At 60.6% G+C, this 228,361-nt stretch carries 212 protein-coding genes, 3 tRNA genes and 1 pseudogene (1 of these 216 running past the window's edge); 141 read left to right on the top strand and 75 right to left on the bottom strand.

All coding sequences use genetic code 11. The annotated features are described in order from the left end of the window. The 3 genes from ELH03_RS01205 to ELH03_RS01215 form a co-directional block, all read right to left on the bottom strand. On the bottom strand, positions 1–1,991 hold the 5' portion of the coding sequence (locus ELH03_RS01205) for a peptidoglycan-binding protein (protein ID WP_128412189.1). 1,786 nt of this gene lie to the left of the window's left edge; 1,991 of the gene's 3,777 nt are visible here — the first part of the coding sequence; it begins with the start codon at positions 1,989–1,991; its stop codon lies beyond the left edge, outside the window. 330 nt (positions 1,992–2,321) lie between these two features. Then, positions 2,322–2,687, bottom strand: coding sequence for a VOC family protein (locus ELH03_RS01210; protein WP_128412190.1), 366 nt, complete (start codon positions 2,685–2,687; stop codon positions 2,322–2,324). Between the two features lie 86 nt (positions 2,688–2,773). Further along, positions 2,774–3,475, bottom strand: coding sequence for an SDR family NAD(P)-dependent oxidoreductase (locus ELH03_RS01215; RefSeq protein WP_128412191.1), 702 nt, complete (start codon positions 3,473–3,475; stop codon positions 2,774–2,776). 272 nt (positions 3,476–3,747) lie between these two features. On the opposite strand from ELH03_RS01215, the gene ELH03_RS01220 reads away from it, so the two are divergent. The 5 genes from ELH03_RS01220 (at position 3,748) to ELH03_RS01245 (ending at position 10,065) form a co-directional block, all read left to right on the top strand. Beyond that, the gene (locus tag ELH03_RS01220; RefSeq protein WP_128412192.1) at positions 3,748–5,544 is read left to right on the top strand and encodes an acyl-CoA dehydrogenase C-terminal domain-containing protein; all 1,797 of its coding nucleotides are present in this window, start codon (positions 3,748–3,750) and stop codon (positions 5,542–5,544) included. Between the two features lie 239 nt (positions 5,545–5,783). Next, positions 5,784–6,992: an acetyl-CoA C-acetyltransferase gene (locus ELH03_RS01230; protein ID WP_128412193.1), complete on the top strand. Its 1,209-nt coding sequence runs from the start codon at positions 5,784–5,786 to the stop codon at positions 6,990–6,992. A gap of 2 nt (positions 6,993–6,994) precedes the next feature. Then, positions 6,995–7,378: a cupin domain-containing protein gene (locus ELH03_RS01235; protein ID WP_128412194.1), complete on the top strand. Its 384-nt coding sequence runs from the start codon at positions 6,995–6,997 to the stop codon at positions 7,376–7,378. A gap of 16 nt (positions 7,379–7,394) precedes the next feature. Beyond that, positions 7,395–9,608, top strand: coding sequence for a 3-hydroxyacyl-CoA dehydrogenase NAD-binding domain-containing protein (locus ELH03_RS01240; RefSeq protein ID WP_128412195.1), 2,214 nt, complete (start codon positions 7,395–7,397; stop codon positions 9,606–9,608). A gap of 247 nt (positions 9,609–9,855) precedes the next feature. Next, on the top strand, positions 9,856–10,065 hold the full coding sequence (locus tag ELH03_RS01245; protein ID WP_003545273.1) for a cold-shock protein: 210 nt from the start codon (positions 9,856–9,858) through the stop codon (positions 10,063–10,065). 243 nt (positions 10,066–10,308) lie between these two features. Here ELH03_RS01245 and ELH03_RS01250 read toward each other — a convergent pair whose 3' ends face one another. Next, positions 10,309–10,809, bottom strand: coding sequence for a MarR family winged helix-turn-helix transcriptional regulator (locus tag ELH03_RS01250; protein ID WP_130765914.1), 501 nt, complete (start codon positions 10,807–10,809; stop codon positions 10,309–10,311). Between the two features lie 58 nt (positions 10,810–10,867). Here ELH03_RS01250 and ELH03_RS01255 point away from each other — a divergent pair, with 58 nt between their 5' ends. Further along, positions 10,868–11,272, top strand: a complete 405-nt coding sequence (locus ELH03_RS01255) for a GFA family protein (RefSeq protein WP_130658330.1) — start codon at positions 10,868–10,870, stop codon at positions 11,270–11,272. 93 nt (positions 11,273–11,365) lie between these two features. After that, positions 11,366–11,809, top strand: coding sequence for a YybH family protein (locus ELH03_RS01260; RefSeq protein ID WP_128401935.1), 444 nt, complete (start codon positions 11,366–11,368; stop codon positions 11,807–11,809). A gap of 6 nt (positions 11,810–11,815) precedes the next feature. Here the strand turns inward: ELH03_RS01260 and ELH03_RS01265 are convergent, their stop codons facing one another. Then, on the bottom strand, positions 11,816–13,018 hold the full coding sequence (locus ELH03_RS01265; protein WP_130765915.1) for an MFS transporter: 1,203 nt from the start codon (positions 13,016–13,018) through the stop codon (positions 11,816–11,818). Positions 13,019–13,154: 136 nt separating this feature from the next. On the opposite strand from ELH03_RS01265, the gene ELH03_RS01270 reads away from it, so the two are divergent. After that, positions 13,155–13,712: a TetR/AcrR family transcriptional regulator gene (locus ELH03_RS01270; RefSeq protein WP_128412199.1), complete on the top strand. Its 558-nt coding sequence runs from the start codon at positions 13,155–13,157 to the stop codon at positions 13,710–13,712. Positions 13,713–13,721: 9 nt separating this feature from the next. On the opposite strand, the gene ELH03_RS01275 is transcribed toward ELH03_RS01270, so the two are convergent. After that, positions 13,722–17,267 carry a hybrid sensor histidine kinase/response regulator gene (locus tag ELH03_RS01275; protein WP_128412200.1) on the bottom strand — a complete coding sequence of 1,182 codons (3,546 nt, stop codon included), beginning with the start codon at positions 17,265–17,267 and terminating at the stop codon, positions 13,722–13,724. Positions 17,268–17,473: 206 nt separating this feature from the next. Between ELH03_RS01275 and mscL the strand changes: the two genes are divergently transcribed. The 5 genes from mscL to ELH03_RS01300 all read left to right on the top strand — a co-directional run bounded on the left by mscL (position 17,474) and on the right by ELH03_RS01300 (position 23,737). Beyond that, the gene (gene mscL, locus ELH03_RS01280) at positions 17,474–17,911 is read left to right on the top strand and encodes a large conductance mechanosensitive channel protein MscL (protein ID WP_128412201.1); all 438 of its coding nucleotides are present in this window, start codon (positions 17,474–17,476) and stop codon (positions 17,909–17,911) included. Positions 17,912–18,033: 122 nt separating this feature from the next. After that, positions 18,034–19,200 carry a pyridoxal phosphate-dependent aminotransferase gene (locus ELH03_RS01285; protein ID WP_128412202.1) on the top strand — a complete coding sequence of 389 codons (1,167 nt, stop codon included), beginning with the start codon at positions 18,034–18,036 and terminating at the stop codon, positions 19,198–19,200. A 220-nt stretch (positions 19,201–19,420) separates the two neighbouring features. Then, positions 19,421–20,455, top strand: coding sequence for a UDP-glucose 4-epimerase GalE (gene galE, locus ELH03_RS01290; RefSeq protein WP_128401929.1), 1,035 nt, complete (start codon positions 19,421–19,423; stop codon positions 20,453–20,455). Positions 20,456–20,563: 108 nt separating this feature from the next. Further along, on the top strand, positions 20,564–22,525 hold the full coding sequence (locus ELH03_RS01295) for a putative bifunctional diguanylate cyclase/phosphodiesterase (RefSeq protein WP_105004896.1): 1,962 nt from the start codon (positions 20,564–20,566) through the stop codon (positions 22,523–22,525). A gap of 159 nt (positions 22,526–22,684) precedes the next feature. Continuing rightward, positions 22,685–23,737 carry an enoyl-CoA hydratase/isomerase family protein gene (locus ELH03_RS01300; protein ID WP_128412203.1) on the top strand — a complete coding sequence of 351 codons (1,053 nt, stop codon included), beginning with the start codon at positions 22,685–22,687 and terminating at the stop codon, positions 23,735–23,737. 11 nt (positions 23,738–23,748) lie between these two features. On the opposite strand, the gene ELH03_RS01305 is transcribed toward ELH03_RS01300, so the two are convergent. Beyond that, positions 23,749–25,809, bottom strand: a complete 2,061-nt coding sequence (locus tag ELH03_RS01305; protein ID WP_130765916.1) for an ATP-dependent helicase — start codon at positions 25,807–25,809, stop codon at positions 23,749–23,751. A gap of 107 nt (positions 25,810–25,916) precedes the next feature. Further along, positions 25,917–26,183 (bottom strand): hypothetical protein, encoded by a 267-nt coding sequence (locus ELH03_RS01310; protein WP_164902066.1) that lies wholly within the window; start codon positions 26,181–26,183, stop codon positions 25,917–25,919. A gap of 178 nt (positions 26,184–26,361) precedes the next feature. Between ELH03_RS01310 and ELH03_RS01315 the strand changes: the two genes are divergently transcribed. Continuing rightward, positions 26,362–26,622 (top strand): BON domain-containing protein, encoded by a 261-nt coding sequence (locus ELH03_RS01315; protein WP_128412205.1) that lies wholly within the window; start codon positions 26,362–26,364, stop codon positions 26,620–26,622. Positions 26,623–26,794: 172 nt separating this feature from the next. Then, the gene (locus tag ELH03_RS01325; protein ID WP_128401924.1) at positions 26,795–27,058 is read left to right on the top strand and encodes a hypothetical protein; all 264 of its coding nucleotides are present in this window, start codon (positions 26,795–26,797) and stop codon (positions 27,056–27,058) included. Positions 27,059–27,349: 291 nt separating this feature from the next. Here the strand turns inward: ELH03_RS01325 and ELH03_RS01330 are convergent, their stop codons facing one another. Further along, on the bottom strand, positions 27,350–27,592 hold the full coding sequence (locus ELH03_RS01330) for a DUF982 domain-containing protein (protein WP_018244702.1): 243 nt from the start codon (positions 27,590–27,592) through the stop codon (positions 27,350–27,352). Positions 27,593–27,850: 258 nt separating this feature from the next. After that, positions 27,851–27,925 (bottom strand) — tRNA-Thr (locus ELH03_RS01335). 154 nt (positions 27,926–28,079) lie between these two features. On the opposite strand from ELH03_RS01335, the gene ELH03_RS01340 reads away from it, so the two are divergent. The 10 genes from ELH03_RS01340 to ELH03_RS01385 all read left to right on the top strand — a co-directional run bounded on the left by ELH03_RS01340 (position 28,080) and on the right by ELH03_RS01385 (position 34,362). Next, positions 28,080–28,274, top strand: coding sequence for a hypothetical protein (locus ELH03_RS01340; protein ID WP_017966943.1), 195 nt, complete (start codon positions 28,080–28,082; stop codon positions 28,272–28,274). 107 nt (positions 28,275–28,381) lie between these two features. After that, positions 28,382–29,674 (top strand): UDP-N-acetylglucosamine 1-carboxyvinyltransferase, encoded by a 1,293-nt coding sequence (gene murA / locus ELH03_RS01345; protein WP_105004903.1) that lies wholly within the window; start codon positions 28,382–28,384, stop codon positions 29,672–29,674. Positions 29,675–29,831: 157 nt separating this feature from the next. Next, positions 29,832–30,263 carry a DUF2948 family protein gene (locus ELH03_RS01350; protein ID WP_018244705.1) on the top strand — a complete coding sequence of 144 codons (432 nt, stop codon included), beginning with the start codon at positions 29,832–29,834 and terminating at the stop codon, positions 30,261–30,263. 56 nt (positions 30,264–30,319) lie between these two features. Next, entirely contained in the window at positions 30,320–31,618 is a 1,299-nt protein-coding gene (hisD, locus tag ELH03_RS01355) for a histidinol dehydrogenase (protein WP_128401922.1), read from the top strand. Positions 31,619–31,622: 4 nt separating this feature from the next. After that, complete coding sequence (locus ELH03_RS01360) at positions 31,623–32,096, top strand: UPF0262 family protein (protein ID WP_128412206.1); 474 nt, start codon at positions 31,623–31,625, stop codon at positions 32,094–32,096. Then, positions 32,093–32,578 carry an arsenate-mycothiol transferase ArsC gene (locus tag ELH03_RS01365; protein WP_018072487.1) on the top strand — a complete coding sequence of 162 codons (486 nt, stop codon included), beginning with the start codon at positions 32,093–32,095 and terminating at the stop codon, positions 32,576–32,578. The genes ELH03_RS01360 and ELH03_RS01365 overlap by 4 nt, the downstream gene beginning before the upstream one ends. A gap of 123 nt (positions 32,579–32,701) precedes the next feature. Then, a complete protein-coding gene (gene infA, locus ELH03_RS01370) occupies positions 32,702–32,920 on the top strand; it encodes a translation initiation factor IF-1 (protein ID WP_003545338.1) in 219 nt (72 codons plus the stop codon). Between the two features lie 57 nt (positions 32,921–32,977). Continuing rightward, on the top strand, positions 32,978–33,598 hold the full coding sequence (locus tag ELH03_RS01375; RefSeq protein WP_012755992.1) for a Maf-like protein: 621 nt from the start codon (positions 32,978–32,980) through the stop codon (positions 33,596–33,598). A 135-nt stretch (positions 33,599–33,733) separates the two neighbouring features. Then, a complete protein-coding gene (gene yacG, locus ELH03_RS01380) occupies positions 33,734–33,946 on the top strand; it encodes a DNA gyrase inhibitor YacG (protein ID WP_128401921.1) in 213 nt (70 codons plus the stop codon). A 340-nt stretch (positions 33,947–34,286) separates the two neighbouring features. Continuing rightward, positions 34,287–34,362, top strand: a tRNA-Phe gene (locus tag ELH03_RS01385). 262 nt (positions 34,363–34,624) lie between these two features. Here ELH03_RS01385 and ELH03_RS01390 read toward each other — a convergent pair. From ELH03_RS01390 to ELH03_RS01405, 4 genes are all read right to left on the bottom strand, one after another. Continuing rightward, the gene (locus tag ELH03_RS01390; protein ID WP_164069853.1) at positions 34,625–34,903 is read right to left on the bottom strand and encodes a transposase; all 279 of its coding nucleotides are present in this window, start codon (positions 34,901–34,903) and stop codon (positions 34,625–34,627) included. A 7-nt stretch (positions 34,904–34,910) separates the two neighbouring features. Continuing rightward, positions 34,911–36,335: an HlyD family type I secretion periplasmic adaptor subunit gene (locus tag ELH03_RS01395; protein WP_128401919.1), complete on the bottom strand. Its 1,425-nt coding sequence runs from the start codon at positions 36,333–36,335 to the stop codon at positions 34,911–34,913. A 14-nt stretch (positions 36,336–36,349) separates the two neighbouring features. Continuing rightward, entirely contained in the window at positions 36,350–38,065 is a 1,716-nt protein-coding gene (locus ELH03_RS01400; protein ID WP_130766698.1) for a type I secretion system permease/ATPase, read from the bottom strand. A gap of 103 nt (positions 38,066–38,168) precedes the next feature. Next, positions 38,169–38,744: a PE-PGRS family protein gene (locus ELH03_RS01405; protein WP_130765917.1), complete on the bottom strand. Its 576-nt coding sequence runs from the start codon at positions 38,742–38,744 to the stop codon at positions 38,169–38,171. A 602-nt stretch (positions 38,745–39,346) separates the two neighbouring features. Between ELH03_RS01405 and ELH03_RS01410 the strand changes: the two genes are divergently transcribed. From ELH03_RS01410 to ELH03_RS01425, 3 genes are all read left to right on the top strand, one after another. Next, positions 39,347–40,435 (top strand): hypothetical protein, encoded by a 1,089-nt coding sequence (locus ELH03_RS01410; protein WP_128401917.1) that lies wholly within the window; start codon positions 39,347–39,349, stop codon positions 40,433–40,435. 716 nt (positions 40,436–41,151) lie between these two features. Then, positions 41,152–41,916: a LuxR family transcriptional regulator gene (locus ELH03_RS01420; RefSeq protein ID WP_128401916.1), complete on the top strand. Its 765-nt coding sequence runs from the start codon at positions 41,152–41,154 to the stop codon at positions 41,914–41,916. Between the two features lie 115 nt (positions 41,917–42,031). Next, positions 42,032–42,283 (top strand): hypothetical protein, encoded by a 252-nt coding sequence (locus ELH03_RS01425; RefSeq protein WP_197729972.1) that lies wholly within the window; start codon positions 42,032–42,034, stop codon positions 42,281–42,283. A 9-nt stretch (positions 42,284–42,292) separates the two neighbouring features. Here the strand turns inward: ELH03_RS01425 and ELH03_RS01430 are convergent, their stop codons facing one another. The 6 genes from ELH03_RS01430 to ELH03_RS01455 all read right to left on the bottom strand — a co-directional run bounded on the left by ELH03_RS01430 (position 42,293) and on the right by ELH03_RS01455 (position 47,609). Next, positions 42,293–43,018, bottom strand: coding sequence for an SDR family oxidoreductase (locus tag ELH03_RS01430; RefSeq protein ID WP_128412209.1), 726 nt, complete (start codon positions 43,016–43,018; stop codon positions 42,293–42,295). 11 nt (positions 43,019–43,029) lie between these two features. After that, the gene (locus ELH03_RS01435; RefSeq protein ID WP_128401914.1) at positions 43,030–44,091 is read right to left on the bottom strand and encodes an ABC transporter ATP-binding protein; all 1,062 of its coding nucleotides are present in this window, start codon (positions 44,089–44,091) and stop codon (positions 43,030–43,032) included. A gap of 60 nt (positions 44,092–44,151) precedes the next feature. Continuing rightward, positions 44,152–44,358, bottom strand: a complete 207-nt coding sequence (locus ELH03_RS01440) for a DUF2160 family membrane protein (RefSeq protein WP_027686047.1) — start codon at positions 44,356–44,358, stop codon at positions 44,152–44,154. A gap of 4 nt (positions 44,359–44,362) precedes the next feature. Further along, the gene (locus ELH03_RS01445; RefSeq protein ID WP_018447077.1) at positions 44,363–45,199 is read right to left on the bottom strand and encodes a carbohydrate ABC transporter permease; all 837 of its coding nucleotides are present in this window, start codon (positions 45,197–45,199) and stop codon (positions 44,363–44,365) included. A 4-nt stretch (positions 45,200–45,203) separates the two neighbouring features. Next, positions 45,204–46,079, bottom strand: coding sequence for a carbohydrate ABC transporter permease (locus ELH03_RS01450; RefSeq protein WP_017966968.1), 876 nt, complete (start codon positions 46,077–46,079; stop codon positions 45,204–45,206). Positions 46,080–46,175: 96 nt separating this feature from the next. Beyond that, positions 46,176–47,609, bottom strand: coding sequence for an extracellular solute-binding protein (locus ELH03_RS01455; RefSeq protein ID WP_128401913.1), 1,434 nt, complete (start codon positions 47,607–47,609; stop codon positions 46,176–46,178). A 296-nt stretch (positions 47,610–47,905) separates the two neighbouring features. On the opposite strand from ELH03_RS01455, the gene ELH03_RS01460 reads away from it, so the two are divergent. From ELH03_RS01460 to ELH03_RS01515, 12 genes are all read left to right on the top strand, one after another. After that, positions 47,906–48,790, top strand: a complete 885-nt coding sequence (locus tag ELH03_RS01460; protein WP_112905926.1) for a sugar phosphate isomerase/epimerase family protein — start codon at positions 47,906–47,908, stop codon at positions 48,788–48,790. Positions 48,791–48,852: 62 nt separating this feature from the next. Then, the gene (locus tag ELH03_RS01465) at positions 48,853–50,067 is read left to right on the top strand and encodes an ROK family transcriptional regulator (RefSeq protein ID WP_128401912.1); all 1,215 of its coding nucleotides are present in this window, start codon (positions 48,853–48,855) and stop codon (positions 50,065–50,067) included. 30 nt (positions 50,068–50,097) lie between these two features. Further along, positions 50,098–51,075, top strand: a complete 978-nt coding sequence (locus tag ELH03_RS01470; protein WP_128401911.1) for a tagatose kinase — start codon at positions 50,098–50,100, stop codon at positions 51,073–51,075. After that, positions 51,075–52,352 carry a D-tagatose-bisphosphate aldolase, class II, non-catalytic subunit gene (locus ELH03_RS01475; protein WP_130766699.1) on the top strand — a complete coding sequence of 426 codons (1,278 nt, stop codon included), beginning with the start codon at positions 51,075–51,077 and terminating at the stop codon, positions 52,350–52,352. The genes ELH03_RS01470 and ELH03_RS01475 overlap by 1 nt, the downstream gene beginning before the upstream one ends. A 30-nt stretch (positions 52,353–52,382) precedes the next feature. After that, complete coding sequence (locus tag ELH03_RS01480) at positions 52,383–53,108, top strand: SDR family oxidoreductase (RefSeq protein ID WP_128401910.1); 726 nt, start codon at positions 52,383–52,385, stop codon at positions 53,106–53,108. An 11-nt stretch (positions 53,109–53,119) separates the two neighbouring features. After that, entirely contained in the window at positions 53,120–53,893 is a 774-nt protein-coding gene (locus tag ELH03_RS01485; RefSeq protein ID WP_128401909.1) for an SDR family NAD(P)-dependent oxidoreductase, read from the top strand. 137 nt (positions 53,894–54,030) lie between these two features. Further along, a complete protein-coding gene (locus ELH03_RS01490) occupies positions 54,031–54,855 on the top strand; it encodes a class I fructose-bisphosphate aldolase (RefSeq protein ID WP_018072509.1) in 825 nt (274 codons plus the stop codon). 22 nt (positions 54,856–54,877) lie between these two features. Continuing rightward, positions 54,878–56,032, top strand: a complete 1,155-nt coding sequence (locus ELH03_RS01495) for a Gfo/Idh/MocA family protein (RefSeq protein ID WP_128409627.1) — start codon at positions 54,878–54,880, stop codon at positions 56,030–56,032. Next, positions 56,032–56,703, top strand: a complete 672-nt coding sequence (locus ELH03_RS01500; protein WP_128401907.1) for a D-lyxose/D-mannose family sugar isomerase — start codon at positions 56,032–56,034, stop codon at positions 56,701–56,703. Before ELH03_RS01495 ends, ELH03_RS01500 begins: the two co-directional genes overlap by 1 nt. Then, positions 56,703–57,752 carry a carbohydrate kinase family protein gene (locus ELH03_RS01505; RefSeq protein WP_128401906.1) on the top strand — a complete coding sequence of 350 codons (1,050 nt, stop codon included), beginning with the start codon at positions 56,703–56,705 and terminating at the stop codon, positions 57,750–57,752. Before ELH03_RS01500 ends, ELH03_RS01505 begins: the two co-directional genes overlap by 1 nt. Before the next feature lie 132 nt (positions 57,753–57,884). Next, on the top strand, positions 57,885–58,673 hold the full coding sequence (locus tag ELH03_RS01510) for an L-iditol 2-dehydrogenase (protein ID WP_128401905.1): 789 nt from the start codon (positions 57,885–57,887) through the stop codon (positions 58,671–58,673). 105 nt (positions 58,674–58,778) lie between these two features. Next, positions 58,779–59,789, top strand: coding sequence for a zinc-dependent alcohol dehydrogenase family protein (locus ELH03_RS01515; protein ID WP_128401904.1), 1,011 nt, complete (start codon positions 58,779–58,781; stop codon positions 59,787–59,789). A gap of 52 nt (positions 59,790–59,841) precedes the next feature. Here ELH03_RS01515 and ELH03_RS01520 read toward each other — a convergent pair whose 3' ends face one another. The 10 genes from ELH03_RS01520 to ELH03_RS01565 all read right to left on the bottom strand — a co-directional run bounded on the left by ELH03_RS01520 (position 59,842) and on the right by ELH03_RS01565 (position 68,792). Beyond that, positions 59,842–60,861: a LacI family DNA-binding transcriptional regulator gene (locus tag ELH03_RS01520; protein WP_128401903.1), complete on the bottom strand. Its 1,020-nt coding sequence runs from the start codon at positions 60,859–60,861 to the stop codon at positions 59,842–59,844. Between the two features lie 171 nt (positions 60,862–61,032). Next, entirely contained in the window at positions 61,033–61,893 is an 861-nt protein-coding gene (locus ELH03_RS01525; protein ID WP_128409626.1) for a Pnap_2097 family protein, read from the bottom strand. A gap of 2 nt (positions 61,894–61,895) precedes the next feature. Beyond that, positions 61,896–63,170 (bottom strand): MSMEG_0569 family flavin-dependent oxidoreductase, encoded by a 1,275-nt coding sequence (locus ELH03_RS01530; protein ID WP_128409625.1) that lies wholly within the window; start codon positions 63,168–63,170, stop codon positions 61,896–61,898. Positions 63,171–63,181: 11 nt separating this feature from the next. After that, positions 63,182–63,469 carry an MSMEG_0570 family nitrogen starvation response protein gene (locus ELH03_RS01535; RefSeq protein ID WP_128401901.1) on the bottom strand — a complete coding sequence of 96 codons (288 nt, stop codon included), beginning with the start codon at positions 63,467–63,469 and terminating at the stop codon, positions 63,182–63,184. Further along, complete coding sequence (locus tag ELH03_RS01540; RefSeq protein WP_130765918.1) at positions 63,462–64,631, bottom strand: MSMEG_0565 family glycosyltransferase; 1,170 nt, start codon at positions 64,629–64,631, stop codon at positions 63,462–63,464. The genes ELH03_RS01535 and ELH03_RS01540 overlap by 8 nt, the downstream gene beginning before the upstream one ends. Then, positions 64,628–65,602: a sll0787 family AIR synthase-like protein gene (locus tag ELH03_RS01545; protein WP_128401899.1), complete on the bottom strand. Its 975-nt coding sequence runs from the start codon at positions 65,600–65,602 to the stop codon at positions 64,628–64,630. Before ELH03_RS01545 ends, ELH03_RS01540 begins: the two co-directional genes overlap by 4 nt. Before the next feature lie 2 nt (positions 65,603–65,604). Beyond that, positions 65,605–66,147, bottom strand: coding sequence for an MSMEG_0567/Sll0786 family nitrogen starvation N-acetyltransferase (locus ELH03_RS01550; RefSeq protein ID WP_128401898.1), 543 nt, complete (start codon positions 66,145–66,147; stop codon positions 65,605–65,607). Further along, positions 66,144–67,262, bottom strand: a complete 1,119-nt coding sequence (locus tag ELH03_RS01555; protein WP_128401897.1) for an MSMEG_0568 family radical SAM protein — start codon at positions 67,260–67,262, stop codon at positions 66,144–66,146. The genes ELH03_RS01550 and ELH03_RS01555 overlap by 4 nt, the downstream gene beginning before the upstream one ends. Further along, positions 67,189–68,235 carry a Nit6803 family nitrilase gene (locus ELH03_RS01560; RefSeq protein ID WP_128401896.1) on the bottom strand — a complete coding sequence of 349 codons (1,047 nt, stop codon included), beginning with the start codon at positions 68,233–68,235 and terminating at the stop codon, positions 67,189–67,191. The genes ELH03_RS01555 and ELH03_RS01560 overlap by 74 nt, the downstream gene beginning before the upstream one ends. A 74-nt stretch (positions 68,236–68,309) precedes the next feature. Then, positions 68,310–68,792 carry an MSMEG_0572/Sll0783 family nitrogen starvation response protein gene (locus ELH03_RS01565; RefSeq protein ID WP_018244765.1) on the bottom strand — a complete coding sequence of 161 codons (483 nt, stop codon included), beginning with the start codon at positions 68,790–68,792 and terminating at the stop codon, positions 68,310–68,312. Positions 68,793–69,511: 719 nt separating this feature from the next. Between ELH03_RS01565 and ELH03_RS01570 the strand changes: the two genes are divergently transcribed. Next, positions 69,512–70,162 carry an esterase/lipase family protein gene (locus ELH03_RS01570; RefSeq protein ID WP_128401895.1) on the top strand — a complete coding sequence of 217 codons (651 nt, stop codon included), beginning with the start codon at positions 69,512–69,514 and terminating at the stop codon, positions 70,160–70,162. 74 nt (positions 70,163–70,236) lie between these two features. Then, positions 70,237–71,382: a right-handed parallel beta-helix repeat-containing protein gene (locus ELH03_RS01575; RefSeq protein ID WP_128401894.1), complete on the top strand. Its 1,146-nt coding sequence runs from the start codon at positions 70,237–70,239 to the stop codon at positions 71,380–71,382. 32 nt (positions 71,383–71,414) lie between these two features. Here ELH03_RS01575 and ELH03_RS01580 read toward each other — a convergent pair whose 3' ends face one another. The 3 genes from ELH03_RS01580 to ELH03_RS01590 are packed head-to-tail and all read right to left on the bottom strand — an operon-like array spanning position 71,415 to position 74,641. Further along, positions 71,415–72,521 (bottom strand): acyltransferase family protein, encoded by a 1,107-nt coding sequence (locus ELH03_RS01580; protein ID WP_128401893.1) that lies wholly within the window; start codon positions 72,519–72,521, stop codon positions 71,415–71,417. Next, positions 72,508–73,863 (bottom strand): O-antigen ligase family protein, encoded by a 1,356-nt coding sequence (locus ELH03_RS01585; protein WP_128409624.1) that lies wholly within the window; start codon positions 73,861–73,863, stop codon positions 72,508–72,510. The genes ELH03_RS01580 and ELH03_RS01585 overlap by 14 nt, the downstream gene beginning before the upstream one ends. 43 nt (positions 73,864–73,906) lie before the next feature. After that, positions 73,907–74,641, bottom strand: a complete 735-nt coding sequence (locus tag ELH03_RS01590) for an SGNH/GDSL hydrolase family protein (RefSeq protein WP_128401891.1) — start codon at positions 74,639–74,641, stop codon at positions 73,907–73,909. A 235-nt stretch (positions 74,642–74,876) separates the two neighbouring features. On the opposite strand from ELH03_RS01590, the gene ku (ELH03_RS01600) reads away from it, so the two are divergent. Further along, on the top strand, positions 74,877–75,680 hold the full coding sequence (ku, locus tag ELH03_RS01600) for a non-homologous end joining protein Ku (protein WP_128401890.1): 804 nt from the start codon (positions 74,877–74,879) through the stop codon (positions 75,678–75,680). A gap of 84 nt (positions 75,681–75,764) precedes the next feature. On the opposite strand, the gene ligD is transcribed toward ku (ELH03_RS01600), so the two are convergent. The 4 genes from ligD to ELH03_RS01620 are packed head-to-tail and all read right to left on the bottom strand — an operon-like array spanning position 75,765 to position 79,690. After that, on the bottom strand, positions 75,765–78,275 hold the full coding sequence (gene ligD / locus ELH03_RS01605; RefSeq protein ID WP_130765919.1) for a DNA ligase D: 2,511 nt from the start codon (positions 78,273–78,275) through the stop codon (positions 75,765–75,767). 1 nt (position 78,276) lies between these two features. Continuing rightward, positions 78,277–79,131, bottom strand: coding sequence for a non-homologous end joining protein Ku (gene ku, locus ELH03_RS01610; RefSeq protein WP_128401888.1), 855 nt, complete (start codon positions 79,129–79,131; stop codon positions 78,277–78,279). 18 nt (positions 79,132–79,149) lie between these two features. After that, positions 79,150–79,383: a DUF2188 domain-containing protein gene (locus ELH03_RS01615; RefSeq protein ID WP_128401887.1), complete on the bottom strand. Its 234-nt coding sequence runs from the start codon at positions 79,381–79,383 to the stop codon at positions 79,150–79,152. Positions 79,384–79,429: 46 nt separating this feature from the next. Next, entirely contained in the window at positions 79,430–79,690 is a 261-nt protein-coding gene (locus ELH03_RS01620) for a hypothetical protein (RefSeq protein WP_128401886.1), read from the bottom strand. A gap of 144 nt (positions 79,691–79,834) precedes the next feature. On the opposite strand from ELH03_RS01620, the gene ELH03_RS01625 reads away from it, so the two are divergent. The 3 genes from ELH03_RS01625 to ELH03_RS01635 all read left to right on the top strand — a co-directional run bounded on the left by ELH03_RS01625 (position 79,835) and on the right by ELH03_RS01635 (position 82,906). After that, positions 79,835–80,263: an OsmC family protein gene (locus ELH03_RS01625; RefSeq protein ID WP_128401885.1), complete on the top strand. Its 429-nt coding sequence runs from the start codon at positions 79,835–79,837 to the stop codon at positions 80,261–80,263. A gap of 54 nt (positions 80,264–80,317) precedes the next feature. Then, positions 80,318–81,802, top strand: coding sequence for an FAD/NAD(P)-binding protein (locus tag ELH03_RS01630; RefSeq protein ID WP_197729973.1), 1,485 nt, complete (start codon positions 80,318–80,320; stop codon positions 81,800–81,802). 210 nt (positions 81,803–82,012) lie between these two features. Continuing rightward, on the top strand, positions 82,013–82,906 hold the full coding sequence (locus ELH03_RS01635; RefSeq protein WP_130765920.1) for a DMT family transporter: 894 nt from the start codon (positions 82,013–82,015) through the stop codon (positions 82,904–82,906). Between the two features lie 3 nt (positions 82,907–82,909). Here ELH03_RS01635 and ELH03_RS01640 read toward each other — a convergent pair whose 3' ends face one another. From ELH03_RS01640 to ELH03_RS01655, 4 genes are read right to left on the bottom strand one after another with little or no spacing between them, the layout of a single operon-like run. Then, the gene (locus ELH03_RS01640) at positions 82,910–84,529 is read right to left on the bottom strand and encodes a VOC family protein (RefSeq protein ID WP_197727696.1); all 1,620 of its coding nucleotides are present in this window, start codon (positions 84,527–84,529) and stop codon (positions 82,910–82,912) included. Between the two features lie 21 nt (positions 84,530–84,550). Then, positions 84,551–86,146, bottom strand: a complete 1,596-nt coding sequence (locus ELH03_RS01645; protein ID WP_128409621.1) for a response regulator — start codon at positions 86,144–86,146, stop codon at positions 84,551–84,553. Between the two features lie 4 nt (positions 86,147–86,150). Further along, complete coding sequence (locus ELH03_RS01650; protein ID WP_018244782.1) at positions 86,151–86,576, bottom strand: response regulator; 426 nt, start codon at positions 86,574–86,576, stop codon at positions 86,151–86,153. Then, positions 86,563–88,866, bottom strand: coding sequence for a sensor histidine kinase (locus ELH03_RS01655; protein WP_197729974.1), 2,304 nt, complete (start codon positions 88,864–88,866; stop codon positions 86,563–86,565). Before ELH03_RS01655 ends, ELH03_RS01650 begins: the two co-directional genes overlap by 14 nt. A gap of 28 nt (positions 88,867–88,894) precedes the next feature. On the opposite strand from ELH03_RS01655, the gene ELH03_RS01660 reads away from it, so the two are divergent. The 3 genes from ELH03_RS01660 to ELH03_RS01670 all read left to right on the top strand — a co-directional run bounded on the left by ELH03_RS01660 (position 88,895) and on the right by ELH03_RS01670 (position 90,925). Beyond that, complete coding sequence (locus ELH03_RS01660; RefSeq protein WP_128401880.1) at positions 88,895–89,272, top strand: response regulator; 378 nt, start codon at positions 88,895–88,897, stop codon at positions 89,270–89,272. Between the two features lie 480 nt (positions 89,273–89,752). Next, complete coding sequence (locus ELH03_RS01665) at positions 89,753–90,457, top strand: helix-turn-helix transcriptional regulator (RefSeq protein ID WP_128401879.1); 705 nt, start codon at positions 89,753–89,755, stop codon at positions 90,455–90,457. A gap of 30 nt (positions 90,458–90,487) precedes the next feature. Next, positions 90,488–90,925 carry a response regulator gene (locus ELH03_RS01670; protein ID WP_027686007.1) on the top strand — a complete coding sequence of 146 codons (438 nt, stop codon included), beginning with the start codon at positions 90,488–90,490 and terminating at the stop codon, positions 90,923–90,925. A 3-nt stretch (positions 90,926–90,928) separates the two neighbouring features. On the opposite strand, the gene ELH03_RS01675 is transcribed toward ELH03_RS01670, so the two are convergent. The 4 genes from ELH03_RS01675 to ybaL all read right to left on the bottom strand — a co-directional run bounded on the left by ELH03_RS01675 (position 90,929) and on the right by ybaL (position 96,693). Then, positions 90,929–91,645, bottom strand: a complete 717-nt coding sequence (locus ELH03_RS01675) for a sensor histidine kinase (RefSeq protein WP_128401878.1) — start codon at positions 91,643–91,645, stop codon at positions 90,929–90,931. 163 nt (positions 91,646–91,808) lie between these two features. Further along, positions 91,809–94,355, bottom strand: a complete 2,547-nt coding sequence (secD, locus tag ELH03_RS01680; protein ID WP_128401877.1) for a protein translocase subunit SecD — start codon at positions 94,353–94,355, stop codon at positions 91,809–91,811. Between the two features lie 82 nt (positions 94,356–94,437). Beyond that, complete coding sequence (locus ELH03_RS01685; RefSeq protein WP_128412283.1) at positions 94,438–94,818, bottom strand: hypothetical protein; 381 nt, start codon at positions 94,816–94,818, stop codon at positions 94,438–94,440. Positions 94,819–94,872: 54 nt separating this feature from the next. Further along, complete coding sequence (ybaL, locus tag ELH03_RS01690; protein WP_128401875.1) at positions 94,873–96,693, bottom strand: YbaL family putative K(+) efflux transporter; 1,821 nt, start codon at positions 96,691–96,693, stop codon at positions 94,873–94,875. 34 nt (positions 96,694–96,727) lie between these two features. Between ybaL and ELH03_RS01695 the strand changes: the two genes are divergently transcribed. Beyond that, complete coding sequence (locus ELH03_RS01695) at positions 96,728–97,033, top strand: helix-turn-helix transcriptional regulator (protein WP_018244791.1); 306 nt, start codon at positions 96,728–96,730, stop codon at positions 97,031–97,033. A 6-nt stretch (positions 97,034–97,039) separates the two neighbouring features. On the opposite strand, the gene ELH03_RS01700 is transcribed toward ELH03_RS01695, so the two are convergent. Continuing rightward, positions 97,040–98,461 (bottom strand): ArnT family glycosyltransferase, encoded by a 1,422-nt coding sequence (locus tag ELH03_RS01700; protein WP_128401874.1) that lies wholly within the window; start codon positions 98,459–98,461, stop codon positions 97,040–97,042. Positions 98,462–99,188: 727 nt separating this feature from the next. Here ELH03_RS01700 and ELH03_RS01705 point away from each other — a divergent pair. From ELH03_RS01705 to visR, 13 genes are all read left to right on the top strand, one after another. After that, positions 99,189–100,817, top strand: coding sequence for a globin-coupled sensor protein (locus ELH03_RS01705; RefSeq protein WP_128401873.1), 1,629 nt, complete (start codon positions 99,189–99,191; stop codon positions 100,815–100,817). A gap of 63 nt (positions 100,818–100,880) precedes the next feature. Beyond that, positions 100,881–101,177: an STAS domain-containing protein gene (locus ELH03_RS01710; RefSeq protein ID WP_003545491.1), complete on the top strand. Its 297-nt coding sequence runs from the start codon at positions 100,881–100,883 to the stop codon at positions 101,175–101,177. Next, on the top strand, positions 101,174–101,539 hold the full coding sequence (cheY1, locus tag ELH03_RS01715; protein WP_003545492.1) for a chemotaxis response regulator CheY1: 366 nt from the start codon (positions 101,174–101,176) through the stop codon (positions 101,537–101,539). The genes ELH03_RS01710 and cheY1 overlap by 4 nt, the downstream gene beginning before the upstream one ends. Before the next feature lie 17 nt (positions 101,540–101,556). Then, positions 101,557–103,848, top strand: coding sequence for a chemotaxis protein CheA (locus ELH03_RS01720; RefSeq protein WP_128401872.1), 2,292 nt, complete (start codon positions 101,557–101,559; stop codon positions 103,846–103,848). Positions 103,849–103,852: 4 nt separating this feature from the next. Then, the gene (locus ELH03_RS01725) at positions 103,853–104,320 is read left to right on the top strand and encodes a chemotaxis protein CheW (protein ID WP_012756045.1); all 468 of its coding nucleotides are present in this window, start codon (positions 103,853–103,855) and stop codon (positions 104,318–104,320) included. Next, positions 104,317–105,225 carry a protein-glutamate O-methyltransferase CheR gene (gene cheR / locus ELH03_RS01730; RefSeq protein ID WP_128401871.1) on the top strand — a complete coding sequence of 303 codons (909 nt, stop codon included), beginning with the start codon at positions 104,317–104,319 and terminating at the stop codon, positions 105,223–105,225. Before ELH03_RS01725 ends, cheR begins: the two co-directional genes overlap by 4 nt. Continuing rightward, positions 105,222–106,265: a protein-glutamate O-methylesterase CheB gene (cheB, locus tag ELH03_RS01735; protein WP_130765921.1), complete on the top strand. Its 1,044-nt coding sequence runs from the start codon at positions 105,222–105,224 to the stop codon at positions 106,263–106,265. The genes cheR and cheB overlap by 4 nt, the downstream gene beginning before the upstream one ends. Next, entirely contained in the window at positions 106,266–106,655 is a 390-nt protein-coding gene (locus ELH03_RS01740; protein ID WP_003556488.1) for a response regulator, read from the top strand. Continuing rightward, the gene (gene cheD / locus ELH03_RS01745) at positions 106,652–107,206 is read left to right on the top strand and encodes a chemoreceptor glutamine deamidase CheD (RefSeq protein ID WP_018244796.1); all 555 of its coding nucleotides are present in this window, start codon (positions 106,652–106,654) and stop codon (positions 107,204–107,206) included. Before ELH03_RS01740 ends, cheD begins: the two co-directional genes overlap by 4 nt. 16 nt (positions 107,207–107,222) lie before the next feature. After that, positions 107,223–107,612 carry a chemotaxis protein CheT gene (gene cheT / locus ELH03_RS01750; protein ID WP_018072555.1) on the top strand — a complete coding sequence of 130 codons (390 nt, stop codon included), beginning with the start codon at positions 107,223–107,225 and terminating at the stop codon, positions 107,610–107,612. Positions 107,613–107,824: 212 nt separating this feature from the next. After that, the gene (fliF, locus tag ELH03_RS01755) at positions 107,825–109,516 is read left to right on the top strand and encodes a flagellar basal-body MS-ring/collar protein FliF (protein WP_018244797.1); all 1,692 of its coding nucleotides are present in this window, start codon (positions 107,825–107,827) and stop codon (positions 109,514–109,516) included. 447 nt (positions 109,517–109,963) lie between these two features. Continuing rightward, complete coding sequence (gene visN, locus ELH03_RS01760) at positions 109,964–110,710, top strand: transcriptional regulator VisN (RefSeq protein WP_128401095.1); 747 nt, start codon at positions 109,964–109,966, stop codon at positions 110,708–110,710. A gap of 8 nt (positions 110,711–110,718) precedes the next feature. Next, entirely contained in the window at positions 110,719–111,465 is a 747-nt protein-coding gene (gene visR, locus ELH03_RS01765; RefSeq protein WP_128401094.1) for a transcriptional regulator VisR, read from the top strand. 112 nt (positions 111,466–111,577) lie between these two features. On the opposite strand, the gene ELH03_RS01770 is transcribed toward visR, so the two are convergent. The 6 genes from ELH03_RS01770 to motA form a co-directional block, all read right to left on the bottom strand. Beyond that, positions 111,578–112,021: a BspJ family T4SS effector nucleomodulin gene (locus tag ELH03_RS01770; RefSeq protein WP_018072559.1), complete on the bottom strand. Its 444-nt coding sequence runs from the start codon at positions 112,019–112,021 to the stop codon at positions 111,578–111,580. Between the two features lie 5 nt (positions 112,022–112,026). Further along, positions 112,027–113,106 carry a flagellar biosynthesis protein FlhB gene (gene flhB / locus ELH03_RS01775; RefSeq protein ID WP_026188625.1) on the bottom strand — a complete coding sequence of 360 codons (1,080 nt, stop codon included), beginning with the start codon at positions 113,104–113,106 and terminating at the stop codon, positions 112,027–112,029. A gap of 233 nt (positions 113,107–113,339) precedes the next feature. Beyond that, a complete protein-coding gene (gene fliG / locus ELH03_RS01785; RefSeq protein WP_003545520.1) occupies positions 113,340–114,380 on the bottom strand; it encodes a flagellar motor switch protein FliG in 1,041 nt (346 codons plus the stop codon). Between the two features lie 28 nt (positions 114,381–114,408). Next, positions 114,409–114,996 carry a flagellar motor switch protein FliN gene (gene fliN, locus ELH03_RS01790; protein WP_128401093.1) on the bottom strand — a complete coding sequence of 196 codons (588 nt, stop codon included), beginning with the start codon at positions 114,994–114,996 and terminating at the stop codon, positions 114,409–114,411. 65 nt (positions 114,997–115,061) lie between these two features. After that, the gene (locus tag ELH03_RS01795; protein ID WP_130806643.1) at positions 115,062–116,012 is read right to left on the bottom strand and encodes a FliM/FliN family flagellar motor switch protein; all 951 of its coding nucleotides are present in this window, start codon (positions 116,010–116,012) and stop codon (positions 115,062–115,064) included. After that, on the bottom strand, positions 116,013–116,885 hold the full coding sequence (gene motA / locus ELH03_RS01800; protein WP_003556508.1) for a flagellar motor stator protein MotA: 873 nt from the start codon (positions 116,883–116,885) through the stop codon (positions 116,013–116,015). A 254-nt stretch (positions 116,886–117,139) separates the two neighbouring features. On the opposite strand from motA, the gene flgF reads away from it, so the two are divergent. The 13 genes from flgF (at position 117,140) to fliP (ending at position 126,105) form a co-directional block, all read left to right on the top strand. Next, a complete protein-coding gene (flgF, locus tag ELH03_RS01805) occupies positions 117,140–117,874 on the top strand; it encodes a flagellar basal-body rod protein FlgF (RefSeq protein WP_128401091.1) in 735 nt (244 codons plus the stop codon). Between the two features lie 21 nt (positions 117,875–117,895). Beyond that, positions 117,896–119,293, top strand: a complete 1,398-nt coding sequence (fliI, locus tag ELH03_RS01810) for a flagellar protein export ATPase FliI (RefSeq protein WP_018244807.1) — start codon at positions 117,896–117,898, stop codon at positions 119,291–119,293. A gap of 2 nt (positions 119,294–119,295) precedes the next feature. Next, a complete protein-coding gene (locus ELH03_RS01815; RefSeq protein ID WP_128401090.1) occupies positions 119,296–119,838 on the top strand; it encodes a flagellar protein in 543 nt (180 codons plus the stop codon). A 179-nt stretch (positions 119,839–120,017) separates the two neighbouring features. Beyond that, a complete protein-coding gene (gene flgB, locus ELH03_RS01820; RefSeq protein ID WP_018072565.1) occupies positions 120,018–120,410 on the top strand; it encodes a flagellar basal body rod protein FlgB in 393 nt (130 codons plus the stop codon). A 4-nt stretch (positions 120,411–120,414) separates the two neighbouring features. Beyond that, positions 120,415–120,831 carry a flagellar basal body rod protein FlgC gene (flgC, locus tag ELH03_RS01825; RefSeq protein ID WP_027685989.1) on the top strand — a complete coding sequence of 139 codons (417 nt, stop codon included), beginning with the start codon at positions 120,415–120,417 and terminating at the stop codon, positions 120,829–120,831. 2 nt (positions 120,832–120,833) lie between these two features. Next, positions 120,834–121,175: a flagellar hook-basal body complex protein FliE gene (fliE, locus tag ELH03_RS01830; protein WP_128401089.1), complete on the top strand. Its 342-nt coding sequence runs from the start codon at positions 120,834–120,836 to the stop codon at positions 121,173–121,175. A 19-nt stretch (positions 121,176–121,194) separates the two neighbouring features. Continuing rightward, positions 121,195–121,983, top strand: coding sequence for a flagellar basal-body rod protein FlgG (gene flgG / locus ELH03_RS01835; RefSeq protein ID WP_128401088.1), 789 nt, complete (start codon positions 121,195–121,197; stop codon positions 121,981–121,983). 16 nt (positions 121,984–121,999) lie between these two features. Beyond that, on the top strand, positions 122,000–122,482 hold the full coding sequence (flgA, locus tag ELH03_RS01840) for a flagellar basal body P-ring formation chaperone FlgA (RefSeq protein WP_128401087.1): 483 nt from the start codon (positions 122,000–122,002) through the stop codon (positions 122,480–122,482). After that, on the top strand, positions 122,479–123,600 hold the full coding sequence (locus ELH03_RS01845; protein WP_027685986.1) for a flagellar basal body P-ring protein FlgI: 1,122 nt from the start codon (positions 122,479–122,481) through the stop codon (positions 123,598–123,600). The genes flgA and ELH03_RS01845 overlap by 4 nt, the downstream gene beginning before the upstream one ends. After that, entirely contained in the window at positions 123,597–124,139 is a 543-nt protein-coding gene (locus ELH03_RS01850; protein ID WP_128401086.1) for a MotE family protein, read from the top strand. Before ELH03_RS01845 ends, ELH03_RS01850 begins: the two co-directional genes overlap by 4 nt. Further along, positions 124,136–124,852, top strand: coding sequence for a flagellar basal body L-ring protein FlgH (flgH, locus tag ELH03_RS01855; RefSeq protein ID WP_128412828.1), 717 nt, complete (start codon positions 124,136–124,138; stop codon positions 124,850–124,852). Before ELH03_RS01850 ends, flgH begins: the two co-directional genes overlap by 4 nt. Before the next feature lie 12 nt (positions 124,853–124,864). Continuing rightward, complete coding sequence (locus ELH03_RS01860; RefSeq protein ID WP_105004966.1) at positions 124,865–125,371, top strand: flagellar basal body-associated FliL family protein; 507 nt, start codon at positions 124,865–124,867, stop codon at positions 125,369–125,371. Beyond that, positions 125,368–126,105, top strand: coding sequence for a flagellar type III secretion system pore protein FliP (fliP, locus tag ELH03_RS01865; protein ID WP_018244816.1), 738 nt, complete (start codon positions 125,368–125,370; stop codon positions 126,103–126,105). Before ELH03_RS01860 ends, fliP begins: the two co-directional genes overlap by 4 nt. Before the next feature lie 141 nt (positions 126,106–126,246). Here the strand turns inward: fliP and ELH03_RS01870 are convergent, their stop codons facing one another. Beyond that, a complete protein-coding gene (locus ELH03_RS01870) occupies positions 126,247–128,163 on the bottom strand; it encodes an O-linked N-acetylglucosamine transferase, SPINDLY family protein (RefSeq protein ID WP_128401084.1) in 1,917 nt (638 codons plus the stop codon). A 446-nt stretch (positions 128,164–128,609) separates the two neighbouring features. Here ELH03_RS01870 and ELH03_RS01875 point away from each other — a divergent pair, with 446 nt between their 5' ends. From ELH03_RS01875 to folD, 26 genes are all read left to right on the top strand, one after another. Beyond that, positions 128,610–129,515, top strand: coding sequence for a flagellin N-terminal helical domain-containing protein (locus tag ELH03_RS01875; protein WP_128401083.1), 906 nt, complete (start codon positions 128,610–128,612; stop codon positions 129,513–129,515). Between the two features lie 282 nt (positions 129,516–129,797). Then, on the top strand, positions 129,798–130,706 hold the full coding sequence (locus ELH03_RS01880; protein ID WP_047622530.1) for a flagellin N-terminal helical domain-containing protein: 909 nt from the start codon (positions 129,798–129,800) through the stop codon (positions 130,704–130,706). 246 nt (positions 130,707–130,952) lie between these two features. After that, on the top strand, positions 130,953–131,864 hold the full coding sequence (locus ELH03_RS01885; RefSeq protein WP_128401082.1) for a flagellin N-terminal helical domain-containing protein: 912 nt from the start codon (positions 130,953–130,955) through the stop codon (positions 131,862–131,864). Positions 131,865–132,164: 300 nt separating this feature from the next. Further along, the gene (locus ELH03_RS01890; protein WP_130765922.1) at positions 132,165–133,127 is read left to right on the top strand and encodes a flagellin N-terminal helical domain-containing protein; all 963 of its coding nucleotides are present in this window, start codon (positions 132,165–132,167) and stop codon (positions 133,125–133,127) included. A gap of 201 nt (positions 133,128–133,328) precedes the next feature. Then, positions 133,329–133,958 carry a hypothetical protein gene (locus ELH03_RS01895; RefSeq protein WP_128401080.1) on the top strand — a complete coding sequence of 210 codons (630 nt, stop codon included), beginning with the start codon at positions 133,329–133,331 and terminating at the stop codon, positions 133,956–133,958. Continuing rightward, entirely contained in the window at positions 133,955–135,292 is a 1,338-nt protein-coding gene (locus ELH03_RS01900; protein ID WP_128412734.1) for a MotB family protein, read from the top strand. The genes ELH03_RS01895 and ELH03_RS01900 overlap by 4 nt, the downstream gene beginning before the upstream one ends. Before the next feature lie 4 nt (positions 135,293–135,296). After that, positions 135,297–136,592: a chemotaxis protein MotC gene (gene motC, locus ELH03_RS01905; RefSeq protein ID WP_128401078.1), complete on the top strand. Its 1,296-nt coding sequence runs from the start codon at positions 135,297–135,299 to the stop codon at positions 136,590–136,592. Next, positions 136,589–138,031, top strand: coding sequence for a flagellar hook-length control protein FliK (gene fliK, locus ELH03_RS01910; protein ID WP_128412735.1), 1,443 nt, complete (start codon positions 136,589–136,591; stop codon positions 138,029–138,031). Before motC ends, fliK begins: the two co-directional genes overlap by 4 nt. Next, on the top strand, positions 137,979–138,536 hold the full coding sequence (locus ELH03_RS01915; RefSeq protein WP_128412737.1) for a transglycosylase SLT domain-containing protein: 558 nt from the start codon (positions 137,979–137,981) through the stop codon (positions 138,534–138,536). The genes fliK and ELH03_RS01915 overlap by 53 nt, the downstream gene beginning before the upstream one ends. A 280-nt stretch (positions 138,537–138,816) precedes the next feature. Further along, a complete protein-coding gene (rem, locus tag ELH03_RS01920) occupies positions 138,817–139,488 on the top strand; it encodes a transcriptional activator Rem (protein ID WP_003545558.1) in 672 nt (223 codons plus the stop codon). Between the two features lie 126 nt (positions 139,489–139,614). Next, complete coding sequence (locus ELH03_RS01925) at positions 139,615–140,916, top strand: flagellar hook protein FlgE (protein WP_018072584.1); 1,302 nt, start codon at positions 139,615–139,617, stop codon at positions 140,914–140,916. A gap of 19 nt (positions 140,917–140,935) precedes the next feature. Then, entirely contained in the window at positions 140,936–142,423 is a 1,488-nt protein-coding gene (gene flgK / locus ELH03_RS01930) for a flagellar hook-associated protein FlgK (RefSeq protein WP_128401076.1), read from the top strand. Between the two features lie 3 nt (positions 142,424–142,426). Next, positions 142,427–143,473, top strand: coding sequence for a flagellar hook-associated family protein (locus tag ELH03_RS01935; protein WP_130658389.1), 1,047 nt, complete (start codon positions 142,427–142,429; stop codon positions 143,471–143,473). Between the two features lie 34 nt (positions 143,474–143,507). Continuing rightward, complete coding sequence (gene flaF, locus ELH03_RS01940) at positions 143,508–143,855, top strand: flagellar biosynthesis regulator FlaF (protein WP_003545562.1); 348 nt, start codon at positions 143,508–143,510, stop codon at positions 143,853–143,855. Next, positions 143,852–144,301 carry a flagellar biosynthesis repressor FlbT gene (gene flbT, locus ELH03_RS01945; RefSeq protein ID WP_128401074.1) on the top strand — a complete coding sequence of 150 codons (450 nt, stop codon included), beginning with the start codon at positions 143,852–143,854 and terminating at the stop codon, positions 144,299–144,301. The genes flaF and flbT overlap by 4 nt, the downstream gene beginning before the upstream one ends. Next, on the top strand, positions 144,292–144,720 hold the full coding sequence (gene flgD, locus ELH03_RS01950) for a flagellar hook assembly protein FlgD (RefSeq protein ID WP_128401073.1): 429 nt from the start codon (positions 144,292–144,294) through the stop codon (positions 144,718–144,720). The genes flbT and flgD overlap by 10 nt, the downstream gene beginning before the upstream one ends. 107 nt (positions 144,721–144,827) lie before the next feature. Further along, complete coding sequence (gene fliQ, locus ELH03_RS01955; RefSeq protein ID WP_017967052.1) at positions 144,828–145,094, top strand: flagellar biosynthesis protein FliQ; 267 nt, start codon at positions 144,828–144,830, stop codon at positions 145,092–145,094. A 90-nt stretch (positions 145,095–145,184) separates the two neighbouring features. Then, the gene (flhA, locus tag ELH03_RS01960) at positions 145,185–147,272 is read left to right on the top strand and encodes a flagellar biosynthesis protein FlhA (RefSeq protein WP_018445802.1); all 2,088 of its coding nucleotides are present in this window, start codon (positions 145,185–145,187) and stop codon (positions 147,270–147,272) included. Then, entirely contained in the window at positions 147,269–148,021 is a 753-nt protein-coding gene (fliR, locus tag ELH03_RS01965; protein WP_105004977.1) for a flagellar biosynthetic protein FliR, read from the top strand. Before flhA ends, fliR begins: the two co-directional genes overlap by 4 nt. Positions 148,022–148,028: 7 nt before the next feature. After that, positions 148,029–148,442 (top strand): hypothetical protein, encoded by a 414-nt coding sequence (locus tag ELH03_RS01970; RefSeq protein WP_128401072.1) that lies wholly within the window; start codon positions 148,029–148,031, stop codon positions 148,440–148,442. A 32-nt stretch (positions 148,443–148,474) separates the two neighbouring features. Next, on the top strand, positions 148,475–149,038 hold the full coding sequence (locus ELH03_RS01975) for a rod-binding protein (protein WP_128401071.1): 564 nt from the start codon (positions 148,475–148,477) through the stop codon (positions 149,036–149,038). 124 nt (positions 149,039–149,162) lie between these two features. Beyond that, a complete protein-coding gene (locus ELH03_RS01980; protein WP_003556590.1) occupies positions 149,163–149,528 on the top strand; it encodes a hypothetical protein in 366 nt (121 codons plus the stop codon). Beyond that, on the top strand, positions 149,528–150,067 hold the full coding sequence (locus ELH03_RS01985; protein ID WP_105004980.1) for a hypothetical protein: 540 nt from the start codon (positions 149,528–149,530) through the stop codon (positions 150,065–150,067). The genes ELH03_RS01980 and ELH03_RS01985 overlap by 1 nt, the downstream gene beginning before the upstream one ends. Before the next feature lie 290 nt (positions 150,068–150,357). Beyond that, on the top strand, positions 150,358–151,197 hold the full coding sequence (locus ELH03_RS01990; protein ID WP_128401070.1) for a WecB/TagA/CpsF family glycosyltransferase: 840 nt from the start codon (positions 150,358–150,360) through the stop codon (positions 151,195–151,197). Positions 151,198–151,413: 216 nt separating this feature from the next. Continuing rightward, a complete protein-coding gene (locus tag ELH03_RS01995) occupies positions 151,414–153,183 on the top strand; it encodes a GumC domain-containing protein (protein WP_130765923.1) in 1,770 nt (589 codons plus the stop codon). A 120-nt stretch (positions 153,184–153,303) separates the two neighbouring features. Beyond that, positions 153,304–154,203 carry a bifunctional methylenetetrahydrofolate dehydrogenase/methenyltetrahydrofolate cyclohydrolase FolD gene (gene folD, locus ELH03_RS02000; protein ID WP_128401068.1) on the top strand — a complete coding sequence of 300 codons (900 nt, stop codon included), beginning with the start codon at positions 153,304–153,306 and terminating at the stop codon, positions 154,201–154,203. On the opposite strand, the gene ELH03_RS02005 is transcribed toward folD, so the two are convergent. Next, entirely contained in the window at positions 154,204–155,229 is a 1,026-nt protein-coding gene (locus ELH03_RS02005; RefSeq protein ID WP_128401067.1) for a LacI family DNA-binding transcriptional regulator, read from the bottom strand. It abuts the gene before it with no gap. Positions 155,230–155,526: 297 nt separating this feature from the next. Here ELH03_RS02005 and ELH03_RS02010 point away from each other — a divergent pair, with 297 nt between their 5' ends. The 6 genes from ELH03_RS02010 to ELH03_RS02035 all read left to right on the top strand — a co-directional run bounded on the left by ELH03_RS02010 (position 155,527) and on the right by ELH03_RS02035 (position 162,705). Continuing rightward, positions 155,527–156,888, top strand: a complete 1,362-nt coding sequence (locus ELH03_RS02010; protein WP_130765924.1) for an ABC transporter substrate-binding protein — start codon at positions 155,527–155,529, stop codon at positions 156,886–156,888. Between the two features lie 187 nt (positions 156,889–157,075). Further along, entirely contained in the window at positions 157,076–158,089 is a 1,014-nt protein-coding gene (locus tag ELH03_RS02015) for a carbohydrate ABC transporter permease (RefSeq protein ID WP_128401065.1), read from the top strand. A gap of 1 nt (position 158,090) precedes the next feature. After that, a complete protein-coding gene (locus ELH03_RS02020) occupies positions 158,091–159,254 on the top strand; it encodes a carbohydrate ABC transporter permease (RefSeq protein ID WP_128401064.1) in 1,164 nt (387 codons plus the stop codon). Between the two features lie 34 nt (positions 159,255–159,288). Beyond that, entirely contained in the window at positions 159,289–160,941 is a 1,653-nt protein-coding gene (gene bglA, locus ELH03_RS02025; protein WP_130806645.1) for a beta-galactosidase BglA, read from the top strand. Between the two features lie 145 nt (positions 160,942–161,086). Then, a complete protein-coding gene (locus ELH03_RS02030; protein WP_130765926.1) occupies positions 161,087–162,175 on the top strand; it encodes an ABC transporter ATP-binding protein in 1,089 nt (362 codons plus the stop codon). A 176-nt stretch (positions 162,176–162,351) separates the two neighbouring features. Further along, positions 162,352–162,705 carry a hypothetical protein gene (locus ELH03_RS02035; protein ID WP_018445791.1) on the top strand — a complete coding sequence of 118 codons (354 nt, stop codon included), beginning with the start codon at positions 162,352–162,354 and terminating at the stop codon, positions 162,703–162,705. 90 nt (positions 162,706–162,795) lie between these two features. On the opposite strand, the gene edd is transcribed toward ELH03_RS02035, so the two are convergent. The 5 genes from edd to ELH03_RS02060 all read right to left on the bottom strand — a co-directional run bounded on the left by edd (position 162,796) and on the right by ELH03_RS02060 (position 169,760). Continuing rightward, on the bottom strand, positions 162,796–164,619 hold the full coding sequence (gene edd / locus ELH03_RS02040; RefSeq protein WP_128405316.1) for a phosphogluconate dehydratase: 1,824 nt from the start codon (positions 164,617–164,619) through the stop codon (positions 162,796–162,798). A 77-nt stretch (positions 164,620–164,696) separates the two neighbouring features. Then, positions 164,697–165,395 carry a 6-phosphogluconolactonase gene (pgl, locus tag ELH03_RS02045; RefSeq protein WP_018244846.1) on the bottom strand — a complete coding sequence of 233 codons (699 nt, stop codon included), beginning with the start codon at positions 165,393–165,395 and terminating at the stop codon, positions 164,697–164,699. 10 nt (positions 165,396–165,405) lie between these two features. Then, the gene (zwf, locus tag ELH03_RS02050) at positions 165,406–166,881 is read right to left on the bottom strand and encodes a glucose-6-phosphate dehydrogenase (RefSeq protein ID WP_075224326.1); all 1,476 of its coding nucleotides are present in this window, start codon (positions 166,879–166,881) and stop codon (positions 165,406–165,408) included. Positions 166,882–167,015: 134 nt separating this feature from the next. Next, a complete protein-coding gene (locus ELH03_RS02055; protein WP_128405317.1) occupies positions 167,016–168,314 on the bottom strand; it encodes an NAD(P)/FAD-dependent oxidoreductase in 1,299 nt (432 codons plus the stop codon). A 9-nt stretch (positions 168,315–168,323) separates the two neighbouring features. Further along, positions 168,324–169,760: a glutamine synthetase family protein gene (locus ELH03_RS02060; protein ID WP_128405318.1), complete on the bottom strand. Its 1,437-nt coding sequence runs from the start codon at positions 169,758–169,760 to the stop codon at positions 168,324–168,326. An 88-nt stretch (positions 169,761–169,848) separates the two neighbouring features. On the opposite strand from ELH03_RS02060, the gene ELH03_RS02065 reads away from it, so the two are divergent. The 4 genes from ELH03_RS02065 to ELH03_RS02075 all read left to right on the top strand — a co-directional run bounded on the left by ELH03_RS02065 (position 169,849) and on the right by ELH03_RS02075 (position 176,433). Next, positions 169,849–171,069, top strand: a complete 1,221-nt coding sequence (locus ELH03_RS02065) for a BaiN/RdsA family NAD(P)/FAD-dependent oxidoreductase (RefSeq protein ID WP_128405319.1) — start codon at positions 169,849–169,851, stop codon at positions 171,067–171,069. 271 nt (positions 171,070–171,340) lie between these two features. Further along, positions 171,341–171,484, top strand: a complete 144-nt coding sequence (locus ELH03_RS37220) for a hypothetical protein (RefSeq protein ID WP_003556626.1) — start codon at positions 171,341–171,343, stop codon at positions 171,482–171,484. 311 nt (positions 171,485–171,795) lie between these two features. Continuing rightward, positions 171,796–174,327 (top strand): methyl-accepting chemotaxis protein, encoded by a 2,532-nt coding sequence (locus ELH03_RS02070; protein WP_130765927.1) that lies wholly within the window; start codon positions 171,796–171,798, stop codon positions 174,325–174,327. 258 nt (positions 174,328–174,585) lie between these two features. Then, positions 174,586–176,433 (top strand): methyl-accepting chemotaxis protein, encoded by a 1,848-nt coding sequence (locus ELH03_RS02075; RefSeq protein WP_128405321.1) that lies wholly within the window; start codon positions 174,586–174,588, stop codon positions 176,431–176,433. Here ELH03_RS02075 and ELH03_RS02080 read toward each other — a convergent pair. Next, positions 176,406–176,642, bottom strand: coding sequence for a hypothetical protein (locus ELH03_RS02080; protein WP_130765928.1), 237 nt, complete (start codon positions 176,640–176,642; stop codon positions 176,406–176,408). The two genes, ELH03_RS02075 and ELH03_RS02080, sit on opposite strands and share 28 nt — an antisense overlap. Before the next feature lie 90 nt (positions 176,643–176,732). On the opposite strand from ELH03_RS02080, the gene ELH03_RS02085 reads away from it, so the two are divergent. Beyond that, positions 176,733–177,602 (top strand): LysR family transcriptional regulator, encoded by an 870-nt coding sequence (locus tag ELH03_RS02085; RefSeq protein ID WP_130765929.1) that lies wholly within the window; start codon positions 176,733–176,735, stop codon positions 177,600–177,602. Between the two features lie 140 nt (positions 177,603–177,742). Here ELH03_RS02085 and ELH03_RS02090 read toward each other — a convergent pair whose 3' ends face one another. After that, entirely contained in the window at positions 177,743–177,979 is a 237-nt protein-coding gene (locus tag ELH03_RS02090) for an SMc00767 family acetate metabolism repressor (RefSeq protein ID WP_003545603.1), read from the bottom strand. A gap of 21 nt (positions 177,980–178,000) precedes the next feature. Then, positions 178,001–179,290: an isocitrate lyase gene (gene aceA / locus ELH03_RS02095; protein ID WP_130765930.1), complete on the bottom strand. Its 1,290-nt coding sequence runs from the start codon at positions 179,288–179,290 to the stop codon at positions 178,001–178,003. A gap of 190 nt (positions 179,291–179,480) precedes the next feature. Here aceA and ELH03_RS02100 point away from each other — a divergent pair, with 190 nt between their 5' ends. The 5 genes from ELH03_RS02100 (at position 179,481) to ELH03_RS02120 (ending at position 185,090) form a co-directional block, all read left to right on the top strand. Continuing rightward, the gene (locus ELH03_RS02100; RefSeq protein ID WP_130765931.1) at positions 179,481–180,890 is read left to right on the top strand and encodes a helix-turn-helix domain-containing protein; all 1,410 of its coding nucleotides are present in this window, start codon (positions 179,481–179,483) and stop codon (positions 180,888–180,890) included. A 126-nt stretch (positions 180,891–181,016) separates the two neighbouring features. Next, positions 181,017–182,114, top strand: coding sequence for a polyamine ABC transporter substrate-binding protein (locus tag ELH03_RS02105; protein WP_018244858.1), 1,098 nt, complete (start codon positions 181,017–181,019; stop codon positions 182,112–182,114). Positions 182,115–182,209: 95 nt separating this feature from the next. Beyond that, the gene (locus tag ELH03_RS02110; protein ID WP_027685945.1) at positions 182,210–183,352 is read left to right on the top strand and encodes an ABC transporter ATP-binding protein; all 1,143 of its coding nucleotides are present in this window, start codon (positions 182,210–182,212) and stop codon (positions 183,350–183,352) included. A 4-nt stretch (positions 183,353–183,356) separates the two neighbouring features. Then, positions 183,357–184,268, top strand: coding sequence for an ABC transporter permease subunit (locus ELH03_RS02115; protein ID WP_018244859.1), 912 nt, complete (start codon positions 183,357–183,359; stop codon positions 184,266–184,268). A gap of 3 nt (positions 184,269–184,271) precedes the next feature. Then, a complete protein-coding gene (locus ELH03_RS02120) occupies positions 184,272–185,090 on the top strand; it encodes an ABC transporter permease (RefSeq protein WP_128405326.1) in 819 nt (272 codons plus the stop codon). Between the two features lie 89 nt (positions 185,091–185,179). On the opposite strand, the gene ELH03_RS02125 is transcribed toward ELH03_RS02120, so the two are convergent. After that, entirely contained in the window at positions 185,180–187,072 is a 1,893-nt protein-coding gene (locus ELH03_RS02125; protein WP_128405327.1) for an AsmA family protein, read from the bottom strand. 276 nt (positions 187,073–187,348) lie between these two features. Between ELH03_RS02125 and ELH03_RS02130 the strand changes: the two genes are divergently transcribed. Then, a complete protein-coding gene (locus ELH03_RS02130) occupies positions 187,349–189,301 on the top strand; it encodes an acetoacetate--CoA ligase (RefSeq protein WP_130765932.1) in 1,953 nt (650 codons plus the stop codon). A gap of 261 nt (positions 189,302–189,562) precedes the next feature. Here the strand turns inward: ELH03_RS02130 and ELH03_RS02135 are convergent, their stop codons facing one another. Then, the gene (locus tag ELH03_RS02135) at positions 189,563–193,357 is read right to left on the bottom strand and encodes an ATP-binding protein (RefSeq protein ID WP_130765933.1); all 3,795 of its coding nucleotides are present in this window, start codon (positions 193,355–193,357) and stop codon (positions 189,563–189,565) included. Positions 193,358–193,570: 213 nt separating this feature from the next. Here ELH03_RS02135 and ELH03_RS02140 point away from each other — a divergent pair, with 213 nt between their 5' ends. Together ELH03_RS02140 and ELH03_RS02145 are read left to right on the top strand one after the other, a co-directional pair. Next, positions 193,571–194,020, top strand: coding sequence for a phasin (locus tag ELH03_RS02140; RefSeq protein ID WP_003545621.1), 450 nt, complete (start codon positions 193,571–193,573; stop codon positions 194,018–194,020). Between the two features lie 130 nt (positions 194,021–194,150). Beyond that, positions 194,151–194,227 (top strand) — tRNA-His (locus ELH03_RS02145). 307 nt (positions 194,228–194,534) lie between these two features. Here the strand turns inward: ELH03_RS02145 and ELH03_RS02150 are convergent. Further along, positions 194,535–195,530: a nucleotidyltransferase and HEPN domain-containing protein gene (locus ELH03_RS02150; RefSeq protein WP_130765934.1), complete on the bottom strand. Its 996-nt coding sequence runs from the start codon at positions 195,528–195,530 to the stop codon at positions 194,535–194,537. A gap of 322 nt (positions 195,531–195,852) precedes the next feature. Here ELH03_RS02150 and traA point away from each other — a divergent pair, with 322 nt between their 5' ends. The 3 genes from traA to ELH03_RS02165 all read left to right on the top strand — a co-directional run bounded on the left by traA (position 195,853) and on the right by ELH03_RS02165 (position 201,647). Next, positions 195,853–200,478: a Ti-type conjugative transfer relaxase TraA gene (gene traA / locus ELH03_RS02155; RefSeq protein WP_130806647.1), complete on the top strand. Its 4,626-nt coding sequence runs from the start codon at positions 195,853–195,855 to the stop codon at positions 200,476–200,478. A gap of 496 nt (positions 200,479–200,974) precedes the next feature. Next, a complete protein-coding gene (locus tag ELH03_RS02160) occupies positions 200,975–201,412 on the top strand; it encodes a DUF4174 domain-containing protein (RefSeq protein ID WP_130765936.1) in 438 nt (145 codons plus the stop codon). 43 nt (positions 201,413–201,455) lie between these two features. Beyond that, positions 201,456–201,647, top strand: a complete 192-nt coding sequence (locus tag ELH03_RS02165) for a hypothetical protein (RefSeq protein WP_128401352.1) — start codon at positions 201,456–201,458, stop codon at positions 201,645–201,647. Here the strand turns inward: ELH03_RS02165 and ELH03_RS02170 are convergent. Then, positions 201,619–202,500 carry a LysR family transcriptional regulator gene (locus ELH03_RS02170; RefSeq protein WP_130765937.1) on the bottom strand — a complete coding sequence of 294 codons (882 nt, stop codon included), beginning with the start codon at positions 202,498–202,500 and terminating at the stop codon, positions 201,619–201,621. The genes ELH03_RS02165 and ELH03_RS02170 overlap by 29 nt on opposite strands. Next, a complete protein-coding gene (locus tag ELH03_RS02175) occupies positions 202,497–202,811 on the bottom strand; it encodes a putative quinol monooxygenase (RefSeq protein WP_130765938.1) in 315 nt (104 codons plus the stop codon). Before ELH03_RS02175 ends, ELH03_RS02170 begins: the two co-directional genes overlap by 4 nt. Positions 202,812–202,990: 179 nt before the next feature. Here ELH03_RS02175 and ELH03_RS02180 point away from each other — a divergent pair, with 179 nt between their 5' ends. The 8 genes from ELH03_RS02180 to ELH03_RS02220 all read left to right on the top strand — a co-directional run bounded on the left by ELH03_RS02180 (position 202,991) and on the right by ELH03_RS02220 (position 211,768). After that, positions 202,991–204,487: a CoA-acylating methylmalonate-semialdehyde dehydrogenase gene (locus ELH03_RS02180; protein WP_130765939.1), complete on the top strand. Its 1,497-nt coding sequence runs from the start codon at positions 202,991–202,993 to the stop codon at positions 204,485–204,487. 343 nt (positions 204,488–204,830) lie between these two features. Beyond that, positions 204,831–205,313 (top strand): iron-responsive transcriptional regulator RirA, encoded by a 483-nt coding sequence (gene rirA, locus ELH03_RS02190; protein ID WP_003545647.1) that lies wholly within the window; start codon positions 204,831–204,833, stop codon positions 205,311–205,313. Between the two features lie 339 nt (positions 205,314–205,652). Beyond that, positions 205,653–207,248: an ABC transporter substrate-binding protein gene (locus ELH03_RS02195; RefSeq protein WP_130658414.1), complete on the top strand. Its 1,596-nt coding sequence runs from the start codon at positions 205,653–205,655 to the stop codon at positions 207,246–207,248. A gap of 86 nt (positions 207,249–207,334) precedes the next feature. Then, positions 207,335–208,339 carry an ABC transporter permease subunit gene (locus ELH03_RS02200; RefSeq protein WP_105005003.1) on the top strand — a complete coding sequence of 335 codons (1,005 nt, stop codon included), beginning with the start codon at positions 207,335–207,337 and terminating at the stop codon, positions 208,337–208,339. 9 nt (positions 208,340–208,348) lie between these two features. Further along, on the top strand, positions 208,349–209,239 hold the full coding sequence (locus ELH03_RS02205) for an ABC transporter permease subunit (protein ID WP_130765940.1): 891 nt from the start codon (positions 208,349–208,351) through the stop codon (positions 209,237–209,239). Beyond that, positions 209,239–210,255 carry an ABC transporter ATP-binding protein gene (locus ELH03_RS02210; protein ID WP_130765941.1) on the top strand — a complete coding sequence of 339 codons (1,017 nt, stop codon included), beginning with the start codon at positions 209,239–209,241 and terminating at the stop codon, positions 210,253–210,255. Before ELH03_RS02205 ends, ELH03_RS02210 begins: the two co-directional genes overlap by 1 nt. Continuing rightward, a complete protein-coding gene (locus ELH03_RS02215; protein WP_130765942.1) occupies positions 210,252–211,205 on the top strand; it encodes a peptide ABC transporter ATP-binding protein in 954 nt (317 codons plus the stop codon). The genes ELH03_RS02210 and ELH03_RS02215 overlap by 4 nt, the downstream gene beginning before the upstream one ends. A gap of 26 nt (positions 211,206–211,231) precedes the next feature. Then, positions 211,232–211,768, top strand: coding sequence for a gluconokinase (locus tag ELH03_RS02220; RefSeq protein WP_432422304.1), 537 nt, complete (start codon positions 211,232–211,234; stop codon positions 211,766–211,768). Here the strand turns inward: ELH03_RS02220 and ELH03_RS02225 are convergent. The 3 genes from ELH03_RS02225 to ELH03_RS02235 form a co-directional block, all read right to left on the bottom strand. Beyond that, positions 211,758–213,005 carry an NAD(P)/FAD-dependent oxidoreductase gene (locus ELH03_RS02225; RefSeq protein ID WP_130765944.1) on the bottom strand — a complete coding sequence of 416 codons (1,248 nt, stop codon included), beginning with the start codon at positions 213,003–213,005 and terminating at the stop codon, positions 211,758–211,760. The two genes, ELH03_RS02220 and ELH03_RS02225, sit on opposite strands and share 11 nt — an antisense overlap. 76 nt (positions 213,006–213,081) lie before the next feature. Further along, entirely contained in the window at positions 213,082–213,585 is a 504-nt protein-coding gene (locus ELH03_RS02230; RefSeq protein ID WP_130765945.1) for an isoprenylcysteine carboxyl methyltransferase family protein, read from the bottom strand. Then, positions 213,582–214,634, bottom strand: a complete 1,053-nt coding sequence (locus tag ELH03_RS02235) for a type III polyketide synthase (protein ID WP_130765946.1) — start codon at positions 214,632–214,634, stop codon at positions 213,582–213,584. The genes ELH03_RS02230 and ELH03_RS02235 overlap by 4 nt, the downstream gene beginning before the upstream one ends. A 167-nt stretch (positions 214,635–214,801) precedes the next feature. On the opposite strand from ELH03_RS02235, the gene ELH03_RS02240 reads away from it, so the two are divergent. The 3 genes from ELH03_RS02240 to ELH03_RS02250 are packed head-to-tail and all read left to right on the top strand — an operon-like array spanning position 214,802 to position 216,795. Next, entirely contained in the window at positions 214,802–215,338 is a 537-nt protein-coding gene (locus ELH03_RS02240) for a tetratricopeptide repeat protein (protein ID WP_130765947.1), read from the top strand. Positions 215,339–215,386: 48 nt separating this feature from the next. Continuing rightward, positions 215,387–215,995, top strand: coding sequence for an RNA polymerase sigma factor (locus ELH03_RS02245; RefSeq protein ID WP_130765948.1), 609 nt, complete (start codon positions 215,387–215,389; stop codon positions 215,993–215,995). Beyond that, the gene (locus ELH03_RS02250) at positions 215,992–216,795 is read left to right on the top strand and encodes an anti-sigma factor family protein (protein ID WP_130765949.1); all 804 of its coding nucleotides are present in this window, start codon (positions 215,992–215,994) and stop codon (positions 216,793–216,795) included. The genes ELH03_RS02245 and ELH03_RS02250 overlap by 4 nt, the downstream gene beginning before the upstream one ends. Positions 216,796–216,925: 130 nt before the next feature. On the opposite strand, the gene rfbA is transcribed toward ELH03_RS02250, so the two are convergent. Genes rfbA through rfbC form a run of 4 tightly spaced genes read right to left on the bottom strand, consistent with a single transcriptional unit; the run spans position 216,926 to position 220,316 of the window. Continuing rightward, positions 216,926–217,789: a glucose-1-phosphate thymidylyltransferase RfbA gene (rfbA, locus tag ELH03_RS02255; protein WP_130765950.1), complete on the bottom strand. Its 864-nt coding sequence runs from the start codon at positions 217,787–217,789 to the stop codon at positions 216,926–216,928. Further along, positions 217,786–218,679, bottom strand: coding sequence for a dTDP-4-dehydrorhamnose reductase (gene rfbD / locus ELH03_RS02260; RefSeq protein ID WP_130765951.1), 894 nt, complete (start codon positions 218,677–218,679; stop codon positions 217,786–217,788). The genes rfbA and rfbD overlap by 4 nt, the downstream gene beginning before the upstream one ends. Position 218,680: 1 nt before the next feature. Next, positions 218,681–219,736 (bottom strand): dTDP-glucose 4,6-dehydratase, encoded by a 1,056-nt coding sequence (rfbB, locus tag ELH03_RS02265; RefSeq protein ID WP_130765952.1) that lies wholly within the window; start codon positions 219,734–219,736, stop codon positions 218,681–218,683. 13 nt (positions 219,737–219,749) lie between these two features. Then, a complete protein-coding gene (rfbC, locus tag ELH03_RS02270; protein WP_130766700.1) occupies positions 219,750–220,316 on the bottom strand; it encodes a dTDP-4-dehydrorhamnose 3,5-epimerase in 567 nt (188 codons plus the stop codon). A 464-nt stretch (positions 220,317–220,780) separates the two neighbouring features. Between rfbC and ELH03_RS02275 the strand changes: the two genes are divergently transcribed. From ELH03_RS02275 to ELH03_RS02300, 6 genes are all read left to right on the top strand, one after another. Then, entirely contained in the window at positions 220,781–222,181 is a 1,401-nt protein-coding gene (locus ELH03_RS02275) for an MBOAT family O-acyltransferase (RefSeq protein ID WP_130765953.1), read from the top strand. A gap of 10 nt (positions 222,182–222,191) precedes the next feature. Further along, on the top strand, positions 222,192–223,382 hold the full coding sequence (locus ELH03_RS02280) for a hypothetical protein (RefSeq protein ID WP_130765954.1): 1,191 nt from the start codon (positions 222,192–222,194) through the stop codon (positions 223,380–223,382). Between the two features lie 140 nt (positions 223,383–223,522). Beyond that, on the top strand, positions 223,523–224,434 hold the full coding sequence (locus tag ELH03_RS02285; RefSeq protein WP_130765955.1) for a glycosyltransferase family 2 protein: 912 nt from the start codon (positions 223,523–223,525) through the stop codon (positions 224,432–224,434). Between the two features lie 164 nt (positions 224,435–224,598). Beyond that, positions 224,599–225,144 carry a methyltransferase domain-containing protein gene (locus tag ELH03_RS02290; RefSeq protein WP_130765956.1) on the top strand — a complete coding sequence of 182 codons (546 nt, stop codon included), beginning with the start codon at positions 224,599–224,601 and terminating at the stop codon, positions 225,142–225,144. 63 nt (positions 225,145–225,207) lie between these two features. Next, a complete protein-coding gene (locus ELH03_RS02295) occupies positions 225,208–225,759 on the top strand; it encodes a class I SAM-dependent methyltransferase (protein ID WP_130765957.1) in 552 nt (183 codons plus the stop codon). Positions 225,760–225,771: 12 nt separating this feature from the next. After that, the gene (locus tag ELH03_RS02300) at positions 225,772–226,824 is read left to right on the top strand and encodes a polysaccharide pyruvyl transferase family protein (RefSeq protein ID WP_130765958.1); all 1,053 of its coding nucleotides are present in this window, start codon (positions 225,772–225,774) and stop codon (positions 226,822–226,824) included. Positions 226,825–226,963: 139 nt separating this feature from the next. Here the strand turns inward: ELH03_RS02300 and ELH03_RS02305 are convergent. Continuing rightward, positions 226,964–228,238 (bottom strand): annotated as a pseudogene (locus ELH03_RS02305) (O-antigen ligase family protein). Between the last annotated feature and the right edge of the window lie 123 nt (positions 228,239–228,361).

Raw genomic sequence — 228,361 nt, forward strand, 5'->3', positions numbered from 1 at the left:
GCAGGTTCGGCGGCGACCTCGGCCGTGCGGATAACAGGAGAAGCCTTCGCTGTCGGGGCAGCGGCCGGCGTCCTGTTCATCTCCGCTTCGGCCACCATCAGCGCATAGGGATCGACATCGAAATCGACGTCGGCGACCGGCATCTGGGCGACCGGCCGGCCGCGATCTTCCATGCCGTCGAGCCGATCGGCGATATGCACCAGCGTCTCGTGCAGCGCCTGGAAAGTCTTGTGCGTGCGTTCCTCGCTGTCGCGGCTGATATCCTCGAGGTGGCGAAGATCCTCGGCCAGCGCCGTCAACGCCGACATGTCGGCGGCGGGCATGACACCCTGCGGACCGCCATGGCGCGAATAGGCCTCGACCACGGCCTCTGCCGCCTGGCGTGCCGCCTCGATGATATATTCATCGCTCGTCGCCATATAGTCTTCGATCGCGCCCATGCGCTGGTCGAGTTCGGGGGGTATTACAGCGCTTTCGCGCGGCGCGCTCATCAGTGCCGACAGATTGGCGATCTGGTCTTCGAGGTTCTTCAGTGCGCGCGGATCGGTCGGTGCTGCCGATGTGCTCTCCTCCAGCCGGGCGGCGATGTCGCTCAGCCGTCCTTCGAGACGCCGGAAGGCGCCGTCGTCGGCCACAGCGGCCAGTGCCGGCGCCTGCTGCTGATGGGCCATCTCGTCGATGCGCCGGGCAAGATGGTCGAGCCGCTGCGCCAGCACGTCGTTGACGGCGCCGTTCTCAAGCGCGTCGATCTTGCGGGAAATGTCGGAAAGCGCGCCGGTGAGGTCGGGCTGCGGCGCCGTCTCCTGCGTGCGCTCCAGCAGGTAGGAAAGATGTTCCAGCCGTTCGTCGAGCCGCGACGTCGCTTCCGCCTTGGTCAGTTCCTCGACGCGTCCCGTCAGCGCCTCCAGCCGCATCGCCAGCTCGTCGGCCGGGTTCACGCGGTTGGCCGCATCATGGCTCATCAGGTCGATCTGATCGGCCAGCGCTGCAAGCCGGCTTTCCAACCGCTGCATCAGGCCCGGATCATTCGTGGTGGCCGTGCGCCCGCTTGCCGCGATCGCCCGGCTGATCTCGTCGAGCCGCATATCCATGGCGGCGAACTGTTCAGACATCACCCTGTCGTGCGGCTGGATCATGTTGCCGAAATGCTCCATCGCCGTGGCGATCGAGATCAGCTTGTCTTCCAGCGCCCGAACGGCCGGGCTCTCGCCCATGCCGCCGATATGGCGCTTGATATCGTCGAGCCGATAGGCGAGCGAAACGAGCTCTTCCTGCAGCCCTTCGGTATCGAGCGCCGCAAGCCGGTTTTCGAAACCGTCCCAGCGGTTTTCCATATGGCGCAGCGAATCCTCGCGCGCCAGCCCGTCCATCAGTGAGCGCAGCTCCTCGAAATCCTCACGAAGGCCCGTGGCCTCCGGTGCGGCCGAGCGGCCGGTCAGCTGGGTGATGCTCTGGGCAAGGCGGCCCATATCGGCGCGCATGTCGTCGGCGAAACGGCCGTCGCCGGCATTTGTCTTGATTTCGCGCAGCTCGGCGCGCAGCGCGTTCATCTCGCGGGTGACGCCCTCGGAAATGTCGCGCTTCAGGTCCTGCCGCAAGTTGACGAGCGCCTGGGCGATCTCCGTCATCGTGTCGTCGCCGGCGCGGAAGGCGGGCGCCGGCACTAGGGCGGCGGCGCGCGGCGTGGGTTCACGAAGCTGCGGGGCCTGTTCGCGTGGATAGGGCCGCTCGCGGCTGGCTTCGAGTGCGCGCTGGCGTTGACGGATTTCGGCGAGCGGATCCGGCCGCGGCTCGGGCGGGGCCTTTGCGGGCCGGGGAGCGTGGGAGCCGGCATAAGGATCGCGCTCGGCCGGTGCCGTGCGCGGCCGCTGTTCGCGCCCGCTGCCCATCAGCCCTTCGATGCGCGCCTCCAGCCCTTCGATCGTGCGGTTCAGCGCATCGAGCGAGGTCCTGTCGGACTGTCGGGAAGGATTTGATCGCGATCCGTTCATCTTCTTGCTCGCTTCGACTGCTCGACCTCTCGTCAGAGCTCGATCTTTGGCTTTTCGTCTGCTGCCCGCGTGTTTACGCGGACCGGAGCGCATCATTCATAAGACGATAGTCAATTAGACTTTCCTCAAGCTGAACGATGTAGCGGCATCCTTAAGGAACGCGAGACTGGGAAAAGGAATGCGGATCGCTACTGCTCAATCCGCACCTTTCACGAAACGTGGTAAACAAGCCGTTAATGTCGATGGGAATTTTTTAACGTTTGTGTTCCAAACGCCGTTTTTGGCGGCAATTGCCGTTGAACTCGCCACATGGAAGGGCCGCTCGCGTGCTCAGGCCGGCCTGGGATATTGCAGCTCGATCTTCACACCTTCGGGACCGTAGACGAAGACCTGGCCGAGATCGGTGTCGGGAATATCGTAATATTCGTAGCGATAGCCGCCCGCCTTGATGCGTTCCAGCGCCGGCCCGAATTCGTAAAGGCTGAAGGCGACATGGTTGAAGATGCCGGGCGGAAAATCGGTGCTGCGCGATGTCAGGCTGAGATGGATGACCGGGCGTTCGTCCAAATAGAGCCAGTGGCCGGGGGAGGGAAAGGGCGGCCGATAGCCTTCCCTAACGCCGAGCACGGCTTCCAGGAAGCCGATCATCCCAAGCGCATCGCGGGTCTCGATGGTGACGTGGTCCAGGCGCGGCATCGGTGTCCTCCCAGCCAGCGTTGACGGCAAAGTCTAGCCTGTTTGAAACCGCCGCGAAAGTTGCCTTGTTCGCCGCTAGCAGGGGGTCAGAAGCTCTCCGTCCAGGGCCGGACTTCCACCTCCAGCGACCACGCACTGCGGTGCTGGCGAAGCACGTCGATATAGGTCTGGGCGATCGAATCCGGCAGCAGCGTGCCATCCGGCTTCTCCACCCGGTCCGGCCGGGTCTGCGAGCGGACCGCTCCGTCGATGACGAAATGCGCGACATGGATGCCCAGCGGCCCGAGTTCGCGGGCGGCACTCTGGGCAAGGCCGCGCAGCGCGAACTTGCCCATCGCGAAGGGGGCCGATTGCGCAAAGCCCTTCACGCTTGCCGACGCGCCGGTGATCAGGATGGCGCCGCGGCCGCGCGGGATCATCCGCCGCGCTGCCTGCTGCACCACCAGGAAACCGCCGAAAGCGGTGGTCGCGATGGCCTTCTCGACCTCGGCAGGATCGAGTTCGGCGAGCGGCCCGCGCAGGCGGGCGCTGGCATTGAAGATCACCACGTCAGGTCCGCCGATCACGGCTGCAGCCTCTTCGAACAGTCCAACGACGCTCGCCGGCTGCGAGACATCTGTTGTAAAGGCGCTGGCACCGGTCTCCTCGATAAGCCCTTGCAGCTTCTCGATATTGCGGGCGGCAAGCCCGACCTTGACGCCCTGCGCCGACAATTGCCGGGCAAGCGATGCGCTGATGCCGGAGCCCGCGCCGACGATCAGCGCACTCTCATAGGGAAAGTCGGTCATGATGTCTTCCTCGATGAATCGTCCGAAAGACTTAGGAAGTCCGATCGACTTGCGCCACTGCCCGGCCGAGACTCCGTTCCGTGATGGACAAGCAAGATGAGATGGCGTCTGCTCCTTTCGGCGCTGCATGGCCCGCGGATTCGTGCTCTCGAATTTTTTCAAGAAAAGACGGCACAAGCGCAGAATTTGACGTTTACGCAAACGTCAATATTTTGTAAGACAGTGCCCAAGGCCGGCGCGATCCGGTCAGTCGAATGGGAGGAATTTGAGAGATGCCAGTCTACAAGGCCCCGGTGAACGATACGCTCTTCGTCCTGAACGACGTGCTGGGTCTCGAACGCTACAACAATCTGCCGGGTTTTGCCGATGCGACCCCCGATATGATCGAAGCGATCCTCGGCGAGGCCGGAAGGGTTGCCGAGGAAGCTCTCTTTCCGTTGAACTATTCCGGCGATCAGGAAGGTTGCGCTCGCCACGACGATGCCAGCGTCTCGACGCCGAAGGGCTTCAAGGAAGCCTATAAAGCCTATCGCGAAGGCGGCTGGATCGGCCTTGCGGTGCCGGAGGAATTCGGTGGGCAGGGGCTTCCCTATACGCTGCATACCGCCGTCGGCGAATATACCTCCGCCGCCAACATGTCGCTGATGATGTATCCGGGCCTGACGCAGGGCGCGATCGCTGCGCTCCTCGTCCACGGCTCCGACGAGCAGAAGGCCACCTATCTGCCGAAGATGGTGGACGGCACGTGGTCCGGCACCATGAATCTCACCGAGCCGCATTGCGGCACCGATCTCGGTATGCTGCGCGCCAAGGCGGTGCCGCAGGCTGACGGCAGCTACAAGATCTCCGGCCAGAAGATCTTCATCTCCGCCGGCGAGCACGACCTGACCGACAATATCATCCATCTGGTGCTGGCCCGCATCGAGGGTGCGCCCGAGGGCACCAAGGGCATCTCGCTCTTCATCGTTCCGAAATTCCTCGTCGGCAAGGACGGCGCGGTCGGCGCCCGCAACGCTGTCTCCTGCGGCGCCATCGAGCACAAGATGGGCATCCACGCCAACGCCACTTGCGTGATGAATTACGACGAGGCGACCGGCTTCCTGATCGGCGCCGAAAACCGCGGCCTCAACGCCATGTTCGTGATGATGAACGAGGCGCGCCTGATGGTCGGCCTGCAGGGCATCGCCATTTCCGAGATCGCCTATCAGAACGCCGCCAGCTACGCCCGCGACCGCATCCAGGGCCGCTCGCTGTCTGGCCCCAAGGCGCCGGATAAGAAGGCCGATCCGATCATCGTCCATCCGGATATTCGCCGCACGCTGATGACCATCCGTGCTTTCAACGAGGGCGGCCGCGCCTTCCTGCTCTGGACCGCGCTCAAGTCTGATATCGCCCACCGCGCCGCCGACGAGAAGGAGCGCCAGACGGCTGACGATATTCTCGGCCTCGTCACCCCGATCCTCAAGGGCGTGATGACTGACAAGGGCTTCGATCATGCCGTCATGGCCCAGCAGGTCTTCGGCGGCCACGGCTATATCGAAGAACACGGCATGAGCCAGTATGTGCGCGATGCCCGCATCGCCATGATCTATGAGGGCGCCAACGGCATTCAGGCGCTCGACCTCGTCGGCCGCAAGCTCGCTTTGAACGGCGGCCGCGCCGCCATGGCCCTCTTCAAGGAAATCGGCGATTTCTGCGAGGAGAACCGCAGCAACGAAAAGCTCTCCTTCTTCACCAAGCATCTGAAGAAGGGCTTGAACGACGTCCAGGGCGCGACCATGTGGTTCATGCAGAACGCCATGGCCAAGCCCGACAATGCCGGCGCCGGCTCGACCGACTACATGCACCTCTTCGGCCTCGTCATTCTCGGCTATATGTGGGCAAAGATGGCGAAAGCCGCCGAGGATGGGCTTGCATCCGGCGATGCGGCTCGCGAGGATTACCTGAAGAACAAGCTGGTCACCGCCCGCTTCTTCATGGAACGCCTCATGCCGGAAACCGCGCTTCGCAAGGCCCGCATCGAAGCCGGCGCCGACACGATGATGGAACTGGCCGCCGAAGCGTTTTGACAGCGTACTCTCTTCTCCCCAGCGGGGAGAAGATGTCCGAAGGACAGATGAGGGGGTGAGCGACGAAGGAGCGAGCGGCCGTAAGGCCGAGTTTGCTGCGAGTGCCCCCCCATCCGACCTCTTCGAGGCCACCTTGCCAGGGTCGAGCCACGGGTCTCGACCCGTCCTTCGGACCCCCGCGGGGGAGAAGAGAAGAATGAAATTCACCGGCGCCGCCGCGCCGTCAGGGAGATGAGGAAATGACCGAGGTTTTCATTTACGACCACGTGCGTACGCCGCGCGGCCGCGGCAAGAAGGATGGCGCCCTGCATGAGGTGCCCTCCGTCCGCCTCGCGGCAAAGACGCTGGAAGCGATCCGCGAGCGCAACGGGCTCAATACGGAAACGGTCGACGACATCATCATGGGCTGCGTCGATCCGGTCATGGATGCCGGCGCCGTCATCCCCAAGGCCGCCGCCTTCGAAGCCGGTTACTCCACGAAAGCGCCCGGCATGCAGATCTCCCGCTTCTGCGCCTCCGGCCTCGATGCCGTCAATTTCGGTGCCGGCAAGATCGCCCAAGGAGCCGACGACATCGTCATCGCGGGCGGCATCGAAAGCATGTCCCGCGTCGGCCTCGGCATGTCCGGCGGCGCCTGGTTCATGGATCCTTCCGTGAATTTCCCGGCCTATTTCATGCCGCAGGGCGTCTCGGCCGATCTGATCGCCACCAAATACGGCTTCAGCAGAACCGATGTCGACGCTTACGCGGTCGAGAGCCAGAAGCGCGCCGCCCATGCCTGGGACAAGGGCTGGTTCGACAAGTCGGTCATCCCGGTCAAGGACCAGAACGGCCTGACGATCCTGGCAAAGGATGAACACATGCGTCCCGGCACCGATATGCAGGCGCTCGCCTCCCTCAATCCTTCCTTCCAAATGCCCGGCGAGATGGGCGGCTTCGAGGCCGTCGGCATCCAGGCCCATCCTGAGATCGAGCGCATCAACTATGTCCACCATGCCGGCAATTCTTCCGGCATCGTCGATGGCGCCAGTGTCGTCCTGCTCGGCTCCAAAGCCGGCGGTGAGAGCATGGGCATAAAGCCGCGCGCCCGCATCAAGGCTTTCGCCAATATCGGCTCCGATCCGGCCCTGATGCTGACCGGGCCTGTCGACGTCACCGAGAAGCTGTTGAAACGATCAGGCATGAGCCTTTCCGACATCGACCTCTTCGAGTTGAATGAGGCCTTCGCTGCCGTGGTGCTGCGCTACATGCAGGCCTTCGACATCGACCATGACAGGATCAACGTCAATGGCGGCGCCATCGCCATGGGCCATCCGCTCGGCGCCACCGGCGCGATGATCCTCGGCACGGTGCTGGACGAACTTGAACGCCGCGACCTCAACACCGCGCTGGTGACGCTCTGCATCGGCGCCGGCATGGGCACGGCAACGGTTATCGAAAGGGTCTGACGATGGGCTTCAACACCGGCACGATCGAAACCGAATATGCCGAGGTTACCGAGCACTGGTCGCCCCGCGTCATCGCCGATCTCAACGGCCAGAGCGTCAAGCTCGCCAAGGTTCAGGGCCAGCTTGCCTGGCATTCCCACCGTGACGAGGACGAGCTTTTCCTCATCTGGAAGGGATCGCTGACCATCGAATATCGCGACCGCCCGCATGTGCATCTGAGCGCCGGTGATTTTCATGTCGTGCCGAGGGGTGTCGAGCATAATCCGGTTGCGCCGGAGGAATGCTGGATCGTGCTTTTCGAGCCGTCGCAGACCAAGCATACCGGCGATGTCGTCACCGAAAAGACGAAGACCTTAGACGCGCAGCGCAGCCATTTGCCGGCCTGATCGGGGAGGAAACCCAATGACCTACACCAATTTCACGCTCGAAACCGACGCCGACGGCATCGCTCTCGTCACCTGGGACATGCCCGGCAAATCGATGAACGTCTTCACCGCCGAGGTGATGGCCGAACTCGACGCGATCATCGACGCCACGACCGCCGATGCCGCCGTCGAGGGTGTCGTCTTCACCTCCGGCAAGTCCTCCTTCTCCGGCGGCGCCGATCTGTCGATGATCAAATCGATGTTCAGTTCCTATCAGGAGGAGAAGGCAAAGAGTCCAGAGACGGCGGTGCAGAACCTCTTCGGTCTGGTCGGCCGCATGAGCGGCCTGTTCCGCAAACTCGAAACATCGGGCAAGCCCTGGGTGTCCGCCATCAACGGCACCTGCATGGGCGGCGCCTTCGAACTATCGCTCGCCTGCCACGGCCGCGTCGCCTCCAATGCCAAGAGCGTCAAGATCGCACTGCCCGAAGTGAAGGTCGGTATCTTCCCCGGCGCCGGCGGCACGCAGCGTGTGCCGCGGCTGGCGAACGCCCAGGATGCGCTGCAGATGATGACCACAGGCCAGTCGCTGACCGGTTCCCGCGCCAAGGCGATGAACCTCGTGCATCAGGTGGTCGAGCCGGATCAGCTCATCCCGGCCGCCAAGCAGATGATCAAGGATGGCCTGAAGCCGGTCGCCCCCTGGGACGAGAAGGGCTTCAAGGTACCGGGCGGCGGCATCTGGACGCCGGCTTCCGCCCAGCTCTGGCCGGCAGCCCCGGCGATCCTGCGCAGGGAAACATCGGGCAATTATCCGGCAGCGCTTGCCATCCTGAAATGCGTCTATGAAGGCCTGCAGGTGCCGTTCGATACGGGCCTGAAGATCGAGCAGCGTTATTTCACCGAGGTGCTGCAGACCCGCGAAGCCTTCTCAATGATCCGTTCGCTGTTCATCTCCATGCAGGAGCTCGGCAAGGGCGCCCGCCGCCCGGCCGGTCACCCCAAGACCGAGCTGAAACATGTCGGCGTCGTCGGCGCCGGCTTCATGGGCGCCTCGATTGCTTATGTCACCGCCGCCGCCGGCATTCCCGTGACGCTGATCGATCGCGACATCGAAGCGGCGACCAAGGGCAAGACCGTCTCCGAAGGTCTGGTCAAGGATTCTGTCGGTAAGGGACGTCTTACCCAGGATGAAGCGGTTGCATTGCTATCCCGCATCACGCCCTCAGCAGACTATGCCGACCTTGCTAATGCCGATCTCGTCATCGAGGCGGTGTTCGAGGATCGCGAGGTGAAGAAAGCGGTCATCGAGGCGGTCGAAGCCGTGCTGCCGGAAGGCGCGATCTTCGCCTCCAATACTTCGACCCTGCCGATATCAGGTCTCGCCAAGAATTCGAAACGCCCGGCCGATTTCATCGGCATCCACTTCTTCTCCCCTGTCGAGAAGATGATGCTGACCGAGGTCATCCTTGGAAGCGACACCGGCGACAAAGCGCTGGCCGTTGCTCTTGATTATGTCGCAGCCATCAAGAAGACGCCGATCGTCGTCAATGACACCCGCGGCTTCTTCGTCAATCGCTGCGTGCTGCGCTACATGTCGGAAAGCTACGACATGCTGATCGAGGGCGTGCCGCCTGTCATGATCGAGAATGCTGCCAAGATGGCCGGCATGCCGGTTGGCCCGCTGGCGCTCAACGACGAGGTCGCCATCGACCTCTCGCTGAAGATCCTCAAGGCGACGGTCGCCGATCTCGGCGACAAAGCCATCGACCCCAGGCATATGGAACTCATCTCCCGCATGGTGGAAAAGGAGGGCCGTTTCGGCCGCAAGAATTCCAAGGGCTTCTACGACTATCCGCCGAAACCGGCGAAGAAGTCCCTCTGGCCCGACCTCAAGACCCTCTACCCGCAGAAGCAGGCGGACGAGGTTGACGTCAATGTCCTCAAGCAACGGTTCCTCGTCACCATCGCGCTGGAAGCTGCCCGCACCGTGGAGGAAGGCATCGTCACCGATCCACGCGAGGCGGATGTGGGGTCGATCCTGGGCTTTGGCTTCGCGCCCTACACCGGCGGGGCGCTGAGCTATATCGACGGGATGGGTGCAAAGGCTTTCGTGGAATTGGCAGAAAAGTTAGCTGCTGCTTACGGAAGCCACTTCAAGCCGACGCCGCTGCTGAAGGAGATGGCCGCCAAGGGCGAGACGTTTTACGGTCGGTTCGACCCCTATGCGAAGGTGGGGAAGGCGGCTTAGGCCGCCTTTACCATCCTGCCGCGGCACGACGTCAAAGAATCCACCATCAGCCCGCTCGACTTTCCCTTGCTGCGGCCTTGTCACGGACACAATTTCCGATTACATATCCGCGCATCGATCTTGCTAGATGAACTTTGAAACGGCCTCGCGTCGTTCCTGGCGAACTTCCTCCAAAATCGGTTTTCATCGCCGCTTGGCAATTATCCAAGCTGCATTCTTCTATGAACGATTCGAAAAGGATATCGTCATGAGCACAGGTACCGTAAAGTGGTTCAACGCAACCAAGGGCTTCGGCTTCATTCAGCCGGATGACGGCGCAGCCGACGTTTTCGTCCACATCTCCGCCGTTGAACGCGCTGGCATGCGCGATCTCAAGGATGGTCAGAAGCTGTCTTACGAGCTCGTCCGCGACAACAAGTCCGGCAAGATGTCGGCAGACCGCCTCCAGGCGGCCTGAGCCTTCAAGGCTCTAAATATCATCTCCGGATCGTGACCACGGATGTACTGGCACGGTTCGTTGAGATAGCAGGGAAGGTCGGGTTAACCCGGCCTTTTTTTGTGTCTGGCCGGCTGATGCTGTGCCCTTTTCCCAAGAAATGCGTCCGCGACAGCGGCCACGGCACGATCTTAAAGAATCTTTCGTTGCGCCAAGCTGAATACGTCGCTGGCGACAACAAACCCCGCAAGACAGGTAAACCGCTCAACCTCCGGCCGCCTCGCCAGTCTCCAGCATCTCCATGACCCGCGCCATCACCGCCCGCGCCGCATCGAGTTCGGCTGATGTAAACGCCGCCCCCAGCCCGTCGGCCCATCCGGCTTGCGCGAGCTCGATAACGCCGAGCCGCGCCGCCCCTTCTTCGGTCAGCCGCACCAGTTTGGCGCGTTGATGCTGCGGGTTGTCGGCATAAGCGATCAGCCCTTCACCCTCCAGCACGTCGGCGAGCCGCTGCACGCCCTGGCGGGCGAGGCCGAGCGCGCGGGCGATCTGCGCCACCGACATGCCGCCGCGTCGTGCCGCCGCCAGCACCTGCCAGCGCGCGCTCGTCTGCCCAGCCGGCTTTGCCAACTGGTCGCCTGCCGCCGTCAAATGGCCGGCGAGGCGAAGGGCAGTGATCGCGAAAGCGGAGAAAGCATCCCCCTCCATCGTCCGCTCCGGTTGATTTCGTTTGACAACATGTTGTCTATTTTGTGTCTCATCCATAATGACAACATATTGTCATATCAGGATAGCGAACGCAACGCCGAAGGAAGAGAGCGCCGTGAAGAAAACCTACAGAGGAAGCTGCCATTGCAGCAAAGTGCACTACGAGGTGGACATGGATCTCGAGGAGGGCACCGGCCGCTGCAATTGCTCGATCTGCGCCAAGCGGCGCTATTGGGGCGCCAACGTCAAGCCGGAGGATTTCCGGCTGATGTGCGACCAGGCGGAAACGGCCGACTACCAGTTCAACACCAGGAGCGGTCATCACCGCTTCTGCCGCACCTGCGGTATCTCAGCCTATGGCGACGGTTATGTCGAAGCGATTGGTGGCGCCTATGTCTCGATCAACATCGCCTGCCTCGACGATATCACCCCTGAGGAACTGGCAGCACTGCCTGTCCGTTACTCCGACGGCAGGCACGATGCCTGGTGGAACGAACCGGCGGTAACGAGTTATCTCTGACGCAATTTTAAAAGTGCGCAGCGGTTCTGTCGTCGATGTCGGATCGTTGTCCTCCCCTTCGTCCTCTGTCCATAACGGAGAAGGAGAACGACCGTGAAAGACGAAGCGAATGCCAGGATCGAGGAAGAGGCGATCATCGCCATGCTGATGATGCGCGCCAAGGCGCTGGGTGAGAAGAACGCCAGCGACGCGCTTTCTTATGAGGCCGAGGATTCCGTCGAATTTTCGCTGGCGCCGCCGCTCGTCTATTACGGCCAGGACGAGGCGGGTCTGCAGGCCTGGTTCGATACCTGGGACGGCCCGATCGGCGGCGAGGTGCGCGATGCCAGACTGACCGCAGGAAAGGATGTCGCTTTCTGGAGCGGCCTCATGCGCATGACCGGGACCAAGACAGATGGCACCGCGGTCGATCTCTGGTTCCGCCAGACCCTCGGTCTCGTCAAGCAGGACGGCCGCTGGCTGGTTGCCCACCAGCACGCCTCGGTGCCCTTCGCCATGGATGGCAGCGGCCGGGCGCTGCTCGACCTCAAACCGTGAAAAATATCAGGCCGCACTCCCCGCGACCTTCCGCCGGTCGGCGCGAATGCTCATCACTCCGACGCCCATCAAAAGCAGGATCGCCGTCGCATAGATATCCGTCGTCAGCGCGTAGCCGGCCGATTTTGCCAGGAACCCGGCCAGGATCGCCGGCAGGCTGAAGGCGAGATAGCTCTGGACGTAGAAGGCCGACAGCAGCCCGGCCCGCTCATCCGGTTTGGCGAGCGGCATGATCGTGCCGATCGAACCGAGGAAATTGGTACCGAAACCGGCGCCGGTAAAAATCGTGCCGATGAGCAGCAGCGGCACATTGGCAAGATGTACGCCGGCAACGACGGTCAGGATGCCGAGCGTCTTGGCCGACACGCCGAAAGCGAGATTGGCCGATGCCGTCTTGCTGCGCCTGAGATAGACGGCGATCGCCCCGCTCACCATCAATGCGGTGACGACAGCCCCGCCCGTCAGCGGCGCCCGGCTGCCGGTCGTGGTGGCGACCAAGGACGGGACCAGCGAGAGATAGAAGCCGGCAAGCGTCCAGTTGGCGATGTTGATCGGCGTCACCAGCGACAGCGGTCGCTTCACCTGCGGCGGAACGGTGACCCGCGGTATCAGCGAGCCGAGCGCGCCGGGTCGCTTGGCCCCGGTCTCGCCTGTCAGCCATATGGCGGCCGCTTGCAGCGTGAAGGCGACGAGCAGCAGCGCATAGATCAGATGCATCGGGAAGGGGCCATATTGGATCAAGGCGCTGGTGCCGACCGCACCCACCGCCATGCCGGAAAGCGGCGCGATCGAGTTGACGATCTGTCCCTTTGCCCGGTCGACATCGACGAGTGCCGCTCCGAGCGAGGCGCCGGCGATTCCCGTTGCCAGCCCCTGCACGATCCGCGCTGCGATCAGCCAGCCGGGACCGCTCGCGACAACGAAGAGCGCCATGGCGACGATTTCGAGCACGAGGGCGAAAAAGATCACCGGCTTGCGGCCGAGATGATCCGAGATCGAACCAGCGGTCAGCAGCGCCGCCAGCAGCGCGAAGGCGTAGACCGCGAAAATCACCGTGATCAGCACCGGTGAGACGGAAAAGTTCTCCTGATAGATCCGGTAGAGCGGCGTTGGCGCCGCGGAGGCGCCGAAGAAGGTCGCGAGCGTCAGCGCGTGAATGCCGATCGAGGGGCGTGGCGAATTCTCGGTGGATTTGGCTGCGGCGAACATATATAAGCCCCTTAAAGCTAAGCCGTTGCGTTAGCTTATGTAGAGCTGGCGCCTCATAAAAGCAAATTATTTGCGTTAATAATCCTATCAAAGATTTTGAACCAACGGTATCAGGGGCGAAAGTCGGGTTGCAGGCATGACAGTCAAAGAGAACCTCCGTCCGGGCGGCAGAAGCGCCCGGGTTCAGGCATCGGTGCACAAAGCAGTCCGTGAGCTGCTGGCGGAGATGAGCCGCGCCGAGGTGACGATCCCGCTGATCGCCGGCAAGGCGGGGGTGACGCCGTCGACCATCTATCGCCGTTGGGGCGACCTGCAACAGCTTCTCGCCGATGTCGCCGTCGATCGGCTGCGGCCGGATATGCAGCCGATCGATGCCGGCAGCGGCAAGGCTGATCTGGAAGCCTGGGCCGAGCAATATGCCGAGGAAATGTCCTCCGGCCCGGGCCGCGAGATGATCCGCGACGTATTGGCGGCGCAGGCGAGCGCAAATGCCTGTAAATGCGCTGAATTTACCCGCCAGCAGGTCGGTCTCATCGCCGAGAGGGCGAAGGCCCGCGGCGAGGTCTTTCCGGATGTCGAGCGCGTCATGGATCAGGTCGTGGCGCCGATCATGTACCGCATCCTGTTCGGTGATGTGCCGGATGCAGCGCGCGTGCGCGATCTCGTCTCGTGCGTCATGGGCGCGGCGCTTTAAGCGTGTCTTTTACTCTGCGGCTGCGCGCTTGAGGCCGGAAATCTGGGTGATATAGGCGCGCAGCGCCGCCGGCCGCACCGGTTTGTGCTGAACGGCGATGCCGTATCGCTCGGCCTCGCTGCGCACCTCCGGCGTGCGGTCGGCCGTGATCAGCAAGGCGGGGATATCGGCGCCGAACCGCCGGCGCAGATGCAGGATTGCGGCAATGCCGGTGCCGTCGCCGAGATGATAATCGGCGATGACGATATCAGGCGGTCCTTCCTGGCCATTGAGGGCGGTGACGTCGGCGAGGCAATCCAGCGCCTCCACCTCGCAGCCCCAGCCGCTGATCAAGAGCCGCATGCCTTCGAGGATCTTCGGCTCGTTGTCGATGCAGAGGATCTTCAACCCGCTCAGCGGCTGCCCCGGACGGTCGGCAGGCGTAACCGTTGCTGCGGCCGCGGCTGGGCGCGAGACGTCGAGCGGCATGGCGATGCGGAATTCCGTGCCTTTGCCATGCGTCGACTGCAGCTCGACCGGATGATTGAGCACGCGGGCGATGCGGTCGACGATCGAAAGGCCGAGCCCGAGGCCGGAAGCGGTCTTCGCGCCTTCGTCCAGCCGCGCAAATTCCTTGAACACCGTGCGGAATTTCGACGGCGGAATGCCGATGCCTGAATCGATGACCTGGATGATCACCTGGTTGCCGCGCCGCCGCGCCCCGACCAGCACCTTGCCGTTGATCGTGTATTTGATGGCGTTGGAGACAAGGTTCTGCACCAGCCGGCGCAGAAGATTGGGGTCGGAGCGGACCCTGAGCGACGTCGGCATGACCACCAGCTTCAGCTGCTTTTCGCGGGCGATCGGCGCGAAATCGGTCTGGATACGCTCCAAGAGATCGGACAGCGCGACGGAGGCGAGCCGCGGCCGCATGGCACCGGTATCGAGCCGGGAGATATCGAGCACCGCCCCGAGAATGGTTTCGACCGATTCCAGCGCGGAATCGATGTTGCGCACGATCGGGCTGTTCTCGGATTGCGCCATGCGCTCGACCAATGCCGAGGAATAGAGCCTGGCGGCATTGAGCGGCTGCAGGATATCGTGGCCGGCGGCGGCGAAAAAGCGTGTCTTGCCGATGTTCGCCTCGTCGGCGGCGGCGCGCGCCTCGCCGAGTTCGCGGTTGACCCGGGTAAGCTCGGCGGTGCGTTCGGCGACGCGCTGCTCCAGCGTTTCATTCGCCTGTTTCAGCGCCTGGTCGGCGCTGACGCGCTGGGTGATGTCGGTGAAGGTGGCGACGATGCCCTTGTCGGGCATCGCATTGGAGCGCACCTCGATGATCCGCTCGCCGCCGCCGAGCACCAGCGAAAAGGGTTTGTCGAGCGTCAGGAAATGCCGCACCGTCTGGCTGAGATCGCCGGGCGCGATGTCGCCGCGCTGGCTGAGCGTGGTGACGATATCGGATAAGGGAAAACCGACCTGGCCCGCACTTTCCGGCAGATCCAGCAATTGCCGGAAACGCCGGTTCCAGATCGTCAGCCGGTTGGAACTGTCGAAGACGGCAATGCCCTGGTCCATCTGCGAAAGCGCCGTCTGCAGCATGTCCTGGTTATATTGCAGCGCCTCGCTCGCCTGATCGAGCAGCCAGGCGGTGTCGGAAGAGGCATCCTCGATCTTCTGCAGGATCAACGACAGCACCAGCCGGGCCGAAGATGAGCCGATGGCGCTGCCGAGCAGCTGCTCGCTGAAATGAATGAGCGCCATGTCGGCCGGCTGCTCGTCCTCCAGCTTGCGGCCGGAGCTTTGTTCGTAGGTCGTGAAAGAACGCTGCATGCGTTCTTCGCCGAGATAACGTGAGATCGCCGCTTTCAGATCGCCGACGCTGATGCGGGTCTTCCAGCCGCGTGTGGCAAATTGCGAGCGCGAATGCCGCTTGACGAAGATCCCGGCCTGAATGCGTTCCAGCGGCTTGGCGTTGCGGGTGAGCGAGCCGACGACGAAGAAGGCGGTGTTGACGAGCAGGCTCATTGCCGTCGCATTGACCAGCGGATCGGCGTCGGCTGCGGTGAATAGCGAGGTCCCGGGAAAGATGAAGCCGAGCACGGCGCTCGCCACATAGGAATAATCGGGGCCTCCGAGCGAGGGCAGGAACAGCAGGTAGACCCAGATGACGAAGCCGGAGGTCAGCCCGAGGATCGCGCCGCGCGCGTTCGCCCGTCGCCAGATCAGCCCGCCGAACAGCGCTGGGGCGATTTGCGCGATCGCGGCAAAGGAAAGAAGGCCGATCGAGGCAAGGCCGGCGGTGCTGTCCGTCGAACGGTAATAGGCGTAGCCGAACAGCAGCACGGCGAAAATGGCGCTGCGGCGGATGTTGAGCAGCGTCTTGGCAAAATCGTCGCGCTGGCTGGCGCGGCCGGCGAGTTTGCGCCTGAGGAAGATCGGCATGATGATGTCGTTCGACACCATGATCGACAATGCGACGGAATCGACGATGACCATCGCCGTTGCGGCGGAGAAACCGCCGATGAAGATGATCAGCGACACGACGGGCATCTGACCGGCAAGCGGCAGCGACAGCATGTAGAAATCGGCATTGCCGGTGCCGCCGAAGGTCAGCAGCCCGCCGATCGCCACCGGCAGCACGAAGAGATTGATGGCGATCAGATAGGTGGGAAACAGGAAGCCTGCGAGTTTCAGCTGTTTCGGTGTTCGGTTTTCGACAACCGTCACGTGGAATTGCCGCGGCAGCAGGATGATCGCGAAAGCCGACAAGATGATCAGGGTGATCCAGCGGCTGATCGGCGTATGGTAGCTGAGCGCCGACATGACCAGCTCATTGTCGACGGTCTTGCGCCAAAGATCGGTCGGGCCATCGAAGAGAAACCAGATGACGCAGACGCCGGCCGTCAGGAAGGCGACGAGCTTGACCACCGATTCCATCGAGACGGCGAGGATCAACCCATCCTGATGCTCCGTCGCATCCGTATGCCGCGTGCCGAACATGATGGCGAAGCAGGCAAGCACCAGCGTTGCGACGAGCGGCAGGTCGAGGAAATAGAGATTGCCGCTGCCGATGCCGTAATCGGACGGATTGACCATGGCGCTGACGGTGCTCGAGATCGCCTTGAGCTGCAACGCGATATAAGGAATGGCGCCGATCAGCGAGATCAGGGCGACGATCGTGGCGACCGTCGGGTTCTTGCCGTAGCGGGCGGCGACGAAATCGGCAACCGAGGTGAGCTTCTCCGCCTTGGCGAGCTCGATGATGCGGCGAAGCAGCGGCATGCCGAGCGTGAAGACGAGGATGGGGCCGATATAGATGCCGGCAAATTCCAGGCCGCGCTGCGCCGCAAGCCCGACGCTGCCGAAATAGGTCCAGGAGGTGCAATAGATCGCAAGGCTCAGTGCATAGACCACCGGCCATCCGCCTTCCAGCGTGCCCGAGCCGCGGTCGAGCGTGCCCCGGTCGCGGTCGAGCGTACCCGGGCTGCGGTTCTTGCGGTCGCCATAGCTCGCCACGGCGAAAAGCAGGAGCAGATAGCCGAAGGCAGACGCGAATATGACCCAGCCTGGAAGCATTGACCCTCCGCCGGCGGAAAACCCGCCGGGACCTCCCGCAACGTGGATCAGTTTAAGTTATTTCAGGCACTTTGAGAATTCCCGCCGGTCTAGGCCTTAAGTCAAAGACCGCATGGGGTATCCCCGGATAATTACGATTGCCGATTGATTAATTGCAATGAAGATGTAGCTAATAAAAACAATTGTATCGAAGGGAGACGGATCCGATGCTCAATGAGTTCAAGGCCTTTATCGCTCGCGGCAATGTCATGGATCTTGCGGTTGGCGTCATCATCGGCGGCGCCTTCGGCGGTATCGTCAAATCTTTGGTGGATGACCTTATCATGCCGATCGTCGGCGCCATTTTCGGCGGCTTCGATTTTTCGAATTACTTCTTCCCACTCTCTTCGGCCGTCAACGCGCAGTCGCTCGCCGCCGCCCGCGAGCAGGGAGCGGTGTTTGCCTATGGCAGTTTCCTCACCGTGCTCATCAACTTCCTCATTCTCGCCTGGATCATCTTCCTGATGGTCAAGGGCGTGAACACCCTGCGTGCCCAGGTCGAGCGCCAGGAAAAGGCCGCACCGGAAGAGCTGCCACCGCCGCCGGCAGACGTTCAGCTGCTGACGGAAATCCGCGATCTTCTCGCCAAGCGCCCGACGGCTTGATCCGGGCTGGAGCCCGTCCGTTCCGGCCGGGCTCAATCATCACGAAAATAGATATGCCATCACTGGATGTCATGGGATTTGCCGGTGCAAATCCGCTATGAAGGCGGAAACCGGAGATATGCATGTCGATCGTCAGCAGCCTTAGCCCGCGCGCCGTAGCGGCGCCCGAAAGCGGGATCGTCGAACTCGTCAATTATGCCCGTGGCCGCGAAGGTCTGCTGCCGCTCTGGGTGGGTGAAGGCGATCTGCCGACGCCCGATTTCATCAGCAGGGCGGCGATGGACGCGCTTGCCGCCGGCGAGACCTTCTACACCTGGCAGCGCGGCATTCCGGAGCTTCGCCAGGCGCTTTCGGATTATTACACCAGACATTTCGGAATCCGGCTTCCGGTCGAACATTTCTACGTCACCGGTTCCGGCATGCAGGCGATCCAGATCGCCGTGCAGGCGCTGACCTCGCCGGGCGACGAACTGGTTTACCTCTCGCCTTCCTGGCCGAATATCGCCGCCGCTCTCGAAATCTCAGGTGCGCGCTCCGTCGGTGTTGAGCTGCAGTTCGAAGGCGGTAAATGGGCGGTCGATCTCAACCGCATCGAAACCGCGATCACGCCGAAGACCAAGGGCATCTTCATCAACACACCGTCGAACCCGACGGGCTGGACGGCCACGAAACAGGACCTCGGCGATATCCTGGCGCTTGCCCGCAGGCACGACCTCTGGATCATGGCGGATGAAATCTACGCCCGCTACTATTTTGCCGGCGGCCGCGCGCCCTCTTTCCTCGATGTGATGGAACCGGACGACAAGATCATCTTCGTCAATTCATTCTCGAAGAACTGGTCGATGACCGGCTGGCGCGTCGGCTGGATCGTAGCACCCCCTGAGATGGGCCAGGTGCTCGAAAACCTCATCCAGTATTCGACATCGGGCGTGGCGCAATTCATGCAGAAAGGCGCCGTTGCAGCCCTTGATCAAGGCGACGATTTCGTCGCTGCCAATATCGCCAAGGCTGCCCGCTCCCGCGATATTCTCTGCGATGCGCTGATCGCCACCAACCGTGTCGAGACGCTGAAGCCGGACGGCGCGATCTACGCCTTCCTGAAGATCGACGGCGTCGCCGACAGCCGCAGGGCAGCGCTCGACATCGTCGACAAGACAGGCGTCGGCCTTGCCCCCGGAACGGCTTTCGGCCGAGGCGGCGAACTCTTCCTGCGCGCCTGCTTCCTGCGCGACCCCGCGCAGGTGGCGACCGCCGCCGAGCGTCTCTGCGACTATATCCTCAAGCTCTGAGAAACACTGGCCGCAAGAGGTATCGCGGCGGGTGGCCGGATCGATTTGTGCCGGAATCGCCGGATCGATAAAACTCTAGCAAAGCCCGAAATCGGCCTCTAACCACGACTCCAAACATACCCGTTCAAAGGTCCTTGAAAGGCCATTCGATAAGAAAATTGGAAAGAAAAACCGGCGCCTGATGCCCCTGCTTATAAAAACGAAAGCAGGGATGCGGGACATGGCGGTTTTGGTGACGGGCGGCGCCGGATATATCGGCAGTCACATGGTGTGGGCGCTGCTCGATGCAGGCGAGGATGTGGTCGTGCTCGATCGCCTCTCCACCGGCTTTCGCTGGGCCGTGGCGCCGGCGGCGCGTTTTTATCTCGGCGACATTGCCGACCCCGACATACTGAAAAAGGTCTTCATCGAAAACGACATCGAGGCGATCATCCATTTCGCCGGTTCCGCCGTCGTTCCCGTCTCGGTCGCCGATCCGCTCTCCTATTACGACAACAATTCCGGCAAGACCCGGGCGCTTCTGAGCGCTTCGGTCAAGGCCGGCATCCGCAACTTCGTCTTCTCCTCGACGGCGGCTGTCTACGGCCAGCAAAAGACCGACCTGCCGGTGAAGGAGACGGCCCCCCTCAATCCGGAAAATCCTTACGGCCAGTCGAAGCTGATGACCGAGTTCATGCTGCGCGATGCCGCCGCCGCCTATGATTTCAACTATGTCGCGCTTCGCTACTTCAACGTCGCCGGCGCCGACCCGCACCATCGTGCCGGCCAGTCGACCTCAGGCGCCACGCACCTCATCAAGGTCGCCTGCGAGGCAGCACTCGGCACGCGCGACAGCGTCAATGTCTACGGCATCGATTATCCCACCCATGACGGCACCGGCGTGCGCGACTACATCCATGTCAGCGATCTCACGGATGCACATCTGAAAGCGCTGCAGCACCTGCGCAGAGGCAAGGGCTCGCTCGTTGCCAATTGCGGTTACGGCAGCGGCTATTCCGTGCTCGACGTGTTGAACATGGTCACCCGCCTGCACGGGCATTCCTTCAAGATCCATATGGCGCCGCGGCGCGCCGGCGATTCGGCGAGCGTCGTCGCAGACGCTTCGCTCGCCCGGCAGGTGCTCGACTGGAAGCCCAGATACGATTCGCTGGAAACCATCGTCCAGAGCTCGCTCAATTGGGAACTGTTCCTGTCGAACAAGAGTGTCGACGACCTGCACAGCATCCACCGGGCACTCGCCGCCGCTTCGTTCTGATGCAGGAGCCTGTTTACCATCCCCGCGGCTGCGGGGGCCGCATGCCGTTACGTGAATAAGGAAAAATCAAGCTTTCTCTGGCTGGCTCTGGCCGACGGAAAGGAGAAGATGAAGAACTTTCTGGCCTCATTGCAGCTGCAAAAAGACAATCCGACGCTTCTGCTGGCGCAGTTCCGGGCCCTCTCGTCGCAGATACCCATTCTCTATGTCCTGCTGATTATCAACGCCCTTGCGGTGGCGATCACCCACCTCAAATCCGCCCCCCTTTGGCTCTCGCTCTACATTCCTGTGACCTTGAGCGTCGTCTGCGTCTTCCGTCTCTGCTGGTGGGAGATCAGGGGCAAGGAAGATGTGACCGCCGAGCGGGCCTACAGGCTGATGAAGCTCACGATGGCTGGGGCCGGTATCCTGACCGTCGCTTTCGGCGGCTGGGCGATTGCGCTTTACCAGTATGGCGATGCCTCCCAGCAGGGCCAGATCGCCTATTTCCTCGTTGTCACCGGCATTTCCTGCATCTTTTGCCTGATGCATCTGCCGATGGCGGCGGCGCTGACCACGGTCATCACTTTCTCGGCCATGGTCGCGACCTTCATGTTTTCGGGCAATCCCGTTTTCGTCGCGACGGCTGTCAGCGGCCTCTTCCTGATCCTGCCCTTCCTCCGGGTGATCAACAGCTATTTCCAGAATTTCGTCGGTCTGGTGCAATTGACCGAGGAACTGAAGCAGAAGCAGGCGGAAGCCGAGGAGCTGAACCTCGTCAACAGCCGCAATGCGCTGCATGACCAGCTGACCGGCCTTGCCAATCGCCGCAGCTTCTTTCTCTCGCTGGAAAAACGGCTGCAGAAAGATCCGTCCTCGCCGCCCGTCCTCGGCATTCTCGATCTCGATGGCTTCAAGCCGGTCAACGACGTCTTCGGCCATGCCGCCGGCGATCTCGTGCTCAAGGAGACGGCCCGCCGCTTCGTCGCGCTGGTCGGCGAAGAGGGCATCGTCTCCCGTCTCGGCGGTGATGAGTTCGGTATCATCTTTCCCTCCTTGATGACGCGCCAGGCGATCGCCGATCTCGGCCAGGCGCTCTGTGCTGCCGTCCGCGATCCCTACGAAATCCCCGACGGCTCGGTCCGCGTCTTCGGTTCCTGCGGTATCGTCTATCCCGATATCGGTGAGTACACCGCCGAGGATCTCTACGAGAAAGCGGACTTCGCCCTTTATCAGGTCAAGAGCAAGCGCAGCAGCGGCGTCGAATTCTTCTCAGCCGACCACGAGAAGATCCTGACCCAGCGCCACCTGATCGAACTCGAGCTGCAGGCGAACGACTTCGCCAAGGAATTGAAACTCGACTATCAGCCGATCGTCGAATTGAGGAGCGGCCGCGTCGTCGCTTACGAGGCGCTCGCCCGCTGGGACAGCGCCCGCTTCGGCCGTATCAGTCCTGACGCCTTCATTCCCGCTGCCGAGCGCACGGCGGTCATCGGCCGCATGACCCGCATCCTCTTCGCCAAGGCGCTCGAAGCGCTGGCGATCATTCCGCGGCATCTCAGGCTGTCTTTCAATCTCTCGGCGCGCGATATCTGCGACCACGAGACCTCGATGGCGCTGCTTGCCATGATCACCCGCTCCGGCATCGATCCCAGGCGCATCGAATTCGAGATCACCGAGACCGCGCTGCTCTCCGATTTCGACACTGCCGATCAGGTGATCACTATGCTGCGCGCTGCCGGCATCTCGATTGCGCTGGACGATTTCGGCACCGGCTATTCGAGCCTCAGCCATATTCATCGCCTCGGCTTCGACAAGTTGAAGATCGACAAGTCCTTCGTGATGAACTTCGATCGTGACGCCCGTTGCATGAACATCACCCGCTCGGTCGCCAATCTCTGCCAGAATCTCGGCATTGCCTCCGTCGCCGAAGGCGTCGAAAGCGAAGAGATCGCTGAGGGATTGAAAGCGATGGGCGTGCGTCTGGCGCAGGGCTATCATTTCTCGCGGCCGCTGCCACTGGAACTTGCCATCGATTACGCCGCCCGGTGCGAGGCCGAAGCCTCCGCCCGCAATTCGCTGTCTGCCTGAACCGACCTTAAATCGACTGGAGCGATGGCGCATCGTCGGCTATTCATGGTCAGGAGCAATTCCAGCAAAAGTGTGCAGCGGTTTTGCGTCCGGAATTGCGCAAAAACAAAAAGCTAGAGCATTCCGTGACTCGGAATGCTCTAGCAATTGAGGTGAACCATGCAGGACGGCGAAGTCATCATTGAACGGCGGGGCACCGCGGGCGTCATCAGGCTCAACCGGCCGCGGGCGCTGAACAGCCTGACGTTGCCGATGATCCGCACGATCACCGCGACCCTGCACGACTTTGCCCGAGATCCCGAGGTGGCGAGCGTCGTGATGATGGGGGAGGGCGAACGCGGCTTCTGCGCCGGCGGCGATATCCGCGTCCTGCATGAAAGCGCCCGCGCCGGCGACGGTCTCGCGGCAAGCTTCTGGCGCGAGGAATTCCGCCTCAACCACATGATTGCTTTCTATCCCAAACCCTATGTCGCGCTGATGGACGGCATCACCATGGGCGGCGGCGTCGGCCTGTCGTCGCACGGCCGCCACCGCATCGTCACCGAGCGCACGCGGCTGGCCATGCCCGAAACCGGCATCGGCTATGTCCCGGATGTCGGCGCCACCTGGCTGCTGCCGCGCGCGCCCGGCGAAGCGGGAACATGGCTCGGTTTGACAGGGCTCGATATCGGTGCCGCGGACGCGATCCACGCTGGGCTTGCCGACCTTCAGATCGCTTCGTCGCGGCTCGGCGAGGTGACCGATGCTCTCTCGAGCCTGCCGCGCGGCAGTTCATCCAGCGATGTCGATGCCGTCTTGCAGGCGCTTTCTGAGCCTCAGGGAGAAAGCCGGCTGCGACAGAACGCGGCGGTGATCGATCGCGCATTCCGTTTCGACAGCGTCGAGGAAATCCTGGCAGCACTCGCCGGGGAGGAAGGCGAATTCGCCGCCGAGACGCGCCGGGTGATGCTGACGCGTTCACCGACCAGTCTGAAGCTCGCTTTGCGGCTGCTCAGGGCCGGCCGCCGCAGCGCCTCGCTTGCCGAATGCCTCGGCCGCGAACTCGGCGCGTGTCTGCAGATGCTTGATAATCCCGATTTCTTCGAGGGTATCCGCGCCGCTGTCATCGACAAGGACCGCAATCCGCAATGGTCGCCGGCGCCAGTCGAGGCCGTGCAGGCATCAACGGTCGAGCACTTCCTGAAACCGGCCGAACCGCCGCTTTCACTCTGAACGCTATCCAGTTATCGCCACATGCCGCGCATGCGGGCGCCGACATCGATGCGCACCTGCCGCGCCTGCTGCTGGGCGACGCTGCCGGATTTCACCTGCGGCCAGCTGCAGGCCTCGAAGAACTGCAGTAGGGTTGCCGGAATGAAGCGGCTGCGTGAGGCATAGACATGCCGGTCGCCCTGCGAGTTCTGCCCATAGGTGAAGAAGCGTTGCGGCACGACAAGGTCGAGACCATCCCGTGCACGCGTCATGGCGACATAGAGCAGCCGGCGTTCCTCTTCGATTTCGGCGGTTGTGCCGACGGCGAGATCGCTCGGTATGCAGCCGTCGACGACGTTCAGCATGAAGACCTTCGTCCATTCCTGGCCCTTGGCGGAATGGATGGTCGACAGGATGAGATAGTCTTCGTCGAGAAGCGGCACGCCCGCCTGGTCGCTGGTCGCATCCGGCGGATCGAGCGTGAGCTCGGTCAGAAAGCGCTCGCGCGAGGCATAACCGCTGGCGATCTGCTCGAGCTGCAGCAGATCGGCCTGCCGCGTCGCTGCGTCCTCATGAAGCCGTTCCAGATGCGGCGCGTACCATTGCCGTGCCAGGCCGATTTCCGCCGGCCAGCCGGCCTTGCCGGTCTTCAGCTCCTGCAGCATCGAAACGAACATTGTCCAGTCCTCGCCGGAGCGCGGCGGCGCCGGCATGGCAGCGAGAGCAGAAATCGGGCTGGCATCCTCGGCCATCAGGTCGAGCGTTTTCTGCGCCGTCGACGGCCCAACGCCCGGCAGGATCTGCATCAGCCGGAAGCCCGCCACCCGGTCGCGCGGGTTCTGCGCGAAGCGAAGGGCGGCCAGCATGTCCTTCACATGTGCGCTGTCGAGAAACTTCAGCCCGCCGAATTTGACGAAGGGGATGTTGCGCCGGGTCAGCTCAACCTCCAGCGGCCCGCTGTGATGCGAGGCGCGGAAGAGCACGGCCTGCTGCTTGAGGGTGAGGCCTTCCTCGCGGTTGTCGAGCACCATGTCGGCGACGTAGCGCGCCTGCTCGGCCTCATCGCGCACCGTGACGAGGCGGGGCCGCTCGGACGATTGCCGCTCGGTCCAGAGGTTCTTGGTGAAGCGCTCCGAGGCGAGATCGATGACGGCGTTGGCGGCGGCGAGGATCGGCTGCGTCGAACGGTAGTTGCGGTCGAGCGTGACGATATTGGCGGCCGGGCTGAAGGCGGCGGGAAAATCGAGGATATTGCGCACCGTTGCGGCGCGGAAGGAATAGATCGACTGCGCATCGTCGCCGACGACGGTCAGCCCCTGGCCGCCGGGCTTCAGCGCCAGCAAGATCGAGGCCTGCAGCCGGTTGGTGTCCTGATATTCGTCGACGAGCACATGGTCGAAGCGGCTGCCGATATCCTCGGCAATCATCGCTTCGCCGACCATCTGGGCCCAGTAGAGCAGCAGATCGTCGTAATCGAGCACGTTCTGGCTCTGCTTGGCCTCGACATAGCTGGCGAATAGCTCGCGCAGCTGCTTCTCCCACGCCGCGCACCAGGGAAAGACGTCGCGCAGCACGAGGTCGAGCGCGGTTTGCGAATTCACCGCCCTTGAATAAATGGCAAGACAGGTGCCCTTTGTGGGGAAGCGGCTTTCCGTCTTCGAGAAACCAAGGTCGTGCCGGATCAGGTTCATCAGATCGGCGCTGTCTTCGCGGTCGTGGATGGTGAAATCGGGATCGAGGCCGATCTGTTGGGCATAATCGCGCAACAGCCGCGCGCCGATGCCGTGGAAGGTGCCGGACCAGGAAAGCGCATCCGCCATGACGCCGGCATTCGAGCCAAGCACATCGCGGCAGATGCGCTCGACGCGTCGCGCCATCTCGGCGGCTGCCCGGCGCGAGAAGGTCATCAGCAGGATGCGGCGGGGATCGGCGCCTTTGACGATGAGATGGGCGACCCGATGCGCCAAGGTATTCGTCTTGCCGGAGCCGGCACCGGCAATGACCAGCAGCGGCCCGGCAATATGGTTGCCGTCGATGAGCGTGCCGTGCTCGACGGCCATGCGCTGCTGCGGATTGAGCTTTTCGAGGTACATCCAGCCGTCCGGTTGGGCTCCCGCAGAATCACTGCGAAAAGATTAGATGTTCCTTGAATGTTCGCGATTGTCGCCTCTGTCAAGCGCCGCGGCGCGCGAGGGAAGCTTCAGTCGGGGAAATCCGGGCCGATCTCGCGCCGCACCAGCTTCAGGCTGCGGTCCGGCTGGAGAATATAGGTTTCCTCCACGCGCTGGCCGGTCCCGTTGTAGAACTGGTTGTAGACGGCGCTGCCGATCGGCGACTTGGTAAGCTTCGTTCGCGGCTGGCCGCCATAAGTAATGCTGCCAGGAATGGGTTCCAGCGCCGGCCTATCGGCCGAGGAGCAGCCGGCAAGCAATGCCCCGGCAAACAAGGCGGGCAGAAGCGCTTTCATCATCGTCATCCTTTTTCGACTGCAGCCAGATATGGAAGCCGCGGCGCCTTTCGCCAAGGGTAGCCCATGCCACGGCGCAGGCATCTCTGCCGAAGAGGCCCTTCATGTTTGGCGGGACGCAACGAAATGCCTCGCGGCGGCGTTAACTGACATCAACCAACATCAGGAAACGTTCACGGTGCTCGGCTTTCCAGCATTCACGGGGCATGAAGAGCCCGGCCGCCAGGGCCACAGCGATGCGGCGACGCGCGCCTCGGTGGAAAGCGCTCTTCATGCGGCCGGTGATATCGAAGCCGGCGAAATCACCGTCAGCATATCGGGTTCCTATCTCATCCTGGAAGGTGTCGTGCGCCGGCGGAGTGATGTCGAGCGGGCGGTCGAGATTGCCGAGAGCGTCGTCGGCCGAGGCTATGTGCGCAGCCGCCTGCTGCGACGCTAATGCATGTCGCCTAAAAGTGTGCAGCGGTTTTGGGACAACGACATGCATCAAATAAAAGGCCGGCGAAGGAAACGCTGCGCCGGCTCTCGCGCGCATGTCTTTGCGATGCATGAAGGGAACCAAAATGCTCTCTCGCGTGTTGAAAGGCCGGACCTAAACGCTGGAGACTCTCATGCAGTTGCTTCCTCGCCTCTGGGCAACGACCTTGATAGTGGGTTACGGTGTCTTTGCCGGCTCCGCCCATGCCTCGCTGGAAACCGGCACGAATTATTCCGCTTTGCCGAAGGACCAGATCGCCCTCAACGAATATACCGGGACCGTCGCCTGCACGCCGGCAGATCCTCAGTATTTGCCGTCCTTCATCCGCGCGGCGGATGGCACGATCATTGGTGTCGGTTATATCGAAGTGGAGAATGAGGGTGGCGCGGACTGCTGAAACATCCGCTTTGCTCGGACGAGGCTCGCCTGCGTTTCCGCAGAGGGTACGAGCCTCTAACCATCATCATGATGGCTGGGCATCTTCTATGAATACACCTGTACCAGACGCAACGCCTGTTGCCCCAAAACCCGGCGCGAGTTCGATGCAGGGTTAAGTAAAATTAAAGCATTGTCCCGTTCCGGCACGTTCCGTTTACGAACGAGCTGAAGCGGCCTGGAAATCCTGACCGAAGTGCAGCGCATAACCCCGAAAATCGGAATCGATTTTCGGAAAGGATTATGCGCCAGTTCAATGAAGCTTCAGCTTCGCCTCTTCGGCTGCCGCCAGAAACTCGGCTCTCGCCTCTTCCACGCTCTTGCGCCCATCGAGCGCTGCCCGGCAAGTGCTGCGGGCCTTGATATAACGAAGCCCGCGCACACTCGGCCAGAGATCCGCCAAGCACTTCAGCGCATCGAACGGACCATTGACCGTTCGCGCATCGGCATTTTCGAAACCAACCTTGACCGGGCTGTTCCATCTTTCAGTTGCCATCGACGCTCCTCCACGATTTTCGATAGAAACGAGCGCAGCATCTCCCAGTTCCTCCAGGGAGACTCTGCGATAGTTAATACTCTAGCGCGATTTTCACCAGCAGCAATGGGCGGATCGTCGCTGATGCCGCAACGAATGGTTTCGCCTCGACCCATGACAGGAAAGCCTATGGACGGCAGCCGATGAGAAACGCCAACTTATGAGGTGTTTTCGCCGAGAAGGGTGGGGAGTCGAGATTGACTGTCTTTTCAAGAAAACTGGTGCTGCCGAGTGGGATTGAACCACCGACCTCACCCTTACCAAGGGTGTGCTCTACCACTGAGCTACGGCAGCAGGACCAGTACCCGTGCGAGCCGGGTGGCTCAATCGCGAGAACGGGGGGCTATTGCCACAGCTTGGCGGCAAGCGCAAGCCGCAAATTCCAACTTCGCATCGATTGGGACGAAGGGACTTTTGGATTGGCGCGAATTCAGCTAATCCTGTTCCCATGAACGAAAAGACCGAAACCGGCCAGCAGAGCCGCAAAGAGGCGATCGAGGCACAGGCGAAACTGCGCCGTGAGCGCGCCGCCGAAAAGCTCAGGGAAAATCTGGGGCGACGCAAACAGCAGGTCCGCGCCCGCCGTTCGGGCCAGGCCGACGAAACAAATGGGCTGCCCGCCGCAAAAATGGACGAATCGTAATGTTCCGTCCGTCGCGAATTGAAGCGTGTCGAGAAATCCCCTAAACACCTCACTCCTTATTCCAAGGCAGAACTTTCAGGAAAGGCGGGCGCTGCCCGTAAGCGCACATGGATCGTATCAGAATCGTCGGCGGTAATGAGCTGAATGGCATCATTCCGATTTCCGGCGCCAAGAATGCCGCACTGCCGCTGATGATCGCGTCGCTTCTGACCAGCGACACGCTGACGCTCGAAAACGTGCCGCATCTGGCCGATGTCGAATTGCTGATGCGCATCCTCGGCAATCACGGCGTCGATGTCGCCGTCAACGGCCGCCGCGAGCGCCAGGAAGATTCCTATTCGCGCACGATCCATTTCACCTGCCGCACCATCGTCGATACGACAGCCTCTTATGAACTGGTCTCGAAGATGCGCGCCTCCTTCTGGGTCATCGGCCCGCTCTTGGCGCGCGAAGGCCATTGCCGCGTTTCGCTGCCGGGCGGCTGCGCCATCGGCACGCGCCCTGTCGATCTCTTCATCGAAGGCCTGACGGCGCTCGGCGCGACCATGGAAATCGATGCCGGTTATATCAACGCCAAGGCCCCGGCTGGCGGCCTGATCGGCGCGCGCTACACCTTCCCGAAGGTCTCCGTTGGCGCCACCCATGTGATGATGATGGCGGCAACACTTGCACGCGGCACGACGGTGATCGGCAATGCCGCCCGCGAGCCTGAGGTCGTCGATCTCGCCAACTGCCTGAACGCCATGGGCGCCAAGATCACAGGCGCCGGCACGGCGACGATCACCATCGAAGGCGTCACCTCGCTCTCCGGCGCCCGCCATCGCGTCCTGCCGGATCGCATCGAGACCGGCACCTACGCCATGGCCGTTGCCATGGCCGGCGGCGACGTCGTGCTCGAGAATACCGATGTGGCGCTGCTCGAGACCGCAGTGGAAACGCTGCGCCGCGCCGGTGCGGAAATCTCGTCGACCAACAATGGCATGCGCATCAAGCGCAATGGCGCCGGCATCAAGCCGGTCGATATCGTCACCGATCCTTTCCCGGGCTTCCCGACCGATCTGCAGGCGCAGTTCATGGCGCTGATGACCCGCTCTTCCGGCGTCTCGCATGTCACCGAGACCATCTTCGAAAATCGTTTCATGCATGTGCAGGAGCTTGCCCGCCTCGGCGCCAGGATCTCGCTGTCCGGCCAGACGGCGAAGATCGAGGGTGTCGAACGCCTGCGCGGCGCGCCTGTTATGGCGACCGATCTGCGCGCTTCCGTCTCGCTGGTCATCGCCGGCCTTGCCGCCGAGGGCGAAACCACGGTCTCCCGCGTCTATCACCTCGACCGCGGTTTCGAGCGGCTCGAGGAGAAGCTGACCCGCTGCGGCGCCATCGTCGAGCGCATCAGCGAGTGAGGAAAGGGCGCTGGAGCATAATTCCTTAAATCGGAATCCGGATCTAAGGTGGTTCTTATCCCGGTTGCGTAATTGGCCGCAGCGCCTTATTTCCCTTGTCTGACGCATCGCCATTCCGGCGGTGCCCGGCTTCGGCCGGCAATGGGATTGAGACTGAATGACCGACCTGAAACTTGTTGCGCTCGATGACGAGGATCTTGCGATCATTTCCGCACATATGCAGGACAGCGTCTTCAAGGTCGGTGACATCGACTGGTCGCCGCGCGACGCGCAGTTCGCGCTTGCCGTCAATCGTTTCGTCTGGGAAGGTGCCGAGCGCAAGCGCAGGGGGTTCGAGCGTCGTCGTGCTGCCCTGGTCTTCAAGCGCGCGCTTGCCGTCCGCTCGCTCGGCATCGACCGTCAGAAGCGGGACGAGGTGCTGTCGCTGCTGGCGCTGCGCTTCGAGAAGAAGGGCGAGGGGCCGGAGGGCACGATCGAGCTGTCGCTGTCCGGCACGGCCTCGATTGCGCTCGATGTCGAATGCATCGAGGTCCAGCTGGCCGATATCGGCGGCGCCTGGGAGGCTTCTTCCAAGCCTCGCCACCTCTAGTGCTTGCCGCCTTGAGTTTGAATATCGCAGTTTCGAGTTGAGAAGGAATATTGGCCTTGGCAATCTGGCTGGATCAGGCATCGGAAGGTTTCGAGCAGCATTTTGCCGCCTTTCTGACGACGAAGCGTGAAGTCTCCGAGGATGTGAACATCGTCGTTCGCGCCATCATTGATGACGTGCGCGCCCGCGGCGATGTCGCGCTTGCCGAATATTCGCTGAAATTCGACGGCATCGATTACGCCACCGTCCCGATGCGTGTCACGCCTGAAGAGATCGACGCCGCCGTTGAGGCGGTTCCTTCGGAAGTGCTGGGCGCGCTGAAGCTCGCGGCACTGCGCATCGAATCCCATCATCGCCGTCAGCTGCCGAAGGACGATATCTACGAGGACGACCTCGGTGTCGGCCTCGGCTCGCGCTGGACGGCGATCGAAGCGGTCGGGCTCTATGTTCCGGGCGGCACCGCGAGTTATCCGAGCTCGGTGCTGATGAACGCCGTGCCGGCCAAGGTCGCCGGCGTCGATCGCATCGTCATCGCCGTTCCTGCCACCGGCGGTGCCGTCAATCCGGCAGTGCTTGCCGCCGCCAAGCTTGTCGGCGTCACGGAGATTTATCGTGTCGGCGGCGCCCAGGCCATCGCGGCTCTTGCCTATGGCACCGAGACGATCGCCCCGGTCGTCAAGATCACCGGCCCCGGCAATGCCTATGTCGCCGCCGCCAAGCGCCATGTCTTCGGCACCGTCGGCATCGATATGATCGCCGGTCCCTCCGAAGTGCTTGTCATTGCAGACAAGGACAACAATCCGGATTGGATCGCCGCCGACCTCTTGGCGCAGGCCGAGCACGACGTCAGTTCCCAGGCGATCCTGATCACCGACGATGCCGCATTCGGCAAGGCGGTGGAGCAGGCGGTCGAACGCCAGCTGAAGACGCTGAACCGGGCCGAGACGGCGGCAGCAAGCTGGCGCGATTTCGGTGCTGTCATCCTCGTTTCCGATCTGAAACAGGCCATTCCGCTGGCAAACCGTATCGCTGCCGAGCATCTGGAGCTCGCCGTCGTCAATCCGGACCGGCTGCTCGACGGCATCCGCAATGCCGGCGCGATCTTCATCGGCGCCCATACGCCTGAGGTGATCGGCGATTATGTCGGCGGTTCGAACCATGTGCTGCCGACGGCGCGTTCGGCGCGTTTCTCATCCGGCCTTTCGGTGCTTGATTTCGTCAAGCGCACCTCGATCCTGCGCCTTGGGCCTCAGCAGCTCCGCACCCTCGGCCCGGCGGCGATCGCCCTTGCCGTTTCCGAAGGCCTCGATGCCCATGCGCGATCGGTCGCGATCCGCCTCAACCTCGAAAGGTGAGGGCATGGCGAAGGGCGAATTCCGGCTTTGCGACGTCGTCCTTGACGATTCGATCGGCCGTTCGACGCCCGATGTCGAGCATGAACGCGCCGTCGCTATCTTCGATCTGATCGAGGAGAACAAGTTCGAGCCGCTCGGCCATGTCGGCGGACCTTACCGGCTGAACATCTCGCTGGTCGATTCGAAACTGGTTTTCGGCATCACCACCGAAGAGGGCGGCGGCGTCGCCACCCATATCCTGTCGCTCACGCCCTTCCGGCGGATCGTCAAGGATTACTTCATGATCTGCGAGAGCTATTACGAAGCGATCCGTTCGTCGACGCCGAGCCGCATCGAGGCGATCGACATGGGCCGGCGCGGTATCCACAATGAAGGCTCGCAGACGCTGAAGGATAGGCTGGCCGGCAAGATAGAGGTCGATTTCGACACCGCCCGGCGCCTTTTCACGCTGGTCTGCGTGCTCTACTGGCGCGGATGACGGCAATGGAGCGCGCCGCCGATGTCGAGGAGGGAAAGCGGCCGGGCGCCATCCTCTTCATGTGCGGCATGAATGCCATCCGCTCGCCGATAGCCGAAGCGATCGCCCGTAGCATTCTGCCGGCCAATACCTATATCAGGTCTGCTGGCGTTCGCGCCGGCGAGCGCGATCCCTTCGTGGATGCCGTGCTCGATGAAATCGGGCTTTCCCTCGGGCGCCGCCAGCCGCAGACGCTGGAAGAGCTCGAGGATGATTATTTCGATCTGATCATCACGCTGTCACCGCAGGCCCATCATGCAGCACTTGAGCTGACCCGGTCGAACGCGGTCGATGTCGTCTACTGGCCAACCATGGATCCGACGGTTGCAATCGGAACGCGCGAGCAGATTCTGGAGAGCTACCGCGAGGTCCGCGATCATCTGGCCGGCCTCATCGAAAGCCGGCTACTCAAACGAAATGGCATTGCCGCGCAATCGGCATGAAAACAAATAAAGGAAAGGCCGTTCAACAAGGTTCACAAACCTGCGTTGATTGTGTAGTTTCCGCCCAAATTTTAAAGGCGCGCGCTGCGCTGCCTATTCAACCCACAGGAAGAAAACACTTATATGCCTAAAGAAGAAGTCCTCGAATTCCCGGGAATCGTCACCGAACTTCTGCCGAATGCGACGTTCCGTGTGAAGCTCGAAAACGAACACGAGATCATCGCCCACACCGCCGGCCGCATGCGCAAGAACCGCATCCGCGTTCTCGCTGGCGACAAGGTGCTTGTGGAAATGACGCCCTACGATTTGACCAAAGGCCGCATCACCTACCGTTTCAAGTAAGTTCGCCCGAAGGTCCCGCAAGGGTTTTTGCTCCCGTCTGCCGATGGTCGAGGTTCCATGGCGCTGAAATACAAGCTCATTCTGGCCTCGGGCTCGCCCCGTCGCGTTGACCTGCTCAACCAGGCCGGCATCGAGCCCTCGCGCCTGATGCCGATGGATATCGACGAGGCGCCGAAGAAGTCGGAGCATCCGCGTTCGCTTGCCCGCAGGCTTTCGGCTGAGAAGGCCGAAGCTGCCCTTGCCGCCATCAAGGGCGATATCACCTGGAAGGGCAGCTATATCCTGTCTGCCGATACGGTGGTCGCCGTTGGCCGGCGCATTCTCGGCAAGGCTGAGTTCGCCGACGAGGCGTTGAGTTCGCTGCATCTCCTCTCGGGACGCAACCATATGGTCTACACCGGCGTTTGCCTGGTGACGCCGGATCGCAAGATCCGTCAGAAGATCGTCGAGACCAAGGTACGCTTCAAGCGTCTCTCCGGTTTCGAGATCGAGAACTACCTGGCCTCCGGCCAGTGGCGCGGCAAGGCAGGCGCCTACGGCATCCAGGGCCTCGCCGGCACCTTCGTACAGAAGATGGTGGGCTCCTACACCAATGTCGTCGGCCTGCCGCTTTATGAAACCATTCTGCTTTTGACCGGAGAAGGCTTCGATGTGCATAGCCGGTGGCCCGAGGGCTGAGCCCGACGGCCGATGCTTAAAGCGCGTCACGATCTTTCAGATCCGCGCGGCGCGCTTTAAGGCTTTGTTTTTACGCATGTCGTTGTCGCAAAACCGCTGCACACTTTTACGCGACATGCTTTAGGACGGACCGATATGCCTGAAGAAAAGAAACCGGCCGCCAAGGTCGAACCGCTGCGCAAGACGCGCCCTTGCCCCGAATGCGGCAAACCTTCCCACCGTGAACATTACCCCTTCTGCTGCAACCGCTGCCGCGAGGCCGATCTCTCCCGCTGGCTGACCGGCGCCTATGCCATTCCGGTTGCTGACGATGAGACCAAGGCCGACTATCCGGATGAGGAAAACTAATGCATGTCGCCCAAAAGTACGCAGCGGTTTTGGGACAACGACATGCATCAGATTTAAGGCCATGTCGCCCAAAAGTGCGTAACGGTTTTGGGACAACGACATGCATAGAAATAAAGGCCTAAAGCGCGAGGAGCGAATCTGAAAGATTGCGACGCGCTTTAGAGAATTCCGCCGGCGAAGCTCTTATTTTTCCTCATGAATCCGCAAAGCCGGCAAGACCGTCAAAAAAGAGTCATTTGATGCTTGCCATGGCCGAACAAGATGCTATAACCCCGCTCGCTTCCGGGGTGAACCAAGGCCCCGCGGTTCTTTTCTTGAAAAGAACATTGGAAGCAGGTTAGCCCAGGTAGCTCAGTTGGTAGAGCAGCGGATTGAAAATCCGCGTGTCACTGGTTCGATTCCGGTCCTGGGCACCACTCATCCCCCTAAAACTAATTTCATATGCATAATATCATATTAGTGCCGAGATTTCAGTGGCTTAGCCTATGCGAGCGCCCGCGCTCCTGATATGCAGGGCCTGAAGGCGGCCAACAAACCCCTCTGTTAGAGCAATTCCAGGAAAAGTGCGAAGCGGTTTTCCCAGGCAAAGCGCGAAGCGGTTTTGCCGGGAATTGCGTAAAAACAAAAGGCTAGAGCGGTCCTGCGCTTCCGTTAAAAGCTGAACCCCTCTGTCAGAGGTTAGTGTCGCCCTTTCGATGTCTTCGCCAGCATCTCGCTCAGTGTTGCCGCCGAGAGCATGGATTCGGCCAAAAGCCTCTTGAGCTTCTGGTTCTCTTCCTCCAGTGCTCTCAATCTTTTGGCATGGAGACCGACATTCCCGGACTGCAAGGATTGCCACCGATAGAAGGTCGGCTCGCTGATGCCGTACCTGTGGCAAACATCTGCCACCGTCACCCCGGCTTGGTGCTCCTTCAGAATACCGGTAATCTGGTTGTCGTCGAATTTTCTCTTGCCCATCACCGCTTCAGTCCTCGCGAAATGCTCTGTTGAAACTGTCGAGGAGTGGTCTGATGGCATAGAGCGCCACGCTGCTTTCGCCCGTTTCGATCAGTGTCTGTGCGGGCATGCCCGCGACCATTTCCACATCTCTCATTTCCGCCAACCGCTCATCCGTTATACGGATCGTCGCGGCAAAGTAGGGCTGGCCGCTCTGCGCATCGATGAGACGGTCCGCCGAAACATACTCGACCCGGCCTTTCAGGAGTGGAACGCGCCGCTGATTGTATGGAAGGAGGTGAACCTGTGCTTCGAGCCCCGCACGGACGAGATTGATGTCTTCCGGCCTGACGTGGGCAGACACGACAAGGCGATCGGCGCCCGGCAGAAGATCGACCAGCGGTTCACCCGCGCCGATCACCCCACCTGATGTGTGGACGCGCAGGTTCATGATCGTTCCATCTTCGGGAGCGCGGATATAGGTCCTTGAGAGCTGGTCGCCGATCGCCCGCAAGCGCTCGCGCAGTTGCATGATCCGGCTTTCCGTCTCGCGCATGCCTTGGGCGACTTCGCTCAACCGGTCGCTCTCAAGCTTTGCGAGATCGGCCTGTGATCCGCTGATCACCTGGTAGGCGCGGGAGATCTGCGCCTCCACTTCACCCTGCTGCCCATCAAGGTCTGCCCTTTCCCGCTGGAGGTTGAGAAGCCTGCTTTTTGTTTCCAGTCCTTTGGCGTTAAGGACCGTAACCTGATCCAGTTCCTGCCGAGAGATCGAGGCTCTGTCGGCCAGCGCCGCCTTCTGCGCGCCAAGTCCGACAATTTCCTGCCGCACCTGCGCGATTTTTTCATTGGCGATCTGAATTTCCGCCTGCATGACCCGGCGACGGGCTTCGAAGATTTTCTGTTGCCCGATCAGAATCGCGCCGACCAAGGGATATTTGGCCATTGCTGCCCTCAGATTCCCAGGATAGGCGACATGGTCGCCGCCCGTCTGCTCCGCAAGCAGGCGAGCGCGGCTTCCTTCGGCATCCCAAAGTTGCCCTTGAATGCTGTCGCGCTCCGAGCGAGACTTCGTATCGTCGAGCTCGATTACGATTTGCCCGGCCATGACGGCATCGCCGTTTTTGACGAGGATCCGTCGCACGATCCCGCCTTCCAGATGCTGAATGGTCTTGCGGCTGGATTCCGGTTCGATGACGCCCGATGCGACCGCAGCGCTTTTCAGCGGCGCCAGAACCGACCAGATCCCCAATCCGACGATGAAGACCAGGATCAACAGGTTGCCCGTCCAGACAACGCCTCTGAGCCCCGGCATGGGCGAAGGGGGGGCGGGTCCGCGCTGTTTCGCCTCGATCACCGGCAAATAGGCCGTCTGTTGCCTGGCCAACCGCCGACCCGTCCTTGGCGAATCTGAAAATTTCGCCCGCGTTGCGTCCAGTTGAACAAGGGTCATGGCAGCGTCCTTCCCTACGTTCCTGTTCGAGACGGTGGTTGAAGATACGTTTCATAAATTCGCTCACTGTCGCCGACGGCAGCCACAGTCCCGTCACGCATGATGGCAATCTTGTTGGTGACTGGCAGGATCCCCATCCGGTGCGTTATGATCACGACGGTCATCCCCCTGGATTTCATGCGCTCGATTGCCGTGAACAGCATCCGTTCGCCGTCATAATCCAGGCTCGAATTCGGATCGTCGAGAACGATAAGAGACGGATTTCCATAGGCCGCCCGTGCCAGTCCCAGCTGTTGGCGCTGAGCTCGAAGGAGCAGGTTTCCACCTTCACCAATATCGGTCTCGTAGCCCTGGGGCAGCCGCATGATCGCTTCGTGCAACCCAACCAGCTTCGCGGCATCGATCGCTTTGCCGGGATCTCCTCCGTCCAGCCGGCCGATCACATCCTTGATCGCTCCTCCGAAAAGTTCGATGTCTTGCGGCAGGTATCCGACGTGGCGGGTCCCCCCACAAAGGCGCAGAGCCGAGATATCTACCCCGCCGAGAAGAGCATATCCGCTCGTTGCTGGCACAACGCCTGCTATGACGCGACCCAGTGTCGATTTCCCTGATCCCGACGGACCGATGAGCGCCATGCAATCGCCGGGCGCGAGGCGCAGTGTGATGCCAGTCAATATCGGCCGATCGGCGAATGGCTTGATATAGCTGACATTATCGAGAACGAGGCCATTGGGTTCCGGTATCGGCACCATTCGGGGATCGCAATCCGATGCAACTGCTATCAGCATTCTGTTCAAGCGACGGAAGGCATTGCGCGCAAACGTAAAGGAGCGCCATGCACCTATTGCGCCCTCGATTGGTGCAAGCCCGCGCCCGAGCAGCAGGCTCGCAACGAAGATGATCCCGGGACTGCCGCTGTTTATGAGCACCAACCATGTCGCCGATCCCATCATGAGAATCTGCGCGAGCGTGCGGATCGATTTGGAGAAACCAATAATGATCTCCGTGCGATGCATCGCGATGTCCTGCGCCCTTCTGGCCATTTCCGCATCGCGATAGACGATCATCGCTGCGCCATCCTGCATGCCCATTGCCCTGATTACCTCGATGTTTTTGAGGGCGGTCGCAAATCTGAGATAGCTTATCGAAAGGGCACGATTGGCGTGGGCAAGCGGCTCTCGCGTCGCCAGTTCCGTCAGGAACGCAAACAGCAGAAGTGCAACTGCGCACAGAAGACCGATGGTCCCAAGCAGCGGATGAACGAGAAAGAGCAGGAGCAGGAATACCGGTGCCCAGGGAACGTCAAAGAAAAGCGAGCTGGCCGGTGAATCGAGAAACTGGCGTAATGCGGCCAGGTCCCGGTAGCACTCCGTGGCGGCTCCCGTATCGGCGCGAGTGGCATATTCGAATGATGCGGTGAGCACCATGGGCCGCAGCCTGTGGTCCAGCCAGCTGCCGATGCGCGAAAGAGCTGCCCTGCGCACGATATCCAGCGTGGACCCGACCAACACGGCGATGGCGATGATCATCGTCAGCATCAGGAGCGTGTCGGCGCTTCTGCTCGACAGGACCCGGTCATAGATCTGCAGGAGATAGATGGACGGCGCCAGAAGAAAGAGATTGTAGCCGCAGCTATAGAGGAAGACCAACCCGAAGGCTCCGGCACAGGCTCGGAGCGCGACAACGAGCTGTGTCTGCGGGCGCAATGGCATTATGGAAATCGTTGTCATTATCAGCTCTCGCTGGATTTGATACTGACGAGAAAAGACTGCGTGCTGGTTCAGCAATTCAGGAGGGTCGCCAGCCGAAACCGGCGACCCTCGGAGTTTGAGTTCATGAGCCGAGATGGTCGACGTCGATATGGCCGAAGGCGTTTATGAAGTGATCGAGAGAATTGTTCACCGTCGTCGTTTCGGGATCCGAGTGAACCAATGCTGACGAGATGTCGCCGCCGAGAGCGTTGTTCCCATTACCGCCGTTGCCGCCGACGCCGGCGAGGACGGTGGCATGCTGATCGGCCACGAGCTGCGTATATTGTGTCGCGGTCGTAGCCGCATGCACGGAGGCCGTGTCGCCGCCGCTCGAGTTTCCTTGGCTGCCGTTGGAGTGGGAATCTCCCCCCGCGCCGCCGTCGCCGCTGTTCGTGACCTTCGCCAGGAAGCCGTTCTTGGCCTGAGCAAAGCCACCGTCTCCGCCACTGCCGGCGTCCCAACCTGCCTTCTGCCAAACGTGATCGCCATTGTGCAGATGGGTATCTGCCCCGTAGACCGTTTGCACGGGGTCTACATATGCAACCGGGTTGTAGTTGATGTTCCCATCGTTGTGGCCATCACCGCCGTTGCCGGCATTCGCGTCACCGGCATCCGGGTTATGGAGTTGAATCGTGTCAGATATCTGTGGAATAGGCATTGATGTCACTCCTTCTACTTCGTTTCGTCAGCGTTACTTTTACGGCGTGGGTATCCAGCATGTCACCGCCAGCCAATACAACCGCAATCGAATAATGCATGCGATTTAATCTGTGAACTATCTAGATATTCGGTGGTGTTCATTCGGATATATACTTGCAGGCGACGGAACGTTATTTAGGATTAGTACGAAGTGATTTGCGGCCGGATGGCATGGTCATGATCATGTCTGCGACATCGTCGAAGCGACGCCGTTTTTCGGAGCAACGGCCACCCAAGCGAACCGGCTGCATTCCGGGGTTCTGATCAGGCTGCGCTTGGCGCAGGAGACCCCGCTTGGAGGTGAAACGCTTTCATGATCCGCCGCGAGAACGAGTGTGCAAGATGTAGGGCCTCTAACCCAAACGGGGATTGAGTGCTTGCAAACTCGCGCAACGGGCGCCGCGGCCATGACAGCCAAATGGCTACAGTACTAGCCGATGAGATGTAGACGAATTGCAGGCTCTGCTTTTCCGGCGTTCAGATGCACAATGCCTGAACAATTCAGGCTGCATAGCGCCGCACGCTCGGTGGCCGTGCGGTTGACCGCGAATGGAGACGGTAATGGCGGAAACTCGTTCCTCATCGGAAGACTTGCCCAAGGCGGGCACCGATCAACACCTCGTCTCCAACGTGGCCGCGGGGCACCTGGCGCTGATGCCGACCTGGCTTCCATTGGATGTCGCTTCCGGTCCAAGCTATAATTCCGCCGGCAGCGGTGGCGATGGAATAAGCGAAGGCGTGATCAGCAGCAATTCATTGGCCATCTTCACGCCGTCCAATGCCGCTATTGCAGGACCTCATTCGGGTGCCGACGCTTTCCAAGGCAACGATGCGCTCATCAATCAGCATCCCACCGAAATGGCTGGGATAGGCGGGAATGGTGGAAGCGGCAATGTTGCCATCGGCAGCGGCGATGGCGTCAATCATGCCGGCACCGGCGGCAACGGGCTCTTCTACGGTGGACTGGTCAGCACCGAAGTCGCGCTGTTTGCCCCCGTCAATACCGCCGTGGCTGCAGGCCCTGGCGCGGAGGCTCACGCCGACCAATCGAACAACGCCCTGTTCCTGCAGGGCGCAACCCAGATCGGCGGCATGGGCGGCTCGGGCGGAGACCATAACGTCGCGGGCCATGGCCCGTCGATGAGCCCGGGAACTGCGCTCACATTGACCGGCGACTTTTATGCGGGTCATGGCGGCGATGGATATTTCGTCGGCAGCATGGTCGACGTCAGTATTGCCATCTTCTCACCGATCAACATCGCCGTGGGCGCCGCAGGCGGCTCTGCAGAGGCTCATCAGACAAACAATGTCATTTTCGATCAGGGCACTGTGCAGATCGCAGGCATCGGCGGCAAAGGCGGTGGCTTTAACCTGTCGTCAGATACGATTTTTACCGGCAATCACGCGGGTGGCGGCGGTGGGGACGGATCGTCAACCGGCAGCATGGTCGATGTCAATTTCGGCTATTTCCATCCCATCAACATTGCCGTTCCCGCCGGCGGGACGGCGGACGCCCAGCAGATCGATCATGTTCTCTATGACCAACACGCGCTCCAGTTGGCCGGTATCGCGGGCCACGGCGGAGAGGGGAACCTCACAGACGCCCATTCGGCTCTCGTAAACGACATTCTGGACTTCATGCACAGCTAGCAGATGGACTCCACCTGTAGCAGAGGCTCAACTCCACGAAACCGTTCTTCGTGCGATCTTTCAAGCCATATTGTTTCCGCCGCCCGGCATTCGCCTCCTTGGCCGCCATGGTACTGAACGGCGGGCTCACTGAGATACCGAACCTTCCACCATGACCTCATCAGCATTGCCGCCGATTTCGGCCGCCAGGGGCCCTGACCCTGTCCGGCATCTGGCGGTGCCGGCGCAGTGCTGCCTGAGCGAAACAACTGGTATTAACGCGTCATTAGAGCGCCGTATTACTAATCATAACGGGTAATCAGCGATCTCAGGCTTTTGTTTCTTTTCGCGTTTGTCATTTTGCTGCCGGGTCTGCGACTGTTTTGAATTGAGATATGGAAACAAAGCCCGGCCGATCGGCAGTTCGTTCTATCCAATGACTCTTTCCTAAATGGGTCTGTCGCAGATCGGTTGCATTTACAGTACCTTTGAAAGCTTTGTTGACCCCCTTGCCGTACGTGAATTCGGCGAAGGCTGGAAATTCTGCAGCGACAAGTCGAACCAGCAGGCACTCATGAAAAAGCTCTTCAATGTGCTCTGCAATCCCAGTTATCTATCGATGATATCTTATAGACTATAAGAATTATCATGAGAGATCAGACTATTGATATCTGAAATACACTCACTTTTTCTCATGACATGTAGTGAAAACAGGAATAATATAATCTGCTGTTGCGTTGCAAATATTCTTGGGGAGCACGCAAGTGTCCGATATTGCTGGAACTAGGCGCCGTACGGGGCGCAATGCACCAACTGTGATCATCATTGAGCATTCTACTTTGGCGCGCACCACCGTGGTGAAGCTTCTCGAGCGGGAACTCACCGGGTGGAACGTTATAGATTTGATCTCGACTGAGAGTCTCGATCGAGCTCTTGGATCCGAGGTGCGTTTGATTGTATTAGGTCTGGCCGGCAGAGGTGTTGAGAGCGCCAGCCTGCGTGATGATCTCGCGGCGATTGCTGCACGTTTTCCTGAGGCTCCTGTCACGTTGCTCTCAGGTGCGGATGACGCCATCATAGCCCGTCAGGCGCTCAAGATGGGCATCCGCGGCCTTTTCTCGACTTCACTTCCCATTGACATTGCCCTTGCCGGTCTTCGTCTCGTTCTGGCAGGAGGAACATTTTTCCCGCAGCTATTGGGAGCTGGTACAAACGGCTCAAGCGAGCATAGTCCGGCCAGAAATGAGGCCGAAAAGAGCTTGGATGATAGGACGCAATACTTGGCGATTGCTGAGTTCACTCCCCGGGAAGCGGATGTCCTCGCAGAGCTGCAATGCGGCTGTTCAAATAAGGTAATTGCAGGAAAACTCAATTTGTCGGGGCATACGGTAAAGATGCATTTGCAACACATAATGCGCAAGTTGCAGGCGCAGAACCGCACTGAAGTGGTTGCCCGCTTAATTCAAAGAGCCGCCGGTGGGCCTGACGTCTCGCCGAGTTAGACGGTGTCGGCCAGTACGGGTATCGGCGCTCGTTCGTTTCAACTGGTTTCATATCGTGATGCCTTGATGGGAACCGCGAGTCCGGCCGTCCGTTATCATTTGAGGAACGGAGGACATGGACATGCGCAAGAGAAAAGCCATCGTCGAGGCGGCGCTCGAGTCCGAGTATGAGCGTCAGGCGCTGGGGATCATGAATACGGAGCAAGCTCTGAAGCTTGAGGATTCCGACGGGCTTGTCTTCAGTCATCCGGATAAAGAGGCCGGTGTGACGGATCATTTTGTCGATCAGGATGAGCTGCGCCGATTGGTGCGGCGGTCAACGTCGCCGCTTCCCGTATTGCAATCGCGGGCTCGTACCACACGGTAGTCCTGAACTTCAGGCAATCATGTAGCCGCCGTCCACCGGCATCGATATCCCGTTCACCATCGCAGCCTGATCGGAAAGCAGGAAAAGAACAACCTCGGCGATGTCTGCCGGCTCGGCGAAGCGACCGACGGGAATTCGCTTCATCATCCCTGCGGCTTTCTCGGGATCGCTCCATGCCTTCACCGCCATAGGCGTCAACGTCACCGTTGGGTGGACACCGTTCGCGCGGATGCCGTGAGGCGCAAGCTCCTTGGCCATGACGCGCGTCAAGCCATCCAATCCACCCTTCGACGCACAATAGGCAGCGTGGTCGGGGATGCCGACGAAGGACGCGACCGACGAGACATTGACGATGGCGCCTTTGCGGCCCTCTTTGATTAGCGAACGGGCATACTCCTGGGCGACGATCATCGGAGCGCGCGTGTTGACCGCGACAAGTCGATCGAATGCTTCGACCGTCGTCTCCAGGAACGGCTGGAGCTCGGTCGTGCCGGCGCAGTTGACGAGAAAATCTGCGGGCAGGGCAGCGATGACAGCCTCTCTGGTCGCATCGGCATCGGCGAGATCGACCTGTATTGCCCGGCAGCCGGATTCCTCTCGCAGCGCTTCGACGTCGGCAGCACTCCGGGTCAGGGCCACGACCAGCGCTCCCCGTTCGACGAGCATCCTTACAATTTCGCGTCCAATGCCTTTTCCGGCACCGGTCACGATGACCGTCTTTCCTCTGAAGTCCATGGATCCTTCTCCTAAAGTCTCTGGCCTGTTTCCCGATCGAAGATATGCGCACGCCGCGGATCGATGTGGAAGTACATTGTCCGTCCGGGGTCTACCTCGATGCGCTCGCGGATCAGGGCGTCGATCGGCACGCCTCCCGTGCGGCCGAAGATCAATGTCTCCGAACCCGTGGGCTCGAACACCGATACCTCCACAGGAACGCCTTCCTCGCCGATCGTGATATGCTCCGGTCGGATGCCGTAGGTAACGGCTCTTCCTTCATCCGCATTTGTGTCTGCCATCGGAAGGGTGATGCCCTGGTCGGTGACGACGACCTTCCTGCCGTCGCTTGTGGCTATGCGGCCCTGAAGGAAGTTCATCGATGGGCTGCCGATGAAGCCGGCGACGAAAAGGTTTACCGGGAAGTCGTAGAGATCGAGAGGCTTGCCGATCTGCTCGACCCTGCCGTCGCGCATCACCACGATCTTGTTGGCCATCGTCATGGCCTCGATCTGATCGTGCGTGACGTACACAGTCGTGGTCTTCAGCCGCTGGTGAAGCTCCTTGATTTCGACGCGCATGGTGACGCGAAGCTTGGCGTCCAGGTTCGACAATGGCTCGTCGAACAGGAAGACCTTCGGATCTCGGACGATGGCACGACCCATCGCCACGCGTTGACGCTGTCCGCCCGACAGTTGCTTCGGATAGCGGTCGAGATAACGCGTCAGGTCGAGGATCTCGGCCGCCTTGCCGACCTTCTCGTCGATCTCCGCCTTGGGACGCTTGGCCATCCTCAGCGGAAAGCCCATGTTCTCGGCGACCGTCTTGTGGGGATAGAGCGCGTAGCTCTGGAAGACCATCGCAATGTCACGCTCCTTTGGAGGAGCGTCGGTGACGACACGGCCGCCGATCCGGATGTCACCGCTGCTGACCGTCTCTAGCCCGGCGATCATCCGGAGCAGGGTGGATTTGCCGCAGCCGGATGGACCGACCAGCACGACGAATTCGCCGTCCTCGATGTCGACGCTGACGCCGTGCATGACCTGAAGAGAGCCATATTTCTTGGTGACGTCGCTAACCTGTACGTTTGCCAATGTCGTTCCCCCTAAAGCAGTGCAGCTTGTGACTTGATGTCGTTGACGGAATTCATCATCTCATCCCTTCCAGACGATGTAGGCGCCGAGGACTGCCGAGATCGCCGCCGCGAACCATACCGAAAGCCCGAACGGCTCGATGAACCGCATCCAGAACAGGGAGAGCGCGACCCAGATGACGATCGAGATGAAGAGCCGGTCGAACCAGTTCGTTTCGATCGGCAGAAACCCCGGCTTGCGTTCGTTATTTCCTGATTGAGACGTCATCGTTTCATCCTTTCACGGCGCCGAAGGTCAGGCCGGCGACGATGTGACGCTGCACCACCGAGAAGACGATGAGCGCCGGAACCAATGTCAGCATCGAGATCGCGGCCATGATGCCCCAGGCCGTCCCCGTCGTCGTCACATATTCCGACAAGCCGGTGGTGAGTGTCCGCGCATGGAAGTTGGTGAGCGTCGCCGCCAGCAGATATTCGTTCCACGCAAACACCCAGGTCAGGATCAGCGTCACCGCAAGTCCGGGCCGTGCCAAAGGAAAGATGATATCATAGAGGACGGTCCATGGGCTGGCGCCGTCCATATAGGCCGCCTCGTCCAATTCCTTCGGAATGCCTTCCACGGTCGGGCGCAGCGTCCAGATGGCGAAAGGAAGGTTGAAGGAGCAATAGACCAGGATCATGCCCAGCTTGGAATCGGCAAGCGAGAAGTCGCCGATCCTGTAGACCTGCGTCAGCAGCAGGAAAAGCGGCAGCAGGAAGACCGCTGGCGGCGCCATGCGGTTGGTGATCGTCCAGAAGAAGATGCTTTCCTTGCCGGCGAGGTCGAAGCGCGTCAGGGCGTAGCAGGCAAGAAAGCCGAGCGTGGTGACGAGCAGCGCGTTGCCTGACGAAATGATCAGCGAGTTGAGCATGTATCCGCGCAAGGTCGGATTGGTCAGCACGTCCTGGTAGTTCTTCCAGAAAAAGCTCCGGAGAATGACATCGGGCGTCGAGAACAGGTCGAAGGGCTGTTTCACCGATATGACGAAGAGCCAGTAGATCGGGAAAAGGGTCACGAAGCTTATCAAGGTCCACAGGAGGACCGGAAGCCAGGGATTTTTGGTCTTCATCACTTCAACCTCTCTTCACGCGGGGCGCAATCAAGCCGACGTAGAGCAGCCAGCAGACGACGATAGTGAGGTAGAGGACGATGACGGAGATCGCCGAACCGTAGCCGTAATTCGTCTTGGGAAAGACTTCCCTGAAGATATGGACGCCGATGTAGCGCGTCGATGAGCCCGGACCGCCTCCGGTCAGCATCAGGACTTCGTCGACGGTGCGCAGCGCGTCCATGAGCCTGATGAACACAGTGGCCAGCATGGCCGGGCGGATCAAGGGGAGCGTTATGTGCCAGAAGATCTGGCTCTTGCCGGCGCCGTCGATCTGCGCCTGCTCGAACGGGTCTGATGGAAGCGAGACGAGTGCGGCGATCAGCGAGAGGGTGACGAGCGGCGTCCAGTGCCAGATGTCCATGATGACAGTGACGGTGAAGGCCGCGACGGCGCTCTGGCCAATATTCAGATCGTACCCGAACCAGCTCCTGAGGAGATAGGGAATGATGCCGATGGACGGGGTGGTCATCAGCTTCCAGACTGAGCCGACGATGATGGGGGCCATGATCAGGGGCAGAGTATGGATCGTGCGAAACACCGCTTTTCCGGGAAAGTCCTTGAGCAGCGCCTGGGCGAGGATGTAGCCGAGGACCAGCTCCGACACGACCGCGAAGAAGACGAATGCCAGGGTTATGCCGAGCGATGCCAGGAACTGCGGGTCGAAGACGAGCCGCCGATAGTTCTCGGCCCAGTTGAAGATCATGCCCGGATTGGCCGCGAACGGGTTCCATGAATGGAAAGAGACCCAGAGGACGTAGATGAAAGGAAAGATCCCGAACAGTCCGAGGATCACTATGGTCGGTGACAGCAACAGCCACCCGAGCTTCTGCGAATGCATCGCCTATCCCCCATTGAACACTATGTGGACGTCCGCTCCATCACGGAGCGAAAGATGACGGGTCGTCGGAACGACCCGTCAGTTGGGGAGGATGTTTTATTTGCGATAACCGAGCGAGGTGAGCTCCTCTTCGGCCTTGGCCGCCATCTGGTCGAGGCCTTCATCGGGACCGATCTTGCCGGTCAGGATGTCGTAGAAGATGGGAGCGGTCGCTTCACGCACCTGAGCATGGAAGGGGTAGGGGGGAGCGCCGGCGAAGAGCTTACCCTCGTCCTTCAGCATCGTGTAGAAGCCGCCGAGCTTGACGTCCATCTCCTTCACCTTTGGATCGTCGAACGTCGCCGTGTTGGTGATGCGCGGTGCGGCGATGGCCCAATCGGGCTGCACTTCGTTCTGACCGATGAATTCGAGGAACAGCAGCGACGCTTCCTTGTTCTTGGACGTAACCGGCACGCCGAAGGCACCGCCATCATAGTAGCCGATATAGCCCTTTCCGGCTTTCGCGTCGTCCAGCACGCCCGGCTCGAGCGGCGGCAGAGCGAATCCGACCTGGCCGACCACCTTCGACTGCGCTGGATCGCTTGCGATCCACGCGGCATTCTCACCATAGATCAGTCCCTGGGCGACACGGCCCGCGGCGAAGGTCGTTGCGGTTTCCGTCCAGGTAGACTGCGTCGATTCCGGAGGAGCGATGTCGCGCAGGTGCAGCCAATACTTCAACGCCGCCTTCGCCTTGTCGCTGTTCATCGCGCCGCCATGTTCGACCGTCGCCGCATAGTTGTTCTTGGCGTCGATGCCCCAATTGTAGACGCCGAAGGTCGGCACGATGGACTCGAAGAATTCATACCACGACGCCGGATGGCCTGTATGTGCCTGGGCGGTCGTGCCCCAGAGCTCCATGCCATTGTCCTTGCCGTACTTCGTGAAGAAGTCGGCGATCTCAGTGTATTCCGCGTGTGTGGTCGCCGGCTTCAAGTCCTTGCCGGTTTCCTTCTTGAAGGCTTCCTTGATCTTCGGATCGTCGAAGAGGTCCTTGCGATAGAGATAGGTCTTCAGGAAGGCTTCCATCGGAACGCCGAAGAGATCGCCGCTCGCGTCCTTGAAGTAGTTGGCAAAGCTGGTGAAGTTCGCATCGTCGTAGGTCGGTGCCTTCAGATCCGGCTGGTCTTTCAGCGTCTTCGTGATGTCGACGAGGAAATTCCTGGCGAGATAAGAGTAGATGATGTCCTGCTCGATGTAGACCATGTCATAGATGCCGGTCTTGGCTTCCATGTCCTTGATGGCCTTGTCATACATCTGATCCCAGGACGTCGTCTCGATGTCGACCTTGATGCCGGTCTTCTTTTCGAATTCCGGAGCGAGCACGTTCCTGATGTAGTTCGATGGGGGCGTGCTTTCGGTGACGCCGTGCAGTGTCACGCCCTTGAATTTAGCTCCAGCGTCGGACCAGAAGTCAGCCCAGGCCGGCGACGCGGTAGTGGCGAGGCCGAGCGTCAGCGCAAGCGCGCTAGCCTTCAAAGCATAGTTCATTTTCAATCCTCCCAAATTGCAGCGAGATCATTTCGCCGGTGCATTGTGTAGGCCAAAAAAACTGCCAGCGCAACATTTGTTGTCTAAACATGCAAATCATCGATCTATCCCATTGATTTTTGCAGAAACTAATTTCCGGCAGAGAGTGGAATGCAATGGTGAGAAGCCTAAAATATTGCATCGCAAGGTAATTTTGCAAAGCAGCAAAAAAATTTCAACCAAAATTATTTGTTGTCTTGCCAAACTAAATGGCATAGCACTGTGCGCAGCCAAAGGCATTTTTTGGAGGAAAGGCTATGCGTCGATTGGGTATCCATTCATTTGTATGGACAGGCGGCCAAACGCAGGAAGGGCTGGAGATGGCCCTCAACAAGACGGCTGAACACGGATATCGCACCATCGAATTTGCCTATCTGCGCCCCGAGAAATTCAACCTCGATCGACTGGCAAAGCTTGCGCAGTCGCTTGACGTCGAGATTGGCGTGACGATGGGTCTGCCGCTCGACAAGGACGTATCGAGCGAGGATATGTCTGCGGTATCCGCTGGCAAGCAAACACTGGCCGACGCCGTTCGTGCGGTCCGTGATATCGGCGGCAACAAGCTCGGCGGGATTCTCTATTCCGCGCACACCAAGTACAATCGCCAGCCGACGAAGAAGGGCTGGGACAACAGCGTCGCTGCGATCGCCGCGACCGGCGAAGTCGCCAGGCAGGCGAACGTCGACCTCGTGCTGGAGGTTGTCAACCGGTTCGAGACAAACCTGCTGAATACCGCGGCGCAGGGGCTGAAGTTCATCGCCGAGACCGGATCGGAGCATGTTCGTCTCCACCTCGACACGTTCCATATGAACATCGAGGAAGCCAATCCGGCCGCCGCGATCCGTCTGGCCGGCGACAAGATCGGCTACTTCCACATCGGCGAGAGCAATCGCGGCTATCTTGGCGACGGCGTCATCAACTTCGATCTGATCTTCGACGCCCTGCTCGACATCGACTACAAGCGCGACGTCGTGTTCGAGAGCTTCTCGACGACGGTTGTCGACGAAGGCCTGTCGCTCGCCTGCGCGATCTGGCGCGACACCTGGGAGGATAATGATCCGCTTGCCGCGCACGCGAAGCGCTACATCGAGCTGAAATATGACGAGGCCAAGCGTCGCCGCGCCACAAACGCGCGGCCCTAATTATCCTTCTGACAGCCTGTTCCAGTGGTGTAAGGGTTGGGCCGACTGAAGGGAATTGAAATATGAACGACACCGTCTCCATCGGAAGTTCGCCGCGCAGGATCCGACAGAACAATATCGTCGCCGCCTTGCAGACGATCTACGCCCACCGAAGCCTCAGCCGGGCCGACCTGGCCCGGAAGCTCGGGATGAATCGCTCATCCTCGGGAGAGATCGTCGCCGAACTGACGGAAGGCGGGTTCGTGCAGGAGTCGGACGAGAGCGGCAAGCAGCGCTTGGAGCATTCCCGTGCCGGTCGTCCAGGCATCATGCTCGAACTGGTCCCCGATGCCGCATTCTTCGTTGGAATCGAGATTGGCGTTGAGCATATATCGGCTGCAGTTGTCGATCTCTCCGCCGACGTCCGGGCATGTCGGAAAATAGCGTTTGACACACCGTCTTCGACGGTGGAGGAGGCCGTGGCGCAGGGCGTTGAGCTGATTGTCAGTGCGATGGCGAAAGGGATGATCGGACGATGCAAGGGTCTCGGCATATCGGCGCCGGCCCACATCCGGCCGGACGGAATTGTCACCCTCGCACCCATCATCGGCTGGCGAGACGTGTCGTTGAAGGAGATTGGGCGATCCGCCTTCCCGGCAGCCGTGCCGATCGCGGTTGAAAACGACGCCAATGCTTTCGCGATCGGTGACAGCTATCGTCACGGTGCCGCAGGCGTCACCCTGTTCCTGCTGATGGAAACGGGCGTCGGCGGCGGCATCATGATCGATGGCAAGCTATTCCGTGGCGGCCACGGTCTGGCGGGGGAAATCGGCCACACCCTGGTGCCGGGAAGCGGCGGTCAGAAGTTTGAACAACTGATCGGCCGCGAGGTGCTCATCAGGCAGTATCGCGAGGCTGTTGGCCGTAAGCACGCTGATCTGCAGGAATTCCTCGGCGGCGTTCGTGACCGTGTCCCGGCCGCAGTCAATATCGCCGAAAGCTGGTCGCGCCATCTCGCATATGCATTGCTGCAGGCCTGTCGGCTGCTCGACCCGGACAGGATCGTGCTGGGTGGCTCCGTCGCATCCCTCTACCCGATGGTCGCCGCCCGCGTGGCGGTCCACATGTCGGAGGGCCAGAATATACCTTTCCCCACGCCTGAGATCGTCGTGGACGATGATGCGGAGTTCGGTTCCGCCTTCGGAGCGGCATGCATGTTGCACCAGCGCTTTCTGTCCTTGGAGAGCGAGGAGTTCGGCAGCGAGGACGGTGCGCCGGTCCAATCGGCGACGAGTTGACGACAAGAACTATCGAAAGCAGGATTGCAAATGACTTCAGTACTGGCTCCGGACCAGCTTGGTCCCACGGTTTGCGTAGGGGAGATCCTCGTCGAGATCGTCGCCACGACGGTGGGAGACGGGTTTCTCGAAGCCCAGCCGCTCGTCGGTCCGTTTGCGAGCGGGGCGCCGGCGATCTTCATCTCGCAGTGCGGCCGGCTGGGCGGCAAGGCCGCGATGGTCGGCGCCGTCGGCGATGACGATTTCGGTCGTGTCAATACCGATCGCCTCAAACGCGACGGCGTCGATGTTTCGACGATCTCGATCGATCCGGACTATCCCACGGGAAGCGCCTTTGTCCGCTACCGCAAGGATGGCTCCCGGGATTTCGTCTACAACATCGCCACATCAGCAGCTGCGCGCTTCGGCTGGTCTCAAGCGGTCGGCGTTCTCATCAATCGGAGCGGCCATCTTCACGTGATGGGCTCGGCGCTATCGGTCCCGAGTGCGCGCGCGGTGATCGACAAGGCGGTCGACATCGTCAAGGCACGCGGGGGAACGCTCTCGGTTGATCCTAATATTCGCAAGGAATTGAAGCTGGATGAGGACACCGAACGGCGGTTTTCCAAACTTGTTGCCGCCGCCGATCTGCTTCTGCCGTCGGGAGAGGAGCTTGAGCGTGCCGCAGGTATCGAAGGCGAGGCAGAAGCGATCCGCCGCTTGTTCGAGATGGGCGTCAAGGAGATCGTGCTGAAGCGCGGAGCCGAAGGCGCGACCTTTTTCGGCAGGCAAGGTGACCGCATCGACGCCCCGGCATTTGTCGTTCAAGAGGTCGACCCCACGGGCGCCGGCGACTGCTTCGGCGGTGCCTATCTCACCTGCCGGCGGCTCGGAATGTCTCCGCAGCAAGCTCTGACCTACGGCTCGGCCGCTGGCGCCCGCAACGTGACGGTCCTCGGTCCGATGGAAGGTGCCGGCACTCAGCAAGAACTCGATGCGTTCATCGCTTCAACGGAAAGGCGCCCGTGATGCAGGTGCATCTCAACGAACTGGCCAGGCTGAGGATCGAAGGCCACCCGAGAGGCGTGACCTCCGTATGCTCCGCCCATCCGATCGTGCTGCGCGCCGCGCTCCGACACGGACGGCAACACGAGAGCACCGTCCTGATCGAAGCGACCTGCAACCAGGTCAATCACCTTGGCGGCTACACCGGAATGACGCCAAGCGACTTCGCGTCTCTCGTGATGAAGATCGCGGCGGAGGAGGGGTGCCCCGAAAATCTCATCGTTCTCGGCGGGGATCATCTCGGCCCCAATCCTTGGCGCGACCGCCCGGCGGAAGAGGCGATGGCCGAGGCCGAGAAGATGGTTGCCGCCTATGTCGACGCCGGATTCCGCAAGATTCACCTCGATGCCTCGATGGGCTGCAAGGGTGAGCCGGTGGCGCTCGACGACGAAACCACCGCCCATCGCGCCGCCCGGCTTGCGGCGGTCGCCGAGGCGTCGGCGAAGAAGACCGGCGGCGCAATGCCGGCTTACGTCATCGGCACCGAAGTGCCGCCGCCAGGCGGGGCTGATCATGCCCTCACAACGATCGAGCCGACGGCTGCCGCAGCGGCGCTGAAGACGATCGAAGTCCACCGCCGGATCTTTGCGGAGGCAGGACTCGGCCAAGCGTTTGAACGGGCGATCGGGCTGGTCGTTCAGCCGGGCGTCGAATTCGGCAATCACAATGTGATCCTTTATGATCGCAGCAAGATAGACGCGCTGAAATCGGTGCTCACCGAGGAGCCGCAATTCGTGTTCGAGGCTCACTCGACGGATTATCAGGGGACCCGGCCCTTGACCGCGCTGGTGGAGGACGGCTTTCCCATTCTGAAGGTCGGTCCCGAGCTGACCTTCGTCCTGCGCGAGGCGCTCTACGCGCTGGATGCGATCGCTTCGGACCTCTTGCCCGATTACGGCCAGCGTCCGCTCTATGCGGCGATGGAAGCGCTGATGCTCGATCAGCCCGGCAATTGGAGCCACCACTACCACGGGACGAACGCCGAGATGCGCTGGCTGCGGCACTATTCGCTGTCTGACCGCATCCGCTATTATTGGGCGTCGGCTGTAGCTCAAGATGCCGTCCGGCGCCTGTGCGAGGCCCTTCGAGGGCAAACCGTACCGCTGCCATTGCTTTGGCAGCATTTGCCGGCCGCGCAGGATTTCGCAGATGCACCACTCGATCCGGAACAGGTTTTGATCTGGAGAGCGGCGAAGAGTCTCTCGGACTATCACGCCGCCTGCGGCGTCGGGAAAAATTGACAATCAGGATCAAGACAGGAGGAGAAATCGATGAACGAATTGAATGGGAAGATTGCGGCGGTCACGGGTGCTGCGTCCGGAATAGGACTCGCTTCGACGGAGGCGATGCTCGCCGCAGGCGCAACTGTTGTGCTGGTGGACCGCGATGAGAAGGCCCTTGAGAGAGTTTGCGACCGGCTTGGCGAGCGCGCTATTCCGCTCAAGATCAACTTGCTGGATCCGGGCGAGTGTGCGGGACTGCTCGAGGGTGTCCTGTCGAAGACCGGCAAACTCGACATCCTGCATGCCAATGCAGGCACCTATATCGGCGGCGACCTGATGGAAACCGACCTCGATACCATCGATCGAATGCTCAATCTCAACGTCAATGTCGTCATCAAGAACGTTCGAAATGTCATTCCGCACATGATCGAACGTGGCACCGGCGACATTGTCGTCACCAGCTCCGTCGCCGGACATTCGGCGATTCCGTGGGAACCGGTCTATTCGTCGTCGAAGTGGGCTATGACCTGCTTCGTCCAGACGATGCGACGCCAGCTTCTGAAAAATGGTATTCGTGTGGGGTCGGTTTCTCCGGGACCGGTGATCAGCGCTTTGCTTGCGGATTGGCCGGAGGAAAACCTTCGCAAGGCCAAGGAGGCCGGGGCTTTGATCGAGCCCAAGGAAGTCGCCGACGCGATCATCTTCATGCTGACCCGGCCGCGCAACGTCACCATCCGCGACATCGTGGTGCTCCCAAGCGCCTTTGACATCTGAAGGAGCCGAACATGAGTTACCAGGAGAAATTTCGCCTCGGCGGCGAACGTGCGGTGGTCACGGGCGGAGGGCGTGCGATCGGTCTCTGCTGCACCGAGGCGCTGGCGGAGGCGGGTGCTGCCGTCGTCGTCATCGAACGCAGCGAGGCCGACGCTGAGCAAGCGCTTGCGCTGCGCGACAGAGGCTACGACGTCGAAGTCCGGGTCGGCGACGTCACCGACGCGGCCCGAATGGACGCCATCGCAAGCGAGCTTGCCGATGGCGGCCGGCCGGCGACGATCCTCGTCAACAATGCCGGAATTGGCCAGAGTGGCGTTCCTGCGCAGGATCTCACCGACGCGGATTGGCTGCGCATGATGGACGTCAATCTCAACGGCGTCTTCTGGTGCTCGCGCGCCTTCGGTCGTCCCATGATTTCGATGAAACGGGGCGCCATCGTGAACCTCGGCTCGATGTCGGGGCACATCTGCAACCGGCCCCAGCCTCAGACGGCCTATAACGTCTCCAAGGCGGCAGTCCATCATCTCACGCGTTCGTTGGCCGCCGAGTGGGCACACCACGGCATCAGGGTAAATGCCGTCGCGCCCACCTATATCGAGACACCGATGGTGGTCGCCGTCGAAGCCAATCGCGAGCGTATTCCGCTCTGGCTCGCCGACACGCCGATGGCGAGGATGGGAACGCCGGAAGAGGTTGCAAGCGCCGTCCTCTTCCTTGCGTCGGGCGCCGCTAGCCTGATGACCGGGGCAATCGTCAACGTCGATGCAGGATTCACCTGCTGGTAGTCCTTCCCGGATGAGGTGCGAGCGGCGCCTCGTCCACAGCTGGAAACCGGTATGGAAACGTTACCACATTATCTTGACTCGCATTCCTGCTCCGTTTATCCAGATGTGGAAACGTTGCCATACTGGGAGGAAGCTTGATGAAATCCGCGCGGTTGAACCGACTTTTCGGCGTGTCTGGAAATTGTTTTGACGTTGCTATCGATCACGGCATGTTCAATGAACGGACTTTCCTCGCCGGCATCGAGAACATGAAGACTGCCATCGAGGTGATCGCGCAAGCGGCGCCGGATGCCATTCAGCTGCCGCCGGGGACGGCACCCATGCTGCAGGCTATTCCCGGCAAGCATCGTCCGGCATTGGTGCTGCGCACCGACATCGCCAACATCTATGGCAATCCCCTGCCGTCTCAGCTGTTTTCCGAAATGATCGACAGGGCGGTGGAGCAGGGCGTTGCGTTGGATGCCGCCTGTGTCGTCGTCAATCTCTTGATGCTGCCGGACCAGCCAGAAGTCTACCGCGCCTGCGTGCGCAATGTGAACAGCCTGAAGCGCGAATGCGAGATCTACGGCATGCCGCTGATGGTCGAGCCGCTCGTCATGCAGGACAATTCCAAGGGCGCCTACATGGTCGATGGCGCGATCGACAAGATCCTGCCGCTGGTGCGCCAGGCGGCCGAACTCGGCGCTGATATCATCAAGGCCGACCCGTGCGACAATGTCGAGGAATATCATCGCGTGGTCGAAATCGCCCAAGGCCTGCCGGTGCTCGTGCGCGGCGGCGGCCGCGTTTCGGATCAGGAAATCCTGATCCGCACCAAGCAGTTGATGGAGCAGGGCGCCCGTGGCATCGTCTATGGCCGCAACGTCATCCAGCATCACAATCCCGGCGGCATGACGCGGGCCTTGATGGCGATCGTCCATGACAAGGCTTCCGTCGAGCAAGCCTCGCTGCATATTGGCTGACGCGCGTCTGGGAGGACATGTCATGACGAAAATATTCCGCTTCGGCGTCATCGGCTGCGGTCTAATGGGGCGCGAGTTCGCGAGCGCTGCGGCGCGCTGGCTGCATCTGGCCGATGTGAAGGCGCGACCGGAAATCGTCGCCGTCTGCGATACCAACGCGACGCTGCTCGACTGGTTCAGGGATCATGTGCCGACCGTTCGCCAGTTCACCGCCGACTATAAGGAGCTTCTGGCCAATCCCGAGATCGATGCGGTCTATTGCGCAGTCCCGCATGTGCTGCACCAGCAATTCTACATCGACATCCTGAAGGCCGGAAAACATCTTCTCGGCGAAAAGCCCTTCGGCATGGACGCAGCGCAGAACCGGGAGATCATGGCTGTTCTCGCCGAGCATCCCGACCTCCTGGTCCGCTGCTCGTCGGAAATGCCTTTTTTCCCCGGCGCACAGAAGGTCATCGCCCTCGCAAAAAGCGGCGAGATGGGGGATATCCTCGAAGTCGAGGCGGGTTTCCTGCACTCTTCGGATATCGACCGGCAGAAGCCGATCAACTGGAAGCGCATGGCCGAGATCAATGGCGATTATGGCTGCATGGGCGATCTCGGCATGCACGTGCTGCACGTGCCGCTGCGTCTCGGCTGGCACCCGACGACCCTGCATGCGCAATTGGTCAAAAAGGTCACCGAACGCCCTGACGGCAAGGGCGGCATGCTGCCCTGCACCACCTGGGACAATGCCACGATCAGCAGCCGCGTGCGCACCGGCGATCAGGATTTCCCGATGGTACTGAAAACCTGGCGTATCGCGCCCGGCGAATCCAACACCTGGTACATCAGGGTTCTCGGCATGAAGAAAAGCGCATTCTTCAGCACGAAGTCGCCGCGCCAGTGGCAGTGGATGGATTATAGCGGCGGTGCGCAAGCCTGGAGCACCGAGGATCTCGGCTATGGCTCGCTGTTTCCAGCCATAACAGGCAAGATCTTCGAATTCGGGTTTGCCGACGCCATACAGCAGATGTGGGCGGCCTTCGTCGATGAGCTTGCCGGCGGCAATGCCAATGGTTTCGGCTGCGCGACCCCGGCGGAAGCGCAGGCGCATCATGCCGTCCTGACGGCAGCCCTCAAATCCGGCCGCGAGGACGTCGTGGTGCCGGTCGACTATGACGGGGCATCCGCCTGATGAAGCGCTCCGAGATCAACGCCGCGTTGCTGCAGGCAACCGAGACTCTCGAGCGTTGGCACTGGTCCCTGCCGGCATGGGGCTCTTGGACGGCGGCCGATTTTGCCGCTCATCCCGAGGCCTCAGCCTATTTGCGCGCCCATCAGCTGGGTTGGGATGTCACCGATTTCGGTTCGAACCGGTTCGCCGAATGCGGCCTCGTGCTGTTTTGCCTGCGCAATGGCATCGTTGATGTCAAGGGTGAGCGGACCTATGCCGAAAAGCTGCTCTTCGTTGGGGAAGGGCAGGTCACGCCGACGCATCGTCATGCGGCGAAGATGGAAGACATCATCAATCGCGCCGGCGGCGATCTCGTCATCGAATTCGCCGCAACCGATGCCGATGGCAATGTGCTGAAGGATGATGTGACGGTTCCGGTTGACGGGCTGCCGCGCCGGCTCGCTGCGTGGGAACCGCTGGTCCTCCAGCCTGGCCAGAGCGTGACGATCCGCACCGGGCTTTACCACCGCTTTTACGGCAGGAAAGCGGGCGGACCTGTCCTTGTCGGCGAGGTCAGCCAGGTCAACGACGACAACAGCGATAATTTCTTTCTGGAGCTGATCGGGCGCTTTGCCGCGATCGAGGAAGACGAGCCGCCGCTCAGACCCTTGTGGAACGAAGGGGGCAGCTGATGCGAGCCGGGGAGGAAGTTTGCGATCGCGACAGTCAGAAGCAGGGCGGCATCGTCTGCGCGGGAAACTTCATCGTCGATCGCGTCCACACCCTGTCCTATTGGCCCGAACAGGGCAACCTTGCGCATATCCTGCACCAGGATCTGGGCGTGGGGGGCGGGGCGGCCAATGTCGTCACCGATCTGGCCTCGCTTGGATTTCCAGGAAAGCTAGCGGCGGCGGGATGCATCGGCGCTGATCAGGACGGAGAAATCGTCAAGGCCCGCCTTGCACTTGCCGGCGTCGATGTCGGTGGGCTGACGGCGCTTGCCGACCGGGTGACGGCGCATACGCATGTCATGAATGTGCCCGGCCAGAACCGCACCTTCTTCTATCATGGCGGCGCCAACGATGCCGTCACGGATGAGCTTGTCTCACCCGCGGCCTTCGCCAAGGCCGGCTATCGGCTGTTCTATCTCGGTTACCTCATGCTGTTGCCGGGTCTCGACCGAATTGGCCCCGATGGTCGTTCGGGAGCGTCGCGCCTGCTGGAAGCGGCGCGCCGCGTCGGGCTTACGACCTGCGTGGATTTCGTATCGAGCGAAGACCCGGAATTTGCGGCCAAGGTCGGCGTCGCTCTGCCCTTCTGCGATTATCTGATCATCAACGAGATGGAGGCGGGTCGGGCAACCGGCGTTATCGTTCGCGATGCGAAGGGAGATTTGATCGAGGCGGGGCTTTTGGAAGCGGGCGAGCGCCTGCTTGCCGCAGGCGTCACCAAAGGCGCGGTCATCCATGCGCCGGAAATCTGCTTCTGGTTTGCATCAGGCGCTTCGCCGATCATGACGCGTTCACGACCCGTCAATCCCGATGACATCGTCAGTACCGTCGGCGCAGGAGACGCCTTCTGTGCCGCCGTGCTCTACGGCCTGCATGAGAACTGGCCGGTCGAGCATATCTGCGCCGTCGCCCATGCTGCGGCTGCGCATTGCCTCGCGGGTGCGACGGCCACCGATGGCATCCCCACCATGTCCGTCCTTCTTCGGGAGACGAACCCGCAATCCGCTTAGCCCATTGGCGCCGCCTCAGGAGAGCGGCTCCGATCAGCGTTCAGTCAAGGGAGGAGCAAATATGAAACTATTCATTATGGCAGCCGCGCACGGCACCTTTGCCGATTTAAGTGCGACCGGGGAGGCAGTGCGATGACATATGCGGAAACGGCGCGGCTCTCCGGCAAGGTGGCATTGGTCACAGGAGGAGCGAGCGGCATCGGCAAGGCGGTATGCGAACGTTTCGCCGCCGAAGGCGCCAGGGTTGTCGTGGCGGATCTCGACGGTGAACGATGCACACGGGTGGCGGAAGCGATCGGTCCTCAGGCCTGGGGTGTCGCGCTTGATGTGACCAGCCAGGACAGCATCGAAGAAGCTGCGCGCTTCACTATATCAACCGCCGGCAAGATCGACATCCTGGTCAATGCCGCAGGCATTTACGAGGTCGAGTCCATTCTGGAAATATCCCGCGAGCGCACCGCTAAGGTATTTCAGGTCAACATCGAAGGCCTGATCTTCATGACGCAGGCCGTTGCCCGGCACATGGTGGAGAGAGGGGAAGGTGGACGCATCATCAACTTCTCGTCCCAGGCTGGGCGTCGGGGCGAAGGACCGGCCGTGGCCTACTGCGCTTCCAAGGCGGCCGTCATCAGCATTACGCAAAGCTGCGCTCTGGAGCTGATCCGTTATGGCATCAACGTCAACGCCATCGCTCCCGGCGTCGTCGATACGCCGATGTGGGACGTCGTCGATGCAAAGCTCGGCAGCCGGGAAGGTTTGAAACCCGGTGACGTCAAGCGCCGCGTGGCAGCCGCCGTTCCGGCCGGACGATTTGGCGCCCCCCACGAACAAGCTGCCATGGCCGCCTTCCTGGCCGGGCCGGATGCAGCATACATCGTGGCGCAGTGCTACAATGTCGATGGCGGCAATGTCATGAGCTGAGCGCTTGAGCCGTGCCCGGGATGGTCGATGCCGTGTGGCGCGCCATCCCGCAAGGCGGCTTCATCAGCACGATAGGCAATCGAACTTGAGGTCTGGAGGAGTGGAATGAGGGCTGTACGCTTGGAGTCGATCGGGTCTTTGACCATGCGCAGCGTTGAGAAGCCGGTTGCCGGGCCGGGCGAGCTGCTTGTCCGGGTGGCAGTCGCCGGCATCTGTGGTTCCGATCGCCACATGTACAAGGGCGAGTATCCGACAGCGATCCCCGTGACGCTGGGCCACGAATTCTGCGGCATCGTCGAAGGGATCGGCGATGGGGTGACCAGGTTTACCGGCGGTGAGCTGGTAACGGTGGACCCGAACATCTCCTGCGGCACCTGTCGGGCTTGCGCGCAGGCGCGGCCGAACTTGTGCGAGAGCCTGACCGCCATCGGAGTGACACGGGATGGCGGCTTTGCAGAATACGTGGCGGTGCCGCACGCGCAAGCCATCATGCTGCCGGCCGACCTCGATCCCGTTCACGGCGCCTTCAGTGAACCGCTGGCCTGCTGTATCCACGCCATCGACAAGGCAAAGATCCGTCCGGGCGACAGCGTCGCTATCCTTGGCGGGGGAGTGATTGGCCTGCTCATGGTGCAGCTGGCCCGCCTGGCTGGGGCAGGCGAGATCATTTTGATTACGCGGCAGCAATCGAGACGCCAAACCGCTCTGCGCCTGGGGGCCACGCACGCCTTCGACCCGGTCTCTTCTGATACAATCGCTTCCGTTCGAGAGATCACTAAAGGCGGCGCAGACGTGGTCATCGAGTGCGCCGGCGTCAGCGAGACGCTTCAAACCGGTCTGAAAATGGCGCGGCGCGGGGGCACCTTCGTGCTTTTTGGGGTGACGCCGTCCGGTGTCGAAGTGCCGGTTTTGCCCTTCGATCTGCTCGTGAACGAAGTCGATATCAGGCCGGCCTACCTCAATCCCTTCACCCATTCGCGCGCTGCGGCAATGGTCGCGAGCGGGGTGTTGGAGCTGGACGCATTGGTCACCAAAACCATAGGTCTCGAGGAGGTCTCCGACGTGGTGGGCAACGCGCCACTACCAGGCGAGATCAAGGTCATCGTCCGGCCCTAGCTTGGGCGCCCCCAGCTCCACCTGCCGGGCCTCTCTGATCCGCACCACCTGCTCAGCGGCGGACGGGGCCGGTGGAATCGCGCTCGATCAGCGTGACCGGCACTTTTACGATCGCCCCTTGCCGAGATTCGCCCCCTGTTTGGTGCGCCTCGATCAGCGCTTCCAGCAGCCGTGCTGCCTGCTGCCCGACGTCGCGGATCGGCTGTGCGACCGTTGTCAGCCTTGGAAAGACGTAGGCTGCCTCCGGCAGATCATCGAAGCCCACGACTGAATAGTCGTTTGGAACGGAAAACCCGCGATCCTGGATGGCATGGATTGCGGCAATCGCTGAAACGTCGGTCGTGCCGATGATCGCGGTGATATCAGGCCGAGACGCCAGCAATTCCCGCGCCAGCCGGTAGGTCTCGGCAAAGCTGTGCTCTTCCGCCATCGCCACGATGGCGGGCGCGATGGCGTCTTTCGCCATCTCGGCGGTGATGCCTTGCAGGCGAAGCTGGATAGGCTGGCTGTGTGCCGGCGCGCCGACGATGGCAATCGCCCGGTGCCCGAGATCGATCAGATGGCGCGCCATCAGCCGTCCACCTTCCTCGTGATCGGCCATGACAGCGTCGTCGGCGATGCCGCTCAGCTCGCGGTCAATGGCGATGATTGGAATGTGAGCATCACGCAGCACTCCGAAATGCTCGGTGCTGCCGAAGGCGCTCGCCACGATGACGCCGTCGACGCGCTGGGCAAGCAGCATGGAGATGTAGCGCACCTCATGGTCCATATTTTCCGCCGTGCTGCAGATCAGCGTCTGATAGCCGTGCTGAAACAGTTCCTGTTCGATGGCATGCGCCAGGATGCCGAAGAAAGGCACTTCAATCGACGGCAGCATCAGTCCGATCATCCGGCTTGGTGCACCGCGCAGCATACGGGCACCCTTGCTGGGCGTGTAGTTCAGCGTTCGGATAGCCGCCTCGACCCGCTCCCTGAGCTCAGGTGAGGCATAGCCGCTGTTGTTGAGCACGCGCGAGACCGAAGAGACCGATGTTCCTGCAAGTTTAGCGATATGTCTGATGCTGGTCGTCACGTGCTCGCATTTCTTTCTCTACAGCGCCGCGCGTCTTTTCAGACGCGCATAGGAGGCTAGCACAGGAGTGGTCGAACATTCATGAGACGGGCTGCTGAAGTTCACTTCCATTTCATCATCCACTAGATCACTAGCGGGACGCTGCATCAAGCGCAGGCCCCCGTCCATGCCTCAGCGAAGACACGTCCACGTCCCGAATATTTTGGCGATCACTTTCCCATTTTCGCGTCGTAGCTGCCCATGGACAGTTCTTTGCTCGTCAGAAAAATCAATAAGGTCGAAGAAAACGCTCTCATTTTGTTCGATATTTCCAAGGAAGAAGACGTCCTTTCGGACGAGCGACCCCTTGCGGGGAAACCAATTTTCCAATGCGCGATCGGCCAATGCCTGATACTCGGCAAAGTAAAATAGTCCCGCCCCGTTGAACTCCTGGGAGGCGCTGGGATCAAACCGAAAGGTTCGGAGCGCTTTGTTGGCGGGGACGGGAAACCCGAAAGGTGTTGCTAACCGCCCATTCCGGATGTCTGCAGCATTCTGGGCGAGAAGGCTGGGCTGGAACCGCTGTCCCTGCGGCTCAGGCAACGTTACACGGGCTATCGAGTGATTGTTGTCTTTGATCGTTCTGTGAACGAAGGTTGAGATGAGTTCGACCGCGCCGACGCTTCGTCCGTGGATAGACAACTCGTGTCGGGTCGAAGTCCGGGTTCGCGAGACTGCGGACAGTCTCGAATGAATGGTCAAAATGTCGTTCGCCTGCACCATGTCGAAACGTGCATCCGTCAGTGACGTTGCACAGATCGCGGCATAGGCCTCTTCTCCATTCGCCGTTCTGAAATCCGCATTGTCGAGCCCGAGATGACACGCAAGCATTAGCCAGTGACGATGGCCGAGTTCCTTCATCAGCCAGGTCTCCGATAGCCCGTTTCCATTCAGATGCGGCATGCCCAGCAGTATATGCGGATCAAGAGCACGTTCCATCAGGTCGCGTGCCGAAGGTCCTGCGGGCGGAAAATCGAGAAGGGCCGCGCTCATGATCAGGCGCTGACCGATTGCTTGAGAGACGATGTCTGTGCCGAAAGTCCAGCTGCGAGATGCCCGACCACATGTTCGGCATCCCTGCCGACGCTGAGGAACCGGCCCGAGCCCCAGGTCCAGAGCCAGGGAAGTCCCAGCACGTAGACGCCATCGACGGCGGTGACGCCGCGGCGATGAACAGGATAGGCGTTGCCGTCGAAGATCGGCAGGCCGACGAAGGACCAATCCGGGCTGAATCCCGTGGCCCAGATGACGGAGGTAATCCCCTCCGCCTTCAGGTCGAGTTCGGCAATCTCCGCCTCAGGCTCCCAGACAGGGACATAGGGGGATCCGGCCGGAGCATCGATGCCTTTTTCGGCGATGTGCCGGTCAATCAGGGCATTGATGCCGTTATAGACACGGTCGGCGCCGTCGAGATTGGCCTTCAGGTTCGGCTCGAACAGCATCCGGCCGGCGGCGACGCCGGACATGCGGCCGTATAGCGCCATGCCTTCCAGCGCGAACTTGCGCAGATCGATATCGCGTCCGCCGTCGCGTCCTGTCAGGTAATGGTTGGTGTCGTGCTTCTTCTTCGTCATGCCATCATGTTCGACCGTGATGTCGTACTGGCCGATATCGGAAAGCCAGTCGACCACCTCGCGACCGCGATAGAACCGGGCGCAACGCGGCGCGTTGCCGGTGACGAGATGCACCTTGCGGCCGGCAAGATGCAGATCCTCTGCAATCTGGCAGCCGGACTGGCCGGAACCGACCACGATGACGCCGCCGTCCGGCAGGTGGTAGGCATTGCGATAGGCGGCGGTGTGGATCTGCATGATGTCCTCGGGCAGGCGCTCGGCCGCACGCGGAATGGCCGGATCTGCATAGAGGCTGGTGGCGATCACTACGGCATCGGCGGTCACCGCGCCAGCCGAGGTCTCGAGCCGAAAGAGGTCGCCATGCTTTTCGAGCGACGTCACGCTGGTTTGCTCGAAGACCGGCGCCTCGACCTTTTTCACAAAGCGATCGACATAGGCGAGTATCTCGTCCTTGACCATAAAACCGTGCGGGTCCGCGCCGTCATAGGGATGATCGGGAAGCTGGCATTGCCAGTTCGGCGTCACCAGGCAGAAGGCGTCCCAGCGTTCGTTCTTCCATTTATGCGCAACGGTCTTCTTCTCGAAGACCACGTGATCAATGCCGTGCCTCTTCAGATGGTGAGAGGCCGAGAGCCCGGCCTGGCCGCCGCCGATGACAACCGCGCTGTAATGGCTCTTGAGGGATGGTGTGGTCATGATGAGTCCTTTCAAAGGATGAAGCTTTCGCAGCGGACTTCGGCCTCTGCGTCGGTGAGATAGGGAGTGGCGGCTTGTTCGATGCGCGACAGCTGACCGAGCGCCAGCGAGCAGGGATAGCCGTATTTCGCCTTGACCCTGTCGCTGGCGATGGTCAGTGCCGTGCGGCTGCGATCAAGAAAGTCGGACAGCGGATAGCTTTGGCCTTCGGCGAAATAGTCCCTGATCACCAGGGAGGGCGAGTAACAGGTTTCCTTGCGGCCATCCGGCCAGGCAATGACGAACCGCATTTCAGGCATGATCGGGCTCCAGCAGCGTGTGATAGCGCGCAAGATGGGCCGTTGCGGTTTGGTGCCAGCCATGGCGGGCGGCAACCGCGAGACCACGGGGAATGATCTGCTCGCGGATCGGGGCGACCAGCGCCAGCGCCATGCCTTCGGCAATGGAGACCGGATGACGCGGATCGCACCAGATCGCATCGCCAGGACCCAGATATTCGGTGAAGGGCGCAATCGAGGATGTCACGACCGGAATGCCGCTGGCCATGGCTTCCAGAACGACGAGGCCAAAGCCCTCCTTGAGCGAAGGGAACACCAGCGCATCCGCCAACCGGTAGAGGCTCGGCATATCGGCATCCGCGATCGCACCGGTGATATGCACCGCTGCGGCGTCCCGATCGAGGCAGGCGAGGCAAGAACGGAACTCCTCCTGATAGTCGCCATGGTCCAGAAGAGAGGCGCCGCCGGCAATGACAAGCTGGGCATCCAGCCGGATGGCGCGGACCTGACGAAAGGCTTCGAGAATACCAAGGGTGTTCTTTCGCGCCTCGATGCCGCCGACACTGAGGAAGATCGGCCCGCTTCCCAGCTGCAGCCTGTCGCGCAGAGCGACCTGCTCGCCGCTCCAGGCAGGCGAGAAGCGGTTGGTGTCGACGCCATTGCCGACTACCACCGCATCAATGCCGCGATCATTTCTCAGCTTGTCCTGCCAGAGGCGGCTGACGGCGAAGAAGATATCGGCCGCGTCGATCGCGCGATCTTGCAAGGTCATCAGACGCGGATCGGCGAACTGGTCAATGTGGTGGACAGTGCGGGCAAAATTCGGGATCAGGCCCTCCAGCTTGAGGGTTGCCAGCGCATTGCCGGAAATGCCGTCATGGGCGTGGAACAGGTCGAAGCCATTGGTTCCGGTTCTCCGGAAATAACCGACATAATCGGCAATCCGCTGCTCGACCATTTGCGTCATGTCCGCGGGTGCTGGCGGCACGGCAATGCAGGCGGTGCTGCAGGAGGGTTGACGAAAGAAGCCCACCCCCTTGGCATCGGGCGCATGCAGGACCACCTCATGACCAAGCGAGCTCAGCGCTTCCGAAAGCTGCATGGCATGAACCACGCCGCCACGCGGGTTGGTGGAATGGGTCAGCATGGCAATGCGCAGGGTTCGGTGCGACGGGAGGCTCATGCGGCGACATCCTGCCGACCGAGCTGCAGCAGGGGTGTTTCGGCATGATCGCGCACCACTGCACGGCTCTCGCCATCGACCAGTGCGACCTCGCCACCAGCCACGACTGCGCCGATGACCGCAGCGTTGATGCCGCGCGCGGTGAAGCGGGTGACGACATCGGCCGCCTGTTCCGGCGCGACCGAGAGCAGATAGCCGAAGCTCGGAAAGGTGACGAGCCAGCGGTCGAGGCTCACACCGGCGGGCAGGGGAATGGCGGTGACGTCGATATCGATGCCGACATGCGAACATTCGGCCAGCATGATGGCCGTGCCGATGATGCCGCCCTGGCTGATATCCTTCGCAGACAGCGCGAGCCCCGCCTCGGCGATCTCGGGCAGCAGCTCGAGGTCGCCGCGCAGGCGCGCCGGCGCGGCATCGGTGGCGGCTTCCCAGTTGTTGAAGGGTTCGCGGTAACGGCCGCGATGGTCGATCGTCGCAACCAGCACATCGCCGGGCTTTGCATCGAAGCTCGTCAGCAGCGTCTTGGCACGACCGAGAATGGCGACCGACAATTGGCCGCGTTCGCTGCGGATATTGGTGTGCCCGCCGACGATCGGCACGCCAAAAGCGCTGGATGCCGCCCGCATTCCTTCGAGAACGGGTGTCGCGCCAGTCTCGCCATTGGCCCAGACGGCATCAACCACGGCGATTGGCCGGCCGCCCATGGCAGCGACGTCGGAGATATTGACCATGACGCCGCACCAGCCGGCGAACCAGGGGTCGGCGGCGACGAACTCGTTCATGAACCCTTCGATGGCAAAAAGCAGATAACCGTCGCCATCGGGCAGCGCGGCGCAATCGTCGCCGACGGCAATCTGCTGCCCCTGCAGGCCGAGCCTTGCCGCGATCGTGCCGATATCCTGCTTGGCGGCGATGCCGCTGCTGGCCGAAAGTTTTGCCGCCAGGCTCTTGATGTCGATCGCGACCATCCTCACGCCGCCTTTCTGGAAAGGGCGGTGAAGCCAGCCTCGGGTGTGGCGCAGGGCGGATAATAGGCAAGGTCGGCCTTCATCCTGAGATGCGGCTTGCCGTAGACCTCGAATTCCTCGATCACATCCCAGTGCATCCTGCGGAACAGCAGACCGTTCTGAACCTGCACATTGGCGAGGAACGTGTGGCATCCGATCGCATTGGCGGAGGACACGGCGAGCTTGATCAGGGTCGCCCCCAGGGCGCCGATCTTGCGGAAATCCGGATGGACCGCCAGCCGCGAGCCCCACCAGAGACCGGGTTCGGCCTGATGGATGCGCACCGTTCCGACCAGCTGGTCGGCGGCAATGCCGAGCATGGAGAGAGCCACGATCGGGATGGCGTGATCGTCGATCGCGTCGCGGTCATCGCCTTCGAAGATCCGCTGTTCCTCGCAGAAGACGGCACGGCGCAGCGCATGCGCTTGGCTGCGCTCCCAGGCGGAGGTCGCGAACTTCACCTGGAATTCGCTCGAGCGATAGGGAGCAAAGGCTTCGAGCATCATTTGGTGAGCATCCTTTCATAGGTGGAAAGGGCGGAGCAGGCGCCGCATTTGCCGCAGCCGGCCTTGATGTCGACGGCCTTCAAGCCACTGGCGACGAGCATCCTGGACAAGGGTCCGAGGATCGAGTGCATGAAGTCGGGCCTCGGCGCCGGGTGGCTTTCGAGCGGCGTGCCGGAGATCGGTACGAAGGGCACGACGAAGGGATAGACACCGAGCGCAACCAGCTTTTCGCAGATGTCCAGAATGGCTTCACGGCTGTCGCCGAGCCCCGCCAGAATATAGGTCGAGACCTGGCCGCGCCCGAAGACCTCCACTGCAGCCTTGAACGAGGCCATGTATTTGCCGATCGAGACCTGCGCCTTGCCCGGCATGATGCGGGCACGGACCTCCGGCGTCACGGCCTCCAGATGCATGCCCAGGGCATCGACGCCGGCCTCTTTCATCCGGGTGAACCATAGATCGTCTTCCGGCGGCTCGCATTGCGCCTGGATGGGAATATTGACGGCCGCCTTGATGGCCCGGGCGCTGTCGGCGAGGATCGCAGCACCGCGGTCGTCGCCCTTCGGCGTGCCGGTGGTCATCACCATATGTTTGACGCTGTCCAGTTCGACGGCCGCCTTGGCGACTTCCGCGAGCTGCTCCGGCGTCTTGTGGGCGATGGTACGGCCGGCTGCCAGCGATTGTCCGATGGCGCAGAACTGACAGGTCTTGGTGCGGCTCTGATAGCGGATGCAGGTCTGCAGCACGGTCGTGGCGAGCACGTCCTTGCCGTGCAGAACGGCGATCTGCGAATAGGGAATGCCGTCGGCGGTCGAGCGCTCGTAGAAGCGCGGGCGCAGGGGAAAGGAAACCTCGCCCAGCACCGTGCCGTCCCGGCTGATACGGCTGCGGCCCATCTCGTCCGGCTTTTCCACCAGATAGGGGCTCTCGAACGCAGGTGCGGTGTGAACCGGCACCATCACCGTCATGCCGTCAATGGTCAGTGCCTTGTGGTCGGAAGGTCCGGCCCCGCCGCGGCGGCTTTCATGTCCGGCCTTGGGGTCAACGAGCCGGGCTCCGTAGGACTGCAATTCGTTGATCAGAATCTCGGTCGGCAGACGTGTCGTATTCTCCATCGGAAAGGGTCCTTGCTTCGGCTGTGGGGAGGGATGGCTGGGTGGTGGTGACCATCGGCACCGTGGCGCGGCCATCCATGACAAGATGCAGCAGCTCGGGCCGGGCATAATGGCCGACCGAATCCATCATTCGCTTGCGTTTGACGATCAGGCTCATGTCGAGATCGGCGATCAGGATGCCTTCGCCTTCTGTGAGCGGCGGCACGACGTGTTTGCCTTCGGGCGAGATGATCGCAGTCATGCAGCCGCCGCGAAGGGCCTTCTGCAGGCCGGCGTCGGACGTGATGGAGGCGATCTGCTCGTCGGTCAGCCAGCCTGTGGCATTGATCACGAAGCAACCGCTTTCCAGCGCGTGGTGGCGGATGGTGACCTCCATCTGGTCGGCAAAAATCGGCCCGACCATCGAGCCCGGAAACTGGGCGATATGGATGTCCTCGTGCTGTGCCATCAGGGCGTAGCGGGCCAGAGGATTGTAATGCTCCCAGCAGGCCAGCGCCCCAAGCCGTCCGACGGCGCTATCGACCACCTTCAGGCCGGAGGCGTCGCCCTGGCCCCAGATCATTCGCTCATGAAAAGTCGGGGTGATCTTGCGACGCTTGAGGATGAGCGTGCCATCGGCATCAAACAGCAGTTGGGCATTATAGAGCGATCCGTGGTCACGCTCGTTGACGCCAAGCGCCACGACGATGCCATGCTCGCGGGCGGCTGCCGAGACGGCATCGGTGGCGGCACTCGGCACCGTGACGGCTTCCTCGTAAAGTCGCACATGCTCCTTGCCGGAGAGAACGGGCGGCAGCACGAAAGAAAAATAGGGGTACCAGGGGACGAAGGTTTCGGGAAAGACGATCAGCTCGGCGCCTTTGGCCGCCGCTTCACGAATTGCATCCAGCACGCGGGCCAATGTTTTCTCGCGCGAGGTCAGATCCGGCGCGATCTGCGCGGCGGCAACCCGGACGCTCGGTTTTTTCTCCATGACGAAATCCTCGATTGACGGGTGGGGAGGCGAAGCGCCAAGGCTCCGCCCTTATTCTTTGGGGCGCTTGCTGCTCAGAGCGTCCAGGTATCAAGGATGAAGGCGCCGTCGCGGCGATGGATCAGGATCAGGTCGAGAACGTCGAGCGGACTGATCGGCGTGATGCCGGGGATCAGCGCGCCTTCGCCATGGCCGTAAAGCGCCTGAAGGGCAAACCGGCAGGCATAGACCTTGCCGCCTTCTTCCATGAACTTGACGATCTGGTTGTTGAAATTCAGATGGCCGGGAAAGGCCTCCGCGCCGAGCGTCGGAAAACCGCGCTGGACGCCGAGCGTGACGCCCGGGCCATAGAGAAGGACCGAGGTCTCGAACCCCTTCCGCTTCAGGCGCGTCGCCTGCAGCAGGTTGACGAATCCGATCGATCCTTCGAAGGCCACAGTATGGAAGGTGACGAGGGCTTTTTCGCCTTCGCCGGCCTGTACGTCTTCGAAAACCTTGTCCTCGTAATCGACAAGAAAGTCGCCTTTTTGATTGGCTGGCTTGGTCACTGCGGGCATGGATGGCTCCTTGATTGAAATCCGATCCCCATCCGGGGAGCATCCATCCAATTGCAAGCGCTATGCCAGATTGATTATGCACAAATAGCCGTCAAATGTACCAATAATGCAGTCAATTATGCTATCAATTTTCAGAATGAAATTCTAGAGCTGATTTTCTGTGCGACGGAATGCAAAAATCGAATGCACGAAAGCCCAAATCAGATGCATCCAATTGGGCGTCAATCATTGGGAGGAGCCATGATATTTGAGCAGCACGAGCCTCTGTCACCTGTTTACGCCGGGGCCTTGGGAAGGGCTGCCTAGACTCGCGGCCGCTTTCTGGTGTCGGCCGCAATGGCAATGGATGCGGCGCGTATCCAAAGGAAGATTTGCGGCAAGATGACATATGACATCAATCGGAAAGATCTAGCTATATTGAATGCAATCAATTAATGCAGTTGGATGTATGTGTAAGACCGTTCGCAGGGCCGCCAACGGAGTCGCGGCCCTTATCGATGAGGCGGCCGTAGACGTATCAAAGTAAGAACAAGGCGCTTGTGGTGGGGGTGTGAGAATAAGCGCACCCCTGCTTTCACGTCTTGCATGCTCCGGCTTCGAGCACATGTGCGCCACAACGAAATTGTTCGGATGCCTGGCTATCCGGCATTGATCGACAAGGTTCACCTTGAAAGCTACAGGATAGACCCGATCGATAGCAGCACGTTGAGCGGACACTGATGAACGACACTGTCCTCCTTTTTCACGGCATTGCCCGGACGAAAAAAAGCATGGAGAAGCTCGCCAGCTTTTTGTCCGGCCACGGTTATCGGGTTGTGAACGTCGGTTACCCCTCCACCCGGTTTTCGATCAGCGACCTCGTCGACATCATTCGACCGGAGATCGACGACGCCGTGAAGAAAGCAGGCGATGGCCGGGTCCATTTCGTCGGTTATTCGATGGGTGGCCTGGTCATCCGCGCTTTTCTCAAGAGCTATCGCCCAGCCAAGCTGGGGAGAGTGGTCATGGTCGGAACGCCGAACAACGGCAGTCAGATTGCCGATTTCCTCAAGAGCTGGCCACTATACAGGAAGGTCTATGGACCGGCAGGACAGCAGTTGATTACCGATCAAACCGCCATGACCGAGCTGTTCGGCACGGTCGATTACGAACTTGGCATCATCGCAGGGAACCGGACCATTGACCCGGTCTCTTCGCTTATCATTGGCCTCAGGGTTCCGAATGATGGGAAGGTTTCGGTGGAGAGCACCCGTCTTGACGGCGCGGCAGCGCATATCGTCATTCCGGCAAACCACACGTTCTTGCCCGTCAACAGGACGATGTGGAGCCAAGCCCTGTCGTTTCTGAAAGATGGGCGGTTTACAAGCTGAATTTCCAAATATTCAAACATCCGCCACATGCCCTCTGCTTAATTCCCCGCGGCACCCGTATCGAAGGAAATGCAATGACCGCCATCCTGCGAAAGAAAGTTCACGGCGCGTCTACACGCGGACAGGTCATCGATGGTGCGCCCGATGTCGGCGTCGCCTATCAGGTGTTTTCCGATACGGTGATCGAAGACGTTATCGTCAAGAACTCTCCTCGAGGCTTTAAATTTCACAATGGCAAGAATCTCACCGTCAGGCGCTGTGAAACGGAGAATGTGAACGGCGACGGCATTTACCTGACGAAGACGACGCACGTGTTGCTGGAGAATAATCGCATCGGCGCAGCCCCGGGCGAGGGAGCAGACTGCTGCCAGTTCGCCTATCAAAACAGCGACGACAATATCAGCTCCGATATCGTGATCCGCGGCAACCTCTTCCTGCAGTCGCCGGCGAGCGCATCGAACAAGGGCGCGCTGGTCTGCGACAAAACTCGGAAATACCTGGTCGAGTACAATTTCATCGGCGGCAAGAATTTCTCCTTTTCGTCGATCGGGGATGACGCCGTGGTGCGCAGCAACATCATGCGCGATGGCAGGATGAATGACTATTCCTTCGGCTACGGCATTGGCGACAAGGCCGACCACGCCGGCCATCACATTTATGACAACTGGATCGAGAACGCCAATCGTGGCGTCAGCCTGAGCGGGTTTTCGGATCAGGAGCTGGCATTTCGCAAAGACATCGATATCCACGACAACGTCATTAGCCAATGTGACATCGCGTTCTTCGCCAACCGTCGGTGGTCCGGCAGCTTTCGGCGCAACATATTTCTGCGGTGCGAACAAGACATCGTTCTCAAGGGAAACGGCAAAGCGACTGCGGGTGATATCGATGGCAACTATCGCAACGATGGCAGCTTTCTGAATGTCACCCCGCCGCCGCTTCGCTTGAAGCCTGACGGCAAGGCTTCCGTTTCCTCCGGCGAATGGACATCCGAGCCCGACGAAATCCGCATCCAGTGGCGTGACAAGGGGATCGATATCCCAGGCGCCAACCGGCCCTCGATCGCGGTTGAGCCTGGCATGGAATTGTCATGCGTCTTGCTGGCCCGCAAGGAGCAGAATTGGATGCTGGCGATCGCCGAGACTGCCTATGACGACTTCACACCCCGCGCCTGGCAGGAACACAGGCTGCCTTGGCAGAAGCGCTATCTCTCGATTTAAGCGGTGCAACGGGGACCAGGATCGCGCCTAAATCAGGATCGACGCCAGCCAAGCCTCATGGCCTTTCCAGCGCTGAGCGCTTTGCGAACAGGTTCATCGTAGAGGCGGGTGACGATAATGGCCAATAGGACGATCAGCGGAAGAACGATGGCAAAGATCGCCCAAGCCGGCGGTTGCCCCAGGCCAGTGGCTTTCCAGGCTCCCAACAACAAGCCCAGCAACGGAACATGAATTGCATAGAGCGCGTAAGACGCCTCTCCCGCAATAAGAAGCGGTTGTCGCAGCACGCCATCGAAGTTGGCTGTGTAAAGGACAAGCACCGCGATAGGAAATAAAGCGGTGATGACAATCAGGTCCTTTATGCCAACCAAGGCGGCTGGCGCCTGGAAGACGAGAAGAGCAGTCGCGACGACGATTGTTGTCACTGCGGCTGCTTTTCCGATGCCTGAAGGGGAAAGCCGCGCGCGGTAGCGGTACATCAAGATGCCGAGGGTGAAGGAAAAGAGAACGCGGGGAAATCCGGAGAGCAAAGCGCCGTCGAGCGGGATCAGGTCGGCGCTTCCATGGGCCAGCGTTTGCGCTGCCAGCCAAACCCATGACGCAAGCAGGATGATAACGAGCACGCCGCTGGACAGCATTCTTGCTGCATAGCCGTAGGCCAGGTTGATCACGATCTCCAGGAATAGGGACCATGACGGACCGTTGAAGGGGAACAGGTTCGGCGCCTTCAGTGATGTTCCACCGATCGCCGGCATGAAGAACATCGAGGCAATCAACGAGGTGGCAAACAGCATTGGATCCATTTGCTGATTTCTGCTGAGCGACATACCGGCATAGGCGAGTACGCCGAGCAACAAACCGAGCAGATACAGGGGGTATAAGCGGATGAGACGCTTGATGGCGAAATCATTGGCAGAGAGCGAAGACTCTTGGATGAGTTTCTTCTCATAGGCGTGGCCGATCACGAAGCCGCTGAGGCAAAAAAACAGGTCGACGGCGAGGTAGGCAGCAGGTGCTGCATCAAATCCGACAAACCCTTCGGTATGATGCACCGCCACACAAATAGCCGCCAAACCACGAATCCCATCGAGGCCAACCAGTCTACGATTATTTGAACTCATCTTTTTAGCCTGATGCATGTTGCGCGCCTGCCTGGGTCGGTTTGCGGAAGCGGGACAGGAACTCCGGGCCAAGGCTCGAAAGTGCGATCACGGTATGGGGCCATAGGATGAAGGGGGCCAGCATCATTCCGGCTTCGGTGAACGCGCCGATCAAGATCAGGAGGATAATGACAACCTCCTTCCTCTTCGTGATGGCCAGCGCTTGACTTAAGGGCGACGAGGTCATCTTCGCCACGAGCCGCACCACGACGAACGAGGTCCAGATGATGGTGGCGGGTATGCCCATGTTCAGCGCAAGTTCGATATAGGTGTTGTGTGTCGATTGAGCGTCCCACGTAAGGCGAACATATTGCTCCATGATTTCGGGCTGTCGGAACAAGGCGAATCCCCAGCCTGAAAGGGGCCGCTCAAAGATCAGCGGCAGCAACTGTTCCCAAACATTCGTACGTCCGCTGAGCGTAAGGTCTTTCCCGAATGACTCGGCAATCGCCTGGGCCACACCCATCAACGCGACGGAGACGACAAAGCCCAGCAGGGCGAATGCAAGGAGAACGACGAAGGATCTGAAGATGCGGCCTGGAAAGCGCTGAATCCAGCTCATTCCGTAGTATACGGCTATTCCGATCGAAAGCAGGATGATCGCCGTTGATGATTTCGCCAGCACGATGAGCACCAGGTAGAGCAGCATTGCCGCCCATCGCATTAGATCATAGTAGCGCAGCCGCCACATCGGCAGGGCCGGCAGCAGCAAGATGAAGTTTGTTGCCGAAAACTGGCCGAGCATGTTTTTGTGGTAGAATGCCCCTTTCACCATCCCGGCATAACTGCCTCTCATCACCGCGAACCGTGGAAAGGCTGCTGTGTAAAGAATATTGATGAAAGCCGTTGCAATCGCAAATTTCGCCAGGGCTTCAAATGTGTCAACTGCTCCATAACGGGCCCGGTAAAGAATGGGTCCAGCTGTCAGCAATGCGACGGCGACGAGGGCCCGGAGCGAGGCTCCGACGCTGACGGAAAAAGCAATCGAGAGAAAGACGCATAAGCAGACGATGCCGACCAGCGGCGAAGCGCTGCGAATCAATTCAAAGATTCGCTTGGGCTCCAGGATGCAGTAGAGCCCAATGAGTGGGACGAGCGACATCAGCAACAGTCGCATCGGCATGGGATCTTTGCCGACACCCTCTTGGAAGTCGGCCGGCAGCCCATACCACATGCCGGTCGCTCTCCAGAGGGAAATATAAAATATTGCCGAGAGGACGATCCGCACGAAGGTTTCACGCCGAATGCGATATTGCGCGCGAGCTCTGGGTCTATGTCTTTGCAGGCCAATCGGTTGGTAGCTGTCAAATGAGGTGCTCATGACATTCCGCCTTACGTTTTGGTAACCACCTGAGCGGCAATAATCAAAGCTGTAGACCCGCTGCGGCGAGGAAGCTCGTGATCAGCTTGTATGCCCCTTCATTGAAATGAAGATGGTCAGGCTTGTAGTTGGAACATTCCTTATCGCTTGGTTTGCCGCACCGCAACATATCATCGTTCATTTGAACAAACGTGACACCCGGCATTTCAGCCAATGACGATGCGACAAGGTGGTTGGCCGGAATTCGTACATCCTCGTAGAAGGCATAGCGCTTGCCCCGCGGCGGTATGGACAACGCATAAATATGGGCGCCTGGCCAAAGAGCGCGAACCTTGCTGACAACAGCCACGACACCAGCTGCCACGGCGCATGGCGCAGTTTTCACACCCAGGTTGTTCGTGCCGATAAGCACGACGACATCCGCGGGATGGAAATCCGGAAGGTTTAGACCATCGAGGCGGTACAATGCATTTTGGGTGGTATCCCCAGCGACCGCGAGGTTCATCACTGGTCGCGTCGGAAAGCTCTCCTTGATCCAGGGCTGCCAGAGTTCGACAAGCGAATCGCCGACAAGAGCCAGATTGTATCGGGCAGATTTGTCGCGATAGCTGGGAAGAGCGCGATCATATCTCTTGCTTGGCGGCTTTTGTTGCGCCAGCGCATTCGACACTTTTGCAGGGTCCGGGCATTCCTGTCCGAAGGACGGGCCAGCATTGCTGACGATGAGAAGGAAATTCAATGCGAGGACAATGACGAGGTTGGCGAAAAGTCGCAACATTCAGATTACCGATATCCTGACGTCTTGGGGCTTTCATTATTGAAGAGGAAAATGGCCGTGGCAAGGAGAGAGTGGCTCTGGTCTCCGCCCGCAATGCTCGGCCCCATTGGCCGCCGGTCCATGAAATGGAAATGCACTGACCGCATCTGATCAACGAAATCTTCAATTGCCGGAACCAAAGCCCGAACCCGCCGTTGATTGCCATGCCCAACCGTGTCCGGGAGACAGGACAGTCATGGCACGTCAGACATTCTGGAAAGGCTATCTCAAGCTTTCGCTCGTCACTGCCGCCGTCTCGCTGACGCCGGCGACGACCGAAAGCAACAAGGTCCGTTTCCACGTCCTCAATCGCCAGACCAAGCACCGCGTCGAAAGCCGCTATGTCGACAGCGTCACCCACAAACCGGTGGCCGAGCGGGACCAGGTAAAGGGCTATCCGCGCGGCGAGGACGACTATGTTCTTCTCGAAGACGAGGAGATTGAGGAAGTCGGACTCGAAAGCACCCGCACTATCGAGATCGACAGTTTCGTGCCGCGCGGCTCGATCGATTGGATCTGGTACGACAAACCGCATTTTCTGGCGCCCGAGGACAAGGTCGGGGTGGAAGCCTTCTGCGTCATCCGCGAGGCGATGAAGGCGAATGACGTTGTCGGCATCGCCCGGCTTGTCCTTTATCGTCGCGAGCGTGCCGTGCTGCTGGAGCCGCTAGGCAAAGGCATCGTTCTCTGGACCCTGCGCTACGGCGACGAGGTGCGTGATCCCATAGCCGAACTCGACGATAAGGCCGAGATCGACAGCAAGCTGCTGACGCTGATGACGCAACTGGTGAAAGAAGAGACGAAGGATTGGAGCCCGACCATGGTGCAGGACCCGATCCAGAAACGCCTGAAGTCGATGATCCGCGGCAAGCAGAAGAGCCTGAAGAAGGCGGCGCCCGCGGAAAAACCTGCACCGGTGAAATCGACCGGCAACGTCATCAATATCATGGATGCGCTGAAGAAGAGCCTGGCCGCGGAAGGCGGACGCAAGCCCCGCTAGAGCAATTCCAGGAAAAGTGCGAAGCGGGTTTCCGTTCGGAATTGCGTCAACGGAAGATCGGAGCGGAACGAAGCATCCGGTCCTCTATCGTTTCTTCTTCTCCAGCGGTTTCGCCGCCGCGAAAAACCCATCCCAGGGATCTCTCGGCAAGGCATCGAGCCGTGTTGGCGTATTGTCCACCGTGAAATAGCCCGGTCCGATGTCGGCGGTGAGCTCACCCCACTCCAGCGGCATCGACACGGCAGCGCCCGGCCTTGCCCGTGTCGAATAGGGTGCGACCGCCGTATTGCCGCGGCCGTTGCGGAGATAGTCGATGAAGATCCTCCCCTTGCGCTTGGCCTTCGTCGCCGTCGCGAGATAGAGGTCGGGATCGTCGGATGACATGCTGTCGGCAAGCCATTTGGCAAAGCTCTTCACCTCGACCCAGCTGGCCTTCGGCTCAAGCGGCGTTACCACATGCAATCCCTTGCCACCTGAGGTCTTGACGAAAGCGGCGAGACCCTCGGCCTCCAGCCGCTCCTTCAATTCGTAAGCCGCGGCGATCACATTCACCCACTCCACCTCCTCGCCGGGATCGAGGTCCATGGTGATCATGTCGGGCTTTTCCCAATTGTCGGTCGTCGCACCCCAGGGGTGAATTTCAAGGACCGCCGATTGCACCAGCGCCACGACACCATCGAAATCGGCAATGCGCAGCAGCTTCTCTCCTTGCTTGTCCTTTGGATCGGTTATCTCGCCGATATGCGGATTCATGCCCTTCCAGGCATGTTTCTGGAAGAACCGCTGCCGGCCATTGATGCCGTCGGGCAGGCGTAGCAGCGCCAACGGCCGGTTGACGACATAGGGCGCCATGAAGCGCCAGACCTGTGCGTAGTAATTTGCCAGCCCTTCCTTGGTGACACCCTCGTCCGGCCAGTAGATGCGGTCGGGATGGGTAAGCGCTACCGCCGATTTCGGCAGGGCTCGGGCTGGGATCTTTTCCGTTTCGCGTGTCACGTCCTTCGCGGGCTTGTCCTCACGCAGGCCGCGAAAGGCGGCATGGCGCAGATTGCCGTCGGCCGACCAGGCGCGAAATTCCACCTCGCCGACCAACTGCGGCTTGACATAGATCAGGCCGCGCCGCTCCTCGGGCGTCAGCTTGTCGTCGAATGAATTTTCATTCTGCGTCAGCTTTGACAGCCTCTCATGGAGTATCTGTGCCGTTGCCATCGTATAGCCGGTACCGACGCGGCCGACATGTTTGAGCTCGCCGTTTTGGTAGTAACCCATCGCCAGCGAGCCGATCGCATTGTTCATCGACGTCGACGGCACATAGCCGCCGATGACGAATTCCTGTCGATGCGAGCATTTCGATTTGATCCACTCGCCCTTTCGCCCCGACGTGTATTTGCTGTCGCGCTGCTTGGAGATCACCCCTTCGAGGCTGAGCCGGCAGGCGTGGTCGAGCACCAATCCGCCGCTCTCGTTGAAATGCACGCTGTAGCGCAGCTTGCCGTTATCGTCGGGCAGGAGGGTCTCGAGCAGATGCTTGCGATCGAGGACAGTCACATCAAGCAGGCTGTGGCCGTCGAGATGGAGAAGATCAAAAGCATAGAAGACAAAGCGATCATATCGGCCCTCGCTCAGATCGTGCTGAAGCGCGGAGAAATCCGAGGCGCCGGTATCGCGCTCGACGACGATTTCGCCGTCGATCACCGCCGATCGTACCGGCAGGGCGGCGAAGGCATCGAGCACCTCCTTGCCGAATTTTGCCGTCCAGTCGAGCCCGCTACGGGTCAACATCTTGACCTCGCCGTCCTCGATCCTGACCTGCAGGCGATAGCCGTCGAACTTGATCTCATGGATCCAGCGATCGCCCGCCGGCGGCTTCGGCTTCAGCCTCGCAAGTGCCGGCTCGATGAAGTCGGGGATCGCACCCTTGCGCGCGCCCTTCGGCCAGCGGCGTTCCCGGGGTGTTGCGGCTTTTATGGTCCGCGCCGGTCTTTTGGCGAAAACCGCTCTGCCGTTCTTTACGTTGGAATTCCAGGTCGCATCCGGGCTTTTCGCCACCTCTTCGAGCTGTCGGCCTGTTTTGGCCGATTCCGGCCGCTCATCGAGGATGTCGCCATCGTGGCGCGCCTCGGCGTCGTCCCCCTTGATCAGCAGCCAGTTCTCGCGCTTCTCGCCGTGCCGGCCGTGCATGCGCACCAGATGCCAGCGGCCTTTCAGCTTCTCTCCGTCCAGTTCGAATTCCATGTGGCCTTTGCGGTAGGCCTTGTGAGCATCGCCGTGCGGCGCCCAGGTGCCGCGATCCCAGACGATGACGGTGCCGCCGCCATATTGTCCCTTTGGGATGATGCCCTCGAAATCGCCATAGGAGAGCGGGTGATCCTCGACATGCACAGCAAGCCGCTTGTCCTCCGGATTGAGGCTCGGCCCCTTCGTCACCGCCCAGCTCTTCAGCACCCCATCCATCTCCAGCCGGAAATCATAGTGCAGCCGGGTCGCATCATGCTTCTGGATGACGAAGCTGTTGCCGCTGCTGCGGCCCTCTTCTCCGCGCGGCTCCGGGGTGAGCTTGAAATTGCGTTTCGCCTGATAGGTTTCGAGAGCCATCTCAGCTTGCCTTCTTGCTCCGGCTGTCGCTGCGCGCCGGCGCCTTCTTCTTCGCCAAGGCCTTCTTTGCTGGCGCCTTGCCGCTCATCTTGGCACTCTGGCGGAGGGCCTCCATCAGGTCGACGACCTTGCGTTCCGGCGCCTGTTTCTTCTTCGGTGGCGCCCGGCCCTCGATCTTCGCCTTCACCAGCTCGATGAGGGCAGCCTCGTAGCGATCCACGTATTCGCTCGGTTCGAAGCTGCCTTGTTTGGTGCCAATGATATGGCCCGCAAGCTCGATCATTTCCTTGTCGAACTTGATGTCGGGAATATCCTTGAAAACCGTATCGGCCGAGCGCACCTCGTAGTCGAAGTTCAGCATCGTCGCGACGATGTAGTCGTCATGCGGGCGGATCAGCAGCGTCCGGTTGCGCCGGAAAAGTACGGCTTCGGCCAGAGCCGCGACCTTGCCGTCACGCATGCCCCTGGCGATCAGCGACAGCGCCTCCTCGTCATGTTCATCGACGGGCGCGAGATAGTAAGGGCGGTCGAAATAGAGCTTGTCGATATCGTCATAGGCGATGAAAGCCTTGATATTCAGGACCTTGTCGCTTTCCGGCATGATTTCGGCGATCTCGTCGCCCTCGATGACGATGTAGTCGCCATTCTCCATCTGGTAGCCCTTGACCTGGTCGCCCCGCTCCACCGGTTTACCGGTCTCGCTGTCGACGAACTGTCGTTCCACCCGGTGGCCGGTCCTGCGGTTGATAATGTTGAAGGAGACGCGGTCGGAGGAGGAAACGGCGGTGTAGAGCCCGACGGCGCAGGCAAGGTCGCCCACCTTCAGATGACCCTTCCAGCTTGCCCGAGCGGCCATTCCATCCTCCGTCGCAAATCAGAGCCGGCCGCCGCTCTTGTCGGTTTCGAGTTCCTGAAATGCCCAGCCGCGGCCGTCGGGCGCGGGATAGGCGAGCAGCGCATCGCCATTGCCGATCTTCTGGCGCGATGCGGCGTCCTTGGCATGGACAATCGCTTCGTCAGCTGTCGCATAGGTTTCCGAAAGTGTGTCGCCGAGCTTATAGGCCCAACCATTGTCATGCGGCACGACCTGATAGGTGATATCGGCCATTTCGGATCTCCTCTTCTCAACTAAATAGGGTGCATGATGTCGTCGGCTAGTTCCGATTTGGTTTGCGCCGTTCATCGAGCGCAATGATCTTTTCTAGCGATGCGATGTCCTCGCTGGTGACGACGGGAACCGGATCGGCAGCGATGGCTTCCAGCACCGCCTGTGAGACGGCGCCATTTCGGATCGCCCATTCCAGCGTTTCGCGGGTTTCCCGCTCGGCCTTCAGCTGCGCATAGAGCGCAACGATCAGCCGATCGCGAGCATCCATCCGCCGGCCTTGGTTATCCATGCTGCGGACGTCAGGCATCGCAATCCACCTTTGTCACTGATTTCGTTCAGGTGTATTCAACTGATGACGGATGGAAAGGTTCCGAAACCGGTGGCGGCCGTTTGCCGTTGCCGCCTCAGGCGGAAATCACCATCTGCAAGATATTCGCAAGAGGATTTCAATATGGCTGATCTCAAGGCTCGTCCCCGCCCGACCGGCGCAACTGCCGTTCTCGGCCGTACCGGTTTCCCGCATGTCACCTCCGCCACCAAGGGCGAGATCGATATCGTCACCGCGCCGTCGCAGCCGGGTTTCAATCCGCTCGATCTGCTCTATTCCTCGCTCTCGGCTTGCCTGGTGCTCAGCGCCCGCATCGCCGCCAGCCAGATGGGCATTCTCGACAAGATCACCGAGATCACTGCCGACGTCACCGGCGAGAAGGCGACGGAAGGCCTTTCGCGCGTCGCCAAGTTCAACATCGCCTTTTCGATCAAGGGCGATATCGACGAGGAAACCCGGCAGAAAATCGCCCATGCCGCCGAAGACGAAATCTGCACGGTGAGCAACACCATCCGCGGCAATCCCGAGTTCTCGACGACGATATCGGGGTAATTCTGTATCTACATAATAATTATAGACAATCGAGAGCGGAGGATTGCGTGACCAATGCCCGGCTTCTATGCTCGGGCATCAAAAGCAACGATCCCGGCCACCATGCAGCCCAAGCCTCTCCCGACGTCTGAACAACCCGTCGTCGCCATCATCGGCGGTGGTGTCTCCGGCGCTGGCGTCGCCTATCATCTCGCGAGCGCCGACTGCGGCAAGCGCCCTGCCATCGTGGTCTTCGAGCCGCGCGCCGAGCTCGGCCGCGGCCTTGCCTATGACACGGCCGATCCGGCCCACCGCATCAATGTTCCAGCCGCCAAGATGAGTCTGCAGCCCGGCGACCTGGGCGAATTCCAGGCCTGGATCGAAGCCCGCGACGCCGTCGCCGGCGATCCTGAGGCCAAACAGCCCGAGGGCCTGCTCTTCCCCCGGCGTCGGCTCTTCGGCGATTATGTCGCCTCCCTGCTGAAGCCGCTGCTGGAAGACGGTAGCGTGCGTCATTGCCGCGCCGCAGTGACGGGTGTCGAGCGCCGTGCCGGCCGCTGGTCGATCCTCGACGACAAAGGTGGCGTGACGGAGGCCGATATTGTCGCGATCGCCACCAGCCATCCGCCGCCGGCAGCCCCCGGCCGGCTTGCGACCCGGCTTGCTGCCCATCCTCGTTTCGTCGCCGATACCACCAAGCCGGGCGCGCTCGACGTGATCCGCCCGCATGACTGCGTGCTGGTCATCGGCAACGGCCTGACGGCTGCCGATGTCATTGCCTCGCTTGCTGAGCGCGGGCATGACGGTCCGGTGACGGCGATCTCGCGCCGCGGTCTGCGGGCTCGCGGCCATGCGCCGGTTCCGCAGCAGCTCTTCGGCGATTTCGTCTCCGATGCCGCCCATTCCGCTGTATCGCTGTTGGCAGCGATCCGCACTGCCATAAAAGCGGCGAAGGCTGAGGGCATAAGCTGGCATGGCGTGATCGATCAGGTGCGGGCGCAGGGATACGATCTCTGGCAGGCGCTGCCGGTTGCCGAGCGACGTCGTCTCGTTCGCCATCTGCGTCCCTATTGGGATGTGCACCGCTTCCGCATCGCGCCGCAGGTCGAGGCCGTGCTCGACGCAGCGATTGCCTCGGGCCGCCTGGATATCCTGGCCGGCTCGGTCGCCGATGCGCGCATCGACGGCGAACTCATCCTTTGCACCCTGCAGCCGCGTCATCAGCGCCAGCCGCTGGAGCGGCGCTATGACGCCCTCGTCGTCACCACCGGCCCGGCGCATGGCGGCATTCTCGAAACCCAGCCCTGGCTCGCGGCACTTGCGGCGCACGGCCACCTGTCGCTCGATCCGACCGGTCTTGGCCTTTCCTGTAACCAGCGTTCGGAGGCGATCGGCCCGTCCGGAAATGCAGATCCTTCGCTGCTGATCTCCGGCCCGTTGGCACGCGGCACGTTCGGCGAGCTGATGGGCCTGCCGCAGGTGACCGAGCATGCCTTCTTCATCGCCGGCGAGATCGCCGAAAAGCTGCGGACGAGCGCGACGAAGAGGCGTCCTGCCTGATTTTCCATCAATATGTCGCTCGTCGACTGTCCCCGGTGATCGACTTCTGATAGTCACTCGGCACTGCATAATTCCTTAAATCGGAATCGATTTAAGGATAAAATTATGCAGCAATTTAAAGTGTTACAGCGTCCTTGGCGCGTCGTGAAAGACGCGCGGCGCTGTAATCTCCGCCGGCCCGGCATTCGGGCGACCAGAAATATCGAGACCATGTCGCAGGCTGCCTCCACCCTTTCCGAAGCCTCGCCTTCCAATCGTTTCGCCCTTGCGGCGCTCCCTCTCGGCGGGGCGGCGATCGGCGGCTCGCCGATCTTCGTCAGGCTGTCCGAGGTCGGCCCGATGGCGACGGCCTTCTGGCGCGTGGCGCTGGCGCTGATCCCGATCCTCATCGTCTCGCTGCTGAAGAAGGATGCGGGGCCGAAGCCGCAAAGCCTTTCCGACTATGGCATGCTGATTCTGCCAGGCGTCATGCTGGCGCTCGACCTCGGCGCCTGGCACCTTTCGCTCACCATGACGTCGGTCGCCAATGCGACGCTGCTGGCCAACCTCGCACCGGTTTTCGTCACGCTGATCGCCTTCCTCTTCTTCAGCGTGAGGATCAGCCGCATCTTCCTGTTCGGGCTTGTCCTGGCGCTATCAGGCGTCGTCATTCTGAAGGGCGGACCGGCAGCCATTGGCAATGGCGACCTCAGCGGCGATGGCATCGCGATGATCGCCGCTTTCTTCTATGCCTGCTACATCCTGGCGATCGGCAGGCTGCGCAGCCGGTTCGATACGATCCGCATCATGTTGTGGAGCACGGCCTGCGCTGCCGTCTGCATCTTTCCGATCGGCCTGATCTACGAGGGCCATATGCTGCCCGCGACCGTCTACGGCTGGTCGATCGTCTTCGGCCTGGCTTTTATCAGCCATGCCGGCGGGCAGGTGGCGATCACCTATGCGCTGGCCTATCTGCCGGCGGCCTTTTCCTCGCTGACGTTGCTGCTGCAGCCGGTTGTTGCGGCCATCCTCGCCTGGGCGTTGCTCAACGAGGCGATCGGGACGATGCAGGCGCTCGGCGGCGCCGTCGTGCTTGCCGGCATCATGGTTGCCCGCCGCGGCTGATCGTCAGCGATTTTCCTGCAGCAGCCATTTCTGGATGATCGGAATGTCGGCATCGCCGAGATCGTGGCCGCCGGGGATGACGTCGGAATCGACGGTGGCGCCTGAACTCTTCAGCCTCTCTTCCAACTCGCTCGCATATTTGCCGTAGGCATCCGTCTTGCCGCTGATGACGAGCAGGTCCGTGCCTTTCAGATCGGCATGCGGATAGTCGCTGAGCACAGGCATGGAGCGCAGCAGCACCGCCTTGTGAACCAGGTTCGGGTGCAGGTAGAGCAGCGAGTTCAAAAGGTTGGCGCCATTAGAATAACCGACATAGACGACCTTCTGGGGATCGAGCCCGTAGGATTTGACGGCGCCCTCGATAAAGGCCGCGAAGGCCTCGGCCTCGGTCTTGATGTCGTTCTGATCGAAGGAGAAGGGGGTAATGCGCTTGTACCAGCGCGGAAACCCTTCCTCCGTCGCCCGGCCGCGCACGCCGAGCAGCGTCGCCCGCGGCGCCGCCTTGTTCAGGAGCGGCATCAGCGTCGTCTCGTTGCCGCCGGAGCCGTGCAGCAGCACGAAGACGCTGCCATCGGGGTCCGGGGGCGTATAGAAGCGATGGACGAATGGCAGCTCGCGATAATTGATGCGCGGCTGACCGGGCATTGAAAATTGCGGCAGCATCACCTTCAGGTCATGGAGGTTGGTAATGGCTTCGGGTGGCGCGAAGAGCTTGCCCCCGAGGGCGGCGTGCTCTTCGTCCACGGTCATGCCCGGCTTGTCGGTCGCAAGCTCCACCAGCGTGCCGCCGGGCTCGCGGGCGTAGAGCGAGCGGAAATATTTGCGGTCGTGCATATTGGTCGGCGACGCATCGGTCGCTTCCAGCGCCTTGCGAACCGAAAGCAGAGTCTCTTCGTCGGCCGCGCGGAAGGCGACGTGATCGACTGTGCCGGTGCCCGGCGCACCGGACCAGAAGCCACGCGCATCGCGCACGTCGATAATGTCGCCGGACTGCGACACCAGCCTGTCGATCGTGCCGCGGCTGGCCTGGAAACGGTAACCGAAATGGCTCTCGAGGAAGCCGCGGCTTTCGGCGGGCTTCTCCGTCAGCATGGTGGCGCCGCGCACCCGCTGGATGGCATGCTCGACCGGGATCGAGGCGCCGTCCCAGGCGGCCGGCGATACCAGGTTCTTTGCGCCTGCGAGCTTGAGGATGATGTTATCAGGGTCCTTCAGCCGCAGCACAGGCTCACCGAATTCGTCGGCCGGTCCCTCCGAGCGCAGGCCGAAGCTCATGGCGCGCGTCAGCCAGTAGCCGATGCTGGCGGGGTCGATCGACAGCGATATTTCGCTGATCTGGCCATAGCCGGCCCGGCCGGGCGCGCCATCCTCCCAGGCGAGGAAGGTGAGGAGAGACCCCGGCGTGCCTGCCGCATCGCCATAAAAGAGATGAAGTTGCGTCGCGTCCTCGTAACCGGCTGTCTGCTTGACGAGCCGCATGCCGAGAAATCCCGCGTAGAAGTCCACGTTCGCCTGCACCTTTCGGGTGACGGCCGTGACGTGATGTATGCCTGATACCATCGAGAGCAGTCCTGATTGAAGCGGCGTCGTCAGGAGCGCGAGTATGAGAGCTGCGAAGGTCATACCGTTGCCAATGACGATCGCTTAGTTTTGTTCCGCACAAAGCGCAAGCGAATCGCCGCGCTGCAACAACTCCAAATGTTCGACATCTTCGAGTGCCTCTTCCAGTTGCTGCAGGGTCGGCGGCTTGACCATATAGGCGCGGGCGCCGAGATTTCTGGCCCGCCGCATGTCGCTCTCGTCGCTTGACGTGCTGAGAATGCAGACGGGAATTTGCTTGAGGCGGACGTCGGCCGAAAGCGCATGCAGCACCTCGAAGCCGTCCATGATCGGCATGTTGATGTCGAGCAGCATCAGGTCGATCTGCGGCAGATCGGCGATGCCGGCGCGTTCTTCGAGCAGCCGCATTGCCTCGCGTCCGTTGGTGGCGACGTGCAGGTTGAAATTCACCTTCTCTCGCCGCATCAGCTTGATCTTCAGAATCTGGATGTCGGCCGGGCTGTCTTCCACCAGCAGCACTTCGGCCAGCCTGCCCGAACCTTCGCCTGGCTGCTCCGCCGGCCTGGCGCTGTGCGGGATGGCCGATGCGGCAGGCGGCGTGGACCTCGCCTCGGCGAGCGGCACTTCGAGAATGAAGGTGGCGCCCGGCCCATTTTCTGCCTCGCACCAGATCGAGCCGCCATGCATCTGTGCGATGCGGCGGCAGATGGCAAGGCCGAGCCCGGTGCCTTCTATCCCACGGCCGACGAGGCGCTTGAACGGCTGGAAGATCAGCTCGCGATGCTCTGGATCGATGCCGGGCCCGTTGTCACGCACGGTGAGGCGGCAGATATCGCCCTGTGTTTCGCCTGTGATGCTGATCTCCGGAACCTTCTGCTCGCAATAGCGGATGGCATTCGACACCAGGTTCTGCAGGAGCTGGGTCAGCAGCGTCGCATCGCCCATGACCTCCGGCAGCGCCCCGCGGATGATGACGGCGCCGCGGCTTTCGGTCTGCTGACGCAGATTGTCCTCCACCTGGTCGAGCACGGCCGATAACGAGACCGGCCTCAGCTCCAGCCCGCCGTAGGCCTCGAGCTTGGTGAAACCCGAGACCTTGACGATCAGGTCTTCCATATGGTCGGCGGCGCTGAGCACGTAATCGAGCAATTCCCGGTCTTCGGCGGGAAGCGCGGCAGAACCGTGCAGGATGCGGCTGAAGGATTTGATCGTCCGGAGCGGCTCCTTCAGATCATGGGCCATGGCGCGGGTGAAGATCTCCAGCGATTGTCGCTTCTGCTCCAGCTTTGCTTCCAGCATCCCGTGCATGATGGCGTTCTGGATGCAGCGATGCAGTGTTTCAGGCGAAAGCGAATCCTTTGTCAGATAGTCGCGTGCCCCGCTCTTCATTACCTCGACGGCGACGGTTTCATTGCCCTGGCCGGTCAGCATGATGACGTTGGCGGCGGGATCGTTCTCCAGGATGTCTGCAAGAACGCCGAGCCCGTCGCGCCCCGGCAGCGAATAGTCGAGCAGGATGCAGTCCGGCCGTTTCCGGCCGTTCAGTGCAAGGCCCTCTTCGCCCGTCTCCGCCTCGACGACGGTATAGGCGGTGCTGGAAACGCGGCCCAGTATGCGCCGATAGACCTCGCGATCGTCGATGTTGTCGTCGATGATGAGAATGGAGCAGTGTTCCGCCAATCTGTCAGTCCTCGAGCGGCAGGATCGCGATTTCGAACCAGTATTCCTTCAGCCGCTGGATCGCAGCGAAGAGCCCGTCGAGATCGACCGGCTTCTGCACATAGGTATTGGCGCCGAGCGCATAGCAGCCTTCGATGTCACGTTCGTCGTCGGAGGTCGTGAGGATCACCACCGGGATCTTGCGCCAGCCGGCATTCGACTTGATCGCCTCCAGCGTCTTGCGGCCATCAAGGCCCGGCATGTTGAGATCGAGCAGGATCAGTCCCGGTTTCGGCACCATCGAGGCGAGCATGTCGAGTGCTTCCTGACCGGAGGCCGCCCAGCGGATCGAGTTGCGCAGGTTGGTGCGTTTGAAGGCGCGCATCGTCGCTTCGAAATCGTCTTCGCTGTCTTCGACGATCAGGATCGGTTGCGTGTCACGCTGCTGCATTTTGCCCCTCGCGCTTTTTTCCCAGGGTGAAATAGAATGTTGTGCCGGTGCCGACCTCGGATTCCAGCCAGATATCGCCATTGTGCCGCGCGATGATCTTGCGGACGAAGGTAAGGCCTGCTCCGGTGCCGTCGTCGGAATCCTGCGACTTTTCCAGCCGCTTGAAAATGCGGAAAATATCCTCGTGGAATTCCTGCGGAATGCCCTTGCCGTTATCCTTAACGAAAAACACGTTGCGGGCAACCGTGCCGTCCTTGCCGAGGAACCGATCGAGGTAACCGATCGAGACGAGCGGCGCCGGCTTGTCGGTGTATTTGATCGCATTGGTAATGAGATTGCGGAACACTTCGGTCAGCCGCGGCGCGTCGCAGACCACCTCCGGCAGCCGGCCGTCGATGATGACCTTGGCGTGCCGCTCCTCCAGCAACAGCTCCATCGTCGCGACGACATCCTTGACGATCAGGCCGATATCGGTGCGTTTGACCGCCAGCTGCTGGCGCCCGAGGCGGGAGAAATAAAGAAGGTCGTTGACCAGTTTCTCCATGCGCTGGCTGAGACGCACGAGCCGGTTCAGCCGGCGTACGCCGTCCTCGTCGAGCTTGTCTTCATAGTCCTCCAAGAGGAAGCGGGAGTGGTTGTGCAGGCCGCGCAGCGGCTCCTTGAGATCATGCGAGGCGATATAGGCGAATTCATCGAGGTCGTGGTTGCTGCGCTCGAGCTCGGCCGTATAGGCCTCGAGCTGGGAAAGCGTCGTTTTCATCCGTTCTTCCTGCCGGACGCGCTCGCTGATGTCGCGCACGATACCGACGAAGGTCTTTGTATGGCCGGTGACGACGGCGCTGATGGAAAGATCGATCGGAAAGACGATGCCGTTCTTGCGTCGTCCGGAGACCATGCGCGTCGTGCCGATGATACGCTCCTCGCCGGTCTGCCGGTAATGGGCGAGATAGCCGTCGTGCTCGGAATGGTAGGGTTCGGGCATCAGCATCTTGATGTTCCGGCCGATCGTCTCCTGCAGGGAGTAACCGAACATGCTTTCAGCCGCCGGATTGAAATTCTTGATCGTTCCACGCTCGTCGATGACGACGACGGCATCAGGGGTGCCACGCACCAGCGCGCCGAAGCGGACGCGCTCGCCTTCCAGGTAATGGGTGTTGCGCATGAAATAGTAGACGAGGAGCGCGATCAGCCAGAGCGTGGCAGCTGTAATAGTGCGGTTGGCGATCTCCTGCCAGAACGCCGCCTCATTGTGCCTGACGGCGAAAAAGCCGAGCATCAACAGCACGGTGCAGGCAAAGGCGAAGAAAAGCGGCGCATTTCTGTTGCCAAACCAGAGCGCTGTCAGCACCAGCGGCACATAGAGAATGCCGTTGGCGACGCCCAGCGGCGTATAGAGATCAACGAGAAGGCCGGTGAAACAGACCGCAGCCGGGATCCAGAGCGGGATCTGCGCCCGGTTTGCCGGCTGCATCCACCAGGAGCGGGCGAGAAGCCCCGAGCCGAAGATCACAATACCGATCGCCGTATGCAGCGCCATTGCCGCATAGGGACCCCAGCGGTAACCCTGTTCGGCATCGGTGACATAGCCGGCCAGCGCGATCATGCCGAGCGTGATAACGACATAGCTCGTCAGTTCCTGCACCACCTGGCTTTTCTTCTCCGCGTGGAGCGAGAGCAGTACCGAAAGATTGGCGATCAGGAAGACCAACGCCGTGTTCGGCCCCATGCCGCCGCCGATCTTGGCGATGAAGTCGGGCGGAACCAGGAAACGCGTGATCAACACGTCGACATTGTGAAAAGTCCGCCCGATCGTGACGATTTCCACGAGCCGGGCCGCAGCGATCGCCGCCGCAAGCCCCGCCGTGATTGTTGCCGTTGCGCGAAAACGGCGGGCCGCCAGTGTCGAGGCGGCAAGCCCCATGCCGGAAAGCACGAAGCAGAGCGCGGTGTTGAAGGCCATCGACGGAAAGCCGGGAACCAGCGAAATGACAATCTCGACCTGCAGCAGCCAGCCGGCAAGGGCAGTCACGCCGAGAAGGAACATCAGGCAGCCCACCGCAATCGCAAAGGCACGGTAGTGCCGCCTTGGCTGATCCTGCAGGTCCACGTTGCCCTGATCCTGCACCCGTGTGTCCTCCTTCAGTTCGCGCGGCCATCTTTTCCGAAATCGAGGAATACTCAATAGGCAAGGCGGGGCGGTGCCACGCTTTTTGCGAAATGATCGGCGATAAGGTATATCGAATTTCAGTGGAACCGCGATATGGTGATGTCGAAGGACAGCGAGGTTCATTCGCACAATATCCAAATTACGGTGTTAGATGACCACCCTATTTTATGTCGACGACAGCAAGGATGACCTCTTCTATCTCGACTATATCTGCCGAAAGCAGCAGATCGACGTCGATCTATTCTGTTTCTCCACAGCCGAAATGGCGCTGGAGGCGCTGGAGACGCGCGCGGCGGAGGACAAGACCCCGCCAGACTTGCTGGTCGCCGATCTCTACATGCCACTCGATAGCGGCATCGGCCTGATCACTCGGTTGCGCCTGGATGATCGTTTCAAGGCGATGCGGCTTGCTATCTGCAGCGGATCGGATGCTGCCGAGGACCGCGCGCGCTCACTCGATGCCGGCGCCGATGTCTATCTGGAGAAGCCACTTGACCTTGCCACGATCATTCTCAATCTTGAGATGTAGAAAACGGCGAAAGCCGGATGACCTATTCCCTCTCATTCGTCCAAGCCATATGACGAACCGCAATTGACAAGGTCGAGGACGCATCACAAGATGCAACCGGAGCGAAGAATATGGAACGCAAAATAAGCGCTGAGAGAACCGATCAACCCGCGTTCGCCGCCACGAACATCAGCCAACCCCTTAGCTGAATGGGTCTATCGGCTCTCTCGCGCTTACGTCTGGCACTGCCTTCTCGCATTCATGGATGTTGAATGCAGGAAGAATACGATACCCAGGTAAGAACTACTGCCCCTCAGTAAAATCTGCCCGTGCATCACCTGTCGTTGAGATAATTGATGATTTCCGCCTTGCATATCGAAAGTCCCCGTTTTCGATATCTCTCATCAACCGTCTCGCAATTTTTGTAGCTCTTCGCGTTTAAGACGTATATCCCAAGATTTCGGGATTAGTGGTATTGGCGGGAGGAGAGGAAGAGTGGGAATGAGCAATGCCCCGGCAATTCCGTTTCATGCCGGACCGGAGCTTAGCCGGGCGATCAACCGCACCGATTTTTTCCGTCTGCTGAAGTCGGCGGCGCAGCATTACAACTTCGACAATTTCGCGCTGGCCCGCATTTCCGAGGCTTCGGCCCCTTTCGGTGAACGTGATGTCGTCATCACCAATGTCGCCGAGCGGCGTGTCGGCCTTTTCATCACGACGTTGAAGGAAGCGCTCGGGACCGTCCGGGCAAAGACCGCCCAGTTCCTGGCAACGCCGGTCCATGGCAGGAGCGCACAGCCGGAAGTTTATCCGTCCGATCTTGTTTTCAACGAATTCCTGAGCGGCGTCTTTCTCTTCATCCCGCTGTTTACGCCGGAAGGGCGGCGCTATTGCCTCGTGCTCAGCGGCGAGCGTCAGGAGCCGGATCAGAGTGAGATCGCCGACATACTTCTCGACGCCATGCGCATTTTCGACAAGCTCTACGAGGAAATCCTGACGCCGGAAATGTCCGGACGGCTGACCCAGCGCGAATCGGAAATCGTCAAATGGACGAGCGAAGGCAAGACGTCGGCGGAAATCGCCATCATTCTCGGTCTCTCCGAACATACGGTCAATTCGCACATCACCGCGGCCGCGCGCAAACTTGACGCTGTCAACCGCGTTCATATGGTGGCGATCGCCTTGAGGAATGGTTTGGTTTCGTGAAGTTGGTTTCGGGATTGGGGAAATGAGACGATGATCACCGAAACGGGCCGAAGGAACACCGTAAAGGTTCTCTTTGTCGACGACGAATTCATCGAATTCCGCGCGCTCAAAAAGAAGATTGCCGATCTCTCCGAGCCCGCCGTCGAGGTCGAATATTCGCCATCGATCGGTGACGCGCTGGACAAGATCCGCTTGGCGCGCTTCGATCTCATCCTACTCGACAACCGCCTGCTGCCCAATGCAGATTTCCGCGAAACGGTGCCGGAGCTGCGCGGCATCGGTTATACCGGCCCGATCGGCGTCGTCTCGACCGATATATCGGGCGGCTATTTCCAGGAATTCCCGGATTACGGCGTCGATTTCCGCATCGGCAAGGACGAAATCGATGCGCAGGCGCTGCAGCACATCATCCGCGAATATGTGACCTATGACGTCCCGGATTTCTGGAAGGACGATTACAGCATCTAACCATCAAGCGATGGGAAGGCGGATGATGAATCGGCTGCCGTTCTCATCCGAATGTTCGAGGCTGATATCGCCGCCAAGCGCCGTCAGAAATTCGCGCGTTGTCGTCAGTCCGAGACCGGCGCCCTGCACTGCTCCCGCCTTCGGCAATTTCCAGAAAGGCTCGAATATCCGCTCCCGATAAGCCGGATCGATGCCCGTCCCATTGTCGGAAATCCGGATGAACCAGTCCGTCCCCTCGCGCTCCGCAGCAATGGCCACATGCGGCGACGCTTCGCTGCGATAGGTGAGGGCATTGGTCAAAAGGTGCCGCAGCACCAGACCGAAGAGGGCAGGGTCGGTACGGATGGATGGCAGGCCGTCGCTTTCAAGCGTTGCCTCACGGACCGCCGTCTCATCGGTCAGTTCGCCCCAGACATTTTCGGCCAGCGCCTGCAGATCGACCTCTTCAGGCGTCACCTGAGGTGTGCCACTGGCAAGGCTCATCAATGCCTTGGTGAGACGCTGCGCCGTCTGCGCCTTTTCCATGATCATCCGGAGGCTCTGAAGCTGTTCGCCGTCGAGCGTCTCCTCGAGATCGTCGAGCAGCAGCTCGGCATACATGGCGATATGGCGGAGCGGCGATTGCAGGTCGTGCGAGGCGGTTGCGAGAAAACGCTTGATGCGCTCCTCGCTGTCTCCGGCGGCGGCGGTTTCCGGCGGTCTTGTCGGGTTGGATGACATCTGGCGGCTTCCCCGATCTCAATTGCAGCGCCGCGCGTCTTTTCAGACGCGCAAAGGACGCTGTAACACTTTGAATTGACACATAATGCAGCAGCCGACAATAGAAAGAGGGCGCCGGCTCTGCAACCGGCGCCCTCTTCAAACATGCATTAAAAACGAGATTTTAGCTCGCGGACTTGCGCGGGCGACCCTGTTCCGGCGGGATGATCTCGACGGCCGTATCGGCTGCCGGTGCCTTGGCATGGCGGCGGCGCCAGTCGCCCAGGAAGAGCAGGATCGGTGCTGCAATGAAGATCGACGAGGCGCCGGCCACGAGAATGCCGAAGACCATCGGGATCGCGAAGCTCGAGACGGCACTACCGCCCCAGATCGCCATCGGCACCAGGGCGAGGAAGGCCGTCGCATTGGTGTAGAGGCTTCGTGCCAAAGTCTCGTTGATCGATTTGTCGATGATCTCGCGCAGCGGCATCGACTTATAGAGCCGCATGTTTTCGCGCATACGGTCATAGACGACGACCTTGTCATTCACGGAGTAACCGACGAGCGTCAAAATGGCGGCGATCGCCGTCAGATTGAAGTCGAGGCCGGTGATCGCGAAGAAGCCGATGGCCTTGGTGACGTCGAGCACCAGCGTGACGATGGCGCCGACGGCAAACGGCCATTCGAACCGTACCCAGATATAGATGAGCATCGCGAAGCTTGCGATCACGACCGACAGGATACCGGCCCAGGCAAGCTCGCCGCTGACCTTCGGCCCAATGACGTCGGTGCCCTCGATGGTGGAGGTCGGATCGATCTTGGCGACTTCGGCCTTCAGCTTGGTCACCGCTGCCGTCTGTGCCTCTTCGCCGCCTTCCTGCCGTTGGGCACGAACGAGAATGCTGTTCTTGTCACCGAAGGACTGCAGCGAGATTTCGCCGAGACCAAGCGTGTTCAGGCCTTCACGGAACGTCGCGAGATCGGCCGGGGCGGTGGTCCTGACGGCCATCTGGATGCCGCCGCGGAAATCGACGCCGTAGTTGAGGCCGGGATGAATGAAGAGCACGACCGAGGCAATCGAAAGGAGCGCCGAAACGGTGACGCCGAAGAAGCGCGCCTTCATGAACTGGATGTGCTTGTCATAGGGGCTGAACGGGATCAACGGCCGGATGTTCAGCACCTTGAGCTTGCTGCGGCGGGTGATCTCGATCATCGCGACACGCACGAAGGCGACCGATGTGAACATCGAGATGATCAGGCCGAGCGCCATGGTCACGGCAAAGCCGCGAACCGGTCCGGAGCCGAAAAAGAACAGGATTGCCGCAGCGATCAGGGCCGTCATGTTGCCGTCGATAATGGTCGAATAGGCACGGCGGAAGCCGGTGTCGATGGCGGCGAAGGCGCTCCTGCCCTTGCGCGTTTCTTCGCGGATGCGCTCGTTGATGAGAACGTTGGCGTCGACCGCAAGGCCGATGCCGAGAACGATACCGGCAATGCCCGGCAGCGTCAGCGTCGCGCCAACCAGCGTCAGGGCCGAGAAGGTCAGGATCGTGTGGATCAACAGCGCGATATTCGCCAGGAAGCCCCAGGTGCCATAGAGAACGAAGATGAAGGCTGCGACGAGCACAAAGCCGACGATGCCGGAATAAATGCCCATTTTGATGGCATCGGCTCCGAGGTCGGCGCCGACGGTGCGTTCCTCGATGACTGTCAGCTTGGCGGGCAGGGCGCCTGCGCGCAGCATGGCGGCCAGCGTCGTGGCGCTCTCGGCCGAGAAACTGCCGGAGATCTGGCCGGAACCGCCGGTGATCGGCTCGCGGATAACAGGTGCGCTCAGCACCTTGTCGTCGAGGACGATGGCGAAGGGATTGCCGACATTCTGGCGGGTGATCTCGGCAAAGCGGCTGGCGCCGGCGCTGTCGAAGCGGAAGCTGACGATCGGCTCATGCGTGTTCGGGTCGAAGCCGACGCGGGCATCCGAAAGGCGGTCGCCGGAGATTTCGACGCGGTCGAGGACCGGATAGGACCTGCCTTCATCGTCCTTCAGCATGGTCACGCCGGGTCCGGGCGCATTGTTCGGCGCCAGCATGTGGAACGACATCTTTGCGGTGGAGCCGAGAAGTTCGCGCAGGCGTGACGGATCCTGCGCGCCCGGAAGCTGGACGAGCACGCGGTTGGCGCCGATGCGCTGGATGGTCGGCTCGGAGACGCCGACCTGGTCGACGCGCTGGCGGATGACTTCGAGGCTCTGCTGGACGGCATTGTCGACGTTGGCGGAAATGCCGGCCGGCGAGAAGCCGACGGTGATGGTGGCGCCGTTTGCAGTGACGGCCAGATCGGACTGGCCGGCGCTGAGGCCGGTGCTGATCGGGTTGGCGAGTGTCTTGAGTTCGGTGACGGCGGCATCGCTCTGCGAGGCATCGGCGAGCGTCACGACGATCTGGTTCTGGCTGCGGACCACGGCTTTCGGCTGGATGCCCTTTTCGCGCAGCACGCGGCGCGCGTCCTGAAGCAGCGATTGCAGCCGCTCCTTGGTCAGGTCGGCTTCGTCGACTTCCAGAACGAGGTGCGAGCCGCCGCGAAGGTCGAGGCCGAGCGAAACCTGCTCATGCGGCAGCCAGGCCGGCACGCGCTGGAGGACGGATTGCGGCAGGACGTTCGGCAGGGCGATCAATAGGCCGAGTAGGATGATCACCGTATAGGTGAACACCAGCCATGGTGAAGTACGCATGTTGTATTCCTTGATATCGAGGGCCGGCGCTCGGGCGCTGGCGGCATGTCGTCAATGTCGGAAGCGCCGATCGGCGCGAGCGTCAGGCAGCGACCGGCGGTGCGCGCGGCTGATGGGTCCTGGAGACTGCGGCGTGAAGCGAAGCTTCGACTGCCGGAAAAGCGGCTGATATGTTCCAGCCGGCGAAATTAAGGGCCGGAGCGGCGGCAAGGGCGGGCGATCCGGCGTCATGTGCCGTCTGCTTCGGCGCAAGCTTGCGCTCCGTGGCAAGCAGCCCACGCACGGTATCGCGCGCAGTCAGTTGCGGCGGCTGCGGATCTCGACCGGAAGAGGAAAGCGTATTGACGGCGGCGGCCGGCGAGATGACGAGATTGCCGCCGAAAAGCAGGCCGAGATAGGCAAGGATGGCGACGAGGAGAGAAGCGGCGATACGGCTCGTCAGACGGTGCTGGTCCAGCTCCATCTTCTCCGTCCCGGCGATGTCACTCCCGTATCGGCTCAAAAGCGCGCCAATCTCTCATTCTCTTCCCGGCGGAGGGTCATCCGTCGGCATAATTGTATCAGGCCCATGCCCGTCTTCATAGGGCACACTCTCATGATGCACTTGGGCGAGCCGGTCAACCATGCCAAGCGCGATTTCACGCTCGCCCATGATGACGGTGTCGGCGCCATAGTGCTTCAGCTCATCGACCTCGGCGTCGGAATGGGCGCGGGCGACGATGAGGATCGATGGATTGACGCTGCGGGCCTGCTCGGCGATGCGGCAGGCCTCGAAGGCGTTCGGGATGGCGATGGCAATGCTGCGGGCGCCGGAAAGATTGGCAAGGTCGAGCGTTTCCCGCATCACCGCATTGCCCGCCAGGGTTTCGATACCCTGCACCTTCAGCTCGCCGATGCGCTTGTCGGAGTCCTCGATGACGAGAAAAGGTGTGGCTGACGACTTGAGATTCTGTCCGACGATGCTGCCAACCCGCCCGTAGCCGACGAGAATGGCGTGGCCGCTGAGAGCGGTCGGGTGCACCTCGTCGTCTTCAGACGGCATCTCCTCCTGCGCTGCTATCGCATCGGCAGCGGGAGCAGGGTCCGCCACGACGTCTTCGCGCTTTGCACCATCCAGCAGCGGCCGCATGCGGTCGCAGAGGAAAAACAGTAGCGGATTGAGGATGATCGAGATGATGGCGCCGGCAAGAATCAGATCGCGGCCTTCCTCCGGCAGCAGCCCGAGTTCGACGCCGAGGGCGGCGAGGATGAAGGAGAATTCGCCAATCTGGCCGAGGCTTGCCGAAATCGTCAGCGCCGTACTGAGCGGCTTCTTGAAGGCGAGCACGATCAGGAGCGCGGCGACGGACTTGCCGATGACGATGATGAAGATGGTGGCAAGGATCGGCAGCGGTTTGTCGATCAAGATGTTCGGATCGAACAGCATGCCGACCGAGACGAAGAACAGCACGGCAAAGGCGTCGCGCAGCGGCAGGCTTTCCTGTGCGGCGCGATGGCTGAGCTCGCTTTCGGCAAGCACCATGCCGGCAAAGAAGGCGCCGAGCGCCAGCGACACGCCGAAGAGCTTCGCGGCTCCGAAGGCGACGCCGAGCGCGATCGCCAGCACGCCGAGCCGGAAGAGCTCGCGCGAACCGGTATGGGCGATGCGGTGCATCGTCCATGGAATGAGCTTGCGGCCGAAAACCAGCATCAGCGCCACGAACAGCGCCACCTTCACCAGCGTCATGGCGATCATGCCGCCGATGCCGAGATCGAGGCCGAACAGGCGGCTGAGCGCGGCCGAAAGCGGTTCGACGGGAGCGTGACCCTCGCCGCCGATGCTGGCGGCGGCCGGGATCAGCACCAGCGCCAGCACCATGGCGAGATCCTCGACGATCAGCCAGCCGACGGCGATCCTGCCGCGCTCGGTCTCGACCAGGCGCCGCTCCTGCAGCGCTTTCAACAGCACCACGGTGGAGGCGACCGAAAGCGCCAGGCCGAAGACCAGGCTGCCACCGGTCGGCCAGCCCATGAAGGCGCCAAGCCCCCAGCCGAGCAGTGTCGCAAAGGCGATCTGCACGATCGCGCCGGGCACTGCGATGCCACGCACCGATAGCAGGTCTTTCAGGGAGAAATGCAGCCCGACGCCGAACATCAGCAGGATGACGCCGATTTCGGCCAGCTCCGGCGCAAGGTTCTGATCCGCCACATAACCTGGCGTATGTGGCCCCACAAGCACGCCGGCGATGAGATAACCGACGAGCGGCGGCATCCGCAGCCGATGGGCGAAGGCGCCGAAGATGAAAGCCAGCACGAGGCCGCCGACGATTGTCGAAATCAAGGGCGTATCGTGTGGCATTGCTGTCTCCCGATCTGGAAATCCCGTTCGTAATATGACATATATGGTCTATATCGACCAATATGGGCAACTTGAAATCATGGGTCAAGGCGCAAGGGAAACAATTCTCACTCCCCCTCTCTGCCGCGCGGCGCGCGGCCTGCTCGACTGGACGCAGACCGATCTTGCCGAGAGGGCTGCCGTCTCGCGCAGCACCATCCGCGATTATGAAGGCCGCCACCACGACATCCACCGCGCGACGGAGGCGCAGCTGCGCCTCGCCTTCGAGGAGGGCGGCGTCAAATTTGTGGAGATCGAAGGAGCGGGCACCGGCCTTTGCCTGCCTGATCCAGCCGGCTAAACCGGCTCAGGGCGCCAGGCAGGCCGCGGAGACTTTGTAGATGTGGAGCGCCTTGCCCTTGTAGTTGCCTTCCGTCGGCTGCCAGTTCTTCAGCGCCTCGGGCGTCTCGGTGGCGCAGGTGAAGGGCCCGTCCGTCAGGAAAAGCACCTTGCCGGTGATGTCGGCAGGCAGAGCGAATTCCTGCTCGTAATAGCTCTCCGGAAGGCCCGCGGGCGCTCGCGCATAGATCCTGTAGGATGCATCGCGGAGCGTATAGAAAAGATCGGCGACCATGTCGCGATTGTCGGTGACGATGATATCGGTGCCGGCCTGAGCTGCGAGTGCGGCGGCCTCGCGGCTGACTTCGGCGCGGCCGAGATAGCGCTTCATCAGCTCGTCGCCGTTCGGCAGCAGCAACTGATGCGGAAAGATCGTCGCCAACGGGAAGAGCAGGCTGGCGATGCCGTTGATGGTCAGCGACAGCCTGAGCCCCTTCGGCCACATCCGGTAAAGCAGCCAGACGGCAATGATGGTCCCGGCGACATAGGCAGTCACCGCCCAGTTGGCGTACGCCTTGGCGACCGTTGCCTGCAGCGTGATGAGCACCACCACCGGCATCGAAAGCCAGATCAGCATCTTCTCGCGGTCGTCGCTCCTGCCCTTGATCATCCGGTAGACCGCCCAGAGCATCGCGAAGAAGATGATCGGCCCGACGACGCCGAATTGGGCGGAGAAGAATTCAAGTCCGCGACGGACATTGATACCGAGTTCGCTCCAATGGGCGATATCCTGCGTATGCCGCACCGTCGTGTTGTCGTGCTCCAGGTTCCACCAGAGGTTCGGCACGGCGACGACCGCCGCAACCGCGACCGCGATGATGAAATCCCGGATGGCGATGCGCGCCGCCGGAATGAGGAGAAGGGCAAGCGCGCCGCCCGGAACGACGAACAGCACGGCATACTTCGTTAGGAAGGCGAGGCCGACGCTAAGGCCCATGACGAGCGCCAGCCCGACCGAGCGTCGCTGCGTCAGGCCGAAATAGGCAAGCAGCGCGATCGCGATGAAGAATAGCAGGATCACATCGGTCGAGAAGAACACCGAAGAAAGCGCGACGCCGGGGAGCGTGATGTAGGTGGCGCCCGTCCAGCCTTCGATCTCCGGCCCGACGAAACGTTTTGCCGTCTTCATCAGCACCAGTGCCGCCGCCATGTGGATCAGCGGTCCGAGCAGCCTGATCCAATAGATGGCGTTGGAGCCGGAAAGCTCGGTCATCGCCCGGATCACCCAGGCAATCATCGGCGGCTTTGAATAATAGCCGAGATCGAGGTTCTGTGACCAGAACCAGTACTGCGCCTCGTCGACGAAAAGGTCCGTCGCATCGAAATTGAGCGTGACGACACGCCAGAGCGTGAAGCCAAGAACGATGAGGAGACCAGATCTGGGGGACATGAACCGATAGTTCCGCTGACATGAAAGGCGCGAGTGCGATACACCAAAGGTGCCGGACTGCCAACGGGGAAGGGTGGGTCTAAAGCATGTCGCGCAAAACTGTGCAGCGGTTTTGCAATAACGACATGCTAAAAACAAAGAGCTAAAGCGCGAGGAGCATATCTGAAAGATCGCGCCGCGCTTTAGAATACCCGAAGCGCGCGGAGATCGCGGTTTGCAGCGAGAAAATCGAGACGGGCGACGGCGGCAAGCAACGTCATTGCAATCAAGCAGGAACCCAATCCGAGAACAATCATTGCTCTGTCCTTGTCGACGTCATGTCTTGGTTATCGACCGGCATATAACACGGAGCTTGCGTGTGCCTTGTAGCAGCCATGCAACTCCGCAGCAGTATTTTCTGTGAACGGCCTTGAATTGCTTCAAAAGCCTGCACCGCGAAAGGCTTATTAACCTTCAAGCAAGGAATTAACCATAAACATTGGGTTACACGTCGGAATGGGAAGATGCACTCGTTCCCACCAGGCATGACGCCGTCCCGCCGTACCGGGTTGATCCGGTATCCATCTCTTCAGACAGCTCCGAAACATAGCTGATCAGGGGGCTTCGATCCGCCGGTTGTAACCGGTGGTGAGGACCGTCTCCACGCTTCGCGTTCATCGGATGCTGCGAAAGTTTTTGGCCGGGCCTTCGCCCGGAAAGTGGTTGGGGACAGGCGTTGAGGCAGGATATGCCATCAGATCAGGCTCGTGGCGCGCAGGCAGGCAGCTTGCGCGACCGACTGCGCTTTGCCGGTCTCGATGCCGACCAGTGCGAGCTGGTGCGCCGCAACCGGCCGGCCCTTGAGGCGCATCTGAAGGCGGGCCTCAGGGATCTCTTCCACAGGTTCCAGTCATTCCCCGACGCCTCGCGCAATTTCGAGAGCGAGCGCCAGGTCGACCGCCTGCACGATCTGCAGTCCTCGCATTGGGACGTGCTGACGGATGCGCGGTTCGACAGCCTCTATGCCGAGCGCGTCAAGGTTCTCTCCGATACCGAAAGCAAGATGGGCCTCGACCCGCGCTGGCACGTCGCCGGCCATGGCGTCATGCTGGAGCATGTCGTTTCCGGTCTCGCCGAGCAGATCGCCGGCCGTCCGCTGCTGCCGTCGGCCAAGCGCCGCACCCGTGAAATCTCCGATCTGATGACGGCGATCATCCGCATCGTCATGGTCGATGTGGAAATTGCCGTCTCGCTCCGCTTCAACGCGCTGCGCGCCGGGGAGCAGCGCGCGCTTGCCGACCAGCGCGCCGACAACGAGGCCGAGATCATCAGGATCTTCGGCGATGTCATCGACGGTCTTTCCGCACGCGACCTGACGCGACGCGCGCCCGTCGACGGCGCCTGTGCCGGGATCGCCGCCGCGCTGAACGGTGCGTTGGATGGCCTCCAGGCCGAGTTCACCGCCATCACCGAGCGCACGGTCAAGGCCGAAGCGGCGACGGGCTCGCTTGCCGGTCTGTCGCGGCAATTCGCCGGCACAGCTTCCGGCCAGGCCGATCGGCTGCAGCTTTCCGCTGCGGCCCTTGCCGGCATTGCCGGCAGTGTGCGCAACGGTGCTGCCGACAGCCGCGCTGCCGAACAGGCGGCCGCCACGACGCGCGCAGCCGTCGAGGAAAGCGGTGAGGTCGTCGGCCGCGCGATCAGCGCCATGGCCGATATCGAACAGTCGGCCGAAAAGATCGGCCAGATCATCGGCGCGATCGACGAGATCGCCTTCCAGACCAATCTTCTGGCGCTGAATGCCGGCATCGAGGCCGCTCGCGCCGGCGATTCCGGCCGCGGTTTTGCCGTCGTCGCCCAGGAAGTTCGCGCCCTTGCCCAGCGCTCGGCCGAAGCCGCTCGCGAGATCAAGACGCTGGTGACGACGACCAAGGCGCAGGTCGACGCCGGTGTGCAAATGGTCGGCCGCACACAGGATTCGATCGGCAGCATCGTGCGTCAGGTCACCGACATCAACGCCGCCATCGCCGGCATCGCCACTCGAACCGGCGAACATGCCGCCAGCCTCGACAGCGTGACATCAGACGTCAAGGGCCTGGGTGGCGAAGTGGCGGATAGCGCCGGCCTTGCGGAACGCTCCGCTGAAGGCGCCGACCACCTCCACACCGTCATTCTCGAGCTCGGCCAGACGATTCGCGAATTCCGCATCGCCCGGGAAAACGCCACTGCCGGGCGTCAAGCACCGGTTCGCGTGACACCGCCGCGCGCCATCGAGGTCACTTCCCGTCCGGCACAGGCCGTGGACGAATACGAAAATGACGATTTTGGCCTTCCACAGCCCTTCGCAAGCGTCGGAGGTGGGCGGAATGTTTACTAACCTATCGGATGATTGCCCCAGCTCGTCTTTGCGGGCCGGGGATAAGGGGACAAGGAAAAGCTGATGGCAGCAAAGAAGAGTGGCAAGACGCTGGATTTGACAGCGGTGCTCGACCTCAACGAGGCTTCCGCCTTGCGCGATAAACTCCTCTCTCTCCGGGGTAGCGGTCTTTCGATAGACGCTTCCGGCGTCGAACGGATCGGTGCTCTTTGCGCCCAGGTCCTGATGTCCGCCGAGAAGACCTGGGAGCAGGACAAGCAGCCGTTCACCTTCTCCAAGGTGTCCGACGCATTTCAGAAAACGATGCAGCTGGTTGGCGTCAATATTGACCACCTGCTTGCCAAGGAGATTCGGCAATGAAGAAAAAAGTGCTCACCGTGGATGATTCCCGCACCATCCGAAACATGCTTCTCGTGACGCTGAACAATGCCGGCTTCGAGACGATACAGGCGGAAGACGGCATCGAGGGCCTCGAGGTTCTCGAAGAGTCCAATCCTGACGTCATCGTGACCGACATCAACATGCCGCGCCTCGACGGTTTCGGCTTCATCGAAGGTGTCCGCCGCAACGAGAAATATCGGGCGATCCCGATCCTGGTCCTGACCACCGAAAGCGACGCGGAAAAGAAGAACCGCGCCCGCCAGGCCGGTGCCACGGGCTGGATCGTCAAGCCCTTCGACCCGGCCAAGCTGATCGATGCCATTGAGCGTGTAACCGCTTAAACCCAGGATTTGCTCCTATGGATATGAACGAAATCAAAGAGATCTTTTTCCAGGAGTGCGAGGAGCAGCTCGCCGAGCTGGAATCCGGTCTTCTGAAAATGAATGATGGCGATCGCGATCCGGAAACCATCAATGCGGTGTTCCGTGCCGTACATTCGATCAAGGGTGGCGCCGGCGCCTTCGGCCTTGACGATCTGGTAGCCTTCGCCCATGTTTTCGAGACCACTCTCGATTGCGTTCGATCCAACAAGCTTGAGCCGAACCAGGATGTCCTGAAGGTTATGCTGAAGTCGGCCGACGTGCTCGCCGACCTGACGAACGCCGCACGCGACGGCGGCAGCGTCGATGAAAGCCGCAGCCGCGGCCTCGTCAAGGAACTCGAGGCGCTGGCCAACGGTGAATTGCCGTCTCCCTCGGCATCGACCGAAGCGCCGGCGCCGAAGGCCGCCGCAAAGGCTGCTCCGGCCGCTCCGGCGCCGACCCCCAAGCCGACCGACGACAGCGGCTTCCAGCCAGTCCCCTTTTCCTTCGACGATTTTGGCGGCGAGGGCGATGCGGGCGGCATGCCGGCCTATGAAGTCATCTTCAAGCCGCGCTACGAACTCTATTCCAAGGGCAATGACGCCACCCTGCTGCTGCGCGACCTCTCGCGCCTCGGCGAAATGACCATCTACTGCAATACGGATGACCTGCCGGGCCTCGAGGAACTCGATCCGGAAGGCGCTTATTTCTTCTGGAACGTCACGATCAAGACGGACAAGGGCGAGGACGCCATTCGCACCGTCTTCGAATTCGCCGAGTGGGATTGCGAACTGACGGTGAAGCCGGTCGAGGAAGCAAGGGCCGACGCGACCAGCAACGACGAACTGCCGATGGTGCCGGTTCCCTTCGATCTGTCGATCCTGGACGAAACGGGCGCAACGGAAGAGGTTTCCGCCTCAGACGCGCGCGTCGAAGAGACGGCCGCAGCCGTTGCCGCCGCCGAGACTGCCTCCAACGTCACGCAGATGGCCGCGGCCGCAGCCCGTGTCGAGAAGAAGGAATCGGCAGCTGCCGCAGCGGCCGCGGCAAGTGCGGCCGCCCAGAACAATGCCGCTGGTGCCGGCCAGACGATCCGCGTCGATCTTGACCGTGTCGACCGCCTCATCAACCTCGTCGGCGAATTGGTCATCAACCAGGCGATGCTGTCGCAGAGCGTCATCGAGAATGACACGACCGGCACCTCCTCGATCAATATGGGCCTCGAGGAGCTGCAGCAGCTCACCCGCGAGATCCAGGACTCGGTCATGGCGATCCGCGCGCAGCCGGTGAAGCCGGTGTTCCAGCGCATGTCGCGTATCGTCCGCGAAATCGCCGACATGACCGGCAAGTCGATCCGCCTCATCACTGAAGGTGAAAACACCGAAGTCGACAAGACGGTCATCGACAAGCTGGCCGAGCCGCTGACCCACATGATCCGCAACGCCGTCGACCACGGCATCGAAACCCCCGAAAAGCGCGCAGCTGCCGGCAAGAACACCGAAGGCACAGTCCGCCTCACCGCCAAGCATCGTTCGGGACGCATCCTGATCGAGCTTGCCGACGACGGCGCCGGCATCAACCGCGAGAAGGTCCGCCAGAAGGCGATCGACAACGACCTCATCCCGGCCGACTCCAACCTGTCGGACGAGGAAATCGACAATCTGATCTTCCTGCCGGGCTTCTCGACGGCCGACAAGATCTCTGACATCTCCGGCCGCGGCGTCGGCATGGACGTCGTCAAGCGCTCGATCCAGGCGCTCGGCGGCCGCATCAACATCACCTCGAAGCCGGGCCACGGTTCGGTCTTCACCATGAGCCTGCCGCTGACGCTCGCCGTCCTCGACGGCATGGTGGTCACCGTCGCCGGCCAGACGCTGGTCGTGCCGCTGACCGCGATCGTCGAAACCCTGCAGCCGGAAGCTGCCGCGATCCATTCCTTCGGTGCCAACCACCGGCTGATCTCGATCCGCAACAGTTTCTGCCCGCTGGTCGATGTCGGCCGCATCCTGAACTTCCGCGCCACCCAGGCCAATCCGGTCGAGGGCGTGGCGCTTCTGGTGGAATCCGAAGGCGGCGGCCAACGCGCCCTGATGGTCGATGCCATCCAGGGTCAACGGCAGGTGGTCATCAAGAGCCTGGAAGCGAACTACACCCATGTGCCGGGCATTGCTGCCGCCACAATCCTCGGTGACGGCCGCGTGGCTCTCATCCTCGATGTCGACGCGGTTGTCGGCGCCTCGCGCGGCCAGTCGCTCAAAGCGGAAATGTCGTTAGCAGCGGTGGGCTAAGGGAATGTCGTACACTGTAAAAAATCTGAACGAGGGGGATCGCGAGCTGATCGCGTTCCGCATCGGGGATCAGGAGTTTTGCGTGAACATCATGTCGGTTCGCGAAATCCGGGGCTGGACCCCGGCGACCGCGATGCCGCATTCGCCTGGCTATATGCTGGGAGTCATCAACCTGCGCGGCGCGGTGCTGCCGATCATCGATCTTGCGGCCCGGCTCGGCATGAAGCCGGCCGATCCGACCGCCCGTCATGTCATCATCGTGGCCCAGGTCCGGCGTAAGGTCGTCGGCCTCCTGGTCGACGCCGTTTCCGATATTCTGACGGTGACCGACGAAACCATCCAGCCGACGCCCGAGATCTCCTCCGAGCTCGAGCGTCAATTTGCCCGCGGCATTCTCGCCATCGAGAAGCGAATGATCTGCCTGATCGAACTCGAATCCCTCTTTCCAGAGACCGAAAGCGAAGCCGCATGAGTGTAATGGGCGCAAAAGATCAGAAACAGGGATCCGACGAGGTCCTGGCGAGCGGAGAATATCCGCTGACGCGCCGCGACCTCACCGAGATCGCCGCGATGATCTATTCCGATGCCGGCATCTTCCTCAACGAGACAAAGGCGTCGCTGGTCTATTCGCGTCTATCGAAGCATATCCGCAATCTCGGTCTGTCCGGCTTTCGGGAATATTGCGACCTTGTCGCTTCGCCGGCGGGTGCTGCGCCGCGCCGCGAGATGCTTTCGCACCTGACCACCAATTTTACCCGCTTCTTCCGCGAGAACCACCATTTCGACCACCTGCGCGACCATGTCCTGCCGGAACTTCTACAGCGGGCGAGATCGGGCGGCAGGGTGCGCATCTGGTCAGCCGCCTCCTCAGATGGGCAGGAACCCTATTCGATCGCGCTGACGGTGCTGTCGCTGATGCCGAATGTCGCGGACTACGACTTCAAGATCCTGGCAACCGACATCGATCCGAAGATTCTCGCGATCGCCCGGGCCGGCGCCTATGACGAGAGCGCGCTTGAAACCGTGTCGCCTGCCATGCGCAAGCAATGGTTCAGCGAAGTCGAGATACAGGGCCGCAGGAAGTTCCAGGTCGACGACCGCGTGAAGCGGCTGATCACCTACAACGAGCTGAACCTGATGGCGCAATGGCCGTTCAAGGGCAAGTTCGACGTCATCTTCTGCCGCAACGTCGTCATCTATTTCGACGAGCCCACGCAGATGAAGATCTGGCAGCGTTTCGCCGGTCTGCTGCCGGAGGGCGGGCATCTCTATATCGGCCATTCCGAGCGTGTTTCGGGTGAGGCAAAACACGTCTTCGACAATATCGGCATCACGACCTATCGCTATACGGCCAAAGGTCACGGGAGGAAGGCATGAGCGCTCCGGCAAGAGTTCTCGTTGTTGACGACTCCCCGACGATGCGGGGCCTGATCACCGCTGTGCTCAGTTCCGACCCCGAGGTCAACGTCATCGGCCAGGCCGGCGATGCGCTGGAAGCGCGCGAGGCGATCAAGCGGCTGAACCCCGACGTCGTGACGCTCGACATCGAGATGCCGAACATGAACGGCCTCGATTTCCTCGAAAAGATCATGACGCTGCGTCCGATGCCGGTGATCATGGTATCCACCATGACCCATCGCGGCGCCGAGGCGACGCTTGCGGCGCTGGAGATCGGCGCGTTCGACTGCGTCGGCAAGCCGGCACCGGGCGAACTAAGGCCGTTTGGCGACCTCGCCGAGAAGGTCAAGGCCGCCGCGCGCACGCAACGCCAATATTCCCAGCCTGTTGCCGCCGTCGCGCCACCACCCTCGGTCGCCGATTTCCGCGTCGGCCGCAAGATCGTCGCGATCGGCTCGTCGACCGGCGGTGTCGAGGCGCTGATCGCCGTGCTGCAGAAATTTCCGGCGAATTGCCCGCCGACTGTCATCACCCAGCATATGCCGCCGACCTTCACCAAGAGCTTCGCCGAACGGCTGAACCGCCTCTGTGCGCCGGTGGTGCAGGAAGCGACCGATGGTGCCCGTCTCGAAATCGGCAAGATCTATCTGGCGCCGGGCGGCGAGCGTCACCTCCAGGTCACCAGCGCCTCGGCGCCGTGCTGCCGTCTCGTTGACCGGGCACCGGTCAATGGTCACCGCCCCTCGGTGGACGTGCTTTTCGATTCGGTCGCGGAACTGGCGGGCCGGAATGCCGTCGGCGTGATTTTGACCGGAATGGGTCGCGATGGCGCCGCCGGATTGTTGAAAATGCGCCACGCCGGCGCCAGAACGCTCGGCCAGAACGAAAAAACCTGTGTCGTTTACGGAATGCCAAGGGTTGCTCACGAACTTGGCGCCGTTGAGCAGCAGCTCCCGCTGTCTGCCATCGGTGAAGAAATATTGAAAATGACAGCCGCCCGAAAGGAAGGGACCGAATAAATGTCGATCGCGGAGAAAATCAAAGTTCTGATCGTCGATGATCAGGTAACGAGCCGGTTGCTGCTCAGCGACGCGCTGACCCAGCTCGGTTTCAAGCAGATCACCTCGGCCGGCGACGGCGAGCAGGGCATGAAGATCATGGCCGAGCAGCCGCACCACCTGGTGATCTCGGACTTCAACATGCCGAAGATGGATGGCATCGGCTTCCTTCAGGCTGTTCGCACCAACCCGAACACCAAGAAGGCGGCCTTCATCATCCTGACCGCCCAGGGCGACCGCGCACTGGTGCAGAAGGCGGCCCAGCTCGGCGCCAACAACGTGCTCGCCAAGCCGTTCACGATCGAGAAGATGAAAGCGGCCATCGAAGCCGTGTTTGGAGCCCTGAAATGATCACTGAGGGGGCAGCCCGCCGCGTGCACATCATTCAGGGCGAGTACAAGGTTCTGAGCGATCCGAATGCGGTCCTGTCGACCATTCTCGGTTCGTGCGTGGCTGCGTGCCTCAGAGATCCTGTCGCCGGTGTCGGCGGTATGAACCACTTTCTGCTGCCCGGTTCGGCGACGTCGCCGACTTCAGGTGGCGATGCCACGCGGTACGGCGTGCATCTGATGGAACTGCTGATCAACGGCCTCCTGAAGCAGGGCGCCCGGCGCGACCGGCTGGAAGCAAAAATCTTCGGCGGCGCGAAGACGATCTCGACATTCTCCAATGTCGGTGAGCAGAACGCGGCCTTCGCCGTGCAGTTCCTGAGGGATGAAGGCATTCCGGTGGTCGGTTCCAGCACTGGTGGAGAGCATGGACGCAAGCTTGAATATTGGCCGGTCTCCGGTCGTGCACGGCAATACCCCCTGACCGGCGCCGAAACGCAGAGAACTGTCGCTCTCGAGCAGCGTCCCGCCGCTCCGCAGAAGCCCGTCGAAACCAGTATCGAATTTTTTTGATGGCGAGGATTTTCATATGACATTTAACCCGGTGATGGAGCCGCCTGCGCCTGTTGAAGCGCTGAGCGACATCCTGATGCGCATCGTGTCCGAACTGCACGATGTCGCCTATCTCATCGAGCGCATCGAGCCGCAGCTTCTCGAAATCGGCGGCGCCGAAATCCTGAATTCGCCGGATGCCATGAAGGTCATGCAGGGCATTGATCTGGCCGTGCAGAAATCGCGCGGCCTTGCCGAATTCATCGATACCATCACCGGCGAAATCCCGCACGGCTGGGCAGTCGACGTCGCAACCGCGCTCAGCCTTGTCAAGCTGGCAGAGATGCAGAAGGCATTGGGCGGCGCCACACGCCACGGCCATTCCCAGCCATTGAGCAAGGCAGCCGGCGACTTCGATTTCTTCTAAAGCGCGTCGCAATTCTCCAGATTTGCTCCTTGCGCTTTAGGCCCATTTTGGGCATTTCGTTTTCGCAAAACCGCTGCACACTTTTGCGCGACATGCTTTGGAACCTTTTCGGCCCTTCCGTTCTCCACGAAACGCTCGCACAAGTTTCGCCGACTATTCGTCTGATGAGGCAATAAGCCTGCTTTGTCTTTGACGGATCGTGCGAGAACAGAATGAATCTGTTAAATCAATTAGTTCAGATATTTAAGAACTTCGGCGCCTTGGGCCGAACGCGCCTGATGATTCTTGGAGGCGTCGGTGCCGTCTCTATCGCAATCGTCCTTGCGGCTGCCCTTTTCGTCAACAAGCCGGCACAAGAAACGCTCTATGTCGGTCTGGACTCGCCGGATCTCAACCAGATCAGCATGGCGCTTGCCGAAGCCAACATCAATTTCCAGGTCGGCACGGACGGCACCAGCATCAGCGTCCCCGCGGGGATGACGGGCAAGGCCCGCTTGATGCTTGCCGAGCGCGGCCTGCCGAACAGCGCCAATGCCGGTTACGAACTCTTCGACAATGTCGGCTCTCTCGGCCTGACCTCCTTCATGCAGGAGGTGACGCGGGTTCGGGCGCTGGAAGGCGAAATCGCCCGCACCATCCAGTCGATCTCGGGCATAACAGCCGCACGCGTCCATATCGTCATGCCGGAGGTCGGAAACTTCCGAAAGGCGGAGCAGAAACCGACTGCTTCCGTCATGATTCGCGCCAGCGCCACCACAGGGCGCAGCGCAGCGACCTCGATCCGCCACCTCGTCGCCTCGGCTGTGCCGGGGCTTGACGTCGATGATGTGACCATCCTCGATTCCGCCGGCCAGCTGCTCGCTTCCGGCGATGAGGCGAGCAACAGCTCGCTGAACCGCTCGCTCAACATCGTCCAGAACGTTCAGCAGGAAGTCGAATCCAACATCGACAAGGCGCTGGCACCCTTCCTCGGCATGGACAACTTCCGCTCCAGCGTCACCGCCGATCTCAACACGGACGCCCAGCAGATCCAGGAAACGACTTACGATCCCGAATCCAAGGTCGAACGCTCGGTTCGCTCGACGAAGGAAGCCCAGCAGTCGCAGCAGAAGCAGTCCGATAGCGCGACGACGGTCGAGCAGAACATTCCGCAGGCGGCCCCCGAGGCCGGCGGTTCCGCCGGGCCCGAATCGCAGGACAAATCCGACAAGCGCGAAGAGCAGACCAACTACGAAATCAACAGCAAGACGACGGCGACGACCCGCAACAGCTACAAGGTCGAGAAGCTTTCGATCGCTGTGGTGGTCAACAAGGGCCGTATCGCCAAGATGGTCGGAGAACCCGCCGACCAGACCAAGGTCGATGCCTATCTTGCCGAAATGCAGAAGATCGTCGCTTCGGCGGCCGGCATCGACGCCAAGCGCGGCGACGTCGTCACCGTCACGGCCATGGACTTCCTCGAAAATCAGCTGCTTGAAGACGCCACCGGTGGCGTCCGCGTCATGGACATGCTGAGCCGCAACCTTGCCGGTATCATCAACTCGCTCGCCTTCGTCGCGGTTGCCTTCGTGGTGGTCTGGATGGGTCTGCGGCCGCTGGTGCGCAGCGTCAGCGGCAACGGCAGCTCTGCGGCTTTCGGCGACGCCACGCCGGAAGCGGCCGGCCTCGAGCTTCCGGACTTCGCGCCAGCCTCAGGAGCCGCCGGTGGCGCTCTCATGGATGGCTTCGGGTCCGATTTCGGCTTCGACAGTACCGAAGACCTGCTCAGCCTCGGCGACGACGATGGAAACTTCAACCGGCGCGTCAAGGAAGGCCCGGAACGCAAGCTCTCCCGTATGGTCGAGATCAACGAGGAACGCGCCGCGAAAATCCTCAGGAAATGGGCGATCGACGACGCAGCGTAAAACAAAGGCCGGGCAACCGGCCTTTTTTCATGTCGGTATCGAAGCCTGATTCCCCAACCGCTGTTTGCTAAAAAGCCGTGACTGGAGATGCGAGAGACTCGCCATGACAATCAGGGTCGTGAATTCGAATAAGACGATAGGCCCGACCACTGAAATGCGGCTGTAGCGCGATATGATAAGATGGACTCGCGTAAAACGCGAAGCAAGTTGCGATACCGCCAGAATCACCTTAGCCTCCCTATATCTTGAAGGCTGGAACGAGTGATCGAATCAGTGCATTGGCGACAGCGAAAGTAAATCCCTAGAAGTCGGAGATAGTGATTTGCATCGGCTGGCTTACCCTTAGGTGATTCGAAATGGGATTCGAGCGGGACTTGAATTGAATCCCTTACAGAAAAATTGCTGTTGCACCGAGTTCGATCGTTTCTCAGCCGCAGGACGTTGCCAATGGATATGAATGTAATTCAGGCGAGCAAAGGCGAGAGGCAGATGGCGAATTTCGCGAGTGCGGTGGTGCCGGATCTGTTGCCGCGCGATGAGCTGCTCCAGCGTCTCCACGGTGTCACCAGCAGCGGTAGGTTGCAGTCCGGTCTGCGCGCACTGACGGACTACGTGGGTGCTTCGTACTACCTTCTGGCGCGCTGCGATCTCCTCCAGGAAAGTGGCCTCGATTTCATCGTTTCGTCTGATTGGCCCTTCGACCTGGTCAGGGACATCGCCAATGATCTGGTCCGGGGCTATGCCCGTTCGACCGAGCTGGAAAGATGCATGCAGGTCTTCCAGCCGAATTTTGCTCTCCTGCCTGACAGTGCCGAAGTTCCGGACGGCGCCAGCCGGCAATATTGTTCGGTGACCTTCAATGTCGGCCGGTCGCGGCTGGCTCTGATGTTCCTGTTCGGCGAGGGGTTCATTCTTTCGCCGGAGCGGCTGCGCGATGTGGGCCTGCTTGCAGGTTATGTCGCGAGCTTCCTTCGCTGCGGCGGGACGAGGGTCGATCGCGATTTCGAATTGACAGACCGGGAACTGGAATGCCTGTTCTGGATCGCCGAGGGCAAGACCAGCGACGAGATCGCGATGATCCTCGGAATTTCCCGCAATACCATCAACAACTACATCACCAGTGTGATGCGCAAGACGGCGACCAAGACCCGGTCCGAGGCCATTGCTTTCGCCGTCCGGAATAATCTCGTATAGGGGGATCTATGGGGCACCCATTAGGCAGGACGATGAGCAGCGCTGAGCAGCTGCGCATGGTGCGTGTGAGCAGGATTTCCAGCCGGTCCGATCTTTTCCCGCGGCTGATCGCGATGCAGAAGCTTGCCGATGCGCAAGGATTCGCGATCTTCCGCGTCAGCGGTTCGGGCCTTCCGGCAAAGCAGCGGCTTGTCTGCGAGCTTGAGAACTGGGGACCATCCAATGCCGGTTTCGGCAAGGCCTTCACGGACGCCTATGGCGATATTCTTCTCGACCATATCGACAAATCGCTGCTGCCGCTTTCCTGGGCCGGCGGTTACGACCGTGCGGCACCCGGTCCGGCGGACTTCGCGCCGTTCATGACGCGGCTGCAGGACGGTATTCTGCCTTTCTCCGGACTTGCCTTTCCGGTGCGGCTTGGCGCCGTCGGCAACGGTTTCATCCTTTTTACCGGCGATGAGATCGATCCCTCGAGCGATACCATCGTCGAACTGCACGGTCGCTGCTGCCATATCATGATGGATCTACTCTCGCTCGACGAACGCCGCACGGCCGCCGCCGAGGCGCTCAGCGAACGCGAGATCGCCTGTCTGCAGCTTGCCGGCGACGGCCGCATCAGCGAAGAGATTGCCGACAAGCTTGGCCTGTCCGTGCACACTGTGAACGCCTATCTCGGCTCGGCGACCATCAAGCTCGATTCCGTCAACCGTATTCAGGCGATCGCCAAGGCGATCCGGCTCGGTTATATCAGCTGAACCCGCGCAGGCCTTCACAGCGTTGCGCGTCTTTTCAGACGCGCAAGCGACGCTGTAACGCTTTGAATTGTTGTCCAAGGCGAATGTGAAAGCTCGGTTGTCGTGAAAGACGTTAGCCGGCCAGCGCCTGAGGCGGCTGGTTGACGCTGTAACGCGCTTCCCGAAGGCTCTTTTTGAGGAAGATGGTGTTCTCGTCAGGATCGGCTGACGGATCCTGGAAAGCGATATGATTGATCTCGATGCCGGCGTGATCTTCGGCAAGGGTGAGTTGCGCGTAGACGGTGACGCCGCGCGGCTTGATTTCCAGGTCGAGAACGACTTCGGGCTTGCCGCCCCACTCCAGCGTATAATTGCCGCCCAGGCCGAAATTCACCGTGCCCGGATGAAAGAAAAGCTCCGCTGCCGAAGCGACGAGATCGGAAAGATTGCCGTAATACTCGAAGCGCAGCAGTGAAATAAGGTCAGAAGCATCCAGAAGGCGCAGTTCAGTGGCGACCGGGCTGATCGCGTCTGCGAGGATCTTTTCACGCTGGGTAGAGTGGGGGCATTTTTTCATTCGGCTTATCTGACCCGTTTGTTCTTGGCGTCTGCGGCGTAGACCCGGTGGATGAGCTCCGCAACCGCCTTATAGAAGACTGACGGGATGACACTATCGATCGAGACTTGCGCAAACATGGAGCGCGCAAGCGGCGGATCCTCGAACACCGGTATGCCGTTCTGCTCGGCAATCTCCCTGATTTTGAGCGCAATAAGGTCTTGACCCTTGGCCAGCACCACCGGCGCATCGTTCTCTTCACGCGCGTAACGCAGCGCCACCGCATAGTGCGTCGGGTTTGCAATCACCAGCGTCGCGCGGTGCACGTTGGCGATCATGCGCCGGCGCGCGCGGTCGCGCATCAGCGAGCGCTGCCGGCTCTTGACGAAGGGGTCGCCCTGCGCCTGCTTGTTTTCTTCCTTCACCTCGTGCCGTGTCATCTTCAGCTCGGTGAACCAGTGATGGCGCGTCCAGAAAAGATCGGCGATTGCCACGATCGCGGTGGCGATCAGCATGACGATGATGATCTTGCGCATCGCTGCCATCATTCGCACGAGAATCGTCTGCGGATCGGAGAACATCGCGTCGATCGAGCCGAAATATTCGCTCCTGAGCACGAAGAACAGGATCACCCCGACGACGACGACCTTGAACAGCGATTTTCCGAATTCGACCAGGCCGGGCACGCTGAACAGCCGTGACCAGCCTTTGATCGGCGAGATACGCGAGGCCTGCGGGCGGATGCGTTCAAGCACCAGTGTCGGCAGATTCTGGAAGACGGAGGAGGCGATGCCGAACACCATAAACAGGATGAAGGCAGGCGCCACCAGCGCGGCACTTGCCCAGCCGAGCCGCCCGAACAGCGCCAGCACATCCGGCCCCGTCTCGATCTTCCATTGATCGGGCTGTTCGAAGATGTCGCGCAGCGTTTCACTCATGCGGCCGACGCTGTCGGGAAGGAAGAATACGAGATAAATAAAGGTCGCGAGGATCGTCGCAAAGATCGAAAGTTCGCGCGAAGACGGCACGTTGCCCTTTTCCGCGGCATCGCTTTGCTTTTTCGCGGTTGGGGCTTCTGTTTTGCTGTCCTTGTCATCGTCTGCCAAGTCGCGGCCCTCCGTCAAAAAAATAGGCCGCAGCTAATGCATATCGCCCAAAACTGTGCAGCGGTTTTGGGATAACGACATGCATCAGAACAAAGATCTAAAGTGCGTCGCAGGAACTGAGTTCTGTGCGACGCGCTTTAGAGCGCGGTCTATGGCTGGAAGGGTAGTCGCCTGTGGCATGGCGATCAACAGCCGCCTTTCGGCATGCCGGATTTGTCAACAGTCTCGACGTGTTAGGCGGCCGCCGAAGCGTCGCCTTCCTTTTCCTTGAGCTCGATCTGGCCGGAATTGGCCAGGCGAATCGCTTCCTGTGCCACGGCGCGGCGGGCAATCGCGATCTCGCGCGGATTGACGCCGCCCATGCCGCTCTGCAGATCCGATTCGATCATGCGGCGCTGGCGTGGGCTGATGGCGGAGAGAACCGATTCGCGGATCTCCGGGGGCGACCCGCGCAGCGCGACGGTGAGCACATCCGTCGAGATGTCGTTGAGCAGCATGACGCGGCTGCGCTGCGGCATGTACATGAGGTCCTCGAACAGGAAGATCTTCGGGCGAACCTTGTTGACCGACTCGCGGCTGATCGATTCGAGCGAGCTGAGCAGCGTGTCGACCTGCGGCTTGTCGAGCTCGTTCATGAGATCGGCGACCTTCGTCGAGCCAGCTGCATTGCGCTCTGCCTCGACCTCGGCAAGCAGCGTCATGACCTGGTTTTCGATGATCTGCGCAGCCTTCGGGCTGACGGCTTTCATGTTGACCGTTCTGTTCATGATGTCGGCGCGGCGGTTGTCGGGAAGCTGCAGCAGCACCTTGGCGCCGAAGGAGGAGGGCATCATCGAAAGAATATAGGCGACGGTCTGCGGATGTTCGCGCAGCAGGAACTGTGCGACGAATGTCGGCTCCGCCTCGCTGAGGCGATCCCAGATCGAGGTTTCGTAGGCCTGGAATGCGGTGCGGCGGCCGAGCAGGCTGTCGACCTCGTCGGGTGTCAGGCCTTCTTCCAGAATGGCCTCGATCGCCTTGGCATTGTCCATCAGTCCGGCGCCCTCGGTGAAGAGGTCTTCGAACTCGGAGACGAGCAACAGCAGCTCATCCGGCGGAATGGCGCGCAGCGACTGGGCGGATGAGATAATGGTCTGCAGTTCGGCCTGGGTGAAATACTTCAACAGCCGGCCGGCGACTCCCTTTCCCATAGCGAGAAGAACAGCCGCCGCCTTTTCAGCCTGGGTCAACGGTTTCCCGGCTAGCGCGCCGCCGAAATCGTCAAAGTCCATCATGGTCTAACCTCTCCGTCCCACACAGGGATCAGGCTTTTTTCGTACTCAAAACTTCTATCAGTTTCACACCGAATCGCGTGTCGTCGTTATCAAGCACCGTAATTTCGCCGCGGGCAATCCTGCGGCCATTCACCATGATCTCGACCGGCTCGCCGATCTTCTTGTCGAGGGCGATCGTCGCCCCTTCATTGAGGTTCATCAGGCCGGAGACCTGCATGCGGCTGGTGCCGAGCATGATCTGGACGTCGATCGGGATGTCCATGATCAGGTCGAAGTTGGAATTCAAAGCGCTGCCGAGCGGGGCCGGCGACGCCTCGAAGGAGGAACTGCTGCCGAAATCCATGCCGGCAGCCGGGCTGGCATCGCCGCCGCCGAAGTCGCCGCCGAAATCGTCGCTGCCAAAGGAGGTTTCCGAAGTCTCGCCGCCAAAGGCCGCCAGGTCCGTTCCTGCTGCGAAGGGGTCGCTCTGCAGGTCGTCGCCAAACTGCGACAGGTCGCCATCGGCATCCTGCTTCAGCACGCCGCGCAGATCGTCGATCGCCTGGTCAAGATCCGCTTCGCTGCCCGGAAGATCCAGGGAGAGGTCGCTGTTCTGCTGTGTTTTCTTCGTAGCCATGAAATCACTATTCCAGTTGAAACTTGCCTCAAACTGCCTTTGCAGCCCAAAAGCCAGAGAACCGATTAATTCATTAAATGACGGATGAGTTCATCATCCGAGTTCATCGTATCCTTGACGCGGACCATGTAGTTTTCGCCCGAACGCCCGAACTCGCACACATACAATTCCTTGCTGTTGGCGCTGACCTCGACACGCACGTCGCCGTGGTCGCGGAACGGAATGACGTCGCCGACCATCAGCTTCGATATCGTGCGCAGCGTCAGGTCCTGCAGCCTGATCTTGGCCTCGAGCGTGACATGTGAGCGGCGGACCTGGTCGCCGAGCTGCTCGGTCCATTCCGCTGAGTTGCTGCTGGCCTGGCGTTTCGGCTTCGGCGGCGTCACCTTGGTCTTGAGCAGTGCCGTCTGCGGAACGATCAACGAAAATTCCGAAATGATGCCGGCAAGCGTGATCGACATGTTGATGGCGGCCGCGAATTCATCCGGACGATCCTCCTGCGGCCGGGCGCGCATGTCATGGGCGTGCGGGGCCGAAAGGCTCGGTTCGAAACCGCCCGCCGCGTTGACGGCCGAGCGCAGCACCTTGGCGATCTTGTCGAAGACCATGACCGCCAGATCGAGCTCGATGATCGAAAGCAGCCGGTTGGCTGGTTCCTCGATCGTATCGGCGGTGGCTCCGAGCAGATGCTCCATCAGCGTGATGACGAAGCCGTTGCCGCATGCAAGCGTAATGTTCTGCGACCAGTTGCGCAGCGTCGCGTCAACGAGTGTGACGTTCGCGCTCAGGTCTTCGATGAGGTGGTTCTTGTAGCCGATCTCGCAGCCGAGATAGTTGACCGTCACATCGAGGCCAGTCTCGCTTTTGATGACGTCGGGAAAGAATTCGCTGTAGATTTCCCCGAAGGAGCTGCAGATCTTGGCGACCCTGCCTCGGTCGCCAAGCCCGCCTGTCAGCTTGGCGAGGAGGGCAGGATCCATTGCCGGTTTGTCGTGCGAAGCATTGCTCATAGTCATTTAAGCCGCCTTGTTTTCGCCACCTGGGTTCATCATTTCCTGCTCGACCGCATCGATGGACGGACGCTCGTAAGCCGAGATCGTCTTGCGACCGTATTCGAGAGCGACCTGCGGTACCGAGCCGTTCATATAGGCAAGCAGCGTCTGCTTGACGATGACGTAGAGGCGGTGCTGCTTGTTGCGCACGACCTTGATCTGGGAGACCAGCGGCGAGCAGACGCAGTAAGACAAGAGAATACCGAGGAAGGTGCCGACGAGCGCCGAGCCGATCAGGTGGCCGAGCACCTCAGGCGAATCGTTGATGTGGGCCATCGCCTTGATGACGCCGAGAACGGCCGCGACGATGCCGATCGCCGGGAAGGAATCGCTCATGATCTGGATCGAGTGATAGGGCTTCATCTTGTCGTGCATGATGGTGTTGAGCTCTTCGTCCATCAGCGCCTCGATCTCGTGGCTGCGAGCGTTGCCGATGATGATCAGGCGGACGTAGTCGCAGATGAACGCCGTCAGTTCCTTGTTCTTCAGAACCGTCGGAGCCGACTGGAAGATCGTCGATTCGGCCGGATTGTCGATATGGGCTTCGATTTCGTTTCGCGACTTGGTGCGCAGGTCGCGCATCAGCGAATAGAGCACGCCGAGCGTATCGAGATAATTGCGTTCCTTCGGCACGGCGTGCCTGAAGGCTTCGCTGAGCGCCTTGCCGGAGTCCTTCACCACCTTCATCGGGTTCGCCATGATGAAGCTGCCGAGGCCGGCGCCGCCGATGATGAGGAATTCGAAGGGCTGGAAGAGCGCGTCCACTTCGCCGCCCATCGCCATGAAGCTGCCGACGATACAGCCGCAAGTCACTATAAATCCGATAATGATATTCATCGTCAGCCCAATCTGAACGTTGCTTTTCTTTGAGACGGATAGGGTTTCTGCCTTGCGTGAGGCTGATGAAAGGCCCGATCGCGAGGCATTTCCGCGTGCCAGCTTCGCGCAAGCATCTGCCGTCAGTCTAAAGGAGACGAATGGGTGCCCGCGCCCGTTTCTGAGATGCCGCCTCAGCGAAATCCCGGCCGAACCACATGAGACGACGCCCGGCTTTTCGTCCCGTTCATCGCCAATGCTTGGAGCTTACCGACATGCAATCCGGTCTTTATGTTTCTCTGTCGTCGCAGATGGCCCTCGAAAAGCGTCTGAACACCATCGCAGACAACATGGCGAACGTGAATACGACCGGTTTTCGCGCTACCGAAGTGAAGTTCGATGAGATGGTGGCGAGTACCAAGAACAAGCTGAACACCAAGGTCGCCTTCGTTTCCCAGGGCAACGACTATCTGAACGAGGGAAACGGCGAACTGCAGCATACCGGCAACATGCTCGATTTCGCCATCAAGGGTGATGCCTGGTTTGCGCTCGATACGCCGGCCGGCCGCGTCCTGACGAGGGACGGCCGCTTCACGATCAAGGATACCGGCGAACTCGTCTCGATCAGGGGATATCCCGTTCTCGACGCCGGCGGCGCGCCCATCCAGCTCAACACCAAAGGCGGCGAGCCCGCCGTCGGCACCGACGGCATCATCTATCAGGCCGACCGCCAGGTCGCTTCGCTCGGTTTGTTCGAGGCCGATATCAGCAAGGGTTACTTGCGCTACGAAAACAGCGGTATCATGACCACCGACCAGCCGCGCGCCGTCGTCGACCGCTTCAATGTCGGTGTCGAGCAGGGTTATCTCGAAAACTCCAACGTCAACGCCATGCGCGAGATCACCCAGCTGATCGAAGTCAACCGCGCCTTCGAAAGTGTCTCGTCACTGATGCGCGACAGCGAAGATTCCTTCAAGGAAGCCGTCCAGACACTTGGGGGCAGCCGCTAGGCGAAAGTTGAAAGTTAAAGCATGAGCACCACGCTACTGTCTGAGGACGGCCTTTCCCCGAAGCTGGCGCATCTGGCGGGCCTCGTCGACCGATACGCATCGCCGGAGTTCGCGGTTGCCCATGGCGGTCGCGTGCAGACCATCGCCGCCGGCCACTACACGGTTCATGGTCTCTCCCGCCATGTTCGTCTCGGCGAGTTCGTCGCCCATAAATCCGCGACCGGCATCCATCTGGGCGAAGTCGTGCGCGTCGAGCCGGAACTGATCTATGTCTGCCCGATCGAACCCGGCGAGCCGATCGGCATCCACGATACCGTCATCCGCAAGGGCGCCTTCCGCATTTCACCGTCTGACAGCTGGTGTGGGCGCACTGTCAACTCGCTCGGCGAGCCGATCGACGGGCTGGGTCCGGTCACCGAGGGGCTCGATCGCCGCTCGATCTCCAATACCGCCCCGCCCTCGATGACCCGCAAGCGTGTCGAGACCGGCTTCAAGACCGGCGTGCGCGCGATCGACATCTTCTCGCCGCTCTGCCTGGGGCAGCGCCTCGGCATCTTTGCCGGCTCCGGTGTTGGCAAGTCGACGCTTCTGTCCATGCTCGCCCGCGCCGATGCTTTCGACAAGGTTGTCATTGCGCTCGTCGGCGAACGCGGCCGCGAGGTGCGCGAATTCATCGAGGATACGCTCGGCAGCAACATGAGGAAGGCGATCGCCGTCGTCGCAACCAGCGACGAGAGCCCGATGCTTCGCAAGATGGCGCCGCTGACGGCCGTCACCATCGCCGAACATTTCCGCGACAAGGGCGAGAACGTCCTCTTTATCGTCGACAGCGTCACGCGTTTTGCCCATGCGATCCGCGAGGTGGCGACCGCCTCCGGCGAGCCGCCGATCGCGCGCGGCTATCCCGCTTCCGTCTTCACGGAGCTGCCACGCCTGCTGGAACGCGCCGGTCCCGGCCCCGAGGGCGCCGGAACCATCACGGCGATCATCTCGATCCTCGTCGACGGCGACAATCACAACGACCCGATTGCCGATTCGACGCGCGGCATCCTCGACGGTCATATCGTCCTGCAGCGCAGTCTCGCCGAAGAAGGGCGATATCCTCCGATCGATCCGCTCGCCTCGATCTCGCGTCTTGCCCGCAAGGCCTGGACGCCGGACCAGGAAAAGCTGGTGTCGCGGCTGAAGGTGCTGATTCACCGCTTCGAGGAGACGCGCGACCTGCGCCTGATCGGCGGTTACCGCCAGGGTGCAGATCCCGATCTCGACATGGCGGTCAAGCAGGTGCCGATCATTTACGACGTCCTGAAACAGTCTCCGGGCGATCGCGACTCGCCCGATGCCTTTGCCGATCTCGCCGGCGCGCTCAAGGCTGCAGCCGGCATGGGCAATCAGGGCGGACCCATCCAGAGGAGATAGACGTGACTGAATTCGACGACGAACGCATCGCTTCCCTGAAGCAGCGCAGGAAAACCGTCATCCTGGATCGGCTGCTGACCTTCACCGGCCTGGCGCTTGCCGGCGCCTCCGCTTTCTTCCCCTGGTATGTGTTCTTCAACGCGGACAAGTTCGGCATTAACGTTGCCACCAGCAGCAATTCGCGCGAATTGCCGGATTGGCCGGCGCGCAACGTCTTCAGCGTCTCGCCGCTTGCCATGGTCAACAAGAACGAGGGGGACAAAAAGGCCCCGCCGATCGATCCGCTGACCACCGCAACGGTGTCCGATCTCGGCAAGGAGCGCGATGGCGGCCCCATATTGGAGGATCAGCCCTTCCCCGGCAAATCATCCTTCCGCCTGCTGCATGTTTCCAACGGCCGGGCGCTGATCGAGGATACCTCCGGCATGTATGTGGTGCGCATCGGCTCGATCCTGCCTGATGAAAGCCGCCTTGCGACACTTGAGCAGCGCGACGGCAAATGGGTGATCGTCACCTCCAAGGGCGAGACCTACCAGAACAACTGAACCTGTCCGCAAACCCAGGCAACAGGGGCTCCGCTGCGAACCGGCCGGAGCCCCTGTTCTTTTGCCCCTTTCTTTTGATAGCGGTGGCGTTCGCACAAAAGCCTCTCGAAGCCTGAATTCCCGTAAGTCCCACGCAAGATTACCGCACTAGGTTCGGGACAGTAAAAACGGAGAGTTTCATGCAACCAATCCAACTTTTCGACTTGGCTTCGCGACAGGCGGAATGGCTGACGATTCGTCAGCAGGTTGTTGCCGGCAATATCGCGAATGCCAATACCCCGAAGTTCCACGCCAAGGACGTCACGCCCTTTGACGCTGTGCTCGACAAGTCCGACATCGCCATGGCGCGCACCAATCCGGCGCATCTCAGCGGTAACGATTTCAGCAACAGCGGCGATATCGACGTCAAGGAGGCTGCACTCGACCAGGAAATCGGCGTCCAGGAATCCGGCAATACGGTCGGTTTGGCCGAGGAACTTTCCAAGTCGGGCGATATCAAACGTCAGTACGATCTGAACACCTCGCTGGTCAGTTCCTTCAACCGCATGATGTTGATGACCGTCAGAAGGTAAAATCATGGATCCGCTTTCAGCAGCAATGAAAATCGCCGGCTCCGGGCTCGAAGCGCAGTCAACGCGCCTGCGCATCGTCTCGGAAAACATTGCCAACGCCCGCTCGACCGGCGACACGCCCGGCGCCGAGCCCTATCGGCGCAAGACGATTACCTTCGGCCAGCAGATGGATCGCGCCAGCGGCGTCGAGACGGTCGGCGTCAAGAAGGTCGGCGTCGACGAAGGCGACTTCAGCACTGAATTCGATCCCAGCAACCCGGCTGCGGACCAGAAGGGCGTCGTCAAACTGCCGAACGTCAACATCCTGGTCGAGATGGCCGACATGCGCGAAGCCAACCGCTCGTATGACGCCAATCTGCAGACCATCAAACAGACTCGCGATCTCATCTCCTCCACGATCGATCTCCTGAAGAGCCAATAATCATGATCAGCAGCGTCCAGAATGTCAGCAACCTTTCGATGACCCGTGCGCTCGGCGCCGTCGACACCGAAAATTCCGCCTCGTCGTCTGCCGCCACCACGCCGGGCGCCGCCGGTGCGGCCAATGGCATGAGCTTCGCCTCGGTCATGGGCAACATGGCGAGCGACGCGGTCAGCAGCCTGAAGGGTGCGGAAAGCATGTCCTTTGCCGGTATCAAGGGCACGGCGACGACACGTGAAGTCGTCGATTCCATGCTCCAGGCCGAGCAGACGCTGCAGACCGCGATTGCCATCCGCGACAAGGTCGTCTCGGCCTTTCTCGAAGTCACCAAGATGCAGATGTAACTGATTTGAGGACGAACACATGAGAGCGCTCGCCATCGCAGCAACGGGCATGGATGCCCAGCAGACCAATCTGGAAGTCATCGCGAACAACATCGCGAACATCAATACGACGGGTTTCAAGCGCGCTCGCGCCGAATTCTCGGATCTTCTCTACCAGACCGAACGTGCCAAGGGTGTCGCCAACCGCGCCAACCAGGCCGTCGTTCCGGAAGGTGCCAATATCGGCCTCGGCGTCCAGACCTCGGCGGTCCGCAACCTGCATCTCCAGGGCGAACTGACCCAGACCGGCAACGATCTCGACGTGGCGCTGATCGGCAAGGGTTTCTTCCAGATCCAGTCGACCGACGGCACGACGCTTTACACCCGCGCCGGCGCCTTCAACAAGAACGACCAGGGCCAGCTCGTCACCATCGACGGCTACGAGGTCGTTCCCGGCATCACCATTCCAACGGGCTCGACCGAACTGACGATCAGCCGCTCCGGCCAGGTTTCGGCCAAGCTGCCGGGTGCGACGGATGCGACCGTGCTCGGCCAGTTGACGCTTGCCGACTTCGTCAACGAGGCGGGCCTTCAGCCGCTCGGCGACAATCTCTTCCAGGAAACTGCAGCCTCCGGCGAAGCGGTCATCGGCAATCCCGATGAGGAAGGCTTCGCTTACATGAAGCAGGGTTATCTGGAATCGTCGAACGTCGACCCGGTGAAGGAAATCACCGAGCTGATCTCGGCCCAGCGCGCTTACGAAATGAATTCCAAGGTGATCACCACCGCTGATGAAATGGCCTCCATCGTCAGCAAGAACCTGAAGTAAAGGGAAGGGCCGAAACATGATGTTTTGCCGGGCAGGACACATCTCAGGATGGGTGGCGGCAGCCACGATCGCAGTCGCAGGCATTGTTTTGCCCGCGAACGCGGATGCCGGCATGGGTTATGCCGTCGTCCCGACCACGATCATCTACCCCGGCGACACTTTGTCGGCCAGCCAGCTTCAGGAGGTCGAGGTCACCAACCCCAACCTCGCCGGCGACTATGCCAAATCCCTTTCGCAGGTCGAAGGCATGGTTTCCAAGCGCACGCTGTTGCCAGGCCGCACCATCTCGGTTTCGGCCCTGCGCGAGGCCTATACGGTGACCCGTGGCTCTTCGATCCGCCTGGTCTTCTCGCTCGGCGCGATGACGATCTCGGCTGCCGGCACGCCGCTCGAAGACGGTTCGACGGGGCAGGTCGTGCGCGCACGTAATATGGATTCCGGCGTCATCGTCAGCGGCACGGTGCTTGCGGACGGCACGGTCCATGTGAGGGCAAAATGAAATTGTTCTTCCGTTTCGTTACTCTTGTCGCGGTTCTCGCCATGAGTTTGGCTGATGTCGCGCCCGCCTGGGCGCTGACCTCCCGCATCAAGGACATCGCCTCCCTTCAGGCCGGCCGCGATAACCAGCTGATCGGTTATGGCCTCATCGTCGGCCTCCAGGGGACCGGCGACGGCTTCCGGTCCTCGCCCTTCACCGAGCAGTCGATGCGCGCGATGCTGCAGAATCTCGGCATCTCGACGCAGGGCGGCCAGTCCAACGCCAAGAACACGGCGGCCGTGATGGTGACCGCCAACCTACCCCCTTTCGCAAGCCCCGGCAGCCGTATCGACGTGACGGTGAGCTCGCTCGGCGATGCGACGTCGCTGCGCGGCGGCACGCTCGTCATGACCTCGCTTTCCGGCGCCGACGGCCAGATCTATGCCGTCGCGCAGGGTGCCGCCATCGTTTCCGGTTTTCAGGCGCAGGGCCAGGCGGCGACCGTCACCGAAGGCGTCACCACCGCCGGCCGCGTGCCCGGCGGCGCGATCATCGAGCGCGAACTGCCGTCCCGTTTCAAGGATTCTGTCAATCTCGTCCTGCAACTGCGCAACCCCGACTTCTCGACGGCGATCCGTATCGCCGACATCGTCAACGGTTATGCCTCGGCGCGCTTCGGCGGCCCGGTTGCCGAAGCCAAGGATTCGCAGGAAGTCGTGATCCAGAAGCCGCGCACAGCCGATCTCACCCGGCTGATGGCCGATATCGAAAATCTCATCGTCGAGACCGATACGCCGGCCAAGGTGGTCATCAACGAACGCACCGGGACGATTGTCATCGGCTCGGACGTCCGCGTCTCGCCGGTCGCCGTCAGCTACGGCACCCTGACGGTTCAGGTCACCGAGACGCCGCAGATCATCCAGCCCGAACCCTTCTCGCGCGGCGTAACCGCCGTCCAGCCGCAGACCGATATCGCCGCGGAGCAGACCGGCGGGCGCGTCGCGATCATCGACGGCCCCGACCTCCGGACCCTCGTCGCCGGCCTCAACAACATCGGCGTGAAACCGGATGGTATTATCGCCATTCTCCAGGGCATCAAATCGGCAGGCGCCCTGCAGGCGGAGCTCGTGCTGCAATGATCAAGATCATCAACCTTGACATGACGGTCCTGCAATTGCTGCGCCGGCTGGCGCTGCCGGCCGCGGGCCTCGTCCTTCTGTCGATCCCCGGCGCCTTCGCGCAGGAACATGCGCCGGCCGGCGACATCACGTCCCAGGACGAGATCAAGCAGTTCTGTACCAACATTGCCGAGCCCGCCCGCGACCAGCGTTATCTCCTGCAGAAGCAGGAACTGGAAAAGCTTCGCGCCGACATCGACGCCCGCATGGCGGAGATGGACAAGCGCAAGGCCGAATATCAGGACTGGCTGAAGCGGCGCGACGATTTCCTGAAGCAGGCGGAAGCCGGCCTCACCGAGATCTACAAGAAGATGAAGCCGGATGCGGCCGCACTCCAGTTGCAGGACATGAAGATCGAGGTGGCCTCCGCCGTGATCATGCGGCTCGGCCCGCGGCAATCGAGCCTCATCCTCAACGAGATGGACCCGCAGAAGGCCGCTGCCATCGCCAGCGTCATTGCCAGTGCGTCCGATCCCAATACGTCGAAGGATCCTTCATGAATATGCGTTTCCCGGCCGCGATCGCCACCCTCGCACTCCTTGCAGGTTGCCAGTCTCCGACAGCGGTCAGCGAGATCGGCCGCGCGCCCGCCATGAGCCCGATCGGCAGCGGCCTCGCCTACGGCCAGACGCCACAGATGGCGCTTTATCCGAAGCAGCCGCGCGCCGTGGCGCAGGGCTACTCGCTGTGGAGCGATTCGCAGGCCGCTCTCTTCAAGGATGCGCGCGCGCTCAACGTCGGCGACATCCTGACCGTCGACATCCAGATCAACGACAAGGGCTCCTTCGACAACGAGACCAACCGCAGCCGCAAGAATTCGAGCGGCATGAACTGGGACGTCAACGCCCAGATCTTCGGCTGGACGCCCGAGTCCAAGACCGACCTGACCTATGGTTCCGACACCAGCACCGACGGCAAGGGCAAGATCGAGCGCACCGACAAGCTCACCCTTCTGGTCGCCGCCGTCGTCACCGGCATTCTCGAAAACGGCAACCTCGTCATATCCGGCTCGCAGGAAGTCCGCCTGAACCAGGAACTGCGCATCCTGAACGTTGCTGGTATCGTTCGTCCGCAGGACGTCAATGCCGAAAACCAGATCTCCTACGACAAGATCGCCGAAGCCCGCATCTCCTACGGTGGCCGCGGCCGCTTGATGGAAGTGCAGCAGCCTCCGCGCGGCCAGCAGGCCGTCGATCTTTTCTCGCCGCTTTGAGGCTGAACGACGATGGCAGAGCCAGACGCAAGCGCAGGTCAACCGAACAAGAAATCCGGCTCGCTGATGACGATCATCGGCATCGCCGTCCTGACCCTGCTCGGCGCCGGCGGCGGCTGGGCGGTCGGCACGATCGTCGCGCCCAACATCAAGGGTGCCAAGGAGGTCGAGCAGGCAAAGGATGCCGAGGCCAAGAAGAAGGCCGAGGAAGGTCTGGCGCGCATCTCGACCGAGGCCAACAACGTCGTCCAGCTCGAGCCGATCACCTCGAACCTCGCCTACCCCTCGGAAAACTGGGTGCGACTCGAAGTCGCGCTGCTGTTCAACGGGCCGCCGGATGTCAAGGTTTCCGAGGATATTCACCAGGATATCCTCGCCTATATCAGAACCGTTTCCCTTCAGCAGATCGAGGGGCCGCGCGGCTTTCAATATCTCAAGGATGACATACAGGAACGTGTTGACCTTCGCTCGCAAGGGCGGGTATCGAAGGTCATGTTCAGGACATTTGTCATCGAATGATTCGTCTCATAGTTTTCCTTGCCGCCATGATGGCGGTACCGGAACTGGCGGTGGCACAGCAGCTGCCGACTGACTTGTTGAACGTCCCGGTCGATGGCTCTGTCGCCGCCTGGATCATTCGCACATTCGGCCTGCTGACCATTCTTTCGGTCGCGCCTGGCATCCTGATCATGGTGACGAGCTTTCCGCGCTTCATCATCGCCTTCTCGATCCTGCGCTCAGGGATGGGCCTCTCCTCGACGCCTTCCAACATGATCCTTTTGTCGCTATCGCTGTTCATGACCTTTTATGTCATGTCGCCGACCTTTGATCAGGCCTGGCAGAACGGTGTGCAGCCGCTGCTTGCCAATCAGATCAACGAGACCGAGGCGGTCCAGCGTATCGCCGAACCCTTCCGCACCTTCATGGCGGCCAATACCCGCGACAAGGATCTGGCGCTCTTCGTCGATCTGGCGCGCGAACGCGGACAGAATATCCAGACGACCAATCCGATCGACTACCGCGTGCTGATCCCGGCCTTCATGATTTCCGAGATTCGCCGCGGCTTCGAGATCGGCTTCCTCGTCGTGCTGCCCTTCCTCGTCATCGACCTCATCGTCGCCACCATCACCATGGCGATGGGCATGATGATGCTGCCGCCGACCTCGATCTCGCTGCCTTTCAAGATTCTCTTCTTCGTGTTGATCGACGGTTGGAACCTGCTCGTCGGCAGCCTGGTGCGCTCGTTCAGCTGACCGGCTGCCGCTGCTTGATATTCGCCAATGAGAAAACCCGCCGGATCGCTCCGGCGGGTTTCTAATTTTGCAGCCATTCAAAGTGCTGCAGCGCCCGTTGCGCGTCTGAACCGACGCGCAACGTAGTGCGGATCGAAAGCCTCACTCGGCCGCGAACGGCGCCGTGCGCGGCGGCAGCGCCGGAATGTCCATGTGATCGGGTGCAAGACCCTGCTTGGCACGCGCGGCCATGATTTCATAGGCCTGCTCCAGATGGTCGCAGAACCGTTCGGCATCGAAGAGCGGCGCGATATAGCGCTTCTCCTTGAGATGCGCCTTGTATTCGGCAATCCGCGCCGGGTTCTGCGCCAGTTCGACGGCAAGATCCTCATAGGCCTGCAGGTCGGCTGCAACGAGTTCGGGCAAGTCGATGGCCCTGAGCAGGCTCTCGCTGACGCGTGAGGCGAAGTTGGTGCCCTTGACGGTCAGGACCGGCAGGCCGCCCCAGAGCTGCTCCGAGGTGGTCGTGTGGCCGTTGACGGGGAAGGTATCGATGCCGATGTCGGCCGCCTGCTGACGGTCGATGTGCTCTTCGTAGGGCGCGCGCGGGCAGAAGATGATCCGCTTGGCGGAGATCCCCGCCGCCTGGAATTGCTTCAAGAGGTTCGCCTGGTTGCGCGGCGTGTTCGCCATCAGCCAGAGCACGCTGTTCGGCGCGCGCTTGAGAATGCGGCACCAGCTGTCGATCGTCTCCGGCGTGATCTTGCGGTTGCCGTTGAAGGACGCGAAGATGAAGGCGTCTTCCGGCAGGCCGAGCTGCTCGCGGGTGACAGGGCGTGGCTTCGGGCGATGCATCGGGTCGTTCGGCTGATAGCTCTCCGGCAGCCGGCAGAATTTCTCATGGTAGAAGGGCTTGGCCACCTCGGGCAGCACCGAGTGGTCGCCGATGACGTAGTCGAGATCGATATTGACCGTGCTGCCGGGGAAACCGAGCCAGCCGACATGCACCGGTGCGAGCGGCAAGTTGAAGGCCGACGCGCGGCTGCCCGAAGTATGGCCCTTCAGGTCGACCATGATGTCGATATTGTGCTCGCGCACCGCTGCCAGCATCCCCTGGTCGGAGAAGCCGTGAACGGTGACGATCCGGCCCCAGCGGCTGCGGTCGGTATTGTTGTGCTTGAGGTACTCAGGGCCTGTATGGCAGAAGAGCGTCACCTCGAACCGGTCCTTGTCGTGCAGTTCGAGGATGCGCTGCAAGAGCTTCATCGTCGCGTGGCGATCCCAGAAGTCCGATGACATGTAGCCGATCCGGATCTTGTCCGACCAGCTATGCGGCTGGTTGCGGCGGAAGGCCACCCGTTCCGGGTTGAGGGGGGTGGTGCCGATCGTCGCATATCGGTTGAAATCCTCGTTGCCGCACCAGTGCAGATGATAGAACGGGTTATCCTTGCGTAGGATCTCGACATCGCCCTTTGCGAGTGAGGCATCGATCACCGCCTGATGTTTGCTTGCCTCTTCGAACTCATTGAATTCGCGGGCGAAAACCAGATGCAGGAAGCGGAATGCGAGATTGCCTGGAAACCGCTTGAAGAGGTTGCGCGAGAGGCTCTGGTTGGTTGCGTCGTTCAGATCGTCGCTCAGAAGCAGGGCTGCCAACCGCATATGATCGGGATTGGCACTCTGCGACAGCACCGTCTTGAACGGGCGGATGATATCGCGCTGCTGCCGCTTCAGATAGATCGCGGTGATGATGAAGGCGAGTTCCGGGTCTTCCTGCGCCTTGCTAAGGTTTCGCATGGCGATCAGCAGAGCATCGTCCTCGCTGCCGGTTTCGTAGTGCAGCTTGGCCGCCTGCTTCTGGTATTCGTAGGAATTCGGTCCTTCACAGTTGCCGGCCAGGCCATAGGCTTTCGCGGCATCGGCCTTGAACCCGAGCTGCACGAGGTTCTTGGCCAGCAGCGCATAGGTCTTGGCGTCCTGCTGAATATCCATGAGCTGGTTGAGCGTCGCCAAGGACTGTGTGTAGCGGCCCATCTGGTAATCCTTGGATGCCGCAGAGAACGAAACTTTGCTGTTCAAAACCCAACTCCGTGAAGGAAATGTTCTGGCGTCGATCGCCGAGGCACGGACAGGCCGTCCTCCGCAAAAACGGGCGGATCGGTCCGATGGTGCTATCCCGGCGCCTGCCACATTGGCATTCGAAGCTTGCTTGAAACCGGTGCACTTGGTGAACCTCTGTTTTTGCGGGAAAATGCCGACTTTTGCCTAGGGAAAACGCTTGGTTTTCAAGAGAATTAGGATGCCAAGGAATATATTCAGCAAGCATTAACTATGCCCCGCGAGGAGCCGGCCTGGGGCCTGTATTTTTAAGGAGTTGGCAAGCATTGGCTGCGAAATTGCCCTGGACATGACGGGTTTGGGCCAAACAAAAAAGGCGCCGAGTAGCATGAAGCTGGTCCGTCATCGCCGGTACTATAGTCCGGTATGTCCTCCTTTTTGTATCTAGTTTTCCAGGGGACAGACTTATGACAAGCATTAACACCAATACTTCCGCACAGGCCGCTCTCCAGACGCTGCGTAGCGTCAACCAGGGCCTCAACCAGACGCAGAACCACGTTTCGTCGGGCTATCGCGTTGAAAAGGCTTCCGACAACGCTGCTTACTGGTCGATCGCAACGACCATGCGTTCTGACAACAAGGCTCTCTCGGCTGTTTCCGACGCTCTCGGCGTAGGCGCTGCCAAGGTTGATACCGCTTACACCGCAATGGACAGCGCCATCGACGTCGTCGGCGACATCAAGGCGAAGCTGGTTGCCGCGACTGAAAACGGCGTCGACAAGGCCAAGGTCCAGGAAGAAATCGGTCAGCTGCAGCAGCAGCTCCTGAGCATCTCTCAGTCGGCTTCCTTCAACGGCGAAAACTGGGTTGCCGGCGCTAACGGCACCAAGAGCGTCGTCTCCTCGTTCGTCCGCGACGGCTCCAACGCCGTTTCGATCAAGACGACCGACTACGTTCTCGACAGCGGCTCTGCGGGCAACGTTCTGTTCGGCATGAGCGGCGGCTCGGTCGAAACCTCCACGGGTATCCTCGGTACTTCGAATGGTGCGACCGGTTCTGTCTACGCAATGGACATCACCAACTTCACCGCCGGCCAGATCGCGTCGGCTCTGACCAACGTTGAAGCGGCTCTGAAGGCCATGACCAGCGCCGGCGCTGCTCTCGGTTCGCTCTCCAGCCGCATCGACGCCCAGGACGACTTCGTGTCTGCTCTCAGCGACTCGATCGACTCCGGTGTCGGCCGTCTCGTTGACGCCAACATGGAAGAAGAATCTTCCAAGCTCAGCGCCCTGCAGACCCAGCAGCAGCTGGCGATCCAGTCGCTGTCGATCGCGAACTCCTCTTCGCAGAACATCCTGTCGCTCTTCCGCTAAGACCGGTCGGCATAAGGTTTCCAAGTTTCGCGGCCGGGTCATCCCCGGCCGCGAAATGTTTTAATATAAGGTTAATGAAAAACCTTCTAAGCCTCAGATATTTTTAAGTAATTTCCGATCCTGATTTAGCTTTCTTTAACCATCTTGCTGTTTTCTAGGCCCATCGAAACGGCGAGTTAACCCTAACAGAGATGGTTAACAGGCATGATGCTGATCGCTGTGGGCCGGCCGAAAATCCGGAATGTCCCTTCTTAAGATCTGCCAACAAGGGGCAAGCAAACTATGACGAGCATCAACACCAATAACGCTGCAATGGCAGCCCTCCAGACTCTCCGTGGCATCAACCAGGGTCTCCAGGAAACCCAGGCTCACGTTTCGTCCGGCTATCGCGTCGGCAAGGCTTCCGACAACGCCGCTTACTGGTCGATCGCAACGACCATGCGTTCTGACAACAAGGCTCTCTCGGCTGTTTCCGACGCTCTCGGCCTCGGCGCCGCAAAGGTCGACACCGCTTACTCCGCCATGGACAGTGCCATCGATGTCGTCGGCGACATCAAGGCAAAGCTGGTTGCCGCCACTGAAAACGGCGTCGACAAGGCCAAGGTCCAGGAAGAAATCAGCCAGCTGCAGCAGCAGCTCATGAGCATCGCGCAGTCGGCTTCCTTCTCCGGTGAAAACTGGGTTGCCGGCGCTGACGGCACCAAGAACGTTGTTTCCTCGTTCGTCCGCGACGGCTCCAACGCCGTTTCGGTCGTGATGACCGACTATATTCTCGACGACAGCTCCACGGGCAACGTTCTGTTCGGCATGAGCGGCGGCTCGGTCGAAACCTCCACGGGTATCCTCGGTACTTCGAATGGTGCGACCGGTTCTGTCTATGCAATGGACATCACCAACTTCACCCTCGGCGAGATCCAGTCGGCTCTGACCAACGTTGAATCGGCTCTGAAGGCCATGACCAGCGCCGGCGCTCAGCTCGGCTCGATCTCCAAGCGCATCGAGCTGCAGGAAAACTTCGTGTCCGCCCTCAGCGACTCGATCGACTCCGGTGTCGGCCGTCTCGTTGATGCCAACATGGAAGAGGAATCCTCCAAGCTCAGCGCCCTCCAGACCCAGCAGCAGCTGGCGGTCCAGTCGCTGTCGATTGCGAACTCCTCTTCGCAGACCATCCTCACGCTGTTCCGCGGCTAATAACCCTCGGAAATATCGGCTCGCCGGTTTCCGGCGGGCATCTCGGAATCGAGCCGCGCTTCAATGGAGCGCGGCTTTTTTATATCCGTTAACTGTTGATTAACCATAATGCTGTCTTCTGCGGTCAACGAGACGGCGAGTTAACCAAATTTAAGAACCGGTTAACAGGCATGAGGCTGATCCCCGTTCCCGGTAGCTTCCCGGAATGTCCCTTTTTTTCATTTGCCAACAAGGGGCAATCATTTCATGACCAGCATCTTGACGAACGTCGCGGCGATGGCCGCTCTTCAGACACTCCGCGGCATCAACGACAGCCTTGAGACGACGCAGAACCACGTATCGTCGGGTTACCGCGTCGAAAAGGCAGCCGATAACGCCGCCTATTGGTCGATCGCAACGACCATGCGTTCGGACAATAAGGCACTTTCCGCCGTTTCCGACGCTCTCGGCCTCGGCGCCGCCAAGGTCGACACCGCTTACTCTGCCATGGACAGCGCCATCGACATCATCAGTGAAATCAAGGCGAAGATCGTCGCCGCGACCGAAAAGGGCGTCGACAAGACCAAGATTCAGGAAGAAATCGGCCAGCTGCAGCAGCAGCTCCTGAGCATCGCGCAATCGGCTTCCTTCTCCGGTGAAAACTGGGTTGCCGGCGCTGACGGCACCAAGAGCGTCGTTTCCACCTTCGTGCGCGATGGCAACGGCAATGTCTCGGTCAAGACAACGGACTACATTCTAAACTCGAGCTCCTCGGGCAACGTCCTCTTCGGCATGACCTCGACTGGCACGATCGAGACCAGCTCCGGCATTCTCGGCACATTAAGCGGCACGATCGGCTCGATCTACTCGATGGACATCAGCACTTTCGGCTCGGCTGAGATCTCCATGGCCCTGACGTCAATCGAGGCCGGTCTGGACGCGATGACCAAGGCTGCATCGCAGCTCGGCTCGATTTCCACTCGCATCGATCTGCAGGAAAACTTCGTCAGCGCGCTCAGCGACTCGATCGACTCGGGCGTCGGCCGCCTCGTCGATGCCGACATGGAAGAGGAATCGAGCAAGCTGACGGCGCTGCAAACGCAGCAGCAGCTGGCCATCCAGTCGCTGTCGATCGCCAACTCCAGCGCTCAGAACATCCTCACGCTGTTCCGCAGCTAAATCTGGCGCTGAAGCTGGACCGAATCTTGCGCCACCGTCTGGCAGCAAGCGAAAAGCCTCCCGGACCGCGCCCGAAATGGCGCGGTTCTTTCTTTTATATCAATGCTTTGGTTCGCATTACGATCGCGGCGCCAGGCTCAGTGCTGCGCTCTTGCCCAACAGGTTGTTATCGAGTTAACTTCGCCTCGAGTTGATTTGCTTTTGCGACACACCGGTAGAAACTCTGCCGGAGGCATGACGCCACTTCAGTCGCCGCCGGCAATCCGGCCTGCCCTTTCACCCCGATTCCGAGACCTGTCGATGACCGTTAAGATTACCAGCGCGGCCGCGGTGAATGCGCTTGCGGTGCTGCGCAGCATCAACAAAGAAGCCAACCAGACCCAGCAGCAGGTGTCCTCGGGATATCGTATCGAGACGGCCGCCGACGATGCGTCCTACTGGTCGGTCGCGACCGTCATGCGTTCGGACAGCACCAATCTCGGAACGATCGGAGATGCGCTCGGTCTCGGCGCTGCCAAGGTGGATGCGACCTACACGGCGATGGACTCGGCGATCGATCTCATCGGCCAGATCCGCGCCAAGCTGGTTTCGGCAAGAGAGCCTGGTGCCGATAAGGACAAGATCAACGCCGAGATCAGCGAATACAAGGAGCAGCTGCAGACGGTCGTCGAATCGACGTCGTTTGCGGGGGAGAACTGGCTGTTGAACGGCGACACCGCTGCGCCGCCGACATGGCAGGTGATCTCTGGTTTCGTGCGCGCTCCGACCGGCGAATATCAGGCCCAGACCATCGATTTCCCGTCGTCGCAGACCATCCTCATCGACAAGAACAATGCGAGCGGCGGCCTGCTGACCAAGTCGGTTGATGCCAATGCGATCAATAACAGCGGCACGACGTCGCGGAATTATTATCTGCTGAACGCCAGCTCCACCACGCCGGCGACAGGTACCGAAATTGCGATTGGCAAGAACACGACCGATGCGCAACTGACCGACATGCTTGACGTCACCGACTCGCTGCTCTCCTCGCTGACGACGACGGCCGCGTCCATCGGCGTGATGAAGACGCGCATCGACGATCAGATCGACTATATCGCCGATCTGTCCGATTCGATCGACAAGAGCGTCGGTGCGCTCGTCGATACCGACATGGACGAGGCTTCGATCCGGCAGAAGGCGATCGAAACTCAGAAGCAGATGGCTGTCGAAGCGATCTCGATTCTTAATACGGCCGCCAGCAAGATCCTGATCCTGCTGGAATAGGGGTGGGCGCGATCACGGGTGGCGGCGCCATTCATCCTCGCGCAAGTTTGACTTCCTAGTTTCCGGCATGAAGGCATCGTCCGAATCCGTGCCGGCGCAGGGTCAGGCCCTTGCCCGTTTCGAAGGGAGATGCCGGCGCGCAAGGTCACTTTGAGCGGGGGCGGGCATGCTGCATGCCTCCCGAATGCTGGATGGTTTTTTATGAGCATTTCGCTTTCCCGGTATTTGAAGGATTTCGGTGAACCGGAATCGTCAGCGCCGATCCTCGACATGGACGATTTCGGCGGCGACGCTTTCCCCGAAATGCCGAGCGAACCGGCGATCGACGTCGAGGCGGAGCGCCGCGAAGCCTATGCGGAAGGTCATGCCGCAGCGACCGTGAAATTGACTGAGAAATACGAACTCGAGGCGCGGATGCTGGCGGAGGTCCATGCGCGCGCACTCGAAGAGCTGAAGCTGCGTTACGAAGTCGAGGCGGCGGCGGTCATTGCATCCCGCATCCGCGATATTGCCGAAGAGGTGGCGCAGCTGGTCAGCGCAGGCGCTGCCGTCGCCATCGCGCCTGTGATGACCGAAGCGCTTGCCGCCAAGGCTGCCGAAAGCCTCGCCTCTCTGCTGCGTGACGCGATCCTCGAAGGCGCGGCCGGAGCGGTCGTCGTCAGGGGGCCGACCCGGCTTTTCGACATATTGAAGGCCGAACTCGGCGAACATGCCGAGGCGGTTCGCCACATTGAGACCGACGATATCGATCTTGCCGTCGAAATCGGTGAATCCGTCATCGTCACCCGTATGTCCGCCTGGGCAGCCAGCTTGAAGAAAGTTCTCGAATGAGCGAAGGCGAAAACCACCACCACGGCAAGAACGAGATCATCATCGTCAAGAGACATGGCGGCGGTGATCACGATGGCGCCCATGGCGGTGCGTGGAAAATTGCCTATGCCGACTTCATGACGGCGATGATGGCGTTCTTCCTGGTCATGTGGCTGGTCAATGCCGCCAACGAGGAGACCAAGGCCTCGGTCGCGACCTATTTCAATCCGATCAAACTCTCCGACGAAAAGCCGACCGAGAAGGGCCTGAAGAAGCCCGTCGACAACGCCGAGGGCGAGGAGAAGCAGGAGAAGTCGAAACAGAAGGAAGAAGATCCGAACGACGGCAAGGCTGCGGCCGATGGTGACGACCAGACATCGACATCAGGCGACCAAACCAATTATTCTGAGGCCGATTTCTTCGAAAATCCTTATTCGGTTCTGGCCGAGATCGCCCAGGAAGTCGGCCAGCAGGCCAATGTCAGCGCTAAGGGTGACGGCGGTGCCGCCGATTCCGGCCCGGCCACCGGCGCCGATGGCGGCGAGGCCTATCGTGATCCCTTCGATCCGGATTTCTGGACGAAACAGGTCGAGGTCACGACGGCCGGCAAGACGTTGCCGCCCGGCAAGAGCGACCAACAGGCGGTCGAGAGCGAGACAAGCGAGATCGCCAAGGTCGAGGATATGAAGCCGATACCGCTGACCACCGATCAGAAGGCCGCCAAGGAAACCAAAGAAACTAAGGAAACCAAGGAAACCAAGGGCGCGGTCGAAGCCAAGGACGGCAAGGCGCCGGCCGGCAAGTCGTCTGAGGACAAGAAGGCCGAAGCTCAGAAAGACGCCGATCATCAGAAGGATGCGGACAAGAGCGCCGCCGAGACCGAGCAGCAGCAGAAGGAAGCCGAGCAACTGCAGGCACAGATCGCCCAGCAGATCGGCGGTGTTGCCGGTAAGCTCGCCGAAGGCCTGACCGTGACGGCGTCCGAGGGCGGATTGCTGGTCAGCATCTCCGACCAGACCGACGATTCGATGTTCAATATCGGTTCTGCGGTTCCGCGCCAGGAGATGGTGCTCGCCATGGAAAAGATCGGCGCGATCCTGAAGGCGAGGGGTGGTGCGATCGCCATCCGCGGCCACACGGACGGGCGGCAGTATAAGGGCACCCAGAACGAGAACTGGCGGCTGTCGATGGATCGCGCCCAGAGCGCCTACTACATGCTTGTGCGCGGCGGGCTCGACGAAAAACGCATCTCCCAGGTCTCCGGCTTCGCCGACCGTCGGCTGAAGCTGCCGTCTGACCCGTTCAACGCGACCAACCGCCGGATCGAGATTCTGGTGCAGGCGGATCAAGGATAGTCGAATGGCGCGTCGGCAGCATCGCTACGTCGGATTTGTGGCCCTTGGCCTGGCGATGCTTTCGCCGGCCGCAGGCAATGCACAGGATCCGGATGATCTCGCGCCGTACAAGATGCTGCGGTCGCTGCAATTCGTGCAGGATTCCGTCGTCAGCGGCGATCATTCGGCCGGCGAGATGCAGCGCTTCATGCTTGGTACGATCGACGAACGGCTGCGCACCGTCGATCCTTCGACGTTCGACGACGACCGCAATGTCGACGCAGCGCTGATCTACGCGATGAGCGGCGGCAATCCCCAGACACTCGAATATCTGATTGCCCACGACGTCAACGGCTATTTCGACAACCGCGTCACCGATGTGCTGCGCAAATATCTGAGCGGCAAGGGGCTGCTCGTCGCCAAGACGCTGGAGGAGACGGCCAGGGAGTATCGCGACAAGAAGATCGGCCCCTATCTTGCGCTGATCGGCGGCAACGTGCTGATCGCGACGAAACCGACAGACGCGCTGGATCTCTACGACCAGGCGCGTCTTGCAGCACCGGGTACGATCGTCGAGGAGGCGGCGTTGCGCCGCTCCGTCGCCATCTGCGTCGACAAGGGGATGCTCGACAAGGGAATGGCCTATTCGCAGCGTTATATCAGACGCTTCCTGCATTCGCCCTACGCCAGCCAGTTCGCCGATCTTTTCGTCACACTTGTCGTCGGCCACGATCACGACGTGAAACCGCAGGACGTCGTCGATATCCTGTCCTTCATGGACGCTCCGCGCCAGCGCGAGGTCTATCTGCGCATTGCCCGCGCCGCCGCGATATCAGGCAAGCCGGAGCTGGCGCGCATGGCGGTCGGACGTGTGCAGTCGCTTGGCGCCGGCACCGACAATGCCTTCGGTCCGCTCGCGGATTTCTATGGCGGCATGGCCGGCCTTCCGACAGAGGATATCGACCGGGCGGCGAAGAATGTCAGCGGCATCGACGGCAACACACTTTCGCCGCGGGATCAGGCACTGCAGGAGGCGGCGCGATCGGTTGCCGAGCAGATCCTGCGCGCTCCCGACCCGGCAAGCTTGACGCAAGCCTCCAATCCTAACACTGATCATCAAGAAATCACTTCTGAAAAGGCTGTGGCAATAGCCACGCAATCGGGAGCGCCAGGCGCGCTTCCCGAGCCTGTTCCGGGAGGTGTGGCATCGACTGGCCAGGGCCAGGATACCGACCCCTCATTCAACGCATTTGTGACGACCAATCGATCCAAGCTCGACGAGATCGACGGTCTTCTGGCGCAGGAAGGCAACGAACAATGATGGATATGAGCGTCTCGGGCGGAGCCCCCGGTGCGGAGTCCGCCGCGATTGCGAAATCTGCGCGACCGGCCGGAAAAGACGATGCCGCCGGCCAAAAGCACGGCTTCTCCGACGCGCTGGCCAAGGCAAGCAACGGTACCGCCAATGACGAACCCGACGATGCGCAGCCGGATCAGGGCGTGGTTGCCGATGGGAGCGCCGACAAAGTGGCGCCGACGATCCGCGGCCGCGGCAGCGCAAAGCCGTTGATCGATCTTAGCGACGCCGCGCTGAAGGCGCAGGCTGATGTTCAGCCGGAAACGATCGTCAGTGTCGAAAAGGCCGCAGCAAAACCAGCAAAGGCTGAAGTCAAAATGCCGGCCGGTCTCGCCTTGGGCAAGATCGATCCGAAGGACCGTTCCGCAGATGAGGTCGCTCCGGCCGTCAAGGGCGCCAAGCACGCCAAGGGCGACGCATTGGAAACCGATACGGACAAGACCAGCGATGACGATGACGGCGGCATTTCGGATGTTCTCGGTCTGCTGAAGCAGGAACCCGCCGACGGTGCAGCGACTTTGCCGACGGCGGTAGCCGCGCAGCACGTGTCCGCCAAGGTCGATGAGGCTGGAACCGCCGACAAGAAACTCGACGGTATCGACGCCAAGATGGGCGGCCATGCGTCCGACGCCCTGGCGGCGGTCAGCGGTAACATCGAGAGCGGCAAGGCGGATGACATCAAGGTTCCCGGAGCGGAAAATGCCGAAGCTGCCGATGGCAAGACATTCAGGATCAGCCGCGCCGATGGCCGCGGCGTGTCGATGGATGTCCACATCGGTACCGATCAGGCCGGAGCGAAGGATGGCTCGAAGAAAGCCGATGTCGAAAACGTCTCGGTGCTGGAATCGCGCCGCTATATCGGCCTGATGCAGAATTCGAATTCCGCAGCCGTGACCGCTGCTCTCTCCGGCGATTCCGAATGGGCGCGCGCCATGGAGCCGAGCTCGGCGCTCTCCAACGCAGCCGAATGGACGAGCACCGGCAAGGTGGTCAATACGCTGAAGATCCAGATGAACCCGCTCGACCTCGGTCTGGTGACGGCGACCATGCGCCTGTCCGGCGATGCCCTGAACGTCGACCTCAAGGTCGAGACCGGGGCGGCTTACCGTCAAATGAAGGAGGATCACGGCAAGATTCTCGAAGCTCTGCGCAGCCAAGGCTACGCAGTCGAAAACGTCACCATCAGCATGGCGCCGGTCGAGCGTCCCGATGCCGGCAACCAGGCGGGCAGCCAGGCCTCCCAGCAGCAGTCGCTCCCCCAGCAGGGGCAGGGCGGCGAAGCGCGCGAGCGCCACAATCAGACGGCACAGCGGACGGACGGAGGCTTCAATGGCGCAGGCGAGACGGGTATTGAAGACGCTCGTGCTGGCGGCAACAGCGACACTGGCGGCGTTTACCTCTGAGGCGGTCGCTTCTACCGGCGCCTGCGAGCGCGAGATCCAGTCGGCAGCGGCCAAATATGGCATCCCGGAAGGCATCCTCTATTCGGTCGGTCTGACGGAGACCGGCCGCAAGGGCTCGCTCTATCCCTATGCCATGAACGTCGAAGGCAAAGCGATCTTTCCGCCCTCAGAGCAGGACGCGATGAGGCAGTTCGATGTCGCCCGCAACAGCGGCGCGAAGCTCATCGACATCGGCTGCATGCAGATCAACCACTACTTTCACGGCGAGAATTTCCGCTCCGCCGAGGAGATGTTCGATCCGCATCGCAACGTGGAGTACGCTGCGAAATTCCTCCGCAACCTGCATGACCGTCATGAGACGTGGACAATGGCGGTAGCCAGATACCATGCCGGACCCAACAACAATCCGGCACAGAAGCAATATGTCTGCCGCGTCATCGCCAATCTGGTCGCCACGGGCTACGGTAAATGGACTCCCAATGCGAGTAACTTTTGTGAAAATTGATTCAACCAAAGATGGAAGAGGCGCATTGTGACGAAACTGTGTCACAATGTGGCAGGAATCCGGCGTGAATCCTGTGCGCAAGCCATAATTAACCGACCGTTAACTTTTCCACGAAATTTTGGTGTGCATAAACTAGTGCACCCACTAGATATAGATCAAATCGCTACCCAGATCTTAATCAATTATTAGTTTCTGCCATTAACTTTAACGAGTTGTCGCCGATTCGTGCGATTCGTACCCATAGATCATCGAAGTGCCACACTGATTCGGAGGCGGACGAATGATCGTAGTGGTTGATGAGCGTGAGCTCGTGAAAGATGGATACACATCTCTGTTCGGTCGTGAGGGCATTCCCTCCACCGGCTTTGATCCAGCGGAATTCGGCGAGTGGGTACAGACCGCCGCCGATTCCGATATAGCTGCAGTCGAGGCCTTCCTGATCGGTCAGGGCCAGCGCAATTTCGAACTGCCCCGGGCGATCCGGGATCGGTCGATGGCGCCGGTGATCGCGGTCAGCGACCAGCACTCGCTCGAAAACACCCTTGCGCTGTTCGACTGCGGCGTCGACGACGTGGTGCGCAAACCGGTGCACCCCCGCGAGATCCTCGCAAGGGCGGCTGCGATCCGGCGCCGGCTGAAGGCGATCACCAATTACACAGAGATCGGCGGGATCCGCGTCTTCTCGGATGGCCGTGACCCCGAGATCAACGGCGAAGTCTTTGCACTTCCCCGGCGCGAGCGCCGCATCCTCGAATATTTGATCGCCAACCGCGGACGCCGGGTCACCAAGACCCAGATCTTCAACGCTATCTACGGGATCTTCGATGAAGAGGTCGAGGAGAACGTCGTCGAAAGCCATATCTCGAAGCTGCGCAAGAAGCTGCGCAAAAAGCTCGGCGTCGACCCGGTCGATTCCAAGCGCTTCCTTGGCTACTGCATTGATTGGGCCTGATTTTCTCGGCCGGGCGGCGGCGCCCGGCTGAACCTCAAAGTTGGCCTCGCAACTCGCCATGACAGACAGCTTCACGCAAGGCCCGACAAATACTCTCGTGCATAACAGGTAAAACGAGGTTTTCAGATGAGCATTTTCGGCAGCATGAAGACGGCAGTATCGGGGATGAACGCGCAGGCTAACCGCTTGAGCACCGTCGCCGACAATATCGCCAACGTTAACACCACCGGTTACAAGGCTGTGTCGACGAGCTTCTCGTCGCTGGTTCTGCCCTCCTCGGGCGGCAATTACAATTCCGGCGGCGTTCAGACCTCCGTCCGCCAGGCCGTTTCCGATCAGGGCGATATTTCCTACACCACCTCGGGCACCGACCTCGCAATATCGGGCGACGGTTTCTTCATCGTCCAGGGTGCTGACGGCACGCCGGTCCTGACCCGCGCTGGCGACTTCACCAAGGACGACGAAGGCAACCTCGTCAACGCCGCCGGCTTTCAGCTGATGGGCTATTCCTACGACTCCGGCGCTCCCGCCGTCGTCGTCAACGGCTTCGACGGCCTCGTTCCCGTCAACGTCAACCAGGATGGCCTGACCGCCATCGCTTCGACCTCGGGGGTCTTCAAGGGCAACCTCGATTCCAACGCCAAGATCGCTCCGGTCGCTCCCGCGACGCTGCCGAGCGCCAATGCCGCTACTACGACAACAGACACCAAGAAGGTCTCGATGGTCGCCTACGACCGTCTCGGCAACAAGGTGATGTACGACTTCTACTTCACGAAGCAATCCGTCGTCACGCCGCCGCCGGCAACACCCGCCACGGCTGCCACCTGGGAAGTGGCGATGTTTCGCAACGCCAATGCGGCGGTCGGCGGCACGACCTCCTTCCCCTACACCGCCGGTGGCGCTGTCGGCACCGGAACGCTCACCTTCGACGCCAACGGCAAGATGACCTCGAGTGGCGCCGTTAACATCGTCGATACGGTGACCGGGCAGACGATCGCCATGGATCTCTCGGGCTTCACACAGCTCGGCGCCGACTTCTCCGGCACGGGTACGCCGAACGGCCAGGCGGCGACCCCGGTCAAGGACGTCACGATCGACGGCGATGGCATCGTCTATGCCAAGTACGAGGATGGCAGCACCAAGCCGCTCTATCGCATTCCGCTGGCCAATGTCGCAAGCCCCGACAAACTGACGCTGATGAGCGGCAACGTCTACAGCGCCAACGGCCAGTCGGGCGTCACCGTCACCGGCTTCCCGCAGACCAACGGCCTCGGCACGATCAAGTCAGGCGCTCTCGAAGGTTCGAACGTCGACCTCGCCGGTGAGCTGACCGAGATGATCGAATCGCAACGCAGCTATACCGCCAATTCCAAGGTCTTCCAGACGGGGTCCGACATTATGGACGTCCTCGTCAACCTCAAGAGATAAGCAAGGTACCGGGTAAGCCATGTCGCTCACATCCGCACTTAATACCGCGCAGAATATATTCAACAATACGGGCACTCAGAGCAGTGTCGTATCGAACAATATCTCGAATGCGGGCAACAAAGATTACGTGCGCCGGCAGGCGATGCTCACCACGTCCTTGAATGGCGCGCAGGTCGTCAAGATCGACCGGGCGCAGGAAGAGGCGCTGCTGCGCCAGTACCTGAAGACATCCTCTCAGGACAGTGCCCAGCAGGCATTGCTCGGCGGTCTCGAGGACCTGAAGTCGATTGTGGGTGGCAACGACTACGAAACGTCGCCATCCACCTATCTCGGTGTTTTCCAGCAGAAGCTTCAGGCCTTCCGCACGACGCCGGGCAGCACCGTCGCCGCCCAGGGCGCCATCACCGCCGCCCAGGATGTCGCCAACTCGCTGAACAATGCCTCGCAATCCGTCCAGGATGTCCGCGCCACCGCCGACAAGCAGATCGCCACCGACGTCGATAAGCTAAATACGCTTCTCAGCGACTTCGAGAAGGCCAACAATGCGGTGAAGACCGCCACGGCCTCGGGTGCGGATGCATCCGGCGCCCTCGACGAACGTGAGAAGGCTCTCAAGCAGATTTCGCAGATCGTCGGCGTCAACGCAACGACGCGCGACAATAACGACATGGTGCTGAGCACGTCTGACGGGACGATCCTCTTCGAGACGATCCCGCGCAAGGTGACGTTCAAGTCTCAGGATGTCTATACCGCGACCATCACCGGCAATTCGGTCTATGTTGACGGTGTGGCACTTCCGCGCGGCAGCGGATCGACGACGACGGGGCAGGGAAGCCTTCAGTCTCTCCTCCAAGTGCGCGACGAAATCGCCCCGAACTTCCAGAAGCAGCTCGACGAAGTCGCCCGCGGCCTGGTCTCACTCTTCAAGGAACAGAACACGGTGGCCGGCCCGGCCTATGTGCCAGGCCTCTTCACCTGGAGCGGCGGCACGGTTGATACCGGCGCCACCGCGGTTGCCGGCATGGCGGCGACCATATCGGTCAGCAGCCGCGTCATCACCTCGCAAGGCGGCGATCCGATGCGCCTGCGCGACGGTGGCGTCAACGCCACCGGGCTCGTCCTGAACACGTCAGGCGCCAGCGGTTATACGACTGAACTCGATCGTCTCTATACCGCATTGGGCTCCGACATCGATTTCGACCCAGCGGCGGGGACGCCGGTCGGGTTCGACGCCACGACCGGCATCGATTCAAACGTCAGCATCATGGAATTCGCCACAAATTCCCTCGGCTGGCTCGAACAGTACCGCAGCAATGCCACGACGGCGGCGGAAAACACCTCGGCGGCGCTGTCACGCTCCGACGAAGCCTATTCCAACGAGACGGGCGTCAACCTCGACGAGGAACTGACGCTGCTCCTCGACATAGAGCAGTCCTACAAGGCGGCGACCAAGATCCTGAACGCCGTTGACGAAATGTTGAAGTCATTGCTGGATATTGCGAGTTAAGCCATGAAGAGCTCATTTATTTCAAGTTCGGCCATTCAGAACGCGATGCGGTTGACGATCCGTCAGGCGCAGAACCAGATGACGAAGGCAACGATGGAAGCGACGACGGGAGTCTATGCGGATATCGGTGTCTCGCTCGGCGGCAATGCCGCCAGGAGCGTGGACTTCAGCCGCGAGGTCGACAGGATAGCCTCGATCAAGGCAAGCAATTCGCTTGTCACCGCACGCATGGAATCCTCGCAGCTCGGCCTTTCCAAGATGAAGGACGTCGGCGACGGCCTCGTTTCGAAGCTGACGGCGCTCCAGGGCAGCCACGATCCCGGCAGCGTCACCGTCGCCATCCAGTCCGCCACCAGCGCCCTGTCCACCATGATGGACACCGCCAATACCATGGTGAACGGCGAATATCTGTTCTCGGGCATCAACACCGACGTGCAGCCGCTGACCGACAAGACCACCGCGACGAGCGCAGCCATTGTCACGCAGTTGAACACTTATGCAACGGGCCTCGGCAAGGCGGTCAGCGATCTCACAGGCGCCGAAATGAGCACCTTCATCACCACGACGGTAGAGCCGATGTTCAACCAGGCGGCCTGGACCAACTCGACGACCGGCTGGTCGCAGGCATCGAGCCAGAACATGACGAGCCGCATCAGCAACTCGGAAGTGATCGAGTCCTCGACCAATGCCAATTCCGAGGGCATGCGTTACTTCGCGCTCGCCTCGGTGATGGCCTCGGCGCTGTTGGGCCAGAACCTCAGCAGCGATGCGATGAGCACGGTGTCCAAGCAGGCGATCAGCTATACGACGAAGGCGACCAGCGGCCTCGTGACGCAGGCAAGCCAGCTCGGCCTTTCCCAGGAGCGCGTCAAGAAGTCCAACGACGCCCTAGACGCCCAGTCGAACATCATCAAGAACAAGCTCGTCGATCTCCAGGGTGTCGATCCTTACGAAGCCTCGACCCTCGTCAAGACTTTGGAAACGCAGCTTGAAACCGCTTACACGATCGTCTCGAAGATCCAGCAGTTGAGTCTCGTAAACTACCTTTGATGATCAAAGGCGCGCAATAAAGAAGGATGCATGAATGTATCAGTTCTCATATGCCGAAGTCATGCAGGACTCGGTGGCCGACGCGAAAGAGCGGGAATGGCAGGTTCTTGACCGGTCCATAGATCTGCTGTCGTTGGCGCGCGAAAAGGAAAAATACGGCCGCGAAGCCATTGAAGCCCTGTTTTATACACGCCGGGTGTGGATCAGCTTCATCGAGGATCTGAAACATCCCGACAACCAGCTGGAGATCGAGCTCAGGGCCAACCTCATCTCGATCGCGATCTGGATATTGAAGGAATGCGACAGGATCAGAAAACGTCAGTCTAATAACTACCAGGGCATCATCGACGTTACCACCATCATCAGGGATGGACTTAAATGAAAAGTACACTTCGCATTTCTCTGAAAGCCGGAGAAAGAATCTTCATCAACGGCGCCGTCCTACGCGTCGACCGAAAGGTCGCGCTGGAATTCCTGAATGATGTGACGTTCCTTCTCGAAAACCACGTCCTCCAGCCGGAGGGCGCGACGACGCCCCTGCGTCAGCTCTATTTCATCGCGCAGATGATCCTCATCAACCCCGAGGGCAAGGAGCACTCGACGGCGATGTTCCGCAAGTCGATCACCATGCTGCTCTCCTGCTTCAAGAACGAGGAGATCCTCGCCGAACTGAAGCGCATCGATGCGCTCGTCTCGACGGGCCGCGCCTTCGATGCGCTCAAGGCGATCCGCGGCCTCTACACGATCGAAGACAGTATCCTCAACAACCACGAAATGCCGCCGACAATGGTCGAGCAGATTCGCAGGGAGATTGCACCATGGCGGTAGATGCCACATCGAGCGTGAGCTCGACGAGCACTTCGAGCTCGACGAGCTCGGCCCAGCAGAAGGCGACGTTGAATTACGACAATTTCCTTCAGCTGCTCATCGCGCAGATGAAGAACCAGGATCCGACCGATCCGGTCGACGCCAGCGAGCAGATGTCGCAGCTGGCGAGCTTTTCGCAGGTCGAACAGACGATCCAGACCAACACCAAACTGGACACGCTGCTCGCAAGCTCGAGCCTCACCCAGGCCAGCAGCTACGTCGGCAAATACATGGAAAGCGCCGACGGCACCGTCAAAGGCACCATCGAATCCGTCAAGGTTTATTCCGACGGAATCATAGCGACGACCACGGCTGGCGGTAATATACTGGTGCAGGCGGGAATCACTGTTGCCGACAAGGCTCCCAGCAGCGATACCTGATACGACAGCACCGCACGCCTTAGCGGCGCCGATGCGTCGAGTGATACCAACCAATGGTGGTCCGGCCGCGGCGGGGCTGTTTCAAGGCGATATGAGGTTGCCTTCGGATGAATGAAGCTGATGCATTGGATCTGTTCCAGGCGGCGATCTGGACCGTCCTGATTGCCGCGGGTCCCGCCGTCATCGTCGCGATGGCAGTGGGTCTCATCATTGCCTTGATCCAGGCGCTGACCCAGGTGCAGGAAGCGACGCTGACCTTCGTGCCGAAGATCGTCGCGGTGCTGATCACGGTCGGCGTCACCGCACCTTTCGCCGGCTCGCAGATCTCCATTTTCACCAATCTGGTCTTCTCGCGCATCCAGTCCGGCTTCTGAGCCACCTTCGCGCAAGCTTCGCCATTTAACTCTCGATCCGAATTGGGCGGGCCGCATGTCCGCCTCCTCTCATGAAGAGACGGAATCGTCATGGCGCAACCACCTGCACTCCCCCTTCCAAAAGTCGCCCCGAGCCTGCGCGATGTCGGTTTTGCCCTTGGCATCATCGGCATCATCTGCATTCTCTTCCTGCCGATTCCGCCGTTCCTGATCGATATGGGACTGGCTTTCTCGATCGCCTTCTCGGTGCTGATCCTGATGGTCTCGCTGTGGATCCAGAAACCACTCGATTTCTCGTCTTTCCCGACCATTCTGCTGATCGCGACAATGACCCGGCTGGCGCTGAACATCGCGACGACACGCGTCATCCTGTCCCACGGCAATGAAGGCCATGAAGCAGCGGGCGGCGTCATCGCCGGTTTCGCAAGCCTGGTGATGTCCGGCGACTTCGTCATCGGTCTGATCGTCTTCCTGATCCTCATCACCATCAACTTCATCGTCATCACCAAGGGCGCCACGCGTATCGCCGAAGTCGGCGCGCGTTTCACCCTGGATGCCATCCCCGGCAAGCAGATGTCGATCGACGCCGATCTCTCGGCCGGTATCATCGACGAAAAGGAAGCCCAGCGCCGGCGCAAGGAACTCGAGGAGGAAAGCTCCTTCTTCGGTGCGATGGACGGTGCGTCGAAGTTCGTGCGCGGCGATGCCGTCGCCGGCCTAATCATCACCTGCATCAACGTCTTCGGCGGCATCATCATCGGCTACTTCCGCCACGGCATGCCGATCGGCGAAGCGGCCGACGTCTTCGTCAAGCTCTCCGTCGGCGACGGCCTCGTCTCGCAGATGCCGGCCCTCATCGTTTCGCTCGCCGCCGGCCTTCTCGTCTCTCGCGGCGGCACCGTCGGCTCCACCGACCAGGCGGTCGTCAACCAGTTGAGCGGGTATCCCCGTGCGCTTTCCGTCTCGGCCGTGCTGATGTTCGTGCTGGCCCTGATGCCGGGCCTGCCGTTTGTCCCCTTCGTGGTCCTCGGCGGTCTTCTCGCCTTCGGCGCTTGGTTCATCCCGCGTCAGGTCGAAGCTGAAAACAAGCTTCGCCGCGAGCAGGAGGAAAAGAAGGTCGTCCAGAACAAGGAGCTGGAAAAGGATTCGGTCAAGTCAGTGCTGCGCACCTCGGAGATCGAGCTTGCACTCGGCAAGATGGTCTCGACGCGCCTGCTCGGCGCCCACCAGGAGCTCGCCTTCCGTGTCGGCAAGATGCGCAAGAAGTTCGCCACGCAATACGGTTTCGTCGTGCCCGAGATCAAGGTGACCGACGATATCGCCATCGCCGAGAAGTCCTATCAGATCCGCATCCACGGCACGACGGTGGCCTCCAACCTGCTGCGCGTCGGCGAAGTCCTCGTCGTGACCGGCGCCGGCCGCCGGCCGAGCATTCCCGGCGACGAAATCCGTGAACCCGCTTTCGGTATGCCTGCCGTCTCGATCCTTGAAAACTTCGCCGACGATCTGAAACGCGAGGGCTTCCAGCCGATCGACAACGTCTCCGTCGTGCTGACCCATATGAGCGAGGTCATCCGCAACAACCTCCCGCAGCTTCTGTCCTACAAGGACGTGAAGGTGCTGATCGATCGGCTCGATCCCGAATACAAGAAGCTTGCCGACGAGATCTGCTCGTCGCACATGTCCTATTCGGGCCTGCAGGCGGTGCTCAAGCTGCTGCTTGCCGAGCGCGTCTCGATCCGCAACCTGCATCTCATTCTCGAAGCGGTGGCCGAGCTCGCCCCGCATGTCAGGAAGACCGAGCAGATCGTCGAGCACGTCCGCATCCGCATGGCCCAGCAGCTCTGCGGCGACCTCGCCGACAACGGCGTGCTGCGTGTCCTGCGGCTGGGCAGCAAATGGGATCTGGCTTTCCACCAGGCGCTGAAGCGCGACGCCAAGGGCGAGGTGATCGAATTCGACATCGATCCACGCAGCCTGGAAGAGTTCAGCGAGCAGGCCACCAAAGTTATCCGTGAGTTCATGGATCGCGGCCTGCCATTCGCCCTTGTCACGTCGCCGGAAACACGCTCCTATGTGCGCATGATCATCGAACGGCTGTTCGCCACGCTCCCGGTCCTGTCGCATGTCGAACTGGCCAAGGGCATCGAGATAAAGATTTTGGGCTCTATTTCATGATAACAGACCCGCAAGGGACCGTTCTCGCGCTGTTTCTGGTTTTCTGCCGGATCGGTGGCTGTGTGCTGGCTCTTCCGGGTTTTTCCTCGGCGCGCGTGCCCGATCAGCTGCGCGTCTTCATCGCCGGCGCGCTCTCGATCGCCGTCATGCCGCTGCTCTGGGACACTGTCTACCCGGCCGTTCACACAAGCTCGGGAACCTATATCGGCCTGATCTTCAGCGAATCGCTGATCGGCGTGATGTACGGCATGCTGGCGAGGATCTACACGATCGGCATGCAGTTCGCCGCGACGATCATCGCGATGATGGTCGGCTACACCCAGCCGGGTTCGGCCGACATCCTCGAAGACACGCCGGAGACCAGCCTTTCCGGCTTCATTACCTTTGCCGGCATCATGATTCTCTTCATCATGGATTTCCATCACATCGTCTTCCGCGCACTGATCGATTCCTACACGACCATGCCCTTCGGCGGCCTGATGCAGATGCGCGCTACGCTGATCTCCTTTACCGACACGCTGGAACAGACCACCTACATCATGCTGCGGCTGTCCAGCCCGTTTCTGATCTACGGCATGATCTTCAACGTCTCGATCGGTTTCATCAACAAGCTGGCGCCGCAGATCCCGGTCTACTTCATTTCCACGCCCTATCTGCTGATGGGCGGGCTCTTCCTGATCTATTTCTCGATTGCGGCAATGGTCAGCCAGTTCGGCCAGTCCTTTGGCTCGATCTATATCGGGCGATGAGGCTGACATGATCGAAAAGAAACGCTCTCAGAAACTCAAGCGACTGCTCTCGGTGCAGCGGCATATCGAAAGAATGGCCGAGAACGACCTGGCCGAAACCAGCCGTCAGCGTGTCGAGGTCAATGCGGCGATGGACGACGTCATCCTCGCGCTCGGCTCGATGGACCCCGTCCACCACGCCTTCTCGCAGAATTACGCCGACCGATTCGGCAGACTGACCATCAAGGACCAGCAGCTGACCGGAATGCAGCAGATCCACGAGATGCGGTTGGCGCGTGAGCGCGCCAAGGGTGACCGCTTTGAAGAGGGCATGCAGGAAGCCCTCGACGCCGAGCGCCGCGAGGCCGATGACAACGCCGTCTACGATGTCATCGATCAGCAATTCGCAACACCAGCCTCCAGCAAGCTTCAAAAACCATAGTCGTTACGATCTTAAATTCAGAGGATTGTAACGTGGCTATTTCGCCCCCCAGTGATCTGGTCCTGGACGTTGTCAAAGCTGCCGACCCCATGGAGGTTCAGGCGGCCCAGGAAAAGTTGAAGGCAAATCGTGCGGCCTTTGCTGCAACGAGCCTCGCCGAGAATGGCAAGGGCTTCTCCAATACGGTCGACGTTCTCGACCATATCGGCCAGAAGAGCAGCCTCGCCAACATCCAGAACCGCACCAAGGCCGAGGAAGTTCCGGAAAGCTACCGGAAGTTCGAAGCCATGGTCCTGCAGAATTTCGTCAAGTCCATGCTGCCGAGCGAAAGCGAAGATGTCTACGGCAAGGGCGCGACCGGCGATATTTGGAAAGGCATGATGGCCGAACAGCTCGGCAACACCATGGCCAAGGGTGACGGCATCGGTATTGCCAAGCAGATGTACAGCGAGCAGTTGCGCCGGCAGGAAGGCAAGATCGTCAATGCCTCGACCGATGACGATGACCGCAACACCGCGCTCAGCATGATCGACGACTTCCAGCGCAAGACCTTTGGCACGCCGACCGCCGAAGCCAAGTCCGATAGAACAGGATGATTTTGGGCCCGTTGGCCTGAAATCTGAATCCTGTTCTCAATTAAAGAGTTAGAGCGTGATGTCGTCCGAAAACCGCGCACACTTTTCGGCATCATGCTCTCAGCGACGCATAACCGGGGGTACAATGGAAATAGTTTCGAACGAATACAGGATCAAATCCGTTCTCGGACGCCTCGAAATGATCATCGACAATGAAAACACCCGGATCGGCAACGATCCGCAGTTCGATCTCAAGGTCTCCAATGCGCATAAGAGCCGCTGCCTCTACGAGCTGTCGATGCTTTTCCGCGACACCGATCCGGCCGAGCTTGCCGCTGCCCATCTCGATCAGCTGCACGGACTGAAGAAGAAACTGGTTCTCAATGCCCGTCGCGTCGAGGCGCATCTCGAAGCGGTTCGCGCCGTGGCCGACCTCCTGAAGAACGCAGTTCAGGACGCCGATGCCGACGGCACCTATTCCCAGGAACAATTCGCCGCGCGTGGAAACTGATGATCAAGCTCGTCCTCACCGGTGTCTGGGTTTGCGCCATCACCTTGGCATCGGTCTATTTCTCGGTGTACCTGGCGACAGCGCCGGCACCGGCGGCAACGGATTCCAAGCAGAGCGCGCTCGAACTGGTGAAGGGCGAAACGATCACGGTACCGATCATCGGTAACGGTGCGATCACCGGTTACTTCCTCGGCCGCGTATCGTTCATGATGAACAAGGACATGCTGAAAGGCGTGACATTGCCGCTGAGCGAGATGACGACGGACGAGCTTTTCAGCCTGCTCGTCGGCAACAAGATGGTCGATATCGCCCACATCAAATCCTTCGATCCGAAGGCCTTCCGCGAGGAAATCAAGAAGGGCATGAACGAGCGTTTGGGTGGCGAATACGTCGCCGACGTGATGCTGGAGCAGCTCGACTATCTCTCCAAGGAAGAGGTCAAGGAAAGCTCCGCCGGTCAGCCGAAGAAGGTGGGCACACCCGTCAAGATCGTCGAAACCGTACCGGCCGGTGAAGCCCCGGCACCAGCGGCCCACTAAGGACCATCGTATCATTGACGACAAACGGCGCCTGAGGGCGCCGTTTGTCGTTGGCGCGCGTGGTTAATAAACCACTTATGCGAGCATGGAAATTCAAGGAATTTTCCTAAGGGTTGTTTGAAACCGTCCTGTTATATCAGGTGCCACAGCTTGGCATGCGCCGCTTATCCGGGATCGGAGCGACGCGTCCCGGCGGGACGCGACCGGTCCTTTCGAGACCTCCGGTGCGGAAATATGGGCTTGTTTTCCGGGATGTCGGGCGCATGCAGCACCCTCGGCAGGAGGTAGGAATGAATCTGATTGCAAACTTCGCGGTGCTCGCATCGCGGCGGACGATCTTCGATCTGCCGGTCTGCGATCTCGGCTGGGACGACGCCCTCGTTTTCATCAACGAGCTGGCCTCCATTCCCGTCGGCCAGACCGTGGTTTGTTTCGTCAACGCCCATAACATGCTGACCACGCTGCGCGACGACGAATATTACCGGATCATGTCGCACAATCTGGTGCTGCCGGATGGCATCGGCCTCAACATCGCATCGCAGATCGCCCATGGTTCGCCGTTTCCGGCCAATCTGAACGGCACCGATTTCGTGCCGGCCTTCCTGACTTTCATGGAGGCCCCGCGCCGCATCGGCCTCATCGGCGGCAAGCGTTCGGTCGTCGAGGCGGCGGCGGAAAATTTCCGCAGGCACACGCCCTGGCACGAATTCGTCGTCGTTTCCGACGGTTATTTCGACAAGGTCGATCCCACTGATGTCATCCAGGAGCTCGAGCGCCAGAAGGTCGATATCCTGATCGTCGGCATGGGGACGCCGCTGCAGGAGAAGTGGGTTCACGATCATATTCGCGCCGATCATGCGCGTCTGGTGCTGACTGTGGGCGCTCTCTTCGACTTCGTCTCTGGCGCCGTCCCACGCGCGCCGAGGACGGTGCGAATGATGCGCCTGGAATGGGCCTATCGCCTGCTGCAGGAGCCGGCGCGCCTCTGGCGCCGTTACGTCATCGGCATCCCGGTCTTCCTCTTCCATGTCCTGCGCTACCGCTTCCGCCGGCGCGAAAGGATCCTCAGCCATCCGGAAGAGCGCGGTAGCGCGCTGCAGCCGCAGTCGGATCGCCGGAAGGCGAGCTGACCCACAGCGCCGCGCGTCTTTTCAGACGCGCAAAGAGCGCTGCAGCACTTTAAATTACCGCATAATTCCTCAAATCGTTCCGATTTGAGGAATTATGCTTAGTTCTTACCCGCAGCGGTTAACCATTTCTTTGCCATGAATATTTAGAGTGGCTTAATCATCTGCGTCCGTGCGGATGAGCGAACTCGGCCATCATGTGCATGAGATGTGGCGCAAATGTACGATATCAGGGCCAGAAACAGCTTCCAGGATCGCGCAGCCGCAGGGCCGCGCCCCCATGAGGATTCCTACGAGGCGCCCCGGTCGAGCCGGCCGGATATCGCGCCGCCCGAGGCCGAATTGCTGCGCGCCATCGGCCGCGTGCTGGAGGAGCAGCGCGCAAGAGCAGCGCGCACCGCACCGCTGGTCGACCGCATCGAAACCATCCTCGGCAACCGCCTCCGGGCCGCCAACGACGTCGGTCATCCGCTTCTTCAGGAACCGGTGGGCGATGAAGAGCTGAGCGTTCCGGCCGACCAGCCGATGATCTCACCCGAACCGCTGGCCGCATTCCGTGAAGAACCCGCCGAGCCCCGGCCGGTGCCGCGCCGCCGTGTCGGCGGCATTGGTCTTGCGACGATGGTCGCGGCCGCGACGATCGTCGGTGGGGGCCTGCCGGCGCTGATGCCGGCTTCGCCGGCCCTCTATCGCGCCGAAACGACGCTTTCCGTGAAGGCGGATGCCGCAAGCCGCGCTGCCTTCACCCAGGCTGCTGCGAAAGGGCTGCTGTCGGCGCGTGCGGTTACTTCGACGGTCGCCGCCCTGAAACTCGATCATGATCCCGAATTTGCCGGCGCCAGCGCCAATGCGCTCGGCGTCGCGCTCGATCTTCTCTCGGCAACCGGTGCTGCTGCCGATCCAGCCTCTCGCGCCGAGGCGACGCTGAAGCATGCGGTCGAGATACTGCCCGATGCCGCTACAGGCACGATCCTCGTCAGGGTGACGACCGGCGATAGCGGCAAATCCATGCGCATCGCCGCCAGGCTTGCCGAAGCGGTTTCCGCAGCAGACGGACCGGGCGGCAACGCCGAAACCGATGCCGCCTTGCGCAAAACCTATGACGAGGCGAAGGCGGAGCTTGCCGCCTTCACGGCAAAGAGCGGCGAGGGCAACGTCAAGGTGGCGATCGATCTTCGCCGCCAGATCGACCAGCTCGATGCCGATCTGAAAGCGGCCGACCAAAATATTCTTACCGCCAAGGCGCAGACCGACCGGCTGAAGGCCGCAAAACTTGCCGAGGTGCTCGACGGTTCGTTGCCCTCCGATATGCTCTCGCCGGCGCTGCAGGACTGGCGCGACAAATATGCCGTCGCCAAAACGACGCTTGCGCAGCTTTCCGCCGAGCTTGGCCCGCGCCATCCGCGCCTCTTGCAGCAGCAGGCCGAAACTGATGGTCTGAAGGAGAATATGGGCAAGGAGCTTGCCCGTCTTGCCCAGACCGCCAACCTCGCCGCCAAGGCCGCCGTCGATGCGCGCAAGGGCCTCAATGACCGCCGCAATACGCTGATCGCCCAGAGCCGGGACACCGGCGTCGATTTGTCACGTCTGACCGAGCTGCGCGAAAAGGCCAATGCCGCGCGCTCGCGCCTCGAAGAGGCGACGTCCGCAGCGGTGGGAGCGGCCGCCGACGGTCGTGTCGTTCTCTTGAAGCCGGCACTGGCGACGGCGGTATCGGCAACGGATGGCCGCATCGGCCGCTCGCTGATGGGCGCAGCCGCGGGCCTTGCGTTCGGTCTTGCCGCGGCTTTCCTGTTGCGCCTGCGTAGGCCCGTCGCCGATCCCGCAGGTGAGAAAATGCCGGTATCCCCGCCGCAGACCCCACTGCCGCCGACGTTCGCGCAGGACCCCGCCCCGGTCGACGAGATGGAGGTGCTGCGCTCCGAAATCTCCGACCTGCGCGACCGGCTTCGTGTTCATGCGCTCGAAGCGCGGCAGCCGCTGCGTTAAAGGAACATTTCCTTGCATTTTTGATATTGCGTTGCCGCTTTCCGACAGGATAGGGCGTTAGCGGGCATTTGACGCTCGTCAACTATCCATAGATTGGCGCGAAACAGGGCGGAGAGACGCGTGACGACAGTAATCGACGGCAAGAACGTAGCAGCATCGGTCATTCAGACGGTCAAGAGTGCGACGGCAGCGCTGGAAAAGAGCAGCGGCGTCACCACCGGCCTTGCGGTCGTCATCGTCGGTGACGATCCGGCAAGCCACGCCTATGTCGGTTCCAAGAGCCGCATGGCCAAGGAATGCGGCTTCAAATCCGTCCAGCACACGCTGCCGGCCGAGACGAAGCAGGAGGAGCTGGCAGCCCTCGTCGCCACCCTCAACGCCGATCCGTCGATCCACGGCATCCTGGTGCAACTGCCCCTGCCGAAGCCGCTCGACAGCGAGGCGATTATCCAGTCGATCCTGCCGGAAAAGGATGTCGATGGCCTGAGCGTCGTCAATGCCGGCAAGCTCGCCACCGGCGACCTGAAGACGGGACTGGTCTCCTGCACGCCGGCCGGCGCCATGGTTTTCGTCCGCCGCACCCATGGCGAGGATCTCTCCGGCCTTAATGCCGTCGTCATCGGCCGCTCGAACCTGTTCGGCAAGCCGATGGCGCAATTGCTGCTCAACGCCAATGCGACCGTGACGATCGCTCATTCCAGGACCAAGAATCTCGCCGAGGTCTGCCGCAACGCCGATATCCTGGTGGCCGCCGTCGGCCGGCCGGAGATGGTCAGGGCCGATTGGGTGAAGCCCGGTGCGACGGTCATCGACGTCGGCATCAATCGGGTGCCAGCCCCCGAAAGAGGCGAGGGCAAGACCCGGCTCGTCGGCGACGTCGCCTTCGAGGAAGTCTCAGCGGTCGCCAGCACCATAACCCCGGTTCCCGGCGGCGTCGGACCGATGACCATCGCCATGCTGATGGCGAACACCGTCATCGCCGCCCATCGCGCGGCAGGGCAGACACCGCCGCAGTTTTGATTAGGCCTGGGGAACAGGACCGGTCGAGGCCCTGACGATCAGCTCGGTCTTCCAGAGCTCCTGGTCGGGGAAGGGACCGGCCTGTTTTACCGTGCCGATCAGCCGCTGCGCGATGCGAACACCCGCCGCCCGCAATGAAGAGCGTGTCGTCGTCAGCGGCACGGAAAAGCTTTCCGGTTTGAGCAGCGGCAGCACGTCGTCATGGGCGATCAGCGAGATATCCTCGCCGAGCCGCAATCCGGCCTGGTTGACCGCGCGGATCGCGCCAAGCGCCAGCACCGTGCTGGAGCAGAGGATCGCCGTTGGCCGCTCTGGCAACCGCAGGAATTGTTCCATTGCCAGCAGGCCTTGTTCGTCCGTCATCAGCGCGTGGCTCATGCAACCCTCATCGAGTGCCAGCCCGCGCTCGGCAAGGGCTGATATGACGCCGTTCTTCCTGCGTATGGCGAAATCGAGATGCATCGGTCCGTTCATCAGCGCAAAGCGCGTATGGCCGAGCTGCAGCAAGAGCCGCGTCGCATCGTAGAAGGCGCCTTCATTGTCGATGTCGAGATAGGGATAGTCCGGCTCCGAACCGAAGGAGCGGCCGTGCACGACATAGGGCATCGACAGTGATTTCAGCATGGCAAGCCGCGGATCGTGGCCGCGCATATAGGCGACGAACAGGGCATCGACATTGCCGCTGATCGCAAGACGGCGCAGCGCCGCTACCTCGTCATCCGGGTCGGCCGGCATGATCACGAAGTGGAAATCGTGGCGTACGGCCTCTTCGCCGAGCCCGGCCAGAAATTCACCGAAATGCACGTCGGACTGGTGGCCGGGCGCCGTCGGCATGACGAGGCCGATCGAGCCTGCCTTGCCGGTCGCAAGCCGCTGCGCCGCCTTGTTGGGGCGGTACCCGGTTTCCTTGACAGCCTGGAGCACACGCTCCCGGGTCGCCTCGTTGACCTCGGGATAGCCGTTCAGCGCTCGGCTCACCGTCGTCTGCGACAGCCCCAGCAATTCCGATAGCTGTTTGAGATTCACCTGCTATGCTTCCTCCCGGCCCGCCCGTCAGCCATCCTGAAAAGGCCCGCCGCCTCCCAGTGGCATCCAAAGCGCTTTCAATTATGTATCATCTGGCGCGCTTGACTCAAGAAAAATCGCTCCATATTTCCCGATAGACGTTGCTGCGCTGCGATATCTAGCATGTCCACAGCGGGTTTTCGCGAATTGACTTGACTCCATTCCACCGAAAGTGAAATGAGTTTGGTGTCAAAGCGCTTTGAAATTTCTTTTGGAGGGAATTCGGCGCGGTTGGGATTGTGATGGGAGGTTGATCACATGAAAAAGTCATTTTTGATGGGCGTTGCCGTGGCAGCGCTTTTTGCCGGTACTGCGTCTGCAGCCGATCTGAAATTTGCCCCGGGACAGGATGCCAAGTTCAACTGGAAGAGCTATGACGAGTTCAAGGCTGCTCATGCCGATCTGAAGGGCCAGCCGCTGACGATCTTCGGGCCGTGGCGCGGCGAGGACGAGGCGTTCTTCCAGAGCGTTCTTGCCTACTTCACCGAAGCCACCGGCATCGATGTCAAATACTCTTCTTCCGAAAACTACGAACAGCAGATCGTCATCGATACGCAGGCAGGCTCGCCGCCGAACATCGCCGTTCTGCCGCAGCCGGGCCTCCTGGCCGATCTCGCCAGCAAAGGCTTCCTGACGCCGCTCGGCGATGACAACTCCAAGTGGATCAAGGACAATTACGGCGCCGGCGACAGCTGGGTCGGTTACGGCACCTACAAGGGCATGGACGGCAAGGAAGCCTTCTACGCCTTCCCGTATAAGGCCGACGTAAAATCGCTGGTCTGGTATGTTCCGGAGAACTTCGAGGAAGCCGGCTACAAGATCCCGACGACCATGGAAGAACTGCATGCCCTGACGGATCAGATCGTCAAGGATGGCGGCGTTCCCTGGTGCATCGGTCTCGGTTCCGGCGGCGCCACCGGCTGGCCGGCGACCGACTGGGTCGAGGATCTCATGCTGCGCATGCAGCCGCCGGAAGCCTATGACAAGTGGACGACCAACGAGCTGAAATTCACCGATCCGGCCGTCGTTGCCGCGATCGACGAATTCGGCAAGTTCGCCAAGAACGCGAAATACGTGGATGGCGGCGTTGCGGCCGTGGCCTCGACCGATTTCCGCGACAGCCCGAAGGGCCTCTTCGCGGTTCCGCCGAAGTGCTACATGCACCATCAGGCCTCGTTCATCCCGTCCTTCTTCCCTGAGGGCACGAAGCTCGGCCAGGATGCCGACTTCTTCTACATGCCAACCTTTGCGTCGCATCCCGAACTCGGCAAGCCGGTTCTCGGCGCCGGCACGCTCGTCTCGATCGCCAAGGACTCGAAGACGGCCCGCGCCTTCATCGACTTCCTGAAGACCCCGATCGCCCATGAGGTCTGGATGGCGCAGTCGAGCTTCCTGACGCCATATAAGGGCGTCAGCACCGAGGCCTATGCCAACCCGCAGATGAAGAAGGAAGGCGAGATCCTGACCTCCGCCACCACCTTCCGCTTCGACGGTTCCGACCTGATGCCGGGCAAGATCGGCGCCGGCGCCTTCTGGACGGGCATGGTCGATTTTGTCGGCGGCAAGTCAGCCGAAGAGTCTGCTGGCGAAATCCAGAGCGCCTGGGACGGCATCAAGTAATCTTTTAAAATTATGCCGCCGGCTTGCCGGCGGCATGGCTTGCATGACTGGCCGGGCTCGCAAAGAGCCCGGCCATCGCAGGATATATTGTGATTGGGCAATACAAAAAGATTGACGATGACCGGCGCTGATCCGTCAGAATAACAACCGGTCGGAATAAGATCAGGGGAAGCAGGGGAGGGACGAAATGCTGTCGCAGATAGTGTCCGCTTTGGGCGTCGTGGTCGTCGCCGTTTTCGCGTGCTCGGCCTATTTCTATTTTTCGAACAAGATCCTGGATCTCGCTCTGCCGGTGAAGGATGGCGACATCCGCGCCGCATCGCGCAATCTCAACCGCCGTGCACTCGTCCGACCATGGCTGTTCATCGGCCCGGCGCTCTTCCTGCTCATCGTCTATCTCGTCTATCCGGTTGTTGCGACCTTCATCCTCTCTTTCTACGACCGCACCGGTCTGCAGTTCGTCGGCCTCGCCAATTACAAATGGGCGATCGGCGACCGCGAATTCCGCCAGTCGATCTTCAACAACATCCTCTGGCTGGCCGTCGTGCCGGCCGCCTGCACCTTCTTCGGCCTCGTCATCGCCGTGATGACCGATCGCATCTGGTGGGGCAATATCGCCAAGAGCATCGTCTTCATGCCGATGGCGATCTCCTTTGTCGGCGCCTCGGTCATCTGGAAATTCATCTATGAATATCGCGGCGGCAACGACGTCCAGATTGGCCTGCTGAACGCCATCGTCCAGACTTTCGGCGGCACGCCCGAAGTGTGGATCTCCATTCCCTTCTGGAACAACTTCTTCCTGATGGTCATCCTGATCTGGATCCAGACCGGTTTTGCCATGGTCATCCTGTCAGCCGCCCTTCGCGGCATTCCGGAAGAGACGATCGAAGCCGCTGTCATCGACGGTGCCAATGGCTGGCAGATCTTCTGGCGCATCATGGTGCCGCAGGTCTGGGGTTCCATCGCCGTCGTCTGGACGACGATCACCATCCTCGTTCTCAAGGTCTTCGACATCGTGCTGACCATGACCAACGGCCAGTGGCAGACGATGGTGCTGGCGAACCTGATGTTCGACTGGATGTTCCGCGGCGGCGGCGATTCCGGCCGAAGCGCCGTCATCGCCATCATCATCATGCTCGCCGTCACGCCGATCATGGTCTGGAACGTGCGCCGCGCCAATCGCGAATTGAAGGGGCACTGAGATGACCGCTATCGGAAGCTACTTCAAGATCGGCCCCGCCCGTCTCTTCGTTCACCTCGCCGTTCTGCTGATCGTCATCGTCTGGCTGATCCCGACGCTCGGCATCTTCGTCAGCGCGCTGCGCGACAAGGACCAGATCGTCGTCTCCGGCTGGTGGACGGCCTTCGTCGGCTCGACCCAGACGGCCGCGGTCCGCCTCGGTACACCCGACCAGCAGAAGCAGGAGGGAGCGACCTACGTCATCTCGGGCAATGTGCTGGAAGGACAGACCGGCCGCGCGGTGAAGGCCTTCGGCAACCGCATACAGCAGCCGGGCGCCTTCAAGGCGGGTGAGACCGCCGATCTCGGCGACGGTGAAACCCTGCAGATCAACAGCGACGGCAGTTATCGCTATGTGAAGAACGCCGCCTTCTCGCCCGACGAACGCCCGAAGCGCATCTATGCATCCGTCTCGGCGCCGCCGGAATTCACGATGCAGAACTACAACACGGTTCTGACCGGCGAGGGCATCGGCCAATCTTTCATCAACTCGCTGACCGTGACGATCCCGGCGACGATCATCCCGATCCTGATTGCCGCTTTCGCCGCCTATGCCCTGAGCTGGATGGAGTTTCCCGGCCGCGGGCTGCTGATTGCGCTCGTCGTCGGCCTGATCGTCGTGCCGCTGCAGATGTCGCTGATTCCGCTGCTGCGCCTCTATAACGAGATCGGCAACCTGCTCGGCCAGCCGTCGAAGACCTATCCCGGCATCTGGCTGGCCCACACCGCCTTCGGCATGCCGCTCGCCATCTATCTCTTGCGGGCCTATATTGCCGGCCTGCCGAAGGAGATCATCGAATCTGCCCGCGTCGACGGCGCGAGCGATTTCGAGATCTTCGTCCGCATCGTTTTGCCTCTGTCCTTCCCGGCACTCGCCTCCTTCGCCATCTTCCAGTTCCTGTGGGTGTGGAACGACCTGCTCGTCGCCATGGTCTTCCTCGGCACCGACAAGGACCACCTCGTGCTGACCGGCAGCCTGAACGCACTGCTCGGCTCGCGTGGCGGCAATTGGGAGATTTTGACGGCGTCGGCCTTCGTCACCATCATCGTGCCGTTGCTCGTCTTCTTCGGGCTGCAGCGTTACTTGGTGCGCGGTCTGCTGGCGGGTTCGGTCAAGGGAGGCTGACTATTCCCGACCGTGACTTCAAACAGGATATTCCATGAACGTGGCTTCTCAATCGATCTCGACCCCCGACAAGGACTGGTGGCGCGGTGCGGTGATCTATCAGATCTACCCGCGCTCCTACCAGGATTCGAACGGTGACGGCATCGGCGACCTGAAGGGCATCACCGCCCGCCTGCCGCATGTGGCAAACCTCGGCGTCGATGCAATCTGGATCTCGCCCTTCTTCACCTCGCCGATGCGCGATTTCGGTTATGACGTTTCCGACTACGAGAATGTCGATTCGATCTTCGGCACGCTGGTGGATTTCGACACGATGATCGCCGAGGCTCATCGCCTCGGCATCCGGGTGATGATCGACCTCGTCATCTCCCACAGCTCGGATCAGCATCCCTGGTTCGTGCAGAGCCGCTCGAGCAAGACCAACGCCAAGGCCGACTGGTATGTCTGGGCCGACGCCAAGCCGGATGGTTCGCCGCCGAACAACTGGCTGTCGATTTTCGGCGGCTCGGCATGGGCGTGGGATCCGACGCGCATGCAATATTACCTGCACAATTTCCTGACCTCGCAGCCGGACATGAACCTGCATAACCCTGAGGTGCAGGACCGTCTGCTCGATGTCGTGCGCTTCTGGCTCAATCGCGGCGTCGACGGCTTCCGCCTCGATACCATCAATTTCTATTTCCATGACACGCAGCTGCGCGACAATCCCGCACTTGCCCCCGAGCGCCGCAACGCCTCGACGGCGCCGGCGGTCAATCCCTATAATTTCCAGGAGCATATCTATGACAAGAACCGCCCGGAGAATCTTGCCTTCCTGAAGCGCTTCCGCGCCGTTCTCGAGGAATTCCCGGCTATCGCCGCCGTCGGCGAAGTCGGCGATAGCCAGCGCGGCCTTGAAATCGTCGGCGAATACACCTCCGGCAATGACAAGATGCATATGTGCTATGCCTTCGAATTCCTGGCGCCCGATCCGCTGACGCCGGAGCGCGTCGAGGAGGTGATGCAGGATTTCGAAGCCGCCGCACCCGATGGCTGGGCCTGCTGGGCCTTCTCCAATCACGACGTCATGCGCCATGTCAGCCGCTGGGGCGGGCTGGTCGCCGATCACGACGCCTTTGCCAAGCTTTATGCCTCGTTGCTGATGACCATGCGTGGCTCCGTCTGCCTCTATCAGGGCGAGGAACTGGCGCTGACCGAGGCCGATCTCGCCTATCAGGATCTGCAGGACCCTTATGGCATCCAGTTCTGGCCGGAATTCAAGGGCCGTGACGGCTCCCGCACGCCGATGGTCTGGGACAGCCAGGTCGCCCAGGGCGGCTTCTCGACGGTCAAGCCCTGGTTGCCGGTGCCGGTCGAGCATATCCTGCGTGCCGTCAGCGTCCAGCTGGGCGACGAGGCTTCCGTGCTGGAGCACTATCGCCGCTTCATCGCCTTCCGCAAGCTGCACCCGGCTTTTGCCAAGGGCGAGATCGAATTCGAGGAACAACAGGGCGATAGCCTGGTCTTCACCCGTGAATACGGCAACGAGAAGCTGCTCTGCATCTTCAACATGAGCCCGTCCGAGGCCGCCGTCATTCTGCCTGCGGGAGAATGGCAGGCATTGACGGGCCATGGCTTTACCAGCAACAACTATGGCGACAAGATCGATATTCCGGCCTGGGGGGCGTATTTCGCCCGTCTTGCCTAGATCAGGATGATTTTAGGCCCGATCGGCCTAAAATCTGAATCCTGATCTAAATCAAAGAAATAGAGCATGATGTCGTCCGAAAACCGCGCACACTTTTCGGCATCATGCTCTAGGAACACAGGCCAAAGGAACAGGGGAGAGAGAAATGACTGGACTGACGCTGAAGGATATCCGCAAATCCTACGGTTCCGTGGACGTTCTCCATGGTATCGACCTCGATATCAAGCAGGGCGAATTCATCGTCTTCGTCGGTCCGTCCGGCTGTGGCAAGTCCACGCTTCTGCGCATGATCGCCGGTCTCGAGGCCATCACCGGCGGTGAGATGTATATCGACGGCCATCTCGTCAATGACGTGCCGCCCTCCAAGCGCGGCATCGCCATGGTCTTCCAGTCCTATGCGCTCTATCCGCATATGACCGTGTTCGACAACATGGCTTTCGGCATGAAGATCGCCGGCGAAAGCCGGCAGGAGATCGACCGCCGCGTCCGGGCGGCGGCCGAGAGCCTGCAGCTGACCAAATATCTCGATCGCCTGCCGAAGGCGCTTTCCGGCGGCCAGCGCCAGCGCGTGGCGATCGGCCGCGCCATCTGCCGCGATCCGAAGGTCTTTCTGTTCGACGAGCCGCTGTCCAACCTCGATGCCGCACTGCGCGTCGCGACCCGCATCGAGATCGCCCGCCTGAACGAACAGATGGCCGATACGACGATGATCTACGTCACCCACGACCAGGTCGAGGCGATGACGCTTGCTGACCGTATCGTCGTTCTCTCCGCCGGCAATATCGAGCAGGTCGGCGCGCCGCTGGACCTCTACGAGCGCCCGGCAAACCTCTTCGTCGCGAAATTCATCGGCTCTCCGGCGATGAACATCATTCCGGCGACGGTCGCCGGAACCGGAGCCCAGACGACGGTGACGCTGACCGGCGGCATGTCGGTGACCCTCGATGTGGCGACCGACGCGTCGGAAACGGACAAGCAGGCAAGCTTCGGCGTTCGTCCGGAGGATCTCCGGGTTGCCGATGGCGCCGACTACCTTTTCGAAGGTGAAGTGTCGATCGTCGAAGCGCTCGGCGAAGTGACGTTGCTTTATATCGAGGGCCTGGTGCCGGGCGAGCCGATCGTCGTCAAGCTGCCCGGCATCTATGATGTGAAGAAGGGACAGAGGATGCGGTTTGCCGCTGACAGGCAGAAGTTGCATCTCTTTGACGCAACCGGCCATACCTACCGGAAATGAGGCGGCCATTTTTGGGGTGATGGTCCCAAGAATTGTACGGGACGGGCCGAATTCTTACTTTCTGTTAAAGATCGGCTGCTACCTTTTCCTCGTCAATTTATGAGGGGGATAAGCAGGTGGCCGCTTCCAATCCGTCACAGCCAAAATCTCATTTCCTGAGCAAGGAAGAATCCTTCATGTATGACCGCGAGGCGCGGTTCAAGATGGAGGACACCATGAACGCCGCGCGCATCGAATATACGGAAAAGGGCGTCATGCACGCGGCTTCGCGCCGCTGCGACATTGTCCGGATTTCGATGAGCAGCGCGACGCTCGCGATCCTGACCCAGTTCAGCCTGCCGAAGCAGTTCTATCTGGATATTCCGGATGCTCGCATTACCAAGGTCGGCTGCCTGCTGATGAAGGTCAACGCCAACAATACGATCGACGTCCGCTTCCTGCGCCTGCTGACGCAGAAGGAGCTGAACAAGATCTTCGTCTACAGCACCCATCCGGCGCACCGCGACTACGTTCTCGATATTCGAGCCTAAAGTCGCGCGTCCGCCAGGACGGATTGAAATCAAAAACCCGCGGAGGCTTCAGGCTCCCCGCGGGTTTTTGTTTGCCAGACACCACCGCGCTCAGTGGTGGAAGAGCACGCTCGCGCCCTGGTCCGAAGGTCCGACGGCGCGGCGGAACGGCGCGAAGAGTTCGCGGCCCATGCCGAATTCATTGTCGGAGAGATCGACGGTCACCGGCTCCCGCTCGGCCAAATCAGCCGCATCGACCAGCAGCTCGAGCGTGCCCTTGATCGCGTCCAGCCGAATGATGTCGCCCTCGCGGATGCGGGCGATCGGACCACCGTCGACGGCTTCCGGCGTCACGTGGATCGCCGCCGGCACCTTGCCGGATGCGCCGGACATGCGCCCGTCGGTGAGCAGCGCCACGCGGAAGCCGCGGTCCTGCAGCACGCCGAGCGGCGGCGTCAGCTTGTGCAGTTCCGGCATGCCGTTCGCCTTCGGGCCCTGGAAGCGCACGACGGCGATGAAATCGCGGTTGAGCTTGCCTTCCTTGAAGGCGTCCTGCAGCTCCTGCTGGCTGTGGAAGATGATCGCTGGCGCCTCGATGATGTGGCGCTCCGGCTTGACGGCGGATATCTTGATGACCGCCTTGCCGAGATTGCCGCGCAGCATCTTCAGCCCGCCATTCGCCTGGAACGGCGTCTCGATGCTGGAGAGCACTTTGGGATCGACGCTTTTTTCCGGCGACGGCTCGCGCAGGACGGCGCCGTTTTCGCCGAGACGGGCGTCGACCGTATAGGCTGCGAGCCCCTGGCCGAAGACCGTGCGCACGTCGTCATGCACCAGTCCGTGCTTCAGAAGTTCCTTGATGAGGAAACCCATGCCGCCGGCCGCCTGGAAATGGTTCACGTCGGCAAGCCCGTTTGGATAGACGCGGGCAAGCAGCGGGACGATTTCCGAAAGCTCGGCAATGTCCTGCCAGGTAAGCTGGATGCCGGCTGCCCGCGCCATGGCGACGAGGTGCAGCGTATGATTGGTCGAGCCGCCGGTCGCATGCAGACCGACGACGCCGTTGACGACCGAGCGCTCGTCGATCATCTCGCCCGCCGGCGTGAATTCGTTGCCGAGCGCGGTGATCGCCAGCGCCCGCTTGGCGGCTTCGCGTGTCAGCGCTTCGCGCAACGGCGTGCCGGGATTGATGAAGGACGAGCCGGGCATGTGGAAGCCCATGATCTCCATCAGCATCTGGTTGGAATTGGCGGTGCCGTAGAAGGTGCAGGTGCCGGGGCCGTGATAGGATTTCGATTCCGCCTCCAGCAGTTCGGCGCGTCCGACCTTGCCCTCGGCGAAGAGCTGGCGCACACGCGACTTTTCATCGTTCGGCAGGCCTGTGGTCATCGGACCGGCCGGAACGAAGATCGACGGCAGGTGCCCGAAGGACAGGGCTGCGATCACGAGGCCGGGCACGATCTTGTCGCAGACGCCGAGGAAGAGGGCGGCATCGAACATGTTGTGCGACAGGCCGACGCCCGCCGACATGGCGATCAGGTCGCGCGAGAAGAGCGAGAGCTCCATGCCCGGCTGTCCTTGGGTGACGCCGTCGCACATCGCCGGCACGCCGCCTGCCACCTGCGCCACGCCGCCTGCTTGGGCCGCCGCCTCGCGGATGATTGCCGGATAGGTCTCGAACGGCTGGTGGGCCGAGAGCATGTCGTTATAGGCGGTTATGATGCCGAGATTGGGGATGCGGTCGCCGGCGAGCGCATCCTTGTCGGCGGGGGAACAGACCGCAAAGCCGTGGGCAAGATTGGCGCAACCGAGCACCGAGCGCGCGACACCCTTGGAAGCGGCGGCGCGCAGGCGTTCCAGATAGCGTTCGCGGCTTGGCTTCGAGCGTTCGACGATGCGATCGGTGATCGCAGAAATGCGTGCGTGAGCGGACATGGAAAATCCCTGCCTTGTTCGTTGTCTCTATCTGTTTCGGCGGCTCTGGCCTGAATCTCAATCCGGATGACGGCTGATCAGGGAGCCCAGTAGATCTCGACCGGGGAAGTGGCCCGGCGCAGAACGGCGCGGATCGGCATTTCTGCCTCGTCACCGCTGCCTTCCGCCTTGGCGAGAACGTCTTTTTTGCCTTCGCCCTCAATATGGAGAACCAGGAGTGCGGCATCCTCAAGACTGGAGAAGGTGAAGGTCAGGCGCGGCTCGCCGGCTCCTTCCGCTTCCATGGTGATGATGCCGCGCGGCGTCGATGCATCGAGCGCTTTGGCAAGATTGCTGCCGCCGGGAAAGAACGAAGCCGTGTGGCCGTCGCCACCCATGCCGAGGATGACGGTGTCGAAGGGGGAGCTGATCGCCTTGGTCTTCTCGGTCGCGAGCGAGGCTGCCTCCTCCACCGAAGCCACATCCTGATAGAGTGGCAGGAAGTGTGCCGCCTTTGCCTTGTTCTGCAGCAGATTGGCGTCGACCAGCAAATGGTTCGAGCGCGCATTGTCGGCCGGCACGAAGCGTTCGTCGACAAGGGTGATCGTCACCTTGTCCCAGGCGATGTCGCGTGTCGAAAGCACCTGGAAGAAGGCCTTCGGCGTGGAGCCGCCGGAAACGGCGATGGACGCCGTTCCACGGGCGGCGATCGCCGCCGAAAGCGTATCCGCGACCTTGTCGGCGAGGCTGCCGGCGAGGTCTGCGGCGCTGGCGAAGGAATGCAGGGTCGATGCCATCGGTTTCGTCCTAGATCTCGTCATGCCACGTGCGGCCATCGCGCTCGATCAGCGCAATTGCCTGGCTCGGGCCCCAGGTGCCGGCCGTATAGCCCTGCACCTGCTGGCCGGTCGTTTCCCAACCCTTGAGGATCGGATCGACCCATCTCCATGCGGCTTCGACTTCGTCGCGGCGCATGAACAATGTCTGGTTGGAGCGGATCACGTCCATCAGCAGGCGCTCGTAGGCGTCGGGATTGCGGACGTTGAAGGCCTGGGCGAAGCTCATGTCGAGCGACACGTTGCGCAGGCGCATGCCGCCCGGACCCGGATCCTTGATCATCAGCGACTGCTTGACGCCCTCATCCGGCTGCAGGCGGATTATCAGCTGGTTGGCATTGATGCGTCCGGCCGCCTGGTCGAAGATTGCGTGCGGGATCGGCTTGAAGGTGATGACGATCTCGGACATGCGCCCGGTCAGCCGCTTGCCGGTGCGGATGTAGAAGGGAACGCCCGCCCAGCGCCAGTTGTTGATCTCGGCCTTGATGGCAACGAAAGTCTCGGTGTTCGACACGCCGCCTTCGAGCTCTTCGAGGTAGCCCTTGACCGGGCCGCTGCCCGATGCGCCGGCGCGATACTGGCCGCGGACCGTCGCCTGCTCGACGTTTGAGGCATTGAGCGGCTTCAGCGCGCGCAGCACCTTCAGCTTCTCGTCGCGAACGGCTTCCGAATCCATCGACGAGGGTACTTCCATCGCCGTCAGGCAGAGCAACTGCAGGATGTGGTTCTGCACCATGTCGCGCAGTGCGCCAGCCGTATCGTAATAGCCGGCGCGGCCTTCGAGGCCGACCGATTCAGCCACGGTGATCTGCACGTGGTCGATGTAGTTCGCGTTCCACAGCGGCTCATAGAGCGCGTTGGCAAAACGCAGCGCCATCAGGTTCTGCACCGTCTCCTTGCCGAGATAATGGTCGATGCGGAAGATCTGTTCTTCCTTGAAGGCGCGGCCGATCGTGTCGTTGAGCTGCAGCGCCGAGGCGAGGTCGCGACCGATCGGCTTCTCGACGACGATGCGGGTCGATTTGGTGATCAGCTTGTGGTCATGGATCTTCTGCGAGATATCGCCGAAGATGCCCGGAGCGACGGCGAGGTAGAAGGCGCGCACGCGATCCTTGCCTTCGTCGAGCAGCTTCTTCAGCTGATCCCAGCCGGCATCCGTGCGGGCGTCGACCGAGACGTAGTAGAGGCGGGCACAGAATTTCTCCACCTCCGCCTCGTCGTATTCACCCTTCTTCAGGTGCTCGTTCAGCGCGTCCTTGGCGAATTTGCGGTATTCCTCGTGCGTCAACGGGCTGCGCGAGGCGCCGATTACGCGGGTCGGTTCTGAAAACTGGCCTTCGATCTGGCGATGATACAGCGCGGGCAGAAGCTTGCGTTCTGCAAGGTCGCCGCTGCCGCCGAAGACGACATAATCAAAGGGCTCAACGGGAATGATTTGGCTGCTCATGAGCTTGTCTCTCAATCAGGCTGGTTGGCGGCCCTTTTAATCTAATCGATTTAAAAAAGCCAGTGTGCAGTGCAATGAATCTCTCAGGAACCGGTTTTAGAGCGAATTTCCGGAAGAGGAAATCCGCAATCGGACTAAAACTTGTCGCGAAGTGCAAACCACGACAAGGCGAGGAAAAGCAACGGTGCGCGCATCCGGGCTCCGCCGGGAAAGGCGGGAATATCGAGCGATGTGAACAGGTCGAGATCGCTGGATTTTCCAAGCACCGTTTCCGCATAGAGCTTGCCACAGTAGTTTGACAGCATGACGCCATGGCCGGAATAACCGCCGATCGAGATGACGCCAGGCATGACCTCGCGCACGAATGGCTGGCGCGGCAGGGTGATGCCGACGCTGCCACCCCAGGCATGGGTGATGTCGATATTCTTCAGATCAGGATAAATCTCGGCGATCTGCCGGCGGATGTGCTGCGAAATGTCCCGCGGATTGTCCGACGTATAGGCCTCACGTCCGCCGAACAGCAGGCGTCCGTCGCCGAATTTGCGGAAGTAGCGCACGACGAAGCGCGAATCGGCCACGGCCTCGCCCCCCGGCAGCACATCGGGATGCCCGTCGAGCGGCGCCGTGGCGCCGATGAAGGATCGGATCGGCATGACATGGCTTGCCGTCACCGGTTCGAGGCCGTCGATATAGCCGTCGCAGGCGATCAGCGCGCGCTCAGTGGTGATCGTCCCCCTTTCGGTTTCGATCGTCACCTTGCCGCCGCCCTGGCGAATCGCCGTTGCCTTGGTCATCTCGAAGATTTCAGCACCGGCATTGGCAGCGACCCGCGCCAGCCCCACCAGCAGCTTCAGCGGATGGATGTGGCCGGTGCCGACATCGCGCACGCCGCAATGGAAACGCTTCGAGCCGAGCCTCTCCTGCGTTTCCTTCTCGTCCATGAAGCGCAGATGCGGATAGTCGTAGCGGAAGGCGGCGATCTCGGCGTTTTCGTAATAGGCGCGTTTATAGCTCGCCTTGTGTGCGACGTTGAGCTGGCCGGGCACATAGTCGATCTCGATCTGATGCTCGCGGGCGAAATCGATGAGATGGCGCTTGGCCGCCTCGGCAAGATCGAACAGCGCCTTCGAGCGTTCGTAGCCGATCTTCTCCTCGAGTTCTTCCGGCCACCATCGCTGGCCGGTGCCGAGTTGGCCGCCATTGCGCCCGGACGCCCCGTCGCCGAAGCGGAAGGCCTCGATCAGCACCACCGAAACGCCTGATTTGGCAAGATTATAGGCGGCCTGCAGGCCGGTATAACCGCCGCCGACGATGGCGACGTCGCATGTTCTCGAGCCGTCGAGAGCGGCATAGGTCGGACGCTCACCGACTGTTGCCTGATACCAGGACAGCCCGGGCGCGATCGGGCTCTGCCATGTCTCCTGCGATGCCATGATAGTCCCTCACACGTTGAGCAGAAGGAATTCCCGCTCCCAGGGGCTGATCACCTGCATGAAGGTCTCGAACTCGCCGCGCTTGACGCCGGCATAAAGGCCGATGAACTGCTTGCCGAACATCTCCTCGAAAGCGGGTTCGTCCTCGAGCAGCGCCACGGCCTCGAGCAGGCCGCGCGGCAGATCGATCGAACCCTCGTTGGCCGAATCCTCGGTCGGCGCCGTCGGCTCGATCTCCTTCATGATGCCGAGCAGGCCGGAAGCGAGCGAGGCGGCGAGTGCGAGATAGGGGTTGGCGTCCGAGCTCGGCAGTCGGTTTTCCACGCGCCGCGCCTGTGGATCGGAAACCGGCACGCGGAAGGCCGTCGTTCGGTTGTCGTAGCCCCAGGCATTGTTGACGGGGCAGGACATATCGGGCTGCAGGCGCCGGTAGGAATTCACATAGGGCGCAAGCATCGCCATCGCGCTTGGCACGAATTTCTGCATGCCGCCGATGAAATGGAAGAATTCCTTCGAAGCCGATCCGTCGGGATTGGAGAAGATGTTCTTGCCCGTCTCGATATTGACCACCGACTGATGGATATGCATCGCCGAACCCGGCTGACCCTGCATCGGCTTGGCCATGAAAGTCGCGTAAATGTCGTGCTTCAGCGCCGCCTCGCGGATCGTCCGCTTGAACAGGAACACCTGGTCGGCAAGTTCGATCGGATTGCCGTGGCGCAGGTTGATCTCGAGCTGCGCCGGTCCCTCTTCGTGGATCAGCGTATCGATCTCCAGCCCCTGCTTCTCCGAGAAATGATAGACGTCGTCGATCAGCTCGTCGAACTCATTGATGCCGGCGATCGAATAGCCCTGACCGCCGAGGATCGAGCGGCCGGACCGGCCTTTGGGCGGGTGCAGCGGATAGTCGGGATCGTCGTTCTTGGCGACGAGATAGAATTCGATCTCGGGCGCCACGATCGGTTTCCAGCCGCGCTCGTGATAGAGGCTCATGATGCGCTTCAGCACGTTGCGCGGCGTATAGGGCACTTCGCCGCCGTCCGAATCGACGATGTCGCAGATCACCTGCGCCGTCGGGTCGGTCTCCCAGGGCACAACCGAAAGCGTCGAAAGGTCGGGCATCAGCTTCAAGTCGCTGTCGCGCGGCTCGTAGCGGAAGCTCTCCGTCTCGTCGGGATATTCGCCCGATATCGTATGCCGGTAGATCGCCGAAGGCAGTGCCAGCGACGTGTTCGAGGTGAATTTCGAGCTCGGCATCATCTTGCCGCGCGCAACGCCGGCAAGGTCCGGCGTGATGCATTCGATGTCTTCGATGCCCCTGTCCCTCAGCCACCGCGCTGCTTCCTTCCAGTTCGCAACGCCACGCAGGGATCCGGGTTCCGGGGGAGCTTTCTTCGAGGCGGGTACGTTTCTGGCAGGTTTCAGCGTCGTCTTTTTTGGGGACATGACACACCGGTTTGTGTTGATCGTGGCACCATCATAACCAGACTTTGCCAATTGGCGAGGGGTGGCAAACGTTGACTTTCGCCCTTTGATGGAAAAAGAAGACGTGATTTTGAACGGGGAAACGGATTTGCAGCGCAAAAGCGACGTCATCGTCATCGGCGCCGGGGCGGCGGGCATGATGGCGGCCATTGGCGCGGGAAAACGCGGTCGCTCGGTCGTGGTCCTCGACCATGCCAGGGCGCCTGGCGAGAAGATCCGCATATCGGGCGGCGGCCGCTGCAATTTCACCAATATCCATGCCGGACCGAAGAATTTCCTCTCCGCCAACCCGCATTTCTGCAAATCGGCGCTCGCCCGTTTCACACCTGCCGACTTCATCGCCATGGTCGACCGCCATGGCATTGCCTGGCACGAAAAGACGCTCGGCCAGCTTTTCTGCGACGATAGCGCCAAAGACATCATCCGCATGCTGCTGGCCGAGATGCGCATGGCCGGTGCGGTGCTAGATCTCGGCACCGAGATATCAGGTGTCGAAAAGACCGAAGTCGGCTTCCGGGTATCGACCAGCGAAGGCCATTATGAAGCATCATCGCTGATCGTCGCCGCCGGCGGCAAGTCGATCCCGAAGATGGGTGCCACCGGCTTTGCCTATCGCCTCGCCGAGCAGTTCGGCTTGCCCGTGCTCGAAACCCGACCCGGCCTCGTGCCGCTGACGCTCGATCCCGGCCTGCTCGAGAGCATCGCCCCGCTCGCCGGCATCGCCGCCCCGGCCGAAATTCGCCATGGCAGGACCGCCTTCCGTGAAGCGCTGCTGTTCACCCATCGCGGGCTGAGCGGCCCGGCCATCCTGCAGATTTCTTCCTATTGGCGCGAGGGCGACGAGATCGTGGTCGCCATCGAACCGGATATCGATATTGCGGCGCATTTGAAGACGGCAAAGCAGCTCAACGGCCGCCAGTCGCCGCAGACAGCCCTTGGCGACTTCTTGCCGAAGCGGCTGGCACAGTTTCTCGTGGAGCGCGAGAAAATCTCCGGCAACATGGCCGACCTGCCTGACAAGGCGCTGCTGCGTCTTGCCGCTGGCGCCCAGAATTGGGCGGTCAAACCGTCCGGCTCGGAAGGTTATCGCACCGCCGAAGTGACGCTCGGCGGCATCGACACGGCAGCGCTCGATTCCCGCAGCATGGAAGCAAAAGCCGTGCCCGGCCTTTATTTCATCGGTGAATGCGTCGACGTCACCGGCTGGCTTGGCGGCTATAATTTCCAGTGGGCCTGGGCCTCCGGTTTTGCCGCCGGTGAATGGGCCTAATGCATGTCGCCCAAAAGTGCGCAGCGGTTTTGGGATAACGACTTGCATGAGGCCGAGGAGCACAGCGCTGATCAGAAAGCAAATACCTAAAGCGCGTCGCATGATTCCGATTCAACGCGACGTGCTTTAGAAAAGCCGATTCAAGACTTTTTAATAGAGGTGCGCCATCCTGTCTCAATTGGCGGTTTGTAAGGTCGTTCCTAAATTAAGCTTTACCGGCAAGCCGATTTGTTGGATTGTTGTTGTGTCAGAGAGAAGTGAGGTTTCGACCATGACCAGAAACACACGACGCGCCCGCGCCATAGCAATTGCCGAGGCAAAGCCGAACGCTCGAATGGTCGCCCTGCGTTATCTGATGCTTGCAGCCGGCGCCACAGCCGCCAGCATCGCGCTGCTGCTCTCGCACTTCATCTGATCCTGTCCGCAGACCTGGAACGAACGTTGCGACTTGGCTATTGTCGCACCGCGGCGTCGCGGCCCATAATTTGCAACTATTTCACTGCCTTGGCTTAACCCGCCATAACCGCTTATCCGAAAATTAATATCTAATCTGACACAATTGCTCGCGAATATTTGGGCATCTCCAAGTTGTTTGGACATGAACTGGCAATGACTGCCGCCTGGCCTCCGGGTTCCCCAATGTAACTAAGAATAGCTCGATGTGCACCCGGCTGGCGCCATGTGGCTGCCTGCGGGAGGAGTGGTGTATGAAAGGCCCGGAACGCCATGTTGATTGACAAGATTCTTTCCCGTTTCAGGATCAAGACCAAGGTCCTGATCTTCGTTCTGCCTTTCGTCGTCACCATTTCGGCGGTGGGCCTGACGGGCCTCTACGCTTCGGGACTTCTGCAGGGCCGCATGGAAATATCCAACAGCGTGCTGCAGTCGCTCAGCGGCTTCAAGGATCTCTATGGTTCGATGGATGATTTCCTGCGCGTCACCAGCCCTGAGGCGCGCGACAAGCTGCTTGCGGATCTGAAGACCCAGCAAGGCGTGCTCGACCAGACGCTGAACCAGGTCGGTGAAGAGGCCGCCGGTCGCGACAGCCTTGCGGAGGCATCGCGCCGCACCAAGGACATTTCGGGCGTCGTCGACAAGCTCTGGGCGCTGCACGAGCAGGAGCGGGCATTGCATGAGCAGATCGACGCAGCGCAGAAGAGCGTGATCAGCACCCGCTTCACCGTGTCCTACCAGGCCGAGGAATTGCAGAGCACCGTCCAGAGCGACGAGAGCGCCGCCACCAGCACCCTTCGCACGGCCGACCGTTTGCTGAAGGGCGGCGATTTTCTTGGCACCGTCGCCAGCGGCTTCAGCAAGCCGCAGACACCGCAGGACAAGATCGCCTTCATCAACGAACAGATGCCCGAGATCATCAAATCGCAGCGTCTGATCGCCATCTCGGTTCCGAGCAATCAGAAGAACGTTATCGACGCGCTGGCTGCGACCATCGACGGCATCAAGACGATCGTCCAGACGCCCAATCCGACCGACGAGACCGCCACCGAACTCGGCCGTCTCGTTTCGCGCTTCCGCCAGACCTCGACCTATACGCAGCTGACCGCCACGCAGAAAATGCGTGACGCCACCCAGGAATTCGCCGCGCTCGATGGCCGGATTGCCCAGGCCAACTCGGTCCTGCAGGATACGAGGCGTCTCGAAAATTCCGTCTATTCGCTGCAGATCGTTCTTTCCGACTTTCTCGCCGATTCCAGCAAGGAAAATCTCGTGCGCCTGCAGCAGCAGGCCGGCACGCTCGGTAAGGACATGCAGGTGCTGATCACCAGCGCCAAGGGCATGGGTTTTGCCGAAGGCATATCAGGCGCGATCCAGCCGGCGCTCGACATCATTTCCGGCGGCGGCTCGAAGATCGTCGACACGATCGGCGAGCGCGTCACAGCCTATGCCGCGGCCCGCCAGGAACTCGACCAGATCTGGAAAAAGCTGACCGATTTCGCCGAGCTGCAGAAGCAGACGGCCGGCACCGAGCGCACCCAGGCAAACAGCATCTCCGTCATGACCACCGGTCTCGGCATCCTACTGTCGATCCTCGGCGGCATTGCCCTGGTGCTGACGCTGCAGCGCCCGATCAGCCATATCACCGCCGCCATGCGCCGCATCGCCGAAGGGGCGCTGGATACCAGCATCTCCGGCGAGCAGCGCCACGATGAAATCGGCGACATGGCCCGCGCGCTCGGCATCTTCAAGGAAAACGCCATCTCGAAGATACGCATCGAGGAGCAGAGCGACGAGGAACGCGCCGCCGCCGAACATGAGCGCCAGCGCAATGACGCCGAAAAGCGCGAGATGGATCGTCAGATCGAATTTGCGGTCAATGCGCTCGCCGCCGGCCTCGAACGCATGTCGCAGGGCGATATCTCGACGACGATCGAAACGCCCTTCATCGGTCGTCTCGAACAGCTCCGCCAGGATTTCAACGGTTCGATGATGCGCCTGCAGGCGACGATGAGCCAGATCCGCGACAATGTCGAGCTGATCCAAGGCAACGGCAACCAGATGGCCCAGTCGGCCGAGGACCTCTCCAAGCGCACCGAACAGCAGGCAGCCTCGCTCGAAGAAACCGCGGCCGCCGTCGACGAAATCACCGTCACGGTCCGTTCGTCGGCCGAACGCGCCAAGGATGCCGACCAGATCGTCCGCCAGGCCAAGCGTAGCGCCGACGATTCCGCCGTCGTCGTCAGCAATGCGATCGACGCGATGGGCCGCATCGAGGATGCCTCGCGCCAGATCGAGCAGATCATCGGCGTCATCGACGAGATCGCCTTCCAGACCAACCTCCTGGCGCTCAACGCCGGCATCGAGGCGGCGCGCGCCGGTGAAGCCGGCAAGGGCTTCGCGGTGGTCGCGATGGAGGTCCGCGAACTGGCCCAGCGCTCCGCCGCTGCGGCGCAGGAGATCAAGGGGCTGATCAACAAGTCGACCAACGAGGTCAGCTCCGGCTCGCAGTTCGTGCAGGAGACCGGCACGGTGCTCGCCAAGATCAGCGCCCAGATCGTCACGATCAGCCAGCATGTCGAGATGATCGCTCGCGCCAGCCACGACCAGTCCAACGCGCTGCAGGGCGTCAATGCGACGGTCAACCAGATGGACCAGATGACGCAGCAGAACGCCGCCATGGTGGAGGAGACGACTGCCGCCAGCCGCGAACTGGCCGACGAGGCCGATTCGCTGCGCCGGCTCATCCAGCAGTTCAAGATCGACGGCGAGGCGGCCGCAGCACCAGTCTACCGCGCCGCCTGATCATCGATCCATCCGTCTTCATGCGAACGGCCCCGGACTTTCCGGGGCCGTTTCTATTTATTCTGCAAAACAGCGCCTCGATCGAGAAGATTTGAACGATGGAAGAATAGGTCGAATGCCCGGCAGCCTATCAGGCCGGGATAGTCGGAAAATGCTCGGAAACGAGACGGTGAATATCTCCGACAGCCATGATTTGCGGAGAATCTTCCTTAACGCTTTTAGTCTAATTTAACCTTGGTTTATCTCCCGGGGGTCTCGATGCTGCGCCTTTTCTCTACGTCGATCGTACGCCAGATCGTTGCGATCACGCTGTTTCTGCTGGCCATCAGCACGGCCGCCATCGTCGGCGTGACCTATTACAATCTGAGCCATCAGGTCATGGACGGGGCCGTCTCCGACGCGAAGGACGCCGCCCGTGCGATGGCCGTCCTTTACGGCGCAGCTGATCAGGCTGCAAAGATCGAGCTGAAGGACAATCAGCTCTCCGCCGTCACCGAAGACGCCATTCCGGCCCTTGCCGATCACTCGCTGGTCGACCGCACCGCGCAGTCGATCGCCGGTGTCGCAACCATCTTCCAAAAGCAGGGCGGCGACTACGTCCGCATATCCACCAACGTCAAGAAGGAAAACGGCGACCGCGCCGTCGGCACCAAGCTGGTCGCCGAGCACCCGGCCCAGCCGGTCCTCGCCAGGGGTGAAGCCTATTATGGTCCGGCGGAGCTTTTCGGCCGCAAGTTCATGACCGGTTATTTCCCGATCAAAAACGCCTCGAGCGCCAATGTCGGCATTCTCTTCATCGGCATTCCGATGGAGCTCTATTACCAGCGCATGTATGAGCTGCAGATGCTGGTTCTCGGCGTCGGCGCCATCGTCATGCTGATCGTCGGCGTTCTCGCCTTCTATGCGATCCGCCTGTCGGTGAAGCCTTTGCAGGCGCTGACGACGAGCGTGCACTCGATTTCCTCGGGCGATCTCGAAGGAGCGATCCCCTGTATCGAAAAGAAGAACGAGTTCGGCGATATCGGCCGGGCTCTGGCGCTTTTCCGCGACAGCGCCCGCGCAAGGCGCGATCTGGAAACCCAGGCTGCCGAACAGCGCGCCTTGAGCGATGCCGAACGCGCCAGGAACGATGCCGACAAGCGCTCGCTCGACGGCCAGATCGACTTTGCCGTCAATCAGCTTGCCGCCGGCCTCGGGCGCCTGTCGCAGGGCGACGTCTCGCAGACGATCGGCACGCCTTTCGTCGGCCGGTTGGAGCAGTTGCGCGTCGATTTCAACGCTTCGCTTTTGCGGCTCCAGGATACGCTGTCCGGCATCCGCGACAGCGCCTCGAGCATCCAGCGCAACAGCGGCGCCGTCTCCGCCTCTGCCGGTGAACTTTCGAAGCGCACCGAGGCGCAGGCGGCGAGCCTTGAGGAGACCGCGGCCGCGGTGGAGGAGATCACCGTGACGGTTCGTTCTTCCGCCGAGCGAGCCCGGGAAGCCAACAATGTCGTGGCCGCGACCAAGAAGACCGCCGACAATTCCGGCGCCGTCGTCGGCGATGCCGTCTCCGCCATGGAGCGCATCGAGCAGGCCTCGCAGCGCATCGAGCAGATCATCGAGGTGATCGACGACATCGCCTTCCAGACCAATCTTCTGGCGCTGAACGCCGGCATCGAGGCGGCACGCGCCGGCGAGGCGGGCAAGGGGTTTGCCGTCGTCGCCCAGGAAGTCCGCGAACTCGCCCAGCGTTCGGCCGATGCGGCGCGAGAGATCAAGTCGCTGATCGAGACATCGAGCCGGGAAGTGACGGCAGGTTCTGAACTGGTCCAGAAGACCGGCAGCGTCCTTGCCTCGATCAGCCAGGAGATCATCGCAATCAGCGGCCATGTCGAGACCATCGCCACCGCCAGCCGCGATCAGTCGGCCGCGCTGCAGGAGGTCAACGGTTCGGTCAACGCCATGGACCAGATGACCCAGAAGAACGCGTCGATGGTTGCCGAGACGACGCAGGCAAGCCGCCTGCTCGCCGGCGAGGCCGATACGCTGATGGCGCTGATCGAGCGGTTCCGCATCGTCGCAGAATCTGCACCGGCTCATCTCGGGGCAAGAAAAGTCGCCTGAACCGCGCAGCCGCAGCTGCCACGGGATTGCGTCGCGGCCTTGCGGCGCTTTCCCAGGTGGAGATCGAACGACGTCAGCCAGGCGGCGAAGCCAACGAGGCTGCTGTTTCCGAACTCGGCATAGAATCTGTCCTCCTCCGCCCTGCAGCCGCATCGCTTGGGAGAGTGCCGATAGCCGATGGTACCTGCGATGGTGATCATGTCGATCATGACGATGTCCTTTGCTGTGTAAGACATCAGCTGATCTAGGCTTCGAATTTCTCTTTATAAACGGGGAAAATCCCGCTATGTTTTTCATTAATGAAAAACGCGAATTGGGATTCCTATCAGCTTTTCCTGCAGGTCGCCCGGCTCGGCGGGTTGACGGGAGCAAGCACCGCAAGCGGGCTTAGTCCTGCGACCGTCGGCCGGCGCATGCTCGATCTCGAACAGGAGATCGGCCGTGCATTGTTTGTCCGCAGCCAGACCGGATACCGTCTGACCCCGGATGGTCAGGCGCTGCTCGATCACCTTCAGGAAATGGAAGCCGTCGCCCGCAAGGTCGAGGCGTGGCGGCAATCCGGCGAGGGCGGCACGACCGTCAGGGTCACCGCCGGCACCTGGCTCGCTTGGTTGCTGACCGAGAATTTCGCCGCAATCCGCATGCCGGGCGATGCCTTCGCCATTTCGCTCACCATCGGCGAGGCGCGGGCAAGCCTTGCCTATCGCGAGAGCGATATCGGTATTCGCGCCTTCGAGCCCGAGGAGGCCAATCTCGCCGCACGTCAGCTCGGGGAGGTGGCCTATGCCGTCTATATCAGACGCAACGCCGCCGAGACCGACGAGCGCTGGATTGCAGTCGCCGAGGAGGAGGCGATATCGGCCTATCTGCGCTGGCCGCACGCCCATGCCGCAACAGGGATCGTCGCCACGGTTAATCGGCCGCGTTCGCTGCCGGATCTGGTGCGCGCCGGCGCCGGCAAGACCGTGCTTCCCTGTTTCGTCGGCGATCTCCATCCTGACTTGCAGCGGCAGGGCGGCGAGTTGCCGGAATTGCGCCACCGGCAATGGATCGTCATGAATGCCGAGGACCGCCATCGCCCGGAGATCCGCACAGTCGCCGACCGCATGACCAAGCTCATCAAAAGTTATGCCGATCTCTTCGCCGGGAAACGACCGAGTCGAGGCTAGAGCGTGTCGCCCAAAACTGTGCAGCGGTTTGGGACCACGGCTGCATTAACTGGAGACGTAAAGCGCCGCGCGCCCGATAGGTCGCGCGGCGTTTGAAGAAGCGGGCCGACGTCATCGACCCCGCCGCTGGTCGGTCTTCGTCAATGCCGGTTGGTGACGACGACGGGGATCAGCAGGTCGCCCCAGTGGCCGTCGCCGCCGTGATGACGGGCCGAGCGCACCAGTTCGACCGAGACACCGGCCTCGACGGCCTTCATGACCGATTGGTTCAGCCGATGCAGGTCGTTGGCGAGCATGCGGATCGTCGTCTGCTGATCCTCGCTCATGCTGCTTGCCTGCTCCTCGGCCCGTTCCCTGACGCGTGTAATGGATGCCATGATCTTCTCCTCCTCTTCGAGTTATTCCGCAGCCGGTTTGAACTGCGCATGTTCGGTCGAGCCGTGCATCGCCGTGGTCGAAGACCGGCCGCCGGTGATGGCGAGCGACACCGCGTCGAAATAGCCGGTGCCGACCTCGCGCTGATGTTTGGTGGCGGTATAGCCATTGACCTCGGCGGCGAATTCCGCCTGCTGCAGCTCGGAATAGGCCGACATCTGCCGCTGCCGGTAGCCGCGCGCCAGTTCGTACATGCCGTAGTTCAGCTGGTGGAAGCCGGCGAGCGTGATGAACTGGAACTTGTAGCCCATCGCGCCGAGTTCGCGCTGGAACCGCGCAATCGTCGCCTCGTCGAGGTTCTTCTTCCAGTTGAAGGAAGGCGAGCAATTATAGGCGAGCAGCTTGCCGGGGTGGACCTTGTGCACGCCTTCGGCAAAGCGCCGTGCCTGATCGAGGTCCGGCTTCGAGGTCTCGCACCAGATGAGATCGCAATGCGGCGCATAGGCGACGGCACGTGCGATACAGGGCTCGATGCCGTTTCGCACCTGATAGAAACCTTCGACTGTGCGGCCGGCATCATAGTCGACGAAGGGCTGGTCGCGCTCGTCGATGTCTGACGTCAAGAGCTTTGCCGCTTCCGCGTCGGTGCGGGCGATGACCAGCGTCGCAACGCCCATGACGTCGGCAGCAAGTCGCGCGGCATCGAGATTGCGGATATGGGCGGCCGTCGGGATCAGCACTTTGCCGCCGAGATGGCCGCATTTCTTCTCCGAAGCGAGCTGGTCCTCGAAGTGAACGCCCGCGGCACCCGCCTCGATATAGGCCTTCATGATTTCGAAGGCGTTGAGCGGTCCGCCGAAGCCTGCTTCCGCATCGGCAACGATCGGCGCGAACCAGGTCTCGACGGAAAGTCCCTGGGCTTCCGCGGTCTCGATCTGATCGGCGCGCTGCAGCGTGCGGTTGATGCGTTTGGCCAGTTCCGGACCGGCATTGGCCGGATAGAGGGACTGGTCGGGATACATCGCCGATGCCGTATTGGCGTCGGCCGCCACCTGCCAGCCGGAGAGATAGATCGCCTTCAGCCCGGCGCGCACCATCTGCATGGCCTGGTTGCCGGAAAGTGCGCCGAGCGCATTGACGAAATCCTCCTGGTGAATGAGCCGCCACAACCGGTCCGCCCCCATTTCGGCCAGCGTATGGCGCAGCGCCACCGAGCCTCTGAGCCGCCGCACGTCATCGGCCGAGTACGGTCTCTCGATGCCGTCGAAGCGGCCTGTTGATGCGTTTGGAACAAGCTTGTAAAAATCGGTCATGCTGCTTTCCTCACTAAAAAGCCCAACAAAGGTGCCGCATGACAAGATTGACAATATCAGCCGTTATGACCAGAAAAACCTTTGATTTCCTGTCCGGAAAGAGGTTAAGATGACGAGGATTGACAGAGTGGCGCTGTGAATTTGTAAAATTTTGTAAATACAGCGCTCCTTCCTTGTCAAAGGGTGTGACATGGCGGAACGAAAGATATTCGCAGGCCCGAAAGTCAGACGCATCCGCAATGCGCTGGCGCTGACGCAGACCGCCATGGCCGAGGCGCTTGAAATATCGCCGTCCTACCTGAATCTGATCGAGCGCAACCAGCGGCCGCTGACGGTGCAGCTCCTTCTCAAGCTTGCAAGCGTCTATAGGGTCGATCTGGAGGAGTTGCGGGGGCAGACCGGCGGCAGTCTCGACCAGCTCAAGGAGATCTTTGCCGATCCGCTGCTGTCGGGTGAGTTGCCGGGTGACCAGGAACTGGTGGAGGTGGCCGAGGCAGCACCCAATGCCGCGAGCGGCATGATCAAGCTCTACCGCGCCTATCGCGAGCAGGCGGCAAGACTGTCCGATCTGACGGTGCTGATGGCCGCCGAAGGGCATGCGCCGGTCGCCGCCGGCCGGTTGCCGCTGGACGAGGTGCGCGAGGCGCTGGAGCGCAGGTCCGGCTATTTCGCACGGATCGAGACGGCGGCAGAAGCTTTTGCCGCAACGCTCCCCGGCGGCCTCGATCTTGCTGCCGGGCTGAAGGATTGGCTGCGTTCCGAGCGCGGCATCGCGGTGCGTGTCCTGCCCGTCCACGTGATGCCGGATCTGCGCCGCCGTTTCGATCGCCATTCGATGCGTCTTTTCATCTCGGAGCGCCTGTCGCAGGCCGACCGTGCGCATGAGATATCAATCGAGGCCGCGACTCTCGCTTTGCTGCCGGCAATCGATGCCGAGCTCGCCGATCTCTCGCTCGCTTCCGCCGAGGCGAGGCGCATCGCCCGCTTCGAGCTTGCCCGCATCGCCGCGCTGGCGCTCACAATGCCCTATGAAGCTTTTCTGTCGGCGGCCAAGGCAACGCGCTACGATATCGATATTCTGCGTGCGCGCTTCGGCGTCTCCTTCGGCCACGCCGCCGCGCGCCTTGCCATGCTGCAGCGGCCCGGGGCGGCCGCCATTCCCTTCTTCCTGATCGAAATCGATGCCGCTGGCCACCGGCTGCGCAGGGCAGGAGCCCAGGGCTTTCCGCAGGCCCGTTTCGGCGGCGGCTGTCCGAAGCTCAATATCCACGCCGCTTTCCTGCAGCCGGGCCAGATCCTCGCCGAAACGGTGGTCATGCCGGACGGCGCATCCTTCCTGACGGTCGCCCGCACCCTGGAGGGACCGAGCGTCGAATTCGGCGAAAGGGTCAGGCGCACAGCAATCCTGATCGGCTGCGACGCTGCCCTTGGCGAGGGTGTGGTCTATGGGCAGGCGATGGCGCTCGATCCGGTCGCCATCGGTCCGGCCTGTCGCCTTTGCGAGCGGCGCGGCTGCCTTTCCCGAGCCGAGCCGCCGGTGACGAGACCGCTCGGGCTCGACGAGATGGTGGCGGGGCTCAGCGCCTTCGACTTCCAGTGATTGTGAAATCATTGAGGGCCTAGGATTTTGCGCTTGTGGGCTGTGAAATTCCTTCTTAGTCTGCGTGGAAAACCAGAGGGAAAAGATGTCCGGGGGTGCGGAATCTTTGAACAAACAGGAGAAGTTATGAGGTCAACCATCCTATGCGTGACGGCCGCCGCCGTTACAGCACTCCTTGCTGCCGCTCCGGCCTTTGCCCAGGAGCGTGTGGTCAACGTCTACAACTGGTCGGATTATATCGACAGTTCCATCCTCGAGGATTTCACCAAGGAAACCGGCATCAAGGTCGTCTACGACACTTTCGATTCCAACGAGACGCTGGAAACCAAGCTCTTGGCCGGTGGTTCGGGGTATGACGTCGTCGTCCCCACAGTATCCTTCATGCAGCGCCAGATCGCCGCCGGCGTCTACCAGAAGCTCGACAAGTCGAAGCTGCCGAACCTGGTCAATATGTGGGATGTCATCATGAAGGGCGTGGCGTCCTTCGACCCCGGCAATGAATACAGCGTCGACTACATGTGGGGCACGACGGGCATCGGCTATAATGTCGACAAGGTCAAGGCTGCCCTCGGCACCGACGACAAGCCCAATTGGGACGCGTTGTTCGATCCGGCGAAAGCGGCGAAACTCAAGGATTGCGGCATCTATATGCTGGATTCCCCAACCGACGTCGTGCCCTCGGTACTCGCCTATCTCGGGCTCAATCCCAACAGCACCGATCCCGCCGATCTCAAGAAGGCGCAGGAGGTTCTCACGGCCGTCCGTCCCTTCGTCCGCAAGTTCCATTCGTCCGAATATATCAGCGCGCTGGCGAACGGCGATATCTGCATCGCGCTCGGTTATTCCGGCGACATGTTCCAGGCCCGCGACCGTGCCGCGGAAGCCAATGCCGGCGTAAAGGTCGACTACTCGGTCCCGTCGCAGGGAGCCCAGATCTTCTTCGACGTCTTCGGCATTCCAAAGGATGCGCCGCATGTCGCCGAAGCCCATGAATTCATCAACTACATGATGAAGCCGGAAGTGATCGCCAAGGCCTCGAACTTCGTCTTCTACGCCAACGGCAACAAGGCCTCGCAGCAGTTCCTCGACAAGGAGGTCCTTGACGATACGGCGATCTACCCGACGCCCGAGGTGATGGCGAAGCTCTTCACCGTTCCGCCGCTCGATCCGAAGACGCAACGGATCGTGACGCGGCTATGGACCACCGTGGTCACCGGCCAATGATAGAATAACGGCCCGGACGGAAACGTCCGGGCCTTTTTTTGACGATCCCGGCCGGGTGAAACCGGGAGCAAAAGAATGTATTTTCGGGGAACAATATGAAGTCTCTAGGCAATATTCGCCGCTCTTTCGCACCTTGGACCGATCCGTCCGCCAAGCCCTTCATATCAATCAAGAACGTCACCAAGCGTTTCGGTGATTTCACCGCAGTCGATAACCTGTCGCTCGACATCTATCACCGCGAGTTCTTCGCGCTGCTCGGCGCTTCCGGCTGCGGCAAGTCGACGCTTCTGCGCATGCTCGCCGGCTTCGAGCAGCCGACCTCGGGCGAAATCGTGCTGGACGGCACCGACATGGCCGGCACGCCGCCCTATCGGCGTCCCGTTAACATGATGTTCCAGTCCTATGCGCTTTTCCCGCACATGACGGTCGAGAAGAACATCGCCTTCGGCCTGAAACAGGACGGCATGGCGAAGGACGAGATGACTGACCGCGTCTTGCAGATGTTGAAGCTCGTCAAGCTGGAGCAATTTGCCTCCCGCAAGCCGAACCAGCTTTCCGGCGGCCAGCGCCAGCGCGTCGCGCTGGCCCGCTCGCTCGCCAAGCGCCCGAAGGTGCTGCTGCTCGACGAACCGCTCGGCGCGCTCGACAAGAAGCTGCGTGAGGAAACCCAGTTCGAGCTGATGGACCTGCAGCAGAATCTCGGCCTCACCTTCGTCGTCGTCACCCACGACCAGGAAGAGGCGATGACCATGGCCGATCGTATCGCCGTCATGAGCCACGGCAAAGTCGTGCAGGTGGCGACGCCGGCCGAAATCTACGAGGCGCCGAATTGCCGCTTCGTCGCGGATTTCATCGGCGATGTGAACATTTTCGACGGCAAGGTCGCCTCATCGGGCAACGGCACCGTCGAGATATCAGTCGACAGCGGCTTCAGCGTGCGTGTCGCTGCCGCCGAAACGCCCTCCGCAGGCAGCGCCGTCGGCTTTGCCATCCGGCCGGAAAAGATGCGGGTCGGGCGCACGGCTCCCGCCAATGCGTCCGTCAACGCCGCCAAAGGCGAACTCTGGGATATCGCCTATCTCGGCGACATGACCGTCTTCCATGTGAAATTGCAAAGCGGCAACGTCGTCAAGGCCTCGTCCCTCAATGCGCAGCGCTCCGTCGACGACCCCTTCACCTACGATCAGGAAGTCTGGGTCTCCTTCGACGAGAATGCCGGCGTCCTGCTGAAGGATTGACATCATGGGCAAGTTCACGTCCGGCCTCTACAATCGCCTCGTCATCGTCATCCCTTACGCCTGGCTGCTGCTCTTCTTCCTGGCGCCTTTCTTCATCGTCTTCCGCATTTCGATGTCGACGACGGCGATCGCCATGCCGCCCTATGAGCCTGTCTTCTCCTTCGCCGACGGCTGGGCCGGCCTCTTAAGCAAGATCGGCGAATTCTCCCTCGACAATTACACCTACCTCACCGACGACCCGCTCTATTTCAACGCCTATGTGTCGAGCGTGGTGATCGCCGCGATCTCCACCTTCCTGACGCTGCTGATCGCCTATCCGATCGCCTACGGCATGGCGCAGGCGCCACGTGGCCTGCGGCCGACGCTGGTGATGCTCGTCATCCTGCCCTTTTGGACGAGCTTCCTGATCCGCGTCTACGCCTGGATCGCCATCCTCAAGCCGGAGGGCCTGTTCAACCAGCTGCTGCTGTCGCTGCACCTGATCGATACGCCGCTGATCATCCTCAACACCAATACCGCCGTCTATATCGGCATCGTCTATTCCTATCTGCCCTTCATGGTGCTGCCGCTTTATTCGGCGCTCGAGAAGATGGACGGCACGCTGATCGAAGCCGCCCAGGATCTCGGCTGCCCGCCGATCACCGCCTTCTGGCGCGTCACCTTCCCGCTGTCGATTCCCGGCGTGGTGGCCGGTTGTATGCTGGTCTTCATCCCCGCCGTCGGCGAATTCGTCATACCCGATCTGCTCGGCGGGTCGCAGACGCTGATGATCGGCAAGACGCTGTGGAACGAGTTCAATTCCAATCGCGACTGGCCAGTCTCCTCGGCGGTGGCGACCATCCTGTTGCTGATCCTGGTCATCCCGATCGTCTTCTTCCAGAATGTCCAGGCCAAAGCCGAAGAGCGGGGGAAATAAACCATGCTGAAATGGACCCGTTTCAACATCGTCTCCGTCACACTCGGCTTCGCCTTCCTCTATCTGCCGATCGTGCTTCTCGTCATTTTTTCCTTCAACGAATCCAAACTCGTAACCGTCTGGGGCGGCTTCTCGACGAAATGGTATGTCTCGTTGATGAGCAATCAGGCCTTGCTCGATGCTGCCTGGGTGACGCTGCGCGTCGGGCTGCTGTCGGCAACGTTTGCAACCATCCTCGGCACGATGGCGGCCTTGACATTGGTGCGCTACACGCGCTTTCGCGGCCGGATGCTGTTTTCGGGTATGGTCTATGCCCCGCTCGTCATGCCGGAGGTCATCACCGGCCTGTCATTGCTGCTGCTCTTTGTGGCGATCGGTCTCGACCGTGGCTTCTGGACGATCACGCTCGCGCATACGACGCTGACCATGTGCTTCGTCGCCGTCGTCGTGCAGTCGCGCCTGCTGAGTTTCGATCATTCGATCGAGGAAGCGGCCCAGGATCTCGGCGCGCCGCCGGTGCGCACCTTCTTCGAGATCACCCTGCCGATCATCGCGCCAGCCGTGCTCTCCGGCTGGATCCTGGCCTTCACCCTGTCGCTTGACGATCTGGTGATTGCGAGCTTCACGTCGGGGCCCGGCGCCACCACGCTGCCGATGAGGATCTACAGCCAGGTCCGCCTCGGCGTGACGCCCGAGATCAATGCGGTGTGCACGATCCTGATCGGTGTCGTCGCCTTCGGCGTCATCTGCGCCTCGATCGTCACCAAGCGCCGCGAAACGCAGCGACAGAGGGACGAGCGCGCGGCCGCCGCCGGCGCGTGAGGTCTAAAGCGCGTGCTCCTCGCGCTTTAGACCTCTATTTTACGCATGTCGTTATCGCAAAACCGCTGCACACTTTTGCGCGACATGCTTCATTGCGCGTGGGGTGTATTGCCGAAAAGTGGAACCGGTGAGATCACCGGGTTCGGCCATGAGCCGCCGATGAAGAACGGCAGAAGCGGCAGCTCCGCCGCCTTGGCCGGATCGGTTGCCTCAAGCGATCCGGAAAGCGCCAGCCCGTTCGAATGATAGGTGATGATGCCGGAAAGCGTCAGTGTCTGTGTAGGCCCGGCGACGTGGGCGTCATGGATCTCGGCGGAGCCGTTGGCGAAATCGGCCTGCAGGTTTAGCTGGTTGAAAGCGAAGGCGCCGCCTGCTGCCGCGCTCAACGGAAAGAACGGCTTTTCGGCTGCTTGGGTGCGCAATGCCGCAGCATCAATGCCGGGGATCGTACCTTCCCTGGTCCAGAAGTGCAGCTTGCCGGTGACGTCGGTAAGGCCGGTCGTCCAGATCGCCTTCGGCGACTGTAGGTCGAGATCGAGCGATCCTGTCGCAAGCGGCAGCGGACCCTTCAGCTGCAGGCGCTCGGCAAGGGCTGCGAAGTCGGCATCGCGGATCGACAGCTGCAGCTTGCCGCCGCCGTCGAAGTCGCGCTGCGTCGCTTCCAGGTGCGCGGTCATCTCGCCGCCTTCGAACTGGCTGTCGCCAATATCGAATTTCGCTTCGCCGCCGGCAACGATCACGCTGGCGCCAACGTCGGAAAGCTCGAAGAGACCCATCTGCGCGCGCCGTGCCGAAAGCCTGACGTCGACATCGAGCACCCGCAGCGGCCCGCTTATGCCGGCGGAGATTTCCTCCGCCTCGCCGGCGGCGAGCCTGAGCGCGAAGGCATCGAGGAAGGGCTTGAGGTTCATCTGGTCGAAGGCGAGCGTACCGCCGATCTTCGGGCGTTTTCCAGGCTGGGTGAAAAGGTCCATTACGCCGGTGGCACTCGCTTCGTTCAGCGACAGACTGAGATTGTTGAAGCGCAGCCCGTTGCCCGACGACATGATGTCGGATTCCAGCGAAGCGCTCTTCAACGTTGCGATGCCGGGGATCGATTTGCCCGACCATGTCAGCAGTGCGGGCACATCGGGAATGCTGGCGGTGATATTGCCGGAAAGGGCCGAAAGGCTGGCGATGCTGGCAATCCCCTGGAAGTGAGCGGTCAACAGGTTTGATGTGAGCGACGTCCGGGTCTCGGCATTCCTGCCGGCAAAGGCGAGCAGCGGCTGGCGCGAGGCGAAATCGACCTTCAGGTCCTCGCCATTGATGCGCGCGATGACGACCGCCGAGATCGCGCCGGATAGCCTCGGCCAGGCGATATCTGCGGTGACGCTCTCGAAATGATAGGTCTTGGCGGACTTGATGTCGGTGACCACAAGCGTGCCGTCCTCAACCGTCACTGCGCCGATCTCGGCATCGAGATCCGGAGCGAGCACCTCAGCTCCGTTTTCGGAGCCTACGCCGTTGATCGCGCGTGCGAGCAGGCCGGCATAACTCCAGTCGATCAGCCCTCTCTCGTCGCGCGTCAGCGCCAGGTTGGGGCGCACCAGATGGAATTCGTGGAAGCTCGTCCGGCCTCGCAACGCATCGATGAGGCTGAAATCGGCCGACAAGCTTTCAATGGTACCGAGCAGCTTATCGCCGCTTTCGCGCGGTTGGCGGATGCTGATCTGGTTCAATGTGATGCGCGGCGTCGGCCAGAATTCGAGAACCGGACTACCCTTGATCTCGGCATGGTAGCCCGTCCATTTCGACAGCGCGTCCTCGATGCCGGAGCGCACGAAGCCGGTCGAGATGAGATAGGGTGCGGCGACCCTGAGCGCCACGAAAAGCGCAAGCGCGATCAGCAGGAATACCGTCGACAGGCGGGCGAAGGCCGGAAGCCAGCGCGAAACGGGTCCGATCTTCCTGCGCCACCTGCGATGTCTTGACGTGCTCATGATCTCCGCCGGCAAATTCAGCCGGTCATCCCGTTATGCGCTGATTTCGCCGGATATAGGAAATATCAGGCATATGCAAATCCCCTACAGCGCCGCGCGTCTTTTCAGACGCGCAAAGGACGCTGTAGCACTTTCAATTAAATAATTGGAGCATGATGTCGTCCGAAAACCTCTCACACTTTTCGGCATCATGCTCCAGGCGACGGATCGCGTCGGTTCCGCGCTTTATAATGCAATGCAGCATGATATAAGGACGGCATTGGGGAGGAGGATTGAATGCAGGATAACAGACCACTTTGGGTGCCCTCGGAGGATGCCGTTGCAAAAAGCCCGATCCATGCCTTCATGGAACGCTGCAATGCCGATTTCGGGCTTTCTCTTACTGGCTTTGAGGATCTGCATGCATGGTCGGTGGCCGAGCGGGAGAATTTCTGGTCGACCGTCTGGGATTTCTGCGGCGTGAAGGGAGAGCGCGGCGCAGAGGTGCTTGCCAATGGCGATCGCATGCTGGACGCCCGCTTCTTTCCCGATGCGACGCTGAACTTCGCCGAAAACCTTCTGTCTGGTCGCGGTGACGGCGATGCGATCATCTTCCGCGGCGAGGATAAGGCCGAGGACCGCTGGTCGTGGGACCGGCTGCGCGCGCTGGTCTCGAAGCTGCAGCAGGCCTTCTCAGCACTCGGCATCGGCAAGGGCGACCGCATCGCCGCCATGATGCCGAATATGCCGGAGACCGTCGCCGCCATGCTCGCCGCCGCCTCGATCGGCGCCATATGGTCGTCCTGTTCGCCTGATTTCGGCGAGCAGGGTGTGCTCGACCGTTTCGGCCAGATCGGCCCGAGGCTGTTCATCGCCTGCGATGCCTACTGGTATTCCGGCAAGCTGCAGGATGTCGGCGCCAAAGTCGCCACTGTCACAAAAAACCTGGGTGTTCCCTCCATCATTGTCCACTACGCCGGCGATGCGGAGGCAGTGGCGCGCAAGACGCCGGGGGCTTCAACGCTTGAAGCCTTTGTCGCGCCCTATGCGGCACGGGAAGTCGAGTTCACGCGGCTTGGCTTCGCGCATCCGCTCTACATCCTCTTTTCGTCAGGCACGACAGGCGTGCCGAAATGCATCGTGCATTCGGCCGGCGGCACGCTGCTGCAGCATCTGAAGGAGCAGCGGCTGCATTGCGGCCTGGAGGCGGGCGAGAAGCTGTTCTACTTTACCACCTGCGGCTGGATGATGTGGAACTGGCTGGTCAGCGGTCTCGCCAGCGGCGCAACGCTCTGCCTGTTCGACGGCTCGCCCTTCGCCCCCGATGGCAACGTGCTGTTTGACTATGCCGAGGCCGAAAAATTTGCCATCTTCGGCACCTCGGCGAAATATATCGACGCGGTGCGCAAGGGCGGGCTGACGCCGCGCGCAAGTCACGATCTTTCCAGCCTGCGGCTGATGACCTCCACCGGTTCGCCACTGTCGCCTGAGGGGTTCACCTTCGTCTATGAGGGCATCAAGGAAGACGTGCAGCTCGCCTCGATCTCAGGCGGCACCGATATCGTCTCCTGCTTCGTGCTCGGCAATCCGCTGCAGCCGGTCTGGCGCGGCGAGATCCAGGGGGCCGGCCTCGGCCTTGCCGTCGATGTCTGGAACGATGATGGCAAGCCGGTGCGCGGGGAGAAGGGTGAGCTCGTCTGCACCAAGGCCTTCCCCTCGATGCCGGTGATGTTCTGGAACGACCCTGATGGCGCCAAATATCGCGCCGCCTATTTCGACCGGTTCGACAATGTCTGGTGCCACGGTGATTTCGCCGAATGGACGGAGCATGGCGGCCTGATCATCCACGGCCGCTCGGATGCGACGCTCAATCCCGGCGGCGTGCGCATCGGCACGGCGGAGATCTACAATCAGGTCGAGCAGATGGAGGAGGTGGCCGAGGCGCTCTGCATCGGCCAGGAGTGGGACGACGACGTGCGCGTCATCCTCTTCGTTCGCCTTGCCCCCGGTGTGGTGCTGACGGAGGATCTCGTCAAGGCGATCAAGACGCGAGTCCGCACCGGCGCCTCGCCGCGGCATGTGCCGGCGAAGATCATCGCGGTTGCCGATATTCCCCGCACCAAATCCGGCAAGATCGTCGAGCTTGCCGTGCGCGAGGTCGTTCACGGCCGGCCGGTGAAGAACCAGGAAGCCCTCGCCAATCCCGAGGCGCTGCGGTTCTTCGCCGGGCTAAATGAGCTGAAGGATTGACAGCGATCGGAAACTACAAGCTTTCACCCTCTATCAATCTCCTGTCATGGAAACCTTTCGTTAAGAAAGGTTTGTCAAAGGTGAAACCATCTTGGGGGTCGCACATGAACGAGGCGGCCTGGGGCCTTCTGGCCTCCGAAACATGACGTTGATCGACTGAGCTCTTGTTGAACAGCACCAAATTCAAGGCAGCCTCTGGCTGCCTTTTCTTTATGCGCTTACACTGCCGCGCGTCTTTTCAGACGCGCAAAGCACGGTGCGTTAGCCGGCCAGCACCCGCTGCGACGGGAAGGTGATCTCGACGAGCGTGCCCTCGTTCGGCGTCGAATTGATCGAGAACGTTGCCCGGTTGGCATCCACCATCGCCTTGGTCAGCGGCAGGCCGAGCCCGGTGCCGTCGCCGCGATGGCGCGATTGGGTCGAGGAGACCTGCCGGAATGGCTTCATCGCCTGGTCGAGTTCGCTGCGCGTCATGCCGATGCCGGTATCGCGGACCCTGAGGACGACGCTGCCATTGGTCTCATAGGACGTGGAAACGACGATCTGCCCGCCCGATGGGGTGAAGCGAATGGCGTTCGACAGGATGTTCAGGGCGATCTGCTTGATCGAGCGCAGATCGGCCACGACATCGGGCACCGATTGCGACAGCGCCGTGCGGATGATGACGCGCTGGCCATTCGCCTGCGGCTGTATCAGCGCCACGGCCTCGGAGACCGCCTCATTCAGACCGACGGCATCAAAATCGAGATCCATCTCGCCCGCTTCGATCTTCGAAATGTCGAGCAGGTCGTTGACGATGTCGAGCACGTGCCGGCCGGAGCGGCCGATATCATTGGCATATTCGATATAACGCGGATGGCCGATCGGGCCGAAGCGCTCGCCCGCCATCATGTCGGAAAAGCCGATAATGGCGTTGAGCGGCGTGCGGATCTCGTGGCTGACACGGGCCAGGAAATCGGTCTTGTGGGCGTTGGCGGTTTCGGCCGCACCCTTGGCGTTACGCAGCTCGTCCTCGGTGCGCTTCCACTGGGTGATATCGCGGATGACGGCGCAATAGCCGTTGGAGGAGGTGAGCTGGCCCATCGTCATGAACAGCGGCACGAAGCCGCCAGCGGCCTCGCGGCCGATCACTTCACGCCCGTCGTTCAGCACACTTGCCACGCCATGGCCGGAGAGGCCGTTCAGATAGTCGATGACCGCTTTCTGGCTCTCATGGGCAAACAGCATGACGAAGGGTTTGCCGCGCGTCTCCTGCTCGTCGTAATTGAAAAGCGCGCTGGCCGACCGGTTCATCGAACGGATGTCGCCCTCGGTGCCGATGACGACGACGCCGTCGGTCGCCGTTTCCAGGATCGAGCGCAATTCTTCCACTTCGACCTGAAGCTTGGCGACCTTCTCAACCATCCGCTCGGGGCGGCCTTCGGAACGGCCCTCGGACCGGTTTGCTTCGCCACGGCCGTCTTCCTTGCCTTCCACCGGCATCAACGCCAGCATCAATGCATTGGCGTCTTCCCAGCGCACCGATTGTAGCCGCGCGGTCACCGGCGCCAGCGTATCATCGGCCTTGACGAGCATCATGGTGCCGGAGCCGACAGACTTTTCCTCGAGTTCACGGCGCTGCAGCAGGGCTTCGATGCCGCCCACCTCGCGCAATGCCTCGAGCGAATCGTAGCCCGTCAGCCGCATGAATTCCGGATTGGCATGGATCAGCGCATCGCCGATATGGATAAGCACGGCAACAGGCAGTTGGTCGACCGTGCCCACCGAAAGCCCGTCCGTCATCTTGACGCGCGGTGGAATGAAGCTTGTGAGAACCTCGATCTGGCTGACCGTCTCCTCAAGCCCTTCCGTCGCCTCGTCCTCCGCGATGATTGAAGGCTCTTCGGCGGCGCCGTCGTCTTCGCGCTCGGCCTCGACGGCATTCTCGAAGATCGCCTCCTGCGGCACCATCTCCTCGAGCGGCGGTATATCAGCCTTCTCGGCGGTGGGTATTTCGGCCTCGAACTCTTCGGGTCCTGAGGCCTTTTCGAAGCCGGCGGTTTCGGTGACGGCCGGTTCCATCGGCGCCGGCACGGCAGGCTCGTCCTTGCTGGCGCCGAAGGCTTCGAGGCGCTTGGCGATTTCGCGGAAATTGGCCTGTTCGGCGGCCGTCAGTCCGGCGCTGGCGTTATGGAGCTGAACGATCCTGTCGGAGAAACGGCGATTGGGCGTTTCCGAAATGCGAAGCGCCGGCGGCTCTTGCGGAAGATCGGCTGCGGGCTCGGCGGCGGAAACGTCGCCAGCATCGGCGCTGCCTTCCGCTTTTTCTGCCGCACTTTCCGGGGCAGGGGTCTCGATGGCCGCCTGCTCGGTGGCAATCTCTTCCGGCGCTGGCTCCGTCTGCGGCGCCAGATCCTCAACCTCTTGCGTCAGGGCCGGTTCGATCAGGGGCTCTTCAAGCACTGTCTCCGCTTCGTGCACCACCTCGGTAATGGTCTCGGCCGGCGGGCCGAGACTTGCGGCATCATGGCCGATGCCGTCCGGGCCAAGTGTCAGGCCGAGCGCCAGCGGATCTTCCTGGGCATCGGAAAGCCGGACGACGCCGAAGCCGCGGAACCCATCGAAGTCGCGGTTGCGGGTATAGGTCGGCAGCGCCGCCAAATCGACCGGAACGACGAGGCTGGTGCCTTCGACCGGCCAGAGGATCGTCTTGCCCGACCACGTGTCGCGGCGGGCGAGCGCCTCGGAAAGCTTGCCGTCAGGATCGAGATTGAAGAGGGCGGCGACATCGCCGAAGGCAGATCCGATGATATCGGAGGCGTGCGGACCGACGGCCTCGGCAAATTCGTGGCTGACCTCGTTGAACCGGCCTTCGGCGTCGATCTTCCAGACGAAGCGCGTGGCGCGGCTGTTCGGCCTGAAGACGAAGCCGGGCTCAGCCGCAAGCGGGGGCAGGTCGGTGACCACAGGCGTTGCGATGACGGGCTCTTCTTGGACCGCCTCCGGCGTGTCGTCGACAGGCGTTTCGCTGGCTACAGGCGGTTCCACCGTCTCGGCAACGGAGGCCAAATCGTCCTCGATGACCGCGGCGGGCTCGGAGGCCTCAGCCGCGCTGCTATCGATCATGCCCTCGTCGCTCTCCGGCTTCGCATCCCCGGCAGGAGAAAGCCCATCGTCAACCACCTCGTCTGCGGATGCTAGAGCTGTCCCGGCCGGCTGTTCGCTTTCGCCTGCGATCTCCTCGAGCGTCTCCTCGACCTCTTCGATTCCCGAGACCGCGTCGATGATCTCGGTAAAGCCTGTCGCGGCGACAGGCTCGTCCTGAAGCGCTTCGGCCGGCGGCACGCTTTCTTCCTGTGCGGGCGCATCGACCGGGTCGAGCGCGGGCGCATCGATCCCGTCAAGATGACCGATCGCAGTCTCCACGGCAAAAAGCAGATTGAACGCCGGATCGTCGCTGAGCTTGCCGACCGCGGCCGGAAGATTGCCTCTGCCGGTGGCGACAGGTCGCTTCACCAACCGGTCGGGATGTGCGCCGGCAAGGTTGATCAAGGTCTTTGCCGTCTGCTCGGAGATCCCGAGCGAGGCAAAGCCCGGCGAAGCCGCGATGACCTCGCCATTGGCGCCGATCACCGCCATATGCGTGTCGGGATCATCAAGTCCCTGCAGCATCTGCGCCGCCGATGCGCCGGCCGCGAGTGGCTTTGCTGAGATCGGCACTGAAAACAGGATGGCCTTTTCGCCTTGGGAAAGCCGGATCAGTTCGGCAGCCGCCTGTACCTGCGCACGCTGAAAGCCCTTGGCAACGCGGATCATCAGGCTGCGGCTGTCGCCGATATCGGTCAGCTGCCGCGCGGCGGTTTCCAGCTGGCGGAAGGTGATGTCGGCGCGGTCGACCCCCTGATCGAGCAGGTCATAGACTGCCGAATGGCCGAAAAGCTCGGCACCTGCACCGTTCGCCCAGAGCAGACGGGCAAGATCGGCCGAAAACAGCACCATGGCCTCGCCGCGTGAAAAGCGTTCCCGTACCCGTGCATGCACGGCGATATCGATGAACGGATATTGGACTGCGGGCATGTTCGAACCTTGTCGCTGTCGGCCTTCTTAAATTAACGGCTTATTAATAACTGCGGGGCGCATGCCGGTCCAGAAGAGGAGGGGGTTTTCGGCCGGAAAGGTTAACGTCTTGTGCGCTGCACAATAATTGTTGCAATGCACAATGAAATGTCTTATATAAGCATCATCCAACAAACGCAGGCAGCGGCTGCCTCAACCCAAAGGATGCGACCCATGGCTACCATAAAGACCGACGACGTTTTTTCAATCGCTTCTTTCGACCCGTCCAAGTTCACGGAATCTTTCCGCGAATTCGCCGAAAAGGGCGCTCAGCAGTCGAAGGATGCCTATGCCAAGCTGAAGACCGCTGGCGAGGAAGCCGGCAAGACGCTCGAAGCCACTGTCCAGACGGCACAGGCCGGCAGCGTCGAGATTGGCCTGAAGGCGATCGACATCCTGCGCATCAATTCCGAGAACTCGCTGTCGCACTTCGAAGCGCTGCTCGGCGTCAAGTCGCCTGCCGAATTCTTCGAGCTGCAGACCTCGTTCATCCGCAAGCAGGCCGAACTCACCGTCGAGCAGGCGAAGTCGATCCAGGAAACCACCAAGCAGGTGGCCGAGAAGCTCGCAAAGCCCTCCAAGGACGCCGCCGAAAAGGCCATGGCTTCCTTCAAGGTTGCCTGATCGGTCTTTACCGATCGGAGATAAAGGGCTGGACCTCGCGTCCAGCCTTTTTGTATATTGACGACGAATGGGACTTGAATTCGTCGCCAAGTCCTCGTATTTGACCCCCGTCGCGCCAAGCGCGATTTATGCGGTTGTAGCTCAGTTGGTTAGAGCGCAGGTTTGTGGCACCTGAGGTCGGAGGTTCGAGACCCCCCAACCGTACCATCTCCCCCTTGTCCATATCGAAGACATAGGTAACAGATCTTACCTAAGACATCGGTGACAACCTCGTGGCGAACGGGCACGTCGATCGTTCGCAAAGTCCTCTGTTCGACGGCATGCGCACATCGCCGGCCAGGCGCTAGGCCAGCAGTTCTCTGATCTTCTGGCACCTGCGTGACTATCACCTCGACCGGCTCGGATTGTTGGTTGGCGCAACGCATCGGCCGCCGAGTCCCGCCAGCGCCTCCCGGCCGTCACCTTTGTAGCAGCCGGTCTGCCCGAGATGGCGAATTCCGTTCACGCAGGCTGGTCAATCGCATGAAAGCGAATCTCGCTTGATTATGCCGCTGCCAACTATGCCTTCAAGGATCTCCAGGTGCCTTTTGCAAACCATCTTAACCAGTTCGAGCAGTAACGCAGTTTGTTCTGCGAGCCAGCCAAGCGCTTCCTCGCTGATTTCGAAATGTTTCGAATAGCGCGCCTTCACATATGCCTCGTTCAACGTGTTGAACCAGGCGCGTTCACGATGCTGATCGCGAGGAAATGCCTCAGCTAACCGCCGATCCTGTTCTTCGGCAAGGGAGCGGAGGAATTTGATGTTGTGGGAAGGCGGGCCGTAATTTGTTAGGGTCAGGAGAATGCAGGAATAGGCCTGTTCCAACGCCTGATGGAGCTGGAATGCTGCGACCCGGAGTTCCTTTTCGCTAACGCAAGATATTGCTATCTTTAGAAAAGACCGTGAAAGTGTTAGCCGATCCTCGTAATGTTCTTTCGCAATTCGCAGTCGATCTTCCGACGAAAGCGGTTCGGGCTCGGCCAATGGCTCATCGTCCAGTTCGTAGAGAACGATGCCCTCCTTGCGAATGTCCGAGAAGAAATACTGCCCTTCCTTGAGGTAGGTATTCACCTCCCGCCTGGAATGGACGATGAAGCTCACTGGCGTTTCGATCGAGGCTTCGTGGATCAGCCGGTCCGCTGCCTTGTGCCAGTATTCGGCGAAGTCGCAGAGCTTGCGGTTGTTGACGATGATCAGTAGATCGAAATCGGAGCGATACCCCTTCATGGTGAACGGTTCATCGACCCATCCGCCCTTTGCGTAGGAACCGAACAGGATGATCTTCAGGATCCTGCCGCGCTTCTTGAAATCAGCCGTGCCTTCTTTCAGCGCATCCTCGAATTCCTCGTGGAGGATTTCGAGGACGCGTCCGAGTTCTCGCTGCTTGCGAAGCGGCATATGTTCAAGCGACGATTTCATAAGCAATCGATAGGCGAAAGATCCAATATCGTCTACTGGCAATTTTAGCATCGCTCAACTCTTGTTTTGCCCTTATGTCCCATCCCGTTGCCAACTCCACTCTAGGGATTGATGAAAAGCTTCAAGCGCTTAGGGACAAAAATTGTCTGATTCCGGCGTAGTTGGAACGCTGTGCCATAGGGCGAACAAAGCGTGAAACAGGTTTCAGATTAAACTACCTTGAATAAAATAGTTAAATCGCTTATTTGTCGCAGTTAATGGACCCGCGCGAAAACCGGAGACAAGCGCGGAGCGCGTCAGTCGTTCGGTCTGACTATTGTGAAAGAGCGATGTCGCTCGTTGGTGCAACTGCTCCGGATATGCGAGGACAATCATGGCGATCATGTTCGTCAGAGCGCAGGTGATCAGCCGGGGAGCCGGACGCAACGTCGTCGCGGCCGCCGCCTATCGTCATCGCACGAGGATGATCGACGAACAGGCCGGCACGTCGTTCAGCTACAGGGCCGGGGCCTCCGAGCTGGTGCACGAGGAACTGGCTCTGCCGGATCAGATGCCGGATTGGCTCCGGTCGGCGGTCGAGGGGCGTTCCGTTGCCGGTGCTAGTGAAGCGCTGTGGAATGTTGTTGAAGCTTTCGAGAAACAGGCAAACGCGCGGCTGGCGCGCGAGCTGATCATCGCGCTGCCGGAGGAACTGACGCGGGCCGAGAACATCGCCCTGGCGCGTGAGTTCGTCCGTGATAATTTCACGTCCGAGGCAATGGTCGCCGATTGGGTCTACCACGACAAGGATAGCAACCCGCATATTCATCTGCTGACGACCGTGAGACCGCTGACGGAAGAGGGCTTTGGGCCGAAAAACGCTCCTGTTTTGGGAGAGAATGGCGAGCCATTGCGTTTTGTCACGGCCGGGCGGCCCACGGGTCGGATCGTCTATAAGTCCTGGGGCGGCGACAAGGAAACCTTGCAGGCCTGGAAGATCGCCTGGGCGGAGACGGCCAACCGGCATCTGGCGCTTGCCGGCCACGAGATCCGGCTCGATGGCCGTCCCTATGCCGATCAGGGCCTTGATGGCATCGCCCAAAGACATCTCGGCCCGGAGAAGGCAGCACTCTCCCGCAGGGGTGCCGAGATGTATTTTGCTCCGGCCGATCTTGCCCGTCGCCAGGAGATGGCCGACCGGCTGCTTGCAGATCCTGCGCTCCTGCTGAAGCAGTTGAGCAATGAACGCTCCACCTTCGATGAGCGCGACATCGCCAAGGCGCTGCATCGCACCGTCGACGATCCCGCCGTCTTCGCCAATATCCGCGCGCGGCTGATGGCGTCGGACGACCTCATCATGCTGAAGCTGCAGCAGATCGATGCCGAAACGGGGAAGGTGGCGGAACCCGCCGTCTTCACCACGCGCGAGATCCTTCGCATCGAATATGATATGGCGCGGTCGGCGCAGGTCTTGTCAGAACACCGGGGTTTCGGCGTCTCCGATCGGGTGGTGGCGGCCGCGATCAGACACGTCGAGACCCGGGATACGGACACGTCATTCCGGCTCGATCCGGAGCAGGTCGACGCCGTCCGTCATGTCACCGGCGACAATGGCATTGCCGCCGTGGTCGGCCTTGCCGGCGCCGGCAAGTCGACCTTGCTTGCCGCAGCCCGCGTCGCCTGGGAAAGTGATGGCCGCCGGGTGATTGGTGCGGCCCTTGCCGGCAAAGCCGCCGAAGGGCTGGAAGACAGTTCCGGCATCAGGTCGCGAACACTGGCCGCCTGGGAACTCACCTGGGCCAGCGGTCGCGAATTGCTCGAACGCGGCAACGTGCTTGTCATCGACGAGGCCGGCATGGTGTCGTCGCAGCAGTTGGCCCGCGTGCTTGACATCGCCGAGCAAGCGGAGGTGAAAGTCGTGCTGGTCGGCGATGCGATGCAGCTCCAACCGATCCAGGCCGGTGCGGCGTTCCGGGCGATCACCGAGCGCATCGGTTTTGCCGAACTTGCCGGTGTGCGCCGCCAGCGCCACCAATGGGCGCGCGAGGCGTCGCGGCTTTTTGCGCGCGGCGAGACCGAGAAGGGTCTCGACGCCTACGCGCAACAGGGTCATCTTATCGAGGCGGCGACGCGCGACGAAATCATCGGACGGATCGTTTCCGACTGGACGGATGCCCGTCGCGCGCTCGTTCGGGAATCTGCCGAAGGCGCAAACACGCCTCGTCTTCGCGGCGACGAGCTTCTCGTACTCGCCCACACCAACGAGGACGTAAAGCGTCTGAACGCGGCGCTGCGATCGGTGATGTCGCAAGAGGGTGCGCTCAGTGAGAACCGCGCCTTCCAAACCGAACGCGGCGCGCGGGACTTCGCCGCCGGTGACCGCATCATCTTCCTGGAGAATGCCCGCTTCCTCGAGCCACGTGCGCCCCGTCTCGGTCCGCAACATGTCAAGAACGGCATGCTCGGCACGGTCGTGTCCACCGGCGACAAACGTGGCGACACATTGCTTTCGGTCCGTCTCGACAATGGCCGTGATGTCGTCATCAGCGAGGACAGCTATCGCAATGTCGATCACGGCTATGCCGCGACCATCCACAAGTCTCAAGGGTCGACTGTTGACCGAACCTTCGTGCTCGCCAGCGGCATGATGGACCAGCACCTGACCTATGTGTCGATGACCCGGCATCGCGACCGCGCCGATCTCTATTCGGCAAAGGAAGACTTTGAGGCGAAGCCGGAATGGGGACGGAAGCCGCATGTCGATCATGCCGCCGGCGTCACCGGCGCGCTTGTGGAGTCAGGACTAGCCAAGTTCCGGCCGAATGACGAGGATGCCGACGACAGCCCCTATGCCGACGTCAGGACGGATGACGGAACCATCCATCGCCTTTGGGGCGTCAGCTTGCCGAAGGCGCTCGAGGAAGGTGGCATCTCGCAAGGAGATACAGTCACCCTGCGCAAGGACGGAGTGGAGCGGGTCACGATCAAGGTGTCGGTCGTCGACGAACAAACCGGCCAGAAGCGGTTCGAGGAAAGAGAGGTCGACCGCAACGTCTGGACCGCCAAACGGATCGAAACCGCCGCAGAACGCCAGCAACGCATCGAGCAGGAAAGCCATCGGCCTGACCTGTTCAAGCAGTTGGTAGAGCGCCTGTCGCGCTCCGGCGCCAAGACGACGACGCTCGATTTTGAGAGCGAGGCCAGTTATCGCGCCCAGGCGCAAGACTTTGCGCGACGCCGCGGTCTCGATCATCTTTCGCTTGCCGCAGCCGCGGTGGAAGAAAACCTTTCCCGGCGGTGGGCCGGGATTGCCGAGAGGCGCAAGCAACTGGCGAAGCTCTGGGAGCGGGCGGGCGTTGCGTTCGGCTTCACGATCGAGCGGGAACGACGGGTCGCCTATAGCGAGGAACGGGCTGAACCCCAAACCGTCTTGGAGGCAGACGCTGCCCGCGTCCGATATCTGATCCCGCCCGCCACAGGCTTCGCCAGGAGTGCTGAGGAAGATGCGCGACTGGCTCAGCTTGCGTCGCCGGCCTGGAAGGAACGGGAGGCGCTCCTGCGGCCGCTGTTGGAGACGATCTATCGTGACCCGGATGCAGCACTTGTCGCCCTGAACGCGCTTTCATCGGATACAAGCATCGAACCGCGCAGGCTTGCAGACGATCTTGCCAATGCACCCGATCGGCTCGGCCGCCTGCGTGGTTCCGATCTGATCATCGATGGTCGTGCGGCACGCGACGAACGAAATGCCGCGATCACCGCCTTGACGGACCTACTGCCGCTGGCCCGCGCCCATGCCACCGAGTTCCGCCGGAATGGCGAACGCTTCGATCTCGGTGAGCAGCGCCGCCGCACCCATATGTCATTGCCAATCCCGGCGCTCTCCGAAAAGGCGATGGCACGTCTTACGGAGATCGAGGCAGTGCGCCGGCAAGGAGGTGACGACGCCTACAAGACCGCCTTTGCGCTTGCCACCGAAGACCGCTCGATCGTCCAGGAGGTCAAGGCGGTCAGCGAGGCGCTGAGCGCTCGCTTCGGCTGGAGCGCTTTTACCGCGAAGGCCGATGCGGTTGCCGAACGCAACATGATCGAGCGTATGCCGGAAGACTTGACGAGTATCAGCGGTGAGAAGCTGACCCGGCTGTTCGAGGCCGTGAAGCGCTTTGCCGACGAACAGCATCTTGTCGAGCGGTGGGATCGTTCGAAGATCGTCGCGGCGGCCAGTGTCGATCCGCAGAAGGAGAATGTCCCCATGCTTGCCGCTGTCACCGAGTTCAAGACCCCTGTCGACGAGGAGGCGAGATCTCGCGCTCTGGCCACACCACTGTATCGCCACCAGCGCGCCGCGCTGGCGGCGGTGGCATCAACGATCTGGCGCGATCCGGCCGGCGCCGTCGGCAAGATCGAAGAGCTGCTTCAGAAGGGTTTTGCTGGCGAGCGCATCGCAGCCGCGGTGACCAACGATCCGTCCGCCTACGGCGCATTGCGCGGTTCCGATCGCCTGATGGACCGGATGCTGGCCGCCGGCCGGGAGCGGAAAGAGGCGGTGCAGGCCATGCCTGAAGCCGGGGCCCGCCTGCGGGCGCTCGGTTCGGCCTACGTCAATCTGCTCGATGCCGAACGCCAGGCTATTACTGAAGAACGGCGGCGCATGGCAGTCGCCATTCCCGGCCTGTCGAAGGCGGCGGAGGACGTGCTCATCCGCCTGACGGCCGAGGCGAAGAACAATGGCCGCAAGCTGAGCGGATCTGCCGCTTCTCTCGATCCCAGCATTCGCCGGGAATTCGCCGCAGTCAGCACGGCGCTCGATGAGCGCTTTGGTCGCAACGCCATCATTCGCGGCGAAAAGGATCTCGTCAACCGCGTGCCACATGCGCAGCACCGCGCCTTCGAGGTGATGCAGGAAAAGCTGAAGGTTCTCCAGCAGACGGTCCGCAGGGAGAGCAGTGAGAAGATCATCTCGGAACGGCGTCAGCGGGCTGTCAGCCGTGGGCGTGGCGTCGATATGAATGGCTTTTAAAAAAGACGCCATTGTCTGCTGATCTGAATCCATAATGGATCGCTCTTGGCTGCAGCGTCTCGGTCGCATTATCCTGGCTGGGAAACGAACGGAAGGCAAAGAAGGTATCGCGCCTCAGACGAGCAGAATGCGTTAATCAGACGCGTGGGCGATAAGGGCGTGCCGGCGAAAATGCGAAACGAATTAATTCCGATTGGAGCCGGCATGTTGCTGGAAATGAAGAGATCGTCGCCGACCCGATAACCGACAAGCCAACGCCCCTCTCGTGAGTCCCGGCGTCACGTAGCAATCCTTGAAGAAATCCCCACGCTCACGAAAGTCTCCGTAGTGCCAAACGAAGGTTGAATATCGCTCTACGGCGAAATAGGGCCGCAGGGGGATAAGGTGCGGATCTCACTGATGAATTCGGGAGGCGCAACCAAAAAATTCGGTTCTTATCGTTTCGATGGAACCCATGCCGCACCGGGTCGTTCTCCATGTTAACGGGAGAATACGCATGTCGAAAACCCTTCTCTACGGTGCGACGAAGATCGACGAGACCAACAGCGCTTATGCGCCGGTCGAAAGTCTCGCCCAGTTTCAGTGGAAGAACCGCGTCTTCGTTGTTTTCGCCGACAGGGATAATTCCCGCGCCGCCCGGCAGGAAAATCACCTGCTGGCCGACCGTTCAGCGCTCGATGAGCGTGATCTGGTGGTGCTGAAGATTTCCGGCGCCGGCGTTCGACCGATCTTCGGTGCGGCTGATGGCCTCGACGCCGAAGCGATCCGTCGCGATCTCGAGGCGCCGGAGGTCGGCGAATTCGCCGCTTTCCTTCTCGGCAAGGACGGCACTGTGAAGCTCAAGGCCAGCGAGCCGATTACCGATGGCGAGCTCTTCGCCATCATCGACAGCATGCCGATGCGTGCTGCCGAATCGCTGAAGCCGGACAAATAGCCCCGAAAGTCGCGTAAACTGAAATCATGAAAGGGAGGCGGTCATGTCCGTGCCCAACGAACCCATTCCCGATCAGCCGCCGATGCCCGGGCCTGGCTGGAAGCCGGTGCCGCCGATCAAGGAACCGGAGCCTGACCGGCTGCCCGACGAAGCGCCGGTTCCCAATCCCGACGAGAACGACGAACCGGCAAAACACGCTTCGAAGCTTAAAGAAAGATGTGCCGTTCGGCGCTGACGAGTTCCTGCAGAAAATCGGCAACGCTCCTGACGCGCATGAGGTCGCGCGCCGTTTCGTGATAGGTGGTCCAGTAAGCGCGGCGGATCGAAACCTCCGGCAGGATGCGCTGGAGTTCCGGATACTGCCGGGCGATATAATCGTGCAGGATGCCGATTCCGGCGCCTGATCGTACCGCTTCAGTCTGCCCGATCGCCGTCGAAATTTCGAAGCTGGCATCCCAGCTCCGCATCACCTCGCCGGAGAAATTCAGCGAGGCGGTGAAGATCAGGTCTTCGACGTAACCGATGCGCGGATGCGCTTTCAGCGCGTCGATATCGCCTGGCGTGCCCTGGGAGGCGAGGTAGTTGCGTGAGGCATAGAGGCCGAGCGTGTAGTCGGTGAGCTTGGAGGAGACGAGCCGGCCTTGTTCAGGCCGCTCCAGCGTAATGGCGATATCCGCCTCGCGCTGCGAGAGCGAGAAAGAGCGCGGCACAGGTACGAGCTGGATCTTCAGCTCCGGATGGCGCTCGATCAGTCTGCCCATGCGTGGCGCAAGAAAGGAAACACCGAACCCATCAGGCGCGCCGACGCGCACAGTCCCGGCAATTGCCGTATCTGTGTGGCCGAGGCTGGCCTGTGCTGCGAGCATTTCCGTTTCCATCCGCTCTGCGGATGCCAGGAACACTTCGCCTTCGGCCGTCAGCTCGCAGCCATTTGTGCGACGGATGAAAAGCCGCGTCTTCAGCGCCTCTTCCAGCGAAGTCAGTCGACGCGAAAGCGTGGCGTGATTGAGCCCCAGCCGCTTCGAGGCGGCAAGGATCTGCCCGGTGCGGGCGACGGCGAGGAAAATACGAACATCGTCCCAGTTCATGGCTTGGCACGCATTGCGATCGGATCGACCTCGATAAGCGTCAGCGATGTCACCATGTGCGCCGTCTGGTTCTTGTACTTAAGAAAATGCGGTGTTCGCAGATGGGCCTCGTATGCTTCCTGGTCGGCGTAGACTTCAAGGATACGGATCCGGTTTGGGTTGTCCCTGATGGAAACAGCGCTCAGGGAAAGGACACCATCTTCCAGCGCTAGGGATGCTTCGATTTCTTCCGTGAGCAATGCGCGATAGGTTTCAAGCGTGGCCGGATCGATCTCCAGCTCCGCCATTCTGACCACGGGTTTCCGGCTCATCGGTTTGACCTCCTCTTGGGGTTTGACTTGTTGGCGTGCCGTGCCAAGTTTGAAGCAGCCGCAGCGCCTGATGCAACGACAGGGCTATAATCTACGCACAACGGTTGCTTATATCAGCGCATTGATTTGTGCAAATTGAAGTGCGATTGTCGGTCATCCAAAAACAGGAGGAACATCCCATGCGTGAGATCGGTCATTTCATCGGCGGCAAGCAGGTTGCCGGCACCAGCGGCCGTGTGAGCAACGTCTACAATCCGGCAACGGGCGAAGTGCAGGCGACGGTCGCACTCGCAAGCGTCGAGGAACTGCGCGCCGCCGTCGAAAACGCCAAGGCTGCGCAGCCGAAATGGGCTGCCACCAATCCGCAGCGCCGCGCCCGTGTCTTCTTCAAGTTCGTCGAACTCCTGAACAAGCACATGGACGAGCTTGCCGAAATCCTCTCCAAGGAGCACGGCAAGACGATCGAGGATGCCAAGGGCGACGTCATTCGCGGCCTCGAAGTCTGCGAATTCGTCTGCGGCATTCCCCATCTCGCCAAGGGCGAGTTCACCGAGGGTGCCGGGCCTGCGATCGACATGTATTCGATCCGCCAGCCGGTCGGCATCGGCGCCGGCATCACCCCCTTCAATTTCCCGGGCATGATCCCGATGTGGATGTTTGCGCCGGCGATCGCCTGCGGCAACGCCTTTATCCTGAAGCCCTCCGAGCGTGATCCCTCCCTGCCGATCCGCCTCGCCGAACTGATGATCGAGGCCGGTCTGCCCGCCGGCATCCTCAACGTCGTCAATGGCGACAAGGGTGCGGTCGACGCGATCCTCACCGATCCCGATATCGGCGCCGTCTCCTTCGTCGGCTCGACGCCGATCGCCCGCTACGTCTATGGCACCGCGGCGATGAACGGTAAGCGCGCCCAGTGCTTCGGCGGCGCCAAGAACCACATGATCATCATGCCGGATGCAGACCTGGATCAGGCCGTCAACGCCTTGATGGGCGCAGGCTACGGTTCGGCCGGCGAGCGCTGCATGGCGATCTCGGTTGCCGTTCCGGTCGGCGAGGAGACTGCCAACCGCCTCGTCGAGAAGCTGACGCCGAAGATCGAATCCCTGCGCATCGGCCCCTACACAGACGACGAGGCCGACATGGGTCCGCTCGTCACCAAGGAAGCCTATACCCGAGTTCGCGGCCTGATCGACCGCGGCATCGAGGAAGGTGCCAAGCTCGTCGTCGACGGCCGCGATTTCAAGCTCCAGGGCTATGAAGACGGCTACTTCGTCGGCGGTTGCCTGTTCGATCATGTCACGCCTGAGATGGATATCTACAAGACCGAGATCTTCGGACCTGTCCTCTCCGTCGTTCGCGCCAACAACTATGAGGAAGCGCTGTCGTTGCCGATGAAGCACGAATATGGCAACGGCGTTGCGATCTACACCCGCGACGGCGATGCCGCCCGCGATTTCGCCTCGCGTATCAATATCGGCATGATCGGCATCAACGTCCCGATCCCGGTTCCGCTCGCCTACCACTCCTTCGGCGGCTGGAAGGCCTCGAGCTTCGGCGACCTCAACCAGCACGGCACGGATTCGATCAAGTTCTGGACGAAGACCAAGACCGTCACCGCCCGCTGGCCCTCGGGCATCAAGAGCGGCGCCGAATTCGTCATGCCGACGATGAAGTGATCGTCACGACATTCCGATTTGAAATCTGTAGTTCGGGGGCCTTTTGGCTCCCGAATTTTTCCTCGTCATGCGATTGCCGACGATATCGGTCCGACATCGAGGATGTCCTGAGACAAGGGCGCGGTCTGCTCGCCATCTCCTATTCCCCCAGTGCCGAGGTCAAACTGATGCGCAAGGCACGCCCGAGCGCAAGCAGGCGATCCTGGATGACGTCGAGGTCCTGAAGCGGGATTGACGTCGCGGCAAATGGCCTCATAAGCTGAATGCGAATTTCATATTTTGGAATTGTTCAAAACTAGCAAACCGCCTATATAGGTCTGAACAGACGAGTCAGGAGAATGGCATGCGGTTGACGAAGCAGACGAACTATGCGGTTCGCATGTTGATGTATTGTGCTGCCAACGACGGGCACTTGAGCCGGATTCCGGAAATCGCCAGGGCCTATGGCGTTTCCGAGCTCTTTCTTTTCAAGATCCTTCAGCCGCTGAACAAGGCGGGTCTGGTCGAAACCGTGCGCGGTCGCAATGGCGGCGTGCGCTTGGGCAAGCCGGCCGCCGACATTAGTCTTTTCGACGTCGTTCGGGTGACGGAAGACAGTTTCGCCATGGCCGAATGCTTCGAGGATGACGGTGAGGTCGAATGCCCGCTGGTTGACAGTTGCGGTTTGAATTCGGCGCTGCGCAAGGCGCTCAACGCCTTCTTCGCCGTGCTGTCGGAATATTCCATCGACGACCTCGTCAAGGCGCGTCCGCAGATCAATTTCCTTCTCGGAATTACCGGCGAGCCGGCATATCGCAAACCCGCGATCGTTGCCCCCGCCGCCTGATTTAAAGATCAGAACATACTTCTGAACCGCGGTTGCCCCGGCAACCGCGGTTTTTGTTTTTGCAGCGTCTGGTTGGTCTCCGGCATACGGAGGAAATGCCGTCGGCATGTCGCGATGGGCGCGTTTTTATACCAAATGCGACAAAATTTCGGTCATTTTTGTGCGAATATTTCCGAATGAGGCTGATTTTTGACGGAAAATTTCTAAAATTGTCCAGGTGGAAAAATTTTCTGCGTAGCCCGTTGCTTTCAGTAAATAAATATCGTTCCATCGAGCGTCGACTGAGATGCCAATCTACGGTCTCCAAACATCAAAAAAGAACAACCGGGAAACAATATTATGAAAAAGATCTCTGTCCTGCTGGCAGCGACGGCCTTGATTTCCGTCATGGCGACGTCGGCCTGGTCCAAGACCCTTGTTTATTGCTCCGAGGGCTCGCCGGAAGGCTTCGACCCGAGCCTCTATACGGCAGGCACGACCTTCGACGCGTCGTCGCGCACGGTCTATAGCCGCCTCGTCGAATTCAAGCACGGCGGCACCGAGATCGAGCCGGGCCTGGCTGACAGCTGGAGCGTTTCGGCCGACGGCACGGAATACACCTTCAAGCTTCATCCTGGCGTTAAGTACCAGACCACCGACTTCTTCACGCCGACGCGCGATTTCAACGCCGACGACGTCGTGTTCTCCTTCGAGCGCCAGCTGAAATCCGACAATCCGTGGAACAAGTATGTCGAGGGCGGCTCCTACGAATACGCTGCCGGCATGGGCTTTCCCGAGCTGATCAAGTCGGTCGAAAAGGTCGATGACCTGACGGTCAAGTTCACGCTCAACCATCCCGAAGCGCCGTTCCTCGCCGACCTCGCCATGGACTTCGCCTCGATCGTCTCCAAGGAATATGCCGACAAGCTCGCCGCCGACGGCAAGATGGCGCAGCTCAACCAGCAGCCGCTCGGCACTGGCCCGTTCACCTTCGTCGCCTACCAGCCGGATGCCGTCATCCGTTACAAGGCGAACGAAAGCTATTTCAAGGGCAAGGAAAAGATCGACGATCTGGTTTTCGCGATCACCTCTGACGCTGCCGTGCGCGCCCAGAAGCTGAAGGCCGGCGAATGCCAGCTGATCCCCTATCCGAATGCAGCCGACGTGCCGGAACTGAAGAAGGATGAAAATCTGACCGTTCTGGAACAGGCCGGCCTCAATGTTGGCTTCCTCGCCTACAACACCCAGATGGCCCCGTTCGACAAGCCGGAAGTTCGCCGCGCCCTGAACATGGCGATCAACAAGCAGGCGATCATCGACGCCGTCTTCCAGGGTGCTGCGGCCGTTGCCAAGAACCCGATCCCGCCGACGATGTGGTCCTATAACGACGCCGTTCAGGACGACAAGTACGATCCGGACGCTGCCAAGAAGGCTCTTGCCGATGCTGGCGTCAAGGATCTCAGCATGAAGATCTGGGCGATGCCGGTGTCGCGTCCCTACATGCTGAACGCACGCCGCGCCGCCGAACTGATGCAGGCGGATTTCGCCAAGATCGGTGTCAAGGTCGAGATTGTCACCCATGAATGGGCCGAATATCTGAAGCTCTCCTCCGACGTGAAGCGCGACGGCGCCGTCATTCTCGGCTGGACCGGCGACAACGGCGACCCAGACAACTTCATGGATACGCTGCTCGGCTGCGATGCCGTCGGCGGCAACAACCGTGCTCAGTGGTGCAACAAGGAATATGACGACCTCATGACCAAGGCCAAGCTGACGGCCGATGTCGGCGAGCGCACCAAGGCCTATGAGCAGGCGCAGCTGATCTTCAAGAAGGAAGCTCCCTGGGCGACCATCGACCATTCGCTTGTCTTTGTTCCGATGAGCAAGAAGGTCTCTGGCTTCCAGATGGACCCGCTCGGCATTCACCGTTTCGACGGCGTCGACGTATCCGAATAATAAGAATAATGTAAGAATGCCCGGCAGAGCTGGGCGCAGCCGGCGGTCAGGGTCTCCTGACCGCCGGAAACTATTGGACATCTGCCATGTTGCGTTTTTTCATCGGCCGCTTCGCGGTGCTGATCCCGACATTCCTCGGCGTTTCCCTCATTGCCTTCTCGTTCATCCGCCTGCTCCCCGGCGATCCCGTCATGCTCCTGTCGGGGGAACGTGTCATGGCGCCGGAGCGGCACGCCCAGATCATGCATGATCTCGGTTTCGACCGGCCCATGTATGTGCAGTATTTCGATTATCTCGGAAAAGTGCTGCAAGGCGATCTCGGCACCTCGATCGTCACCAAGCGGCCCGTTCTCGGCGAATTCCTGACGCTGTTTCCGGCAACGCTCGAGCTTTCGCTCTGTGCCATTATCCTCGCCGTCTGTCTTGGCGTGCCCGCCGGCGTCTTTGCGGCCGTCAAGCGAGGCACGTGGTTCGACCAGAGCGTGATGGGTGTTGCCCTCATCGGCTATTCCATGCCGATTTTCTGGTGGGGCCTGCTGCTCATCATCTTCTTCTCCGGCTATCTCGGCTGGACGCCGGTTTCCGGCCGCATCTCGCTGATGTATTTCTTCAAGCCCGTCACCGGATTCATGCTCGTCGACAGCCTGCTGTCGGGCCAGAAGGGAGCGTTCTCCTCGGCCGTCAGCTACCTCATTCTGCCGACCATCGTGCTGGCGACCATTCCGCTCGCCGTCATCGCACGCCAGACGCGTTCGGCGATGCTCGAGGTTCTGGGTGAGGACTATGTCCGCACGGCACGCTCGAAGGGCCTGAAGCCGCTGCGCGTCGTCGGCGTGCATGCGCTGCGCAATGCGATGATCCCTGTCATCACCACGATCGGTCTGCAGATCGGCGTTCTTCTTGCCGGCGCCATCCTCACCGAGACGATCTTCTCCTGGCCGGGTATCGGCAAATGGATGGTCGACTCGGTCTTCAAGCGCGATTACGCCGTGGTCCAGGGCGGTCTTCTGCTGATCGCCGGCGTCATCATGCTGGTCAATCTGATTGTTGATGTTCTCTACGGCTTCATCAATCCGCGCATTCGTCATTAGGAGCGGTCCATGAGCACGGTCACCGTCAAAACCGGCCAGCCATCCGCTCTTGCGGAGTTCTGGCATTATTTCTCCCGCAACAAGGGCGCCGTCATCGGCCTGGTGGTTTTCATCATCATTCTGGTCGTCGCAGTCCTCGCGCCGCTCTTTGCGCCACATGAGCCGAACGAGCAGAACCGCGCGGTACTGCTGGCCGTGCCGTTCTGGATGGAGGGCGGTAGCGCCTCCTTCCCGCTCGGAACGGATGCCGTCGGCCGCGATATCCTTTCGCGCCTGATCTACGGCGCGCGGTTTTCGCTCTTTATCGGCGTCGTCGTCGTCACGCTTTCGGTCATTTCAGGCGTCCTGATCGGCCTCGTCGCTGGATTTTTCCGCGGCAAGGTCGATACGGCGATCATGCGTCTGATGGATATCATCCTGGCCTTCCCGTCGCTGCTGCTGGCTCTCGTGCTGGTGGCCGTGCTCGGGCCAGGGCTTACCAATGCGATGATCGCGATTTCGCTGGTCAACCAGCCGCATTTCGTGCGGCTGACGCGCGCCTCGGTCATTTCAGAGCGTGAGAAGGAATATGTGATCGCCTCGCGTGTCGCCGGTGCGGGCACCTTCCGGTTGATGTTCAAGACGATCCTGCCGAACTGTCTTGGGCCGCTGATCGTTCAAGCGACGCTCGCCTTTTCGGCGGCGATTCTCGATGCCGCCGCCCTCGGCTTTCTCGGCATGGGCGCCCAGCCGCCGACACCCGAATGGGGGACGATGCTGGCCGAATCCCGTGAGTTCATCTCGCGCGCCTGGTGGGTGGTGACGTTTCCAGGTCTTGCCATCCTCATCACCGTTCTCGCCATCAACCTGATGGGCGACGGCCTGCGCGACGCGCTCGATCCCAAACTGAAGAGGTCGTGATGCCACTCCTCGAGATTGAAAATCTGACGGTCGAATTCCAGACCTCTTCCGGTCTCTTCCGCGCCGTCGACGGCGTATCGCTTGTCTGCGACAAGGGCGAGATCCTGTCGGTCGTCGGCGAATCCGGCTCGGGTAAATCCGTTGCCATGCTTGCCCTCATGGGGCTTTTGCCCTGGACGGCGAAGATCACCGCCGACCGGATGCAGTTCGACGGCAAGGATCTGCGCGGCATCTCCGCCCGCCAGCGCCGCAGGATCGTCGGCAAGGATATGGCGATGATCTTCCAGGAGCCGATGTCGAGCCTCAACCCGTGCTTCACGGTCGGCTTCCAGCTCGGCGAGACCCTGCGCGTCCATATGGGCCTCAACCGCAAGGAGCGCCGCCAACGTTCAATCGAACTGCTCAACCTCGTCGGCATTCCGGCGCCGGAAGAGCGCTTGTCGAACTTCCCGCATCAGATGTCCGGCGGCATGAGCCAGCGCGTCATGATCGCCATGGCGCTCGCCTGCAATCCGAAGCTCCTCATCGCCGACGAGCCGACGACTGCGCTCGACGTGACGATCCAGGCACAGATCCTCGATCTGCTCGTTCGCCTGCAGAAAGAGCAGGGCATGGCGCTGGTGCTGATTACCCACGACATGGGTGTCGTCGCCGAAACCGCCGAGCGAGTGCAGGTGCAATATGCCGGCCAGAAGGTCGAGGAACAGCCGGTGAGGGCACTGTTCCGCGATCCGCATCATCCCTATACCGCAGCTCTGCTCGCAGCCCTGCCCGAACGCGCCAAGGTCGGCCAGCGTCTTCCCTCGATCGCCGGTGTCGTTCCCGGCCAGCATGGTCGCCCGACGGGCTGTCTGTTTGCGCCGCGTTGTGGCTTTGCCACGGTCGAATGCGATCGCGGTGTCGTCCGCCAGGGACCGGAGCTCGGACTGGCGCTCTGCAACTATCCTTTGAAGGACGGCAAGCCGCTTGGGCATCCCGGCATCATGGCCGTTGAAACTGCAGGAGATCTCGTATGACGGGCGCTGTTCTCGAGGGCAGGGATCTCGCCCGCTTCTACACCGTCAACCGCGGCCTCTTCAAAGCCGATGCCACCGTCAAGGCGCTGAACGGTGTCAGCTTCAGCCTGCATTCCGGCAAGACGCTCGCCGTCGTCGGCGAATCCGGTTGCGGCAAGTCGACGCTCGCCCGCCTGGTCACGATGATCGAGAATCCGACATCGGGGCAATTGCTGATCGACGGCAAGCCCGCCCATGTCGGCGACCGCAGCCTGCGCAGCCAGGTGCAGATCGTCTTCCAGAACCCCTACGGCTCGCTCAACCCGCGCCAGAAAGTCGGCTCGATCCTCGAAGAGCCGCTGAAGATCAACACCAATCTCGACACCGCCGCCCGCCGCCGCAAGGTGGAGGAGATGATGGCCCGCGTCGGTCTGCGTCCGGAGCATTATGGCCGCTATCCCCATATGTTCTCGGGCGGCCAGCGCCAGCGCATCGCCATTGCCCGCGCCCTGATGCTGCGGCCGAAGGTGCTGGTGCTTGACGAACCGGTTTCGGCGCTCGACCTTTCGATCCAGGCGCAGGTGCTGAACCTCTTGATGGACCTGCAGAAGGAGATGGGGCTTGCCTATCTCTTCATCTCGCACGGCCTGTCCGTCGTCCATCATATCGCCGACGAGGTGATGGTGATGTATCTCGGCCGTCCCGTGGAAACCGGTCCCGCCGCCGAGGTCTTCGCCAGGCCGCGCCATCCCTATACCGCAGCCTTGCTGTCGGCGACGCCGATCGCCGATCCCGATCGCGAAAAGACCCGCATTCGCCTGCAGGGCGAACTGCCTTCGCCGTTAAAGCCGCCGTCGGGTTGCCACTTCAATCCGCGCTGCTGGAAGGCGCAGGACTATTGTCGCCAGGTTTCTCCTGAACTAAGCGGTGAGGGTGCACAACAATATGCCTGTCACTTCCCGCTCGATTGAGCGGGAAGGCAAGCTAAGGAGGAATCATGTTGGAGCAGATGAACAAACCCCATGCGATCATCGTCATGGGAGTCAGCGGCTGCGGCAAATCCTCCGTCGGCGAGAAACTCGCCGAAGTCCTGCACTTGGCCTTCGTCGAAGGTGATGCGCTTCATCCCGCCGCCAACGTCGAGAAGATGTCGAAGGGCATTCCGCTGACCGATGAGGACCGGATGCCTTGGCTCGACCGCATCGGCGAAGACATGAAAGCCTCGCTGGAAAAGAGCGAGGGCATTATCGTTTCCTGCTCGGCGCTGAAGCGCATCTATCGCGACAGGCTGCGGTCTGCCGTCGACGGCAATCTGTTCTTCGTCTATCTCGAAGGTTCCAAAGCGTTGCTGATGAAGCGGATGGGCGAGCGCAAGGGACATTTCATGCCGGCCTCCCTGCTCGAAAGTCAGCTGGCGACGCTGGAACCGCCGACCGGCGAGCCAGGCGTCGTCGCTGTCGATATCGACGACACGATCGAAGGCATTGCGGCAACGGCGCTCAAGAGCCTCGCCGCGCTCGGTATTACGGGTTGAAACGCTGCGGCGAATAGGCCGCGATATCGATGAACGGCGTCTCGCCGGTGATGAGTTCGGCAAGCACGCGGCCGGTCACCGGCCCGAGCGTCAGCCCGTGATGGGCATGGCCGAAGGCAAACCACAGGCCCTGATGGCGTGGCGCCTTGCCGATAACAGGCATCATGTCGGGTGTGCAGGGGCGTGCGCCCATCCAGGGTTCGGGATCGAGCCTGCCTCCGAGCGGGAAGATGGTGCGTGCCACGGCTTCGGCGCGATCGAGCTGGACCGGCGTCTTCGGCGCATCGAGCGTTGCAAATTCCGCCCCTGTCGTCAGGCGGATGCCGCGGCGCATCGGCGCAAGGAGATAGCCGCGTTCGGCATCAAGTGTCCAGTTGTTGAGCACGGCATTGCCCTTGGCGGCATAGTGCATGTGATAGCCACGCTTGACGCCGAGCGGGAAGGAATAGCCGAGCCGGCGTGTTGCAGCGGCCGCCCAGGGGCCGAGTGCCATCACCGTATCGTCGGCTTCGAGCGGACCTTCCGCGGTCATGATCTTCCAGCCGGAGCCGAACGGGCCGAGCGAGGCGGCGTCACCCGTGACGAACTTGCCACCGAGGCTTTCGAAATAGCGGCGATAGGCCGATGTCAGCGCATGCGGGTCGAGCACCGACCAAGGATCGCGCCAGTGGATACCACCGGCGAAATCGCCGGTCATATGAGGTTCCATGCGGGCGATATCGGCCGGAGTCAGGCTGTCATACTCCACGCCGAATTCATTCTGCCAAAGTGCTGCCTCCGCAAGAGCCCCGTCGCGCTTGGCTTCAGTGCGGAAAATCTTTATCCAGCCGTCCTTGCGGATCAGCCCTTCGGCCTGCGACGCCTCGATCAGATCCTTGTGTTCGACAACCGAATTTTCGATCAGCGGCGCATAGGCCCGGGTAATGATCGCGTGGCGGCGCGCATTGGAATTCCACCAGTAGCGGGCGAGAAAGGCGATCTGGCTCGGCAGTGTGCGCAGGTGATAATGCGCGTCGATGCGGTTGTTCAGCGCATAACGCAGCAAAAGCCCGAGCTGCTGGGGAAAGCCGTAAGGCGCGACCCCTTCGCGCTGGATCAGGCCGGCATTGCCGAAGGAGGTTTCGTTGCCCGGATCCTTGCGGTCGATCAGCGTCACCTGCCGGCCGCGTCGCTGAAGATGGATGGCCGTGGAAACCCCGACGATGCCGGCGCCGAGTACGATTGCGTTCTTCGTCATTTCCGCTTGCATTCCGCTTTGTCTAATGCGGTGAAAATGCCCGCGCCGATACCGCGACGCAAACGGAAAATCGCATTCATTTCAAAATCATTGCGCTTTTCAGTGCGGCATTTTCAGCCTTCACGCGGACATGGAGGATAAGCGCGTTGAGAAGGGAAAAGACGATCGCGTAAAGCGGCAGGCCGAAGGCGAGGGGAAGGACGGCGATCTCGCCGACGACGATCGCATAGTTCGGATGGCGGAGGAGGCGATAGGGCCCGGATCTGACGAGCGGTGCGCCGGGCAGGACGATGATACGCGTCGTCCAGCGGCCTTTCAGTGTAGCCAGCACCCAGAGCCGCAGCGCCTGCAGCCCCATGAAGACGAGAAACCAGAAGAGCGCGACCGGCCTGCCCGGTGCAAGCAACCAAAGGCCGGCGATCCAGCCTGCATGCAGCGCCACCATGACGGGATAATGCGCGGGTGCGACCTCTCTGGCGCCTCTGGCAAGAAGCGCCGCCGTGTTGCGCCGGGCGAGCACGAGTTCCGCCAGCCGCTGCAGCGTCACGAATGCCAGAAGCGCGATCGACGGCCACATCATGCCGCCCTCCGCAGCGTCACGCAGCTGGCCGAAAAGCCGGGCCCCATGGCGATCATCGCGGAGCGCGCCGGCAACCCGGCGCGGATCGCCCGCTCCAGCACGAAGAGGATGGTCGGCGAGGACATGTTGCCATATTCGGCAAGCACGGCGCGCTCGTGATCGAGCGTCCCCGGCACCAGCGAAAGCGCGCTCTCCATCGCGGCCAGCACCTTCATGCCGCCGGGATGGCAAATGAAGCGGTCGATATCCTCCACCCTCAGCCCGTTGCGGGCCAGAATGGCCGTTACCGCTGGGCCGAGCTCCTTTTCGGCAAAGGGCGGCAGCGATTGCGCCAGCACGATACCGAAGCCGCCGTCATCGATCTTCCAGCCCATGATATCGAGCGTATCGGGAAAGAGATGCTCGCCGGTCGATTCCACCTCCGCCAACCCGTCTTCGCCTGATCGCAGCACGCAGGCGGCAGCGCCGTCGCCGAAAAGCGCCGTCGCGATGATGTTCGGCCGCGTCAGCTCATCCAGCCGAAAGGCGAGCGTGCAAAGCTCGATCGAGACGAAAAGCACAACAGTGCCCGGCCGGCCCCGCGCCAGCCGCGAGGCGATCGCAAAACCTGACACGCCGGCGGCACAGCCGAGCCCGAAGACCGGCACGCGTTCGATATCGGGTCTGAAACCCATCTTGCGGCTAAGCTGCGCATCAAGGCTCGGCGTCGTAAAACCGGTGGACGAGACCGTCACGACACAGTCGACATCGCCGGCCTCAAGTCCTGCCTGGCGAAGGGCCGAGCTGGCAGCCTCGACGAAAAGCCCGCTCGCCACCTCTGCAAAGGCCTGCATGCGGTCCTGCCAGCCATGCGGCTCGTCGAACCAGGCAAGCGGCCGCGCCGCATGGCGCTTGTCGATACCGGCGCTATCGAAGACGCGGGCAAGATGGCGGAAATCCTCGAAGCGGTCGGCAAACAGCCGGGCCGAGGCTTCGACCGCCTGTTTTTGGAAAATGACATGTTCGGGTGTCGCAATGGCGAGGCTGACGAGTTTGACGGTGTCGGTCACAGAATTCTCCTTGTCCCTCCGGCGGAACGAAGGAAAACACGCAGACGCCCAAATTATTCAGCTCTGAAGCTTCACGAAAGGGTGAAGAAGAAATGCAAGCAGCAGCCGAATAAAGCTGGATGTAGCGGTGTTCTCTCGTCGCAACGTCACTTTCGAGGAGTTTCCCCATGACGATCATGACAGCCCGCATCGCTTCCATCATTCTCGGCGGCTGCCTTGCCGCTTCTGTTGTCTCCGGCCCGGTTTTTGCGGTCGGCGATGATAGCAGCACGACGCCGGTCTGCAAGAAGGGCGAGATCTACGACCAGAAGACCAAGAAATGCGTCAAGCAGCAGAGCGCCAACGTCTCGGACGAGAACCGCGCCGACTATGCTTATTCGCTGGCCAAGGCCGGCCGCTATGAAGAGGCGCTTGCCGTGCTCGACACGGTCAAGCACCAGAACACCGCCGAAGTGCTGAATTATCGCGGTTATGCCACCCGCAAGCTCGGCCGCACCGACGAGGGCATCTCCTATTATCTCCAGTCGGTGAAGATGGACCCGCAATACGCCAAGGTCCGCGAATATCTCGGCGAAGCCTATGTCATCAAGGGTCAGCTCGATCTCGCTAAAGACCAGCTGAAGTCAATCAAGGCGATCTGCGGCACCGGCTGCGAGGAATATCAGGATCTGAACGCTGCAATCCTCGATCCCTCGAAGATCTGATCAGCAGGCCACGGGGCGGAAAAATGGAAGCACGAGAGGGATGTAAGAATGTCGGTCGCGCACACCCATTTTCCTGCCTATAGTCGCGCGAGAATGGAATCGCCGGTTCATCCGGCGGTTTCGAGGGATGCAGGATTGGCGGAGGCGGCCATCGCGAGCGAAGCGGATATCAGGAGCGGCCTGACGGAAAATCTGGCAAGGCTCTGGCGTTATGGTCTCGTTCTCTCGCATCAGCGCGATGTCGCCGACGACCTGGTCCAGGCGACCTGCCTTCGCGCACTCGAGCGCGCCGATCAGTTCATCCCCGGCACCCGGCTCGACCGCTGGCTGTTTTCGATCCTGCACTCGATCTGGCTGAACGAGATCCGCTCCCGCCGGGTGCGCCAGGGCCAGGGTTTCGTCGATGCCGGGGAGACGCTGACCTTCGACGGCGCGCACGACACCGAAACGCATGTGATGGCGGGTCAGGTGCTGAAACAGGTGAATGCGCTGCCTGAGGCGCAGAGGACGGTGGTTTTCCTCGCCTATGTGGAAGGGCTTTCCTATCGCGAGGTTGCAGGCATATTGGATATCCCGATCGGAACCGTGATGAGCCGGCTGGCGGCTGCCCGCGCCAAGCTCTCCGGCGCCGGACCGGAAGGGGGACGGCAGCAATGAGCACGAAACACACCATTCCCTCCGACGAGGACCTGACCGCCTTCATCGACGGCGAACTGACACCCGAAGAGGCTGCGCGCATTGAAGCCATTGTGAACGAAGACGAGAGCACCGCCGAACGGCTGGAATTTCTGGCGCGCGCCAGCCTCCCGTTCGAGCAAGCCTTCGCCCCGCTGCTCGCCGAAGCCCCGCGCCAGAAACTGGAGACGATGCTCGCCGCCATTCCGGCGCAGCAGAGCGCAAGATCCGACCCCACGCCCGCCTTCGCCACTCGTCGCCGCTTCCTCGGCGCGCTCGCCGCATCGCTGGTCGCCGGCATCGCGATCGACCGCGCCGTCATCGGCATGGGAGCACGCTTTTCGGCAAAGGACGAAAACAGCGAATGGCGCAGCGTGGTCGCCGATTATATCTCGCTCTACACCCCGGAAACGCTGGCCGGCCCCGTGCCCGCCAGGGAGGTCCAGGCCGCCCAGCTCGGCTCGCTCGACGAAAAACTCGGCCTGTCGCTCTCCCCCGAAGCCGTGTCGCTCCCGGGCATCGATTTCAAACGCGCACTGATGCTGCAATATGACGGCAAACCGCTCGCCCAGATCGCCTATCTCGATCCCGAAACCGGCCCGATGGCGCTCTGCATTGTCAAATCAGATGCGGGCAGCAAGGCGCCGGACCTCGAAAGCCGCAAGGGCCTGAACGTGATCTACTGGTCGAACGAGACGCACGCCTTCATGCTGATCGGCCGCATTTCGGCCGACCGCATGAAGGAATTGGGAGAGGACATCAGGAGAAGGCTTTCAGCCTGACCTCTATATTCTGCCGAATCGCAGCTATCTAGAGCATTTCCGTTTCTCTCCGAGTCACGGAAATGCTCTATCTTTTTGTTTTTGCGCAATTACGGACGAAAAACCGGCGCGCACTTTTGCGGGAATTGCTCTAATCCACCAGACCACGCAAGTATTGGCCGTAATCGCCTTTGCCCGCTTTGGCGGCAATCTGGGCGAAGTGCTCCTTCGTGATGAAGCCTTTCGCCAGCGCAATTTCCTCCGGGCAAGCGATTTTGAAGCCCTGGCGTTTTTCAAGCGTGCGGACGAACTCGCCGGCCTCAAGCAGGCTTTCGGGCGTGCCGGTATCGAGCCAGGCATATCCGCGGCCCATCATCGAGACACGCAGCTTCCCCCGCTCCAGGTATGTCCTGTTGACATCGGTGATCTCGTATTCGCCGCGCGGCGATGGCTTTAGATTGGCTGCGATATCAACGACGTCGGCATCGTAAAAATAAAGGCCGGTGACAGCCCAGTGCGATTTCGGCTTCGCCGGCTTTTCTTCGATTGAAATTGCAGTCATATCGCTGCCGAATTCGACGACGCCGTAACGTTCAGGATCGTGCACGTGATAGGCAAATACCGTCGCACCGTCATCCTTGGACACGCCCTCTTCGAGGAGTTCCGGAAGGCCGTGGCCGAAGTAGATATTGTCTCCGAGGATAAGACAGGAGGGTCCGCCCGCCACAAAGTCTGCGCCGATAATATAGGCTTGGGCAAGGCCATCGGGGCTCGGCTGGACAGCATAGCTCAGAGACATCCCCCAGTCGCTGCCATCACCCAGCAAACGCTGGAAAAGCGGCATATCGTGCGGGGTGGAGATGATCAGAACCTCCCGTATGCCGGCCAGCATCAAGGTGGTCAGCGGGTAGTAGATCATCGGCTTGTCATAGATCGGAAGCAACTGCTTCGAGACCGAATGAGTCATCGGGTGCAGGCGACTGCCGCTGCCCCCCGCAAGCACAATACCTTTCATACGGCCTCCTTCGGCTCTTCCAAGAGCTTTGTCACAGCAGCTCGCGTTGATACCTGCCACTCCGGCATGCTGACCCCATAAAGGCGCTTCAACTTATCGCAGCACAATCGGGAATTGGCGGGCCGTTTCGCGGCTGTGGGGTAGTCGGCGGTGGCAATGTCCTTGACGGTGACGCGCCTACCGGTCTTTTCCTCGAGAATGGACAATATATATCGAGCAAACTCGGCCCAGTTCGTTTCGCCGCTGCCGGCCAAATGAAAAACACCCCGCAAGTCCGGGCTGGAATCCTTTGATAGCTTGGCCGCTATTTTGACGATAGCCTCGGCGATGTCGTTGGCGGAGGTCGGGCAACCCAGTTGATCGCTGACAACGCTCAACTCTTCCCGCGTCTCCGCAAGCCTGAGCATGGTTTTCACAAAGTTGTGGCCAAACGTTGAATAGACCCAGGCCGTCCGCAGGATGGCATGGTTTTCATTCGCTGCGGCGACCGCATATTCGCCCTCGAGCTTCGATCTGCCATAGACGGATACCGGTCCGACCGGGTCGCTCTCGACATAGCTTTCGGCCTTGTCTCCATCGAAAACATAATCGGTCGAGAGATGGATGATAGGAAGGGACAGCTCGGCAGCTGCTGCAGCGACTGCTCTTGCGCCGTCTCGATTGATGGCGAAAGCTGACGCCTCGTCGCTTTCGGCTTTGTCAACGGCGGTGTACGCGGCCGACGAGACGACGACGTCGGGTTTGATTTTCGCAATGATTTCACGCATCGTCGAAGGCTGGAGCAAATCCAACTCGGGCCTGCCTATGGCGATGACCTCGATACCTCCCGCGTCCAGCGCTTGCAACGCAGATGTGACCTGGCCGCTCTTGCCTGTTACTACGATGCGCATCTCACACCTTTTTCAACACGCCAAGCCGTTCACCGGAATACACACGCTCACGCAGCGGCTGCCACCACCAAGCGTTTTCCAGATACCACTCAACGGTCTTGCGAATACCGCTGTCGAAATTCTCCAGTGCTTTCCAGCCGAGTTCGGTCTCGAGCTTGGTCGCATCGATAGCATAACGTGCATCGTGGCCCGGCCGATCCGTAACGTAGCTTATAAGATCGCTATGCGGTGCGTGTCCTGGCCGGACTTCATCCATGATCGCGCAGACACGCTCGACGACCTCGATGTTCCGCCGCTCGTTGCGCCCGCCGACGTTGTATTTTTCGCCGGGACGGCCTCGTTGCACGATCAGCCAAAGCGCTCGTGCGTGGTCGTCGACATAGAGCCAATCGCGAATGTTCGAGCCGCTTCCGTAGACGGGCAACGGCTTCCGTTCGAGCGCGTTCAATATGATGAGGGGTATGAGCTTTTCCGGGAAATGAAAAGGACCGTAATTGTTCGAACAGTTGGAAATGATCACGGGCAGGCCGTAAGTCCTTTCCCATGCCGTCGCGAGGTGATCGCTGGCCGCCTTGGACGCGGAGTAAGGAGAGGACGGATCGTAAGGTGTCGTCTCGGCAAACAGCCCGTCTTCACCGAGGGAACCATAGACTTCGTCGGTAGACACGTGCAGCATCCTGAATGCCGCCTTTTCGTCCGCCGGAAGCCCTTGCCAATATTGCCGCGCGGCCTCCAACATGCTGAAGGTGCCGTTTATATTCGTTTCGATAAAATCCGCCGCGCCGGTGATCGACCGGTCGACATGGCTTTCCGCCGCCAGATGCATGACGTAATCGGGACGAAACTCCTCGAAAGCGTTGCTGACCGCGCTTCTGTCGCAAATGTCGGCTTTGAGAAACCTGTAGTTGGCAGCATTCTCGATCGCTTTCAGCGAGGCGAGATTGCCGGCATAGGTCAGCTTGTCGATATTGAGCACTTCGGCGCCGATCTCGCTGACGAGATAGCGCACCAATGCCGAACCGATGAAGCCAGCGCCACCTGTTACAAGAACACGCATGAGGCCCTCCGTTTTACGAAAGTTGAAAATATGCGGGGAGTTCGGAAAGCAGCGGCTGTTTGTTGTCCTTATCAGAAAGAACGTAGGCATCCATCTGAGGCCACTCGATCCCGATCTCGGCGTCGTTCCACCGCACGCCACGGTCATGCTCCGCGCTGTAGGGAGCTGTGACTTTGTAGCTTATGATCGTATCAGGCTGCAAAGTTACGAACCCATGCGCAAATCCGGCCGGCACCCAGAGTTGTGAGCCATTCTCAGGCGACAGTTCTGCGGAGACCCACTTCCCATATGTCGGAGAGCCATGTCTGATATCGACGGCCACATCCAGGAGCGCGCCACGCAGACAGCGCACAAGTTTGCCTTGCGCAAAGGGAGACAACTGAAAATGTAATCCCCGGACGGTTCCCGGCTGCGCTGAAAGGGACTCATTATCCTGCAAGAAAGAGACGTCGGCCACGTTGCTGCGGAACCAGGAATCTTTGAAGACTTCGCTGAAATAGCCCCTTGAGTCACCGAACCTGGCGGGAGTGATCTTTTTGACGTCCCCGATCTCCAGTTGTTCTACATTCAACGCATACATCCTTGCATTAGGCTTGATCGCTGGATTGTGACAGCGGCCAACGCGGCAATATAGCCAATTGTGCTGCTGAGCACATACCTTGGCGAGGCCTGGACGGCAAGATGAGAATCCAGTTCTGCCGCCGGATGTGTGCGGCGCCGGAGCAGACGATTCAAGCTGCGGCAATGTGTTGGCTTGTAGAGTAATTCCAGCAAAATTGCGTCGAGGCTTTGCGTCCCGCTCGTCTCTATCCGAGATCGCAAGGGGCTTTGCAGTGACATAACGGCTGCAGCCAAAAGAGAATTCATTCCTGACATCCTTTGAATACCAGTTGGCGCTTGGCATAAGTGTCAATCATGCGCTATGGCGCACGCCGGCATAGATATTTGCCGCTGCCGCATGGGGTTGCGGCATGGGTGATGAAACAACGGATCGACAAGTCGCTAGGTGCCCGTTGTACGAGCTGGATCGCGGAGAGGTGACGTTTGCTGTTCAATTCTGAAGGTTATGGGATCCTTCTGGCTCTTACATTATTGGCGTATTGGTCGACAAAGTCTGTCTCTCTTCGGCAGATCATAGTATTTATTGCTAGTGTTGTTTTTTATATTCAGTGGAGTTTTCTATTTGTATTTCTACTGCTTGGCCTCATTATTCTGAATTGGGTCATCACTGTCGGGGTTTATCCACGGAACAGCCGTCTGGGCCTATGGCTGGTGGTGTTGGCAAATCTGGGCATATTATTCTCATTCAAATATCTCTCCTTCTTCGTCGACAACGTAGTCGATGCACTTCAGTTGATCGGAATCGTGGTAGAGAGCCCCAGGATTCCGGCTCTTCTGCCGTTAGGCATCTCGTTTTATGTCTTTGAATTGATTTCGTATGCTGTCGATCTATACAATAAAAAGATGGTCGCGGAACGAAATCCGCTGAAGCTGTCGATATTCGTATTGTTCTTCCCGCACCTGATTGCCGGCCCGATTTGCCGCGCTAATCAGTTCATGCCGCAAATTGGCACGCTGCAAAAACTTTCAAGCGATCTCATTGTTACGGGAGCGTATCTTTTTGTCACTGGTTTCGCTCTGAAGTGTGGAATCGCCGACGGTATCGCTCCATACGTCAATACGACATTTGCCAACCCGGGCAATTATGGCGGCCTCGACAATCTGCTGGCTGTTGTCGGATTTGGCGTTCAGATTTTCTGCGACTTCTGGGGCTATTCTCTCATGGCTCTAGGGGCGGCGAAGCTCTTTGGCTATGACTTGCCCTCGAATTTCAATTCTCCATACACGGCGCAATCAATTCAACAGTTTTGGCGCCGCTGGCACATAACACTGTCGAATTGGCTTCGCGACTATTTGTATATTCCGCTCGGGGGGTCGAGAGATCTTTCCAATTTCAAAATCACTCGAAATCTAATGATTACCATGTTGCTCGGAGGTTTGTGGCACGGAGCCAGTTATAACTTCGTCATATGGGGAGGAATTCACGGCCTCGCCCTCAGCGTCAACAGGTACTACCACCTCGTGAGGCTCCCATCGGGCGTGAAGGCGGTGTTCTCATGGGCGCCGATGTCGTGGATTCTTACCATGGCGGTGGTTTTCTTTTCATGGATATTTTTCAGGGCGCCGACCCTCTCTGAAGCGCTAATGGTAGTTTCAAATATATTTAGCTTTGGCGCCGGATATATGCAGACAAGACTGGACGGGGTTTTCTTTGAATTGCTGGTGATGTTTGTTATTTTGTATTTCATCGCAAATAAAACTACAAACTATCAACCTATAACCCATTATTCAACTCGGAATCAGCTTTTGTTTTTCTCAACAATGTTTTTCTTTTCACTCATTTACTATGTAGATGGCGCGCAATTCATCTATTTCCAGTTCTAGGAGAACAGCGGTGAGAAGGGTATTCGCTTACGTCGTGGTGTCTGTGCTGGCGTTAGCCATGGTTGAGGGGGCGGTTCGCGCTTATGAAATGTCGCAGGCCGCAACGAGCACGGAGGGTGTAGAGGGCTTGCTTCGGTCGCTGCCGGAAACAAAGATATCTGGACGCGAAATCGGCAACCAGTTTCTGGTACACAATGTCGCGCTGTTCGAACACTTGCCGGATCCGGAGGCCGTGCATACCGCGTTCGTCGGCAGTTCTCGGTCAAAGGTTCTGAGGCCCGCTCGCTTTGGGTTCGCGGATGCAGTCAATGGATCCGGGAATTCCTATAATGAAATCTCATACGGGCTGCTCTTGCAGGCGGAAATATTACGGCGTCAATTCCCCAATTTGCGAAAGGTCTATGTCGAGGCACCAGTTTTGATGAGGCGTCGCGATGGGCTAACCATGGAAAGAGATCACCAGAAATACTTTCCGTTGCTCCTTTCTTTGATGCCTCTTATCGATCAACTGGATCAGGCAAAGCAGACCAAAGCGGAAATTATCAACTACGAAACGAATGGAGGGTCGCCAGATTCCGATTTGCTTCACTTTGTGCGGTACAGATCGGATCTTCGTCTGACCAATTTATACCGCAGGTTGATCGGGGCGGATGGCTCCATCCCGGTTTACGATGATCCCTGGTTCAAGACGGTTCGTCCAAATGGTGAGCGGATTGATTTGTCTGCCGCGATGAATGCGAATCCACTTCCGCCCATTGCACGCGAACATCCTAAAATTCAGAGGCTCACTGATATCAGAAGCAATTTTCCCTGGGATGGGCTATTCGACCTTTTCGCAATATGGGGGAAAGCACACAATATTCAGATCGTCTTCTATCAGCCGCCGGTGCGATCCGATGTGCTTGAATTCGAGAAAGAGTATGGCCTGGATTTGCATGTTGAGGACCTAAAGAGGGTGTCCGAAAAATATCACATTCCGTTCATTGATCTGGAGCGTGAGGGGCTCGGATTTGCCGAGGATTGGAGCCTTTTTTCGGACGAGGATCACATGGAAACATGCACCGGTTCAACTCTTCTCCTGGAGGCTATCTTGCAAGGAGAGACGATGTTCGAGCAAGACGGAGAGGTATTTCCAGCCATCTCACGCCGAGCCGTCGAGAGCGCGTCTTCGCAGGAACTGGCGTCGTGCAATGGCAAGTAGGTTCGCTTGCGGCTGATGGGCTGTAGCTGGAGAGGCGCTTGCCGGGACGTGCGCCGTCAACAGAAGAAGTGGCATGCCCTGTGCCAATTGCTCGTCAACGCGCTGCTGTCGCTTCACGTTGAAGATTCGGAGATGTTGACTTGATAGAGATTCTTTGCGCGACCTATAATGGTATGCGCCATCTTCAGGAGCAGATCGCATCCATTGAGGCGCAGACGCTCACCGACTGGCATGTCACGTTCTTCGACGACGGTTCAACGGATGGTACCGTCGAAATGCTGGCAGCCCTGGCCGTAAATGATGCTCGCTTCAGCTTGATACGAAATCCCGTCAATCTCGGTTTTTGCGGAAATTTCCTGAGCAATCTTTCGAAGCTCAGGAACGCCGACGTTTATGCGTTCAGCGACCAAGATGACATTTGGTACCCGGACAAACTCGAACGTGGGATTGACTGGCTCTCGCGGATCGACCGGGGCACACCGGCAGTTTATTTCGCTCGGACTGAAATTGTCGATGAACAACTCAATCATGCAGGAATGTCGCCGGAGTTCAAACTCGAACCAAGTTTTCGCAACGCCCTGGTCCAGAGCATCGGCGGAGGCAACACGATGATGTTCAACCAGGCGGCGAGGGATGTTGTGGTTGGCACCTTGCCGAAAACACGACTCATTTCCCATGACTGGTGGTTCTATATTGTTGTCGCGGGCTGTGGCGGGGTGGTCCGATATGATTCGCAGCCGGTGTTGAAATACCGTCAACACGCCGCCAACCTGGTCGGCGCCAACAATAGTATCTCGGGGCAAATCGTCAGGTTGTGGATGGCCCTCCGGGGGCAATGGCGGACGTGGAATACTATCCACGAACTCGCAATCAAGACCTTCGAGGATCGCCTTACTCCCGAAAATCGTGCCGCGTTCCATGCATTTCAGCGGGCTCGGCATGGCAGTTGGCCCTTTGAGAGGTTGTCCGTGCTCAAGCGAACAGGGATAAAGCGCCAAAGCGCGTTCCAAACAAAATTTCTTCCCATCCTCGCTCTACTGAACAGGTTGTAGGCGTTGCGCTTCCTATCGGCGGTTTCGAAGGAAGCGCCACCGCTCGGGAAAAAGGCTAGCCTTTGTCTCGGAAGGCGGGTAAACGCAATGTCGCCTTCGGGGCATAAGTCACGGATGATATCGAGGAGTTGTTACCTCTGAGTGGAGCCGTCAAGAGAGCAATCATGAATCGCTATAACCTGTCGGATCAAAAGGCTACGTCGTGGCTCAATCGGGCTGAGATCTGCGTTTCCTTTATTCAGAGAGATATTCAAACTCGGGAAGCGGAGCGCGTAGATGTCGCCGATCTTGGCTGCGGGGATGAGAAACTCGAGCGACTCCTAGCTTCTCGTTTGTCCCGAGTTTCCTATCAAGGTTACGACATTATTCCTCAGAGCCGGCGTGTTATTGCTCTGGATCTCAACAGGGACGAGCTTCCCAGGCATTATGACTTTATAACAGTCCTCGGTGTCAGCGAATATATCGATGATCTTAGGGGCTTCTTGGTTAAGATGGCTGGATCGGCAGATCGGCTTATCATTTCGCATGTCATATCGGATGCCGGCGTGTATGACGGGGAAGCGCTGACCCGACTTGGCTGGAGAAACCATCTTTCCAAAGATCAACTCCTGTCTCTGCTGGCCGAGTGTGGCTGGGAGGTGCTGGATAGTTATCTCGAGCCAATAGAGAAGCGTACGTTTCTTGTAATTGCCCGGAGCCGTGCGGGATAGCTGTTATTGATACTCTGATACATGAGTAGACATACAGCGATACAAATAAAGAAAGGGTGATTTATGAGTCCACAGGTGTTTGCGGTCTTCGAGGATATCGTCAAGAAGCATTTAGGGGATCGCAAAGTTGCAGCGGTTATGGAAGCTGGTGCAAGTGCATATACTCTATTGTCGATGGATACATTTAATGGTGCTCGCAAAATTGCGCTGAACCTGGGCTTTGAGAAAACTTCGCCAGAGCTTGAACAGTGTGAGATGGTGTTGGGTAATTCGAACGAATTGGAGTACAGCGAGAACACATTCGATTGTATTCTGTCCTCATCTTCGCTTGAGCACGACAAATATTTTTGGAAAAGCACCGGGGAGTTTTTGCGGGTACTGAAGCCGGGTGGACTCGCCATCATAGGGGTGCCGATTTACATGACCCTTCCCGACGATAGTGACAATACCACGCGTACTTTCGCTAGACACGGCATTCGATACAATGCTGATTTCTATAGGTTTTCGCCGCAGTGCCTTGAGGAAGTGTTCTTTGAAAACTATAGTGAAGTGGTTGAAAAGGTGATCGTGCGCACTCACCCTAATCCATATGCGGTTTACGCTGGCCGGAAATAGGCGCAATTCTTGATGTCCGCAGTTCTTACTCCATTCCTGGTTCCGCCTTCCATTCGTCATCAAAAGAAGGCCAATTATGGTGACGGCTTCATCTTGCGTGCGATTGAGAGGCAGGTTGGCAGGTTCTCTCAGTCGGCGATGTTTTCTCCTAGAGTGCCCCTCGACGATGAGGATTTTGCGCGGTTGCAGTCGCATCGCTATGTGATTCTCGCCGGAGCCAACCAACTCAAGGATGACTTCGCGCCGATCGCCAAAATGAAGGCAAGCACGCTGCGCAAGTCAAACCTGGTGTTCATACCCTTCGGTATCGGTCTGCACGGAGAAGCGGGTTTCAACGAAGGGTTCACAGACAACGCCAGTGAGATCTTGTCGATCATCCACGAACGAATTGAGTACTCAAGTTGGCGCTGTCCGTTGACGAAGGGGCTTCTGGACACGGCGTTGCCGGCATTGCGAGAGCAGACACTGATGACCTGCTGCCCTGTTGTCATGGACCGGCCCTTATTGGACGGCTATAAGTTCGAGCGCAACCTTTCAACCATCGCGGTAACAATTACAGATCGCGGTGATTTCTGGGATAGAGAAATTCCGGTTTTAAAAGAGGTGGCCGAGTTATTTCCGGACAAGAGGCGGGTTTTGGTGTTCCATCAGAATTTCGATCCTCCGTCTGTCTTTGAGCCGTTGGCCGACCGGTTAGGGATGCGTTTGGGCAGCCAAAAGGCGAAGACGCCTCGCCACCTGCGGCAACTCGCTCGACAGCTTGGGTACGAGATCCTCCTTGCTGACGACGTTGACAGGCTCCTGGCATTTTACGGGCAAGTGGACTTGCATGTGGGTAGTCGCCTCCATGCGCATCTTCATATGTTGAGTCAGAACAAATGGAGTTTTCTCGTCAAGGTCGACGAACGCTCCCCCGGAATTGCGAGTGCTCTCGGTTTCGAACTCATCGAACCCGGGCAACTCGGCCATCACCTCGATGCGGATCTGGAGACGATCAGAACCTCGGCTCAGGCGTGCCATTTGGTGATGCAGCGTTTCGTAAATGCGATTCCGGGCCGCCCGTAAGCGGATCAACTAGGCATCGCTGTGACGTCAGCTAGAGCAACGCCAGTAAAGTGCGAAGCAGTTTTCCCAGGAATGGCGCAAGAGCAAAGCTCGGGACGGTTCTGCACTTTCGCAAAAAACTGAACCGCTCTTGAGAGATCTAGCTCCGAACGACAGGCATAAAGCCCGTCCTGCCTCTGTCCGCACAAATAAGGGCGACCATATAGGCGAAGATCGGATCCAGAGCCTTCTGATTGAACATGATGCCAAAGCTGCCGGTTATGAATCAGCTGCTGACGAGCAGAAGAGCGAGCGCAATGGCGAGATCCCGGCCCGGTCCGGGTTCTTTTCTCCACGCGCCTATCACGGGCGTCAGGAGCATCAGCGAAAGCGCCGCAATACCGAAAACGCCGGCGTCGATTCCCGCGGTCAGAAAACCGTTGTGGACATGCGAGAAGGGCAGCTGCGGCCTTATGTTATCGGGAAGTTCCGCCAGAACCGAAGCCATCCGGTTTTGCGGGCCATAACCAGTCAAGGGGTCCTTACGGATTGCTGATAGTGCACCTTTGTACAAAGCGAACCGCGCACTGAGCGACGTGATCTCGCCGTCACTGCGTTCGAGCGTTGTCAGATCTCCCTGGAGCGCCTCGATGCGATTGAGGATCTGGCCGCTGCCCAGGGCGACAAGTCCGGCTAACAGCAAGGAGCCGGTAATGGCGAGGCTGCGCAAGCTCAGATGGAAGCTGTGTTTGCGAAAATACCAGAGAAAGATGACGATATGGACGGGAATGACCAGCCAGGCCGAACGCGTTCCCGAAAGCAGCACGCAGCCTAGGCCGGCGGCATATCCCAATATCGCAATTCTTTGCTCCACGCTTCTCGGAGATTGAACGTTGAGAAGCGCAATGCCGCCGAAAAGAACGCCTATGACGCCCAGCAGTGCAGCGTTCGACGTTCCAGCCTCGGCCCTCTCCATCAGAAACATGATCTGCAGGAGACTGAAGACAAAGGTGACGATCATGCCGATGCCTGCGGCGAGGATAAAGAGCGGCACGAGACGGCCATCGGGAGATTGGCGCATTCGCGGCAACATCAGCCAGACCGAAAAGAAAGGCAGGAGCCGGAATATCCAGTCCAGTTCTTCGGAGTAAGGGGGATTGATGAATATGCTGGCGATCATCACCAGCGGGTAGATCGACATGCCAATGGCAACCAGCCGGTCGGATCTCGACAAGTTCAAGGCGAGGCGGCCCGTGGCCAGACAGTAGAGGCCCCATACCATCGACGCGAGGAGGATGAAGGAGTTAAAGTTCGGCGAAAGCCCCGGAAGGATTGCAAAGGCAAAGACCGCAATGCGGTTATTTCGATCGAGCGCACTTCCGGCCTCAGTCCCCGTATGAAGCACTGCTATCTTGAGTTGCCTGAAGTAATTCACCTTGCCGGCCCTGACAGTGTCGATACTGTCTCGCTAAGGATCGCGAAGACGGCTGTCAAGCCGCGATGAGGGCGCAATCCATGGCTTTATTCAACGTGGTATTCAGGCAACAGGCCGTTCTGG

This window comes from Rhizobium beringeri, from assembly GCF_004306515.1.
GTDB classification, from domain to species: domain Bacteria; phylum Pseudomonadota; class Alphaproteobacteria; order Rhizobiales; family Rhizobiaceae; genus Rhizobium; species Rhizobium beringeri.

Bases quoted from the DNA above. Each gene is read 5' to 3' on its own strand.
- ELH03_RS01560 (WP_128401896.1), bottom strand. From the start codon at position 68,235: ATGGAGAAAAAACCGAGCGTCCGGGTTGCCGCCGCGCAGATCGCGCCG.
- fliR (WP_105004977.1), top strand. From the start codon at position 147,269: ATGATAACAGACCCGCAAGGGACCGTTCTCGCGCTGTTTCTGGTTTTC.
- ku (WP_128401890.1), top strand. From the start codon at position 74,877: ATGGCACGTCAGACATTCTGGAAAGGCTATCTCAAGCTTTCGCTCGTC.
- ELH03_RS02170 (WP_130765937.1), bottom strand. From the start codon at position 202,500: ATGAACTGGGACGATGTTCGTATTTTCCTCGCCGTCGCCCGCACCGGG.
- ELH03_RS01935 (WP_130658389.1), top strand. From the start codon at position 142,427: ATGAAGAGCTCATTTATTTCAAGTTCGGCCATTCAGAACGCGATGCGG.
- ELH03_RS01575 (WP_128401894.1), top strand. From the start codon at position 70,237: ATGACCGCCATCCTGCGAAAGAAAGTTCACGGCGCGTCTACACGCGGA.
- ELH03_RS01565 (WP_018244765.1), bottom strand. From the start codon at position 68,792: ATGCCCGCAGTGACCAAGCCAGCCAATCAAAAAGGCGACTTTCTTGTC.
- ELH03_RS01515 (WP_128401904.1), top strand. From the start codon at position 58,779: ATGAGGGCTGTACGCTTGGAGTCGATCGGGTCTTTGACCATGCGCAGC.
- ELH03_RS02195 (WP_130658414.1), top strand. From the start codon at position 205,653: ATGAAAAAGATCTCTGTCCTGCTGGCAGCGACGGCCTTGATTTCCGTC.
- ELH03_RS02215 (WP_130765942.1), top strand. From the start codon at position 210,252: ATGACGGGCGCTGTTCTCGAGGGCAGGGATCTCGCCCGCTTCTACACC.
- ELH03_RS01585 (WP_128409624.1), bottom strand. From the start codon at position 73,863: ATGAGCACCTCATTTGACAGCTACCAACCGATTGGCCTGCAAAGACAT.
- ELH03_RS02140 (WP_003545621.1), top strand. From the start codon at position 193,571: ATGGCTACCATAAAGACCGACGACGTTTTTTCAATCGCTTCTTTCGAC.
- ELH03_RS01365 (WP_018072487.1), top strand. From the start codon at position 32,093: ATGACGGCAATGGAGCGCGCCGCCGATGTCGAGGAGGGAAAGCGGCCG.
- ELH03_RS01465 (WP_128401912.1), top strand. From the start codon at position 48,853: ATGAACGACACCGTCTCCATCGGAAGTTCGCCGCGCAGGATCCGACAG.
- ELH03_RS02295 (WP_130765957.1), top strand. From the start codon at position 225,208: ATGAGTCCACAGGTGTTTGCGGTCTTCGAGGATATCGTCAAGAAGCAT.
- ELH03_RS01695 (WP_018244791.1), top strand. From the start codon at position 96,728: ATGACATATATGGTCTATATCGACCAATATGGGCAACTTGAAATCATG.
- ELH03_RS01795 (WP_130806643.1), bottom strand. From the start codon at position 116,012: ATGACTATGAGCAATGCTTCGCACGACAAACCGGCAATGGATCCTGCC.
- cheT (WP_018072555.1), top strand. From the start codon at position 107,223: ATGACATTTAACCCGGTGATGGAGCCGCCTGCGCCTGTTGAAGCGCTG.
- ELH03_RS01285 (WP_128412202.1), top strand. From the start codon at position 18,034: ATGTCGATCGTCAGCAGCCTTAGCCCGCGCGCCGTAGCGGCGCCCGAA.
- ELH03_RS01890 (WP_130765922.1), top strand. From the start codon at position 132,165: ATGACCGTTAAGATTACCAGCGCGGCCGCGGTGAATGCGCTTGCGGTG.
- ELH03_RS02240 (WP_130765947.1), top strand. From the start codon at position 214,802: ATGACGATCATGACAGCCCGCATCGCTTCCATCATTCTCGGCGGCTGC.
- ELH03_RS01510 (WP_128401905.1), top strand. From the start codon at position 57,885: ATGACATATGCGGAAACGGCGCGGCTCTCCGGCAAGGTGGCATTGGTC.
- visN (WP_128401095.1), top strand. From the start codon at position 109,964: ATGGATATGAATGTAATTCAGGCGAGCAAAGGCGAGAGGCAGATGGCG.
- ELH03_RS01305 (WP_130765916.1), bottom strand. From the start codon at position 25,809: ATGTACCTCGAAAAGCTCAATCCGCAGCAGCGCATGGCCGTCGAGCAC.
- aceA (WP_130765930.1), bottom strand. From the start codon at position 179,290: ATGACCGATTTTTACAAGCTTGTTCCAAACGCATCAACAGGCCGCTTC.
- ELH03_RS02300 (WP_130765958.1), top strand. From the start codon at position 225,772: ATGTCCGCAGTTCTTACTCCATTCCTGGTTCCGCCTTCCATTCGTCAT.
- ELH03_RS01480 (WP_128401910.1), top strand. From the start codon at position 52,383: ATGAACGAATTGAATGGGAAGATTGCGGCGGTCACGGGTGCTGCGTCC.
- edd (WP_128405316.1), bottom strand. From the start codon at position 164,619: ATGTCCGCTCACGCACGCATTTCTGCGATCACCGATCGCATCGTCGAA.
- ELH03_RS01925 (WP_018072584.1), top strand. From the start codon at position 139,615: ATGAGCATTTTCGGCAGCATGAAGACGGCAGTATCGGGGATGAACGCG.
- ELH03_RS02070 (WP_130765927.1), top strand. From the start codon at position 171,796: ATGTTGATTGACAAGATTCTTTCCCGTTTCAGGATCAAGACCAAGGTC.
- fliG (WP_003545520.1), bottom strand. From the start codon at position 114,380: ATGATGGACTTTGACGATTTCGGCGGCGCGCTAGCCGGGAAACCGTTG.
- ELH03_RS01990 (WP_128401070.1), top strand. From the start codon at position 150,358: ATGAATCTGATTGCAAACTTCGCGGTGCTCGCATCGCGGCGGACGATC.
- ELH03_RS02125 (WP_128405327.1), bottom strand. From the start codon at position 187,072: ATGAGCACGTCAAGACATCGCAGGTGGCGCAGGAAGATCGGACCCGTT.
- fliF (WP_018244797.1), top strand. From the start codon at position 107,825: ATGAATCTGTTAAATCAATTAGTTCAGATATTTAAGAACTTCGGCGCC.
- secD (WP_128401877.1), bottom strand. From the start codon at position 94,355: ATGCGTACTTCACCATGGCTGGTGTTCACCTATACGGTGATCATCCTA.
- ELH03_RS01410 (WP_128401917.1), top strand. From the start codon at position 39,347: ATGGCGGAAACTCGTTCCTCATCGGAAGACTTGCCCAAGGCGGGCACC.
- ELH03_RS01550 (WP_128401898.1), bottom strand. From the start codon at position 66,147: ATGATGCTCGAAGCCTTTGCTCCCTATCGCTCGAGCGAATTCCAGGTG.
- fliP (WP_018244816.1), top strand. From the start codon at position 125,368: ATGATTCGTCTCATAGTTTTCCTTGCCGCCATGATGGCGGTACCGGAA.
- motC (WP_128401078.1), top strand. From the start codon at position 135,297: ATGGCGCGTCGGCAGCATCGCTACGTCGGATTTGTGGCCCTTGGCCTG.
- ELH03_RS02055 (WP_128405317.1), bottom strand. From the start codon at position 168,314: ATGGCATCGCAGGAGACATGGCAGAGCCCGATCGCGCCCGGGCTGTCC.
- ELH03_RS02165 (WP_128401352.1), top strand. From the start codon at position 201,456: ATGTCCGTGCCCAACGAACCCATTCCCGATCAGCCGCCGATGCCCGGG.
- ELH03_RS02080 (WP_130765928.1), bottom strand. From the start codon at position 176,642: ATGATCGACATGATCACCATCGCAGGTACCATCGGCTATCGGCACTCT.
- ELH03_RS02175 (WP_130765938.1), bottom strand. From the start codon at position 202,811: ATGAGCCGGAAACCCGTGGTCAGAATGGCGGAGCTGGAGATCGATCCG.
- ELH03_RS01235 (WP_128412194.1), top strand. From the start codon at position 6,995: ATGGGCTTCAACACCGGCACGATCGAAACCGAATATGCCGAGGTTACC.
- flgA (WP_128401087.1), top strand. From the start codon at position 122,000: ATGATGTTTTGCCGGGCAGGACACATCTCAGGATGGGTGGCGGCAGCC.
- ELH03_RS01340 (WP_017966943.1), top strand. From the start codon at position 28,080: ATGAACGAAAAGACCGAAACCGGCCAGCAGAGCCGCAAAGAGGCGATC.
- ELH03_RS01400 (WP_130766698.1), bottom strand. From the start codon at position 38,065: ATGACAACGATTTCCATAATGCCATTGCGCCCGCAGACACAGCTCGTT.
- yacG (WP_128401921.1), top strand. From the start codon at position 33,734: ATGCCTGAAGAAAAGAAACCGGCCGCCAAGGTCGAACCGCTGCGCAAG.
- ELH03_RS01210 (WP_128412190.1), bottom strand. From the start codon at position 2,687: ATGCCGCGCCTGGACCACGTCACCATCGAGACCCGCGATGCGCTTGGG.
- ELH03_RS02065 (WP_128405319.1), top strand. From the start codon at position 169,849: ATGGAAAAAGAAGACGTGATTTTGAACGGGGAAACGGATTTGCAGCGC.
- ELH03_RS01460 (WP_112905926.1), top strand. From the start codon at position 47,906: ATGCGTCGATTGGGTATCCATTCATTTGTATGGACAGGCGGCCAAACG.
- ELH03_RS02100 (WP_130765931.1), top strand. From the start codon at position 179,481: ATGGCGGAACGAAAGATATTCGCAGGCCCGAAAGTCAGACGCATCCGC.
- ELH03_RS02130 (WP_130765932.1), top strand. From the start codon at position 187,349: ATGCAGGATAACAGACCACTTTGGGTGCCCTCGGAGGATGCCGTTGCA.
- ELH03_RS01640 (WP_197727696.1), bottom strand. From the start codon at position 84,529: ATGACCTTCGCAGCTCTCATACTCGCGCTCCTGACGACGCCGCTTCAA.
- rirA (WP_003545647.1), top strand. From the start codon at position 204,831: ATGCGGTTGACGAAGCAGACGAACTATGCGGTTCGCATGTTGATGTAT.
- ELH03_RS01850 (WP_128401086.1), top strand. From the start codon at position 123,597: ATGATCAAGATCATCAACCTTGACATGACGGTCCTGCAATTGCTGCGC.
- ELH03_RS01615 (WP_128401887.1), bottom strand. From the start codon at position 79,383: ATGGCCGATATCACCTATCAGGTCGTGCCGCATGACAATGGTTGGGCC.
- ELH03_RS01625 (WP_128401885.1), top strand. From the start codon at position 79,835: ATGGCTGATCTCAAGGCTCGTCCCCGCCCGACCGGCGCAACTGCCGTT.
- ELH03_RS01265 (WP_130765915.1), bottom strand. From the start codon at position 13,018: ATGTTCGCCGCAGCCAAATCCACCGAGAATTCGCCACGCCCCTCGATC.
- ELH03_RS01635 (WP_130765920.1), top strand. From the start codon at position 82,013: ATGTCGCAGGCTGCCTCCACCCTTTCCGAAGCCTCGCCTTCCAATCGT.
- flgF (WP_128401091.1), top strand. From the start codon at position 117,140: ATGCAATCCGGTCTTTATGTTTCTCTGTCGTCGCAGATGGCCCTCGAA.
- ELH03_RS01670 (WP_027686007.1), top strand. From the start codon at position 90,488: ATGATCACCGAAACGGGCCGAAGGAACACCGTAAAGGTTCTCTTTGTC.
- mscL (WP_128412201.1), top strand. From the start codon at position 17,474: ATGCTCAATGAGTTCAAGGCCTTTATCGCTCGCGGCAATGTCATGGAT.
- cheD (WP_018244796.1), top strand. From the start codon at position 106,652: ATGATCACTGAGGGGGCAGCCCGCCGCGTGCACATCATTCAGGGCGAG.
- ligD (WP_130765919.1), bottom strand. From the start codon at position 78,275: ATGGCTCTCGAAACCTATCAGGCGAAACGCAATTTCAAGCTCACCCCG.
- ELH03_RS02250 (WP_130765949.1), top strand. From the start codon at position 215,992: ATGAGCACGAAACACACCATTCCCTCCGACGAGGACCTGACCGCCTTC.
- ELH03_RS02160 (WP_130765936.1), top strand. From the start codon at position 200,975: ATGTCGAAAACCCTTCTCTACGGTGCGACGAAGATCGACGAGACCAAC.
- ELH03_RS02210 (WP_130765941.1), top strand. From the start codon at position 209,239: ATGCCACTCCTCGAGATTGAAAATCTGACGGTCGAATTCCAGACCTCT.
- ELH03_RS01570 (WP_128401895.1), top strand. From the start codon at position 69,512: ATGAACGACACTGTCCTCCTTTTTCACGGCATTGCCCGGACGAAAAAA.
- ELH03_RS01525 (WP_128409626.1), bottom strand. From the start codon at position 61,893: ATGAGCGCGGCCCTTCTCGATTTTCCGCCCGCAGGACCTTCGGCACGC.
- ELH03_RS01425 (WP_197729972.1), top strand. From the start codon at position 42,032: ATGGACATGCGCAAGAGAAAAGCCATCGTCGAGGCGGCGCTCGAGTCC.
- bglA (WP_130806645.1), top strand. From the start codon at position 159,289: ATGAACGTGGCTTCTCAATCGATCTCGACCCCCGACAAGGACTGGTGG.
- ELH03_RS02105 (WP_018244858.1), top strand. From the start codon at position 181,017: ATGAGGTCAACCATCCTATGCGTGACGGCCGCCGCCGTTACAGCACTC.
- flgB (WP_018072565.1), top strand. From the start codon at position 120,018: ATGCAACCAATCCAACTTTTCGACTTGGCTTCGCGACAGGCGGAATGG.
- ELH03_RS01215 (WP_128412191.1), bottom strand. From the start codon at position 3,475: ATGACCGACTTTCCCTATGAGAGTGCGCTGATCGTCGGCGCGGGCTCC.
- ELH03_RS02030 (WP_130765926.1), top strand. From the start codon at position 161,087: ATGACTGGACTGACGCTGAAGGATATCCGCAAATCCTACGGTTCCGTG.
- ELH03_RS02035 (WP_018445791.1), top strand. From the start codon at position 162,352: ATGTATGACCGCGAGGCGCGGTTCAAGATGGAGGACACCATGAACGCC.
- ELH03_RS01475 (WP_130766699.1), top strand. From the start codon at position 51,075: ATGCAGGTGCATCTCAACGAACTGGCCAGGCTGAGGATCGAAGGCCAC.
- ELH03_RS01245 (WP_003545273.1), top strand. From the start codon at position 9,856: ATGAGCACAGGTACCGTAAAGTGGTTCAACGCAACCAAGGGCTTCGGC.
- ELH03_RS01875 (WP_128401083.1), top strand. From the start codon at position 128,610: ATGACAAGCATTAACACCAATACTTCCGCACAGGCCGCTCTCCAGACG.
- ELH03_RS02135 (WP_130765933.1), bottom strand. From the start codon at position 193,357: ATGCCCGCAGTCCAATATCCGTTCATCGATATCGCCGTGCATGCACGG.
- ELH03_RS01740 (WP_003556488.1), top strand. From the start codon at position 106,266: ATGTCGATCGCGGAGAAAATCAAAGTTCTGATCGTCGATGATCAGGTA.
- ELH03_RS01900 (WP_128412734.1), top strand. From the start codon at position 133,955: ATGAGCGAAGGCGAAAACCACCACCACGGCAAGAACGAGATCATCATC.
- ELH03_RS01250 (WP_130765914.1), bottom strand. From the start codon at position 10,809: ATGGATGAGACACAAAATAGACAACATGTTGTCAAACGAAATCAACCG.
- ELH03_RS01395 (WP_128401919.1), bottom strand. From the start codon at position 36,335: ATGACCCTTGTTCAACTGGACGCAACGCGGGCGAAATTTTCAGATTCG.
- ELH03_RS02225 (WP_130765944.1), bottom strand. From the start codon at position 213,005: ATGACGAAGAACGCAATCGTACTCGGCGCCGGCATCGTCGGGGTTTCC.
- ELH03_RS02075 (WP_128405321.1), top strand. From the start codon at position 174,586: ATGCTGCGCCTTTTCTCTACGTCGATCGTACGCCAGATCGTTGCGATC.
- rfbC (WP_130766700.1), bottom strand. From the start codon at position 220,316: ATGTATGCGTTGAATGTAGAACAACTGGAGATCGGGGACGTCAAAAAG.
- flaF (WP_003545562.1), top strand. From the start codon at position 143,508: ATGTATCAGTTCTCATATGCCGAAGTCATGCAGGACTCGGTGGCCGAC.
- ELH03_RS02180 (WP_130765939.1), top strand. From the start codon at position 202,991: ATGCGTGAGATCGGTCATTTCATCGGCGGCAAGCAGGTTGCCGGCACC.
- ELH03_RS01895 (WP_128401080.1), top strand. From the start codon at position 133,329: ATGAGCATTTCGCTTTCCCGGTATTTGAAGGATTTCGGTGAACCGGAA.
- ELH03_RS01350 (WP_018244705.1), top strand. From the start codon at position 29,832: ATGACCGACCTGAAACTTGTTGCGCTCGATGACGAGGATCTTGCGATC.
- ELH03_RS01375 (WP_012755992.1), top strand. From the start codon at position 32,978: ATGGCGCTGAAATACAAGCTCATTCTGGCCTCGGGCTCGCCCCGTCGC.
- ELH03_RS01485 (WP_128401909.1), top strand. From the start codon at position 53,120: ATGAGTTACCAGGAGAAATTTCGCCTCGGCGGCGAACGTGCGGTGGTC.
- ELH03_RS01390 (WP_164069853.1), bottom strand. From the start codon at position 34,903: ATGGGCAAGAGAAAATTCGACGACAACCAGATTACCGGTATTCTGAAG.
- fliK (WP_128412735.1), top strand. From the start codon at position 136,589: ATGATGGATATGAGCGTCTCGGGCGGAGCCCCCGGTGCGGAGTCCGCC.
- ELH03_RS01430 (WP_128412209.1), bottom strand. From the start codon at position 43,018: ATGGACTTCAGAGGAAAGACGGTCATCGTGACCGGTGCCGGAAAAGGC.
- ELH03_RS02120 (WP_128405326.1), top strand. From the start codon at position 184,272: ATGCTGAAATGGACCCGTTTCAACATCGTCTCCGTCACACTCGGCTTC.
- ELH03_RS02150 (WP_130765934.1), bottom strand. From the start codon at position 195,530: ATGCTAAAATTGCCAGTAGACGATATTGGATCTTTCGCCTATCGATTG.
- ELH03_RS01580 (WP_128401893.1), bottom strand. From the start codon at position 72,521: ATGCATCAGGCTAAAAAGATGAGTTCAAATAATCGTAGACTGGTTGGC.
- ELH03_RS01275 (WP_128412200.1), bottom strand. From the start codon at position 17,267: ATGCTTCCAGGCTGGGTCATATTCGCGTCTGCCTTCGGCTATCTGCTC.
- visR (WP_128401094.1), top strand. From the start codon at position 110,719: ATGGGGCACCCATTAGGCAGGACGATGAGCAGCGCTGAGCAGCTGCGC.
- ELH03_RS01620 (WP_128401886.1), bottom strand. From the start codon at position 79,690: ATGCCTGACGTCCGCAGCATGGATAACCAAGGCCGGCGGATGGATGCT.
- rem (WP_003545558.1), top strand. From the start codon at position 138,817: ATGATCGTAGTGGTTGATGAGCGTGAGCTCGTGAAAGATGGATACACA.
- rfbA (WP_130765950.1), bottom strand. From the start codon at position 217,789: ATGAAAGGTATTGTGCTTGCGGGGGGCAGCGGCAGTCGCCTGCACCCG.
- traA (WP_130806647.1), top strand. From the start codon at position 195,853: ATGGCGATCATGTTCGTCAGAGCGCAGGTGATCAGCCGGGGAGCCGGA.
- ELH03_RS01230 (WP_128412193.1), top strand. From the start codon at position 5,784: ATGACCGAGGTTTTCATTTACGACCACGTGCGTACGCCGCGCGGCCGC.
- ELH03_RS01295 (WP_105004896.1), top strand. From the start codon at position 20,564: ATGAAGAACTTTCTGGCCTCATTGCAGCTGCAAAAAGACAATCCGACG.
- ELH03_RS01240 (WP_128412195.1), top strand. From the start codon at position 7,395: ATGACCTACACCAATTTCACGCTCGAAACCGACGCCGACGGCATCGCT.
- ELH03_RS02115 (WP_018244859.1), top strand. From the start codon at position 183,357: ATGGGCAAGTTCACGTCCGGCCTCTACAATCGCCTCGTCATCGTCATC.
- ELH03_RS01450 (WP_017966968.1), bottom strand. From the start codon at position 46,079: ATGCATTCGCAGAAGCTCGGGTGGCTGTTGCTGTCACCGACCATAGTG.
- rfbB (WP_130765952.1), bottom strand. From the start codon at position 219,736: ATGCGTGTTCTTGTAACAGGTGGCGCTGGCTTCATCGGTTCGGCATTG.
- ybaL (WP_128401875.1), bottom strand. From the start codon at position 96,693: ATGCCACACGATACGCCCTTGATTTCGACAATCGTCGGCGGCCTCGTG.
- ELH03_RS01985 (WP_105004980.1), top strand. From the start codon at position 149,528: ATGATCAAGCTCGTCCTCACCGGTGTCTGGGTTTGCGCCATCACCTTG.
- ELH03_RS02245 (WP_130765948.1), top strand. From the start codon at position 215,387: ATGTCGGTCGCGCACACCCATTTTCCTGCCTATAGTCGCGCGAGAATG.
- fliI (WP_018244807.1), top strand. From the start codon at position 117,896: ATGAGCACCACGCTACTGTCTGAGGACGGCCTTTCCCCGAAGCTGGCG.
- flhA (WP_018445802.1), top strand. From the start codon at position 145,185: ATGGCGCAACCACCTGCACTCCCCCTTCCAAAAGTCGCCCCGAGCCTG.
- ELH03_RS01700 (WP_128401874.1), bottom strand. From the start codon at position 98,461: ATGTCCCCCAGATCTGGTCTCCTCATCGTTCTTGGCTTCACGCTCTGG.
- zwf (WP_075224326.1), bottom strand. From the start codon at position 166,881: ATGAGCAGCCAAATCATTCCCGTTGAGCCCTTTGATTATGTCGTCTTC.
- cheY1 (WP_003545492.1), top strand. From the start codon at position 101,174: ATGAAGAAAAAAGTGCTCACCGTGGATGATTCCCGCACCATCCGAAAC.
- fliN (WP_128401093.1), bottom strand. From the start codon at position 114,996: ATGGCTACGAAGAAAACACAGCAGAACAGCGACCTCTCCCTGGATCTT.
- flgD (WP_128401073.1), top strand. From the start codon at position 144,292: ATGGCGGTAGATGCCACATCGAGCGTGAGCTCGACGAGCACTTCGAGC.
- ELH03_RS01970 (WP_128401072.1), top strand. From the start codon at position 148,029: ATGATCGAAAAGAAACGCTCTCAGAAACTCAAGCGACTGCTCTCGGTG.
- ELH03_RS01360 (WP_128412206.1), top strand. From the start codon at position 31,623: ATGGCGAAGGGCGAATTCCGGCTTTGCGACGTCGTCCTTGACGATTCG.
- ELH03_RS02015 (WP_128401065.1), top strand. From the start codon at position 157,076: ATGCTGTCGCAGATAGTGTCCGCTTTGGGCGTCGTGGTCGTCGCCGTT.
- ELH03_RS01880 (WP_047622530.1), top strand. From the start codon at position 129,798: ATGACGAGCATCAACACCAATAACGCTGCAATGGCAGCCCTCCAGACT.
- ELH03_RS01980 (WP_003556590.1), top strand. From the start codon at position 149,163: ATGGAAATAGTTTCGAACGAATACAGGATCAAATCCGTTCTCGGACGC.
- ELH03_RS02230 (WP_130765945.1), bottom strand. From the start codon at position 213,585: ATGATGTGGCCGTCGATCGCGCTTCTGGCATTCGTGACGCTGCAGCGG.
- ELH03_RS01705 (WP_128401873.1), top strand. From the start codon at position 99,189: ATGCCATCAGATCAGGCTCGTGGCGCGCAGGCAGGCAGCTTGCGCGAC.
- ELH03_RS01405 (WP_130765917.1), bottom strand. From the start codon at position 38,744: ATGCCTATTCCACAGATATCTGACACGATTCAACTCCATAACCCGGAT.
- ELH03_RS37220 (WP_003556626.1), top strand. From the start codon at position 171,341: ATGACCAGAAACACACGACGCGCCCGCGCCATAGCAATTGCCGAGGCA.
- ELH03_RS02110 (WP_027685945.1), top strand. From the start codon at position 182,210: ATGAAGTCTCTAGGCAATATTCGCCGCTCTTTCGCACCTTGGACCGAT.
- ELH03_RS02020 (WP_128401064.1), top strand. From the start codon at position 158,091: ATGACCGCTATCGGAAGCTACTTCAAGATCGGCCCCGCCCGTCTCTTC.
- ELH03_RS01490 (WP_018072509.1), top strand. From the start codon at position 54,031: ATGAAATCCGCGCGGTTGAACCGACTTTTCGGCGTGTCTGGAAATTGT.
- infA (WP_003545338.1), top strand. From the start codon at position 32,702: ATGCCTAAAGAAGAAGTCCTCGAATTCCCGGGAATCGTCACCGAACTT.
- ELH03_RS02290 (WP_130765956.1), top strand. From the start codon at position 224,599: ATGAATCGCTATAACCTGTCGGATCAAAAGGCTACGTCGTGGCTCAAT.
- ELH03_RS01710 (WP_003545491.1), top strand. From the start codon at position 100,881: ATGGCAGCAAAGAAGAGTGGCAAGACGCTGGATTTGACAGCGGTGCTC.
- ELH03_RS01270 (WP_128412199.1), top strand. From the start codon at position 13,155: ATGACAGTCAAAGAGAACCTCCGTCCGGGCGGCAGAAGCGCCCGGGTT.
- ELH03_RS01505 (WP_128401906.1), top strand. From the start codon at position 56,703: ATGCGAGCCGGGGAGGAAGTTTGCGATCGCGACAGTCAGAAGCAGGGC.
- cheB (WP_130765921.1), top strand. From the start codon at position 105,222: ATGAGCGCTCCGGCAAGAGTTCTCGTTGTTGACGACTCCCCGACGATG.
- ELH03_RS01555 (WP_128401897.1), bottom strand. From the start codon at position 67,262: ATGGAGAATACGACACGTCTGCCGACCGAGATTCTGATCAACGAATTG.
- fliQ (WP_017967052.1), top strand. From the start codon at position 144,828: ATGAATGAAGCTGATGCATTGGATCTGTTCCAGGCGGCGATCTGGACC.
- ELH03_RS02060 (WP_128405318.1), bottom strand. From the start codon at position 169,760: ATGTCCCCAAAAAAGACGACGCTGAAACCTGCCAGAAACGTACCCGCC.
- ELH03_RS01500 (WP_128401907.1), top strand. From the start codon at position 56,032: ATGAAGCGCTCCGAGATCAACGCCGCGTTGCTGCAGGCAACCGAGACT.
- ELH03_RS02205 (WP_130765940.1), top strand. From the start codon at position 208,349: ATGAGCACGGTCACCGTCAAAACCGGCCAGCCATCCGCTCTTGCGGAG.
- ELH03_RS01725 (WP_012756045.1), top strand. From the start codon at position 103,853: ATGTCGTACACTGTAAAAAATCTGAACGAGGGGGATCGCGAGCTGATC.
- cheR (WP_128401871.1), top strand. From the start codon at position 104,317: ATGAGTGTAATGGGCGCAAAAGATCAGAAACAGGGATCCGACGAGGTC.
- ELH03_RS01330 (WP_018244702.1), bottom strand. From the start codon at position 27,592: ATGGCAACTGAAAGATGGAACAGCCCGGTCAAGGTTGGTTTCGAAAAT.
- ELH03_RS02085 (WP_130765929.1), top strand. From the start codon at position 176,733: ATGAAAAACGCGAATTGGGATTCCTATCAGCTTTTCCTGCAGGTCGCC.
- ELH03_RS01455 (WP_128401913.1), bottom strand. From the start codon at position 47,609: ATGAACTATGCTTTGAAGGCTAGCGCGCTTGCGCTGACGCTCGGCCTC.
- ELH03_RS02200 (WP_105005003.1), top strand. From the start codon at position 207,335: ATGTTGCGTTTTTTCATCGGCCGCTTCGCGGTGCTGATCCCGACATTC.
- ELH03_RS01590 (WP_128401891.1), bottom strand. From the start codon at position 74,641: ATGTTGCGACTTTTCGCCAACCTCGTCATTGTCCTCGCATTGAATTTC.
- ELH03_RS01300 (WP_128412203.1), top strand. From the start codon at position 22,685: ATGCAGGACGGCGAAGTCATCATTGAACGGCGGGGCACCGCGGGCGTC.
- flgK (WP_128401076.1), top strand. From the start codon at position 140,936: ATGTCGCTCACATCCGCACTTAATACCGCGCAGAATATATTCAACAAT.
- ELH03_RS01630 (WP_197729973.1), top strand. From the start codon at position 80,318: ATGCCCGGCTTCTATGCTCGGGCATCAAAAGCAACGATCCCGGCCACC.
- pgl (WP_018244846.1), bottom strand. From the start codon at position 165,395: ATGGCATCGACCCTGCATTCCTTCGCCAGCGCCGCAGACCTCGCCGGC.
- ELH03_RS01995 (WP_130765923.1), top strand. From the start codon at position 151,414: ATGTACGATATCAGGGCCAGAAACAGCTTCCAGGATCGCGCAGCCGCA.
- ELH03_RS01540 (WP_130765918.1), bottom strand. From the start codon at position 64,631: ATGAGCCTCCCGTCGCACCGAACCCTGCGCATTGCCATGCTGACCCAT.
- ELH03_RS01470 (WP_128401911.1), top strand. From the start codon at position 50,098: ATGACTTCAGTACTGGCTCCGGACCAGCTTGGTCCCACGGTTTGCGTA.
- ELH03_RS01325 (WP_128401924.1), top strand. From the start codon at position 26,795: ATGCAGTTGCTTCCTCGCCTCTGGGCAACGACCTTGATAGTGGGTTAC.
- fliE (WP_128401089.1), top strand. From the start codon at position 120,834: ATGATCAGCAGCGTCCAGAATGTCAGCAACCTTTCGATGACCCGTGCG.
- ELH03_RS01685 (WP_128412283.1), bottom strand. From the start codon at position 94,818: ATGGAGCTGGACCAGCACCGTCTGACGAGCCGTATCGCCGCTTCTCTC.
- murA (WP_105004903.1), top strand. From the start codon at position 28,382: ATGGATCGTATCAGAATCGTCGGCGGTAATGAGCTGAATGGCATCATT.
- ELH03_RS02220 (WP_432422304.1), top strand. From the start codon at position 211,232: ATGTTGGAGCAGATGAACAAACCCCATGCGATCATCGTCATGGGAGTC.
- ELH03_RS02090 (WP_003545603.1), bottom strand. From the start codon at position 177,979: ATGGCATCCATTACACGCGTCAGGGAACGGGCCGAGGAGCAGGCAAGC.
- ELH03_RS02010 (WP_130765924.1), top strand. From the start codon at position 155,527: ATGAAAAAGTCATTTTTGATGGGCGTTGCCGTGGCAGCGCTTTTTGCC.
- ELH03_RS01530 (WP_128409625.1), bottom strand. From the start codon at position 63,170: ATGACCACACCATCCCTCAAGAGCCATTACAGCGCGGTTGTCATCGGC.
- ELH03_RS01720 (WP_128401872.1), top strand. From the start codon at position 101,557: ATGGATATGAACGAAATCAAAGAGATCTTTTTCCAGGAGTGCGAGGAG.
- ELH03_RS01535 (WP_128401901.1), bottom strand. From the start codon at position 63,469: ATGCCTGAAATGCGGTTCGTCATTGCCTGGCCGGATGGCCGCAAGGAA.
- ELH03_RS01545 (WP_128401899.1), bottom strand. From the start codon at position 65,602: ATGGTCGCGATCGACATCAAGAGCCTGGCGGCAAAACTTTCGGCCAGC.
- flgH (WP_128412828.1), top strand. From the start codon at position 124,136: ATGAATATGCGTTTCCCGGCCGCGATCGCCACCCTCGCACTCCTTGCA.
- ELH03_RS01770 (WP_018072559.1), bottom strand. From the start codon at position 112,021: ATGAAAAAATGCCCCCACTCTACCCAGCGTGAAAAGATCCTCGCAGAC.
- ELH03_RS01650 (WP_018244782.1), bottom strand. From the start codon at position 86,576: ATGCAGCAGCGTGACACGCAACCGATCCTGATCGTCGAAGACAGCGAA.
- ELH03_RS01440 (WP_027686047.1), bottom strand. From the start codon at position 44,358: ATGACGTCTCAATCAGGAAATAACGAACGCAAGCCGGGGTTTCTGCCG.
- ELH03_RS01675 (WP_128401878.1), bottom strand. From the start codon at position 91,645: ATGTCATCCAACCCGACAAGACCGCCGGAAACCGCCGCCGCCGGAGAC.
- motA (WP_003556508.1), bottom strand. From the start codon at position 116,885: ATGAATATCATTATCGGATTTATAGTGACTTGCGGCTGTATCGTCGGC.
- ELH03_RS01660 (WP_128401880.1), top strand. From the start codon at position 88,895: ATGACCACCCTATTTTATGTCGACGACAGCAAGGATGACCTCTTCTAT.
- ELH03_RS01445 (WP_018447077.1), bottom strand. From the start codon at position 45,199: ATGAAGACCAAAAATCCCTGGCTTCCGGTCCTCCTGTGGACCTTGATA.
- ELH03_RS01495 (WP_128409627.1), top strand. From the start codon at position 54,878: ATGACGAAAATATTCCGCTTCGGCGTCATCGGCTGCGGTCTAATGGGG.
- ku (WP_128401888.1), bottom strand. From the start codon at position 79,131: ATGGCCGCTCGGGCAAGCTGGAAGGGTCATCTGAAGGTGGGCGACCTT.
- rfbD (WP_130765951.1), bottom strand. From the start codon at position 218,679: ATGCGCATCGTAGTAACAGGCAAGAGCGGCCAGGTCACATCTGCGTTG.
- ELH03_RS01655 (WP_197729974.1), bottom strand. From the start codon at position 88,866: ATGAACCTCGCTGTCCTTCGACATCACCATATCGCGGTTCCACTGAAA.
- ELH03_RS01885 (WP_128401082.1), top strand. From the start codon at position 130,953: ATGACCAGCATCTTGACGAACGTCGCGGCGATGGCCGCTCTTCAGACA.
- ELH03_RS01220 (WP_128412192.1), top strand. From the start codon at position 3,748: ATGCCAGTCTACAAGGCCCCGGTGAACGATACGCTCTTCGTCCTGAAC.
- flbT (WP_128401074.1), top strand. From the start codon at position 143,852: ATGAAAAGTACACTTCGCATTTCTCTGAAAGCCGGAGAAAGAATCTTC.
- ELH03_RS01310 (WP_164902066.1), bottom strand. From the start codon at position 26,183: ATGAAAGCGCTTCTGCCCGCCTTGTTTGCCGGGGCATTGCTTGCCGGC.
- flgC (WP_027685989.1), top strand. From the start codon at position 120,415: ATGGATCCGCTTTCAGCAGCAATGAAAATCGCCGGCTCCGGGCTCGAA.
- galE (WP_128401929.1), top strand. From the start codon at position 19,421: ATGGCGGTTTTGGTGACGGGCGGCGCCGGATATATCGGCAGTCACATG.
- flgG (WP_128401088.1), top strand. From the start codon at position 121,195: ATGAGAGCGCTCGCCATCGCAGCAACGGGCATGGATGCCCAGCAGACC.
- ELH03_RS01665 (WP_128401879.1), top strand. From the start codon at position 89,753: ATGAGCAATGCCCCGGCAATTCCGTTTCATGCCGGACCGGAGCTTAGC.
- ELH03_RS01860 (WP_105004966.1), top strand. From the start codon at position 124,865: ATGGCAGAGCCAGACGCAAGCGCAGGTCAACCGAACAAGAAATCCGGC.
- ELH03_RS01845 (WP_027685986.1), top strand. From the start codon at position 122,479: ATGAAATTGTTCTTCCGTTTCGTTACTCTTGTCGCGGTTCTCGCCATG.